This window comes from Pseudomonas sp. LBUM1678 (assembly GCF_059695575.1).
Genome location: NZ_CP166775.1, coordinates 1,890,656 through 2,121,341, shown reverse-complemented (window position 1 = coordinate 2,121,341; position 230,686 = coordinate 1,890,656). Strand labels below are relative to the sequence as shown.

At 59.6% G+C, this 230,686-nt stretch carries 194 protein-coding genes, 5 tRNA genes, 1 other RNA gene and 3 pseudogenes (2 of these 203 cut by a window edge); 104 read left to right on the top strand and 99 right to left on the bottom strand.

Going from position 1 to position 230,686, the window contains the following annotated elements:
• The 3 genes in view from mfd to ACA070_RS09570 are tightly spaced (at most 11 nt apart) and all read left to right on the top strand, a layout consistent with a single transcriptional unit that may run on beyond the window.
• On the top strand, window positions 1–3,019 hold the 3' portion of the coding sequence (mfd, locus tag ACA070_RS09580; protein ID WP_497450913.1) for a transcription-repair coupling factor. Its footprint begins 431 nt before the window's first position; only the last 3,019 of its 3,450 coding nucleotides appear in the window; its start codon lies beyond the left edge, outside the window; its stop codon occupies window positions 3,017–3,019.
• Window positions 3,020–3,029: 10 nt separating this feature from the next.
• A complete protein-coding gene (locus ACA070_RS09575; protein ID WP_497450912.1) occupies window positions 3,030–3,596 on the top strand; it encodes a CsiV family protein in 567 nt (188 codons plus the stop codon).
• Window positions 3,597–3,607: 11 nt separating this feature from the next.
• Window positions 3,608–6,301, top strand: coding sequence for an SNF2-related protein (locus ACA070_RS09570; protein WP_497450911.1), 2,694 nt, complete (start codon window positions 3,608–3,610; stop codon window positions 6,299–6,301).
• Window positions 6,302–6,432: 131 nt separating this feature from the next.
• On the opposite strand, the gene ACA070_RS09565 is transcribed toward ACA070_RS09570, so the two are convergent.
• The 4 genes from ACA070_RS09565 to ACA070_RS09550 form a co-directional block, all read right to left on the bottom strand.
• Window positions 6,433–9,729 carry a DEAD/DEAH box helicase gene (locus ACA070_RS09565; protein WP_497450910.1) on the bottom strand — a complete coding sequence of 1,099 codons (3,297 nt, stop codon included), beginning with the start codon at window positions 9,727–9,729 and terminating at the stop codon, window positions 6,433–6,435.
• 67 nt (window positions 9,730–9,796) lie between these two features.
• On the bottom strand, window positions 9,797–10,534 hold the full coding sequence (locus ACA070_RS09560; RefSeq protein WP_497450909.1) for an S-methyl-5'-thioinosine phosphorylase: 738 nt from the start codon (window positions 10,532–10,534) through the stop codon (window positions 9,797–9,799).
• Between the two features lie 12 nt (window positions 10,535–10,546).
• Entirely contained in the window at window positions 10,547–11,557 is a 1,011-nt protein-coding gene (gene nagZ / locus ACA070_RS09555; protein WP_462026409.1) for a beta-N-acetylhexosaminidase, read from the bottom strand.
• Window positions 11,558–11,715: 158 nt separating this feature from the next.
• Window positions 11,716–12,423 (bottom strand): TetR/AcrR family transcriptional regulator, encoded by a 708-nt coding sequence (locus ACA070_RS09550; RefSeq protein ID WP_131059947.1) that lies wholly within the window; start codon window positions 12,421–12,423, stop codon window positions 11,716–11,718.
• 229 nt (window positions 12,424–12,652) lie between these two features.
• Between ACA070_RS09550 and lexA the strand changes: the two genes are divergently transcribed.
• Complete coding sequence (gene lexA, locus ACA070_RS09545) at window positions 12,653–13,261, top strand: transcriptional repressor LexA (protein ID WP_438661918.1); 609 nt, start codon at window positions 12,653–12,655, stop codon at window positions 13,259–13,261.
• A 10-nt stretch (window positions 13,262–13,271) separates the two neighbouring features.
• Window positions 13,272–13,745 carry an SOS-induced cell division inhibitor SulA gene (gene sulA / locus ACA070_RS09540; RefSeq protein ID WP_497450908.1) on the top strand — a complete coding sequence of 158 codons (474 nt, stop codon included), beginning with the start codon at window positions 13,272–13,274 and terminating at the stop codon, window positions 13,743–13,745.
• A gap of 92 nt (window positions 13,746–13,837) precedes the next feature.
• On the opposite strand, the gene ACA070_RS09535 is transcribed toward sulA, so the two are convergent.
• The 7 genes from ACA070_RS09535 to ACA070_RS09505 form a co-directional block, all read right to left on the bottom strand.
• On the bottom strand, window positions 13,838–14,071 hold the full coding sequence (locus ACA070_RS09535) for a hypothetical protein (RefSeq protein WP_010456352.1): 234 nt from the start codon (window positions 14,069–14,071) through the stop codon (window positions 13,838–13,840).
• 106 nt (window positions 14,072–14,177) lie between these two features.
• Window positions 14,178–14,702 carry a DUF6586 family protein gene (locus ACA070_RS09530; RefSeq protein WP_497450907.1) on the bottom strand — a complete coding sequence of 175 codons (525 nt, stop codon included), beginning with the start codon at window positions 14,700–14,702 and terminating at the stop codon, window positions 14,178–14,180.
• Between the two features lie 142 nt (window positions 14,703–14,844).
• A complete protein-coding gene (topA, locus tag ACA070_RS09525; protein WP_497450906.1) occupies window positions 14,845–17,472 on the bottom strand; it encodes a type I DNA topoisomerase in 2,628 nt (875 codons plus the stop codon).
• A 114-nt stretch (window positions 17,473–17,586) separates the two neighbouring features.
• Window positions 17,587–17,823: a DUF1653 domain-containing protein gene (locus tag ACA070_RS09520; protein ID WP_046047845.1), complete on the bottom strand. Its 237-nt coding sequence runs from the start codon at window positions 17,821–17,823 to the stop codon at window positions 17,587–17,589.
• 100 nt (window positions 17,824–17,923) lie between these two features.
• Window positions 17,924–19,099, bottom strand: coding sequence for an acetyl-CoA C-acyltransferase FadA (gene fadA, locus ACA070_RS09515; RefSeq protein WP_008007076.1), 1,176 nt, complete (start codon window positions 19,097–19,099; stop codon window positions 17,924–17,926).
• 32 nt (window positions 19,100–19,131) lie between these two features.
• A complete protein-coding gene (gene fadB, locus ACA070_RS09510; protein ID WP_497450905.1) occupies window positions 19,132–21,279 on the bottom strand; it encodes a fatty acid oxidation complex subunit alpha FadB in 2,148 nt (715 codons plus the stop codon).
• Between the two features lie 540 nt (window positions 21,280–21,819).
• Window positions 21,820–22,257 (bottom strand): hypothetical protein, encoded by a 438-nt coding sequence (locus tag ACA070_RS09505; protein ID WP_109628973.1) that lies wholly within the window; start codon window positions 22,255–22,257, stop codon window positions 21,820–21,822.
• Window positions 22,258–22,361: 104 nt separating this feature from the next.
• Here ACA070_RS09505 and ACA070_RS09500 point away from each other — a divergent pair, with 104 nt between their 5' ends.
• Window positions 22,362–22,802 (top strand): universal stress protein, encoded by a 441-nt coding sequence (locus ACA070_RS09500; RefSeq protein WP_008028495.1) that lies wholly within the window; start codon window positions 22,362–22,364, stop codon window positions 22,800–22,802.
• Between the two features lie 190 nt (window positions 22,803–22,992).
• Here the strand turns inward: ACA070_RS09500 and ACA070_RS09495 are convergent, their stop codons facing one another.
• The gene (locus ACA070_RS09495; RefSeq protein ID WP_497450904.1) at window positions 22,993–24,912 is read right to left on the bottom strand and encodes an ATP-binding cassette domain-containing protein; all 1,920 of its coding nucleotides are present in this window, start codon (window positions 24,910–24,912) and stop codon (window positions 22,993–22,995) included.
• 213 nt (window positions 24,913–25,125) lie between these two features.
• Between ACA070_RS09495 and ACA070_RS09490 the strand changes: the two genes are divergently transcribed.
• On the top strand, window positions 25,126–27,054 hold the full coding sequence (locus ACA070_RS09490; RefSeq protein ID WP_497450903.1) for a transglycosylase SLT domain-containing protein: 1,929 nt from the start codon (window positions 25,126–25,128) through the stop codon (window positions 27,052–27,054).
• 72 nt (window positions 27,055–27,126) lie between these two features.
• Here the strand turns inward: ACA070_RS09490 and ACA070_RS09485 are convergent, their stop codons facing one another.
• Together ACA070_RS09485 and ACA070_RS09480 are read right to left on the bottom strand one after the other, a co-directional pair.
• Window positions 27,127–28,152 carry a Fic family protein gene (locus ACA070_RS09485; RefSeq protein ID WP_497451932.1) on the bottom strand — a complete coding sequence of 342 codons (1,026 nt, stop codon included), beginning with the start codon at window positions 28,150–28,152 and terminating at the stop codon, window positions 27,127–27,129.
• Between the two features lie 68 nt (window positions 28,153–28,220).
• Entirely contained in the window at window positions 28,221–29,987 is a 1,767-nt protein-coding gene (locus ACA070_RS09480) for an ABC transporter transmembrane domain-containing protein (RefSeq protein WP_497450902.1), read from the bottom strand.
• A gap of 257 nt (window positions 29,988–30,244) precedes the next feature.
• Between ACA070_RS09480 and ACA070_RS09475 the strand changes: the two genes are divergently transcribed.
• On the top strand, window positions 30,245–30,424 hold the full coding sequence (locus ACA070_RS09475; protein ID WP_497450901.1) for a PA1571 family protein: 180 nt from the start codon (window positions 30,245–30,247) through the stop codon (window positions 30,422–30,424).
• A 185-nt stretch (window positions 30,425–30,609) separates the two neighbouring features.
• Here ACA070_RS09475 and pdxB read toward each other — a convergent pair whose 3' ends face one another.
• Entirely contained in the window at window positions 30,610–31,752 is a 1,143-nt protein-coding gene (gene pdxB, locus ACA070_RS09470; protein WP_497450900.1) for a 4-phosphoerythronate dehydrogenase PdxB, read from the bottom strand.
• Window positions 31,753–32,092: 340 nt separating this feature from the next.
• Here pdxB and ACA070_RS09465 point away from each other — a divergent pair, with 340 nt between their 5' ends.
• A complete protein-coding gene (locus ACA070_RS09465) occupies window positions 32,093–33,496 on the top strand; it encodes an MATE family efflux transporter (protein WP_497450899.1) in 1,404 nt (467 codons plus the stop codon).
• Window positions 33,497–33,604: 108 nt separating this feature from the next.
• On the opposite strand, the gene tusA is transcribed toward ACA070_RS09465, so the two are convergent.
• Both tusA and rlmM read right to left on the bottom strand, forming a co-directional pair.
• Window positions 33,605–33,856, bottom strand: coding sequence for a sulfurtransferase TusA (tusA, locus tag ACA070_RS09460; protein WP_214381966.1), 252 nt, complete (start codon window positions 33,854–33,856; stop codon window positions 33,605–33,607).
• Window positions 33,857–34,028: 172 nt separating this feature from the next.
• Window positions 34,029–35,102: a 23S rRNA (cytidine(2498)-2'-O)-methyltransferase RlmM gene (gene rlmM, locus ACA070_RS09455; RefSeq protein ID WP_497450898.1), complete on the bottom strand. Its 1,074-nt coding sequence runs from the start codon at window positions 35,100–35,102 to the stop codon at window positions 34,029–34,031.
• Window positions 35,103–35,324: 222 nt separating this feature from the next.
• On the opposite strand from rlmM, the gene acnA reads away from it, so the two are divergent.
• The 3 genes from acnA (at window position 35,325) to ACA070_RS09440 (ending at window position 40,766) form a co-directional block, all read left to right on the top strand.
• Window positions 35,325–38,066, top strand: coding sequence for an aconitate hydratase AcnA (acnA, locus tag ACA070_RS09450; RefSeq protein WP_497450897.1), 2,742 nt, complete (start codon window positions 35,325–35,327; stop codon window positions 38,064–38,066).
• 239 nt (window positions 38,067–38,305) lie between these two features.
• Window positions 38,306–39,097, top strand: coding sequence for a CPBP family glutamic-type intramembrane protease (locus tag ACA070_RS09445; RefSeq protein WP_497450896.1), 792 nt, complete (start codon window positions 38,306–38,308; stop codon window positions 39,095–39,097).
• A gap of 103 nt (window positions 39,098–39,200) precedes the next feature.
• Window positions 39,201–40,766, top strand: a complete 1,566-nt coding sequence (locus ACA070_RS09440; RefSeq protein ID WP_497450895.1) for a methyl-accepting chemotaxis protein — start codon at window positions 39,201–39,203, stop codon at window positions 40,764–40,766.
• A gap of 130 nt (window positions 40,767–40,896) precedes the next feature.
• Here the strand turns inward: ACA070_RS09440 and ACA070_RS09435 are convergent, their stop codons facing one another.
• Entirely contained in the window at window positions 40,897–41,574 is a 678-nt protein-coding gene (locus ACA070_RS09435) for an alpha/beta family hydrolase (protein ID WP_497450894.1), read from the bottom strand.
• A 99-nt stretch (window positions 41,575–41,673) separates the two neighbouring features.
• On the opposite strand from ACA070_RS09435, the gene ccoN (ACA070_RS09430) reads away from it, so the two are divergent.
• From ccoN (ACA070_RS09430) to ACA070_RS09345, 18 genes are all read left to right on the top strand, one after another.
• Window positions 41,674–43,098, top strand: a complete 1,425-nt coding sequence (gene ccoN, locus ACA070_RS09430) for a cytochrome-c oxidase, cbb3-type subunit I (protein WP_497450893.1) — start codon at window positions 41,674–41,676, stop codon at window positions 43,096–43,098.
• A 10-nt stretch (window positions 43,099–43,108) separates the two neighbouring features.
• Window positions 43,109–43,717 (top strand): cytochrome-c oxidase, cbb3-type subunit II, encoded by a 609-nt coding sequence (ccoO, locus tag ACA070_RS09425; RefSeq protein ID WP_497450892.1) that lies wholly within the window; start codon window positions 43,109–43,111, stop codon window positions 43,715–43,717.
• Window positions 43,718–43,720: 3 nt separating this feature from the next.
• Window positions 43,721–43,921, top strand: coding sequence for a cbb3-type cytochrome oxidase subunit 3 (locus ACA070_RS09420; RefSeq protein ID WP_497450891.1), 201 nt, complete (start codon window positions 43,721–43,723; stop codon window positions 43,919–43,921).
• Window positions 43,918–44,871, top strand: coding sequence for a cytochrome-c oxidase, cbb3-type subunit III (ccoP, locus tag ACA070_RS09415; RefSeq protein WP_497450890.1), 954 nt, complete (start codon window positions 43,918–43,920; stop codon window positions 44,869–44,871). The genes ACA070_RS09420 and ccoP (ACA070_RS09415) overlap by 4 nt, the downstream gene beginning before the upstream one ends.
• 483 nt (window positions 44,872–45,354) lie before the next feature.
• Complete coding sequence (ccoN, locus tag ACA070_RS09410) at window positions 45,355–46,797, top strand: cytochrome-c oxidase, cbb3-type subunit I (protein WP_462026385.1); 1,443 nt, start codon at window positions 45,355–45,357, stop codon at window positions 46,795–46,797.
• Window positions 46,797–47,405: a cytochrome-c oxidase, cbb3-type subunit II gene (gene ccoO / locus ACA070_RS09405; RefSeq protein ID WP_131059970.1), complete on the top strand. Its 609-nt coding sequence runs from the start codon at window positions 46,797–46,799 to the stop codon at window positions 47,403–47,405. The genes ccoN (ACA070_RS09410) and ccoO (ACA070_RS09405) overlap by 1 nt, the downstream gene beginning before the upstream one ends.
• Window positions 47,406–47,410: 5 nt before the next feature.
• A complete protein-coding gene (locus tag ACA070_RS09400) occupies window positions 47,411–47,596 on the top strand; it encodes a CcoQ/FixQ family Cbb3-type cytochrome c oxidase assembly chaperone (RefSeq protein WP_003175465.1) in 186 nt (61 codons plus the stop codon).
• A complete protein-coding gene (gene ccoP / locus ACA070_RS09395; protein ID WP_497450889.1) occupies window positions 47,593–48,576 on the top strand; it encodes a cytochrome-c oxidase, cbb3-type subunit III in 984 nt (327 codons plus the stop codon). The genes ACA070_RS09400 and ccoP (ACA070_RS09395) overlap by 4 nt, the downstream gene beginning before the upstream one ends.
• Window positions 48,577–48,760: 184 nt before the next feature.
• The gene (locus tag ACA070_RS09390; RefSeq protein ID WP_497451931.1) at window positions 48,761–49,015 is read left to right on the top strand and encodes a type II toxin-antitoxin system Phd/YefM family antitoxin; all 255 of its coding nucleotides are present in this window, start codon (window positions 48,761–48,763) and stop codon (window positions 49,013–49,015) included.
• A complete protein-coding gene (locus tag ACA070_RS09385; protein ID WP_497450888.1) occupies window positions 49,015–49,425 on the top strand; it encodes a type II toxin-antitoxin system VapC family toxin in 411 nt (136 codons plus the stop codon). Before ACA070_RS09390 ends, ACA070_RS09385 begins: the two co-directional genes overlap by 1 nt.
• 206 nt (window positions 49,426–49,631) lie before the next feature.
• On the top strand, window positions 49,632–51,047 hold the full coding sequence (gene ccoG, locus ACA070_RS09380) for a cytochrome c oxidase accessory protein CcoG (protein WP_497450887.1): 1,416 nt from the start codon (window positions 49,632–49,634) through the stop codon (window positions 51,045–51,047).
• An 11-nt stretch (window positions 51,048–51,058) separates the two neighbouring features.
• On the top strand, window positions 51,059–51,598 hold the full coding sequence (locus ACA070_RS09375) for a FixH family protein (protein ID WP_497450886.1): 540 nt from the start codon (window positions 51,059–51,061) through the stop codon (window positions 51,596–51,598).
• Window positions 51,599–51,770: 172 nt separating this feature from the next.
• A complete protein-coding gene (locus ACA070_RS09370; RefSeq protein ID WP_497450885.1) occupies window positions 51,771–54,221 on the top strand; it encodes a heavy metal translocating P-type ATPase in 2,451 nt (816 codons plus the stop codon).
• 22 nt (window positions 54,222–54,243) lie between these two features.
• Entirely contained in the window at window positions 54,244–54,462 is a 219-nt protein-coding gene (gene ccoS, locus ACA070_RS09365; RefSeq protein ID WP_462026379.1) for a cbb3-type cytochrome oxidase assembly protein CcoS, read from the top strand.
• A complete protein-coding gene (locus ACA070_RS09360; protein ID WP_497450884.1) occupies window positions 54,455–55,138 on the top strand; it encodes a sulfite exporter TauE/SafE family protein in 684 nt (227 codons plus the stop codon). The genes ccoS and ACA070_RS09360 overlap by 8 nt, the downstream gene beginning before the upstream one ends.
• A gap of 192 nt (window positions 55,139–55,330) precedes the next feature.
• Window positions 55,331–56,713 (top strand): oxygen-independent coproporphyrinogen III oxidase, encoded by a 1,383-nt coding sequence (gene hemN, locus ACA070_RS09355; protein ID WP_497451930.1) that lies wholly within the window; start codon window positions 55,331–55,333, stop codon window positions 56,711–56,713.
• 162 nt (window positions 56,714–56,875) lie between these two features.
• The gene (fnr, locus tag ACA070_RS09350) at window positions 56,876–57,610 is read left to right on the top strand and encodes a fumarate/nitrate reduction transcriptional regulator Fnr (protein ID WP_206415754.1); all 735 of its coding nucleotides are present in this window, start codon (window positions 56,876–56,878) and stop codon (window positions 57,608–57,610) included.
• 79 nt (window positions 57,611–57,689) lie between these two features.
• Entirely contained in the window at window positions 57,690–58,238 is a 549-nt protein-coding gene (locus ACA070_RS09345; protein ID WP_497450883.1) for an adenine phosphoribosyltransferase, read from the top strand.
• Between the two features lie 148 nt (window positions 58,239–58,386).
• On the opposite strand, the gene ACA070_RS09340 is transcribed toward ACA070_RS09345, so the two are convergent.
• From ACA070_RS09340 to dnaX, 5 genes are all read right to left on the bottom strand, one after another.
• The gene (locus tag ACA070_RS09340) at window positions 58,387–59,535 is read right to left on the bottom strand and encodes an acyl-CoA dehydrogenase family protein (protein ID WP_497450882.1); all 1,149 of its coding nucleotides are present in this window, start codon (window positions 59,533–59,535) and stop codon (window positions 58,387–58,389) included.
• Between the two features lie 196 nt (window positions 59,536–59,731).
• Window positions 59,732–60,334 carry a recombination mediator RecR gene (gene recR, locus ACA070_RS09335; protein ID WP_403100645.1) on the bottom strand — a complete coding sequence of 201 codons (603 nt, stop codon included), beginning with the start codon at window positions 60,332–60,334 and terminating at the stop codon, window positions 59,732–59,734.
• A gap of 65 nt (window positions 60,335–60,399) precedes the next feature.
• Entirely contained in the window at window positions 60,400–61,434 is a 1,035-nt protein-coding gene (gene curA / locus ACA070_RS09330; RefSeq protein ID WP_497450881.1) for an NADPH-dependent curcumin/dihydrocurcumin reductase, read from the bottom strand.
• A gap of 277 nt (window positions 61,435–61,711) precedes the next feature.
• Window positions 61,712–62,050 (bottom strand): YbaB/EbfC family nucleoid-associated protein, encoded by a 339-nt coding sequence (locus ACA070_RS09325; protein WP_109628912.1) that lies wholly within the window; start codon window positions 62,048–62,050, stop codon window positions 61,712–61,714.
• 67 nt (window positions 62,051–62,117) lie between these two features.
• Window positions 62,118–64,205, bottom strand: a complete 2,088-nt coding sequence (dnaX, locus tag ACA070_RS09320; RefSeq protein ID WP_497450880.1) for a DNA polymerase III subunit gamma/tau — start codon at window positions 64,203–64,205, stop codon at window positions 62,118–62,120.
• Window positions 64,206–64,349: 144 nt separating this feature from the next.
• Between dnaX and ACA070_RS09315 the strand changes: the two are divergent.
• A pseudogene (locus ACA070_RS09315) lies at window positions 64,350–64,619 on the top strand (amino acid ABC transporter substrate-binding protein); the annotation flags it as partial.
• A 245-nt stretch (window positions 64,620–64,864) separates the two neighbouring features.
• Here the strand turns inward: ACA070_RS09315 and ACA070_RS09310 are convergent.
• Window positions 64,865–66,565, bottom strand: coding sequence for a putative bifunctional diguanylate cyclase/phosphodiesterase (locus tag ACA070_RS09310; RefSeq protein WP_497450879.1), 1,701 nt, complete (start codon window positions 66,563–66,565; stop codon window positions 64,865–64,867).
• A gap of 303 nt (window positions 66,566–66,868) precedes the next feature.
• Between ACA070_RS09310 and ACA070_RS09305 the strand changes: the two genes are divergently transcribed.
• Entirely contained in the window at window positions 66,869–67,183 is a 315-nt protein-coding gene (locus ACA070_RS09305; protein ID WP_497450878.1) for a helix-turn-helix domain-containing protein, read from the top strand.
• Window positions 67,184–67,384: 201 nt separating this feature from the next.
• Here the strand turns inward: ACA070_RS09305 and ffs are convergent.
• The 6 genes from ffs to ACA070_RS09275 all read right to left on the bottom strand — a co-directional run bounded on the left by ffs (window position 67,385) and on the right by ACA070_RS09275 (window position 77,020).
• An RNA gene (ffs, locus tag ACA070_RS09300) (signal recognition particle sRNA small type) lies at window positions 67,385–67,481 on the bottom strand.
• Window positions 67,482–67,778: 297 nt separating this feature from the next.
• A complete protein-coding gene (locus ACA070_RS09295) occupies window positions 67,779–68,945 on the bottom strand; it encodes a zinc-binding metallopeptidase family protein (protein ID WP_497450877.1) in 1,167 nt (388 codons plus the stop codon).
• Between the two features lie 226 nt (window positions 68,946–69,171).
• Complete coding sequence (ligA, locus tag ACA070_RS09290) at window positions 69,172–71,529, bottom strand: NAD-dependent DNA ligase LigA (RefSeq protein ID WP_497450876.1); 2,358 nt, start codon at window positions 71,527–71,529, stop codon at window positions 69,172–69,174.
• Between the two features lie 227 nt (window positions 71,530–71,756).
• Window positions 71,757–72,611, bottom strand: coding sequence for a cell division protein ZipA (zipA, locus tag ACA070_RS09285; protein WP_497450875.1), 855 nt, complete (start codon window positions 72,609–72,611; stop codon window positions 71,757–71,759).
• Window positions 72,612–72,869: 258 nt separating this feature from the next.
• Entirely contained in the window at window positions 72,870–76,358 is a 3,489-nt protein-coding gene (gene smc / locus ACA070_RS09280; RefSeq protein WP_497450874.1) for a chromosome segregation protein SMC, read from the bottom strand.
• Between the two features lie 2 nt (window positions 76,359–76,360).
• A complete protein-coding gene (locus tag ACA070_RS09275; RefSeq protein WP_497450873.1) occupies window positions 76,361–77,020 on the bottom strand; it encodes a GntR family transcriptional regulator in 660 nt (219 codons plus the stop codon).
• Between the two features lie 266 nt (window positions 77,021–77,286).
• On the opposite strand from ACA070_RS09275, the gene xdhA reads away from it, so the two are divergent.
• The 4 genes from xdhA to guaD all read left to right on the top strand — a co-directional run bounded on the left by xdhA (window position 77,287) and on the right by guaD (window position 83,434).
• Window positions 77,287–78,741 (top strand): xanthine dehydrogenase small subunit, encoded by a 1,455-nt coding sequence (gene xdhA / locus ACA070_RS09270; RefSeq protein ID WP_497450872.1) that lies wholly within the window; start codon window positions 77,287–77,289, stop codon window positions 78,739–78,741.
• Window positions 78,734–81,133, top strand: coding sequence for a xanthine dehydrogenase molybdopterin binding subunit (gene xdhB, locus ACA070_RS09265; RefSeq protein WP_497450871.1), 2,400 nt, complete (start codon window positions 78,734–78,736; stop codon window positions 81,131–81,133). Before xdhA ends, xdhB begins: the two co-directional genes overlap by 8 nt.
• Before the next feature lie 142 nt (window positions 81,134–81,275).
• Complete coding sequence (gene xdhC / locus ACA070_RS09260) at window positions 81,276–82,121, top strand: xanthine dehydrogenase accessory protein XdhC (protein ID WP_497450870.1); 846 nt, start codon at window positions 81,276–81,278, stop codon at window positions 82,119–82,121.
• An 8-nt stretch (window positions 82,122–82,129) separates the two neighbouring features.
• Window positions 82,130–83,434, top strand: coding sequence for a guanine deaminase (guaD, locus tag ACA070_RS09255; protein ID WP_461980514.1), 1,305 nt, complete (start codon window positions 82,130–82,132; stop codon window positions 83,432–83,434).
• Window positions 83,435–83,616: 182 nt separating this feature from the next.
• On the opposite strand, the gene ACA070_RS09250 is transcribed toward guaD, so the two are convergent.
• Window positions 83,617–84,381: a GntR family transcriptional regulator gene (locus tag ACA070_RS09250; protein ID WP_010456474.1), complete on the bottom strand. Its 765-nt coding sequence runs from the start codon at window positions 84,379–84,381 to the stop codon at window positions 83,617–83,619.
• A gap of 346 nt (window positions 84,382–84,727) precedes the next feature.
• On the opposite strand from ACA070_RS09250, the gene ACA070_RS09245 reads away from it, so the two are divergent.
• Window positions 84,728–85,918, top strand: coding sequence for a benzoate/H(+) symporter BenE family transporter (locus tag ACA070_RS09245; protein ID WP_497450869.1), 1,191 nt, complete (start codon window positions 84,728–84,730; stop codon window positions 85,916–85,918).
• A 148-nt stretch (window positions 85,919–86,066) separates the two neighbouring features.
• On the opposite strand, the gene ACA070_RS09240 is transcribed toward ACA070_RS09245, so the two are convergent.
• Window positions 86,067–86,411 (bottom strand): YggL family protein, encoded by a 345-nt coding sequence (locus ACA070_RS09240; RefSeq protein WP_007896965.1) that lies wholly within the window; start codon window positions 86,409–86,411, stop codon window positions 86,067–86,069.
• A 234-nt stretch (window positions 86,412–86,645) separates the two neighbouring features.
• Here ACA070_RS09240 and dacB point away from each other — a divergent pair, with 234 nt between their 5' ends.
• The gene (gene dacB, locus ACA070_RS09235; protein ID WP_497450868.1) at window positions 86,646–88,106 is read left to right on the top strand and encodes a D-alanyl-D-alanine carboxypeptidase/D-alanyl-D-alanine endopeptidase; all 1,461 of its coding nucleotides are present in this window, start codon (window positions 86,646–86,648) and stop codon (window positions 88,104–88,106) included.
• Between the two features lie 177 nt (window positions 88,107–88,283).
• Here dacB and ACA070_RS09230 read toward each other — a convergent pair whose 3' ends face one another.
• A complete protein-coding gene (locus ACA070_RS09230; RefSeq protein WP_497450867.1) occupies window positions 88,284–90,686 on the bottom strand; it encodes a sensor domain-containing diguanylate cyclase in 2,403 nt (800 codons plus the stop codon).
• 141 nt (window positions 90,687–90,827) lie between these two features.
• On the bottom strand, window positions 90,828–93,104 hold the full coding sequence (rlmKL, locus tag ACA070_RS09225; protein ID WP_497450866.1) for a bifunctional 23S rRNA (guanine(2069)-N(7))-methyltransferase RlmK/23S rRNA (guanine(2445)-N(2))-methyltransferase RlmL: 2,277 nt from the start codon (window positions 93,102–93,104) through the stop codon (window positions 90,828–90,830).
• A gap of 530 nt (window positions 93,105–93,634) precedes the next feature.
• Between rlmKL and rmf the strand changes: the two genes are divergently transcribed.
• On the top strand, window positions 93,635–93,850 hold the full coding sequence (gene rmf / locus ACA070_RS09220; protein ID WP_003223300.1) for a ribosome modulation factor: 216 nt from the start codon (window positions 93,635–93,637) through the stop codon (window positions 93,848–93,850).
• Between the two features lie 291 nt (window positions 93,851–94,141).
• Here rmf and ACA070_RS09215 read toward each other — a convergent pair whose 3' ends face one another.
• Window positions 94,142–95,161 carry a quinone-dependent dihydroorotate dehydrogenase gene (locus ACA070_RS09215; protein WP_131060000.1) on the bottom strand — a complete coding sequence of 340 codons (1,020 nt, stop codon included), beginning with the start codon at window positions 95,159–95,161 and terminating at the stop codon, window positions 94,142–94,144.
• 232 nt (window positions 95,162–95,393) lie between these two features.
• Here ACA070_RS09215 and ACA070_RS09210 point away from each other — a divergent pair, with 232 nt between their 5' ends.
• The 7 genes and pseudogenes from ACA070_RS09210 (at window position 95,394) to cobA (ending at window position 105,714) form a co-directional block, all read left to right on the top strand.
• The gene (locus tag ACA070_RS09210) at window positions 95,394–96,605 is read left to right on the top strand and encodes a CmpA/NrtA family ABC transporter substrate-binding protein (protein WP_497450865.1); all 1,212 of its coding nucleotides are present in this window, start codon (window positions 95,394–95,396) and stop codon (window positions 96,603–96,605) included.
• Between the two features lie 15 nt (window positions 96,606–96,620).
• On the top strand, window positions 96,621–97,196 hold the full coding sequence (locus ACA070_RS09205) for an ANTAR domain-containing response regulator (protein WP_008146285.1): 576 nt from the start codon (window positions 96,621–96,623) through the stop codon (window positions 97,194–97,196).
• Between the two features lie 390 nt (window positions 97,197–97,586).
• Complete coding sequence (locus ACA070_RS09200) at window positions 97,587–98,798, top strand: nitrate/nitrite transporter (protein ID WP_131060002.1); 1,212 nt, start codon at window positions 97,587–97,589, stop codon at window positions 98,796–98,798.
• Between the two features lie 7 nt (window positions 98,799–98,805).
• Window positions 98,806–100,476, top strand: a complete 1,671-nt coding sequence (locus ACA070_RS09195) for a bifunctional protein-serine/threonine kinase/phosphatase (RefSeq protein ID WP_497450864.1) — start codon at window positions 98,806–98,808, stop codon at window positions 100,474–100,476.
• A 468-nt stretch (window positions 100,477–100,944) separates the two neighbouring features.
• Window positions 100,945–102,201, top strand: a pseudogene (locus tag ACA070_RS09190) (NAD(P)/FAD-dependent oxidoreductase); the annotation flags it as partial.
• A gap of 2 nt (window positions 102,202–102,203) precedes the next feature.
• Entirely contained in the window at window positions 102,204–104,918 is a 2,715-nt protein-coding gene (locus ACA070_RS09185) for a nitrate reductase (RefSeq protein WP_497450863.1), read from the top strand.
• Between the two features lie 10 nt (window positions 104,919–104,928).
• The gene (gene cobA, locus ACA070_RS09180) at window positions 104,929–105,714 is read left to right on the top strand and encodes a uroporphyrinogen-III C-methyltransferase (protein WP_497450862.1); all 786 of its coding nucleotides are present in this window, start codon (window positions 104,929–104,931) and stop codon (window positions 105,712–105,714) included.
• Between the two features lie 72 nt (window positions 105,715–105,786).
• Here cobA and ACA070_RS09175 read toward each other — a convergent pair whose 3' ends face one another.
• The 8 genes from ACA070_RS09175 to ppsA form a co-directional block, all read right to left on the bottom strand.
• Complete coding sequence (locus tag ACA070_RS09175) at window positions 105,787–106,821, bottom strand: OmpA family protein (RefSeq protein ID WP_497450861.1); 1,035 nt, start codon at window positions 106,819–106,821, stop codon at window positions 105,787–105,789.
• A 107-nt stretch (window positions 106,822–106,928) separates the two neighbouring features.
• Complete coding sequence (gene sigX, locus ACA070_RS09170; protein ID WP_131062998.1) at window positions 106,929–107,519, bottom strand: RNA polymerase sigma factor SigX; 591 nt, start codon at window positions 107,517–107,519, stop codon at window positions 106,929–106,931.
• A gap of 87 nt (window positions 107,520–107,606) precedes the next feature.
• Window positions 107,607–108,431 carry a mechanosensitive ion channel family protein gene (locus ACA070_RS09165; protein WP_008027407.1) on the bottom strand — a complete coding sequence of 275 codons (825 nt, stop codon included), beginning with the start codon at window positions 108,429–108,431 and terminating at the stop codon, window positions 107,607–107,609.
• 2 nt (window positions 108,432–108,433) lie between these two features.
• Window positions 108,434–108,682, bottom strand: coding sequence for a hypothetical protein (locus ACA070_RS09160; RefSeq protein WP_007944521.1), 249 nt, complete (start codon window positions 108,680–108,682; stop codon window positions 108,434–108,436).
• 63 nt (window positions 108,683–108,745) lie between these two features.
• On the bottom strand, window positions 108,746–109,741 hold the full coding sequence (gene cmaX, locus ACA070_RS09155) for a divalent cation transporter CmaX (RefSeq protein ID WP_497450860.1): 996 nt from the start codon (window positions 109,739–109,741) through the stop codon (window positions 108,746–108,748).
• A 28-nt stretch (window positions 109,742–109,769) separates the two neighbouring features.
• Complete coding sequence (gene rraA / locus ACA070_RS09150) at window positions 109,770–110,261, bottom strand: ribonuclease E activity regulator RraA (RefSeq protein WP_497450859.1); 492 nt, start codon at window positions 110,259–110,261, stop codon at window positions 109,770–109,772.
• Between the two features lie 121 nt (window positions 110,262–110,382).
• Window positions 110,383–111,372, bottom strand: a complete 990-nt coding sequence (locus ACA070_RS09145) for an alpha/beta fold hydrolase (RefSeq protein ID WP_497450858.1) — start codon at window positions 111,370–111,372, stop codon at window positions 110,383–110,385.
• Window positions 111,373–111,569: 197 nt separating this feature from the next.
• Window positions 111,570–113,945 (bottom strand): phosphoenolpyruvate synthase, encoded by a 2,376-nt coding sequence (ppsA, locus tag ACA070_RS09140; protein ID WP_461957963.1) that lies wholly within the window; start codon window positions 113,943–113,945, stop codon window positions 111,570–111,572.
• Between the two features lie 174 nt (window positions 113,946–114,119).
• Between ppsA and ppsR the strand changes: the two genes are divergently transcribed.
• Window positions 114,120–114,938 carry a posphoenolpyruvate synthetase regulatory kinase/phosphorylase PpsR gene (ppsR, locus tag ACA070_RS09135; protein WP_438660850.1) on the top strand — a complete coding sequence of 273 codons (819 nt, stop codon included), beginning with the start codon at window positions 114,120–114,122 and terminating at the stop codon, window positions 114,936–114,938.
• Window positions 114,939–115,059: 121 nt separating this feature from the next.
• Here ppsR and ACA070_RS09130 read toward each other — a convergent pair whose 3' ends face one another.
• Entirely contained in the window at window positions 115,060–116,469 is a 1,410-nt protein-coding gene (locus tag ACA070_RS09130) for an aminotransferase-like domain-containing protein (RefSeq protein WP_497450857.1), read from the bottom strand.
• A gap of 135 nt (window positions 116,470–116,604) precedes the next feature.
• Between ACA070_RS09130 and ACA070_RS09125 the strand changes: the two genes are divergently transcribed.
• On the top strand, window positions 116,605–117,507 hold the full coding sequence (locus ACA070_RS09125; RefSeq protein WP_497451929.1) for a DMT family transporter: 903 nt from the start codon (window positions 116,605–116,607) through the stop codon (window positions 117,505–117,507).
• A gap of 135 nt (window positions 117,508–117,642) precedes the next feature.
• Here the strand turns inward: ACA070_RS09125 and prpD are convergent, their stop codons facing one another.
• The 6 genes from prpD to ACA070_RS09095 form a co-directional block, all read right to left on the bottom strand.
• Window positions 117,643–119,127, bottom strand: coding sequence for a 2-methylcitrate dehydratase (prpD, locus tag ACA070_RS09120; protein WP_497450856.1), 1,485 nt, complete (start codon window positions 119,125–119,127; stop codon window positions 117,643–117,645).
• Between the two features lie 203 nt (window positions 119,128–119,330).
• Entirely contained in the window at window positions 119,331–120,521 is a 1,191-nt protein-coding gene (gene prpF, locus ACA070_RS09115) for a 2-methylaconitate cis-trans isomerase PrpF (RefSeq protein WP_497450855.1), read from the bottom strand.
• A 56-nt stretch (window positions 120,522–120,577) separates the two neighbouring features.
• Window positions 120,578–123,172, bottom strand: coding sequence for a Fe/S-dependent 2-methylisocitrate dehydratase AcnD (gene acnD, locus ACA070_RS09110; protein ID WP_497450854.1), 2,595 nt, complete (start codon window positions 123,170–123,172; stop codon window positions 120,578–120,580).
• A 203-nt stretch (window positions 123,173–123,375) separates the two neighbouring features.
• Entirely contained in the window at window positions 123,376–124,503 is a 1,128-nt protein-coding gene (gene prpC / locus ACA070_RS09105) for a bifunctional 2-methylcitrate synthase/citrate synthase (protein WP_497450853.1), read from the bottom strand.
• A gap of 236 nt (window positions 124,504–124,739) precedes the next feature.
• The gene (gene prpB / locus ACA070_RS09100; RefSeq protein ID WP_403100757.1) at window positions 124,740–125,630 is read right to left on the bottom strand and encodes a methylisocitrate lyase; all 891 of its coding nucleotides are present in this window, start codon (window positions 125,628–125,630) and stop codon (window positions 124,740–124,742) included.
• The gene (locus ACA070_RS09095) at window positions 125,627–126,349 is read right to left on the bottom strand and encodes a GntR family transcriptional regulator (protein ID WP_461980472.1); all 723 of its coding nucleotides are present in this window, start codon (window positions 126,347–126,349) and stop codon (window positions 125,627–125,629) included. Before ACA070_RS09095 ends, prpB begins: the two co-directional genes overlap by 4 nt.
• A 299-nt stretch (window positions 126,350–126,648) precedes the next feature.
• Here ACA070_RS09095 and rloA point away from each other — a divergent pair, with 299 nt between their 5' ends.
• The 4 genes from rloA (at window position 126,649) to pabB (ending at window position 131,298) form a co-directional block, all read left to right on the top strand.
• Window positions 126,649–127,185, top strand: a complete 537-nt coding sequence (gene rloA / locus ACA070_RS09090) for a retropepsin-like aspartic peptidase RloA (RefSeq protein ID WP_131062986.1) — start codon at window positions 126,649–126,651, stop codon at window positions 127,183–127,185.
• Window positions 127,186–127,190: 5 nt separating this feature from the next.
• Window positions 127,191–128,726 (top strand): osmotic stress tolerance membrane protein RloB, encoded by a 1,536-nt coding sequence (gene rloB / locus ACA070_RS09085; RefSeq protein WP_497450852.1) that lies wholly within the window; start codon window positions 127,191–127,193, stop codon window positions 128,724–128,726.
• Entirely contained in the window at window positions 128,726–129,712 is a 987-nt protein-coding gene (locus tag ACA070_RS09080) for an alpha-L-glutamate ligase-like protein (protein ID WP_497450851.1), read from the top strand. Before rloB ends, ACA070_RS09080 begins: the two co-directional genes overlap by 1 nt.
• Before the next feature lie 248 nt (window positions 129,713–129,960).
• Window positions 129,961–131,298 carry an aminodeoxychorismate synthase component I gene (pabB, locus tag ACA070_RS09075; protein ID WP_497450850.1) on the top strand — a complete coding sequence of 446 codons (1,338 nt, stop codon included), beginning with the start codon at window positions 129,961–129,963 and terminating at the stop codon, window positions 131,296–131,298.
• Between the two features lie 87 nt (window positions 131,299–131,385).
• On the opposite strand, the gene thrH is transcribed toward pabB, so the two are convergent.
• Window positions 131,386–132,003, bottom strand: coding sequence for a bifunctional phosphoserine phosphatase/homoserine phosphotransferase ThrH (gene thrH / locus ACA070_RS09070; protein ID WP_497450849.1), 618 nt, complete (start codon window positions 132,001–132,003; stop codon window positions 131,386–131,388).
• 173 nt (window positions 132,004–132,176) lie between these two features.
• On the opposite strand from thrH, the gene ACA070_RS09065 reads away from it, so the two are divergent.
• The 3 genes from ACA070_RS09065 to ACA070_RS09055 all read left to right on the top strand — a co-directional run bounded on the left by ACA070_RS09065 (window position 132,177) and on the right by ACA070_RS09055 (window position 135,812).
• Window positions 132,177–132,917 carry a phosphoadenylyl-sulfate reductase gene (locus ACA070_RS09065; protein WP_497450848.1) on the top strand — a complete coding sequence of 247 codons (741 nt, stop codon included), beginning with the start codon at window positions 132,177–132,179 and terminating at the stop codon, window positions 132,915–132,917.
• A 573-nt stretch (window positions 132,918–133,490) separates the two neighbouring features.
• Window positions 133,491–135,026: an NCS1 family nucleobase:cation symporter-1 gene (locus ACA070_RS09060; protein WP_497450847.1), complete on the top strand. Its 1,536-nt coding sequence runs from the start codon at window positions 133,491–133,493 to the stop codon at window positions 135,024–135,026.
• Window positions 135,027–135,083: 57 nt separating this feature from the next.
• A complete protein-coding gene (locus tag ACA070_RS09055; protein ID WP_497450846.1) occupies window positions 135,084–135,812 on the top strand; it encodes an aspartate/glutamate racemase family protein in 729 nt (242 codons plus the stop codon).
• Between the two features lie 115 nt (window positions 135,813–135,927).
• Here the strand turns inward: ACA070_RS09055 and ACA070_RS09050 are convergent, their stop codons facing one another.
• Complete coding sequence (locus tag ACA070_RS09050) at window positions 135,928–136,851, bottom strand: LysR family transcriptional regulator (protein WP_497450845.1); 924 nt, start codon at window positions 136,849–136,851, stop codon at window positions 135,928–135,930.
• 124 nt (window positions 136,852–136,975) lie between these two features.
• Here ACA070_RS09050 and ACA070_RS09045 point away from each other — a divergent pair, with 124 nt between their 5' ends.
• Window positions 136,976–137,722, top strand: a complete 747-nt coding sequence (locus ACA070_RS09045; protein ID WP_497450844.1) for a 3-oxoacyl-ACP reductase family protein — start codon at window positions 136,976–136,978, stop codon at window positions 137,720–137,722.
• A 124-nt stretch (window positions 137,723–137,846) separates the two neighbouring features.
• Here ACA070_RS09045 and ACA070_RS09040 read toward each other — a convergent pair whose 3' ends face one another.
• Entirely contained in the window at window positions 137,847–138,542 is a 696-nt protein-coding gene (locus ACA070_RS09040) for an HAD-IA family hydrolase (protein ID WP_497450843.1), read from the bottom strand.
• Window positions 138,543–138,792: 250 nt separating this feature from the next.
• On the opposite strand from ACA070_RS09040, the gene ACA070_RS09035 reads away from it, so the two are divergent.
• Both ACA070_RS09035 and ACA070_RS09030 read left to right on the top strand, forming a co-directional pair.
• Window positions 138,793–143,679, top strand: coding sequence for an RHS repeat-associated core domain-containing protein (locus tag ACA070_RS09035; protein WP_497450842.1), 4,887 nt, complete (start codon window positions 138,793–138,795; stop codon window positions 143,677–143,679).
• On the top strand, window positions 143,676–144,107 hold the full coding sequence (locus ACA070_RS09030; RefSeq protein ID WP_497450841.1) for a HEAT repeat domain-containing protein: 432 nt from the start codon (window positions 143,676–143,678) through the stop codon (window positions 144,105–144,107). The genes ACA070_RS09035 and ACA070_RS09030 overlap by 4 nt, the downstream gene beginning before the upstream one ends.
• A gap of 545 nt (window positions 144,108–144,652) precedes the next feature.
• Here ACA070_RS09030 and ACA070_RS09025 read toward each other — a convergent pair.
• The 8 genes from ACA070_RS09025 to ACA070_RS08990 form a co-directional block, all read right to left on the bottom strand.
• Window positions 144,653–144,865: a hypothetical protein gene (locus ACA070_RS09025; protein ID WP_497450840.1), complete on the bottom strand. Its 213-nt coding sequence runs from the start codon at window positions 144,863–144,865 to the stop codon at window positions 144,653–144,655.
• 105 nt (window positions 144,866–144,970) lie between these two features.
• Complete coding sequence (locus tag ACA070_RS09020) at window positions 144,971–145,153, bottom strand: hypothetical protein (protein ID WP_438660683.1); 183 nt, start codon at window positions 145,151–145,153, stop codon at window positions 144,971–144,973.
• A gap of 125 nt (window positions 145,154–145,278) precedes the next feature.
• Window positions 145,279–145,707, bottom strand: coding sequence for a glycine zipper domain-containing protein (locus ACA070_RS09015; protein ID WP_497450839.1), 429 nt, complete (start codon window positions 145,705–145,707; stop codon window positions 145,279–145,281).
• Window positions 145,708–145,898: 191 nt separating this feature from the next.
• Window positions 145,899–146,270: a hypothetical protein gene (locus tag ACA070_RS09010; RefSeq protein ID WP_010456583.1), complete on the bottom strand. Its 372-nt coding sequence runs from the start codon at window positions 146,268–146,270 to the stop codon at window positions 145,899–145,901.
• A 335-nt stretch (window positions 146,271–146,605) separates the two neighbouring features.
• Window positions 146,606–146,791, bottom strand: a complete 186-nt coding sequence (locus tag ACA070_RS09005) for a hypothetical protein (RefSeq protein ID WP_497450838.1) — start codon at window positions 146,789–146,791, stop codon at window positions 146,606–146,608.
• Between the two features lie 186 nt (window positions 146,792–146,977).
• A complete protein-coding gene (locus ACA070_RS09000; RefSeq protein ID WP_497450837.1) occupies window positions 146,978–147,298 on the bottom strand; it encodes a YbjQ family protein in 321 nt (106 codons plus the stop codon).
• A 125-nt stretch (window positions 147,299–147,423) separates the two neighbouring features.
• On the bottom strand, window positions 147,424–147,606 hold the full coding sequence (locus ACA070_RS08995) for a hypothetical protein (protein WP_497450836.1): 183 nt from the start codon (window positions 147,604–147,606) through the stop codon (window positions 147,424–147,426).
• A 329-nt stretch (window positions 147,607–147,935) separates the two neighbouring features.
• A tRNA-Ser gene (locus ACA070_RS08990) sits at window positions 147,936–148,025 on the bottom strand.
• Window positions 148,026–148,333: 308 nt separating this feature from the next.
• Here ACA070_RS08990 and ACA070_RS08985 point away from each other — a divergent pair.
• The 3 genes from ACA070_RS08985 to ACA070_RS08975 all read left to right on the top strand — a co-directional run bounded on the left by ACA070_RS08985 (window position 148,334) and on the right by ACA070_RS08975 (window position 151,066).
• On the top strand, window positions 148,334–149,023 hold the full coding sequence (locus tag ACA070_RS08985; RefSeq protein WP_131062465.1) for a crotonase/enoyl-CoA hydratase family protein: 690 nt from the start codon (window positions 148,334–148,336) through the stop codon (window positions 149,021–149,023).
• A 214-nt stretch (window positions 149,024–149,237) separates the two neighbouring features.
• Window positions 149,238–149,960, top strand: coding sequence for a 1-acylglycerol-3-phosphate O-acyltransferase (locus ACA070_RS08980; protein WP_497450835.1), 723 nt, complete (start codon window positions 149,238–149,240; stop codon window positions 149,958–149,960).
• Between the two features lie 134 nt (window positions 149,961–150,094).
• On the top strand, window positions 150,095–151,066 hold the full coding sequence (locus ACA070_RS08975) for a magnesium and cobalt transport protein CorA (RefSeq protein ID WP_497450834.1): 972 nt from the start codon (window positions 150,095–150,097) through the stop codon (window positions 151,064–151,066).
• Between the two features lie 115 nt (window positions 151,067–151,181).
• Here the strand turns inward: ACA070_RS08975 and ACA070_RS08970 are convergent, their stop codons facing one another.
• The 3 genes from ACA070_RS08970 to ACA070_RS08960 form a co-directional block, all read right to left on the bottom strand.
• The gene (locus ACA070_RS08970; RefSeq protein WP_497450833.1) at window positions 151,182–151,910 is read right to left on the bottom strand and encodes an amidotransferase; all 729 of its coding nucleotides are present in this window, start codon (window positions 151,908–151,910) and stop codon (window positions 151,182–151,184) included.
• 95 nt (window positions 151,911–152,005) lie between these two features.
• Window positions 152,006–154,150 (bottom strand): 3-hydroxyacyl-CoA dehydrogenase NAD-binding domain-containing protein, encoded by a 2,145-nt coding sequence (locus tag ACA070_RS08965; RefSeq protein ID WP_497450832.1) that lies wholly within the window; start codon window positions 154,148–154,150, stop codon window positions 152,006–152,008.
• 25 nt (window positions 154,151–154,175) lie between these two features.
• Window positions 154,176–155,381: an acetyl-CoA C-acetyltransferase gene (locus ACA070_RS08960; protein WP_497450831.1), complete on the bottom strand. Its 1,206-nt coding sequence runs from the start codon at window positions 155,379–155,381 to the stop codon at window positions 154,176–154,178.
• A gap of 598 nt (window positions 155,382–155,979) precedes the next feature.
• On the opposite strand from ACA070_RS08960, the pseudogene ACA070_RS08955 reads away from it, so the two are divergent.
• Window positions 155,980–156,802 (top strand): annotated as a pseudogene (locus ACA070_RS08955) (c-type cytochrome).
• A gap of 120 nt (window positions 156,803–156,922) precedes the next feature.
• Here the strand turns inward: ACA070_RS08955 and ACA070_RS08950 are convergent.
• The 10 genes from ACA070_RS08950 to ACA070_RS08905 all read right to left on the bottom strand — a co-directional run bounded on the left by ACA070_RS08950 (window position 156,923) and on the right by ACA070_RS08905 (window position 166,125).
• The gene (locus ACA070_RS08950) at window positions 156,923–157,738 is read right to left on the bottom strand and encodes a transglutaminase family protein (RefSeq protein WP_438660694.1); all 816 of its coding nucleotides are present in this window, start codon (window positions 157,736–157,738) and stop codon (window positions 156,923–156,925) included.
• On the bottom strand, window positions 157,735–158,685 hold the full coding sequence (locus ACA070_RS08945) for an alpha-E domain-containing protein (RefSeq protein WP_131062458.1): 951 nt from the start codon (window positions 158,683–158,685) through the stop codon (window positions 157,735–157,737). Before ACA070_RS08945 ends, ACA070_RS08950 begins: the two co-directional genes overlap by 4 nt.
• Before the next feature lie 12 nt (window positions 158,686–158,697).
• Complete coding sequence (locus ACA070_RS08940) at window positions 158,698–160,107, bottom strand: circularly permuted type 2 ATP-grasp protein (RefSeq protein WP_017337349.1); 1,410 nt, start codon at window positions 160,105–160,107, stop codon at window positions 158,698–158,700.
• A gap of 399 nt (window positions 160,108–160,506) precedes the next feature.
• The gene (locus ACA070_RS08935; protein WP_131062456.1) at window positions 160,507–160,848 is read right to left on the bottom strand and encodes a ribonuclease E inhibitor RraB; all 342 of its coding nucleotides are present in this window, start codon (window positions 160,846–160,848) and stop codon (window positions 160,507–160,509) included.
• Window positions 160,849–161,061: 213 nt separating this feature from the next.
• A complete protein-coding gene (locus ACA070_RS08930) occupies window positions 161,062–161,295 on the bottom strand; it encodes a hypothetical protein (protein WP_497450830.1) in 234 nt (77 codons plus the stop codon).
• 216 nt (window positions 161,296–161,511) lie between these two features.
• Window positions 161,512–162,387 (bottom strand): polyamine aminopropyltransferase, encoded by an 876-nt coding sequence (gene speE, locus ACA070_RS08925; protein ID WP_461957931.1) that lies wholly within the window; start codon window positions 162,385–162,387, stop codon window positions 161,512–161,514.
• Between the two features lie 264 nt (window positions 162,388–162,651).
• On the bottom strand, window positions 162,652–162,843 hold the full coding sequence (locus ACA070_RS08920) for a PLDc N-terminal domain-containing protein (RefSeq protein WP_497450829.1): 192 nt from the start codon (window positions 162,841–162,843) through the stop codon (window positions 162,652–162,654).
• Window positions 162,844–162,907: 64 nt separating this feature from the next.
• Window positions 162,908–163,438: a hypothetical protein gene (locus tag ACA070_RS08915; RefSeq protein WP_497450828.1), complete on the bottom strand. Its 531-nt coding sequence runs from the start codon at window positions 163,436–163,438 to the stop codon at window positions 162,908–162,910.
• 229 nt (window positions 163,439–163,667) lie between these two features.
• Entirely contained in the window at window positions 163,668–164,186 is a 519-nt protein-coding gene (locus ACA070_RS08910; RefSeq protein ID WP_438660701.1) for an ankyrin repeat domain-containing protein, read from the bottom strand.
• Window positions 164,187–164,298: 112 nt separating this feature from the next.
• Window positions 164,299–166,125 (bottom strand): long-chain-acyl-CoA synthetase, encoded by a 1,827-nt coding sequence (locus tag ACA070_RS08905; protein ID WP_497450827.1) that lies wholly within the window; start codon window positions 166,123–166,125, stop codon window positions 164,299–164,301.
• A gap of 344 nt (window positions 166,126–166,469) precedes the next feature.
• Here ACA070_RS08905 and ACA070_RS08900 point away from each other — a divergent pair, with 344 nt between their 5' ends.
• Window positions 166,470–166,748 (top strand): DUF3509 domain-containing protein, encoded by a 279-nt coding sequence (locus ACA070_RS08900; RefSeq protein ID WP_131062449.1) that lies wholly within the window; start codon window positions 166,470–166,472, stop codon window positions 166,746–166,748.
• A gap of 238 nt (window positions 166,749–166,986) precedes the next feature.
• On the opposite strand, the gene mtnC is transcribed toward ACA070_RS08900, so the two are convergent.
• Genes mtnC through aroC form a run of 5 tightly spaced genes read right to left on the bottom strand, consistent with a single transcriptional unit; the run spans window position 166,987 to window position 171,135 of the window.
• Window positions 166,987–167,670, bottom strand: a complete 684-nt coding sequence (mtnC, locus tag ACA070_RS08895) for an acireductone synthase (RefSeq protein WP_497450826.1) — start codon at window positions 167,668–167,670, stop codon at window positions 166,987–166,989.
• Between the two features lie 4 nt (window positions 167,671–167,674).
• On the bottom strand, window positions 167,675–168,220 hold the full coding sequence (locus ACA070_RS08890; RefSeq protein ID WP_259150911.1) for a 1,2-dihydroxy-3-keto-5-methylthiopentene dioxygenase: 546 nt from the start codon (window positions 168,218–168,220) through the stop codon (window positions 167,675–167,677).
• Window positions 168,221–168,240: 20 nt separating this feature from the next.
• Complete coding sequence (locus tag ACA070_RS08885) at window positions 168,241–168,867, bottom strand: methylthioribulose 1-phosphate dehydratase (protein ID WP_497450825.1); 627 nt, start codon at window positions 168,865–168,867, stop codon at window positions 168,241–168,243.
• Window positions 168,864–170,009 carry an MFS transporter gene (locus tag ACA070_RS08880; RefSeq protein WP_497450824.1) on the bottom strand — a complete coding sequence of 382 codons (1,146 nt, stop codon included), beginning with the start codon at window positions 170,007–170,009 and terminating at the stop codon, window positions 168,864–168,866. Before ACA070_RS08880 ends, ACA070_RS08885 begins: the two co-directional genes overlap by 4 nt.
• A gap of 34 nt (window positions 170,010–170,043) precedes the next feature.
• The gene (gene aroC / locus ACA070_RS08875; RefSeq protein ID WP_131062445.1) at window positions 170,044–171,135 is read right to left on the bottom strand and encodes a chorismate synthase; all 1,092 of its coding nucleotides are present in this window, start codon (window positions 171,133–171,135) and stop codon (window positions 170,044–170,046) included.
• A 129-nt stretch (window positions 171,136–171,264) separates the two neighbouring features.
• Between aroC and ACA070_RS08870 the strand changes: the two genes are divergently transcribed.
• Entirely contained in the window at window positions 171,265–172,218 is a 954-nt protein-coding gene (locus ACA070_RS08870) for an alpha/beta hydrolase (RefSeq protein ID WP_497450823.1), read from the top strand.
• Window positions 172,219–172,317: 99 nt separating this feature from the next.
• Window positions 172,318–173,109 (top strand): hypothetical protein, encoded by a 792-nt coding sequence (locus ACA070_RS08865; RefSeq protein ID WP_497450822.1) that lies wholly within the window; start codon window positions 172,318–172,320, stop codon window positions 173,107–173,109.
• 161 nt (window positions 173,110–173,270) lie between these two features.
• Here the strand turns inward: ACA070_RS08865 and prmB are convergent, their stop codons facing one another.
• Complete coding sequence (gene prmB, locus ACA070_RS08860) at window positions 173,271–174,179, bottom strand: 50S ribosomal protein L3 N(5)-glutamine methyltransferase (RefSeq protein ID WP_497450821.1); 909 nt, start codon at window positions 174,177–174,179, stop codon at window positions 173,271–173,273.
• 238 nt (window positions 174,180–174,417) lie between these two features.
• On the opposite strand from prmB, the gene ACA070_RS08855 reads away from it, so the two are divergent.
• The 8 genes from ACA070_RS08855 (at window position 174,418) to ACA070_RS08820 (ending at window position 182,060) form a co-directional block, all read left to right on the top strand.
• The gene (locus tag ACA070_RS08855; RefSeq protein WP_497450820.1) at window positions 174,418–175,008 is read left to right on the top strand and encodes a cysteine hydrolase family protein; all 591 of its coding nucleotides are present in this window, start codon (window positions 174,418–174,420) and stop codon (window positions 175,006–175,008) included.
• 130 nt (window positions 175,009–175,138) lie between these two features.
• Entirely contained in the window at window positions 175,139–175,459 is a 321-nt protein-coding gene (locus tag ACA070_RS08850) for a hypothetical protein (RefSeq protein WP_010456650.1), read from the top strand.
• A gap of 87 nt (window positions 175,460–175,546) precedes the next feature.
• Window positions 175,547–176,104 carry a Smr/MutS family protein gene (locus ACA070_RS08845; protein WP_010456652.1) on the top strand — a complete coding sequence of 186 codons (558 nt, stop codon included), beginning with the start codon at window positions 175,547–175,549 and terminating at the stop codon, window positions 176,102–176,104.
• 77 nt (window positions 176,105–176,181) lie between these two features.
• Window positions 176,182–176,727 carry a GTP cyclohydrolase I FolE gene (gene folE / locus ACA070_RS08840; protein WP_003204506.1) on the top strand — a complete coding sequence of 182 codons (546 nt, stop codon included), beginning with the start codon at window positions 176,182–176,184 and terminating at the stop codon, window positions 176,725–176,727.
• 101 nt (window positions 176,728–176,828) lie between these two features.
• A complete protein-coding gene (locus ACA070_RS08835; protein WP_046047502.1) occupies window positions 176,829–177,200 on the top strand; it encodes a glutathione S-transferase N-terminal domain-containing protein in 372 nt (123 codons plus the stop codon).
• Between the two features lie 403 nt (window positions 177,201–177,603).
• Window positions 177,604–178,953: an NCS2 family permease gene (locus ACA070_RS08830; RefSeq protein WP_042932677.1), complete on the top strand. Its 1,350-nt coding sequence runs from the start codon at window positions 177,604–177,606 to the stop codon at window positions 178,951–178,953.
• A gap of 79 nt (window positions 178,954–179,032) precedes the next feature.
• Window positions 179,033–179,662 carry a LysE family translocator gene (locus ACA070_RS08825; RefSeq protein WP_497450819.1) on the top strand — a complete coding sequence of 210 codons (630 nt, stop codon included), beginning with the start codon at window positions 179,033–179,035 and terminating at the stop codon, window positions 179,660–179,662.
• A 646-nt stretch (window positions 179,663–180,308) separates the two neighbouring features.
• Complete coding sequence (locus ACA070_RS08820; RefSeq protein WP_497450818.1) at window positions 180,309–182,060, top strand: hypothetical protein; 1,752 nt, start codon at window positions 180,309–180,311, stop codon at window positions 182,058–182,060.
• A 155-nt stretch (window positions 182,061–182,215) separates the two neighbouring features.
• Here the strand turns inward: ACA070_RS08820 and uraH are convergent, their stop codons facing one another.
• Entirely contained in the window at window positions 182,216–182,569 is a 354-nt protein-coding gene (gene uraH, locus ACA070_RS08815; protein WP_123409019.1) for a hydroxyisourate hydrolase, read from the bottom strand.
• 420 nt (window positions 182,570–182,989) lie between these two features.
• Here uraH and puuE point away from each other — a divergent pair, with 420 nt between their 5' ends.
• From puuE to ACA070_RS08775, 8 genes are all read left to right on the top strand, one after another.
• The gene (gene puuE, locus ACA070_RS08810; protein WP_497450817.1) at window positions 182,990–183,916 is read left to right on the top strand and encodes an allantoinase PuuE; all 927 of its coding nucleotides are present in this window, start codon (window positions 182,990–182,992) and stop codon (window positions 183,914–183,916) included.
• Window positions 183,913–184,428, top strand: a complete 516-nt coding sequence (gene uraD / locus ACA070_RS08805; RefSeq protein WP_497450816.1) for a 2-oxo-4-hydroxy-4-carboxy-5-ureidoimidazoline decarboxylase — start codon at window positions 183,913–183,915, stop codon at window positions 184,426–184,428. The genes puuE and uraD overlap by 4 nt, the downstream gene beginning before the upstream one ends.
• A gap of 100 nt (window positions 184,429–184,528) precedes the next feature.
• Window positions 184,529–185,524, top strand: a complete 996-nt coding sequence (alc, locus tag ACA070_RS08800; protein ID WP_497450815.1) for an allantoicase — start codon at window positions 184,529–184,531, stop codon at window positions 185,522–185,524.
• A gap of 121 nt (window positions 185,525–185,645) precedes the next feature.
• Window positions 185,646–186,149: an ureidoglycolate lyase gene (locus ACA070_RS08795; RefSeq protein ID WP_109628737.1), complete on the top strand. Its 504-nt coding sequence runs from the start codon at window positions 185,646–185,648 to the stop codon at window positions 186,147–186,149.
• Between the two features lie 50 nt (window positions 186,150–186,199).
• Complete coding sequence (locus ACA070_RS08790; protein ID WP_497450814.1) at window positions 186,200–187,492, top strand: urate hydroxylase PuuD; 1,293 nt, start codon at window positions 186,200–186,202, stop codon at window positions 187,490–187,492.
• A 140-nt stretch (window positions 187,493–187,632) separates the two neighbouring features.
• Window positions 187,633–188,991 carry a nucleobase:cation symporter-2 family protein gene (locus ACA070_RS08785; RefSeq protein ID WP_497450813.1) on the top strand — a complete coding sequence of 453 codons (1,359 nt, stop codon included), beginning with the start codon at window positions 187,633–187,635 and terminating at the stop codon, window positions 188,989–188,991.
• A gap of 155 nt (window positions 188,992–189,146) precedes the next feature.
• Entirely contained in the window at window positions 189,147–189,932 is a 786-nt protein-coding gene (locus ACA070_RS08780) for an outer membrane protein OmpK (protein WP_497450812.1), read from the top strand.
• Between the two features lie 376 nt (window positions 189,933–190,308).
• The gene (locus tag ACA070_RS08775) at window positions 190,309–191,094 is read left to right on the top strand and encodes an outer membrane protein OmpK (RefSeq protein ID WP_497450811.1); all 786 of its coding nucleotides are present in this window, start codon (window positions 190,309–190,311) and stop codon (window positions 191,092–191,094) included.
• Window positions 191,095–191,210: 116 nt separating this feature from the next.
• Here ACA070_RS08775 and ACA070_RS08770 read toward each other — a convergent pair whose 3' ends face one another.
• Both ACA070_RS08770 and ACA070_RS08765 read right to left on the bottom strand, forming a co-directional pair.
• Window positions 191,211–192,383 carry a patatin-like phospholipase family protein gene (locus ACA070_RS08770; protein WP_497450810.1) on the bottom strand — a complete coding sequence of 391 codons (1,173 nt, stop codon included), beginning with the start codon at window positions 192,381–192,383 and terminating at the stop codon, window positions 191,211–191,213.
• A 35-nt stretch (window positions 192,384–192,418) separates the two neighbouring features.
• Window positions 192,419–193,351, bottom strand: a complete 933-nt coding sequence (locus ACA070_RS08765) for a lipid A biosynthesis lauroyl acyltransferase (protein ID WP_497450809.1) — start codon at window positions 193,349–193,351, stop codon at window positions 192,419–192,421.
• Between the two features lie 118 nt (window positions 193,352–193,469).
• Between ACA070_RS08765 and minC the strand changes: the two genes are divergently transcribed.
• The 8 genes from minC to ACA070_RS08725 all read left to right on the top strand — a co-directional run bounded on the left by minC (window position 193,470) and on the right by ACA070_RS08725 (window position 201,509).
• Window positions 193,470–194,207 carry a septum site-determining protein MinC gene (minC, locus tag ACA070_RS08760; RefSeq protein ID WP_461957906.1) on the top strand — a complete coding sequence of 246 codons (738 nt, stop codon included), beginning with the start codon at window positions 193,470–193,472 and terminating at the stop codon, window positions 194,205–194,207.
• Window positions 194,208–194,398: 191 nt separating this feature from the next.
• Window positions 194,399–195,211: a septum site-determining protein MinD gene (minD, locus tag ACA070_RS08755; protein WP_131062423.1), complete on the top strand. Its 813-nt coding sequence runs from the start codon at window positions 194,399–194,401 to the stop codon at window positions 195,209–195,211.
• Complete coding sequence (gene minE / locus ACA070_RS08750) at window positions 195,211–195,465, top strand: cell division topological specificity factor MinE (RefSeq protein WP_007898843.1); 255 nt, start codon at window positions 195,211–195,213, stop codon at window positions 195,463–195,465. The genes minD and minE overlap by 1 nt, the downstream gene beginning before the upstream one ends.
• 188 nt (window positions 195,466–195,653) lie before the next feature.
• A complete protein-coding gene (locus tag ACA070_RS08745) occupies window positions 195,654–196,289 on the top strand; it encodes an RluA family pseudouridine synthase (protein WP_030131660.1) in 636 nt (211 codons plus the stop codon).
• A 50-nt stretch (window positions 196,290–196,339) separates the two neighbouring features.
• Window positions 196,340–197,446, top strand: coding sequence for a hypothetical protein (locus ACA070_RS08740; protein WP_497450808.1), 1,107 nt, complete (start codon window positions 196,340–196,342; stop codon window positions 197,444–197,446).
• A 76-nt stretch (window positions 197,447–197,522) separates the two neighbouring features.
• Window positions 197,523–198,812 carry a M18 family aminopeptidase gene (locus tag ACA070_RS08735; RefSeq protein WP_497450807.1) on the top strand — a complete coding sequence of 430 codons (1,290 nt, stop codon included), beginning with the start codon at window positions 197,523–197,525 and terminating at the stop codon, window positions 198,810–198,812.
• A 276-nt stretch (window positions 198,813–199,088) separates the two neighbouring features.
• Window positions 199,089–199,265, top strand: coding sequence for a hypothetical protein (locus ACA070_RS08730; protein ID WP_497450806.1), 177 nt, complete (start codon window positions 199,089–199,091; stop codon window positions 199,263–199,265).
• Window positions 199,266–199,343: 78 nt separating this feature from the next.
• Complete coding sequence (locus ACA070_RS08725) at window positions 199,344–201,509, top strand: mechanosensitive ion channel family protein (RefSeq protein WP_497450805.1); 2,166 nt, start codon at window positions 199,344–199,346, stop codon at window positions 201,507–201,509.
• A gap of 112 nt (window positions 201,510–201,621) precedes the next feature.
• Here the strand turns inward: ACA070_RS08725 and ACA070_RS08720 are convergent, their stop codons facing one another.
• Window positions 201,622–202,335, bottom strand: coding sequence for a UTRA domain-containing protein (locus tag ACA070_RS08720; RefSeq protein WP_497450804.1), 714 nt, complete (start codon window positions 202,333–202,335; stop codon window positions 201,622–201,624).
• A 349-nt stretch (window positions 202,336–202,684) separates the two neighbouring features.
• Here ACA070_RS08720 and ACA070_RS08715 point away from each other — a divergent pair, with 349 nt between their 5' ends.
• From ACA070_RS08715 to ACA070_RS08690, 6 genes are all read left to right on the top strand, one after another.
• Entirely contained in the window at window positions 202,685–203,749 is a 1,065-nt protein-coding gene (locus tag ACA070_RS08715; RefSeq protein WP_497450803.1) for an ABC transporter substrate-binding protein, read from the top strand.
• A 180-nt stretch (window positions 203,750–203,929) separates the two neighbouring features.
• A complete protein-coding gene (locus ACA070_RS08710) occupies window positions 203,930–204,736 on the top strand; it encodes an alkaline phosphatase family protein (protein WP_497450802.1) in 807 nt (268 codons plus the stop codon).
• A gap of 5 nt (window positions 204,737–204,741) precedes the next feature.
• On the top strand, window positions 204,742–205,578 hold the full coding sequence (locus ACA070_RS08705; RefSeq protein ID WP_497451928.1) for an ABC transporter permease: 837 nt from the start codon (window positions 204,742–204,744) through the stop codon (window positions 205,576–205,578).
• Window positions 205,565–206,365 (top strand): ABC transporter permease, encoded by an 801-nt coding sequence (locus ACA070_RS08700; RefSeq protein WP_497450801.1) that lies wholly within the window; start codon window positions 205,565–205,567, stop codon window positions 206,363–206,365. Before ACA070_RS08705 ends, ACA070_RS08700 begins: the two co-directional genes overlap by 14 nt.
• A complete protein-coding gene (locus tag ACA070_RS08695; protein WP_497450800.1) occupies window positions 206,362–207,351 on the top strand; it encodes an ABC transporter ATP-binding protein in 990 nt (329 codons plus the stop codon). Before ACA070_RS08700 ends, ACA070_RS08695 begins: the two co-directional genes overlap by 4 nt.
• Before the next feature lie 34 nt (window positions 207,352–207,385).
• A complete protein-coding gene (locus ACA070_RS08690) occupies window positions 207,386–208,039 on the top strand; it encodes an HAD family hydrolase (RefSeq protein WP_497450799.1) in 654 nt (217 codons plus the stop codon).
• A gap of 111 nt (window positions 208,040–208,150) precedes the next feature.
• On the opposite strand, the gene ACA070_RS08685 is transcribed toward ACA070_RS08690, so the two are convergent.
• Window positions 208,151–209,113 (bottom strand): zinc-binding dehydrogenase, encoded by a 963-nt coding sequence (locus ACA070_RS08685; RefSeq protein ID WP_497450798.1) that lies wholly within the window; start codon window positions 209,111–209,113, stop codon window positions 208,151–208,153.
• Window positions 209,114–209,252: 139 nt separating this feature from the next.
• Between ACA070_RS08685 and ACA070_RS08680 the strand changes: the two genes are divergently transcribed.
• Entirely contained in the window at window positions 209,253–211,334 is a 2,082-nt protein-coding gene (locus ACA070_RS08680; RefSeq protein ID WP_497450797.1) for a carboxy terminal-processing peptidase, read from the top strand.
• 133 nt (window positions 211,335–211,467) lie between these two features.
• Window positions 211,468–213,258, top strand: a complete 1,791-nt coding sequence (locus ACA070_RS08675) for a bifunctional diguanylate cyclase/phosphodiesterase (protein WP_497450796.1) — start codon at window positions 211,468–211,470, stop codon at window positions 213,256–213,258.
• Window positions 213,259–213,398: 140 nt separating this feature from the next.
• Here ACA070_RS08675 and ACA070_RS08670 read toward each other — a convergent pair whose 3' ends face one another.
• The 6 genes from ACA070_RS08670 to bamJ form a co-directional block, all read right to left on the bottom strand.
• Window positions 213,399–213,725 carry a hypothetical protein gene (locus ACA070_RS08670; protein WP_497450795.1) on the bottom strand — a complete coding sequence of 109 codons (327 nt, stop codon included), beginning with the start codon at window positions 213,723–213,725 and terminating at the stop codon, window positions 213,399–213,401.
• A gap of 487 nt (window positions 213,726–214,212) precedes the next feature.
• Complete coding sequence (locus ACA070_RS08665; protein ID WP_497450794.1) at window positions 214,213–214,620, bottom strand: SEL1-like repeat protein; 408 nt, start codon at window positions 214,618–214,620, stop codon at window positions 214,213–214,215.
• On the bottom strand, window positions 214,621–214,992 hold the full coding sequence (locus ACA070_RS08660) for a hypothetical protein (RefSeq protein ID WP_003223109.1): 372 nt from the start codon (window positions 214,990–214,992) through the stop codon (window positions 214,621–214,623).
• Entirely contained in the window at window positions 214,989–215,330 is a 342-nt protein-coding gene (locus tag ACA070_RS08655) for a helix-turn-helix domain-containing protein (protein WP_497450793.1), read from the bottom strand. The genes ACA070_RS08660 and ACA070_RS08655 overlap by 4 nt, the downstream gene beginning before the upstream one ends.
• A gap of 114 nt (window positions 215,331–215,444) precedes the next feature.
• Window positions 215,445–215,900 carry a YkvA family protein gene (locus ACA070_RS08650; protein ID WP_497450792.1) on the bottom strand — a complete coding sequence of 152 codons (456 nt, stop codon included), beginning with the start codon at window positions 215,898–215,900 and terminating at the stop codon, window positions 215,445–215,447.
• Window positions 215,901–216,193: 293 nt separating this feature from the next.
• Window positions 216,194–216,907 (bottom strand): BamJ family beta-barrel-assembly machinery protein, encoded by a 714-nt coding sequence (gene bamJ, locus ACA070_RS08645; protein ID WP_461980347.1) that lies wholly within the window; start codon window positions 216,905–216,907, stop codon window positions 216,194–216,196.
• Window positions 216,908–217,176: 269 nt separating this feature from the next.
• Here bamJ and ACA070_RS08640 point away from each other — a divergent pair, with 269 nt between their 5' ends.
• Both ACA070_RS08640 and ACA070_RS08635 read left to right on the top strand, forming a co-directional pair.
• Window positions 217,177–218,985 (top strand): di-heme-cytochrome C peroxidase, encoded by a 1,809-nt coding sequence (locus ACA070_RS08640; RefSeq protein ID WP_497450791.1) that lies wholly within the window; start codon window positions 217,177–217,179, stop codon window positions 218,983–218,985.
• Complete coding sequence (locus ACA070_RS08635) at window positions 218,982–220,115, top strand: catalase family protein (RefSeq protein WP_497450790.1); 1,134 nt, start codon at window positions 218,982–218,984, stop codon at window positions 220,113–220,115. The genes ACA070_RS08640 and ACA070_RS08635 overlap by 4 nt, the downstream gene beginning before the upstream one ends.
• Window positions 220,116–220,438: 323 nt before the next feature.
• Here the strand turns inward: ACA070_RS08635 and ACA070_RS08630 are convergent.
• The 4 genes from ACA070_RS08630 to ACA070_RS08615 form a co-directional block, all read right to left on the bottom strand.
• A tRNA-Asp gene (locus tag ACA070_RS08630) sits at window positions 220,439–220,515 on the bottom strand.
• A 19-nt stretch (window positions 220,516–220,534) separates the two neighbouring features.
• Window positions 220,535–220,610 (bottom strand) — tRNA-Val (locus ACA070_RS08625).
• A gap of 199 nt (window positions 220,611–220,809) precedes the next feature.
• Window positions 220,810–220,886, bottom strand: a tRNA-Asp gene (locus ACA070_RS08620).
• An 18-nt stretch (window positions 220,887–220,904) separates the two neighbouring features.
• Window positions 220,905–220,980 (bottom strand) — tRNA-Val (locus ACA070_RS08615).
• 160 nt (window positions 220,981–221,140) lie between these two features.
• Between ACA070_RS08615 and rdgC the strand changes: the two genes are divergently transcribed.
• The 3 genes from rdgC to sugE all read left to right on the top strand — a co-directional run bounded on the left by rdgC (window position 221,141) and on the right by sugE (window position 223,608).
• Window positions 221,141–222,061: a recombination-associated protein RdgC gene (rdgC, locus tag ACA070_RS08610; protein ID WP_131062175.1), complete on the top strand. Its 921-nt coding sequence runs from the start codon at window positions 221,141–221,143 to the stop codon at window positions 222,059–222,061.
• Between the two features lie 147 nt (window positions 222,062–222,208).
• Entirely contained in the window at window positions 222,209–223,174 is a 966-nt protein-coding gene (locus ACA070_RS08605) for a bile acid:sodium symporter family protein (RefSeq protein ID WP_497450789.1), read from the top strand.
• A gap of 119 nt (window positions 223,175–223,293) precedes the next feature.
• Complete coding sequence (gene sugE / locus ACA070_RS08600) at window positions 223,294–223,608, top strand: quaternary ammonium compound efflux SMR transporter SugE (protein ID WP_027922462.1); 315 nt, start codon at window positions 223,294–223,296, stop codon at window positions 223,606–223,608.
• Window positions 223,609–223,706: 98 nt separating this feature from the next.
• Here sugE and ACA070_RS08595 read toward each other — a convergent pair whose 3' ends face one another.
• The 4 genes from ACA070_RS08595 to ACA070_RS08580 all read right to left on the bottom strand — a co-directional run bounded on the left by ACA070_RS08595 (window position 223,707) and on the right by ACA070_RS08580 (window position 228,482).
• Window positions 223,707–225,581, bottom strand: coding sequence for an MFS transporter (locus ACA070_RS08595; protein WP_497450788.1), 1,875 nt, complete (start codon window positions 225,579–225,581; stop codon window positions 223,707–223,709).
• A 98-nt stretch (window positions 225,582–225,679) separates the two neighbouring features.
• Window positions 225,680–226,828 (bottom strand): TDT family transporter, encoded by a 1,149-nt coding sequence (locus tag ACA070_RS08590; protein WP_497451927.1) that lies wholly within the window; start codon window positions 226,826–226,828, stop codon window positions 225,680–225,682.
• Between the two features lie 106 nt (window positions 226,829–226,934).
• Complete coding sequence (locus tag ACA070_RS08585; protein WP_461980341.1) at window positions 226,935–227,246, bottom strand: cupin domain-containing protein; 312 nt, start codon at window positions 227,244–227,246, stop codon at window positions 226,935–226,937.
• A 42-nt stretch (window positions 227,247–227,288) separates the two neighbouring features.
• Window positions 227,289–228,482, bottom strand: coding sequence for an MFS transporter (locus ACA070_RS08580; protein ID WP_497450787.1), 1,194 nt, complete (start codon window positions 228,480–228,482; stop codon window positions 227,289–227,291).
• A gap of 91 nt (window positions 228,483–228,573) precedes the next feature.
• Here ACA070_RS08580 and ACA070_RS08575 point away from each other — a divergent pair, with 91 nt between their 5' ends.
• Window positions 228,574–229,113, top strand: a complete 540-nt coding sequence (locus tag ACA070_RS08575) for a TetR/AcrR family transcriptional regulator (protein WP_497450786.1) — start codon at window positions 228,574–228,576, stop codon at window positions 229,111–229,113.
• Window positions 229,114–229,363: 250 nt separating this feature from the next.
• Window positions 229,364–230,686, top strand: partial view of a hybrid sensor histidine kinase/response regulator gene (locus tag ACA070_RS08570; protein ID WP_497450785.1) — the beginning only. It continues 2,148 nt past the right edge of the window; only the first 1,323 of its 3,471 coding nucleotides appear in the window; its start codon is at window positions 229,364–229,366; its stop codon lies off the right edge, out of view.

The following is a 230,686-nucleotide window of genomic DNA, read 5'->3' as shown; positions in this document are numbered from 1 at the left end:
ACTGGAAGCCAGCGGCTATCGCTACGTCGACACGGTGTACGAGCATGGCGAATTCACCGTCCGCGGCTCGTTGATCGATCTGTTCCCGATGGGCAGCAAACTGCCTTTCCGTATCGACTTGTTCGACGACGAAATCGAGACGCTGCGTACCTTCGATCCGGAAAACCAGCGCTCCATCGACAAGGTCGACACCGTTCGCCTGCTGCCCGCACGGGAATTCCCGTTGCAGAAAGACGCCGTCACCCGCTTCAAGGCACGCTTTCGTGAGCGGTTCGATGTCGACTTCCGTCGCTGCCCGATCTTCCAGGATTTGAGCAGCGGGATTACACCGGCCGGTATCGAGTACTACCTGCCGCTGTTCTTCGACGAAACCTCGACGCTGTTCGATTACCTGCCCCAGGACACTCAAGTGTTTTCCCTGCCGGGCATCGAGCAGGCCGCAGAGAACTTCTGGAACGATGTGCGCAATCGTTATGAAGAGCGCCGCGTCGATCCGTCCCGTCCTTTATTACCACCAGCTGAGTTGTTCCTGCCGGTGGAAGATTGCTTCGCACGCCTGAAGAACTGGCCGCGCGTAGTTGCCAGTCAACAGGACGTGGAAACCGGCGTCGGCCGCGAGCGCTTCCCGGCGCGAGAATTGCCGAACCTGGCCATCGAAGCCAAGGCCACTCAGCCGTTGGCGGCGCTGGCCGGTTTCCTCGACGAGTTCCCCGGGCGCGTGCTGTTTACCGCCGAGTCCGCGGGCCGTCGTGAAGTGCTGCTGGAATTGCTCGAACGCCTGAAGCTGCGACCGAAAACCGTCGACAGCTGGCCGGACTTTGTCGCGAGCAAGGAACGCCTGGCGATCACCATCGCCCCGCTCGACGAGGGTCTGGTGCTCGACAACCCTGCCCTGGCGCTGATTGCCGAAAGCCCGTTGTTCGGTCAGCGCGTGATGCAGCGTCGTCGCCGCGAAAAACGCGCCGACGCTAACAACGATGCGGTCATCAAAAACCTCACCGAGCTGCGCGAAGGTGCGCCGGTGGTGCATATCGATCACGGCGTCGGTCGCTACCTCGGGCTCGCAACCCTGGAAATCGACGATCAGGCCGCCGAGTTCCTGACGCTGCAATACGCCGAAGGCGCCAAGCTCTATGTGCCGGTGGCCAACCTGCACCTGATCGCGCGTTACACAGGCAGCGACGATGCGTTGGCCCCGCTGCACCGCCTCGGCTCCGAAACCTGGCAGAAAGCCAAACGCAAAGCCGCCGAACAGGTGCGCGACGTCGCCGCCGAATTGCTCGACATCTATTCCCGTCGCGCCGCTCGTGAAGGTTATGCCTTCGAAGACCCGAAAGCCGATTACGCGACGTTCAGCGCCGGTTTCCCGTTCGAAGAAACCCCGGACCAGCAGACCACCATCGATGCCGTGCGCGCCGACATGCTCGCGCCAAAACCGATGGACCGCCTGGTCTGCGGCGATGTGGGTTTCGGCAAGACCGAAGTGGCGATGCGCGCGGCGTTCATTGCGGTGCACGGCGGTCGTCAGGTGGCGATTCTGGTGCCGACCACACTCCTTGCCCAGCAGCATTACAACAGCTTCCGCGACCGCTTCGCCGACTGGCCGGTGAGCGTGGAAGTGATGAGCCGTTTCAAGTCGACCAAGGAAGTGAACGCCGCAGTCGCCGATCTCGCCGAAGGCAAGATCGACATCGTCATCGGTACGCACAAGCTGCTGCAAGACGACGTGAAGATCAAAAACCTCGGGCTGGTGATCATCGACGAAGAACACCGTTTTGGTGTCCGCCAGAAGGAACAGCTCAAGGCCCTGCGCAGTGAAGTCGACATTCTCACGCTCACCGCCACGCCGATTCCGCGCACGCTGAACATGGCAGTGTCGGGCATGCGCGACCTGTCGATCATCGCCACGCCGCCGGCCCGTCGCCTGTCGGTGCGCACCTTCGTCATGGAGCAGAACAAGAGCACGGTCAAAGAGGCCCTGCTGCGTGAGTTGCTGCGTGGCGGCCAGGTCTACTACCTGCACAACGACGTGAAGACCATTGAGAAATGCGCCGCCGACCTCGCCGAACTGGTGCCGGAAGCGCGGATCGGTATCGGCCACGGGCAGATGCGTGAACGCGATCTCGAACAGGTGATGAGCGACTTCTACCACAAGCGCTTCAACGTGCTGATCGCCTCGACCATTATCGAGACCGGCATCGACGTGCCGAGCGCCAACACCATCATCATCGAGCGTGCCGACAAATTTGGCCTGGCGCAGTTGCACCAGTTGCGCGGCCGGGTCGGTCGCAGTCACCACCAGGCTTATGCGTACCTGCTGACCCCGCCACGCCAGCAAATCACCCCGGACGCGGAAAAGCGCCTGGAAGCGATCGCCAACACCCAGGACCTCGGCGCGGGCTTCGTGCTCGCGACCAACGACCTGGAAATCCGTGGCGCCGGTGAATTGCTGGGCGACGGTCAAAGCGGTCAGATCCAGGCCGTCGGCTTCACCCTGTACATGGAGATGCTCGAGCGCGCGGTGAAGTCGATCCGCAAGGGCGAACAACCGAACCTTGATCAGCCGTTGGGCGGTGGCCCGGAAGTCAATCTGCGTGTCCCGGCGTTGATTCCCGAAGCCTACTTGCCGGACGTGCATGCCCGACTGATTCTCTACAAACGCATTGCCTCGGCCACCGATGAGGAAGGCCTCAAGGACCTGCAAGTGGAGATGATCGACCGTTTCGGCCTTCTGCCGGAGCCGACCAAGAACCTGATGCGCATCACGGCGTTGAAGCTGCAAGCCGAACTGCTGGGCATCAAGAAAGTCGACGGCGGCCCGCAAGGCGGCCGGATCGAGTTCGCGGCACAAACGCCAGTCGATCCGCTGACCCTGATCAAACTGATTCAGGGCCAGCCCAAACGCTACAAATTCGAAGGTGCCACGATGTTTAAATTCATGGTCCCGATGGAGCGCCCGGAAGAGCGCTTTAATACTGTAGAGGCGCTGCTTGAGTGCCTCATTCCAAAAACTGCTTGAAGGACGCCGCATGCGCCTGTTTCGTTTACTGACTTTGCTGACCACCCTGGTCGTCCCAACGGCGTTTGCCGATGACCTGTATCAGATTGAAATGATTCTGGTCCGCCAGAACGCTGTGCCTGCCATTGTCAGCAAAGCCGCACCCGAAGACTGGGCTGCCGGCGCCCAGCGCATTAACCCCGACAGCCTGCGCACGCCGAGCCTGAATGGCGAAGTGGAAAAACTGACCGCCAGCAACGAATACACCGTGTTGCTGCACAAGGCCTGGCAGCAGAACCTCGGTGAGGAAGCCAGCAAAATCGCAATCAGCGACGGCACGGAGCAGTTTGGCCAGTTCCCGATCGAGGGCACACTGAGCCTGAAACTGGGGCGCTTCACGGATGTGGATGCGGACTTTTGGGTCAACCAGATCGACGCCAATGGCATGGTCACCGCCAGCGAACGCATGAAGCAGGAAAGCCACACCAAGAACGGCCAGTTGAACTTCCTCGACAACGGCCATTTGGGGATGCTGATCAAGATCACTTCGTTGACCGCTCCGGCACCTCGGCCAGTCCCCGATGAAATTCCGGACTGATTGAAGTCCTTATGCCTCCGACCCTGAGCAAACCCCTGGCACCTTCCTGGGTCAGCCGATTCAAGGAGCAGAGCCTGGAGCGTGGCCGTCGCTACGCACTGGAGAACCGCGTCAGGATCGTCGAGGCCGGCGACGCTACGATCGTCGCCGCCTGCGAAGGCTCTGGCGGTAACGTTTACCGTCAGACCATTCACCTTCGCGAGTCAGCCAAAGCGACCTTGCTGATGGTCGATGCCACGTGCACCTGCCCGGTTCACGCCAACTGCAAACATTGCGCGGCGGTGCTGCTCAAGGTGCAGGAAACCCTCGCCTATCCCGCCGCCGCACAAGACGCCGAACTGCTGGAAAAACTTCAGGCTGTGCTGGAAAACCGCAGCCCGAAGGCCCCGCCCCAAGTCCTTGTGGATAACGTGCAACCGGTGCCGCGCCTGTGGCTCGCAAGTATCGAGTTCAGCGCCTTCGAACCACGCAACGGCAAGATGCAGCGCTACATCCAGCATCGTGCGGCGCTGTCTTTCAGCTACCTGGATGAATACGTCTGCGGACAGAAAAACGCCGACGTCCTGATTCGGCAGGAAACCCAGACACTGCGGATAAAACGCCACCCGGAAGTCGAACAGGCCTACAGGGAGCAGTTGCGAATCCTCGGCTTTAAAATCGCCACCCGCCAGAGCAAAGCTTTACCGGAAAGTGCCGGCGATCTGTATGAGATGGTCAACGACAGCGCCTGGCTGACCTTCACCCTCAATGAGCTGCCGAAGTTGCGCACCCAGGGCTGGGAGTTGCAGATCGATGAGGAATTCGGTTTCGACCTGACCGCCGTGGATGACTGGTACGCCACTGTCGAGCAGGCGCCGGAACGCGACTGGTTTGATCTGGAACTGGGGATCATCGTCAACGGCGAGCGCCTGAGCTTGCTACCGATCCTGTTGAACCTGATGCGCTCCCACACCGAAATCCTCAATCCGGAACGCCTCGCCCGACGTCGCGACGATGAACTGATTCTGGTGAACATTCCCAACCGCCCGAATTCCGAATACGGCCCCTTGCAGGTTGCCCTGCCCTTCGGCCGGTTGAAACCGGTATTGGCAACCCTCGGCGAGTTCTACCTGCAAGAGCCTGGCGAAACTACCCTGCGCCTAAGCAAGGCCGACGCCACGCGCCTGAATCCACTGGAAGGCATGCCACTGCTTTGGGAAGGTGGCGAGCAGATCCGCACGTTTGCCCAGCGCCTGCGGGACATCAAGGACTACACCGCGACGGCCCCCGAAGGCTTGAACGCAACTTTGCGCCCGTATCAGCTGGAAGGCTTGAGCTGGATGCAGTCGTTGCGGCAACTGGAAGTCGGCGGAATTCTCGCGGATGACATGGGGCTGGGTAAAACCCTACAGACACTGGCGCATATTCTCAGTGAGAAGATCGCCGGACGCCTCGATCGGCCGTGCATGGTGGTGATGCCCACCAGCCTGATCCCGAACTGGCTCGATGAAGCCGCGCACTTCACGCCGCAACTCAAAGTGCTGGCGCTGTACGGCGCCAGTCGCAAAAAGCACTTTGATCACCTGGCCGATTACGACCTGATCCTCACCACCTATGCGCTGCTGCCCAAGGACGTCGAACGTCTGGCGTTGCAGCCTCTGCATGTGCTGGTGCTGGATGAAGCGCAGTACATCAAGAACCCCAACAGCAAGGCCGCTCAGGCGGCCCGTGAGTTGAATGCGCGTCAGCGTCTGTGCCTGAGTGGCACGCCGCTGGAAAACCACTTGGGTGAACTGTGGTCGCTGTTTCACTTCCTGTTGCCCGGCTGGCTGGGTGACGTAAAAAGCTTCAACCGCGATTACCGCGTGCCGATCGAAAAGCGCGCCAGCGAAGTCAGGCTTCAGCACCTCAATGGCCGGATCAAACCGTTCCTGCTGCGCCGGACCAAGGAGCAGGTGGCGACAGAGTTGCCGCCGAAGACCGAAATCATCCATTGGGTCGAGCTCAACGAAGCCCAACGCGACGTGTATGAAACCATGCGCCTGGCGATGGACAAGAAGGTCCGCGATGAGATCACTCGCAAAGGTGTGGCACGCAGCCAGATCATCATTCTTGAAGCGCTGCTGAAGCTGCGCCAGGTGTGCTGCGATTTACGCCTGGTCAACGATGCCGTGCTGCCGACTCGCGGCAGCACCTCGGGCAAGCTCGACAGCTTGATGGAAATGCTCGATGAGTTGTTTGAGGAAGGTCGGCGGATTTTGCTGTTTTCGCAGTTCACGTCGATGTTGGCGCTGATCGAGGTCGAACTGAAGAAGCGCGGCGTTGAATATGCGTTGCTGACGGGACAGACCCGTGACCGGCGGGCCCCGGTGAAAGACTTCCAGAGCGGCAAGCGTCAGATCTTTCTGATCAGCTTGAAGGCCGGCGGTGTCGGCTTGAACCTGACGGAAGCGGATACGGTGATCCACTACGATCCGTGGTGGAACCCGGCGACGGAAAACCAGGCGACTGACCGGGCGTATCGCATCGGCCAGGAGAAGCCGGTGTTCGTCTACAAGATGATTGCCCGTGGCACGGTGGAGGAGAAGATTCAGCACCTGCAAAAGGAAAAATCCGACCTGGCGGCGGGCGTGCTGGATGGGCGCAAGACTGGCGACTGGAAGTTGCAGAGCGATGATATTGAAGCGTTGTTTGCGCCGTTGCCGGATAAGCTGGAGAAGCGCTGAATCTGCGGCGCATGTTAGATCGCCTTCGTCGGAACGCCGCCCGGAGCAAGCCACGCTCCCACAGAGTTCACACCAATCCTGTGGGAGCGTGGCTTGCCCGCGAAGGGCTCACCTCGATCTCACTGAAGGCATCAGGACTTGAGATTTGGCAAGGGCGCAAACAGCGCCTCAATATCACTCTGCTCAAGCTTCCAGCCGCCAGTCGTTCCACCTTCAAGCACCGCCCCGGCCAGCGCAGCCTTCTCCAGCTGCAGCGCCTGTATTTTTTCTTCCACCGTGCCACGGGCTATCAACTTGTAGACGAACACGGGTTTGTTTTGCCCGATCCTGTAGGCCCGGTCAGTCGCCTGGTTTTCGACCGCCGGGTTCCACCAGGGATCGAAATGGATGACCGTATCCGCAGCCGTCAGGTTCAGACCTGTGCCGCCAGCCTTCAAACTGATCAGAAACAGCGGCACTTTACCGCTCTGAAAATCCTTGACCGGTGCGCGCCGATCCGTCGTCTCACCCGTCAACAACGAGTAACCCAAACCACGTTGCTGCAACTCTTCCTCAATCAATGCGAGCATCGAAGTGAACTGTGAAAACAACAAAACCTTTCGGCCTTCGCTGAGCAGCTCTTCCAGCATCTCCATCAAGCTGACCAGTTTCCCGCTACCAGAACGAAGGGCCTTGGCGGTGAGCGGTGTTTTGATCAGCCGCAGATCGCAGCACACCTGACGCAACTTGAGCAGTGCGTCGAGGATGATGATTTGACTGCGCCCGACACCACTGCGGGCAATTTCGTCACGCACCTTCTTGTCCATCGCCACGCGCACGGTTTCATACACATCCCGTTGTCCATCGCTGAGATCAACCCAATGCACAATCTCGGTTTTCGGCGGTAACTCGGTCGCCACCTGATCTTTCTTGCGTCGTAGCAGGAAGGGCTTGATCCGGGCCGTCAGGTGTTGCATCCGCTCGGTGTTACCGTGCTTTTCGATCGGTGTGCGGTAGTCGCGGTTGAAGGTTTTGCTGTCGCCAAGCCAGCCGGGCAGCAAAAAGTGAAATTGCGACCACAACTCGCCGAGGTGGTTTTCCAGCGGGGTGCCGGACAGGCACAATCGCTGGCGCGCCTGCAGGTCGCGGGCGGCTTGAGCAGCTTTGCTGACCGGGTTCTTGATGTTCTGCGCCTCATCGAGAATCAGCACACTCCATACCTGGGGCTGCAATACCGCCAGGTCCCGAGGCAGCAATGCGTAGGTGGTCAATACCAAGTCGTATTCGGCAAGGCTGGCAAAGTCTTTTTGCCGTGTGGCGCCATGCAGCGCCAGTACCTTGAGCTGCGGAGCAAAGCGCAGCGATTCGTCGAGCCAGTTGGGGATCAGGCTGGTGGGCATCACCGCAAGTGCCGGACGATCAAGCCGCCCGGCCTGCTTTTCCGTTAGCAGATGAGCCAGGGTTTGCAGGGTTTTCCCCAAGCCCATGTCGTCGCCGAGGATGCCGCCGACCTCCAGTTCGCGAAGGGTTTGCATCCAGTTCAGCCCTTCAAGCTGATACGGCCGCAGTGTTGCATTCAAACCCTCGGGCGCCGATACAAGAGTATGGTTCGACTCACGCAGACGCTTTGCAAAACTGCGCAGTCGTTCACCGCCCTGCCAAATGAGCGGGACGCCTTCCAGCGCACTGAGGCGCGCGGCATCCGGCAAATTCAAACGCAATGAATCACCTTGATGCGTCCCCAGGTACAACTCGCCCAGGGTGATCATCAGCGGTTTGATCCGACCATAGGGCAACGCGACTTTGCCATGGGGTTTGGCACCGAAACGCCCATCACCCAGTCCAATCAGCAACAGTTCATCATCGTTGCGCTGGGCCAGGCTTGCGGGTTCCATCAACTGTGGCTGGCTACGCAGCAAATGCAGCAATATCGGCAGCAGGCTGTGACGTTCGCCGTTGACGACGATACCCAGCTGCAGATCGAACCACTGGTGCCCCGATTCTTCCTCGACTTGCGCATACCACTCTTCGACAGGCTGCAAGTTGAAGTGAAAGTTATCGCTGATATCGATCAGCCAGTTTTTCTCCCTCAGCGCCGGTACTCCGCCCTGCGCAAAGGCAAGCCAGGCTGCGTCATCCGCCAGGGTGAACATTTCGCCGGGACGGTCCAGGCTGCTTTTGCGCGTGGCCTTTTTAAAACCGTGTTTTTGCAGGGCCTGACGCAGGGCTTTCTCCGCGGAGGGATTGCGCTGTATACGCTGGGTTTCAGTCCCGGAAAGGATTAACACTTCCGGGTTTCTGTCCGACGTCGGATGGCCGTTGTAGGTGAACGCCAATGCGGCGCGATGCTCTGGCTCATGCTGCCAGCGGACGTAACGCTTGCCGCTGGCGAGTGTCAGGTGAGCCTGAGGGAAAACGCCGTCAATAACCCGCTCCGTCAGTGTGTGAGGCGGCGGTGCAACTTGAGTCGCCGCCCTCATCCGATGACTGAACTGCATTGCCTGACGCGCCGGAATATCCGGGACCAACGACAGGTGACACGCCAGTTTTTCATCCATCGCGCTGAACAGTGGCCCTACTTTCAGCCGCTCGCGATCCAGATAGTACAAGGGCTCCAGGGCCAGAATCGTTTCCACTGGGGCTGCGTCACTGCCCCATTGCGGGCGAAAACTGCCATTGGCTTGTTCGGCCCATGCAAATTGACCCGTTCTTCTCATTCCCGGCGTCAAGGGTTGTGGCTGTTCGAGATCGAGGAAAAGGCGCGAGGTTCGCAACAGCATTTCGATGAGTTCGGCGCCACTGCTGCCTTCCAGGGGGTAGCCGGAGTAAAAGGCGTGGTGGGAGTGAACGGCGACTAACAGCCTGGCGATTCGAAGGTCGAGCTCGGTCAGGTAACCGGGTTGGCGTATCAGCGTGTCCGACAGCGAGTACATCGACTTGATGTCTTGCAAACGGCCGTCCTTGAGCTGACGCGCCTTGAAAATCTCTAGCGTCCATTTCCCGGCGGTGGGCGTGGCCCTGAGTTTGTAAAACAGGCGCGTACTCGTCACCTGCGACGGTTCATCGGGGGGATTGCTTGCGGATGGAATACCGGCGAGCCAGCGCTCCAGCTCACGACTCAAGTGAACCTGGACGGCACTTTCAGGCGCTTTAACAGAATGATCCTGCAGGTGATAGATGACCGCAGCACAGTGCTTGCAGTTGAACATGACAGGACAGGAGCAAATGCATTGCAGCCGCTCTTGCCCACGCAGATCCTCAGTCAGCTCAATGACTTGCTCGTACGCCTGCATCTCGGAGCCGACGCACGTTGCGATAATCATCACGTCATCGATTTGCCGGATGTTTATCCGATCCTCATCCGCATATCTGCGAGCCTTTTCCAGAGCGCGATGACTGAACACCTCTGCCCAAGGTAGCGCATGAAGTTGCTCAATTATTGTGGTCATGAAATCAACGCCGCTTAAAACCCAGTGAATCGTGAAGCAGCCAGGTACTTCATCCGACCGCAGAAACTCAACCCGCCAACACCCGCGCCAACGTCGACTTGACCTTCCCCATCCCGTCATGCAACGCCTGCTCGATCTCGGCCATGGTGATCACCGCGGTGGATTTGCCTGCTGCCGGGTTCACCACCAGCGCCAGACACGCATACTCCAGCTCCAGCTCACGGGCCAATGCCGCTTCCGGCATCCCGGTCATGCCAACGATGTCGCAGCCATCACGTTCCAGCTTCGCGATTTCTGCGACGGTTTCCAGACGTGGACCCTGAGTGCAGGCGTAAACGCCCTGACTGCTGTAATCGACGCCTTCAGCCGCCAGCGCGGCGATCAATTGCTGACGTAACGTCTCGCTGTAGGGAAAGCTGAAGTCGATGTGGGTCACGTATTCCAGGTCATCGGCGAAATAGGTGTGTTCGCGACCGCTGGTGTAGTCGATCAGTTGATGCGGCACGCAGAAGTGTCCAGTGCCCATCGCGGCATGGATTCCGCCCACGGCGTTGACAGCGAGGATCGCTTCGGCGCCGGCCTGCTTCAGCGCCCAGAGGTTGGCGCGGTAGTTCACCTGATGCGGCGGAAAACGGTGCGGGTGACCGTGACGGGCGAGGAACAGCACTTCCTTGCCGGCGTATTCACCGATCTGCACGTCGGCCGAAGGCGGGCCATAGGGCGTATCCACCGCCAGTGACTGACGAATGCTCAGACCTTCGAGTTGAGTCAGGCCGGTGCCACCGATAATCGCGTAAACCGTCATAACGAAAAGTCCTTATTCAATCAGTTGAGCTTCTTTAAGCGCGCCTACAGCTGCAAGCCAGCGAGGGTCTTGGCGATATTCGATGTTGGCGTACGACTGGCCGCGCATCCGCGCGATGCGCTCGGATGGTTTGACCTTCAGACGTTGGGCGGCGCTCAGGGCCAGTTCCGCAGCAGCACGGTCGTTGCACACCAGGCCCATGTCGCAACCAGCGGTCAGTGCAGCTTCGATACGGCTGGCCGCATCGCCCACCACGTGGGCGCCGGCCATGGACAGGTCGTCGCTGAAGATCACGCCATCGAATTGCAGCTCGCCGCGCAGGATGTCCTGCAACCAGCGGCGGGAAAAGCCGGCGGGCTGGGAATCGACTTGCGGGTAGATAACGTGGGCCGGCATGACGGCGGCCAGCTGCTTGCTCAATTTGGCGAACGGCACCAGGTCGTTGGCGCGGATTTCGTCGAGGCTGCGCTCATCGTTCGGGATCGCGACGTGGGAATCCGCCTCGGCCCAACCGTGACCGGGGAAATGCTTGCCGGTGGCGGCCATGCCGGCGCTGTTCATGCCGCGTATGAATGCACCGGCGAGCAGCGCTGCGCGCTCTGGGTCACCTTCAAACGAACGGGTACCGACGACGGCGCTGCGCTGGTAATCCAGGTCCAGCACCGGGGCGAAGCTCAGATCGAGGCCGACGGCCAGCACTTCGGTGGCCATGATCCAGCCGCATTGCTCGGCCAGGTACTCGGCGTTCGGGTTGTCAGCGATGGCGCGCATGGCCGGCAATCGCACGAAGCCTTGGCGCAGACGCTGAACGCGACCGCCCTCCTGGTCCACCGCCAGCAGCAGATCGGGACGAATGGCGCGGATCGCGGCGCTCAGCTCGCGCACCTGGCGCGGGTTTTCGATGTTACGGGCGAAAATGATCAGGCCGCCCACTTCGGGCTGACGCAACAATTGGCGATCTTCGGCCGTCAGCCAGGTACCGGCGACGTCCACCATCAACGAGCCTTGCAGGCCAGCAGTCATAGAGATTCCTTGATAACGAAAAAACCGGCTCGCGTGAATGCGCCGCCTTGGGCGATGCCCGGCAGGTCGGCGATATCAATGGGGAGCGGGTTCAGAACGAGAGTCGGCATGGGCGGCTAGCTTAGCGGATGTCAGCCGCCGCGCCCACCCGTGCGGTGTTAAACCTTGGCGGCAGCCGGGGCCGACTTGCTGCGCGGACGCAGCTGCGCGGTAGCCATGGCCGCGTCGGTGACGCCGGTTTCGGCCCGCATGCCCGCGGCCAGGAACGGCACCATCAGGCGCATCACTTGTTCAATGGACGTGTTGACGCCGAAATCGGTCTCGGCAATGGCCCGCAACGCCTTGATCCCCGACATGCTGAACGCTGCGGCACCGAGCATGAAGTGCACGCGCCAGAACAACTCGATCGGCGGAATGCGCGGCGCGGCTTCGTTGACGAGCATCATGTAGCGACGGAACACTTTGCCGTACATGTCTTCCAGATAACGACGCAGGTGGCCCTGACTCTGACTGAACGCCAGCCCCAGCAACCGCATGAAGATAGATAGATCGTTGCCGCTGCGAGGCTGCACGACGAGAGCCTGCTCAACAAGAATTTCGAGCAACTCTTCAAGGGTCGGCTTGTTTTCAGGCTTGGACTGACGCCGCTCCAGCTCTTTATCAAGGCTCAGGCAAAACGGCCCGAGAAAGCGCGAGAAGACAGCCTGGATCAGCGCCTTCTTCGAACCGAAGTGATAATTGACCGCCGCCAGATTGACCCCAGCCTTGCTGGTGATCAGACGCAACGAGGTTTCAGCGAAACCTTTTTCCGCGAACAACTGCTCGGCAGCATCAAGAATGCGTTCAACGGTTTCCGACTGGGCCATGGCTACTCCGCCTGACAAACACTTGTTTGAAACATACGTTTCAGCCTGTGCATTGTCAAGCTTGCCGGTTCGTTTTGGGAATGGTCGGTCAGCTATTTAACCATACAACGGCGAGGCTTTAATCAGCAGGCTGATTGACCGTCCAGCGGCGGGCGAAAAAAGGGGCATTGCCAAGACCGTTTCACTGTATATAATCCCAGTCACTGTATAAAAAGACAGAGCGATCAATATGCTAAAGCTGACGCCACGCCAAGCAGAGATTCTGGCCTTCATCAAACGCTGCCTCGAAGACAACGGCTACCCGCCGACCCGTGCGGAAATCGCTCAGGAACTGGGTTTCAAGTCGCCCAACGCGGCGGAAGAACACCTCAAGGCGCTGGCCCGCAAAGGTGCGATCGAGATGACCCCGGGCGCTTCCCGCGGCATTCGCATCCCGGGCTTCGAAGCCAAGGCCGACGATTCCACCTTGCCGATCATTGGCCGAGTGGCTGCCGGAGCGCCGATTCTGGCTCAGCAGCACATCGAGGAGTCCTGCAACATCAACCCTGCCTTCTTCCATCCGCGCGCTGACTATCTGCTGCGCGTTCATGGCATGAGCATGAAGGACGTCGGCATTTTCGACGGAGACCTGCTGGCCGTCCACACCACCCGGGAAGCCCGCAACGGCCAGATCGTCGTGGCGCGGATCGGTGACGAAGTGACCGTCAAGCGCTTCAAGCGCGATGGCAGCAAGGTTTGGTTGCTTGCCGAAAACCCTGAATTCGCCCCTATCGAAGTAAACCTGAAAGATCAGGAACTGGTGATCGAAGGCTTGAGTGTTGGCGTCATTCGCCGCTAAAGGAGGCTTTATGCAGTTCCCACACACATCACAGCAAGCCCAACTGCCGTTGTTCGAGGCATTCATGGTGCAACCGATGGCGCCGATCCTGAAAGACGTGGTCGAGTCGCCCTGGAGCGCCGAACCCGAAGTCTTCAGCGAGCTTTCACTGCGTGGTGCGGCCGGGAACTGCCTGAACCTATTGGCGCCGATTCTCCGGGAACTGAGTCAGGATCAGGACGCGCGGTGGCTGACACTGATCGCCCCGCCCGCCAGCCTGACTCAGGCGTGGTTGCGAGACGCTGGCCTTAACCGCGAACGCATCCTGCTGCTGCAACCTCGTGGAACCCAGAGCGCTCAGCAGCTGACCTGCGAAGCCTTGCGCCTGGGCCGTAGCCACACGGTTGTCAGTTGGCTCAATCCCTTGAACACAAATTCGCGGCAGCAGTTGATCAGCGCAGCCCGTACCGGGGATGCGCAGAGCCTGAATATTCGCTTGGGTTGAGGTGTAAACAATGCGCGCATGAATAGCGCGGGGCTTCTCAAAGGATAGAGAAGCCGGTTCGTAGCCGGATCAGCAGAAAGCGACGAAGGGGATCAGTGGAGGACCCGCGAACTCTCATCGGTATTGAATTCGCCTTCAACCAGGCGCCCTGCCATCTGAACACCGACGCTCAACATCGCCTTGGCGACTTCCACGTGCTGGCCCTGCAGGAAAGCCTTGGCATCCTCGGAGAAATCCAAAGTAACCAGAGAACCCTCGTCCTCGGCCCTGCGCAGCTCGATTCGGCCGTCTGGTAACTCGACAATTTCTAGAAAGGACGTTGGCATAAAGGTCTGTTCTCCACGAAAGGCGGGGATTATATAGGCATCGGCCAGGCTTCGCTCGGTAACTTGACCAGCAGCGCTTTTAATCGCACCGCCGGGTCTCAGTCGATCAGCACTCGTTCAAGCCTTCGCGAAACCTGATTGCGAGCGCTTTCAAATTCTGACGCCAGCTCTCCAGCTCTTCGCGACTCAATTCCTCAGGCACCTCTTCTTCATCCAGGTTAACCGCCAGGATGAGCGGCTGAGTCACGTCACCCTTGGGCTTGTGCGGAGCGCGAGGCGGTTGAAACATCGCCGCGTGAGCAGCCAGCAGCTTGGCGAGCCAGGTTTCCCGATTCTGAGCCAACTCGACCAACTCAGCCATCTCTGGAATGGCGATGGCTTCCAGCACTTCGCGAGTCAGCAGCATCTCAGCCCGAGGTGCATTGGCCTGAGGCAAACGGTAGAAGCCGGCAATTTCATGGCACAGCCCCAGCAACGCACCGTACAGGTGGAATAACGCCGACTCGCGCCCTGCCTGAATCAGCGCCAGGGAATTCATCGCCCGCCCCTCTTCGGCTCTGGCGAGCGCTTCAAGCGACAGGCCGGCGAAATAAATCTTCTGATTGGTACGGGTATAGAGTTCGTGGGCCATGACGGCAGCCTCCACAACGAAATAATTGCTTAACGCAGGTCAGACAGTGTCGTGGATCAGCCGATCTGACCGCAAGCACAAAACAAAAAGGCCGCATGAAAACCCGAGGGTTGTCATGCGGCCTTTTGTGTACAGCCTTTTTTTACGCTTTGGCTGCCGGACGCTTGTCTTCAACCGTCCATTTGCCGCCGTCGTAGTACGCTTTCCAGCCAGTCGGCTTACCGTCGACTTCAGTTTGCACGTACTGCTCTTTGGTCTTGCGGCTGTAACGGATGACAGCAGGCAGGCCGTCCGGATCTTTCTTCGGTGCTTCACAGAGGAAGTGGTACTTCGGATCGATCTCATCCTTGTGCGGCACAATTTCGATGACCAGCGGAGCACGCGTCTCGCGGTTTTTCGGGAATTGGCTGGCCGCCAGGAACAGGCCGGAAGCGCCGTCACGCAGAATGTAGGTGTCGTTGACCTTTTCGCATTTCAGCTCAGGCATCTTCACCGGGTCCATCTTCGGCGGTGCCGCATCACCGCTTTTCAGCAACTTGCGGGTGTTCTTGCACGTTGCGTTGGTGCAACCGAAGAACTTGCCGAAACGGCCGGTCTTGAGCTGCATCTCGCTGCCACACTTGTCGCATTCCAGGCTTGGACCTTCGTAGCCCTTGATGCGATAGGTGCCCTCTTCGATTTCATAACCAGCGCAATCCGGGTTGTTACCGCAGATGTGCAGCTTGCGTTTCTCATCGAGCAGGTAAGCGTCCATCGCCGTGCTGCAGATCGGGCAGCGGTGCTTGCCGCGCAGCACCAGGGATTCCGACTCACCCTCGTCGTCCGCCGCGATTTCGTCGCCCGGCACCAGGTTGACAGTGGCCTTGCAGCGTTCTTTCGGCGGCAGGCTGTAACCCGAGCAACCCAGGAACACGCCGGTCGATGCGGTACGAATCTGCATCGGACGACCGCACAACACGCACGGAATGTCAGTCATCACCGGCTGGTTGGCGCGCATGCCGCCTTCGGCGCTTTCGGCTACTTCGAGCTTCTTCTTGAAGTCGCCGTAGAACTCGTCGAGCACGTTTTTCCAGTCGCGTTCGCCCTGGGCCACGTCATCGAGGTTCTCTTCCATGCCGGCGGTGAAGCCGTAGTCCATGAGATTGGAGAAGCTCTCGGCCAGACGCTCTGTAACGATGTCGCCCATCTTTTCCGAATAGAAACGACGGTTGTGCAGCGCAACGTAGCCACGGTCCTGGATAGTCGAAATGATCGCCGCGTAGGTCGAAGGACGACCGATACCGCGTTTTTCCATTTCTTTAACCAGGCTCGCTTCCGAGTAACGCGCAGGTGGCTTGGTGAAGTGCTGGGTCGGATCAAGCTTGATCAGCTTCATCGCGTCGCCCTGGGCCATGTCCGGCAGCACGTCGTCATCGCCTGGCTTGGCGATTTGCGGCATGACGCGGGTGTAACCGTCGAACTTCAGGATGCGGCCCTTGGCGCGCAGCTCGAAATCGCGGGCACCGACGGTGACCGTGGTCGACAGGTATTGGGCCGGCAGCATCTGGCAAGCGAGGAACTGGCGCCAGATCAGCTCGTAGAGCCGCTCTGCATCACGCTCCATGCCCGACAGCTTGCTTGGCTCGGTGTTGGCGTCAGACGGACGAATCGCTTCGTGAGCCTCTTGTGCGCCTTCCTTGCTGCTGTAGACATTCGGGTTTTCCGGCAGGTACTTCTTGCCGAATTCGCCTTCAATATAAGTGCGCGCCATCGTCACGGCATCAGCCGACAGGTTGGTGGAGTCGGTACGCATATATGTGATGTAGCCGGCTTCGTACAAACGCTGGGCCATCATCATGGTTTTCTTCACGCCGAAGCCCAGGCGGTTACTGGCAGCCTGTTGCAGGGTGGAGGTGATGAACGGTGCCGATGGCTTGCTGCTGGTCGGTTTGTCTTCGCGCTTGACGATGCTGTAGCTGGAAGCCTTGAGCTTCTCCAGCGCGGCCATGGCCTGGGCTTCGTTGAGCGGCTTGAAGGCCTCGCCTTTCTCGCGAGCCACGTCGAAGCGCACGGTCGCGCCCTTGGCGGTGCCGAGGTCAGCGTGGACTTCCCAGTATTCTTCCGGGTTGAAGGCGCGGATTTCACGTTCACGCTCGACCACCAGCTTCACGGCAACCGATTGCACGCGACCGGCGGACAGGCCACGGGCAACTTTGGCCCACAGCAGTGGCGAAACCATGTAACCCACGACGCGGTCGAGGAAACGACGCGCCTGCTGTGCGTTTACACGATCGATGTCCAGCTCGCCCGGCTTGGAAAAGGCTTCCTGAATCGCCTTCTTGGTGATTTCGTTGAACACCACGCGCTTGTAGCGGCTGTCGTCACCACCAATGGCTTCGCGCAGGTGCCAGGCAATGGCTTCCCCCTCGCGATCCAAGTCGGTTGCGAGATAGATGGTGTCAGCATCTTTGGCGAGCCGGCGCAGCTCTTCGATGACCTTTTCTTTGCCCGGGAGGATCTCGTACTTGGCTTTCCAGCCATGATCGGGATCGACACCCATGCGCGAGACCAGCTGCTTGCGCGCCTTCTCTTTCGGCGTGAGCACCGGACCTTCACCCGCGGCGGCCTTGCCGCGCTTGGCGGCTGGCTCTTTGCTGGCGCTAGCCGAACCGCTGGTGGGCAGGTCTCGGATATGGCCGATACTCGACTTCACCACGTATTGGTTACCCAGATACTTGTTGATGGTCTTGGCCTTAGCCGGGGATTCCACAATGACCAGCGATTTGCCCATGGATCAGAAAATTCCTGAATTCTAGAAGTGAAAGGCGGTTGGCGCCTGACGCGGCACCGCTATATATAGTGGCTACAAGGTGAGGTCAAGCGCAGGGTCTTGCGCGCACTCAGCTTATGGCTTGGAAAAAAGGCTCGGTTCGGCTTGCACCAAAGCAAAGCGCGGCACCTGTTCGCCGTCAACCTCGACCGACTCCAGGAACATGCTCAAGGGACGTACCCAAAAGCCGTAATCGCCATACAGGGCTTGGTAGAAGACCACTTCTTCTTCGGTTTCCGAATGCCGCGCGATGCTGAATACGCGGTACTGCGGACCTTTGTAATGCTGGTAGAGCCCAGGTTGTATCGGCATGGTTTGGCCCTCACTCAAATCTTTTAAAAATAAAAACAAAAAATAAATTCAGAAAAACAAAAACCGGGGCACTTGGCCCCGGCTTCCATCAGCGAAACGCTTAAACGCGTTCGAAGACGGTGGAGATGCCTTGGCCGAGACCAATGCACATGGTGGCTACCCCGAAGGTGCCGCCATTCTGCTTCATCACGTTCAGCAAAGTGCCGGAGATACGGGCACCGGAGCAACCGAACGGGTGACCCAGGGCGATCGCGCCGCCGTGCAGGTTAACCTTCTCGTTCATCTTGTCGAGCACTTTCAGATCTTTCAGCACTGGCAGGGCCTGTGCGGCGAAAGCTTCGTTGAGCTCGAAGAAGTCGATATCGTTAATGCCAAGGCCCGCACGCTTCAGTGCTTTCTGAGTGGCCGGTACTGGACCATAGCCCATGATTGCCGGGTCCACACCTGCCACTGCCATCGAGCGGATAACCGCCATCGGCTGGATGCCCAGGTCCTGTGCACGTTGCGCCGACATCACGATCATGCACGAAGCACCGTCAGTGATCTGCGACGAAGTACCGGCCGTTACGGTGCCGCCCTTCGGGTTAAACGCTGGCTTCAGTGCTGCCAGGCTTTCCAGGGTGGTTTCCGGACGAATGGTTTCGTCGTAGTCGAACAGTTTCAGGAAACCGTTCTCGTCGTAGCCCTGCATCGGGATGATTTCGTCTTTGAACTTGCCTTCCAGGGTCGCCTTGTGAGCGAGCTGGTGGGAGCGCACGCCGAAAGCGTCCTGTTGTTCGCGAGTGATGCCGTGCATTTTGCCCAGCATTTCAGCGGTCAGGCCCATCATGCCCGAGGCTTTCGCCGCATACAGCGACATGTGCGGGTTCGGATCGACACCGTGCATCATGCTCACGTGGCCCATGTGCTCGACGCCGCCGACGACGAACACGTCACCGTTGCCGGTCATGATCGCCTGTGCGGCAGTGTGCAGCGCGCTCATCGACGAACCGCACAGACGGCTGACGGTCTGGCCGGCGGCAGTGTGCGGGATCTGCGTCATCAAGGAAGCCATGCGGGCGATGTTCCAGCCCTGCTCCAGGGTCTGGTTTACACAGCCCCAGATCACGTCTTCGACTTCGCTCGGGTCAACCTTGACGTTGCGCTCCAGCAATTTGCTGATCAGGTGCGCCGACATGTCTTCGGCGCGGGTGTTGCGGTGCATGCCGCCCTTGGAGCGGCCCATCGGAGTACGACCGAAGTCGACAATCACGACGTCTCTTGGATTCAAGCTCATAAAATTTCACTCTCGCTCAAAAGTTGGGACGCTTAACCGAAGAACCGTTGGCCGGTTTTGGCCATTTCACGCAGTTTTGCGGTCGGGTGGTACAGCGCGCCCAAATCAGCGTATTGGTCAGCCAGGGCAACGAACTCGGCAACACCGATCGAATCGATGTAGCGCAGCGCACCGCCACGGAATGGAGGGAAACCAATACCGTAGACCAGACCCATGTCGGCTTCGGCGGCGGTTTCGACAATGCCGTCTTCCAGGCAACGCACGGTTTCCAGGCACAGCGGGATCATCATCCAGTTGATGATGTCTTCGTCAGTGACTTCGCGCTGCTCGTAAACGATCGGCTTGAGCACTTCCAGCACCGACGGATCGGCCACTTTCTTCTGCTTGCCGCGCTTGTCGGTCTCGTAAGCGTAGAAACCCTTGCCGTTTTTCTGGCCCAGGCGCTTGGCTTCGTAGAGTACGTCGATAGCCGAACGGCGATCGTCTTTCATGCGGTCCGGGAAACCTTCAGCCATTACGTCACGACCGTGGTGGCCGGTGTCGATGCCGACCACGTCCATCAGGTATGCCGGGCCCATTGGCCAGCCGAATTTTTCCATGATCTTGTCGATACGGACGAAGTCCACACCGGCGCTGACCAGCCTGGCGAAACCGCCGAAGTACGGGAACAGGACGCGGTTGACCAGGAAGCCCGGGCAGTCGTTGACGACGATCGGGTTCTTGCCCATTTTCTTGGCGTAGGCAACGGTGGTGGCAACGGCCAGCTCGCTGGACTTCTCGCCACGAATCACTTCAACCAAAGGCATCATGTGCACCGGGTTGAAGAAGTGCATGCCGACGAAGTTTTCCGGACGCTTGAGGGCTTTGGCCAGCAAGGTGATGGAAATGGTCGAGGTGTTGGACGCGAGGATGGTGTCCTCTTTGACCTTGTCTTCGACTTCGGCCAGAACGGCTTGCTTGACCTTCGGGTTCTCGACAACAGCTTCAACGACCAGGTCAACGTGACCGAAATCACCGTAGGACAGGGTCGGACGAATGCCGTTAAGCACTTCAGCCATTTTCGCCGGGGTCATGCGGCCTTTATCAACGCGGCCGACCAGCAGCTTGGCGGCTTCAGCCAGACCCTGCTCGATACCGTGCTCGTTGATGTCCTTCATCAGGATCGGCGTGCCTTTGGAAGCCGACTGATAAGCGATACCGCCACCCATGATGCCGGCGCCCAATACAGCAGCCTGCTTCACGTCTTTGGCGATTTCGTCGTAGGCCTTGGCCTTTTTCTTCAGCTCCTGATCGTTCAGGAACAGACCGATCAAGCTCTGCGCGGCAGAGGTCTTGGCCAGTTTGACGAAACCGGCGGCTTCGACTTCCAGCGCCTTGTCACGACCGAAGTTCGCGGCTTTCTGGATGGTCTTGATCGCTTCAACCGGTGCCGGGTAGTTCGGACCCGCTTGACCTGCCACGAAACCTTTGGCGGTTTCGAAAGCCATCATTTGTTCGATCGCGTTCAGTTTCAGCTTTTCCAGCTTCGGCTGACGCTTGGCCTTGTAGTCAAACTCGCCGGAAATGGCGCGCTTGATCAGCTCCAGGGCCGCTTCCTGCAATTTCTCAGGAGCAACCACGGCATCGACGGCGCCGACTTTCAGCGCGTCTTCAGGACGGTTTTCCTTGCCGGCGGCAATCCACTCGATGGCGTTGTCGGCACCGATCAGGCGCGGCAGACGCACGGTACCGCCGAAACCTGGGTAGATGCCCAGTTTGACTTCCGGCAGACCGATCTTGGCCTTGGTGGACATGACGCGGTAGTCCGCCGCCAGGCACATTTCCAGACCGCCACCCAGAGCGATGCCGTTGATCGCGGCGACAGTCGGGACGTTGAGGTCTTCGAAATCGCTGAAAATCTTGTTGGCTTCCAGGTTGCCAGCAACAAGCTCTGCATCCGGCAGCTTGAAGTTCTCGACAAATTCGGTGATGTCGGCGCCGACGATGAAGACGTCCTTGCCACTGCTGACGATCACACCCTTGATCGAAGCATCTGCCTTGATGGTGTCTACGGCCTGACGCAGTTCGTTCAGGGTTAGACGGTTGAACTTGTTAACGGACTCACCCTTGAGGTCGAATTTCAGTTCGACGATGCCACTTTCAAGAGCCTTAACCGTGATGGCTTTACCTTCGTAAATCATCAACTGATCTCCACGATATGGAAGCTGAACAGTACACGTCGGACGCAGGCGAATGGCTTGGCAGGACGCTTATCGTCGATGCTAACGCCAATCCACCCGGCACACCCGCCAACGCGATAGTCGGGATTCTGTAGGAGCGGTCTGAAATACAAACGCTCAATTCATACGCCCGTTTGATTTGGGTACGCCACCTTCACGGAATTTCCGACAATTGTCAATCGCCCAAAATACGGGTGGAAACGCGACTTTGCGGTCACTTCCGTACTGCGAAGATCTTCAACACGCATCTGCATGTGAGTCCATTCATAGGATCAATAGTTAGAAAAGTCGCCCTAATTCGCTGCAGCCTTTGTTTAACAGGCTACGCTGGCGGGAACTTGAGAAAAAAATATGAACACTTTTGGCGAACGCCCGGCGTAAGATCTGCGGCACAAAGAATTACCGGCCTGCCTGGCCAACCCCAGCCCGATGATGATGTCGGGCTTTTTATTGCCTGTCTGTCGGAGGTTTCGCGCCATTGCAGCGCGAAATGTCCGTGAATCATGCCAGCGCTTTCAGCACCGCATCGATGTCCTGCAAAACCGTCGCCTCGCCCTTCTCGCCCCAATACAGGGTGATCATCTGCTTGTCCGCCTCAACCTTGTAGACGTTGGCCGGCAATTTTTCGAAATGATTGAGCAGCACTCGATCTTCGCAAACTTCCTGCCACTGGTTCACCCAAACACCCGGCGACTTTTGCCAGTAACTCCAGCACGCGGGCTGATTGCCACGGCGCGGCCGATGGTACTGGGCGCAAGGGCTCGGCGGCTCCTGACTCAGCCAGTGCGGCCACTCCTGGGGCGCAAGCTGCATGGCCAGCCCGATACGGCGCGCCTCCATGCGCAAGGCCATGCGCCCGCTCTGTCCACGGGACGGCCGCAACCACGCCAGCGGACTCAGTACCACCAGCAAGATTGACACCACTATCCAGACCGTCATATCTGTACTCCCGATTCTTGATGAGCGCTTTGAGTCACTTTGGAACCAATGCGCTTGAAACCAGCCATACTTACCAATATTGCAATCCTCAGGAGGAGCACCTCATGCCCTACAACCACATTCTGGTCGCTGTAGATCTAACCGAAGAGTGCGACCCTGTAATCCACCGCGCTCGCGAGCTGTCGGTGAGCAACGGAGCGAAATTATCCCTGGTCCACATCGTCGAGCCGATGGCCATGGCCTTTGGCGGCGACGTCCCCATGGACCTGTCACAACTGCAACAGCAGCAGTTCGATCAGGCCAAGGAACGCCTGGACCGACTGATCGTGAAGTATCCGGAGCTCTCCAAAGAATACAGTCACCTGACCTACGGCCAGCCACGCCAGGAGATCCACCACCTGGCCAAGGAACAGACCTGCGACCTGATCGTGGTAGGCAGCCATGGCCGCCACGGCCTGGCACTGCTGCTGGGCTCGACGGCCAATGACGTGCTGCACGGTGCGCCGTGTGATGTGCTGGCGGTGCGCCTGCAAAACAAGAGCTGACAACACTTTTCCAATGTGGGAGTGAGCCTGCTCGCGATTACGATGTAACAGTCGACAATTTGTTGAATGTTCAACCGCAATCGCGAGCAGGCTCGCTCCCACAGGGGCTTTGCGACAACTCCGGATTGCATTCCATACGAAAAGCCCGGCGCTCATCACTGAACGCCGGGCTTTTTTATTGCAGGATCAATCAGGCATCCAGCTCGGCCCAACGCTCGACCATCACGTCGTGCTCAGCCTGCAACTGCTCAAGCTGAGCGATCACGGCAGCGGTCTCGGCCGCAGGACGCTGATAGAAACCGGCATCGGCCATTTGGGCCTCAACGGCAGCGATCTGCTGCTCCATGGCTTCGATCTGAGCCGGCAACATCTCCAGCTCACGCTGCAACTTGTAGCTGAGCTTCTTCTTCGCCACTGGTGCTTCGACCGCCACAGCAACCGGCGCCGCTTCGGCCGTCACAACTGCCGAAGTCAGGTCGGCTTTGCCGGACTTGCTCTCGGTCACGCCCAGCAGGCGCGGCGAGCCGCCCTGACGCAGCCAGTCCTGGTAACCACCAACGTACTCACGAACCTTGCCTTCACCTTCGAAGACCAGGGTGCTGGTGACCACGTTGTCGAGGAATGCCCGGTCGTGACTGACCATCAGCACGGTGCCGTTGAAGGTCAGCAAGACCTCTTCCAACAGCTCGAGGGTTTCCACGTCGAGGTCGTTGGTCGGTTCGTCGAGGACCAGCAGGTTCGCCGGTTTGCTGAACAGTTTGGCCAGCAGCAGACGCGCACGCTCACCACCCGACAGCGCCTTCACTGGCGTGCGGGCACGCTGCGGGCTGAACAGGAAGTCGCCGAGGTAGCTCAACACGTGACGGCTCTGACCATCGATATCGATGAAGTCGCGACCTTCGGCCACGTTGTCGATCACCGTCTTTTCCAGGTCCAGTTGATGGCGCAACTGGTCGAAGTAAGCCACGTCGATGCGCGTCCCCTCTTCCACTGTGCCGCTGGTTGGTTGCAAACCGCTGAGCATCAGCTTGAGCAGTGTGGTTTTACCGGTACCGTTGGCGCCAAGCAGACCGATACGGTCGCCGCGCGTCAGGACCATCGAGAAATCCTTGATCAGGAACGGGCCACCCGGATGCGCGAAACTCACGTTCTCGAGGACCATCACCTGCTTGCCGGATTTGTCAGCGGTATCCAGCTGAATGTTGGCCTTGCCGGTGCGCTCGCGACGTTCGCTGCGCTCGACGCGCAGGGCTTTCAATGCACGTACGCGGCCTTCATTACGGGTGCGACGGGCCTTGATGCCCTGGCGGATCCAGACTTCTTCCTGGGCCAGCTTTTTGTCGAACAGCGCGTTGGCCGTTTCTTCAGCGGCCAGGGAGGCTTCCTTGTGCACGAGGAAACTGGCGTAGTCGCCGTTCCAGTCGATCAGGCCGCCGCGATCCAGTTCCAGAATGCGGGTCGCGAGGTTCTGCAGGAATGAACGGTCGTGCGTGATGAACAGTACGGCGCCCTGGAAATCCTTCAGCGCTTCTTCGAGCCAGGCAATTGCACCGATGTCCAGGTGGTTGGTCGGCTCGTCGAGCAGCAGCAGGTCCGGTTCGGAAACCAGGGCCTGGGCCAACAGGACGCGTCGACGCCAGCCGCCGGACAATTCGGCGAGGGTCTTGTCGGCCGGCAACTGCAAACGGCTCAAGGTGCTGTCGACCAGTTGCTGCAAACGCCAGCCATCGCGGGCTTCGAGGTCGTGCTGGACGTGCATCAGTTTGTCCAGGTCGGCGTCGGTGACGATGTTCTGGCTCAGGTGGTGATACTGCGCGAGCAGCTCGCCGACACCGTCCAGGCCTTCGGCCACTACGTCGAACACGGTCCGCTCGTCGGCTACCGGCAATTCTTGCGGCAATTCGCCAATCTTGAGGCCGGGTGCGCGCCAAACGGAGCCTTCGTCGGGCTTCTGGTCGCCCTTGACGAGCTTCATCATGCTGGACTTGCCAGTGCCATTGCGGCCGATGATGCACACCCGCTCACCACGGGCGATCTGCCAGGACACCTTGTCCAACAACGGCATAGCGCCGAAAGCAAGGGACACATCGCTGAATTTGAGCAGGGTCATGAGCTTCTCCAAAAACCGGGCGCGCATTCTACCTGACTTGAGGCTTCAGAAGGCCGGCAATTTCAATGTCGAAGCACTCTGCATGACAATTGTTGCGAACTTGTGCAGAGAGGCCGGCAAAGCTTTCGCCCGTTGCTGGCAAAAGGCTAAGCTACAGACAATTCAGTGCAGGTTAAGCCTGCACTTGTCGTGATTTCTCTGCCCGGACGTCTCATGCGCAGTCGCCTTTTCAGTCTTTTGTCTTGCTTGCTTCTTTCTGCCACTGCCGTTCAAACCGCCCAGGCGGTGGACCTGTCCACCCAGCGTCAATATTACGATGAAGCCAAGCGTGCCTTGGCCAAGGGCGATACCGGCCCGTACTTTCGTTATAGCCAGGCCCTCAGCGATTATCCGCTGGAGCCGTATCTGGCCTATGACGAACTGACCGCGCGCCTGAAAACCGCCAGCAATGCCGAGATCGAAAAATTCCTCGCCGAACACGGTGACCTGCCCCAGGCCAACTGGATGAAATTGCGCTGGTTGCGCTGGCTGGCGGATCGCGGCGACTGGGCGACCTTCGTCAAGTACTACGACCCCAAGCTCAATTTCACTGAACTGGACTGCCTGAACGCGCAGTACCAGATCGGCCATAACCAGAAAACCGAAGGCTACGCCAACGCCAACAAACTCTGGCTGACCGGCAAATCCCAACCCGCCGCCTGCGACGCGCTGTTCGGGCAATGGGCCGCCGAAGGTCAACTGACCGAACAAAAACGCTGGGAGCGCACCAAGCTCGCCGCCCAGGCGCGTAACTATCCGCTGGCCAACAGCCTGGTCAACGGCCTGACCACCCTCGCCCCTCGCGGTCGTTTGCTGGTGGACGTGGCGCAGAAACCCGAACTGCTGAATCAGCCATCGCGCTTCACCCCGGCCGACGAACCGATGTCCGACGTGGTCAGCCTCGGCCTGCGCCGCTTGGCCCGCCAGGACCCTGACAAGGCCATGAATCTGCTCGACGGCTATGCCAGCAGCATGCATTTCTCCCGAGACGAAAAAGTGGCGATCGCCCGTGAAATCGGGTTGACCCTCGCCAAGCGCTTCGATCCGCGCGCGTTGGACATGATGACCAGGTACGATCCGGAGCTGCGTGACAACACCGTGTCCGAATGGCGCATGCGCCTGCTGTTGCGTCTGGCCCGCTGGGACGATGCCTATCAGTTGACTCGCCGCTTGCCGCAGGATCTGGCGACCACCAACCGCTGGCGCTACTGGCAGGCCCGCAGCCTGGAACTGGCGCAACCACAGAACCCGGAAGCGCAAACGCTCTACAAGAACCTCGCTCGCGAGCGCGATTTCTACGGTTTCCTCGCTGCCGATCGTTCGCAATCACCTTACTCGCTGAACAACAAACCCCTGGTCCTGAGCCAGGCGCTGATCAACAAGGTGCGCAATACGCCAGGCGTTCGTCGCGCCCTGGAATTCCACGCCCGCGGGCAGATCGTCGACGGTCGTCGCGAGTGGTACCACGTCAGCCGTCACTTCAGCCGTGACGAAATGGTCGCCCAGGCGAAACTGGCCTACGACCTGAAATGGTATTTCCCGGCGATCCGCACCATCAGCCAGGCGCAATACTGGGACGATCTGGACATCCGCTTCCCGATGGCCCACCGCGAGACCCTGGTGCGTGAAGCCAAGGTCCGAGGCCTGCACTCGAGCTGGGTGTTCGCCATTACCCGCCAGGAAAGCGCCTTCATGGCCGACGCCCGTTCCGGCGTCGGCGCCAGCGGCCTGATGCAGCTGATGCCCGGCACCGCCAAGGAAACCGCGCGCAAATTCAGCATCCCGCTGGCCTCGCCGCAGCAAGTGCTCGACCCGGACAAGAACATCCAGCTCGGCGCCGCTTACCTGAGCCAGGTTCACAGCCAGTTCAACGGCAACCGCGTCCTCGCCTCCGCTGCCTACAACGCCGGCCCCGGCCGTGTGCGCCAGTGGCTGCGCGGCGCTGACCATCTGAGCTTCGACGTGTGGGTGGAAAGCATCCCGTTCGACGAAACCCGCCAGTACGTGCAGAACGTGCTGTCGTACTCGGTGATCTACGGCCAGAAGCTCAACTCCCCGCAGCCGCTCGTGGATTGGCATGAGCGGTACTTCGACGATCAGTGATCCGGTTTGACGCGCTAAAAAAATGCCCGCATTGAAAAATGCGGGCATTTTTTATGAATGTTCAAACGTTGATCACTGGCGCGCTGCCGTTCGCTCGCCAAGCTCGGTCAGTCGATACTTTTGAACTGGACTGCGGGGGGAGTCGGGGTCAGTCATTTCAATCAATCCGAGAGCTAATGCAGGCGTGAGATAGTTAGCCCGAAAGGTCGCCTTGTGGGCTAGACCAACCTCTGCCATCAGATCGTTAACCTTGAGTGGAACGTTTCCACGCAGAGCAATCAGCAGTTTCGCTACTTGGTCGGTTACTTGGTCGGTTACTTGGTCGGTCGTAGGTTCACTTCGGGCGGCCTCGTTAAGACCAACGCTCAACGCTTGCAGCATGAACTCGACAAAAGGCGTTGATTCAGCCAGTTGATCCGCTGCCGACAACGCAGCGTAATAGGCGTCCTGCTGCTCTCGAATCACCGCTTCGACTGGCAGATAAGCCAACACCGGCCGCCACTGACTGAGTATCAAGGTTTGCCAGAGTCGCCCCATACGCCCATTTCCGTCGGCGAAGGGATGAATAAACTCGAACTCGTAGTGAAACACGCAGCTGACGATCAATGGGTGCCAATCTGAATCGCTGAGCCACGCCAGCAAATCGTCCATCAAGTGCGCAACGCGACTCGGCGGCGGCGCCATGTGGACTAATTTTTCGCCACGGTAAATACCCACGCCGGCTCGGCGAAACTGCCCACAGTCGTCAATCAATCCGCCCATCAGCAACTCATGCGCCCTTAGCAGGTCAGAGCGACTGCTCGGCCCCCACTCGGGCATGGCTTCATAAGCCGCAAACGCGTTACGCACTTCCTGGATTTCTCGCGGCAGCCCAAGAACCCGTCGCCCCGCCAGAACTGCAGTCACCTGCTCAACGCTGAGGGTGTTGTTCTCGATCGCCAAAGAAGCCTGAATCGTACGAATTCGATTACTGCGCCGTAGTTGAGGCGTCTGCAGGCGTTCGTCCACAGCCGTCAACTGACCGATTTGCTCGCTGATCTCGGCGATCAACGCCAGCATTCTGGTGGTCAGGGTCAACGGTGGTTGATAACGGCTCATATCCTCATCCAGGCTCGCAACAGAGGTCGACATAATGCCCGAACCTTGCAGCATTCAGCAGCTCTCATTCATGCCGCTTCGTGCCCATCACTAAACTGCAACGCCGCCAACCGCGCATACAGCGCATTACCCGCGATCAACTCCTGATGCGTCCCTACCGCCACCAGTTTTCCTTGATCCATCACCGCGATCCGGTCGGCATTTTTCACCGTGGCCAAACGGTGGGCGATGACCAGGGTGGTACGGTTTTTCATCAGGCTTGGCAGGGCTTGCTGGATCAGGTGTTCGCTCTGCGCATCGAGGGCGCTGGTGGCTTCGTCGAGCAACAGGATGGGCGCGTCCACCAGCAGCGCCCGTGCGATGGCCAGGCGTTGGCGCTGGCCGCCGGACAACCCGAGGCCGCCGTCGCCCAGGTGGGTCTGGTAGCCGTTGGGCATTTGCTCGATGAAGTCATGTGCGTAGGCAATTTTTGCCGCTTCCTGGACTTGGGCCAGGGTTGCTGTCGGGTTGCCGTAGCGGATGTTCTCTTCGATGCTGCCGAAGAACAGCGCCGGGTTTTGCGAGACCAACGCGAAGCAGCGACGCAGGTCGAGGGGATCGAGTTGGGTCAGCGGCACGCCATCGAGCAGGATCTGTCCCGAGGCGGGATCGTAAAAACGCAGCAGCAGGTCATACACGGTGGATTTCCCGGCACCGGACGGACCGACCAGAGCGAGGGTTTCGCCCGCATTGATGGTCAGACTCAAGCCATCCACGGCATAGCTTTCCGGACGCGACGGGTAGGAAAAGCGCACATCTTGCAGCGCCAGATCGCCCTTCACCCGATCTGGCAAGATGACCAAACCCGAGGTTGGCGGCTGGATGATGTTTTCCGAACGTAGCAGTTCGGCAATCCGCTCGGCCGAGCCCGCCGCTCTCTGCAACTCGCCGATCACTTCGCTCAACGTGCCGAAGGCGCTGCCGACAATCAGGCTGTAGAAGACGAACGCCGCCAGTTCACCTGCCGAGATTCGTCCGGCGATCACGTCCATGCCGCCGACCCACAACATCACGCCAACCGCGCCAAGCACCAGCACGATCACCAGCGTAATCAGCCAGGCCCGTTGAAAAATGCGTTTGCGCGCCGTGTTGAATGCCTCCTCCACCGTCACGGCAAAGCGCTGCTCATCCTGCACCTGATGGTTGTAGGCCTGCACGGTTTTTATCTGGCCGAGGGTTTCGGAGACGTAGCTGCCAATGTCGGCAATGCGGTCCTGACTCAGGCGCGACAGGCTGCGTACCCGGCGGCCGAAAATCAAGATCGGTGCGATCACCAGCGGCAACGCCACGACCACGATGCTGGTGAGTTTGGGATTGGTGATAAACAGCAAGATGATTCCGCCGATCACCATCAGCAAATTGCGCAAGAACAGCGACAACGAAGAGCCGATCACCGATTGCAGCAACGTGGTGTCGGCGGTCAGCCGTGACTGAATCTCGGAGCTGCGATTGTCTTCATAGAATCCCGGATGCAGATAAACCAGGTGGTTGAACACTTGCTTGCGGATGTCCGCGACCACACGCTCGCCGATCCACGACACCAGATAGAAGCGCGCAAAGGTGCCAATCGCCAGCCCGATCACCAGCACCATGAACAGACCGATGGTCTGGTTGAGCAAATGCGCCGATTGGGTCATGAAACCCTGATCCACCAGCAAGCGAATGCCCTGCCCCATCGACAAGGTGATGCCGGCGGTGACGATCAAGGCGAGCAAGGCACCGAAGGCCGGCCAGCGATAAGGTGCAAGAAAACGACTGGTCAGGCGAATCGCGCGGCGGTGACGGGCAGAGAGCATCGGGTTATCCAGAACGCAATTGATGGGACCAGCCTATACCGCTTAAGTGGGGTGGAACTCTGTGAATCACAATGAGTCAGGTTAATTATGACCACAACGACTAGCACCTAGACGCTATTGGTCTAAAGTCCGGGTGGCAACACCGCAGTATTTCTGGTGGACTGATATTGCCGCCCAGGAGAGATCGCAGGGAGTTGTCACAGCCCGGTCACCTGGCGGTTTTAAAGTAGGTACACAACCTGATGAGGAGACAGGCCATGTCCTTGCAAAACAGCAGCGATGACAAAATTGAAGTGATCCGCACACAGCCAGACCAGTCTCTGGGTTGCTCGATTATCGATAAGGATGGGCACGAAGTACCGATCACTGAAGGCATGATCCAGGACGCGTGCCGCGAACTGGAAAAGCGATTGGTCAAGCCTGCCGAACAAAAGTGATATAGCCACCGTCTTCTTGACCCGGCCCTGATGGCCGGGTTTTTTGTGGGTGCTTGTCTGAGAACTGCGGCGCGGCCATCGCGAGCAGGCTCGCTCCCACAGGAGATCTCCAGTGGATGCAGATGTTATGTACTAAAAAAATCAAATGTGGGAGCGAGCCTGCTCGCGATAGTGCCAACTCGGTCTCAGACAGCCGTTGCGCCCAGCGCCGCCACAATCTTCTGCAACTCAGCCGACTCCCCCTCAATCCGCACCGTCAACCCATCAATCTCCCGCCGCTGCGGGTAATGTTTGCGTAACGCATCAAACGCCGCACGCTGCTCGCTCACATTGCCTACAAGGCTGCGACGGAAATCCGCATCGTCCCGGCGCGGGTCGTACACACCGCGGCACAGCATTGCCAGTGCCCAGGCCGGATCGCTTTCAGCGTTCAGAGTCACTTGCGACACCCACGGCGCCGGCAGCAAATCGCTCAAGCTGACCTGGGCCGGCTGCCCGATAAATTCGCAATACGCCTGATAGATCTGCGCCGTCCCTCGCTGCTTGCCATCGAGGCTGTAGCCGGCAATGTGCGGCGTTGCCAGCACGCAGAGTTCGGCCAGCGCCACATCGACTTCAGGCTCGCCTTCCCAAACGTCGAGCACCGCTTGCAGGTCTTCGCGTTGCAACAACACCTGGCGCAGGGCGGCGTTGTCCACCACCGGTCCACGACTGGCGTTGATCAGCCAGGTGCCAGACTTGAGTTGGTTCAGTCGAGTTTTATCGAACAGATGCCAGGTCGACTGCGAGCCGTGTTTCTTCAAAGGGGTGTGCAGACTGATGACGTCGCACTGCTCGATGATCTGTTCGAGGCTGACGTAATCGCCACCTTCAGCGGCTTGCCTTGGCGGATCACAGACCAGCACATTCCAGCCCAGACCTTTCAAGACGTTGACCAGTCGACCGCCGACTTCACCGGCACCGACCACGCCGTAAGTGCGCCGAGTCAGGTCAGCACCTTCGATTTCGGCCAGGGTCAGCAGGCTGCCGAGCACGTAGTCGACCACGCCCCGCGCATTGCAACCGGGCGCACTGGACCAGGTAATGCCGAGCTGTTGAAAGTAATCCAGGTCCAGGTGATCCGTGCCGATGGTGCAGGTGCCGACAAAGCGCACCTTGCTGCCTTCGAGCAGCGCGCGATTGACGTTGGTCACCGAACGCACCAGCAGCACATCGGCCTGCTCGACGGTGGCGCGGTCGATGGAACGTCCCGGCACCCGGCGGATTTCGCCGAACCCTTCGAAGAAGGCATCGAGCAGCGGGATATTTTCGTCGGCAACAATCAGCATGGCAGGCTCCTTTGGCGGATCGGCAGTGTAGGCGGAGATGACCATTGTGGGCCAGTAAGCATTGCACGCCCTCTGTAGCAGCTGGCGAAGCCTGCGTTCGGCTGCGTAGCAGTCGTGAAATCAGACGCTGCGGTGATTCAGGAAAACCGCATGCTCAGGTCTCGCGACTGCTGCGCAGCCGAACGCAGGCTTCGCCAGCTGCTACAAGGTTGAGTCACCACAGGAATGTCGATACGTTCGAAAACTGATTACAAATAGGTAACACAGGACTTTTCCTGACCACTGCGTCAAGGCGTAGAATGCGCCGCCTCGTGCATCAAAATCTTTGGACGTTTCGCCCTTGAATTCCGTAACTGACCGCCCCGCCGCTACTTCCCTCTCCCGCCCGGCCCGGGTTCGCCAGGAGCTGAAAAACCTGCTCGGCCTGGCGTTGCCGATCATGATCGCGCAACTGGCGACCACCGCCATGGGCTTCGTCGATGCGGTGATGGCGGGCCGGGTCGGCCCGCGTGATCTGGCGGCTGTGGCGCTCGGCAACTCGATCTGGGTTCCGGTGTTTCTGTTGATGACCGGCACCTTGCTGGCCACCACCCCGAAAGTCGCCCAGCGCTTCGGTGCCGGCACCCACAGCGAGATCGGCCCGATCGTACGTCAGGCGTTATGGCTGGCCTTGGTGGTGGGTTTGATGGCGACCGGTATGCTGCTCAGTGCCGAACCGATCCTGCACATGATGAAGGTCGACCCCGAACTGATTGGCCCGTGCATGCAGTACCTGCACGGCATCGCCAGCGGCCTGCCCGCCGTCGCCTTCTACCATGTGTTGCGTTGTTTCAGTGACGGACTGGGGCGTACGCGTCCGGCGATGGTCCTCGGCCTGTGCGGGTTGGCGCTGAATATTCCGCTGAATTACATCTTCATCTATGGCCACTTCGGTGTGCCGGCCATGGGCGGTGTCGGTTGCGGCTGGGCCACGGCCATTGTGATGTGGGTGATGGCGCTGGGCATGGCCGGCTGGGAACGCTGGGCTCCGGCCTATCAGTCGAGTCAGTTGTTCAGCCGTTTCGACTGGCCGCAATGGTCGGTGATCAAACGCCTGCTGGGCATCGGCCTGCCCATCGGCATCGCGGTGTTCGCCGAGTCGAGCATCTTCGCCGTGATCGCCCTGCTGATCGGCAGCCTCGGCGCCACCGTGGTGGCAGGACACCAGATCGCCCTGAACTTCAGCTCGCTGGTGTTCATGATCCCCTACTCCCTCGGCATGGCCGTGACCGTGCGGGTCGGCCAGGCGCTCGGTCGCCAGGAGCCGCGAGAAGCGCGCTTCGCCGCCGGTGTCGGCATGGGCACGGCGTTGGCGTACGCGTGTATTTCGGCGAGCATGATGCTGTTATTGCGCGAACACATCGCAACGATCTACACCGCCGACCCGACGGTGATTCGAGTGGCGGCGATGCTGATTGTGTATTCGGCGCTGTTCCAGTTTTCCGATGCGATCCAGGTCACGGCGGCCGGCGCACTGCGCGGTTATCAGGACACTCGGGTGACGATGATCCTGACGCTGTTCGCTTACTGGGGGATCGGATTGCCGGTGGGCTACGCCTTGGGGCTGACCGACTGGTTCGGCACGCCGAGCGGCCCGAGCGGGCTGTGGCAGGGTTTGATCGTGGGCTTGAGTTGCGCGGCGCTGATGCTGTCGATCCGCCTGACGCGCAGTGCACGCAAGCGGATCCGCAACGGGCTGAGTTGACCCTGTGGGAGCCAGCCTGCTGGCGATTGCGGTGATTCAGTTAACAATGATGTTGAGTTTGAATCAGCCATCGCCAGCAGGCTGGCTCCCACAATAGTTTTTTGTGGGTCAATCGGACTTCTTGCGGATCCAGTAGAGGTAGGTGCCTGCCTCTTCGTGCTGCGCGACCAGTTCGTGGTCGAGAAACACGCAGAACTTGGGAATGTCGCGACGGGTCGACGGGTCGGTCGCGATCACCTTGAGCAGGCCGCCGGGCGCGAGGTCGCGGATGTGCTGGTGCAGCATCATCACCGGTTCCGGGCAGTTGAGGCCGGTGGCGTCGAGGGTGCCGTCTACCGGCGTATCAAGCATTTCACTCATGATTCACTCCTGAAACTGGCCGGCATTGTCGCGCATTGCCGGGTGTTCGGTCATCTGTTGCAAATACCCAACCTGTAGGAGCCGGCTTGCTGGCGAAACAGGCGCCGCGGTGATTCGCTGCACCGCGTAACGGCCATCGCCAGCAAGCCGGCTCCTACAGGGCCCGTGTGTATCAACGGGACTTGGGTTTCTTCACATCAATCCGGCGCAAGTGGCAGGTCACTTCTTCACGGTCGTGATACAGCTGTTTGCAGCCGATTTCGACCCGAATCCCGCGTTCCTTGAACCCGTCGGCAATGCGCTCAAGCAAGCGTTTCACTTCGGCGTAACGCTGTTTCATCGGCAACTTCAGGTTGACCACCGCTTCGCGGCAATGCCCCTCACCAATCCATTCTTCCAGCATCGCGGCGTTGCGCGCCGGTTTCTCGACGATGTCGCAGACCATCCAGTCCACCGGCTGCCGGGGTTTGAAGGTGAAACCGTCGGCCATCAAGTGTTGCACCAGACCGGTGTCCATCAGGCTTTCGGCCATCGGACCGTTGTCGATCGCGGTCACCAGCATGCCGCGGTTGACCAGTTGCCAGGTCCAGCCGCCGGGGGCGGCACCGAGGTCGACGCCGGTCATGTCGCTGTGCAAGCGCTCATCCCACTGATCGCGGGGGATGAAGTGGTGCCACGCCTCTTCCAGCTTCAGCGTCGAACGGCTTGGCGCTTCACGGGGAAACTTCAGACGCGGGATGCCCATCGGCCACATCGCCGAGTTGTTGGACTCGGCCAGCCCCATGAACACTTCGCGGCCACTTTTGAAGGTCAGCAGCAGGCGCGGTTTGTGGGCATCTTCAACCAGTTTGCCAGCGGCCATCAGCGCCTTGCGCAGGTGGCCTTCGAATTTCTTGCAGAAGTTCGACAGCTCCTTGCCATCGTTGGTGTCGACCATTTCCAGCCACAGGCTGCCGCACAGCGGGAAGTCTGCCATGTGGGCGAGGATCACGCTGATGCGGTCGGTTTCCGGCAGGTCGATGAAAATTCCGCGAGCCCACTGGCGCGGGAAGATCAGCTCGGCGAAACGCTGGCCGCGCATCAGGCGCTCGGCGCCGTCTTCTTCGGTGCAGATGAATTCGGCGCAGGCGCTGGCGGTCTTGGCCTTGGCATAACCGGCCACGTTCAGCCGTGCGGCGTGTTCGGAAATCTCGGAGCAGACTTCGCCTTCGAAGCCCGGCCGGCAGTGCATAAAGAGGGTGTTCATTCTTACTCCTGGGCAGTTGGCGAAGAATTCAGCCACTGCGCGATGCCCAGACTTGCGTTGAAGCAAAGCCTGTCACGAAAACCGGCGCATGATAGCCGAGTTCCGAACCTTGGACTTGGCCATAGAGTCCAGTAATTAGCCTTAAGCATCAAACAGGACTAGGTTTAAGCCTCTGTTCGTTCCCTCAGTCCGTAGCCGTGCGGACCCAAAGGAGTCATTTCAATGCCGTCCCTCGATAGCCTGAAAACCCTTAAGACCTTACAAATCGACGACAAGACCTATCACTATTTCAGCTTGCCGGATGCCGCCAAAAGCCTCGGCGATCTGGACAAGCTGCCGATGTCGTTGAAAGTGCTGCTGGAAAACCTGCTGCGCTGGGAAGACGAAAAAACCGTCACCTGCGCCGACCTTCGGGCAATTGCCGCCTGGCTCAAGGAGCGTCGCTCCGACCGTGAAATCCAATACCGTCCCGCGCGGGTATTAATGCAGGACTTTACCGGCGTTCCCGCCGTGGTCGACCTGGCCGCCATGCGCGCAGCGATGGCCAAGGCCGGCGGCGACCCGCAGCGTATCAATCCGCTGTCGCCGGTGGACCTGGTGATCGACCACTCGGTGATGGTCGACAAATTCGGCAGTTCCAGTGCCTTCGAACAGAACGTCGACATCGAAATGCAGCGCAACGGCGAGCGTTACGCGTTCCTGCGCTGGGGCCAGAGCGCCTTCGACAACTTCAGCGTGGTGCCGCCGGGCACGGGCATTTGCCACCAGGTCAATCTGGAATACCTGGGCCGCACGGTCTGGACCAAGGACGAGGACGGCCGCACCTACGCCTTCCCGGACACCCTGGTCGGCACCGACTCCCACACCACCATGATCAACGGCCTCGGCGTACTTGGCTGGGGCGTCGGCGGGATTGAAGCGGAAGCGGCGATGCTCGGCCAACCGGTGTCGATGCTGATCCCGGAAGTGATCGGCTTCAAACTCACCGGCAAGCTCAAGGAGGGAATCACCGCCACCGACCTGGTGCTGACCGTCACCCAGATGCTGCGCAAGAAAGGCGTGGTCGGCAAATTCGTCGAGTTCTACGGTGACGGCCTTGCCGATCTGCCGCTGGCCGACCGCGCGACCATCGCCAACATGGCCCCTGAATACGGCGCCACCTGCGGCTTTTTCCCGGTGGACGACATCACGCTGGAGTATCTGCGCCTGTCCGGTCGCCCACTTGAAACCGTGAAACTGGTCGAGGCCTACAGCAAAGCCCAGGGCCTGTGGCGTCTGCCGGGCCAGGAACCGGTGTTCACCGACACCCTGGCGCTGGACATGGGCAGCGTCGAAGCCAGCCTGGCAGGGCCAAAACGCCCACAGGACCGGGTCTCGCTGCCGAATGTCGCGCAAGCGTTCAGTGACTTCATCGACCTGCAATTCAAACCCAACAGCAAGGACGTCGGTCGCCTCGAAAGCGAAGGCGGCGGTGGCGTCGCAGTGGGCAATGCCGATCTGGTGGGTGAAGCTGATTATGAATACGACGGCCAGGTCTATCGTTTGAAAAACGGCGCGGTGGTGATCGCCGCGATCACCTCCTGCACCAACACCTCCAACCCGAGCGTGATGATGGCCGCCGGGCTGGTGGCAAAAAAAGCGGTGGAGAAAGGCCTCAAGCGCAAACCATGGGTCAAGAGTTCGCTGGCCCCCGGCTCAAAAGTGGTCACCGACTACTACAAGGCCGCCGGGCTGACCCAATACCTCGATGAACTGGGTTTTGCCTTGGTCGGCTACGGCTGCACCACCTGCATCGGCAACTCCGGGCCCTTGCCGGAGCCGATCGAAAAAGCCATTCAGGCTGCCGACCTGACCGTCGCCTCGGTACTGTCGGGCAATCGTAACTTCGAAGGTCGGGTGCATCCGCTGGTGAAAACCAACTGGCTGGCGTCCCCGCCGCTGGTCGTGGCCTATGCGCTGGCGGGTACGGTGCGGACTGATATCAGCAGCGAGCCATTGGGCAACGACAAGGACGGCAATCCGGTTTACCTGCGGGACATTTGGCCGAGCACCCAAGAGATTGCTGACGCCGTGAATCAGGTCAACACCGCCATGTTCCACAAGGAATACGCCGAAGTGTTTGCCGGCGACGAGCAATGGCAAGCGATTGAAGTGCCGCAAGCGGCGACGTATGTCTGGCAGGACGATTCGACTTACATCCAGCATCCACCGTTCTTCGATGACATCGGCGGCCCGCCGCCCGTGGTCAAGGACGTCGCCGGTGCCAGGGTCCTCGCGCTGCTCGGCGACTCGGTGACCACCGACCACATCTCCCCCGCAGGCAACATCAAGGCTGACAGTCCGGCCGGTCATTACCTGCGCGAGAAAGGCGTGGAACCGCGGGACTTCAACTCCTACGGTTCGCGTCGCGGCAACCACGAAGTGATGATGCGCGGCACCTTTGCCAATATCCGCATCCGCAACGAGATGCTCAGCGGCGAAGAAGGCGGCAACACGATCTACATTCCGACCGGGGAGCGGATGCCGATCTACGACGCGGCCATGCGTTATCAAGCGTCGGGCACACCGCTGGTGGTGATCGCCGGGCAAGAATACGGCACCGGCTCGAGCCGCGACTGGGCGGCCAAGGGCACCAACCTGCTGGGTGTGAAAGCGGTGATCGCTGAAAGCTTCGAGCGGATTCATCGTTCCAACCTGGTGGGCATGGGCGTGTTGCCGTTGCAGTTCAAGCTGGATCAGAACCGCAAAAGCCTGAACCTGACCGGCAAGGAGACGCTGGACATCCTTGGTTTGACCGGCGTGGAGTTGACACCGCGAATGAACCTGCCGCTCATCATCACCCGCGAGGATGGCAGCCGCGAGAAAGTCGAGGTGTTGTGCCGGATCGATACGCTCAATGAAGTCGAGTACTTCAAATCAGGGGGGATTCTGCATTACGTGCTACGGCAATTGATTGCGTCGTAACCGCCTGCTGATACAGACACCGCCTTCGGGCGGTGTTTTTGTTTGTGAGGTGCATCTCTATAATGGCCCGCCACTTCCACAGGTGTTGTGTACAACAAATGCCCCCTGTGGGAGCGAGCCTGCTCGCGATAGCAGTGTGTCATGCACCGATGATGTCGACTGACACTCCGTCATCGCTAGCAGGCTAGCTCCCACAGAGATTGCGGCGCCCTGCACCTTTCCGTACACAAGGATTTTCAATGATTGCCCTGCCATGGACTTACCTGGCCCTTCTCTCCCTCGGTTACGCCCTCGCTCTGACTTACGGCCAACTCGGCTGGCTGGCCGGCATCTCTGTTGCGTTGCTGCTGGTCGCCGGTTTTACAGTCCGCCAACAGAAGCTGCCCATCGCTCGCTACCTCGGCCACGGCGTGTTCATCATCCTCGCCCTGGCGCTGGCGATGCACTGGCTGCCAGGTTTCTACAACGGTCGCGGCATCGATCCGCAACGCTTCACCGACGATGCCGTGCCGTTTTCCATGTACCTGAATCAGGACAAACCCCTGATCGGCTTCTGGCTGTTACTGGTTTGCCCGTGGATTGTCGGACGGAGCTCCCTTCGCCTTTCGGCTTATGCCACAGCCCTCGCACTGACTCTGAGCGCCGTCTTGGCCTTGGGCGGCGCACTGGCGCTGGGTGTGATCAGTTGGGCACCGAAGTGGCCGGATCAAGCCGGGTTGTGGGTGCTGAACAATCTGTTGCTGGTGACGCTGGTGGAAGAAGCGCTGTTTCGCGGTTACATCCAGGGCGGTCTGAGCCGGTGTTTCAAAAACCTGCCCTACGGTGCAAACCTGGCGTTGCTGCTTGCCTCGCTGTTGTTCGGCCTGGTGCATGTGGGGGCGGGTTGGCACTGGGTGCTGCTGGCGGGCCTGGCAGGTGTCGGCTATGGTCTGGCCTACCGTTTTGGCGGTTTGGGGGCGGCCATCGCCACCCATTTCGGCTTGAACCTGCTGCATTTCGCCCTGTTCACCTACCCGATGCTCGCCGGCTGAGGCAATGGCCGTTTTGCGACGCGCTGCTGATTATTGAAAAATAATTTCAATAAAATCCTGACGCCGCCGACAACCTCTCAAAGCCTTGCGGATTGAAAAAGCCATGCGTAACAACCAGCCCACCACACAACGCGAACGGACCTTCCCGGCTCAGCAACGGTTGATTTCCACCACCGATGCCAAAGGCGTGATCACCTACTGCAACGACGCCTTCGTCGAAATCAGCGGGTTTTCTCGTGAGGAGCTGATCCGTGCGCCGCATAACCTGGTCCGTCACCCCGACGTCCCGGCCGCGGTGTTCGCGCACATGTGGGGCACACTGAAACAAGGCTTGCCATGGATGGGCATTGTCAAGAATCGCTGCAAGACCGGTGACCACTACTGGGTTAACGCCTATGTCACACCGGTTTTCGAAGGCAATCAGGTGGTCGGCTACGAATCGGTGCGGGTCAAACCCACCGCCGAGCAGATCCGCCGTGCCGAAGCGCTCTATCAACGCATCAACCTGGGCAAGTCAGCCATTCCTTCGACAGACAAATGGTTGCCGGTGCTTCAGGACTGGCTGCCGTTCATTCTGGTCAGCCAGCTGAGCTTCATGATCGGTGCATCCCTCAACTCTCAGTGGGGCTTCGCCCTCGCCGCCGGTCTCTCGGTGCCGCTGGGCCTGTTGGGCTTGAGCTGGCAACAGCGTGGCCTCAAGCGCTTGCTGCGCCTGGCCGGGCAGACCACCTCCGACCCGCTGATCGCGCAGATGTACACCGACAGTCGCGGCGCCCAGGCACGTCTGGAGATGTCGATTCTCAGCCAGGAAGCACGCCTGAAAACTTGCTTGACCCGCCTGCAGGACACCGCCGAGCACCTGACCGAGCAAGCCAAACAGTCCGACGCCCTGGCCCACAACAGCTCCACGGGTCTTGAACGTCAACGCGTCGAAACCGAGCAAGTGGCCACCGCCGTCAATCAGATGGCCGCCACCACGCAGGAAGTCGCCAGCCACGTTCAGCGGACCGCCGACGCCACTCAGGAAGCCAATCGCCTGACCGGTCGCGGTCGCGACATTGCCGGGGAAACCCGCGAAGCCATCCAGCGCTTGTCGGTGGTGGTCGGTGAAACCGGTCTGACCGTGACCCAACTGGCCAAGGACAGCGACGAAATCGGCGGCGTGGTCGATGTGATCAAAGGCATCGCCGACCAGACCAACCTGCTGGCCCTGAACGCCGCAATCGAAGCCGCGCGTGCCGGCGAGATGGGCCGTGGTTTTGCGGTGGTGGCTGACGAAGTGCGCCAATTGGCACAACGCACCAGCGAATCCACCGGGCAGATTCACGCGCTGATCGCCAAGCTCCAACAAACCGCCAGCACCGCAGTGCAAACCATGGAAGCCGGGCATCGTCAGGCCGAAGAAGGCGTGGCACGGGTACTCGAAGCGGATCAGGCGCTGGTGGGGATCAGCGAAGCGGTGGCCAACATCACCGACATGACCACCCAGATCGCTGCCGCGACCGAAGAGCAAAGTGCGGTGGCCGAGGAAATCAGCCGCAACATCAGCAACATCTCGCAACTGGCTGACCAGACTTCGGAACAGGCACAGCACTCGGCGTTGTTAAGTGAAGAGCTGACCAAAACCGCAAATACCCAGTATTCGTTGGTGGAGCGGTTTAACCGCTGATCTTCGTTGTCAGGGAGTGATGATCGTTCCCACGCTCTGCGTGGGAATGCCTCAATGGACGCTCTGCGTCCGCTGTTGGGACGCGGAGCGTCCCGGGCTGCATTCCCACGCGGAGCGTGGGAACGATCACTTAGCGAAGGAAATCAGCAACCTTCCCCGCCGTAGCCGCCAAATGCTGCTCATGGGTAAACCCCGAAGCCTTCAACGGCTTCAAATCATGATCCCCCGCCACCAACCAAAACACTTCGATGCTCGGCGCTAATGTGTAAGCCTCAACCGCCTCACGATTGCCCAGCGCATCCCGCTCGCCCTGAACAATCAACGTCCGGGTCTTGAGGCCGGCCAAATGCTCGACCCGAGGTTTCTGCGGTTTACCGACCGCATAAAACGGATACCCCAGACACACCAGCGCGTCCGCTTGCAGCTCATCCGCCAAGAGACTGGCCATCCGCCCGCCCATTGACTTGCCGCCAATGGCCAGACGCCCAGTGACACGGCGTCGCACCTCGGCGTACACCTCACGCCAGCATTCCAGCAGTTTCGGCGCCGGGTTCGGTGGACGCTTACCCCCGTCAACACGCCTCTGCGCCATGTACGGAAACTCGAAGCGCAGCACGTTGACACCTTGACCGGCGAGGCGTGCAGCCATGTCGTTCATCCAGCCGCTGTCCATTGGCGCCCCGGCACCGTGGGCGAGGATCAGCGTTGCCGATGCAGGTCCAGAGGCGGCATTCCACAACCATCCATGATCCTGCACACACTGCGCCCATTGATCCCCGTCAATACTGGCCTTGTGCTCTTTGTCCATGCTTGCCTCGCTTTTAGTCTGCCTATAACTCCAGGCGAAGGGCGCGCTGCCTTTTTGTTGCAAGCGTGCTCACTTCGGCTGAACCGTGGATGGGGAACCATGAACACTTCTATCAGTACCGCCTACAACTACAAGGTGGTCCGCCAATTCGCCATTATGACGGTGGTGTGGGGCATCGTCGGCATGGGGCTCGGGGTTTTTCTCGCGGCCCAATTGGTCTGGCCGGAACTCAACTTCGATTTGCCGTGGACCAGTTTCGGCCGGTTGCGCCCGCTGCACACCAACGCCGTGATTTTCGCTTTCGGCGGTTGCGCCCTGTTCGCCAGTTCGTTCTATTCGGTGCAGCGTACCTGCCAGACCCCGTTGTTTGCGCCGAAAATCGCTGCGTTCTGCTTCTGGGGCTGGCAAGTGGTGATCCTGCTGGCGGCGATCAGCCTGCCGCTGGGTTACACCAGCTCCAAGGAATACGCCGAGCTCGAATGGCCGATCGACATCCTGATCACCATCGTCTGGGTCGCCTACGCCATCGTGTTCTTCGGCACATTGGCCAAGCGCAAGACCAAACACATCTACGTCGGCAACTGGTTCTTCGGTGCGTTCATCATCACCGTGGCGATTCTGCACATCGTCAACAACCTTGAATTGCCGGTGAGTTTCACCAAGTCCTACTCGGTGTACGCCGGTGCGACCGATGCCATGGTCCAGTGGTGGTACGGCCATAACGCCGTAGGCTTTTTCCTTACCGCCGGTTTCCTCGGGATGATGTATTACTTCGTGCCGAAACAGGCCGAGCGTCCGGTGTATTCCTATCGCTTGTCGATCGTGCACTTCTGGGCGCTGATCACTCTGTACATCTGGGCCGGTCCGCACCATTTGCACTACACCGCGCTGCCGGACTGGGCGCAGTCGCTGGGCATGGTGATGTCGCTGATCCTGCTGGCGCCAAGCTGGGGCGGGATGATCAACGGGATGATGACGCTCTCGGGCGCCTGGCATAAGTTGCGCAGCGACCCGATCCTGCGCTTCCTCGTGGTGTCCCTGGCGTTCTACGGCATGTCGACCTTCGAAGGGCCGATGATGGCGATCAAAACCGTTAACGCCCTCTCCCACTACACCGACTGGACCATCGGCCACGTTCACGCCGGGGCACTCGGCTGGGTGGCGATGATTTCCATCGGCGCGCTGTACCACATGATCCCGAAAATCTTCGGTCGCCCGCAGATGCACAGCATCGGCCTGATCAACGCGCACTTCTGGCTCGCGACCATCGGCACCGTGCTGTACATCGCCTCGATGTGGGTCAACGGCATCGCCCAGGGCCTCATGTGGCGCGCAGTCAACGAAGACGGCACGCTGACCTACTCCTTCGTCGAAACCCTGGTGGCCAGCCACCCAGGCTTCGTCGTGCGACTGGTGGGCGGTGCGATCTTCCTCAGCGGCATGTTCCTGATGGCTTACAACACCTGGCGCACCGTGCGGGCCTCGCAGCCTGCCGAAGTCGCCGCTGCCGCGCAGATGGCCTGAGGAGTCCGCCATGAAACACGAAACAATCGAGAAAAACGTCGGCCTGCTGTTGCTGCTGATGGTCCTGGCCGTGAGCATCGGCGGTCTGACCCAGATCGTCCCGCTGTTCTTCCAGGACGTGACCAATAAACCGGTGGAAGGCATGAAGCCCTACACCGCACTGCAACTGGAAGGTCGCGACATTTACATCCGCGAAGGCTGCGTCGGTTGCCACTCGCAGATGATCCGGCCGTTTCGCGCCGAGACCGAACGCTACGGGCACTACTCGGTGGCCGGTGAAAGCGTCTGGGATCACCCGTTCCTCTGGGGTTCCAAGCGCACCGGGCCGGACCTGGCCCGGGTTGGCGCTCGCTACTCGGATGACTGGCACCGCGCGCACTTGTACAACCCGCGCAACGTCGTGCCCGAATCGAAGATGCCTGCCTACCCATGGCTGGTCACGCAGGCGGTCGACAGCAGCCACACCGAAACCAAGGTCCGCGCCATGCGCACCCTCGGCGTGCCGTACACCGACGACGATATCGCCGGCAGCGTGGCCTCGCTCAAGGGCAAGACGGAAATGGACGCGTTGGTCGCCTACCTGCAAGTGCTCGGCACTGCGATCAAGAGCAAGAGGTGAGCCATGGTCTTTGAGATGAGCAGTGGAATGATCCGCGGCCTCGGCACGGTCGTGGTGTTCGTGGCCTTCGTCGGCCTGACGCTGTGGGTGTTCAACAGCAAGCGCAATCCGGAATTCGCCGAAGCGCGTTTGCTGCCGTTCGCCGACGAACCACAACCCGACAGCACCCAAGAACCTGCAACAACAAGGAGTACCCGGCCATGACCACCTTCTGGAGTACGTGGATCTGCGTACTGACCATCGGCAGCCTGATCGGCCTGACCTGGCTACTGATCGGCACCCGCAAGGGCGAAACCAAGGGCAGCGTCGACCAGACCATGGGCCATAGCTTCGACGGCATCGAGGAGTACGACAATCCGCTGCCGCAGTGGTGGTTCATGCTGTTCGCCGGCACGCTGGTGTTTGCCGTGGGTTACCTGATTCTTTATCCGGGCCTGGGCAACTGGAAAGGCGTCCTGCCGGGTTACGAGGACGGTTGGACCGGCGTCCACGAATGGGAAAAGGAGATGAACAAGGCCGACGCCAGGTTCGGGCCGATCTTCGCCAAATTCGCCGCCATGCCTGTTGAAGAAGTGGCCAATGACCCGCAAGCGCTGAAAATGGGTGGTCGTCTGTTCGCGTCCAACTGCTCGGTGTGCCACGGCTCGGATGCCAAGGGCGCCTTCGGCTTCCCGAACCTGGCCGACAGCACCTGGCGCTGGGGCGGCGATACCGAGATGATCAAGACCACGATCATGGGCGGTCGCATGGCGGCCATGCCGGCCTGGGGTGAAATCCTCGGTGATGCCGGCGTCAAGAACGTTGCCGCGTATGTGCGTCATGAACTGGCCGGCCTGCCATTGCCGACTGACGACACCGCCGATCTGCACGCCGGACAGCAAGCGTTCAGCACCACCTGCGTAGCCTGTCATGGTGCAAACGGCCAGGGCACTGAAGCCATGGGCGCGCCGAATTTGACGCAACCGGCCGGATTTATCTACGGTACAAGCCTGGCGCAGCTGCAACAGACCATTCGCCATGGCCGCCAGGGCCATATGCCCGCGCAGAACGAATTGCTCGGCAATGACAAGGTGCAATTGCTCGCCGCTTACGTCTACAGCTTGTCTCACGGTCTGAGTACCGAGCGCTTGCAAGCTGAAGGCAAACGCGAATAAATCTCGACCGTTCTACTGCCGCATTCTCCCGGATGCGGCAGTTCCCTGCCTCTTTGCGACCAAGTGTCGCACCCCTCTGTTGGTCCTCCTTTCGATTCCCCGGATTCGGGTCTAAGCTTGTTCCGATGCGAACTGGCATGAGCCGGTTCCAGGTCGACTCAACCCGATGTGTTCGACGAATCTGCTCGATGAAAGGCCGCAAAGGCTGGTAGATACCGGCTGTCGTGCCAATTGCCATCGGTCACCCGATCGTTGTGTTTGAACACACCCCGTAACAACTGACCTGACCCCCTCACCCTTTTCGTTCGCTGCGACATTTTGTCCGAGGCCGATTTTGTCCTTACGCCGCGCATGGAAAGGCCGCAGAATCAGCTTTTGAAAGCATTGACCCAGGTCATGGCGCGTTGCAATGACCCCCCGCTTTCTACATACTTGCGGCCGATTTTTACTCCTAATAAAACACCCAAACCGTGGAACCTTAGAATGAGCACAGCAATCAGTCCGACTGCTTATAACTATAAGGTAGTCCGCCAGTTCGCCATCATGACGGTGGTCTGGGGGATCCTTGGCATGGGGCTTGGTGTCTTCATCGCCTCGCAACTGGTCTGGCCGGAGTTGAACTTCGGTCTGGAATGGACGAGCTTTGGACGCCTGCGCCCGCTGCACACCAACCTGGTGATTTTCGCCTTCGGTGGTTGTGCACTGTTTGCCACTTCTTATTACGTCGTGCAGCGAACCTGCCAAACGCGACTGATTTCCGACAGTCTCGCCGCCTTCCACTTCTGGGGATGGCAAGCGGTGATCATCGGCGCGATCGTTACCTTGCCGCTGGGTTACACCACCACCAAGGAATACGCGGAACTGGAATGGCCCCTGGCTATTCTGCTGGCCATTGTCTGGGTCACCTACGGTCTGGTGTTCTTCGGCACCATCGTCAAGCGCAAGACCAAGCACATCTATGTGGGTAACTGGTTCTACGGTGCCTTCATCGTCGTGACGGCGATGCTGCACATCGTCAACCACATGTCCCTGCCGGTCAGCCTGTTCAAGTCCTACTCTGCCTACTCGGGTGCGACTGACGCGATGATCCAGTGGTGGTACGGCCACAACGCGGTCGGTTTCTTCCTGACCACGGGCTTCCTGGGGATGATGTACTACTTCGTTCCAAAGCAGGCCGAGCGTCCGATCTACTCCTATCGCCTGTCGATCGTGCACTTCTGGGCGCTGATCACCCTGTACATCTGGGCCGGTCCGCACCACCTGCACTACACCGCACTGCCGGACTGGGCTCAGTCCCTGGGCATGGCGATGTCGATCATCCTGCTGGCTCCGAGCTGGGGCGGCATGATCAACGGCATGATGACCCTGTCGGGCGCCTGGCATAAGCTGCGCACCGACCCGATCCTGCGCTTCCTCGTGGTATCGCTGGCCTTCTACGGCATGTCGACCTTTGAAGGCCCGATGATGGCCATCAAGACCGTGAACTCGCTGTCGCACTACACCGACTGGACCATCGGCCACGTACACGCCGGTGCTTTGGGCTGGGTTGCGATGATCTCGATCGGCGCGATCTACCACATGATCCCGAAACTGTTCGGTCGCGCGCAGATGCACAGCATCGGCTTGATCAACGCGCACTTCTGGCTCGCGACCATCGGTACCGTTCTGTACATCGCTTCGATGTGGGTCAACGGCATCACCCAGGGTCTGATGTGGCGTGCAATCAACGACGACGGCACCCTCACCTACTCGTTCGTCGAAGCCCTGCAAGCCAGCCACCCTGGTTTCATCGTTCGCGCCCTGGGCGGTGCGTTCTTTGCCAGCGGCATGCTGTTCATGGCCTACAACGTATGGCGGACCGTACGTGCCTCGAACCCGGCTGAAGCTGAAGCCGCCGCTCAGATTGCTGTAGTTGGAGCTCACTGATGAAGCATGAAGCAGTCGAGAAGAACATTGGCCTGCTGGCCTTCTTCATGGTTATCGCCGTCAGCATCGGCGGCCTGACCCAGATCGTTCCGCTGTTTTTCCAGGACGTCACCAACAAGCCGGTCGAAGGCATGAAGCCTCGTACCGCCCTTGAAGTCGAAGGACGTGACGTCTATATCGCCAACGGTTGCGTCGGCTGCCACTCGCAGATGATCCGCCCGTTCCGCGCTGAAACCGAACGTTACGGCCACTACTCGGTTGCCGGTGAAAGCGTCTGGGACCACCCGTTCCTGTGGGGTTCCAAGCGCACCGGTCCGGACCTGGCCCGTGTCGGCGGTCGTTACTCCGATGACTGGCAGCGCGCGCACTTGTACAACCCGCGCAACGTGGTGCCTGAGTCGAAAATGCCGGCCTACCCGTTCCTCGTGGAAAACAAGCTCGACGGCAAAGACACCGCCAAGAAACTGGAAGTCTTGCGCACGCTCGGCGTCCCTTACACCGACGAAGACATCGCCGGTGCCAAGGATGCGGTGAAGGGCAAAACCGAAATGGACGCGCTGGTGGCCTATCTGCAAGGCCTGGGCACCATCATCAAAAGCAAACGGTGATTTAGATGGATATCGGGATGATTCGTGGCCTGGGCACCGTTGTTGTGATGGTGGCCTTCATCGGACTGGCGCTATGGGTGTTCAGCCCCAAGCGCAAGTCGGAGTTTGAAGACGCGACCTTGCTGCCTTTCGCGGATGATCCCGAAGCCATCAAGCACGTCGAGCAAGCTTCTAGGAGTAACAAAGAATGACTACGTTCTGGAGTCTGTACGTCACAGTCCTCAGTCTCGGCACCATCTTCGCCCTGACCTGGCTGCTGCTGTCTACCCGCAAGGGCCAGCGCGCCGAGCAGACAGAGGAAACGGTTGGCCACTCCTTCGACGGGATCGAGGAGTACGACAACCCACTGCCGAAATGGTGGTTCATGCTGTTCGTGGGCACCATCATCTTCGCCCTGGGCTACCTGGTGTTGTACCCGGGCCTGGGTAACTGGAAAGGCCTGTTGCCGGGTTACAACTACCTGGATAACGAGAAGCAGACTGCGTTCGCCAACGGCCAGACTGGCTGGACCGGCGTTCACGAGTGGGAAAAGGAAATGGCCAAGTCGGACGCCAAGTTCGGTCCGATCTTCGCCAAGTTCGCTTCCATGCCGATTGAAGAAGTCGCCAAGGACCCGCAAGCCCTGAAGATGGGTGGCCGCCTGTTCGCCTCCAACTGCTCGGTCTGCCACGGCTCCGACGCCAAAGGCGCTTATGGCTTCCCGAACCTGACCGACGCCGACTGGCGCTGGGGCGGCGAGGCAGAAACCATCAAGACCACCATCATGGGTGGCCGTCACGCGGTCATGCCGGCGTGGGCTGACGTGATCGGCGAGCAAGGCGTTGCGGACGTTGCTTCGTTCGTACTGACCAACCTCGACGGCCGCAAAATGCCGGAAGGCACCAAAGCCGACCCGGTTGCCGGCCAGAAGCTGTTCGCCGCCAACTGCGCGGTGTGCCACGGTCCGGAAGGCAAAGGTACGCCAGCGATGGGCGCACCTGACCTGACCCACCCGGCAGCGTTCATCTACGGTTCGAGCTTCGCTCAACTGCAGCAGACCATCCGTTACGGCCGTCAGGGCCAGATGCCTGCGCAAGAACAGCTGCAAGGCAACGACAAGGTTCACCTGCTGGCTGCTTACGTCTACAGCCTCTCTCACGGTGAGAAAGCGCCGGCGGAAGACGCTCAGTAAGGCAAACGCTTGATGCAACAAAAACGGCCCCGTCAATGTGAATTGGCGGGGCCGTTTTGTTTACAGCTGTTCATCAGAGACCCTGTCACGACCGATGGTAGCCCCCTGTTTGCGTTCCGTAGTTGCGGGACACCCAACAGAGTAGTAACGTTTCTACAAAGCAAATTCAGGAGGGTCAACCATGATGGCCATCACCACCATATCCAGCCGGGAATTCAACCAGGACACAAGTAGTGCCAAAAAAGCCACGCGTCATGGACCGGTTATCATCACCGACCGTGGCAAGCCTGCTCACGTACTGCTAAGCATTGAGGAGTACCAGAACCTGACGGGCATGAACGCCAACATCGTCGATCTGTTGGTGATGCCGGAAGCTGCCGACATCGAGTTCGAAACCGAGCGTGCCGTCATCACTCATCGACCCGTGGATTTGTCCTGATGTATCTACTCGACACCAATGTAATTTCTGAGCTGCGCAAACCCCAGGCTGACTTGAACGTTGTCGCCTGGGCGAAAAGTGTCATCGCTCCACGTATGTTCATTTCGGCGATTACTTTGAAGGAGCTTGAGACAGGAGTTCTGCGAATGGAACGTCGCGATCCCGCTCAGGGGAAGGTATTGCGCAGTTGGCTGAAGCGCCACGTAATACCGGCATTCGATGCCAGAATCTTGCCGGTCGATGCCGCCGTGGCACTACGCTGTGCCAGTTTGCATGTTCCGGATCGTGCCAACGAAAGCGATGCCCTGATCGCAGCGACTGCATTGGTTCATGGCCTTACGGTGGTCACCCGCAATGTCAGTGATTTCCAATCCAGCGGTGTTGCACTGATCAATCCCTGGGACGAGTGAGTTCGCCGCCCCTACAAAACCGTCCATAATTCACAAGTCAATTGATTCAAGTCATTACACCGTCAGTTGATTTCAACCAACGTGACCAAAGGTCGCACCCTTGAGCTAGAGCGACAGGCGTATCATTGCGCCACTGCAACACCTATTTTTGACCGCGGTCGGCATGTACTGATCGGGGCATTTTTCCACTGCCGTGGGATGCAATGATGAGCAATCAGATTCCGGTACACGACGTCACACCGCCTGCCAAGGACGCGAACAACAGCGTCGACCTCTACGCCTCTCGAGAAAAGATTTACACCCGTGCCTTCACAGGCTTGTTCCGTAACCTGCGGATGATGGGCGGTGCCGGGTTGTTTCTGCTGTATTTCGGTACGGTCTGGCTGAACTGGGGTGGTCATCAGGCCGTCTGGTGGAACCTGCCGGAGCGCAAATTCTTTATCTTTGGTGCGACCTTCTGGCCTCAGGATTTCATCCTGCTCTCCGGGATCTTGATCGTCAGCGCCTTCGGCCTGTTCTTCATTACCGTGTACGCCGGTCGTGTGTGGTGCGGTTACACCTGCCCGCAGAGCGTCTGGACGTGGATTTACATGTGGTGCGAAAAGGTCACCGAAGGCGACCGCAACCAGCGCATCAAGCTCGACAAGGCGCCGATGAGCGCCAACAAATTCCTGCGCAAATTCAGCAAACACTCGATGTGGCTGTTGATCGGCTTCGTTACCGGCATGACCTTCGTCGGTTACTTCTCGCCCATTCGCGAACTGACGATCGATTTTTTCACCGGCGAGGCGGATGGCTGGTCGTACTTCTGGGTCGGTTTCTTCACCCTCGCCACCTACGGCAACGCCGGCTGGTTGCGCGAGCAAGTGTGCATTTACATGTGCCCGTATGCGCGGTTCCAAAGCGTGATGTTCGACAAAGACACACTGATCGTTTCCTACGATCCGCGCCGCGGGGAAAGCCGTGGCCCGCGCAAGAAAGGCATCGACTACAAGGCCCAGGGCCTGGGTGACTGCATTGATTGCACCATGTGCGTCCAGGTCTGCCCGACCGGTATCGACATTCGCGACGGTCTGCAGATCGAATGCATCGGCTGCGCGGCGTGTATCGATGCCTGCGACACCATCATGGACAAAATGGACTACCCCCGCGGGTTGATCAGCTACACCACCGAGCACAACCTGTCCGGGCAAAAAACCCATAAACTGCGCCCGCGCCTGATCGGCTATGCGGTGGTGCTGCTGGCCATGATGGGCTTGCTGGCGGGTGCTTTCTTCATGCGGTCGCTGGTCGGTTTCGACGTCAGCAAGGATCGCGTGCTGTACCGCGAGAACGCCGAAGGCCGGATCGAGAACGTCTACAGCCTGAAGATCATGAACAAGGACCAGCGCGACCATACCTACGTGCTGGAAGCCTCCGGTTTGCCGGACCTGAAACTGCAAGGCAAGCGCGAAATCAAAGTCGCCGCCGGGGAGATTTTCAGTCAGCCGGTCGAACTGTCGATCGCACCGGAAAAACTGCCGTCGAGCACCAACGAGGTGAAATTCATCCTCAAGGATGCCGACGACGACAGCGTCCACGTTGAAGCCAAGAGCCGATTCATCGGCCCACAAATTCGTTGAGAGAAGTGATCATGCCCGCAGCAAACGCCGCAAGCCCTTGGTACAAGCATCTTTGGCCGTGGATCATCATCGCCATCCTGGCCTGTTCCGTGACCCTGACCTTGTCCATGGTGACGATCGCGGTGAACAACCCGGATAACCTGGTCAACGACAACTACTACGAGGCCGGCAAAGGCATCAACCGCTCCCTCGACCGTGAACTGCTGGCCCAGACCCTGCTGCTGCGCGCCAGCGTTCACCTGGATGACGTGACCGGCGAAGTCGACTTGCGCCTGAGCGGCAACAGCCAACCGAAAACCCTTGAGCTGAACCTGATTTCGCCGACCCAGCCGGAGAAGGATCGCAAGATCACCCTCGCCCGCAGCGAAACCGAACAGGGCCGCTACATCGGTCAGTTGAGTGACAAGATTGAAGGCCGGCGTTTTGTCGAATTGCTGGGCACTCACGACGACCACATCTGGCGCATGTTCGAAGAAGAGCTGGTCAGCCATGACAAGGATCTGCTGCTGGGTGACGAGCCGTTGCAAGGCGCGGAAGACCTGAAGAAGTAATTTCCAGTGAATACGGTCAACTGTGGCGAGGGAGCTTGCTCCCGCTGGGGTGCGAAGCGCCCCTGAAACCAGCAAACCTATTCTTTCAGGCATAGCGAGTTCGCAATAGCGACTGCTTCGCAGCCGAGCGGGAGCAAGCTCCCTCGCCACAATGATTCTCATGGCAACAGAAATGACCACGCCAACCCCCTGCTACCACTGCGCCCTGCCCGTCCCGGCCGGCAGCCGCTTCACCGCCGCTGTCCTCGGTGAAACCCGCGAGTTCTGCTGCCCGGGTTGCCAGGCTGTGGCTGAAGCGATCGTGGCCGGTGGGCTGGAAAGCTATTACCAGCATCGCAGCGAGTCATCGGCCAACCCCGAAGCGTTGCCGGTGCAGTTGGTGGATGAGTTGGCGCTCTACGACCGCGCCGACGTGCAAAAGCCCTTCGTGCGCCACGACGGCGAACTCGCCGAAACCACCCTGTTGATGGAAGGCATCAGCTGCGCCGCCTGCGGCTGGCTGATCGAGAAACACCTGCGCGCTTTGCCGGCGGTGGCCGAGGCGCGACTGAACCTGTCCAACCATCGCCTTCACGTGCGTTGGGCCGACGCACAATTGCCGTTGAGCCAGGTGCTCAGCGAATTGCGCCACATCGGTTACGCCGCGCACCCCTATCAAGCCGACCGCGCCAGTGAACAACTGGCCAGCGAAAACCGCCTGGCCTTGCGCCAACTCGGTGTCGCCGGGCTGCTGTGGTTCCAGGCGATGATGGCGACCATGGCCACCTGGCCAGAATTCAACATCGACTTGAGCCCGGAGCTGCACACCATCCTGCGCTGGGTCGCGTTGTTCCTCACCACGCCGATCGTGTTCTACAGTTGCGCGCCGTTCTTCAAAGGGGCGATGCGCGATTTGCGCACCCGTCACCTGACCATGGACGTGTCAGTGTCCCTGGCAATCGGCAGTGCCTACATCGCCGGGATCTGGACCTCGATCACCGGCGTCGGCGAGTTGTATTTCGATGCCGTGGGAATGTTTGCGTTGTTCCTGTTGGCAGGGCGTTACCTGGAACGCCGCGCCCGCGAGCGCACCGCCGCCGCTACCGCACAGCTTGTAAACCTGTTGCCTGCTTCGTGCCTGCGCTTGAGTACTGACGGGCAGAGTGAGCGGATCCTGCTCAGCGAACTGCGTGTCGGCGATCAAGTGCTGGTGCATCCGGGCGCAATCCTGCCGGCCGACGGCAAAATCCTCGATGGCCAGTCGAGCATCGACGAATCGCTGCTGACCGGCGAGTACCTGCCGCAGCCGCGCACGCAGGGCGATGCGGTCACCGCCGGCACCCTGAACGTCGAAGGCGCGTTGACCGTGGAAGTGCTGGCACTGGGTCAGGACACGCGACTGTCAGCCATCGTCCGCCTGCTGGATCGCGCCCAGGCCGAGAAGCCGCGACTGGCGGAAATCGCCGACCGCGCCGCGCAATGGTTCCTGTTGCTAACGCTGATCGCATCCGCCTGCATCGGCCTGTTGTGGTGGGAACTGGATTCGTCGCGAGCCTTCTGGATTGTCTTGGCGATGCTGGTTGCGACGTGCCCGTGCGCCTTGTCGCTGGCCACGCCGACCGCGCTCACCGCCGCCACCGGCACCCTGCACAAACTCGGCTTGCTGCTGACGCGCGGTCATGTGCTGGAAGGCCTGAACCAGATTGACACGGTAATTTTCGACAAGACCGGTACATTGACCGAAGGTCGCCTGGCCTTGCGTTCGATCCGCCCTCTCGGCGCGCTCGATAGCGATCAATGCCTGAGCCTCGCCGCAGCCCTGGAAAACCGTTCCGAGCACCCGATCGCCCGGGCATTTGGCCGGGCGCCGCTGGCGGCCGAAGAAGTCCTCAGCACGCCGGGGCTGGGTCTCGAAGGCTTGGTCGGCACGCAGCGCTTGCGTATCGGCCAGCCGGGTTTTGTCTGCGAGCTCAGTGGCGCGGCTGTACCGGTGATGCCCGACGAAGCGGGCCAATGGCTGCTGCTCGGCGACAGCCAAGGGCCACTGGCGTGGTTTGTCCTCGATGACCGATTGCGCGCCGATGCTCCGGCGCTATTGGAGGCCTGCAGGGCCCGCGGTTGGCGCACGTTGCTGCTGTCGGGCGATACCTCGCCGATGGTCGCCAGCGTAGCCGCCGAACTGGGCATCGACGAAGCCCGGGGCGGTTTGCGTCCGGACGATAAATTGCAGGTCCTGCAACAGCTGCACAAGGAAGGCCGCAAGGTGTTGATGCTCGGTGACGGGGTCAACGATGTGCCGGTGCTGGCCGCGGCCGACATCAGCGTGGCGATGGGTTCGGCCACCGATCTGGCGAAAACCAGTGCCGATGCGGTGTTGCTGTCGAACCGTCTCGATGCGCTGGTGCAAGCCTTCAGCCTGGCGCGACGCACCCGTCGGGTAATCATCGAGAACCTGCTGTGGGCCGGGCTGTACAATGGCCTCATGTTGCCGTTCGCCGCCCTCGGCTGGATCACGCCGGTATGGGCTGCGGTCGGCATGTCCATCAGTTCGTTGACCGTGGTGTTGAACGCCCTGCGCCTGACTCGCCTGCCGAGCATGCCTGCCGCCCGCACCACGCCAGAAACCCGTCCGCTGCCGGCCTGAGCCGCGCGGGCATGGAGTCCAGATGCCAGCTCTCTACGTGATGATCCCGGCCGCGCTGCTGATCGTGGCCATCGCTGTCTATATCTTCTTCTGGGCGGTCGACAGCGGTCAGTACGACGACCTCGACGGCCCGGCCCACAGCATTCTGTTCGACGACCAGGACCCGAACCACAAGGCTGCGGTCGACGAAGCCAGCGGCCATCCGGCCAAACCGGACGACAAGGCACCGCCTCATGCTTGAGTTGGCGCCACTGCTGGTGTCTGCGGTGATTCTCGGCCTGCTCGGCGGCGGGCATTGCCTGGGCATGTGCGGCGGCTTGATGGGCGCGCTGACCCTGGCGATTCCCAAGGAACAACGCAGCCGCCGCTTCCGCCTGCTGCTGGCCTACAACCTGGGGCGAATTCTCAGCTATGCGACGGCCGGACTTCTGATCGGCCTGGCGGGTTGGGCAGTGGCCAACAGCCCGGCGGCGATGTTCATGCGGGTGATCGCCGGACTGTTACTGATCGCCATGGGCCTGTACCTCGCCGGTTGGTGGAGCGGCCTGACCCGTATCGAAAGCCTGGGGCGCGGTCTGTGGCGGCATATCCAGCCGGTTGCCAACAAACTGCTGCCGGTGTCGAGCCTGCCCCGCGCGCTGCTGCTGGGTGCGCTGTGGGGATGGTTGCCGTGCGGGTTGGTTTACAGCACGTTGCTGTGGGCGGCGAGCCAGGGCAATGCGCTGGACAGTGCGTTGCTGATGCTCGCGTTCGGACTCGGCACCTGGCCGGTGCTGCTGGCCACCGGGCTGGCGGCAGAGCGGGTCACGGCGTTGTTGCGCAAGCGTAGCGTGCGCATGGCCGGTGGTTTTTTGGTGATGCTGTTCGGCATCTGGACGTTGCCGGGGCCGCATCAGCATTGGCTCATGGGGCATTAGATCGGCGGTGCGCCCATCGCGAGCAGGCTCGCTCCCACATTCAAATGCATTCCCCTGTGGGAGCGAGCCTGCTCGCGATGAGGCCCTCGCCAACAACACAAATCCTGACCGTTGATGCAAATCAAGATGCCCCAGCGCCGCACCCCATAGACTTGCTGACACTGCCAGCCTATCCGGGGGAATGCCCGCATGATGCTCGACGCCATTCGTTGGGACACCGATCTGATCCGCCGTTACGACCTGGCGGGGCCGCGTTACACCTCTTACCCGACCGCGGTGCAATTCGACGGACAGGTCGGCACGTTCGACCTGTTTCACGCCCTGCGCGACAGCCGCAAGGCCCTGCGCCCACTGTCGTTGTATGTGCATGTGCCGTTCTGCGCGAACATTTGCTACTACTGCGCCTGCAACAAAGTCATCACCAAGGACCGAGGCCGCGCGCTGCCCTACTTGCAGCGCCTTGATCAGGAAATCCATCTGATCGCCTGCCACCTCGACCCGGCGCAAAAGGTCGAACAACTGCACTTCGGCGGTGGCACCCCGACCTTTCTCAGTCACGACGAACTGCGCCAGTTGATGGCTCAGTTACGCAAACACTTCAACCTGCTGGACGATGATTCCGGCGACTACGGCATCGAGATCGACCCGCGCGAGGCCGACTGGTCGACCATGGGCTTGCTCCGTGAGCTGGGCTTCAATCGCGTCAGCATTGGCCTGCAAGACCTCGACCCGGCGGTGCAACGGGCGGTCAATCGCCTGCAAAGCCTGGAAGAAACCCGCGCCGTGATCGACGCCGCCCGGACCCTGCAATTTCGCTCGATCAACATCGACCTGATCTACGGCTTGCCAAAGCAGACACCGGAAAACTTCGCCCGCACGGTCGACGAAGTCATTGCGCTGCAACCGGACCGGCTCTCGGTGTTCAACTACGCGCACCTGCCGGAACGCTTCATGCCGCAACGGCGAATCAACGGCAACGACCTGCCGACGCCGGCGCAGAAGCTGGAAATGCTCCAGCGCACCATCGAACAGCTGACCGCTGCCGGCTACCGCTACATCGGCATGGACCACTTCGCCCTGCCCGACGACGAGCTGGCGATTGCCCAGGAAGAATCGACCCTGCAGCGTAACTTTCAGGGCTACACCACTCACGGTCATTGCGATTTGATCGGCTTGGGGGTGTCGGCCATCAGTCAGATCGGCGACCTCTACTGCCAGAACAACAGCGACCTGAACCAGTACCAGAACGCCCTCGCCGTCGCGCAGTTAGCGACCAGTCGTGGCCTGATATGCAACGCCGACGACCGTGTGCGGCGGGCGGTGATCCAGCAGCTGATCTGTACGTTCACCCTGGAGTTCGCGGACATCGAACAGGCCTTCAACATCGATTTTCGCGGTTACTTCGGTGAACTGTGGCCTCAGCTACTGACCATGGCCGATGACGGTTTGATCAGCCTCGACAACGAGCGGATCAACGTACTGCCCGCCGGTCGCTTGCTGGTGCGCTCGGTGTGCATGGTGTTCGATGCCTATTTGCAACAGCACAATCACCAGCGGTTTTCCCGGGTGATCTGATGGCCGCGAAACAGGTTCCTTGCACGAGTTCGAATGCAAGGTTACTGGCCGCCGACCGCGGGCCTTTATCACCATGCGACAAAAACGGCACAAACTGGCCTGAATGTCCTCCCGTGGGTTACCCTTACGTCTTATGTGTGTTTTCCCACAAGGATTGAAGAAATGTCCGAGCCAGTAAAACTGCGCGCTCACAGCCAGGCCCATTGCAAGGATTGCAGCCTGGCCCCCCTCTGCTTGCCACTTTCTCTGAATCTGGAAGACATGGATGCGCTGGACGAAATCGTCAAACGTGGCCGCCCGCTGAAAAAAGGCGAGTTCCTGTTCCGCCAGGGTGACACTTTCGATTCCGTTTATGCAGTACGCTCCGGCGCCCTCAAGACCTTCAGCCTGAGCGATGGCGGTGAAGAACAGCTCACCGGTTTCCACTTGCCGAGCGAACTGGTCGGCCTGTCGGGCATGGACACCGAAAAGCACCCGGTTTCGGCACAAGCCCTGGAAACCACGTCGGTGTGCGAAATCCCCTTCGAACGCCTCGACGAACTGGCCCTGCAACTGCCGCAGCTGCGCCGTCAGCTGATGCGTGTCATGAGCCGCGAAATTCGCGACGATCAGCAAATGATGTTGCTGCTGTCGAAGAAAACCGCCGACGAGCGCATTGCCACGTTTCTGGTCAACCTCTCGGCACGTTTCCGCGCCCGGGGTTTCTCGGCCAACCAGTTCCGCCTGAGCATGTCGCGCAACGAAATCGGCAATTACCTGGGCTTGGCGGTGGAAACCGTGTCCCGGGTGTTCACGCGCTTCCAGCAAAACGAGCTGATCGCGGCCGAGGGCAAGGAAATCCACATCCTCGACCCGATCCAGCTCTGCGCCCTGGCCGGTGGCTCGATAGAAGGCTGACGGCAACAATTGCGGCTGAGCGAAACGGTTCAGCCGCCGTTATACTGCGACGTTTGCAGCCTGCCAGGATTCTTCGACCATGGCCTTCGACGCCTTTGACATCAAATCCCTGATCCGCCCCGTGATCGACTTCCCCAAGCCCGGCGTGATCTTTCGCGACATCACACCGTTGTTCCAGTCGCCTACGGCCCTGCGCCTGGTGATGGACAGCTTCGCTCATCGTTATGTCGAGGCGGATTTCACGCATATCGGCGCGATGGATGCCCGTGGCTTCCTGATCGGCTCGGTGCTGGCCTATCAACTGAACAAGCCGTTGGTGCTGTTTCGCAAACAAGGGAAACTGCCGGCCGATGTGTTGGCCGAGGGTTATGCGACCGAGTACGGCGAAGCCTTTCTCGAAGTGCACGCCGATAGCCTGTGCGAAGGCGATTCAGTGGTGATGTTTGATGATTTGATCGCCACCGGCGGTACGCTGATTGCGGCGGCGAACCTGATTCGGCGCATGGGCGCGCGGGTTCATGAAGCGGCGGCGATTATTGATCTGCCGGAGCTGGGTGGGTCGCAACGGCTGAACGATATGGGGATTCCTACGTTTTGCCTGACGCAGTTTGCGTTGAGCGAAAAGTAAGCGGCGCCTTCAAAGGCCTCTTCGCGAGCAAGCCCGCTCCCACATTAGATATCTGCCGGACACGAAATTTGTGTACACCGGAGATTCAATGTGGGAGCGGGCTTGCTCGCGAAGAGGCCGGTGGCAACACCACAGATCTCAATACCCGCTAAAGCCCCATCTGCTTACTGATAATCTCGTTCATCACTTCCCGCGTCCCGCCACCGATCGACAGAATCCGGTTATCCCGATACAACCGCTCCACCAGGCTTTCACGCATGTAGCCGAGGCCACCGAGAATCTGCACCGCATCCGTCGTAATCCGGTCAGCCGTGTCCGTCGCAAAATTCTTCGCCATGGAAATTTCCTTGATCACGCTCTGCCCCGCCGCCATTTTCGCCGCCTGACGGTAAGTGAACTCCCGTGACACCTCCAATGCCGTGGCCATTTCCGCGAGGCGATGTTTAAGCACCTGGAACTTGCCGATGGGTTTGCCAAAGGCTTCGCGCTGACGCGCCCATTTCAGGCTTTCCTCCAGCGCCAGCTGGGCCGTCATGTTGGCCATCAGCGCCAACGCCAGGCGTTCGCTCTGGAAGTTGCCCATAATGCAGGCGAACCCCATGTTCTCGGCGCCGATCAGATTTCCCACAGACACCCGGCAATCATCGAAGAATAGTTCGGCCGTGTCCGACGCCCACCAGCCCATTTTCTTCAACTGACGACCGACGGTGAAACCGGGCGTGCCCTTTTCGATCAGCAGCAGACTGATGCCACCGAAACCCGGTTCGCCGGTGCGCACCGCAACGGTGTAGAAGTCTGCGCGGATGCCACTGGTGATAAAGGTTTTACTGCCGCTGACCCGGTAAAAATCGCCGTCACGCACGGCGCGGGTTTGCAGATTGGCCACATCGGAGCCGCCGCTGGGTTCGGTGACGGCCAGCGCGCTGATCTTCTCGCCGGCCAGCACTTGCGGAACGACACGATCACGGACTTCAGGTCTGGCCCATTTGAGAATCGGCGGCAGTCCGATGTCCAGTGAACCAAGGCCCGCCACCAAACCGCCGGAGCCACAGCGCATCAGCTCTTCGCTGGCAGCGACCTTGGCGAACACATCACCTTCGTGGCTGCCGCCCAGGGATTCGGGATAGCCGATCCCAAGGATTCCCGCCGCTCCGGCCTTGAGGTAGAGCTCGCGGGGAAAGCATTCAGCTTCTTCCCACTGATCAATGTCCGGAAGAATCTCACGCTCGACGAAACGTCTGACGCTGTCGCGGACCAATTGGTGGCTGGGATCGAAGTATTCCTGAAAGGCAGGCATCGGCGAACTCCACTGAAGGTTCAGCGAAGTTAACCGAGCGCTTGCTTGGTTTTCAATAGAATTGTGTGAATCAGATGGACCGAGGCGCACCCTTCGCGGGCAAGTCGGATCGCCGCACCGCTCGCTCCTACAGGGTCACCGGTCCTTCTGTAGGAGCGAGGCTTGCCCGCGAAGGCGTCAGTGCAGACACCACAAATTACAAAGCGATCGGCTTACGCCCCGCAAACGAATGCGCCAACGTCCCGCCATCCACCAGTTCCAGCTCACCCCCCAACGGCACACCGTGGGCGATACGCGAAGCAACCAGGCCTTTATTGCTCAGCAACTGCGCGATGTAGTGCGCCGTCGCCTCACCTTCCACGGTCGGGTTGGTGGCCAGAATCACTTCAGTAAACGTGCCCGCCTCTTCAATCCGCGCCAACAGCTGCGGAATACCGATGGCTTCCGGCCCGAGCCCGTCGAGCGGCGAGAGATGGCCCTTGAGCACAAAGTAGCGACCACGAAAACCGGTCTGCTCCACGGCGTAGACGTCCATCGGACCTTCCACCACGCAGAGCAGGGTGTCGTCACGGCGGGTATCGGCACATTGCGGGCAAAGGTCGTCTTCGGTCAGCGTGCGGCACAACCGGCAATGGCCCACCCCTTCCATGGCCTGGCTCAGTGCCGACGCCAGTCGTGAACCACCGCTGCGATCACGCTCAAGCAGTTGCAGTGCCATGCGCTGGGCAGTTTTCTGACCGACACCCGGCAAAATTCGCAGGGCATCGATGAGTTGGCGAATCAAAGGGCTGAAGCTCATGGGGAAAAGTCCGACAAAACAACGAGACGCGGTTTATACCCGCGCCTCTGTTTAGCGTCAATTATTCAGTCCTGAGCGACCCGAACCACCAGTTTGCCAAAGTTGCGCCCTTCCAGCAGACCGATGAAGGCCTCGGGTGCATTCTCAAGGCCATCAACCACGTCTTCGCGGAACTTGACCTTGCCGTCTCGCACCCACGGCGCCATGGCGCTGACGAACTCCGGCTGACGATCGCCGTAGTCATCGAACACGATAAAGCCCTGGACTCGTACGCGTTTGGTCAGCAACGTACGCTGCAATTGCGGCAAGCGATCCGGGCCGGTCGGTGCTTCGTGGGCGTTATAGGAAGCGATGAGGCCGCACAGTGGAATTCGCGCCTTGGCATTGAGCAGGGGCACCACCGCGTCGAATACCTTGCCGCCGACGTTCTCGTAATAGATATCGATACCCTCGGCGCACGCCTGAGCCAGTTCCTCGGCAAAGTTCGGGCTCTTGTGATCGACGCAGGCATCGAATCCCAATTCCTCCACCACGTAGCCGCATTTTTCCGCGCCGCCCGCCACGCCAACCACGCGCAGGCCTTTGATCTTCGCCACCTGGCCGACCACCGAGCCCACCGCGCCCGAAGCGGCCGCGACCACCAGGGTTTCGCCGGCATTGGGCTGGCCGATGTCCATCAGGCCCATGTACGCGGTCATGCCCGGCATGCCCAGCACACCCAGGGCCATCGACGGGGTCGGCAAACCGCTCGGCACCGGAATGATGTTGCGGCCATCGCTGATGCTGTGGCTTTGCCAACCAGTGGCGCCCACCACCAGGTCACCTTCGTGGAACTTCGGATTCAGCGAGCGCTCGACGCGGCTGACAGCGCCACCGGTCATCACCTCGCCGATTTCTACCGGCGCGGCGTAGGACGGCGCGTCACTCATGCGACCGCGCATGTAGGGGTCCAGCGACAGGTATTGAGTCTTGAGCAGGATCTCACCGTCAGCCAGGTCCGGCAGTGCTTCCCGCTCCAGGCGAAAATTCTCCGGCGTCGGCGCGCCTGTTGGGCGGGACGCCAGGACGATACGTTGGTTGAGGGTCAATGCGTCTGGCATGTGAGCGTCTCCTTTGATCGATGAATTCGGCGGTATAGGGGAGCAGACCTTTGTGGTGGTGTGGCGTTCGATGTTTCTGCCTTTCATTGTGGCGAGGGAGCTTGCTCCCGCTGGGTCGCGAAGCGGCCCCACTCTTCACCTGAAAAGTAGGGGACCGCTGCGCGGTCCAGCGGGAGCAAGCTCCCTCGCCACAGGGATTTACAAAACCAGCAGAAACAAAAATGCCAGGCGCGATGCCTGGCATTTTTTTGTAGCTCATCCGATGCGCTTTGGCGAATCAGAAGGGCAGTTTCATACCCGGCGGCAGTTGCATGCCAGCGGTCATGTTGCCCATCTTGTCCTGGCTATTGGCTTCGATCTTGCGCACGGCGTCGTTGACGGCGGCGGCGAACACCGCTTCCAGCATCTCTTTGTCGTCTTCGCTCAGGCCTTCAACCAGGCTTGGGTCGATGGTCACGCGCTTGACGTCGTGACGACCGGTCATCACCACGGTGACCATATCGCCGCCGGCTTTACCGGTGACTTCGGCGTTGGCCAGTTCTTCCTGCATCTTGGCCATTTTTTCCTGCATCTGCTGCGCCTGCTTCATCAGGCCGGCCATGCCACCTTTCATCATGGGAATCACCTCAAAAGTACTTGGATTTAAACAGCGCCCGGCCCTTGGGGCCGAACGCCTTCAGTTATTAGCCCTGACTGACCAGAGCTTCGACAGGTTCAATAGTATCGTTACGGACCACCGCACCGAACTGCTGCATCATTTGCTGGATGAACGGATCACCGTGGATCGATTCCTCGGCCTCGCGCTGACGGTTGACGCGGCGCCGGGACGCAGCCTGGGCCGGGGTTTCCTGCTCGGGCTTGATCAGCTCCATGGTCAGGGTCAACGTCCGGCCGTGAAACTGGTTCAACGCATCGTTGAGACGACGTTGCTGGGTCGCGTTGAACAAGGCGCTATGGGCCGGGTCCAGGTGCAACAGCCAGTTGTCGCCATCGACAGCGATCAGGGTGCAGTTGGCGGCGATGCTGCCGGTCATGCCCGAGATCGGCAATTTCGGGAACAACTCCAGCCATTGCAGGGCCAGACCGGTGGCGGGCATGGCGGCCGGCTCAGGCTCGGGTTCCGGCGCGGGTTCGGCGGCGTGTTCGCTGGCCAGTTCATCGAGGTAGCTGTAGGCCGAATCCATGTCCGGCTCGATGTAATCTTCGTCCAGCGGCGGCTCGTCATCCAGGTCCACGCCCGGCGTGGCGGCGTCGACGTCGGCCACCGACGGCTCCGGGATCGGCGCCGCGGCCCACTCCGGCGCGTCCGGCACCACGCTGTCAGGCGTCGGCAACGGCATGGGCGGCAGATCGGGTTGTTCGCCGGCGGTTTCCAGAACCGGCTCGACGGCGGGTTGCTGGACGGGCTCCGGCTCGACCGGGTCATTCCATGGCAGGTCGACCACTGCTTCGATTGCGACAGGCTCAACCACAGGCTCGGCCACGACAACGGGCACAACCGGTTCAGGCTCTGGAGCAGAAACCGCCACAGCGACGGGTTCAGGCACAGGCGCAGGGGCAACGGGGGCAACTGCCGCAGCGACTACCGGCGCCACAACCGGCGCGGCAGCCACTGAATTTGCGGAATCAACTGTGGCCTGGCTGATCCCCACTGGCTTTAGCGGTTGCCTCGGGGCGTCCGCGGTGTCTGCCGGTCGGAATGCGAGCATTCGCAGCAGGACCATTTCGAATCCGCCACGCGGGTCCGGCGCCAGCGGCAAGTCGCGGCGGCCGATCAGGCCCATCTGGTAATAGAACTGCACGTCTTCGGCGGGTAAGGCCTGGGCCAGTGCCAGCACCCGATCGCGGTCGCCGTGACCGTTGTCGACGCCTTCAGGCAAGGCCTGGGCGATGGCGACACGGTGCAGCACGTTGAGAATTTCCGAGAGCACGCCGTTCCAGTCCGGGCCTTGCTCAGCCAAATGACGGACGGCTTCGAGCAAGGCCTTGGCGTCGCCTTCGATCAGCGAATGCAGAACGTCGTAGACCTGACCATGGTCGAGCGTGCCGAGCATTGCCCGCACGTCGGCGGCCATGACCTTGCCTTCACCGAAAGCAATGGCCTGGTCGGTCAGGCTCATGGCGTCACGCATCGAGCCGTCGGCGGCGCGGCCCAGCAGCCACAGTGCGTCGTCTTCAAACGGCACGTTCTCGACGCCCAGCACATGGGTCAAATGCTCGACCACGCGCTCCGGGGTCATGTTCTTGAGGGAGAACTGCAGGCACCGCGACAGAATGGTTGCAGGAAGTTTCTGCGGGTCGGTCGTCGCCAGGATGAACTTGACGTAGGGCGGCGGCTCTTCAAGCGTTTTCAACAGCGCATTGAAGGAATGGCTGGAGAGCATGTGCACTTCGTCGATCAGGTAGACCTTGAAGCGGCCGCGGCTCGGCGCGTATTGCACGTTATCGAGCAGCTCGCGGGTGTCCTCGACCTTGGTCCGGCTCGCGGCGTCGATCTCGATCAGGTCGACAAAGCGGCCCTCATCGATTTCGCGGCACACCGAACACTCGCCGCAGGGCGTCGAAGTGATACCTGTTTCACAGTTCAGGCATTTGGCGATGATGCGCGCGATGGTGGTCTTGCCGACCCCGCGCGTCCCGGTGAACAGGTACGCGTGGTGCAGCCGCTGGCTGTCCAAGGCATTGATCAGAGCCTTGAGCACATGGGTCTGGCCGACCATTTCGCGGAACGAGCGCGGACGCCATTTACGTGCAAGAACCTGATAACTCATCGAAAACCGTCGCAACGAAGGAACAGAAGCGGCTAATGCTAGCGGAGCAAGGCCAAAATTGCATCCGGTGCGCTCGTCTAATCTGGCTAAGATGCACTTTGGGGGGCTTTTATCGGCTCAGGTTTGCGATGTACCGGAGCGTTTATGCGTTTTGCCTTGGGGGCACTGCTGTGGATAAGTCTGAGCGTCACCGCCGCCGAAGCGCCGCTGCGTTTCGCGGTGCCCGACAGTTGGGCGATGCCGATGGTGCAGCTGGAGCGCGGGCAAGTGACCCAGGGCATTCTGTTCGACGTGATGCTCAGCCTCGCGACCCAGGTCGGCGTGCCGGCTGAATTCCATGTACTGCCGCGGGCCCGGGTGCAAAACGCCATGGAACATGGCGAGGTCGACGTGCGCTGCTATGCCGCGCAGTCGCCGGTGCAACGCATACTGCGCACGTTGCTGCGGATGAAAATGTCGGGGGAGATAGATGACATTATCCGGCTCTATATTGGTTCCCAGCCAGGTACACCTTAAGCAAATCTTCTAATCGACACCGGGCCCTTGTGGGAGTGAGCCTGCTCGCGAAAGCGGTCTGACATTCAACATTGATGGTGACTGACATACCGCTATCGCGAGCAGGCTCACTCCCACAAGTGTCCGGTGGTGATCTCAAGACTTCAGCCAACCTGCTTCAACGTCTGCCATTGCGCTGGCACGACAAACCCCGCGACCCAACCCGGCACTTCGGCGGGAGGCATCGGCCGGGCGATGAAATAGCCTTGGGCAACTTCACACCCCAATCGCAACAGCAGCTCCCCGTGCTCGATACTTTGCAGCCCTTCGGCAATTACCTGCCGGCCAAACGCCCGGGCCAGTCCTATCACCGCCGTGGTCAGCGCCAGGTCATCGCGATCATCCAGAATGTCGCGTACAAACGATTTATCGATCTTGATGGTTTGGGTGCGCAAGCGTTTGAGGTAGCTCAGCGATGAATAGCCGGTGCCGAAGTCGCCCAGTGAAAACTGCACCCCGAGTTCCTGACAGGCCTGCAAACAGGCACTGACGTGCTGGATATTCTCGATCGCCACCGACTCGACGATTTCCAGGTCGAGCATCTGTGGGGCAACGTCGGCATGCCGGGCGAGGACGTGCCTGAGGCGGTCGACGAAATCCGCGCGCTGAAAATGCCGTGCCGCGATATTAATGCTGATCGGCCAGCCCTGCCCCGCCTGCTGCCATTGGCGCAACTGCGTCAGCACCTGATCCATCACCCATTCGCCGATGTCGACGATGAGGTCCGTCTCTTCCACCAGCGGCAAAAACTCCCGTGCCGGCACCAGGCCATTTTGCGGATGCTCCCAGCGCAACAGCGCCTCGAAGCCGACCACCACGCCAAGGCGCATGTTGACCTTGGGCTGGAAATGCAGACGCAACTCATCGGCGGCCAGTGCCTGGCGCACTCGCTCGACCGTCTGGTGAGTGGCCTTGACCTCTAGATCTCTGGACACATCGAACAGATGGAATCGGTTGCGACCGCGCTGCTTGGCCACGTACATGGCCTGATCGGCGTGACGCAGCAGGGTTTCGGCATCTTCATTATCGAGGGGAAACAGCGTGACGCCGATGCTGGCGAACACATTGATGTCCTTGCCATGCAAGGTGTACGACGCCGAGATCGCCCCCAGCACCCGGTTCAGCGCCGCGCGCAATTCCGGCAGGTCTCGCACGTAACGCAGCACCAGCACGAATTCGTCGCCAGCCAACCGCGCCACCACATCTTCGCCCCGCACGATGTGGCGCAAACGCTTGGCCACTTCCACCAGCAATTGATCGCCACTGGCGTGACCGTAGCCATCGTTGACCGCTTTGAACCCGTCGAGGTCGAGCATGCAGACGGCGAGCGGAATGTTTTCCTGCCGGGAGAACTCCAGCGCCTGGTCCAGCAGATCCGAGAGGAACGCGCGATTGGGCAGCCCGGTCAGCACGTCATGCCCGACCCGCCATTGCAGGGAATGTAATAACTGGCGTTTTTCGCTGATATCAAAACGAATCGACAGGTATCGATCAACCCGTCCTGTGGCGTCATTGAGCACCGGCACCATAGTGCTTTCGACCCAGTACAGGCTGCCGTCCTTGGCACGATTACAAATATCGCCCTTCCAGACATTGCCCAGCGCGATGGTGCGCCACATGCCGGCGAAGAAATCAGCGGTGTGCACGCCGGAATTGAGAAGACGATGGTTTTGCCCGAGCAACTCATCGCGGCTATAGCCGGACACAGCGCAGAACTGATCGTTGACGTGGGTGATCCGGCCGCTCAGGTCAGTTTCGGAAAAAATGGCGGCGGCATCCACGGCCCTGCGGTATTTCTCATCCATGAATCAGGCTCGCTGTCGCTAGCGGTGGGACTGCGCAAACACGTTTTCACTCCATGACCAGCATTTGCTGACTTCGCAGAACCGAAGATCGGCCAGTCTCAAAAACCTCGTGCAAGGCTGACAAGGGAGCGCAATGCTGGCGGTTTCGCATCGCCCATTTTCTCGAAACAGGTCACTAAACACCCCTTATTGGCGGCGATTCTACGAAACGCATCACATTTTGCAAAGCAAGGTGATGGATCATGCAGTTGTCTAATGCAAAAATCTATCGTTAAGTTCTTGATTCTAAATGGGAATTGAGCGATGCAAATTTCAAGTTTGGGTCCAGCCATCCGACGCTACCGCAAGGTCGCGGGGCTTACTCAGGCTGAACTCGGCGAAAAAACCGGTTTTGACCCCAAAACCATCAGCCGCTTTGAAACCGGAACCTATACCCCCAGCGTTGAAGCCTTGTTCCTGCTTGCCAAGGTGCTGGACGTAAAGCTGAAAGCCTTTTTCGCGGACTTAAGCGATGAAGATGAACAGCGGGCGTATCTGTTCGGCGTCATTCACAAAGCCACCCCGAAGGATCTGGGAAAGCTGATTGCAGCGGTTGACCAGGCCTTGTCCAAGCCTTAGTGCCATAAATAAAGAACAATGCCGGAAATGAAAAAGGAGGCCGACGTGTCTGACACGACACATCGGCCTCCTTTTTTATGTTCGTTCTAAAAATCGGAAACGACAAAACACCGCCTGGAACAAGCTCCATGGCCGCACAATGAAATAAGTATTTTTAAACAGAAAACGCGAGAGAGGACTCGCGGTGCGTTATGGAGGCAACCCCACCAGCCACACCCCGGCACACAATGTTCCCGCTGTGGCTGCTTCCTTCCGGATCTGACCAGGTTCACGGGTAATCGTTGCGGGGGGACCGATGGGGTCACCATAACGACGCTCACCAGACGGCGAGCCGCGCCATTGTACCTATCTGAGACGAAGTTACAACCGTTCGATCCAGATTAAAAATATGAATCAGGTCAAGGACATGCACAGGACGCGAAACACCACCGTCCGTAGCAGCTGTCGAGCTTGCGAGGCTGCGTCCGGCTGCGCAGCAGTCGTAAATCCAGTGCTCGCGGTTTTCCTGCAAAATCGCGCCGCCTGATTTTACGACTGCTGCGCAGCCGGACGCAGCCTCGCAGGCTCGACAGCTGCTACAAATGGATGCGGGCGGCTACAGGTCTTGAAGCACTTCATCCGCCCTGCCGCCCTCTTGCTGGATCACCAGGTGAATGAAGTGCAGTTTGGCAATCACCGCTGGCGGCAGGACGAACGGGTAGAAATCCGGCTGGCCCATGCTCCGTGATAATTCATTGAGCATGCCGGCCAGTTCGATCCATGCGTTGACGAATGACAGGAACGCCGCGCCGCCGGGATGCTGTGGATCGTAGAGCGTCTCGGACGGAAACGGCTGGTAGTCGAAATCCATCTCCCGCGCGCTCATGCCAAACCCCAGCGCCGTGTCCACCGCATCCATCATGTGCAGGTAATGCGCCCAGGTTTCCGCCCAGTCTTCCCACGGATGCATGGTGGCGTAGGCGCTGACGCACTGTTGCTGCCAGTCGAGCGGCGCACCTTGCTGGTAATGCCGCTCCAGCGCGTCGGCGTAGCTGACACGCTCATCGCCGAACAGGCTGCGGAACGACTCCAGCCAAGGGCTATTGGCGATCAAGCGATCCCAGTAATAGTGCCCGACCTCATGCCGAAAATGCCCGAGCAGCGTGCGATAAGGCTCGTGCATTTGCACCCGGACCTTTTCGCGGTGGGCGTCGTCGGCTTCCTTGATATCGAGGGTGATCAGACCGTTGGCGTGCCCCGTGGTCGGCGGCTTGCCTTCAAGGTCGACACCGATGAAGTCGAAGGCCAGGCCGGTCTGTTCGTCGACAGTTTTGGGAATCACCTGCAAACCCAGGCTGATCAACTGTGCGACCAGCCGACGCTTGGCGGTTTCGACATTGCGCCAGCGGTCGTGGTTTTCGGCAATCGACAGATCCGGGATGGTGCGATTCAGGCTACAGGCGATGCACAACGCATCGTGGTCATTGGCCGGCAGCAGCCAATTGCACGCAGCGGGAGAATCGAGGTTGGCGCAGCGACGGAACAGACCGGCTTCAGGATCGGCGTCGAGCCGCCAGGTGTCCGCCTGCAAGCCCGGCTGCAGCGAGGACAGGCGACTCTGCTCCGGCTGATAACCCAGCGCTGCCGAACAGGCGAGGCACTGGCTGTTGCGAAAGAACAGCGACTGCCCGCAACGGCAATGCCAGATCTTGCTGTTGCGCGAACTTTCGCCCACGAAGGGCGCGGCGATGCGTGAGCTGAGCTGTTCGAAAAAGCGGTACATGGCGATCTCTCCCTGGGGCTTGCCAAGACTAGATCATTGCCGCGCGAAGATCGTTCCCACGAGAACACCTGTGTGAATTGCTTTTGTGGCGAGGGGGCTTGCCCCCGTTGGGGCGCGCAGCGGCCCCAGATCCGGCGACCGCATTATCACAGACAGATTGCGTGCGCAGGTTTTGCGACGACTGCGTCGCCGAACGGGGATAAATCCCCTCGCCACAGGGTTAGTGTCAGATGGGGATGTCGTGTTTTTTCAGGAAATCGACAAAAGCCTCTTCATCGAGAACCTTCAACCCCAGCTCATTAGCCTTGGCCAACTTCGAACCCGCACCCGGCCCGGCCACTACGCAATGGGTCTTGGCCGACACCGAACCCGCCACCTTGGCGCCGAGGCTTTCGAGTTTGTCCTTGGCGATATCGCGGCTCATCAATTCCAGCGAACCGGTCAGCACCCAGGTCTGGCCAGCCAGCGGCAGGCCTTCGACGACCTTCTTCTCGCTCTGCCAATGCATGCCGAAATCGCGCAGCTGCTTTTCGGCGGCCTCAGCTATCTGGCGATTTTCTGCCACTGCAAAAAACTCGCGAACCGAATTGGCCTGCTTCTCCGGCAAGGCTTGACGCATGTCCAGCCAATCAGCGCCGAACACGCCTTCCAGCGAACCGAACTTGTCCGCCAGCTTCTGCGCCCCGCCCGGCCCGACTGAAGGAATGTGCAGCTTGTCGAGAAAACCGCCCAGCGTGGTGCTGGCGGCGAACTCGGCCCCCAGCTCCCCCTGATCCTGAATCTGCATACCGTGCTTGAGCAGATCCGCAATCACCTGTTGGTTATGCGCATCTTCGAAGAAGCTGTGAATCTCGTGAGCCACTTCCAGGCCGACATCCGGCAAGTACGTCAGCACTTGCGGCAACGCCTGCTGAACCCGCTCCAGCGAACCGAGAGAACGCGCCAGCACCTTGGCCGTCTCTTCGCCGACATCCGGAATCCCGAGGGCGTAGATGAACCGTGCAAGGCTCGGCTGCTTGCTGTCTTCAATGGCGCCAAGCAGGTTCTTGCTCGACAACTCGGCAAAGCCTTCCAGATCGACTATTTGCTCGAACGTCAGGGCGTACAGATCGGCCGGCGAATTCACCAGCCCTTCGTCCACCAATTGCTCGACGCTCTTCTCGCCAAGGCCTTCAATGTCCATTGCGCGGCGGGAGACAAAGTGGATGATCGCCTGCTTGAGTTGCGCACCGCAGGCCAGTCGACCGACGCAGCGATACACCGCGCCTTCGCTGACGGTCTCGCGACCCTTGCTGCGCTTGACCAATTGCGTGCGCTCGACATGCGAGCCGCAGACCGGGCACTTCTCGGGAATCTGCACTGGACGCGCGTCATCCGGACGGCGCTCCATGACCACCTGCACCACTTGCGGAATCACGTCACCCGCGCGGCGGATGATCACGGTGTCGCCGATCATCAGGCCCAGCCGCGCCACTTCGTCCATGTTGTGCAAGGTCGCATTGGCCACGGTGACACCGGCGACCTTGACCGGTTTCAAGCGCGCCACAGGCGTCACGGCGCCGGTGCGGCCGACCTGGAATTCCACATCGAGCAGTTCGGTGAGTTCTTCCATGGCCGGGAATTTGTGGGCAATCGCCCAGCGCGGCTCGCGAGCACGGAACCCCAATTCACGCTGGGAAGCGATGCTGTTGACCTTGAACACCACGCCATCGATTTCATAGGCCAACCCATTGCGGCGCTCACCGATGTCGCGGTAATAATCCAGGCATTCGTCAATGCCGTGCGCCAGTTTCAACTCGCGACTGATCGGCATGCCCCACGCCTGGAGCTGCTTGAGATTACCGATGTGTGTGTCGGCAATGTCAGCCGAAATCTGGCCAATGCCGTAGCAGCAGAATTCGAGCGGACGGTTGGCGGTGATCTTCGAATCGAGCTGGCGCAAGCTACCGGCGGCCGCGTTACGCGGGTTGGCGAAGGTCTTGCCGCCGACCTCCAGTTGCGTGGCGTTCAGACGCTCGAAACCAGCCTTGGACATGAACACTTCGCCGCGCACTTCCAGGGTCGCCGGCCAGCCGCTGCCTTGCAGCTTCAGCGGGATATTGCGTACGGTGCGCACGTTGACGCTGATGTCTTCGCCGGTGGTGCCGTCGCCGCGCGTTGCGCCGCGTACCAATACGCCGTCCTGATAAAGCAGGCTGACCGCCAGACCATCAAGCTTCGGTTCGCAGCTGTATTCCACCGCCGCGCCGCCGCCAAACAAATCGCCGGCCGGCAGGTCGAGGCCTTCAGTCACCCGCCGATCGAACTCGCGCATGTCGGTTTCTTCGAAGGCGTTGCCGAGGCTGAGCATCGGCACTTCATGGCGTACCTGAGTGAACGCCGACAGCGCCGCGCTGCCGACACGCTGGGTCGGCGAGTCGCTGGTGATCAGGTCCGGATTGGCCGCTTCCAGAGCCTTGAGCTCGTGGAACAAGCGGTCGTATTCGACGTCCGGGATGCTCGGCTCGTCCAGCACGTGATAACGGTAGTTGTGCTGATCCAGCTCAGCGCGCAGCTCTAGAATGCGGGTTTTGGCGGCGGTCATGGGTGTTCTCTCATAAAGCAAAAGAGCAGCCGAGGCTGCTCAATCTTTTAAACAATAGCGTAACGACGCGTGTTCTGTGGCGAGGGAGCTTGCTCCCGCTCGGCGGCGAAGCCGTCGTATAACCCGTGATTGCGGTGTGTCTGAATGAAGGGGCTGCTTCGCAGCCCGGCGGGAGCAAGCTCCCTCGCCACAAAAAGCTCTCCTGACATAGAGAGCTCTGGCTCGATTCAGCGCTTCTGGGTCAGGGCGCGACGCTCGAATTCAACGATACGCTGACGGTAGTGCTCGATCGTCTGGGCAGTCAGCACGCTGCGCTGGTCGTCTTTCAGTTCGCCGTTCAGCTCCTGGGACAGTTTGCGCGCTGCGGCCACCATCACGTCGAACGCTTGCTTCGGATGACGCGGGCCTGGCAGACCGAGGAAGAAACTCACCGCTGGCGTGCTGAAGTGGTCGATGTCGTCCAGATCGAAGATGCCCGGCTTGACCGCATTGGCCATGGAGAACAGGACTTCACCGTTGCCGGCCATGCTTTCGTGGCGGTGAAAAATATCCATCTCACCGAAACGCAGACCGCTTTCCAGAATGTTCTGCAACAACGCCGGGCCTTTGAAGCCGGCCGCGTCACGGCAGATCACGCTGATCACCAGCACTTCTTCGGCTTGCGGTTGTTCCTTGTCGCTGACAGAAGGTGAGGCCTTGGTGTCATCCGGGAAATCGTCGTCACGGCTGCTGAAGCTCGGGCCGCCGTCCAGATCCAGACTGAGGTTCATGTCGCCCTGGGAAGGTTCGCCATGGCCACGCTTGCCGCGCTTGGAACCCGATTCACGCGGTTCACGGGCAGGCATGCTCACCGACGGCAGATCGTGCTCGTCCAGTTGCGGTTCTTTATGATTATCCAGCACGCGGGGCGGGCCCAACAGCTCGGCGCTGGTGTCCTCGTCCGGCAGGTTGGACAAACTTCGGTCAAGACGGAATTTCAGTTTTCCCTTGCCGCCGCGCATGCGACGCCAGCCATCGAAAAGAATACCGGCAATGACAATAATGCCGATGACGATCAGCCACTCGCGCAGACCGATTTCCATGTAATCCCGTGCCTCTATAAAAAATGCTGAAAAATAAGGGGTTTACAACTCGCAAACCGCTTTAAAACGTGGCGCCAACTCTATGTTCTGACAGGCGTTTTGCCCACGTATACGAAAAATTGACATTAAACTAGCACGACCAAAGGCAACTTTACACCGTCTGTCACAATGGCTTGCGCGAATATGTCGATTGGCCAGCAAGTCGAGACAGGTAAAAAAGTCCTACAGACTAAAAATACTTGCCCTACAAGCGCCGACTCAGGCCTCCACCATCGCCATCGCCTCTTCGACATCCACTGCCACCAAACGCGAGCAACCCGGTTCGTGCATCGTCACACCCATCAGTTGATCGGCCATTTCCATGGCGATCTTGTTGTGAGTGATATAGATGAACTGCACCGTCTGCGACATCTCTTTGACCAGCCGTGCGTAGCGTCCAACGTTAGCGTCATCCAAGGGCGCATCAACTTCATCAAGCATGCAGAACGGCGCCGGATTCAACTTGAAGATGGCAAACACCAGGGCCAATGCGGTCAGGGCTTTTTCGCCACCGGAGAGCAAATGGATGGTGCTGTTCTTCTTTCCTGGCGGCTGCGCCATGATCGTTACCCCTGTATCGAGTAGATCTTCGCCCGTCAGTTCCAAATAGGCGCGTCCTCCACCGAAAACTTTTGGGAAAAGCGCCTGTAAACCGCCATTGATCTGATCAAAGGTATCCTTGAAGCGGTTTCGGGTTTCCTTGTCGATTTTGCGAATCACGTTCTCAAGCGTGTCCAGTGCTTCCACCAGATCATCGTTCTGCGCATCCAGATAACGTTTACGCTCGGATTGTTGCGTGTATTCGTCGATGGCCGCCAGGTTGATCGCACCGAGGCGCTGAATACGCGCGGCAATGCGTTCGAGTTCTTCTTCGGCGTCCTTCTCGCTGGCCTCGGCAGTCAGCGTGGCGAGCACGCCGTGCAGGTCGTAGCCGTCTTCCAGCAACTGATCTTCAAGGGTCTTGCGGCGCACGGTCAGGGCTTGCCATTCCATGCGCTGGGTTTCCATCTGCCCGCGAATCAACTGCGATTGCTGCTCGGCCTGATTGCGACGTTTTTCCGCATCCCGCAATTCACGGTCAGAGTCTTCCAGGGCGATCTGCGCAGTCTTGAGTTCTTCGTCGACGGTCATGCGCTTGTCGAGCAACTCTTCGAGTTTCAGGCGCAATTCTTCCAGCGGCGCTTCGCCCTCCTCCAGATTGAGGCTCAGCTGTTCGCGTTTTTCAGTCAGGCGCTCGGACTGCATTTCCAGTCGTTCCAGCGCCTGACGCGTGGAGTCGTGTTGCGCCTTGAGCGAGCCGAGACGCACCGCCAATTGATGCGCGTGATCCTTATGTTGCCGGGCCTCCTGACGCACCCGATCAAGTCGCTCGCGCAGGCTGTCGCGCTGGGCCAGCAGCAACTCACGCTGCTCGGTGTCCAGCGCCATGGCATCAAGAGCTTCCTGCAATTGCAGGCGCGCTTCGCCGATGTTTTCGTGCTCCAGCGCGCGCTGTTCGGCCAGCTCGGTGAGCTCTTCATCGAGCCGTGTCCGGCGCAACGTCAGTTGTTCAACCTTGGCTTTGCCGGCAGACAACTGGGCTTTCAATTCGCCTTGCTGACGCGCTTCGTCTTGCAGCAAACGACGCAAATGTTCGCGACCGTTTTCCTGCTGACGCTGCTGCGCCCGGAGATTCTGAAGTTGGGTTTCCAGGGTTTCGACCGTGGCTTCGCGCTCTTCGCGCTCGATGCTCAGACGCTGGATTTCCTGACCACGAGCGAGCACGCCGCTCTCCGCCTCGCTGGCCCGGCGCACACGTAAAAAGTGTCGACCGACCCAGTAGCCGTCGCGACTGATCAAGCTCTGGCCGGCGGTCAGCTGGCTGCGCAGGGCCAAGGCCTGTTCGAGGTTCTCAACTGGTTTGACCTGCCCCAACCAGGGCGACAGATCGATCTGCGCTTCCACTTTATCGAGCAGGCTGCCGGGCACGCGCACACCATCGCTCGCAGGGCTGAGCAAACGCAAATCGCCCTGGGCAAAACCGGCCAGGTCGAAATCGCCGAAGTCATCCACCAGCACCGCTTGCAGGTCGGCGCCGAGCACGGTTTCCACCGCCAGTTCCCAACCCGCTTCAACCTTCAGGCCTTCGGCCAGACGCGGGCGATCCGCCAGATGTTGTTCGCGCAGCCATTCAGCGGTGCCGGTGCCTGGATCGAGCGCGGCTTGCTGCAAAGCTTCAAGGGAGGCGAGGCGACCATTGAGACGCTGCAAATCGCCTTGGGCCTGTTGCTGGTTTTGCAGGGCCAACTGCAATTCCTGACGCAGTTGCTCAAGGCGTTCGACCTGGGCTTCTTCGCTGGCCTGCAAATCTTCGAGGGTCGCTTCGCTCGCGGCCAGTTGCTCGCTGAGCTCCATGATCGCCGCGTCTTCCGGGTCCGCCGAGAGCAACGCGCGCTCTTCGCCAAGGCGCTTCTGGCGATCGGCCAAACGCTCCATGCTGGTTTCGAGTTGCTGAATGCGTGACTGCTGAACTTCGGACTGGCGACGCGGCTCGGCGGCCGTGAGATTGAACGTGTCCCACTGCTCCTGCCAGGCATGCATAGTGGTTTCCGATTCTTCCAGCGCGGCAGCGGCTTCTTCGGCGGCGGCGCTGGTGACTTCCTGCTCCGGCGTGAGCATGTCCAACTCTTCGCCGAGGGTCAGCAGCAACGTGCGGTCGTGACCCAGGTGCGATTCGGTTTCCAGACGCGCGCGCTCGGCTTCTTTCAGATCATCCTGCAACTGGCGCAATCGCTGCTGACCGTGCTGGATACTCTGCTCGACCCGGGCGATGTCGCCGCCAACCGAATAGAAGCGTCCCTGCACCAGATTGAAGCGCTCTGACAGGTCATGGTGCCCGTCACGGAAGCGTTCGATGCTCGCGTCGGCGTTACGTTGCTCGGCGACCAAGGCTTCGAAGGTGACTTCCTGATTGCCGATGACCGCTTCGCGCTGCCCGACCTGTTCGTTCAACGCCTGCCAGCGCAGGGCCGACAGCTGGGCCTTGAGCTGACGCTCTTCGCCTTTGTATTCCTGATACTTCTTGGCGGCTTCGGCCTGGCGGTGCAAACGCTCCAGCTGACGCTCGAGCTCATCGCGCAGGTCGGTCAGGCGGGCCAGGTTTTCGTGGGTGCGGCGAATGCGGTTTTCGGTCTCGCGCCGACGCTCCTTGTACTTGGAGATGCCGGCGGCTTCTTCAATGAAGTTACGCAGGTCTTCGGGCTTGGACTCGATCAGCTTGGAGATCATCCCCTGCTCGATGATCGAATAGCTGCGCGGGCCCAGGCCTGTTCCCAGAAAGATGTCGGTGATATCGCGACGGCGGCATTTGGTGCCGTTGAGGTAGTAGGTGGTCTGGCTGTCGCGGGTCACTTTGCGGCGAATGGAAATTTCCGCATAGGCGGCGTATTCGCCGAGCAGGGTGCCGTCAGAGTTATCGAACACCAGCTCGATACTGGCCTGGCTCACTGGTTTACGGCTGGTGGAGCCGTTGAAGATGACGTCGGTCATCGACTCGCCGCGCAGGTTCTTCGCCGAACTTTCGCCCATCACCCAGCGAACGGCGTCGATGATGTTCGACTTGCCGCAGCCATTGGGCCCGACCACCGCCGCCATGTTGCTGGGGAAGTTCACCGTGGTCGGGTCGACGAAGGATTTGAACCCTGCCAGTTTTATGCACTTGAGCCGCACGCTTAAGCGTCCGTCAGGGCAGAAACCACCAGATCGCAGCTGCGCTGGGCATAGGCCGTCAGCACTTCGCGGATCTGCGGAAAGTCACGGGCCAGTACGGCGGCGAGCAAACGTTCGAATAATTCGAGGAACTCGCTCATCGACGCCTTGCGCTGCTCCAGTGCGAGGAAATACGCACGGCTCATGGCCGGCTGCAGGTTCTCGACGGTTTCCTGCAAGTACGGGTTGTTGGCAAACGGGTACGCGGCGCGCATCACGTTGAAGCTGTCGTCGACGAAGGTGCGGATGTCCTGACGCTCGTAGCTGGCGGCCAGGCGTTGCTGGATCTGCACGAACGGCGCCATGTCGGCCTGGACCTGCCAGCCTTTGGCCACGGCATTGCCAAGCAGGATGTACAGCTCGCTCATCAGCGTGCACAGGCTCTGCACCTTGTGGGCGGTGAGCTCGGTAACGTGGGCACCGCGTCGCGGCAGGATCGCGATCAGGTGGCGGCGCTCGAGGATCAGCAAGGCCTCACGGACCGAACCGCGGCTGACATTGAGGGCCAGCGTGACCTTCTGTTCCTGGATGCGCTCCCCGGGCTTCATTTCGCCACGAATGATGCGTTCGGCGAGGTGGTGAGCGATTTGCTCGGCGAGGCTGTCCGGCGCCTTGAACGTCATGGTTGTCCTTCAAACTCTTCGATCTGCACAAGCGGCGCAGTGTAGCGCACATGAAGGGTCATGGCGGAGTGCCCACTCAGCGGTTTTTGGCACGAATCAAGCAAAAAGCAGGCTAACCCGCGAGGGTCAATAATGAAGGAACGAGTCGTTGATCGACAAAACGGGTTTTCCTGACCTTTAAGTCAGAAAATCATTGACCGCAAAGTCAGACCTGATAAATTCGGTTCAAGTCGGTTAACAACAATAATGAGTCTGCGAGGCCTTCCGTGATCCAGTTTTTACTAAACCAGGAACTCCGTAGCGAGCACGCCCTGGACCCAAACCTGACCGTGCTCAATTATCTGCGCGACCATGTGGGCAAACCCGGCACCAAAGAAGGCTGCGCCAGCGGTGACTGTGGCGCGTGCACCGTGGTGGTCGGCGAGCTGCAAACGGACGACGATGGCCGCGAACACATTCGCTATCGCAGCCTCAACTCGTGCCTGACGTTCGTTTCGTCATTGCACGGCAAACAATTGATCAGCGTCGAAGACCTCAAGCACCAGGGCGAACTGCACAGCGTGCAGAAAGCCATGGTCGAGTGCCACGGCTCGCAATGCGGCTTCTGCACCCCGGGCTTTGTGATGTCGCTGTTCGCATTGCAAAAAAACAGCGATGAGCCCGATTCTCACAAGACTCACGAAGCGCTGGCCGGCAATCTCTGTCGCTGCACCGGCTATCGGCCGATTCTGGCCGCTGCCGAACAATCCTGCTGCGGCAAGCAAACGGATCAGTTCGATGCTCGCGAAGCCGACACCATCGCCCGCCTGAAAGCCATCGCCCCTACCGACATCGGCGAACTCAACAGTGGCGACAAGCGCTGCCTGGTGCCGCTGACCGTGGCCGATCTGGCCGACCTCTACGACGCTTACCCACAGGCCCGGCTACTGGCCGGCGGGACGGATCTGGCGCTGGAAGTCACCCAATTCCACCGCACCCTGCCAGTGATGATCTACGTCGGCAACGTCACCGAGATGAAGCGCATCGAACGCTTCGACGACCGCCTGGAAATCGGCGCGGCGACCGCCCTCTCCGATTGCTACGAAGCCTTGAAAGCCGAATACCCGGACTTCGGCGAATTGCTGCAACGCTTCGCGTCCTTGCAGATCCGCAACCAGGGCACCCTCGGCGGCAACATCGGCAACGCTTCGCCAATCGGTGACTCGCCACCGCTGCTGATCGCGTTGGGCGCGCAGATCGTTTTGTGCAAAGGCGAAACTCGCCGCACGATGGCCCTGGAAGATTACTTCATCGATTACCGGGTCACCGCGCGGCAGGAAAGCGAGTTCATCGAGAAGATCATCGTGCCCCGTGCCAGCGCCGAACAACTGTTCCGCGCCTACAAGGTTTCCAAGCGCCTGGACGATGATATTTCCGCCGTGTGCGCGGCGTTCAACCTGCGCATTGAAAACGGTGTCATCGCGGACGCTCGCGTGGCATTCGGCGGCATGGCCGCGATTCCGAAACGCGCCAATAACTGCGAAACCGTGTTGCTCGGCGCGCCGTTCAACCACGCCACCGTCGAACGTGCGTGTGCCGCACTGGCCGAAGATTTCACGCCGCTCTCGGACTTCCGCGCCAGCAAGGAATATCGCCTGCTCAGCGCGCAGAATCTGCTGCGCAAATACTTCATCGAACTGCAAACGCCGCACATCGAGACTCGGGTGACCGCTTATGTCTAACCATCACGCCGTAGAGAAGACCCAGGCCGAACTGGCTGAACTGTTCGCCAAGGACCTGACCACCGGTGTCGGCCGCAGCGTCAAGCACGACAGCGCCGCCAAGCATGTGTCCGGCGAAGCGCAGTACATCGACGACCGGCTGGAATTCCCCAATCAGCTGCACGTATACGCCCGGCTCTCGGACCGTGCCCACGCGAAAATCATCAGCATCGACACCAAGCCGTGCTACGCCTTTGAAGGCGTGCGCATCGCCATCACCCACGAAGACGTGCCGGGCCTGAAAGACATCGGTCCGTTGCTGCCGGGCGATCCATTGCTGGCCATCGACGATGTGCAGTTCGTCGGTCAACCAGTGCTGGCCGTTGCCGCAAAAGATCTGGAAACCGCACGCAAAGCCGCCATGGCCGCGATCATCGAATATGAAGATCTGGAACCTGTGCTGGACGTGGTTGAAGCGTTGCGCAAACGCCATTTCGTGCTCGACAGCCACACCCATCAGCGCGGCGATTCGGCCGGCGCATTGGCGACTGCCGAACATCGCATTCAAGGCACGCTGCACATCGGTGGCCAGGAACATTTCTACCTCGAAACCCAGATCTCTTCGGTGATGCCGACCGAAGACGGCGGCATGATTGTCTACTGCTCGACCCAGAACCCGACCGAAGTGCAGAAACTGGTGGCCGAGGTTCTGGACGTGTCGATGAACAAAATCGTCGTCGACATGCGCCGCATGGGCGGTGGTTTCGGTGGCAAGGAAACCCAGGCCGCAAGCCCCGCGTGCCTGTGCGCAGTCATCGCCCACCTCACCGGCCAGCCGACCAAGATGCGCCTGCCCCGCGTCGAAGACATGCTGATGACCGGCAAGCGTCACCCGTTCTACGTCGAGTATGACGTCGGCTTCGACAGCACCGGCCGCCTGCACGGCATCGCCCTGGAACTGGCCGGCAACTGCGGTTGCTCGCCGGACTTGTCGGCATCGATTGTCGACCGTGCGATGTTCCACGCCGACAACTCGTACTACCTGGGCGATGCGACCATCAACGGTCATCGCTGCAAGACCAACACCGCGTCGAACACTGCGTACCGGGGTTTCGGCGGCCCGCAAGGCATGGTCGCCATCGAAGAAGTGATGGACGCGATCGCCCGTCATCTGGCCCTCGACCCGCTGGCCGTGCGCAAGGCCAACTACTACGGCAAGACCGAGCGCAACGTCACCCATTACTACCAGACCGTCGAGCACAACATGCTCGAGGAGATGACCGCCGAACTGGAAGAAAGCAGCCAGTACGCCGAGCGCCGCGAAGCGATCCGTCGCTACAACGCCAACAGCCCGATCCTGAAAAAAGGCCTGGCGCTGACCCCGGTGAAATTCGGTATTTCCTTCACCGCCAGCTTCCTCAATCAGGCCGGTGCGCTGATCCACATCTACACCGACGGCAGCATCCACCTGAACCATGGCGGCACCGAAATGGGCCAGGGTTTGAACACCAAGGTTGCCCAGGTTGTAGCCGAAGTGTTCCAGGTGGAAATGGACCGCGTGCAGATCACCGCCACCAACACCGACAAGGTCCCGAACACCTCGCCGACCGCCGCTTCCAGCGGTGCTGACCTCAACGGTAAAGCCGCACAGAACGCCGCTGAAATCATCAAGAAGCGACTGGTTGAATTTGCCGCGCGGCAGTACAAGGTCAGCGAAGAAGACGTGGAGTTCCACAACGGCCACGTGCGGGTTCGCGATCACATCCTGACCTTCGAAGCGCTGATCCAGCAGGCGTATTTCGCCCAGGTGTCGCTGTCGAGCACCGGCTTCTACAAGACCCCGAAAATCTTCTACGACCGAAGCCAGGCCCGTGGTCGGCCGTTCTACTACTACGCCTTCGGTGCAGCCTGTTGCGAGGTGATCATCGACACCCTGACCGGCGAGTACAAGATGCTGCGTACCGACATCCTCCACGACGTCGGCGATTCGCTGAACCCGGCCATCGACATCGGCCAGGTCGAGGGCGGTTTCATCCAGGGCATGGGCTGGCTGACCATGGAAGAACTGGTGTGGAACAACAAAGGCAAACTGATGACCAATGGCCCGGCCAGCTACAAGATCCCGGCCGTGGCGGACATGCCGCTGGACCTGCGGGTGAAGCTGGTGGAAAACCGCAAGAATCCGGAAGACACGGTGTTCCATTCCAAGGCTGTGGGTGAACCGCCGTTCATGCTGGGCATCGCGTCGTGGTGTGCGATCAAGGACGCCGTGGCCAGTCTGGGCGACTACAAGCATCAGCCGAACATCGATGCGCCGGCGACGCCTGAGCGGGTGTTGTGGGGGTGTGAGCAGATGCGGCAGTTGAAGGCGGCGAAGGTTGCCGAGACCGAAGTTGAGTTGGCTTCGCTCTGATACCGAGGCGCGGCCAATCGCTAGCAGGCTAGCTCCCACAGGATTCGTAGGAATCCAAAATGTGTGGACACCACAAAACAATGTGGGAGCTAGCCTGCTAGCGATGAGGCCCGAACAGACAACAGAGATGTCGAGGTGAAACATGTACAACTGGATCGACGCCCTCGCCGACCTGCAATCCCAGGGTGAACCCTGCGTGTTGGTGACCATCATCGGAGAGCTCGGCTCGACGCCGCGCAATGCCGGTTCGAAAATGGTCATCAGCGCTACCCAGACCTTCGACACCATCGGTGGCGGGCACCTGGAATACAAAGCCATGCAGATCGGCCGCGAGATGCTGGCCAGCGGCAAGCAGGACACCCACCTGGAGCGCTTCAGCCTCGGCGCCAGCCTCGGCCAGTGCTGCGGCGGCGTAACCGTGTTGCTGTTCGAACCGATGGGCCAGGTCCAGGCGCAAATCGCCGTGTTCGGTGCCGGCCATGTCGGTCGCGCATTGGTGCCGCTACTCGCCAGCCTGCCCTGCCGGGTGCGCTGGATCGACTCGCGGGAAGCGGAGTTCCCTGAACAGATCCCCCACGGCGTGCGCAAAATCGTCGCTGAAGAACCGGTGGATGAAATCGACAACCTACCTGCCGGCAGCTACTGCATCGTCATGACCCACAACCACCAGCTCGACCTCGAACTCACCGCCGCGATCCTCAAGCGCAACGACTTCGCCTACTTCGGCCTGATCGGTTCGAAGACCAAACGGGTGAAGTTCGAACACCGCTTGCGTGACCGTGGTTTCGACAGCGCCGTGCTGCAACGCATGCGCTGCCCGATGGGCATCGGCGAAGTCAAAGGCAAGTTGCCTGTGGAAATCGCCATCTCCATCGCTGGCGAAATCATCGCCACCTATAACGCGAATTTCGGCCAGCACACCGCCAGCGCCGGATCATCGATTGCCAAACTGCTGCCTGCTTCACGCCGCAGCCAAGCCTCAAACTGAGAACTCCCATGCCTTTGACTCGCAAAGCCTACCGCGCCGCCATTCTGCACAGCATCGCCGATCCTGCTGAGGTAGGCATCGAAGCCTCGTATGAGTATTTCGAAGACGGGCTGCTGGTGGTCGATAACGGCCAGATCAGCGCCCTCGGCCACGCCAGCGAATTGCTGCCCACCCTGCCGGCCGACATCGAGATCACTCATTATCAGGACGCGCTGATCACTCCTGGCTTCATCGACACCCACATTCACCTGCCGCAAACCGGCATGGTCGGTGCCTATGGTGAGCAACTGCTGGACTGGCTCAACACCTACACTTTCCCGTGTGAAAGCCAGTTCGCCGACAAGGCTCATGCCGATGAAGTCGCGGACATTTTCATCAAGGAATTGCTGCGTAACGGCACCACCACGGCACTGGTTTTCGGCAGCGTGCACCCGCAATCGGTGAACTCGTTCTTCGAAGCCGCCGAACAGCTGGACCTGCGGATGATTGCCGGCAAGGTGATGATGGACCGCAACGCGCCGGACTACCTGACCGACACCGCCGAATCGAGCTACGTGGAAAGCAAGGCGCTGATCGAGCGCTGGCACGGCAAGGGTCGCCTGCATTACGCGGTCACCCCGCGCTTCGCCCCGACCAGCACCCCGGAACAACTGACCCTCGCCGGCCAGTTGCTCAGTGAATATCCAGACCTGTACATGCAGACTCACATCAGTGAAAACCTGAAGGAAGTCGAGTGGGTCAAGGAACTGTTCCCGGAGCGCAAGGGCTACCTCGACGTTTACGATCACTACCAATTGCTGGGCGAACGCTCGGTGTTCGCCCACGGCGTGCACCTGTGCGACGACGAATGCGCGCGGCTGGCGGAAACCGGCTCTGCGATTGCGTTCTGCCCGACCTCGAACTTCTTCCTCGGCAGCGGCCTGTTTAACCTGCCGATGGCCGAGAAGCACAAACTCAATGTCGGCCTGGGCACAGACGTGGGCGGCGGCACCAGTTTCTCGCTGCTGCAAACCTTGAACGAAGCCTACAAGGTCATGCAGATGCAAGGTGCGCGACTGAGCCCGTTCAAATCGCTGTACCTGGCGACCCTCGGCGGTGCACGTGCACTACGTCTGGAAGACAAGATCGGCACCCTGAAGCCGGGCACCGACGCGGACTTCCTGGTGCTCGATTACAACGCCACGCCGCTGCTGAGCTATCGCTTGAAGCAGGCCAATAACATTGCCGAGACGTTGTTTGTGCTGATGACGCTGGGGGATGACCGGACTGTTCTGCAGACGTATGCGGCGGGGAATCAGGTGCATCAGCGCTAATTCTTTCAGGCATAAAAAAATCCCCCGGTGGTGTTCAGCCCCGGGGGATTTTTGTTGCCGGTCAGATCGCTATCGCTGGCAGGCCAGCTCCCACAGTGATTTATGGCGTTCACACGATTTTGTGTTCCACCTCAAACCCTGTGGGAGCGAGCCTGCTCGCGATGGGCGCGACTCGGTTTACCTTAGAGTTTGACCGCTGGCCGCCCCGGCTTCTTGGTCTGCAACAAATGCGAAAACACCGCATGCAAATCATCCGACGCACTTTCTTCGTCGAGGTTGAGTTTGCTGTCGATGTGATCCATGTGGTGCATCATCAGGTTCACCGCCAACTCACCGTTACGCGCTTCGATGGCGTCGATCAGTTGAGTGTGTTCGTCGTAGGAACAGTGGGAACGGTTGCCGCTTTCGTACTGAGCAATGATCAACGAAGTCTGGGACACCAGGCTGCGCTGGAAGCTGATCAGCGGTGCATTCTTCGCCGCTTCGGCCAGTTTCAGGTGGAATTCGCCCGACAGACGGATACCGGCACCGCGATCGCCTCGGGAGAAGCTGTCGCGTTCGTCGTTGACCATTTGCCGCAACTCGGCAATTTGCTCGGCAGTGGCGTGCTGAACCGCCAGTTCAGTGATCGCCCGCTCTACCAGACGCCGCGCCAGGAACACCTGACGGGCCTCTTCGACACTCGGGCTGGCAACGACGGCGCCGCGATTCGGACGCAGCAGCACGACGCCTTCATGGGCCAGGCGCGACAGCGCGCGGCGAATGATGGTGCGACTGACCCCGAAAATTTCCCCCAGCGCTTCTTCGCTCAACTTGGTGCCGGGCGCCAGACGCTGTTCGAGGATGGCCTCGAAGATATGCGCGTAGACAATATCGTCCTGGGTACCGCTGCGGCCGGCTTTGCCTGCTCGCGGTTGTTTCTTTAGGGGCTGCAACTGTTCGTTCATGGGCACTCGAGTCGGGAGAACTGCGGCGAATTGACCGTGACTGTAATACGGCACAGTGGGTCGCTGGCAAGTATCGCGTAAAAAACACCGCGATTGTACACAATGGATGGTGGCAACACGACTGTACGGCTGTTTGTCGCTTCTGCTGTATCGCAACGGTTGGTTACTTTTGAGTTTAGGCTTTAACCCAGAATACGCAGCGCGATCTCCTGTAGGAGCCGGCTTGCTGGCGATGGTGTATCAGTTGACATAGATGTAGCTGACCCACCATCGCCAGCAAGCCGGCTCCTACAAGGGTTTTGCGTTGCTGTGGATATTTTCGTACGCATTAAGGAACACCGCTGTCATGAACGACGCCACGCACCCGCAGCTCCGCCCGTTGGCCGATACGTCACCGGCGGCGATCGTCGCCGGCTTCATCGCGATGATGACCGGCTACACCAGTTCCCTGGTCCTGATGTTTCAGGCCGGACAAGCGGCGGGCCTGACCAGCGGGCAGATTTCATCGTGGATCTGGGCGATCTCGATTGGCATGGCGGTGTGCTCGATCGGCCTGTCCCTGCGTTATCGCACGCCCATCACCATCGCCTGGTCGACCCCCGGCGCGGCGCTGTTGATCACAAGCCTCGGCGGCGTGACTTACGGCGAGGCCATCGGCGCCTACATTACCTGCGCAGTGCTGGTGACGATTTGCGGCCTGACCGGTAGCTTCGAACGCCTGGTGAAAAAGATCCCGGCGTCATTGGCCGCAGCGTTGCTGGCGGGGATTCTGTTCAAGATCGGCAGCGAAATCTTCGTCGCCGCTCAGCATCGCACCGCGCTGGTACTGGCGATGTTCTTCACTTATCTGCTGGTCAAGCGCCTGTCGCCGCGTTATGCGGTGCTTGCGGCGTTGCTGATCGGCACGGCGCTGTCGGGGTTCATGGGGTTGCTGGACTTCAGCGGTTTCCATCTGGAAGTGGCAACGCCGGTCTGGACCACGCCGCACTTCTCCCTGGCCGCGACCATCAGCATTGGCATTCCGCTGTTTGTGGTGGCGATGACTTCGCAAAACATGCCCGGCATCGCCGTATTGCGCGCCGACGGCTACACCGTGCCGGCCTCGCCGCTGATCACCACCACCGGCATCGCCTCGCTGCTGCTGGCGCCGTTCGGTTCCCACGGGATCAACCTGGCGGCCATCAGCGCGGCGATCTGCACCGGGCCGCATGCCCATGAAGATCGCAACAAGCGTTACACGGCGGCGGTCTGGTGCGGGATTTTCTACGGGATTGCCGGGGTGTTCGGCGCGACACTGGCGGCGTTATTTGCGGCGCTGCCTAAAGAGTTGGTGCTGTCGATTGCGGCGCTGGCGTTGTTCGGCTCGATCATCAATGGCCTGAGCATTGCCATGACCGAAGTGAAGGAACGTGAGGCGGCGTTGATTACCTTTATGGTCACGGCGTCGGGGCTGACACTGTTTTCCATTGGTTCGGCGTTTTGGGGAATTGTCGCGGGGGTGTTGACGCTGGTGATTCTGAATTGGCGTAAAACGTAAAAACGCAGCCTCGTTTCACTCGACAGCTGCTACAGGAAACTCATTCCAACGTAGCAGCTGTCGAGTGAAACGAGGCTGCGAGCTCTTGATCTTGATCTTGCGGACATAAAAAAACGGCGACCCTTGGGTCGCCGTTTTTTTTACAACATCAAGCTACCGGATTGATCGGCTTTTCCGGGTACCAGACGTCGATCAGCGGGCTGACGGTTGCTTCGGTCAGTTCGCTGCGGCCTTTGAGCCAGGCTTCAACAGCAGCGCGCTGCTCTTCGGACACCGAGCCACGCTTCTGCAGGCAAACCAGACCGAAGTCGTCGCCGCCAACATAGCCCAGACCGTTGGCTTCCATGGCTTCTTTCAGGAACGCGTCGAGGAAAGCATCAATGGCTTCATCAGCCAAATCTTCTTTGAAATCCAGGTTCAGCTCGAAACCCAGCTCTTGAAATTCATCGACGCACAGTTTTTTGCGCAGACGCTGGGAACGGTTAGTCGCCATTGGAACAATCCTCATAAGTAATAACGGGCGGCACTTTAGCAGTTTAAGGCGCTGATTGCCCGTCTCTCGGCAGCTCTACAGTTACCGCCGGTAAAAAAATTGCGGATTAGAGGGCCACGGCAAGGCACAAGCCGTTACACCTTGGGGCATAATGCCGACACTTTCATGACCACTGAGGGAATTTATTTTCATGCCCTCGTCTTTTTTCCCCTCGAATGTAGGGTTTTATTTCACATGATCAAATCTTTGCGTCCATTGCTGCTGGCCGGTTTCCTTCTCCCTCTGGCCTTCTCCGTTTCCGCCGCCTCCATCAATACCGGCCTGTCCCCCAACGTCGAAAAAGCCCTCAAGGCCAGCAAACTTCCGGACAACGCCCTGTCGCTGGTGATGATCCCGCTGAACGGCCCGGGCACCCCGACCATTTACAACGCTGACGTGTCGGTCAACCCGGCCTCGACCATGAAGCTGGTGACCACCTATGCCGCGCTGGAAATGCTCGGCCCGAACCATCAGTGGAAAACCGAGTTCTACACCGACGGCACCCTGAGCGGTGGCATCCTCAACGGCAACCTCTACCTCAAGGGTGGCGGTGATCCGAAACTGAACATGGAAAAACTTTGGCTGCTGATGCGTGACCTGCGCGCCAACGGTGTGACGCAAATCACTGGTGACCTGGTGCTGGACCGCGGCTTCTTCGTGCAACCGCAACTGCCCGAGTTCAACGACGACGGCAATGACGACAACAAGCCGTTCCTGGTCAAGCCCGACTCGTTGATGGTCAACCTCAAGGCCTTGCGCTTCGTGGCGCGCAACGACAACGGCCGGGTCCTGGTGTCGGTGGAACCGCCGATTGCCAGCATCACTATTGAAAACCAGGTGAAAGCGGTCAATTCCAAGCAATGCACCGGTGGCGTGCGTTACAACCCGGTGACCCAGCCCGATGGCAGCGTAACCGTGACGGTCGGCGGCCAGTTGGGCGATGGCTGCAGTTCGCAGACGTATCTGTCGCTGCTCGACCACGCGACCTACACCGCCGGCGCCGTACGCGCGATCTGGAAGGAACTGGGCGGCAGCATCCAGGGCAGGGATCGTTTGGCGCCGACGCCGAGCAACGCCAAGGTGTTGGCCCGGGCTTACTCGCCGGATCTTGCAGAAATCATTCGCGACATCAACAAGTACAGCAACAACACCATGGCTCAGCAGCTGTTCCTGAGCCTGGGCCAGAAATTCCGCACCGATGCCGACGGTGACGACGCCAGGGCTGCCCAGCGTGTAGTGCGTCAATGGCTGGCGAAGAAAGGCATCACCGCGCCGCACCTGGTGATGGAGAACGGCTCCGGCCTGTCCCGTGCAGAACGTGTGAGTGCCCGTGAAATGGCGGCGATGCTACAAGCCGCATGGCGCAGCCCGTATTCCGCCGAGTTCATCAGTTCGATGCCGATTGCCGGCACCGACGGCACCATGCGCAAACGCCTGAAGACCACCGCGATGCGCGGCGAAGCCCACGTCAAGACCGGCACCCTGAACACCGTACGCGCGATCTCCGGCTTCAGCCGTGACGTCAATGGCAACACTTGGGCGGTGGTGGCCATCCTCAACGACAAGGCGCCGTTTGGCGCGTCGTCGGTGCTGGATCAGGTGCTGCTGGATCTGTATCGCCAGCCGAAAGTGCCGGAAACGGCTTCGGTGCTCTAACCCAAATCCATAGAACCCCATAGATTCAAATGTGGGAGCGAGCCCGCTCGCGATAGCGGTATGACAGTCAACATCAACGTTGAATGTCAGACCCTCATCGCGAGCAGGCTCGCTCCCACAGGGTTTTGCATGCGACTTTAAAAAACACCCGCTCTCACAAAGGTTTTGCATGGGGTCTTAGCTGGTTTGCGGCTCGACCCGGTCCCGTCCCGCCTGCTTCGCCGCGTACACCCCCGAATCCGCGCGCAGCAACAGCGCGTCCGCGCCTTCTCCGACTCGCCAACTGGCAATCCCGAAACTTGCGGTCACGGTCCCCACGCCTTCGATCGGTGAACTGCGCAATCCTTGCCACAGCTGCAAGGCCAGCACGTGAGCCTGTTCGCCGTCGATGTCCGGACACAACACCATGAATTCCTCGCCCCCCAGCCGACAGAACACGTCGGTACGGCGCAGGCGAAGACTGATGCGCTCGCACACGGCCTGCAACACCCGATCGCCCACGGCGTGGCCATGCAGGTCGTTGATGCGTTTGAAGTGGTCAATGTCGAGCATGATCACCGACAACTCGCCACCACCGCGCTCGACCCGGGCCATTTCAGTGGTCAGGCGCTCTTGAAAGTAGCGGCGGTTGTGGATCCCGGTCAGAGAATCGGTGATCGACAGCGCCCGCAGCTCTTCTTCCACCCGCTTCAGGTCGGAAATATCCGAAATGTAGCCATGCCAGAGCACACCGCCGCCAGGCAGTTCCTCCGGGGTCGCCTCGCCGCGAACCCAGCGCAGGCCACGCAGAGGCAGTATCACCCGGTATTCCTCGCGCCACGGGCTGAGCGTATCCGCCGACGCGCGGATCGAGGCGCGCACGCGAGTCGTGTCTTGCGGATGAATCCGCGTGAAGATCGCTTCCGCGTTGAGCAACAGTACATCCGGTTCGAGTTCGTAGATCTCGCGAATCCCGTCGCTGGCGTAGATCACGCTGAAGCGACCGTCGAATTCCATCTTGAATTGATAAATGCCGCCGGGCACATGGGCGCTGAGCTTTTTCAGCAACAGGTCGCGCGCAGCCAAAGCCTCGTGAACGCGCTTGCGTTCGGTGATGTCGATGCAGACTGCCAGATGCCCGATCCACAGACCTTGCTCGTCGAGTACCGGGGTCGCGAGCATGTTCACCGTCAGATGGCTGCCATCCTGACGAACCAGCGTCCATTCCCGCGCTTCGTGACCGCCCTCTTCTCCCCCTTCGACCAACATCGCCTGACAGGTCGGGATCGGCTTGCCATAGCGCGCACTCAACTCCGCCGAGCGAGCCACCAGCTCTCGGGGAAAGTGCAGGTTTTCCAGGGTCATGCGCCCGACCACTTCCGCGCTGGAGTAACCCAGCATCTGCTCGGCCCCGGCGTTGAAGGTGCTAATGACGCCACGCAGGTCGGTGGCGATGATCGCCACTTGCGTCGCGGCATCCAGCACGCCGCGCAACTGGCCGTGAGTGCCGCGCAACTCCTGCTCGCGGTCGTGCAACTCCTGGGTGCGCTGCTCGACCATTTTCAACGCACGCTGGCGCTGGCTGACCAGCACGTAGAGCAACGCACTGAGCAGCACACTGAGCAAACCACCAAGCACCACCAGGCTGGTCACCGAGGAATGGTTGGCTTTCAGAAAGGCTTCGCTGGGTAATATGTCGACTTGATAGTCGTGGTCGGCCATACGCAACAGGCGTGTCGCGGACAATTCACTGGGCGCTGGCGCGTTATAGGACTCGTAAAGCACTTCGTGCTGATCGTCGGTGGACAGGTCGAGGATGCGCACCGAGAGATAGTCATGACTGGCGTCCGGCAACCCGTCCGCCAGCAGCTGGCGCATGCTGATCACCGCCATGACATAAGCGTAGGGTTTGGCGGTCGCCGTCGCGGCATCACCCTCACGCTTCACCGGCGCCACCAGCAGCACACCCCGCGCATAGGCCGGCTCGATGCCGACCAGATGCAACGGTTGCGAGACGGCCATGCCGCCCGACTTGTCTGCCCGATCAAGGGTGGCGCGGCGCAACGGTTGGGCGAACAAATCGTAGCCGAGCGGCGAGCCGAGTCGGCTTCGGGTCTGGTTGTAAAGCACCGCCACGTATTCATCCCGTTCGGCAGCCAATTGCAATTGGCCCTCGGCATTGAGCTCACGCAGGGTGAAGTCGCTCAAACCTTCTTCTTCACGCACCTTGCGCTCGAACGCCGCCCGCTCATCACGGGTCACCCGCGCAGCGAATGAATACGCCTGGGTGCGGTGCAGCAACGGTTGGGTATAGCCGTCGAACTCCTCGCGGGAGACCGACTGGGAATTGGCGAAGAACCGGCGCAGGCCGTCGAGACGCTGCTCCTGATCTTCGAAACGTTCTTCGATACGGCTGTAACGTTCACTGGCGAGCAGCTGGAAACGTTGCCGTAATTGATGGTGAAACAGGTTCAGTGTCGACCAGGCCAGCAACCCGGTCAGAATCCCGCCGACGAGCAATACCAGCAGCGCGATCAGCCAGGCCGAGACATCTTCACTGATAAAACCCAGGATCTTGGGGCGCACGGCGTGCAACGACATAAACGCAACTCAAAACGCCAGGTGCGGGAAAGCCCATTGGCCCTGAGTTGAGTTATAGCTATTAGCCACTAATTTGACCAGCACAGAAAGAAGCCAAGAGCCTTTAAAAATCAAGGCTCTGTGGATCCAATCATTTATCTGTCAACGGGCGGTGATTTTCCAGGCGCGGTGGATCTTGCCATTACGGGCGAAATCCGGATCGATGGTCTGTGCGGTGATTTCTTCAACGGCATAACGCGCGGTGAGGTTCTCCTCGAGCGTGAACTTGCGGAAGTTGTTGGAGAAGTACAATACGCCGCCCGGCGCCAGACGCGCCATGGCCAGGTCGATCAACTGCACCTGATCGCGCTGCACGTCGAAGATCCCTTCCATGCGCTTGGAGTTGGAGAACGTCGGCGGATCGATGAAGATCAGGTCGTACTCGTCACGGCAGGCATCGAGCCACGCCATCACGTCACCCTGCTCCAGACGGTTCTTGTCGGAGAAACCGTTCAGCGACAAGTTGCGACGCGCCCAGTCCAGGTAGGTTTTCGACAAGTCGACGCTGGTGGTGCTGCGTGCGCCGCCCTTGGCCGCGTGAACGCTGGCCGTCGCGGTGTAGGAATACAGGTTGAGGAAGCGTTTGCCGGCCGCCTCTTTCTGGATGCGCATGCGCATTGGACGGTGGTCGAGGAACAGACCGGTGTCGAGGTAGTCGGTGAGATTGACCAGCAGCTTGACGCCACCTTCGTTGACCTCGACGAACTTGCCCTGCGCCGCTTGGCGTTCGTATTGCTTGGTGCCGCTCTGACGCTCGCGGCGCTTGACCACCACGCGGCTCTTGTCGATGTTCAAGGCTTGGGGAATGGCCGCCAAGGCGTCAAACATGCGCGCCGAGGCTTTTTCCGGGTCGATGGATTTCGGCGCGGCGTATTCCTGGACGTGGACCCAATCCTGATACAGGTCGATGGCCATGGAATATTCCGGCATGTCAGCATCGTAGACGCGGTAGCAGTCGATGCCTTCACGCTTGACCCACTTGCCCAGAGCCTTGAGATTCTTTTGCAGGCGGTTGGCAAACATCTGCCCGCCTTCGCTCAAGCGCGGTTGCTCGATCACCACCGGGGCCGGTTTGATCGGGTTGCCATTCTTGTTGTACTTCTCGTACTTGCCCGGCGCGACATCGTTGTCGGCGACTTCGACTTCAGCTTGAACTTGTTCACGCTCGATCTGACGCTGTTCCGGGGTGCGGCGCTCGCCGGTGACGAACTGGTCCGGCGTGACTTTGATCAACAGCAATTTGCACGGCAAGGCGCCGTTCCAGAACGAATACTGTTTGTGGCTGCGGATGCCCATGCGCTTGCCCAGGTCCGGCGCGCCGGTGAACACCGCCGCTTCCCAGTTCAGGCACGCCTGACGCAGACGCTCGCCAAGGTTCTGGTAGAGGTAGAGCAAACTCGCCTCGTCGCCCAGACGCTCGCCGTACGGCGGGTTGCAGATCACCAGGCCTTTCTGGTTCTGGTCCGGACGCGGCTCGAAGGTGCCGACTTCGCCTTGGTAGATTTTGATCCACTCGCTCAGGCCGGCGCGTTCAACGTTGTTGCGGCCCGGTTGAATCAGGCGCGGGTCAGCTTCGTAACCACGAATCCACAGCGGTGGCTTGGCCAGACCGGCAGCGGCCCGTTCGGTGGCTTCTTCGTGGAGCTTTTTCCACAGCGCCGGGACGTGACCGAGCCAGGCGGTGAAGCCCCACTGCTCGCGACGCAGGTTCGGCGCCATATCGGCGGCGATCATCGCCGCTTCGACGAGGAACGTACCAACACCGCACATCGGGTCAGCCAGTGCGCCGCCATCGGCCGCGATACGTGGCCAGCCGGAACGGATCAGGATGGCGGCCGCGAGGTTTTCCTTCAGCGGCGCCGCGCCCTGCTGCAAGCGATAACCGCGCTGGTGCAGGCTGTGGCCGGAGAGGTCGAGCGAGAGGATCGCTTCACCACGGTCCAGGCGCAGGTGAATGCGCAGGTCCGGGTTGAGCTTGTCGATGGACGGACGGTCGCCTTGAGGGGTGCGCAGTTTGTCGACAATGGCGTCTTTGACTTTCAGGGCGCCGAAGTGAGTGTTGTCGATGCCCGAGCCGTGGCCGCTGAACTCGACGGCCAGGGTGCCGTCGTTGAGCATGTGGTCTTGCCACTCGATATCGAGCACACCGTGGTACAGGTCTTCGGCGTCCTTCATCGGGAACCGCTTGAGCACCAGCAGCACCCGGTTCGCCAGACGCGACCACAGGCACAGGCGATAAGCGGTTTCCATGGTGGCCATGCCGCGCACGGCAGAGGTGTGCTCACGCGCTTCTTCAAGGCCAAGCCCGACGGCTTCCTCGATGAGCAGGCCTTCAAGGCCTTTTGGGCAAGTGAGGAAGATTTCGAATTGATCGGACATTGGAATTTCAAAGCCTTTAGCTAAGTGAACCGGCAACGCATTGCCGGCCCGGTTTTCAATCAGGCGCTTTTCTAAAAGAGCGCCCGCGTGGCACGAAGGTGTGCCGTCCCACCCGTGCTGCTCAGGTTAGAAGAGCTTAGATGCACAGGCAGATAAAAAAGTTGATGCAACAAAATGTCATAAGTCGACCCTTCGTCGAATAGTCCTCCTGCTCAACAGGAGCCATTCTCACTAAAGGATTAACCCCATCATCCTGCGGGGGGCCGATCATACAGGGCTTTGGCCAATAAACATGGGACAAACATCGCGTTACTTATGGCCTTAGCATCTTTCTGGTTACGTTCTTATGACAAAACGATCATTCCCTCGATGTGACGCATTGGTTAGAACTCAACACAGGTTGACGTCGCAACGGCGTCAACACCTTGGCTCGCGACGCCGGCAGCGAGCCCCAACGGCAGGATTTCTTCTGCCAGACCTCAGTTGAGGTCAACGCGATAAATACAGTCAACAAGTGAGGGCAACACCCTATGAGAAGACTTAAGCGTGATCCGTTGGAAAGAGCATTTTTGCGCGGATATCAATATGGCGTTGGTGGCAAATCCCGTGAGCTTTGCCCATTTACTCTACCGTCGGTACGTCAAGCCTGGATTAACGGCTGGCGAGAAGGACGCGGCGACAATTGGGACGGTATGACCGGCACTGCGGGAATCCATAGACTCAACGAACTTCACGCCGTCGGCTAAACACAGGGCACAACACTCCGACACGACAATCTGATTACGTAACGACTTACCACGCACGCCCCATCCGGGCGGCGGGCTCCGGCCCAGGGGCTCCTTCGAGGAGCCCTTTTTTATGCCTGCTTTTGGCCTACACAATTCCCCTGTAGCAGCTGCCGAGCACCGCGAGGCTGCGTTCGGCTGCGCAGCAGTCGTAAAATCAGGCACCGCGATCTTGCTGATACACCATGCATCAGGTTTTACGACTGCTGCGCAGCCGAACGCAGCCTCGCGGTGCTCGGCAGCTGCTACAACTCAGCGCAGGGCGGCGATGGCGTCGACGGACTCGCGAATCAACGCCGGGCCTTTGTAGATGAAGCCGGAATAGAGCTGCACCAGGCTCGCACCCGCGGCGATTTTCTCGGCCGCGTGTTTGCCTTCGGTGATGCCGCCCACGGCGATGATCGGCAAGCGACCAGCCAATTCCGCCGCCAGTACCTTAACGGTGTGAGTGCTCTTGTCGCGAACCGGTGCGCCGGACAGACCGCCCGCCTCGTCACCGTGCTCCATGCCTTCAACGCCCACGCGGCTCAGGGTGGTGTTGGTGGCAATCACCGCATCCATCCCGGTTTCGATCAACGCCTGCGCGACCTGCGCGGTTTCTTCGTCGGTCATGTCCGGCGCGATCTTGATCGCCAGCGGGACATGTTTGCCATGGCGCAACGCCAGTTCTGCGCGACGGGTCGCCAGATCGGCCAGCAATTGCTTGAGCGAATCGCCGAATTGCAGGCTGCGCAGGCCCGGGGTGTTCGGCGAGCTGACGTTGACCGTCACGTAGCTGGCGTGGGCGTAGACCTTGTCCAGGCAGATCAGGTAATCGTCGACCGCGCGTTCAACCGGTGTATCGAAGTTCTTGCCGATGTTGATGCCCAGCACGCCCTTGTACTTGGCCGCCGCCACGCGGGCCAGCAGGTGATCGACGCCGAGATTGTTGAAACCCATGCGGTTGATGATCGCCTCGGCATCCGGCAGACGGAAAATCCGTGGTTTCGGGTTGCCCGGCTGCGGACGCGGGGTGATGGTGCCGATTTCGACAAAGCCGAAACCCAGTTGGGCGAAACCGTCGATGGCCGCGCCGTTCTTGTCCAGACCGGCCGCCAAACCTACCGGGTTCGGAAACTCCAGCCCCATGACGTTCACCGGCATTTTCGCCGGCGCCTTGCACAGCAAGCCGTTGAGGCCCAAACGCCCGCCCGCGCCGATCAGGTCCAGGGACAGATCGTGGGAGGTTTCCGGGGAAAGTTTGAACAACAGCTGACGGGCCAGGGTGTACATGGGCGGTGTTGACTCGAATGGCGGCGAAATGAGGCGGCGATTATAGCCGGGCATCGCGGTCGCAAGCGAGGCGCGCAACAAAATCAGCGGGCGATGGCATATGCCTTGCACCATCACTGGCATCAGCACTCATGCCAACGACGGGATGAGTCGAAAGACAAAGGCGTCGTCACTTGGCCTTGCCCTGGCAAGCAGCCCGGTACGGCGCTTATTTTTGGAAGGTGTTTTAGCCATGAATGAAACCACAGCGGGCCCGTTGGCCTGGGTCAATGGCAGCGATGCCCCGGAAAAGACCGAAATAAATCTTGGCTTCATGGCCCTGAGTGACTGCGCCTCGGTGGTGGTCGCGGCCACGCAGGGTTTTGCACAGCCTTATGGCCTGACCCTGAACCTCAAGCGCCAGTCGTCCTGGGCCAACCTGCGAGACAAACTGGTCAGCGGCGAACTCGACGCCGCCCACAGCTTGTACGGTCTGATTTACGCCGTGCACCTGGGCATCGGTGGCGTGGCGTCGACCGACATGGCAGTGCTCATGGGCCTGAACCAGAACGGCCAGAGCATCAATCTTTCTCACGGCTTGCAAGCGCTGGGGGTGACCAGTCCTGAAGCACTGGACCTGCACGTGCACCAAAGTCGCCCAAAACTGACCTTCGCCCAGACATTTCCCACCGGCACCCACGCCATGTGGCTGTATTACTGGCTGGCAAGCCAAGGCATTCATCCGTTGCAGGACGTCGACAGCGTGGTGGTGCCGCCGCCGCAGATGGTCGCGCACCTGCAAGCCGGGCGCATCGATGGTTTCTGCGTCGGCGAGCCGTGGTCCGCCAGCGCGGTGAAGCAGGATCTGGGTTTCACGATGGCGACGAGCCAGACCATCTGGCCCGATCACCCGGAAAAAGTCCTCGGCTGCACCCGCGCCTTTGTCGAGCAATACCCCAACACCGCCCGGGCGCTGGTGATGGCGATCCTCGAAGCCAGTCGCTTCATCGAGGACAGCAGCGAAAACCGCCGTAGCACTGCGAAGCTCCTGAGTGCGCCCGAATACCTCGATGCGCCGCTCGATTGCATCGAACCGCGCTTGCTCGGCGACTACGCCGATGGCCTGGGTAATCGTTGGCAGGACCCGCACGCGCTGCGTTTCCATGCGGACGGCGAGGTCAATGTGCCGTACTTGTCCGACGGCATGTGGTTCATGACCCAGTTCCGCCGCTGGGGCTTGTTGCGCGACGACCCGGACTACCTCGGCGTGGCCCGTCAGGTCCAACAACTAGACTTGTACCGTGAGGCCGCCAGCGCCGTCGGCGTTGTCGCCCCGGGCCAGGACATGCGCAGTAGCCAATTGATCGACGGCAAAATCTGGGATGGCTCCGACCCGACCGGCTATGCCCGCAGTTTCAAGCTGCACGCCATGAGCGAAAGCTCGCACCGAATCGCCAGCCGCTGACAGGAGACTGCGAATATGTTGCGTATCCTGCTGATCAACGACACTGCGAAGAAAGTCGGTCGCCTGAAAGCGGCCCTGACCGAGGCCGGGTTCGAGGTCATCGACGAATCCGGCCTGACCATCGACCTGCCCGCGCGCGTCGAAACGGTGCGTCCGGACGTGATCCTGATCGATACCGAGTCACCGAGCCGCGATGTGATGGAGCAAGTGGTGCTCGTGAGCCGCGACCAGCCACGGCCGATTGTGATGTTTACCGATGAACACGACCCTGATGTGATGCGCCAGGCGATCAAGTCCGGGGTCAGTGCCTATATCGTCGAAGGCATTCATGCACAACGCTTGCAGCCGATTCTCGACGTGGCCATGGCCCGCTTTGAAAGCGACCAGGCCCTGCGCGCCCAACTTAACGCCCGCGACCAGCAACTGGCCGAGCGCAAGCGCATCGAGCTGGCCAAGGGACTGCTGATGAAAATGAAGGACTGCAATGAAGAAGAGGCCTACACCCTGATGCGCCGACAGGCCATGAGCCGGCAGCAGAAGCTGATTCAGGTGGCGGAGCAGATTATTGCCATGAGTGAGTTGCTTGGCTGACTCCATCCCCCCGTGGCGAGGGAGCTTGCTCCCGCTGGGCTGCGAAGCGGACCCAAAACCAGCCATCTCGGTGAATCAGACACTATACGGTTGCAGGGTTTGCGACTGCTTCGCAGCCGAGCGGGAGCAAGCTCCCTCGCCACAGCAATCTCCTTTGCCCCCCACTCCCAGGTGTTGGCACAGATCTGGCTATGTAATCCACACAGGTAACCAACGGCGGTTGCCCCACCTACGACAAAGACGTCGCTCACCTCATTTGCCCAAGGCGAATCGGGTGGCGGCGTTTTTTCGTTTTGGCCCCGGCGATCGGGGCCGGTGGTGCGGCCGAGGCGGCGCCCCACCTGCAAGCTCCTGACTCCTTCTCGAGACTCCCTACAGCTGAGGTGCGCGATGAATTCAAGCTTCTGGAAATCCGGTCACAAGCCGACGTTGTTCGCAGCGTTCCTCTATTTCGACCTGAGTTTCATGGTCTGGTACCTGCTCGGCCCCCTGGCGGTGCAGATCGCCGCCGACCTGCACCTGACCACCCAACAGCGCGGGCTGGTGGTGGCCACGCCGATTCTGGCCGGTGCCGTGCTGCGCTTCGTCATGGGCTTACTGGCTGATCGCCTGTCGCCGAAAACCGCCGGGCTGATCGGCCAGGTGATCGTGATCTGTGCGCTGTTCGGTGCCTGGAAACTCGGCATCCACAGCTACGAGCAAGCGCTGGTGCTGGGCCTGTTCCTCGGCATGGCCGGTGCGTCGTTCGCCGTCGCGCTGCCGCTGGCCTCGCAGTGGTATCCGCCACAGCATCAAGGCAAAGCCCTGGGCATCGCCGGTGCCGGCAACTCGGGCACCGTGCTCGCCGCATTGATCGCCCCGGTGCTGGCGGCCGCAGTTGGCTGGAGCAACGTGTTCGGTTTCGCCCTGATCCCGCTGATCCTGACCATTATCGTGTTCGCCTGGCTGGCCAAAAACGCCCCTGAGCGGCCGAAAGCCAAGTCCATGTCCGACTACTTGAAGGCATTGGGCGACCGCGACAGTTGGTGGTTCATGTTTTTCTACAGCGTGACCTTCGGCGGCTTCATCGGCCTGGCCAGCGCCCTGCCCGGCTACTTCAACGACCAATACGGCCTGAGCCCAGTGACCGCCGGCTACTACACCGCGGCCTGCGTGTTCGGCGGCAGCCTGATGCGTCCATTGGGCGGCGCGCTGGCCGACCGTTTCGGCGGGATTCGCACGTTGCTGGGGATGTACACGGTCGCAGCGGTCTGCATTGCGGCAGTGGGTTTCAACCTGCCGAGTTCCTACGCGGCACTGGCGCTTTTCGTCTGCACCATGCTCGGTTTGGGTGCGGGTAACGGCGCAGTTTTCCAACTGGTCCCGCAACGTTTTCGTCGGGAGATCGGCGTGATGACCGGTTTGATCGGCATGGCCGGCGGCATCGGTGGTTTCGCCCTGGCGGCAGGCATGGGTGCAATCAAACAAAGCACCGGCAGCTATCAACTGGCCTTGTGGTTGTTCGCCAGCCTCGGCGTACTCGCCTGGTTCGGTCTGCACGGGGTGAAACGTCGCTGGAGAACCACCTGGGGTTCGGCCGCTGTGACCGCTGCTCGGGTCTGAGGCCTTAATGAGCCTGCAACTGAGCTTTGCCGAAGCGAGCGCCATCGGCCCTCGCGAGGAAAATCAGGACGCCCTGCGCCTGGTCACTCCGGCCCCGGCGCTGGCGGCGAGCAAGGGTTACCTGTTCGCCATCGCCGACGGGGTCAGCCAGTGCGCCGACGGCGGGCTCGCCGCCCGTTCGACCTTGCAGGCCCTGGCGCTGGACTATTACGCCACCCCGGAAACCTGGGGTGTCGCGCAGGCGCTGGATCGCCTGCTATTGGCGCAGAATCGCTGGCTGCAGGCCAATGGCGGTGGGCAACCGCTGCTCACAACGGTCAGTGCCTTGGTCATGCGCGGTAGGCGCTTTACCTTGGCCCATGTCGGAGATTGCCGGGTGTATCGCTGGCACGCCGACACCTTGCAACGGGTCAGCGAGGATCACGTCTGGGACCAGCCGGGCATGCAACATGTACTCAAACGGGCGCTGGGGCTCGATCAGCATTTGGTCCTGGATTTTCTCGATGGCGAGTTGCGGTTAAACGAAAGTTTCGTGCTGCTCAGCGACGGTATCTGGGCTGTGTTGGGCGACACGGCCATTGCGGCGATTCTGCGCGATCAACCGGACCTGCACAGCGCTGCGCAAACCCTGGTCAGCGCAGCGCATCTGGCCGGCAGCCAGGACAATGCCAGCGCCCTGCTGGTGCGGGTCGATGCCCTCGGTGAAACGAACATCGGCGATGCGCTGATTCATCTGCAGCAATGGCCGCTGCCGCCCGCACTGAAACCGGGTCAGGTGTTCGAGGGTTGGCAGGTCGAAGGGATTCTTGGCCAGAGCCAGCAGTCGCTGCTCTATCGGGTTCGCGACAGCCAACAACAACCCTGGCTGCTGAAAACCTTGCCCGCTGCGCTGCGCGACGATCACCTTGCCGGGCAGGCATTGCTGTCGGAGGAATGGTTTCTCAAGCGCGTGGCCGGCCGGCATTTTCCTGAAGTCCATGCCGCCAGTCAGCGTCAGCATTTGTACTACGTGATGCGCGAATATTCCGGTTCTACTCTGGCGGAGTTGCACGAACAGGTCGCAGCGCTGCCGCTGGCGCAATGGCAGGATTTGGCCGAGCGCCTGCTGAAGGCGGTCGGCATGCTGCATCGCCGGCAGATTCTTCATCGCGATATCAAACCGGAAAACCTGTTGCTGTGCGACGACGGCGAATTGCGCCTGCTGGATTTCGGCCTCGCCTACTGCCCCGGTCTGTCCGAAGATCAGCCCACGGCCCTGCCCGGAACACCGAGCTATATCGCACCGGAAGCCTTTCGCGGTGACGCACCGACGCCGCAGCAGGACTTGTATGCCGTCGGCGTGACCCTTTATTTCCTGCTGACCGGGCATTATCCCTACGGCGAAATCGAAGCCTTCCAGCGTCCACGGTTTGGTGTGCCCGTCAGTGCCAGCCGCTACCGCCCCGACCTGCCGGACTGGATCGCCCAAAGCCTGGAGCGCGCGGTGGCAGCGGATCCGGGTCAGCGCTTTGAAACGGCGGAAGAATGGTTGCTGCTGTTGGAACAGGGTGAGCGGCGCAGTTTGAGTGTGCGGCCCAGACCGTTGCTGGAGCGCGAGCCGTTGAAGGTATGGCGGACGTTGGCACTGGTTTCGTTGGTGGTGAATCTGGTGCTATTGGTCTTGGTATTTCATGGCTGACCTTGAACCCCTGTAGCAGCTGCCGAGTTGCGCGAGGCTGCGTTCGGCGACGCAGTCGTCGTAAACCCTGCGAATGCGGCTTTCCTGACGCACCGCAGGGGCTGATTTCACGACGACTGCGTCGCCGAACGCAGCCTCGCGCAACTCGGCAGCTGCTACAGAAACCGCGCCAATTGCGGGCAACGTGCATTTAAACGGTGCAAATGCGTTCCCACTAAATGCCGAGACCGCGACAAAACCCTACAAATCCGGGAACCTGAAGCACTTGGCACAACCACTGCATTACCTCTCCCAACAGACATAAAGCCCAGCCTTCAACGACGAAGGATGCGCTTCCCGAGAGAACGGGACCAGGACAAAGGCGTCCTCGCTAGGCAACTAGCGGGACGCCTTTTTTTGTTTGCGCAAATATGTCGAGCAAGACCTGAAAGCCCTGATGAGGCGGGTCCGAGCTCCCCGGAGAACCTGATGAAAAAACTAAAACTGGTGATGATCGGCAACGGCATGGCCGGGGTCCGTACCCTGGAAGAACTGCTCAAACTGAGCAATGAGCTGTACGACATCACCGTCTTCGGCGCCGAACCCCATACCAACTACAACCGCATCCTGCTGTCGCCGGTCCTGGCCGGTGAGCACACTTTTGAAGAGATCGTGCTCAACGATCTCGACTGGTACCTGGACAATCACATCAAGTTACTGCTCAACCGCAAAGTGGTGGAGATAGACCGGGTCAAACGCCGCGTCATCGCCGAAGACGGTACCGAGGCCGAATACGATCGCCTGCTGATCGCCACCGGCTCGACGCCGTTCATCCTGCCGATTCCCGGCAACACCTTGCAGGGCGTGATCGGCTATCGCGACATCGCCGACACCCAGGTCATGATCAACACCGCGAAAACCCACAAGCACGCCGTGGTGATCGGTGGCGGCCTGCTCGGCCTCGAAGCCGCGAACGGCCTGATGCTGCGCGGCATGCACGTCACCGTGGTGCACATCGGCGAATGGTTACTGGAACGGCAACTGGATAAAACCAGTGGTCAGCTCCTGCAAACCGCCTTGGAAGCCCGCGGCCTGCATTTTCGTCTGAGTGAACAGACTCAGGCCCTGCACGACGCCGGCAACGGCCGGGTCGGTACGGTTGAATTCAAGAACGGCGACATCATCCCCGCCGACCTGGTGGTGATGGCCGCCGGTATTCGCCCAAGCACCGAACTGGCAGAAAAATCCGGCATCCCCTGCAATCGCGGGATTCTGGTCAATGACACGATGCAAACCTACGACCCTCGGGTCTATGCCATCGGCGAATGCGCCAGCCACCGTGGCACCGCCTACGGTCTGGTCGCGCCGCTGTTCGAGCAAGCCAAGGTCTGCGCCAACCACCTCGCGCAACTGGGCTTTGCCACCTACAAGGGTTCGGTGACGTCGACCAAACTGAAAGTCACCGGCATCGACCTGTTTTCCGCCGGAGACTTCATGGGCGGCGAAGGCACCGAGACCATCACCCTCTCCGACCCGATCGGCGGGATCTACAAAAAACTGGTGATCAAAGATGACGTGCTGGTCGGCGCCTGTCTGTATGGCGATACGGAAGATGGCGGTTGGTATTTCCGGCAGATCCGTGAGAATCACGCCATCGGCGAGATCCGTGATCACCTCATGTTTGGCAGCTCTTCGTTTATGGAGCAGGCCCTCGGAGACGCAGGACACTCAGGTCGGGAAGCAAGCTGATGAACCAGATCACCGCTTCCACCTGCTGCTACTGCGGGGTCGGCTGCGGCGTGCTGATCGAGCATGACGGCGAGCGCATCCTCGGCGTCAGCGGCGACCCGAGCCACCCGGCCAACTTCGGCAAGTTGTGCAGCAAAGGCTCTACCCTGCACCTGACGGGCGACTTGACCGCGCGAGCGATGTACCCCGAATTGCGCCTTGGCAAAGGTCTGGCTCGCAGCCGCACCGACTGGGACACCGCCCTCGATCACGCGACCCATGTCTTCGCCCAAACCATCGCCGAACACGGCCCGGACAGCGTGGCGTTCTATATTTCCGGGCAGTTGCTGACCGAGGACTATTACGCCTTCAACAAACTGGCGCGGGCGTTGGTGGGCACCAACAACATCGACAGCAATTCGCGGCTGTGCATGTCGTCAGCGGTGGTCGGCTACAAACGCAGCCTGGGGGCCGATGCACCACCGTGCAGCTACGAAGACCTGGAGTTGAGCGACTGCGTGATGATCGTCGGCAGTAACATGGCCTACGCCCATCCGGTACTGTTTCGTCGCCTGGAAGAAGCCAGATCCCGCCGCCCACAGATGAAAGTCATCGTCGTTGACCCACGTCGTACAGACACCTGCGATTTGGCTGACCTGCACCTGGCGATTCTTCCCGGGACCGATGTCGCCTTGTTCCATGGGATTCTGCACCTGCTGCTGTGGGAAGACTGGATCGACCGCGACTTCATCCAGGCTCACACCGAAGGCCTGGCCGAGCTGAAGAACCTGGTGCGTGATTACACGCCGCAAATGGTGTCGCAGCTGTGCGGGATCAGCGTCGAGCAATTGCAGGAGTGCGCTGAATGGGTCGGCACCTCCAAGAGTTTTCTGTCGCTGTGGTGCATGGGGTTGAACCAGTCCACTGCCGGCAGCGCGAAAAACAGTGCGCTGATCAATCTGCACTTGGCCACCGGGCAAATCGGCCGTCCCGGTGCAGGACCTTTCTCCCTGACCGGCCAGCCAAATGCCATGGGCGGACGGGAAACCGGCAGTCTGTCGAACCTGCTGCCGGGCCATCGCGAAGCGGCCAATGCCGAGCATCGCGCGGAAGTGGCGGCCTATTGGGGCGTTGATCAACTGCCCGAACACACCGGGCTCACCGCGATCGAGCTGTTTGAGCAGGTTCGTAGCGGAAAAATCAAAGCCCTGTGGATCGCCTGCACCAACCCTGCCCAATCGCTGCCGGACCAGACCGCCGTGCGCGCCGCACTGGAAGCCTGCCCGTTCGTGGTGTTGCAGGAAGCCTTTCGCACCACCGAAACCGCCGCGTTCGCCGACCTGCTGTTGCCCGCCGCCAGTTGGGGCGAAAAGGACGGCACGGTGACCAACTCCGAACGGCGCATTTCCCACGTCCGCCGAGCCATCGTCGCACCCGGTGAAGCACGCGCCGACTGGGCGATCACGGTTGATTTCGCACAACGCCTGGAAAAACATCTGCGCCCCGGGCAAAACAGCCTGTTTGCCTTTGAAACGCCTGCGCAGGTTTTCGACGAATACAAACACCTGACCCGAGGGCGTGATCTGGACCTTTCCGGCATCAGCCACGAGCTGATCGACCACCTTGGTCCTCAGCAATGGCCCTTCCCCATTGGCGCCAGCAAAGGCACAGCCCGCCTGTATCTGGACGGTATTTTCCCGACCTCCAGCGGACGCGCTCAGTTTGTGGCTGATCCGTATCGCGCGGCCAAAGAACAACGCGACGCACGCTTTCCTCTGACCTTGATCACCGGGCGTCTGCGCGATCAATGGCACGGCATGAGCCGCACCGGTACCGCCGCGCAGCTGTTCGGTCACGTCAGCGAAGCCGTGTTGAGCCTGCACCCGGATGAACTGCGTCGGCATCGTTTGCAACCCGGCGACTTGATCAGCCTGAAAAGTCGTCGCGGCGCGGTGATCGTGCCGGTCGCCAGCGACGACAGCGTACGGCCCGGCCAGGCCTTTCTGCCGATGCATTTTGGTGACCGCTTTCTCAAGGGCGGCGTGAATACCCTCACCCTGCCCGCCTTCGATCCACTGTCGAAACAACCGGAACTCAAACACAGCGGCGTGCGACTCGAGCCTGTGCAACTGCCGTGGCAGCTATTTGTTTTGATAGAGGGCAATGTTCAACAACATTTCGAGACGCTACGACCGCTCTGTGAGGCGTTTTCCTACGCCAGCCTCAGCCTGATCGGCCGCGAGCGCCCTGCGCTGCTGATACGCGCTGCCAGCGCCGTCGCGCCTGACGCGCAACTGCTGCGTGACATCGATCAATGCCTGGGGCTCAGCGACGGCCCGGTACTGGCCTACGACGACCCACGGCGCTCCATCGGCAAACGCGTGCGGATCGAGAACGGCCGGATCACCGCGATTCGCCTGGCCGGCGAAACCCTCGCACAGCACTGGCTGCAAAACCTTTGGCTTGAAGGGCGTGCCGATGAACAACTGCGACGCTGGCTGCTGGCACCGCTGAGCGCGCCACCGGGCAATGCTGCAACAGCGGAAACGGGCACGAAAACCCTGTGCAACTGCAAAAACGTCAGCCAAAGCGCGGTCTGCGCCGGCATTGGCCGTGGCCTGGACTTGCAGGGCCTGAAACAGGAATTGGGCTGCGGCACGCAATGCGGTTCCTGCGTGCCGGAAATCAAGCGTCTGCTGGCTGCCACTGCGCAGCCGATCGCCGTCATCTCGTGAGGAAAACACTATGAGCGCAAAAGTCTGGCTGGTGGGTGCGGGCCCCGGCGACCCCGAATTACTGACCCTCAAGGCGGTTCGGGCGTTGAGAGAAGCGGATGTGGTGTTGATCGACGATCTGGTTAATGACGCGGTGCTGGAGCATTGCCCGGGCGCGCGGATTATTCCCGTAGGCAAGCGCGGCGGCTGTCGCTCTACGCCTCAAGCCTTCATTCATCGCCTGATGCTGCGTTATGCCCGCCACGGCAAATGCGTGGTGCGGCTCAAGGGCGGCGATCCGTGCATCTTCGGCCGCGGTGGTGAAGAAGCGCAGTGGCTGCGCGAGCGCGGTGTTGACGTTGAGCTGGTCAACGGCATCACGGCCGGGCTGGCGGGTGCGACCCAATGCGATATTCCGTTGACCCTCAGGGGCGTTGCCCGCGGCGTGACGCTGGTCACCGCCCATACTCAGGATGGCAGCAGCCTGAACTGGCAGGCCCTGGCCCAGGGTGGCACGACGCTGGTGGTTTACATGGGCGTGGCGAAGCTAAGCGAGATACGCGAGCAACTGCTGGCTGGGGGGATGGCGGCGGATACGCCGGTGGCCATGATTGAAAACGCTTCCTTGCCACACCAACGGGAATGTCGGAGCGATCTGACGGCAATGGAAGAAGATGCTCACAGCTTTGCACTTAAAAGCCCGGCGATCCTGGTGATTGGCGCAGTTGCAGCTCGCTCTGCGATTTACTGTGGGAGCGAGCCTGCTCGCGAAGTGGACTTGTCCGTCGACATCAATGTTGGATGCCAACGCGCCTGACTGTTAGCCCCTCACCAAATCGCAGACAAAGAAAAGCCCGGCCTAAGCCGGGCTTTTCAGAGCTGCTGCTAATTACTTAGCGTTAGCTTCAACCTGCGCTTCTACGCGACGGTTTACAGCGCGACCAGCTTCAGTTTTGTTGTCAGCAACTGGGCGGGATTCGCCGTAGCCAACAGACTGAACGCGGGACGATTCAACACCGTACTGGTTGGTCAGAACTTGCTTAACGGCGTTTGCACGACGCTCGGACAGTTTCTGGTTGTAAGCGTCAGGACCGACGGAGTCAGTGTGACCTTCAACAGTAGTGCTGGTGGATGGGTACTGTTTCATGAAATCAGCGAGGTTTTTGATGTCGCCGTAGCTGTTAGGCTTGACTACCGACTTGTCGAAGTCGAATTTCACGTCCAGCTCAACACGAACAACTTCAGCAACTGCTGGGCAGCCATCAGCGTCAACAGTTACGTTGGCTGGGGTGTCCGGGCACTTGTCAACGTTGTCGCACACGCCATCGTTGTCGCTGTCGGAGCAGACTTCAGCTGGTGCTGGAACTGGAGCAGCAGCAGGCTTGGAGCCGCCACCGAAGTTCACACCGATACCGACGCTTGGAGCCCACTCGGTGTCGCCCTGGTCGATGTTGTATTGAGCTTCAACGCCAGCACGAGCGTAGAAGTTCTCGGTGAAGTACAGCTTGGCACCGCCGCCAACGTTGGCGAAGGTGGAACGGTTACGACCGTTGCTGCCATTCTGGTCGATGCTCTGGTCCGAGAAACCGGCAGAGACGTAAGGACGCAGCATGTCACCTGGGTTGTTGAAGTGGTACAGAGCGTCCAGAGCGGTGTTAGCGCCTTTAACGTTCTTGCCATCATCGGCACGTACGTTGTGCACTTCGTCGTAAGCCAGACGCAGTTCAACGTCGTCGGTCAGGAAGTAACCAACGGAACCGCCGAACAGGTTGCCGTTATTCTTGAAGTTACGAGCGCTGTCGAATTGTTCTTTCTTAGCGAAGCCTTCGATTTCAACTGCGCCTTGGCCTTGTGCCAGAGCGCCGAACGAAGTGGCAGCAATAAGAGAACCAATGGCCAAGCCCAAGGTGTTTTTCAGTTTCATCCGTTAAATCCCCATCTGGTGATTGTGAAGCAGTCCCGCAAACCGGGGGACAACTCGGCGGCAAGTCTATCAGAACTTGCCTACACGTAAGAGATATTTGCGCCGAACTAAGTTTCAGCAATGCCTGCAAATTTCTCACGCAATTTATCTAGAGCACGTTTGTACCGCATTTTTGTCGCACTCAAACCCATGTGCATGATGTCTGCGATCTCCTGAAATTCCAGCTCTGCGACAAATCGTAGCACCAGAATTTCACGGTCAATCGGGTTCACATACACCAGCCAGCGATCGAGTCCACCCTTGTCCTCGGGTTTCGGCATCTTTTCTTCAGACGCTTCCTCAAGGGGGTCCAGACTCAAAGCATCCATCAAGCGACGCTTTCGCCGTTCTTTCCGATACTGCGTGATGCATTCGTTGTACGTGATGCTGTAGAGCCACGTCTTGAACTTCGATTTCCCCTCGAAGTTCTTCAGGCCATACAGCACCTTCAACATCACTTCCTGACAGACATCGTCTGCGTCGCGATCGTTCCCCAGATATCGTGCACAGACGTTAAATAATGTTCGTTGGTAACGCCGCATCAGTTCTTCATAGGCGCGTGTTACGTGAAACAGCTCGGTATGCGAGCGCGCGACCAACTCCTCATCAGAGAGCTCGCGGGGGTCGTAGCGCGTGGAGAGCGATTGAGCTTTATTCAAAACAAGTCGGGCCGACAGTCAGGTCAATGTCCGCCGCCACCCTTACAGGGCACTTTGCGGCGGCATACATTAGCAGGGTTTGCCGGGTTAGCGGCTACTCACATGCTGCTCCAGGAGGATCCGATTGGAGAGAGAGACTAGCTCACCCTCATCGGTCAGCAATGTGGTTTTAACCGTGCCGATCTCTTCGATCTGACCTTCGACCTCGCCAACACGCACTTGTTGCCCAACCTGATACAACTCACGCACATAGATTCCCGCAAGAATCTGACCAGCAATTTCCCGGCTTCCCAATCCCATTGCCAGCGCAACCGCCAGACCAACGGTAATCAATACGATCACAATCACGTGGTTGAGCAGGTCAGTCTTGACCTCCAACTGGCTGATTGCGACCGAAATACTGATGATAATCACCAGGCCCTGGGCAATTCGCCCCAGGCCCGCAGCATAATCCAGCCCTACACCCTCTGCGGCACCACGCACCAGCCCATTGGCCAGTTGCGCCAGCAACACACCCACCAGCAGCACCAGCGCAGCGCCAAAAACTTTTGGCAGATACAGCGCAAGCATGTCCAGCGTAGCCGAAACTCGCTCAAGCCCAAGGGATTCTGCGGCAGAAACCAGAAAAATCAGCAGAACGAACCAATAGACAATCTTGCCGATCAGTGTCGAGATCGGCACCTGCAGGCCAGCCCGGGACAGCAATTTAGTCAGACCGGTGCCACCCATCAGGCGATCAAGGCCCAGCTTGGCGAGCAACTTGGACAGCAAAGTATCCAAAAGTTTCGCAACGACGAAACCCAACAGCAACACGACCAGTGCGCCGAACAGGTTCGGAATGAAATTTGCCACCTTTGTCCATAACGCAGTCATTGCAGTGACGAGGCTCTGAGTCCAGAGATCAAGTTCCATATTCAATCAGCCTTATCAGCGGTGCGAACGGTAGGTTTACGGTGGCGGGATACCGGCGAGACGTGGGCCGAGCCGTTATTGAGGGCAATCATCAGCGCGGGCAACCAGCGGCCCAGCAGGCTGAACAGATCGCCGGCGCCGACCTGACGGTTGGCGGTTTTCAGGACACGCCCAAGGCACGCATCGTCGTCACGGGTGGACGGCGAAGCGTTCAGCATGTCGCGCAAAGACTGTTCAAACGGATCGTGCATACGCACCTCTCGTGATGTCTGTGAAAGACGCGGTCAAATTTGCCCGGGTCACATGAGTCATCGTCACACCCAGCGCAAACGTCTAAATAACCACCATTGCCCGAGCGCCACCGAGACCATCATCAGGCAGGCGATCAGGAAGCCATAAGGGCTTGCCGAGAACGGAATGCCGCCGACATTGATGCCCAAAAGCCCAGCCAGAAAACTCATCGGCAAAAAGATCCCGGTGATGATCCCGAAGCGGTACATCGTGCGGTTCATGCGCACGCTCAAACGTCTGTCTTCCGCCTCAAGGACCAGCCCCACCCGCTCCCGGGTCAATTCCAGCTCCTCGAGATAACGGGTCAGGCTGTTGTTCAATTCGTTCCAGTAATCGCCGTCGTCTTCGACGAACCAAGGCAGTTTTATCCGCGTGAGCTGTCCGAAAATATCCCGCTGCGGAGCGAGGAAACGTTTCAGCGCAGCAGCCCTTCGACGGATCTGCAAAATGGCGCCGTGCTCGGGTGTATACCGTTCGTCGGCATCCAGCTTTTCTTCTTCCTCATCGACCACTTCCGAGAGGCAACTCACCAGATCCTGCACCTTGTTGGTGAGGTACTGAGCCATATAAAGGATGAGCTCGGAGGCGGTTTTCGGCCCTTTGCCATCGGCCAGCTGCACCAGCAACTCATCAGTGGCGCGCAATGGACGCAGACGCAGGGAAATGACGCGCTGAGCAGAGGCGAAGATCCGCACCGAGACCATGTCTTCCGGCTCTGCGCCCGGGTTCAGGTTGACCCCTCGCAGAAACAGCAGCAATTCGGAGTCCGGCAGCGGCAGAAGGCGCGGTCGGGTATTCTCTTCGAGCAGCAGGTCACAGCTGAACTCACTCAAACCGCTGGATGTGCGCAGCCAGGTGCGGGTCTGCGGGTGACTGCGATCCCAGTGCAGCCACAGGCTTTCATGGGCCTGCAACTGCAAGTCATCGAGTTCAGTCCGGGCTATCGAACGCGCGCCGCCTTTACCATCCAGCACCAGGGCATGCACCAGCCCCCACTGCGCGTTTTCTTCCTCGAACATCCTCACCCCTTGGTTTTAATACGGCGCTTTATTCAGGCATCTTCAGCGGGCTTGGCGAGATGATCACGCCGTTGTTATCCGCATAAATGTAGTGGCCTGGATGGAAGGTCACGCCGGCAAAGGTCACAGGGACGTTGAGATCGCCGATACCGCGCTTGTCGGTTTTCATCGGGTGGCTGGCCAGGGCCTGAACGCCCAGGTCAGTTTGTGCAATGACGTCGACGTCGCGGATGCACCCGTAGATCAACAGCCCTTCCCAACCGTTTTTCGCGGCTTTCTCGGCGATCATGTCGCCCAGCAGCGCACGACGCAGGGAACCGCCACCGTCGACCACCAACACCTTGCCATTACCCTCGAGCTCGGCTTGTTCCTTGACCAGCGAGTTGTCTTCGAAGCACTTGATGGTCACGATTTCGCCGCCGAACGAGTCACGGCCACCGAAATTATTGAACATCGGTTCCAGCACTTGCACCAGCTCCGGATAGGCGTCGCACAGGTCAGGCGTGAGGTAATGGTTCATCGAGAAACTCCTGTAAAGAGGAAGACAATCGAGGATGTCGCAAAGTGACCGGAACAGCTCAATGCGTCATAGCTTAGCCGCAAGCCGATCAGAGCGAAATGCCCTTGTTAGAGCATCAGGCTCAGACTGTCGCAGCCAAATCCGGCTTTTCTCCCAGCAAAGGCGTTTGCTGATCGGCCAGCCAGCGCGCCACCAACGGCCATACTTCGGCTTGAGCCGCTTTGCTGACGAGCATTTCCACGTGACCGAAATTATCGCCAAAGCCCTGCTCGCGGCCAAGGTTGATAAATTGCTTGTGCTCGGAACCCACTTGATCGAACAGCTTGCGGCACGCCCACGCCGGATCCTGATGATCGCCGGCGGCGCTCACGGTCAGCACTGGCAATTGAACCTCGGCCAATCCCGCCCACCAGTCCTTTTCCGCATCGCCGAAGCGCCCGAACAGGCCATACCAGCGCATGCTTTCCAGGGCCAGGCCAATCGGCTCGTCCTCCGGGCCGCGCTTGAGCCGTGAACCGGACAACTGGGCGAAACGCTTGAGAATGAAGCGCCCGCTCCACTCCACCGGTGGAATCTTCAACGGCCAGTAGGTGCGGCTGACCTGCGTACCGAAAAACGCCGCAGACGCGACGACAGGCTCGCCGATGTATTCGCCACCCAGCGCCGCCGCCAGCGTGATGCCGCCCAGCGAGTGACCGATCCAGTGCGGGACCTGGCCGCTCTGCTCGCGCACAAAGGCGCCAATGGCCGGCAGATCGTAACGGGCGTAGTCGGCAACGCGGTTCTTGCGATAGTTCTGATTGCGCTGGGACAGGCCGTGCCCGCGCATTTCGGGAATCCATACATCGAAGCCCAGACGCGTCAGGTAGGCGCCCAGCCCAAGGCCTTTCGGCGAGAACCAGAACCGGCGATTGGAAAAGCTGCCGTGCAACAGAATCACCGGTACGCCACCGTGCGCGGGCTTGTCCGCCATGCCCAAACGGGTCACAGCCAACTCCACAGTGCCATCAGGACTGTTGCCGGGTTTCAAACGATAGACATCTTCGCTCAGATCGCCGCGCCGCTCGGCGCTGATCAGGGCGACAGGAAATAGGTTGCTGCTGCTTTGCATAATGCTCTTGCACAAAAAAGGGCGGCATCCAGAGGAGCCCGCCCTACTTGAATCTCTAAAAGGGCCGGCCCGTGTGGGAGCGAGCCTGCTCGCGATGGAATCAAGAACAACGCGTTTATCCAGTAAACACGCTTTATCGTTCACGACCATCGCGAGCAGGCTCGCTCCCACAGGAAGCGGCCCTTTCACTCACACCATCAAGCCGGAGCTTGACCTTCAGCCAGGAAGAACCAGGTTTCCAGTACGGAATCGGGGTTCAGCGAAACGCTTTCGATGCCCTGCTCCATCAGCCATTTGGCCAGATCAGGGTGGTCCGAAGGGCCCTGACCGCAAATGCCGATGTACTTGCCAGCCTTGTTGCACGCGGCAATGGCGTTGGCCAGCAGCTTCTTGACCGCCGGATTACGCTCGTCGAACAGGTGAGCGATGATCCCGGAGTCACGGTCCAGGCCCAGCGTCAGCTGAGTCAGGTCGTTGGAGCCGATGGAGAAACCGTCGAAGAACTCAAGGAATTCTTCAGCCAGGATCGCGTTGGAAGGCAGTTCGCACATCATGATGATACGCAGACCGTTCTCGCCACGGGCCAAGCCATTTTCGGCCAACAGATCGATCACCTGGCTCGCTTCGCCCAGGGTACGGACGAACGGCACCATGATTTCGACGTTGGTCAGGCCCATCTCGTTGCGCACGCGCTTGATGGCACGGCACTCCAGCTCGAAGCAGTCACGGAACGCTTCGCTGATGTAACGCGAGGCGCCACGGAAGCCCAGCATCGGGTTCTCTTCTTCCGGCTCGTAGAGTTTGCCGCCGATCAGGTTCGCGTATTCGTTGGACTTGAAGTCCGACAGACGCACGATGACCTTTTTCGGGGTGAACGCAGCGGCCAGGGTGCTGATGCCTTCAACCAGCTTCTCGACGTAGAAACCGACCGGATCGTCGTAACCGGCAATGCGCTTGTCGACGCTGTCCTTGATTTCCTGCGGCAGACCGTCGTAGTTCAACAGCGCTTTGGGGTGAACACCGATCATGCGGTTGATGATGAATTCCAGACGGGCCAGGCCCACACCGGCGTTCGGCAGTTGCGCGAAGTCGAATGCACGATCCGGGTTGCCGACGTTCATCATGATCTTGAACGGCAGATCAGGCATGGCGTCCACGGAGTTTTTCTTGATGTCGAAGCCCAGTTCGCCTTCGAAGATGTAACCGGTGTCGCCTTCAGCGCAGGACACAGTCACGCCCTGGCCGTCTTTCAACAGCTGGGTGGCGTTGCCGCAACCGACCACGGCCGGGATGCCCAGTTCGCGAGCGATGATCGCCGCGTGGCAGGTACGACCGCCACGGTTGGTGACGATGGCGCTGGCGCGCTTCATGACCGGCTCCCAGTCCGGGTCGGTCATGTCGGAGACCAGAACGTCGCCTGGCTGGACCTTGTCCATCTCGGACACGTCCTTGATGATGCGGACCTTGCCGGCGCCGATGCGCTGGCCGATGGCGCGACCTTCAACCAGCACGGTGCCGGTTTCTTTCAACAGGTAGCGTTCCATGACGTTGGCCGAGGTACGGCTCTTCACGGTTTCAGGGCGGGCCTGAACGATGTAGAGCTTGCCGTCGTCGCCGTCTTTGGCCCATTCGATGTCCATCGGGCACTTGTAGTGCTTCTCGATGATCATCGCTTGCTTGGCCAGTTCGCTGACTTCGGCGTCGCTCAGGCAGAACCGTGCGCGATCAGCCTTGTCCACGTCGATGGTCTTGACCGATTTACCGGCCGTGGCGACTTCGCCGTAGATCATCTTGATGGCCTTGCTGCCCAGGTTGCGACGCAGGATGGCCGGACGACCGGCTGCCAGCGTGCCTTTGTGGACGTAGAACTCATCCGGGTTCACCGCGCCTTGTACGACGGTTTCACCCAGGCCGTAGGCGCCGGTGATGAACACCACGTCACGGAAGCCCGATTCGGTATCGAGGGTGAACATCACGCCGGCGGTGCCGGTTTCGGAGCGGACCATGCGCTGCACGCCAGCCGACAGGGCCACCAGCTTGTGGTCGAAGCCTTGGTGGACGCGGTAGGAAATCGCGCGGTCGTTGAACAGGGAGGCGAACACCTCTTTGGCGGCGCGAATGACGTTTTCGACACCACGGATGTTCAGGAAAGTTTCCTGCTGACCGGCGAAGGAAGCGTCCGGCAGGTCTTCGGCGGTAGCGGAAGAGCGCACGGCCACGGCCATGTCAGGGTTGCCGGCCGACAGCGTGGCGAACGCAGTGCGGATCTCGGCGTTGAGCTTCTCGGGGAATTCGGCTTCCATGATCCATTGACGGATCTGGGCGCCGGTCTTGGCCAGGGCGTTGACATCGTCGACGTCCAGGGCGTCGAGGGCCGCATGGATCTGATCGTTCAGGCCGCTCAGTTCCAGAAAATCACGATAAGCCTGAGCTGTCGTGGCGAAGCCACCGGGCACCGATACACCGGCACCTGCAAGGTTACTGATCATCTCGCCCAGGGATGCGTTCTTGCCCCCTACGTGCTCTACATCATGGACGCCGAGCTTATCGAGGGAAACTACGTACTCTACCAAGGTGATCTCTCCACTAACTGTGTTGGAAAAGCTCAGAAGCCGGCGGCTCGGGGGAGCGTTTGCCAGCTGTATGGCCTGGACCTGGAAAATAAGTGAGAATGCGGGCCACTGGCGGCCGGCAAATCGCGCCTATCATATCCAAGAATGATCATTAGCTTAAGGCCCAAGGTGCAAATGAAACGATCTGCTTTCTTTATTTCCGACGGCACCGGCATCACAGCCGAAACCCTCGGCCAAAGCCTCCTGGCGCAGTTCGAAAACATTACCTTCAGCAAATTCACGCGTCCGTACATCGACAACGTGGATAAAGCGCGGGCCATGGTACAACAAATCAACAAAGCCGCCGAAACCGACGGCTTCCGGCCGATCATCTTTGACACCATCGTCAATCAGGACATCCGTGAGATCCTCGCAACGTCCAATGGTTTCATGATCGACATTTTCTCGACCTTCCTGGCGCCGCTTGAACAGGAACTGACCGAGCATTCGTCCTACACCGTCGGCAAGTCCCATTCCATTGGCGGCAATTCCAACTACATGGAACGCATCGAGGCGGTGAACTTCGCCCTCGACAACGATGATGGTGCGCGCACGCATTATTACGACAAGGCCGACCTGATCCTGGTGGGCGTGTCGCGTTGTGGCAAGACGCCGACGTGCCTGTACATGGCCATGCAATTCGGCATCCGCGCGGCCAACTACCCGCTGACCGAAGACGACATGGAACGCCTGCAACTGCCAAACGCCCTGCGCGCCCACCAGCACAAGCTTTTCGGCCTGACCATCGACCCGGACCGCCTCACCGCCATCCGCAACGAACGCAAGCCCAATAGCCGCTACTCGAGCTACGCCCAGTGCGAGTTCGAAGTGCGCGAAGTGGAGAACCTGTTCCGTCGGGAGAACATCCCGAACATCAATTCCACGCATTTTTCCGTGGAAGAGATTTCGGCGAAGATTCTGGTGGAAAAAGGGGTTGAGCGGCGGTTCAAGTAGATTTTTAGCGACCGCGAAGACGCCTTCGCGGGCGAGCCTCGCTCCTACAGGTTTTGTGTCGATCCCGCATGCCGTGAACGACTCGAAACCCGTAGGAGCGAGGCTTGCCCGCGAAGAACGATTACGCGGTCTCGGCCAGTGCCCCCGCCAATGCTTCAAACCCTTGCAGCAACAACCGATCATCCCCCGCCGAATTACACACACTCGCCCGAATAAACTGCGGCACCGCTGCATGCCCGACCGCAAACGCCTCAGCGGTCGCCACCAGATAATTGTTTTCCTTGAGCTCCGCCGCAATCTGCGACGCCCGCCACGGCTCGGGCACTTCGATCCAGAAGTGTGGGCTATGGGGATGAGTCTTGTATCCGACCTCTTCTAACACTGCGCTGACCAAACGCTTGCGGCGGCTGATTTCGGCAATCTGCTGCCCCAGCAACTGTTCGGCGATACCGCTTTCGATCCATGCAGTCGCCACCTCCAGCGACAGCGGACTGGCCATCCAGCATGTCCCGCGCAGCGCCGCACTCAGTCGCCCGATCAACGGCAGTGGTGCGTGCAGGTATCCGACTCGCAAACCGGCCGATACCGCCTTGCTCAAACTGCCGATCAACACCGAGCGCTCCGGGGCAAAGTGACTCAAGGGCAATGGACGCTGCTGCGCCAGTACGGCGTGGGCTTCGTCCTCGATGATCAGCAGGTTGTGCTGGCGACAGACTTCGACAATCGCCTCGCGCCGTGGGACCGACATCACCGCCGCCGTAGGATTCTGAATGGTCGGCGTGCAGTACACCGCTGATACCCGATGATGCTGGCAAACGTCCGACAGCGCATCGGGCAACAATCCTTCGTCATCCATCCCGACACCGATCAACTTTATGCCAAGCATGCGGGCGACGCTGATCAGCCCTGGGTAGGTCAAATGCTCAGTCACCAGGCTATCGCCGGGCTTGAGCAGCGCCATCAATACGCACAACAAACCGTGCTGGCCGCCGTTGACGCAAATGACCTGCTCGGCGCTCGGCATGAATGCCTGGTGCCGCAGCCAATCGGCGCCTGCAGCTCGGTGTCGGGGTAGCCCGCCATCGGCGGTATAACCGCTGATCATCTGCAAGGTGCGCGGGTCGCTGGCCAAGGTCTGCAGACTCTGACTCAGAAAGACGGCTTCGTGCCCCGGAATCGGCTGATTCCGACTCATATCGAAGTAAGGCTGTGTTTCGTGGCTGACATTGCGAAAGCCGGAATCCCGCGGCCGTTCCATCCCGCGCTGACGCACATAAGTGCCATCTCCTACACGGGCCACGACCAACCCTACTCGCTCCAGCTCGCCATACGCCCGGCTGATGGTGCCGATGGTCACGCCCAGGCTGTCCGCCAACAAACGATGGGGCGGCAGTTTGCTGCCGGGCTCGATCAAGCCTTCGCCGATGCTTTTTTCGAGGGCCTCGGCCAAGCGCTTGTACTTCACGCCGCGCCCCTGAGCCAAGCCCTCGCGCAGGATTGACACCGTGGCAATACTTACTTTGACAGTCATTTCCATCCCGAATAGCGTGCTGAAAACAGGTTCAATCAGGGATAGACCTATTTGGTAACCGGGTCAATCCGACGACGTAGGAGCACGATCATGTCCATGGCCCTCAGCGCCTCTTCAAGTATTCGGAAACCGTGGATTACCGGGCTGGTCACCAGCGTGTTGTTCCTGATCGTTTGCCTGAGTTGGGGCACCACCTGGCTGGGCATCAAGATTGCCGTCGAAAGCGTGCCGCCGCTGACCGCCGCCGGCCTGCGTTTTCTGATCGCCTTTCCGCTGTTTTTGAGCTTCGCCCTGCTGCGTCGCGAGCCGCTGCTGTTTCCACGGCAAAGTCGCTGGTTTTTCGTGTTCGTCACGCTGTCGTATTTCAGCCTGCCGTATTACTTGCTCAACTACGGCGAGATCCACGTTTCCTCCGGCCTGACCGCGCTACTGTTCAGCTGCATGCCGGTGTTCATCCTGATCTTTTCGGCGGTATTGCTACGGGAGAAAATCTATCCCTCACAAGTGATCGGCATCGCCATCGGGTTCGGCAGTCTGTTCATGATTATCCGCAGCCAAGGCCTGCACCTGGATCACGCCGAGTTCTTCGGGGTGCTGGCGATTCTGGTGGCAGCGGTGATGCATGCGCTGTGTTACGTGGTCACCAAGAAACAAGGCAGTGCGATCAGCGTGATCACCTACAACACACTGCCCATCGGCCTGGCCGGACTGATGCTGTTTGTGGCGGGGTTGCGCTTTGAGGCCCCGGTGTTCGATGACATTACCGCGCGCTCGTGGGGGGCCCTGCTTTATCTGGGGCTGGTGGCGTCGGTGGGCGGGTTTATCGTTTACTTTTTGCTGCTCAAACGACTGAGCCCGATCATTCTGTCGTTCGTTTTTATTATTTTTCCGGTGTTTGCGGTGGTTATTGGGGCTTGGTATGAGGGGCAGAGTGTTTCGCCGGAGCTGATGATGTACTCGACGGTGTTGCTAACAGGGTTTGCCATCACCAAATTACCCATCGAAAAAATGGCTCTACGACTAAAAACAGACCTGTAGGAGCTGTCGAGTGAAACGAGGCTGCGATCTTTTGATGTTGCTTTTAAAAGCGAAGGTCAAAAGATCGCAGCCTCGTTTCACTCGACAGCTGCTACAGGGTTTTGCATCGTTCAATCAGATCGGAGTGCATACCCGTTAGATAACGAACAGGTCCACGAAGCGATTCACCGGAGTGGCTTCAAGCTTCGCCTGGTCCTTGCACAACGCAAAAATCTCGGCGCTGCGCTGCGCAGTAAAGCGCGTCGCCAGGTTCGCCTTGAACTTATCCTCCAGCAACGGAATCCCGGCGGCACGGCGTCGACGATGGCCGATCGGATACTCCACCAGCACATTCTCGGTGCTTGAACCGTCCTTGAAGAACACCTGCACCGCGTTGGCAATCGAGCGTTTGTCGGGCTCCAGGTATTCGCGGGTATAACGCGGGTCTTCAACGATGACCATTTTCTCGCGCAGCACGTCGATGATCGGATGCGCGGCATGGAAGTCATCTTCGTATTGCTCGGCCACCAGATTGCCAAACGCCAACGGCACGGCGGTCATGTATTGAATGCAATGGTCACGGTCGGCAGCATTGGCCAACGGGCCGACCTTGGAGATGATCCGGATCGCCGATTCGTGGGTGGTGATGACGATTCTGTCGATCTCATGCAGACGATTTCTCACCTGTGGTTGCAGGGTCACTGCCGCTTCGCAGGCGGTTTGCGCGTGGAACTCGGCGGGAAAACTGATCTTGAACAACACGTTTTCCATCACGTAGCTGCCGTAGGTGCGGGAGAAGCTGAACGCGCGTCTGTCTTCGGGCTTGAGCGCCAGATCGTTGTTGGTGTGGCTGAACAACACGTCGTAAAAGCCCCACTGCTTGGCGGTCAACACTCCCGGAATGCCCATCTCGCCGCGCATCGCAATGTCTGCCAGGCGCACGCCCCGGCTGGACGCATCGCCCGCCGCCCAGGATTTGCGCGACCCGGCATTCGGCGCATGTCGATACGTACGCAGCGCCTGTCCGTCGGCAAAGGCGTGGGATAACGCCGACAACAACTGCTCGCGATTGGCGCCCATGAGTTTGGCGGTCACGGCGGTCGAGGCGACTTTCACCAGGATGACGTGATCAAGCCCTACACGATTGAAGGAGTTTTCCAGTGCGATCACGCCTTGAATCTCGTGGGCCATGATCATGGCTTCGAGCACTGCACGAATGGTCAGCGGCGCATCGCCATTGGCCAGGCGCTTCTGCGAGAGGTGGTCGGCCACCGCGAGAATGCCGCCGAGGTTATCGGACGGATGACCCCATTCGGCGGCGAGCCAGGTGTCGTTGTAATCGAGCCAACGCACGATGCAGCCGATGTCCCACGCAGCTTTGACGGGATCGAGCCGAAAACGGGTGCCGGGAACCCGGGCGCCGAACGGGACGACGGTGCCTTCGACGATCGGGCCGAGGTGTTTGGTGCATTCGGGAAAGCGCAGGGCCAGCAGACCGCAGCCGAGGGTGTCGATCAGGCAGTTGCGGGCAGTGTCCAGCGCTTCTTTGGATTCGATTTTGAAGTTGAGGACGTAATCGGCAATGTCTTGCAGGACGGTGTCGTAGTCGGGGCGGTTGTTCTGGTCGACGTTGGTGCTCATGTTCGATTCACTCTTGAAGTGGTTCGTTGATGGGACCTCGGTTCAGGGGGCAATCTCAGTCGTTTTCAAGATTCTTATTGTTGAAATGCAATTAACTGTGGGAGCGAGCCTGCTCGCGATGAGGTCGGCACATCCAGCATTGATGTCGCCTGACACAACGCTATCGCGAGCAGGCTCGCTCCCACATTGGTTCGGTGTTGGGATCAGAAAGAATCACCCGGCACGCGCACGAACCCTTCCATCAACACCCGCGCACTGCGGCTCATGATGGCTTTGTTTACGGTCCATTCGCCGTTCACCTGACTGGCCTCGGCCCCCACACGCAAGGTGCCGGACGGATGCCCGAAGCGCACCGCGTTACGTTCAATGCCGCCCGCCGCGAGGTTGACCAAGGTGCCGGAAATCGCTGCAGCCGTACCAATGGCAACCGCCGCCGTGCCCATCATCGCGTGGTGCAATTTACCCATCGATAACGCACGCACCAGCAGGTCGACATCACCCGCCGCAATCGCCTTGCCGCTGGACGCCACGTAGTCCGCAGGCTTGGCCACAAAAGCAACCTTGGGCGTGTGCTGACGCTTGGTCGCTTCGTCCAGGTCCTTGATCAAACCCATGCGCAACGCGCCATACGCACGGATGGTCTCAAACATCAGCAAGGCTTTCGGATCGCCATTGATCGCGCCCTGCAACTCGGTGCCGGTGTAACCGATGTCTTCAGCGTTGACGAAAATCGTCGGGATGCCGGCGTTGATCATGGTCGCCTTGAAGGTGCCGACGCCGGGCACTTCCAAGTCATCCACCAGATTGCCGGTGGGGAACATCGAACCGCCGCCGCCCTCTTCTTCCGCTGCCGGATCCATGAATTCGACCTGCACTTCAGCGGCGGGAAAGGTCACGCCATCGAGTTCGAAATCACCGGTTTCCTGCACTTCACCGTTGGTGATCGGCACGTGGGCGATGATGGTCTTGCCGATGTTGGCCTGCCACACACGCACCACGGCCACGCCGTTATGCGGAATGCGGCTGGGGTCCACCAGACCGTTGCTGATGGCGAACGAACCGACGGCGGCCGACAGGTTGCCGCAGTTGCCGCTCCAGTCGACGAAAGGCTTGTCGATCGAGACCTGACCGAACAGGTAATCGACGTCGTGATCCGCCTTGATGCTTTTCGACAGAATCACGGTTTTGCTGGTGCTGGACGTCGCGCCGCCCATGCCGTCGATTTGCTTGTCGTACGGGTCGGGGCTGCCGATCACGCGCAGCAGTAATGCATCGCGACCCGGACCTGGAATCTGTGCCGCTTCGGGCAGGTCTTTCAGGCTGAAGAACACGCCTTTGCTGGTGCCGCCGCGCATGTAGGTGGCGGGGATTTTGATTTGAGGTACGTGAGCCATTGGTGCTCCTTCATAGCGGGCAAGGGACATGGAATCCCCTGCCCGCACATCGTGTTTTAGACAGCGACTGCCGATTCTTCGAGGAAGTCCTGAGCGAAGCGCTGCAATACGCCACCGGCCTCGTAGATCGACACTTCTTCGGCGGTGTCGAGGCGGCACGTCACCGGCACTTCGACGCGTTCGCCGTTCTTGCGGTTGATCACCAGCGTCAGTTCGGCGCGCGGTGTGCGCTCACCGATCACGTCGTAGGTTTCGCTGCCGTCGATGGCCAGGGTGTGACGGTCGGTGCCCGGTTTGAACTCCAGCGGCAACACGCCCATGCCCACCAGGTTGGTGCGGTGAATGCGTTCGAAACCTTCGGCCGCAATCGCTTCCACACCCGCCAGACGTACGCCTTTGGCCGCCCAGTCGCGGGACGAACCCTGACCGTAATCGGCACCGGCGATGATGATCAGCGGCTGCTTGCGTTCCATGTAGGTTTCGATGGCTTCCCACATGCGCATGACCTGGCCTTCCGGCTCGACACGAGCCAGCGAGCCCTGCTTGACCTTGCCGTTTTCCTGAACCATTTCGTTGAACAGTTTCGGGTTGGCGAAGGTCGCGCGTTGCGCGGTCAGGTGGTCACCGCGGTGCGTGGCGTAAGAGTTGAAGTCCTCTTCCGGCAGGCCCATTTTCGCCAGGTATTCGCCGGCGGCGCTGTCCAGCATGATCGCGTTCGACGGCGACAGGTGATCGGTGGTGATGTTGTCCGGCAGCACTGCCAATGGGCGCATGCCTTTCAGCGGACGGGCGCCAGCCAGCGCGCCTTCCCAGTACGGCGGACGGCGGATGTAGGTACTCATCTCGCGCCAGTCGTACAACGGCGTGACTTTCGGGCCGGTGTCTTCGTGGATGGCGAACATCGGAATGTAGACCTGACGGAACTGCTCAGGTTTGACCGAAGCCTTGACCACTGCGTCGATTTCTTCGTCGCTTGGCCAGATGTCTTTCAGGCGGATTTCCTTGCCATCAACCACGCCCAGCACATCTTTTTCGATGTCGAAACGGATGGTCCCGGCGATGGCGTAAGCCACGACCAACGGCGGCGAAGCCAGGAACGCGTTCTTGGCGTACGGGTGAATCCGGCCGTCGAAGTTACGGTTACCAGAGAGCACGGCGGTGGCGTACAGATCGCGGTCGATGATCTCTTGCTGAATCACAGGGTCCAGCGCGCCGGACATGCCGTTGCACGTGGTGCAGGCGAAAGCGACGATGCCGAAGCCGAGTTGCTCCAGTTCGCTGGTCAGGCCGGCCTCGTCGAGGTACAGCGCGACGGTTTTCGAACCCGGCGCCAGGGAAGATTTCACCCACGGCTTGCGAGTCAGCCCGAGCTTGTTGGCATTGCGCGCCAGCAGGCCGGCGGCGATGACGTTGCGCGGGTTACTGGTGTTGGTGCAGCTGGTGATGGCGGCAATGATCACCGCGCCGTCCGGCATCTGGCCGGGCACTTCGGTCCACTGGCCGGAGATGCCTTGGGCGGCGAGATCCGAGGTCGCAACGCGAGCATGCGGGTTGCTCGGGCCGGCCATGTTGCGCACCACCGACGACAGGTTGAAGGTCAACCCACGCTCGTATTGCGCATTCTTCAAACTGTCAGCCCACAGACCGGTGGTCTTGGCGTAGTTCTCGACCAACTGCACCTGCTCGTCTTCACGGCCAGTGAGTTTCAGGTAGTCGATGGTTTGCTGATCGATGTAGAACATCGCCGCGGTGGCGCCGTATTCCGGGGCCATGTTGGAGATGGTTGCGCGGTCGCCGAGGGTCAGCGCGGCGGCGCCTTCACCGAAGAATTCCAGCCATGCGCCGACGACTTTTTGCTTGCGCAGGAACTCGGTCAGCGCCAGCACCATGTCGGTGGCGGTGATGCCCGGTTGCAGCTTGCCGGTCAATTCAACGCCGACGCTTTCCGGCAGGCGCATCCACGACGCGCGGCCGAGCATCACGCTTTCAGCTTCCAGACCACCAACACCGATGGCAATTACGCCCAGCGCATCGACGTGCGGGGTGTGGCTGTCGGTGCCGACGCAGGTGTCGGGGAACGCAACGCCGTCGCGTACCTGGATCACTGGGGACATTTTCTCCAGGTTGATCTGGTGCATGATCCCGTTGCCCGGTGGAATCACGTCAACGTTTTTGAAGGCCTTTTTGGTCCAGTTGATGAAGTGGAAACGGTCTTCGTTGCGACGGTCTTCGATGGCGCGGTTCTTCTCGAACGCCTCCGGATCGAAACCACCGCGCTCGACGGCCAGGGAGTGGTCGACGATCAATTGCGTCGGCACCACCGGGTTCACTTGCGCCGGGTCGCCACCTTGCAGGGCGATGGCGTCACGCAGTCCGGCGAGGTCGACCAGAGCGGTCTGGCCAAGGATGTCGTGGCACACCACGCGGGCCGGAAACCACGGGAAATCGAGGTCGCGCTTGCGCTCGATGAATTGCTTCAGGGATTCGGTGAGCGTGGCCGGGTCGCAGCGACGCACCAGGTTTTCCGCCAGCACGCGGGAGGTGTACGGCAGAGTGTCGTAGGCGCCGGGCTGGATGGCTTCGACAGCCGCGCGGACGTCGAAGTAATCCAGATGGCTGCCGGGCAGCGGTTTGCGGAATTCAGTGTTCATCGTCAGGACTCGGTCACGGTAATAACAAAAGGTGGGGCCTTGCGCAGGTCTTGAATTCAACACAATCCACTGTGGGAGCGAGCCTGCTCGCGATGACTGAGTCATATCCGACATTGATGTCGATTGACCCACCGCTATCGCGAGCAGGCTCGCTCCCACAGGGATCTGCATTGAATTCAGATCCCGGGGCAAGCCCTCACCATTCAGCGTTGTTCGATTGGCACGAACTTGCGCTGTTCGACGCCGACGTACTCGGCGCTCGGGCGGATGATGCGGTTGTTGGCACGTTGTTCGAACACGTGCGCCGCCCAGCCGGTCAGGCGCGAGCAGACGAAGATCGGTGTGAACAACTTGGTCGGAATGCCCATGAAGTGGTACGTCGACGCATGGTAGAAGTCGGCGTTCGGGAACAGTTTTTTCTGTTCCCACATGGTCTTGTCGATGGCTTCGGAAACCGGGAACAGCACGGTGTCGCCCACTTCGTCAGCGAGTTTTTTCGACCAGCCCTTGATCACTTCATTACGCGGATCGTTGTCCTTATAGATCGCGTGGCCGAAGCCCATGATCTTGTCCTTGCGCTCGAGCATGCCGAGGGTGCCTTTGATCGCCTCTTCCGGCGAGCTGAAGCGCTCGATCATTTCCATCGCCGCTTCGTTGGCGCCGCCGTGCAGCGGACCACGCAGCGAACCGATGGCCGCGGTTACGCAGGAATACATGTCCGACAGGGTCGAGGCGCATACCCGTGCGGTGAAGGTCGAGGCGTTGAACTCGTGTTCCGCGTAGAGGATCAGCGAAACGTTCATCACTTTGACGTGCAACTCGCTCGGCTTCTTGTCGTGCAGCAGGTGCAGGAAGTGGCCGCCGATGGATTGCTCGTCGCTCACGCAGCTGATGCGTTTGCCGTCGTGGCTGAAGCGATACCAGTAGCACATGATCGCCGGGAACGCGGCCAGCAGGCGGTCGGTCACGTCGTGTTGTTCGGAGAAGTCTTTCTCCGGTTCGATGTTGCCCAGGAACGAGCAACCGGTGCGCATCACGTCCATCGGGTGGGCGTCGGCGGGGATGCGTTCCAGCACTTCCTTGAGCGCTTGCGGCAAGTCGCGCAGCTTGCTCAATTTGCTCACGTAAGCGGCGAGTTGTGCCTTGGTTGGCAATTCGCCGTAAAGCAGCAAGTAAGCCACTTCTTCGAATTGCGCGTCAGCCGCCAGTTCGCGAACGTCGTAGCCGCGATAGGTCAGGCCTGCGCCCGACTGGCCCACGGTGGACAGAGCGGTTTGCCCGGCAACCTGGCCACGGAGCCCGGCGCCACTGAGTACTTTTGCTTCGGCCATTGCTGTCTCCAATCTTGAATTTGTTAGGGAATCTGCAATTTCTACACGGTTATCTTCTTTTCGTAGCAGCTGTCGAGCCTGCGAGGCTGCGTTCGGCTGCGCAGCAGTCGTAAAACCTGCCTACGCGGTGTGAAACACCGAACCGCTTGGTTTTGCGAGTCCTGCGGCCTCGAACGCAGCCTCGCAGGCTCGGCAGCTGCTACATCAATGCATCCATCTACAAAGGTTCGTCGTCGTTACTTCTTGGACGCGAACAACGCATCGAGCTTCTGCTCGAAGGTGTGGTAGTCGATGCGGTCGTAGAGCTCCATGCGGGTTTGCATGGTATCGATGACGTTCTGCTGGGTGCCGTCGCGGCGGATCGCGGTGTAGACGTTTTCCGCCGCCTTGTTCATCGCGCGGAACGCGGACAATGGGTATAGGACCAGCGACACGTCGGCAGCGGCAAGTTGCTCGGTGGTGTACAGCGGGGTCGCGCCGAATTCGGTGATGTTGGCCAGGATCGGCGCTTTCACGCGGTTGGCGAACAGCTTGTACATGTCCAGTTCGGTGATGGCTTCCGGGAAGATCATGTCGGCGCCGGCCTCGATGCACGCCGCGGCGCGATCCAGGGCAGATTCCAGACCTTCCACCGCCAGCGCATCGGTGCGGGCCATGATCACGAAGCTGTCATCGGTGCGCGCATCGACTGCAGCCTTGATGCGGTCGACCATTTCCTGCAGCGACACGATTTCTTTATTAGGGCGGTGACCGCAGCGTTTGGCGCCGACCTGGTCTTCGATGTGAATCGCCGCCGCGCCGAACTTGATCATCGACTTGACGGTGCGCGCGACGTTGAACGCCGAGGAACCGAAACCGGTGTCCACGTCCACCAGCAGCGGCAGGTCGCACACGTCGGTAATGCGACGAACGTCGGTCAACACGTCATCCAGGCCGGTGATGCCCAGGTCCGGCACGCCGAGGGAGCCGGCAGCCACCCCGCCACCCGACAGGTAAATAGCCTTGAAACCGGCGCGCTTGGCCAGCAGCGCGTGGTTGGCGTTGATCGCGCCGACCACTTGCAGCGGATGTTCGCTGGCGACCGCATCGCGGAAACGCTGGCCTGGAGTGCTCTTGTTGGAACTCATGACTCACCTCGTTCAGTGGCTGTCTGGTTAGCGCCGTCCTGGTAATGACGGGCGATATTGCGTTTGGAGGCGCCGATGTGGCGGCGCATCAACAACTCGGCTAGCTCACCGTCACGGTCGGCGATGGCGTCGAGAATTCGGTGGTGCTCGGCAAAGGCCTGGTGCGGACGATTGGGCGTGGTGGAAAACTGGATGCGGTACATGCGCACCAGCTGATACAGCTCGCCGCAAAGCATTTGCGTCAGGGTGCGGTTGCCGCTGCCCTGGATGATCCGGTAGTGGAAATCGAAATCGCCTTCCTGCTGGTAATAGCCTCTGCCGGCCTGAAACGCCTCGTCGCGCTCGTGGGTTTCGAGGACCCGGCGCAGTTCATCGATTTCTTCGAGGGTCATGCGCTCGGCCGCCAGGCGGCAAGCCATGCCTTCGAGGGATTCGCGAATCTCGTAGAGCTCCAGCAGCTCGGCGTGGCTCAGCGAAACCACCCGCGCTCCGACGTGCGGCACACGAACCAGCAGGCGCTGGCCTTCCAGACGATGGATCGCCTCGCGCAGCGGTCCGCGGCTGATGCCATACGTGCGGGCCAGTTCCGGCTCGGAGATCTTGCTGCCCGGGGCGATCTCGCCTTTGACGATGGCCGCCTGAATACGGCGGAAGACGTTTTCGGACAGCGTCTCCGAATCGTCTTGCGTAACCACCGGGGGATCGAGTTGATCCAGCATATTGTCGACACCTTGAAAGCCAATGCCGCAAAAACTAGCGAAAACAGGCGCAACAGTCAAAGAATAAATAGAGAGTGTCGACAATCGTCTAATAACCGACTGCACTACAACAAAGCGGCCCCACTGTTTATAGCCCCCCGTCACCGCTGGCGCCATAAACCCACCGTGCTAGAATGCCGCCCGCATTTGTTTGTGACATCTGCATGGCTTGTCATAAATAGTTGATAGGCATACGAGGGAGCTTGCGCAGCGATGCCAGGGCCTTGAATCGACGTACGGACCGCTGCGCACCAGGATTTATGAGACTCAAGCCCTTCCCCACCTTCCTTTATCTTCTTTGCCTGCCCGGTTTCGCCGCGGCGGGTGAAAAGACCGTGTATGGCCTCAACGAATACGCCTCCCTGGACGGCATCGACCTGGAAGTCGCCGCAAAACTCGACACCGGGGCGAAAACAGCGTCCTTGAGTGCCCGCGATATCAAACGTTTCAAACGCAATGGCGAGTCCTGGGTGCGCTTCTATCTGGCCATCGACACCGCGCATTCGCATCCCATCGAGCGACCACTGGCCCGCGTCAGCAAGATCAAGCGTCGGGCCGGCGACTACGACCCGGATGAAGGCAAGAAGTACACCGCCCGTCCGGTGATCGAGCTGGATATCTGCATGGGTTCGGCTTTACGCAGCATCGAAGTGAACTTGACTGACCGAAGTGCCTTCCAATATCCGCTCTTGATCGGCTCCGAAGCGTTGAAACGCTTCGACGCGCTGGTCGACCCCAGTCTTAAATACGCTGCTGGCAAACCCGCCTGCGCCACCGACGCACATACCGCAGAGTAATTCCAATGCGCGCTCTTACCCTCCATCTGAAAATGCTGATCGCCATCCTGGTGGTCCTGGGCATTTCAGTTACGGCCTATCAGATTTTCGTGCTCGGCATTCCCGTGACCGAGGACGCCACCGACGACTTGTGGAACATCGACGCCAAGGTCGAGTTCGTCACCAGTGCCAAAGACCCGGTCAAGATCCAGATGTTCGTGCCGCCGCTGAGCCGCGATTACGTCAGCCTCAACGAGAGCTTCATTTCCAATAACTACGGCGTGGCCGTGAACCGCGTCGACGGCAACCGCAAGGTGACCTGGTCGGCACGCCGGGCCAAGGGCAATCAAACCCTTTATTACCGTCTGGTGCTGACCAAGCGCTACACCGGCGAAAAATCCAAGGTCAAAGGCCCGACCTTCCGCGACAGCATCGCCGTCGAAGGCGCAGAAAAAGTCGCCGCCGAAGCCCTGCTCGCGCCAATCCGCCAACACTCGGCCGACGTCGAAACCTTCATCGGCGAAGCCATCAAGCGTGTCAACAATCTCAACGACGACAACGTGAAGCTGTTGCTGGGCGGCGATCCGTCCCCCGGACACAAAGCGAAAATCGTCGAGCTGGTGCTGTCCATCGCCCACGTACCGGTGGAAAAGGTCCACACCATTCGTCTGGTGGCCGACCAGCCGCAAACACCGGAACTCTGGCTGCGCAGCTTCAATGGCGCTGACTGGCTGTACTTCAACCCGGAAACCGGTGAGCAAGGCCTGCCGACCGACCGCCTGCTGTGGTGGACCGGTGACGAAAACCTGATCACCGTCGATGGCGGCAAGAAAGCCAACGTGACGTTCAGCCTGAACAACAGCGAAATGAACGCCATTCGCCTGGCCAAGCTGACCGACGAAAACACCGACGCCAACTTCCTCGAATACTCGCTGTACGGTTTGCCGCTGCAAACCCAGCAGACCTTCATGATTATGGTGATGATCCCGATCGGCGTGCTGGTGATCCTGATCCTGCGCAACCTGATCGGCTTGCAGACCCTCGGCACCTTTACCCCGGTGCTGATCGCCCTCGCCTTCCGCGAAACCCAGCTCGGCTTCGGGATCGTGCTGTTTACGGTCATCACGGCGCTGGGGCTTTCGCTGCGCTCCTACCTTGAACACTTGAAGTTGCAAATGCTGCCGAGGCTGTCAGTGGTGCTGACCTTTGTGGTGGTGCTGATCGCGGCGATCAGCCTGTTCAGCCATAAACTCGGGCTGGAACGCGGGTTGTCGGTGGCGCTGTTCCCGATGGTGATTCTGACCATGACAATCGAACGCCTGTCGATTACCTGGGAAGAACGCGGTTCCGGGCATGCCATGAAAGTGGCGATCGGTACGCTGTTCGCCGCCTCCCTGGCGCACCTGATCATGAGCGTTCCGGAGCTGGTGTACTTCGTGTTCACCTTCCCGGCAATCCTGCTGATCCTGGTGGGCTTCATGCTGGCGATGGGTCGTTATCGCGGTTACCGCCTGACCGAACTGGTGCGTTTCAAGGCTTTCCTGAAGAAGGCTGACGCCTGATGTTCGGCTTCTGGAAGACCTGGAAGGCCCTGGAAGCCCGGGGCATCATGGGGATCAATCGGCGTAACGCGGACTACGTGCTCAAGTACAACAAGCGCAGCCTGTACCCGATTGTCGATGACAAGATCATCACCAAGGAGCGTGCGATCAAGGCCGGCATTCACGTGCCGGAGCTGTACGGCGTGATCTCCACCGAGAAGGAAATCGATAACCTCGACAAGATCATCGGTGGGCGCAACGACTTCGTGATCAAACCGGCCCAGGGCGCGGGCGGCGACGGCATCATTGTGGTTGCCGACCGTTTCGAGGGCCGCTATCGCACGGTGTCCGGCAAGATCATCGGCCATGAGGAACTCGAGCACCATATCTCGAGCATCCTCACCGGCCTGTACTCTCTGGGCGGTCACCGCGACCGCGCCCTGATCGAATACCGGGTGATCCCGGACCAGATCTTCAAAAGCATCAGCTACGAAGGCGTGCCGGACATCCGCATCATCGTGCTGATGGGCTACCCGGTGATGGCCATGCTGCGCTTGCCGACGCGCCAGTCCGGCGGCAAGGCCAACCTGCACCAAGGCGCCATCGGCGTCGGCGTCGACCTCGCAACCGGTCAGACCCTGCGCGGCACCTGGCTGAACAACATCATCACCAAACACCCCGACACCACCAACGCGGTGGACGGCGTGCAACTGCCCTACTGGGACGGCTTCATGAAACTCGCTGCCGGCTGCTACGAGCTGTGCGGGCTGGGTTACATCGGTGTCGACATGGTGCTCGACCAGGAAAAGGGCCCGCTGATTCTTGAGCTCAACGCCCGGCCCGGGTTGAATATCCAAATTGCCAATGATTGCGGCCTGACGCTGCGCACCCATGCGGTTGAAGCGCGGCTGGAAGAGTTGAAAGCGCGCGGGATTGTTGAAACGGTTCAGGAGCGAGTGGAGTTTGTTCAGGAGATGTTTGGGCATATTCCTGCGGTTGAGGGTTGATCTTTTGTGGCGAGGGAGCTTGCTCCCGCTCGGCTGCGAAGCAGTCGTAAAACCATGGCACTCGGCACACCTGATACACCGCAGTTGCTGGTTTTGGGGCTGCTTCGCAACCCAACGGGAGCAAGCTCCCTCGCCACAGGTTTCGTATTGCCGCTGCTAATCGGTCAGTTCCCGACATCCCCTCTAGGAGCAAATCCTGCAGAGGACTACAATCGCCCCCCCGCCTCGATGGCTGATCTGCCCCGCCCATGTTGACCTGTTCCGTACACCCGCTGCCCTATCGCGCCAACCCCGACGAGTACTTCGCGGCGATTCGTCATGCCCCCGGCGCCGTGCTGCTCGACAGTGGCCGGCCAACCGCTGATCGCGGGCGTTATGACCTGCTCAGCGCCTGGCCGCTGGAGCAGTTGGCGGTGTTGCCGGACGAGAGCGGCCTGCATTTCCTGCAACGCCTTCGCGACAACCTGACGCGACTCGGCGAAGCGGCCGTTCCCTATGAATTGCCCTTCGCCGGAGGCCTGATCGGTTACCTGAGTTATGACTTCGGCCGGCATCTGGAACAGCTGCCGAGCCAGGCGCAGGACGACCTGCAACTGCCCGACGCGCGTTTCGGGTTGTACGACTGGGCATTGATCAGCGATCACTACTTGGCAACCAGTCAACTGGTGTTCCACCCGACGCTGATCGACAGCGAGCGCCAACGGCTGATCACCTTGTTCAGTCAGGCTGCGGCTGCACCGATCGAGCCGTTCAAACTGAAAGCGCCGATGAAAGCCGACCTGAGCACCGATGAATATCGCCATGCCCTGGAACGCATTCAGCAATACATCCAGGCTGGCGATTGCTATCAGGTCAACTTCGCCCAACGCTTCCGGGCTGAGTGCCAAGGTGATCCGTGGGCTGCGTATGTCGCGCTGCGGGCCGCGTGTCCGACACCGTTTTCCGGCTTTCAGAGCCTGCCCGGCGGCGGCGCTGTGTTGAGCCTGTCGCCTGAGCGCTTCGTCAAAGTCAGCGAACGTCACGTGGAAACCCGCCCGATCAAAGGCACCCGCCCGCGCGGCCTGACCGCAACCGAAGACGCCGCGAACGCCGCCGAACTGCTGGCCAGCCCCAAGGATCGCGCGGAAAACTTGATGATCGTCGACCTGCTGCGCAACGACCTCGGCCGCACCTGCCGCATCGGCTCGGTGCGGGTGCCGGAGTTGTTCAGTCTGGAAAGCTATCCGAACGTGCATCACCTGGTGAGCAGCGTGACCGGCGAACTGGCGGATGACCGGGACGCCCTGGACCTGATCGCCGGCAGTTTTCCGGGAGGATCGATTACCGGTGCACCGAAGATTCGTGCCATGCAGATTATTGATGAGCTGGAGCCGACCCGGCGTGGGTTGTACTGCGGTTCGTTGCTGTACCTGGACGTGCGCGGCGAGATGGACAGCTCCATCGCGATCCGCAGTTTGCTGGTCAAGGATGGGCAGGTGTGCTGCTGGGGCGGTGGCGGGATTGTCGCGGACTCGGAATGGCAGGCGGAGTATCAGGAATCGATCACCAAGGTGAAGGTTTTGCTCGATACCCTGCAAAACCTTTAAAAGCTTCGCGGGCAAGCCTCGCTCCTACAGGACCGCGTAAGCCCTTGTAGGAGCGAGGCTTGCCCGCGAAGGCGTCCTTGAAATCGACTACAAACTCAACGCCCGATTCGAAGCCTTGATGAACTCCTGCTTCAAATCCTCAAAGCTGTGCACCGCCGGAAATTGCGGAAACTCGCGAATCACGTTATCCGGCGCATGAAACAGAATCCCTGCATCCGCCTCACCCAGCATCGTGGTGTCGTTGTAGGAATCCCCCGCCGCAATCACCCGGTAGTAAAGGCTCTTGAACGCCAGAACCGACTGACGTTTCGGATCTTTCTGACGCAGTTGATAGCTCGTCACCCGTCCCGAATCGTCGGTAATCAGGCGATGGCACAGCAACGTCGGGAACCCCAGTTGACGCATCAGCGGCTGGGAAAACTCGTAGAACGTGTCCGACAGAATCACCACCTGAAAGCGCTCACGCAGCCAGTCGACGAACTCGATGGCGCCGTCCAGCGGCTTCAGGGTGGCGATCACTTCCTGAATGTCGGTGAGTTTCAGGCCGTGTTCGTCGAGAATCCGCAGGCGCTGTTTCATCAGCACGTCGTAGTCGGGAATGTCCCGGGTGGTCGCCCTCAGGGATTCAATACCGGTTTTTTCAGCGAACGCGATCCAGATTTCCGGGACCAGTACACCTTCGAGATCCAGACAGGCAATTTCCACAAGACACTCCCATTTGTATTGATTATTGAGTCGAGCGAGTAAAAGGACTGCCGAACTCTAGCGACTCAGGCTGCCCCGCGCAACGCAGAGGGCGCGCCAGTCGCTGCAGGATTTTGTTACCATCAGCCCTATATAGAGCGCCCAGCGCCACCGACCTGTAGGAAGCCGCCCTGATGAGCCCATCGTTCGATGTCGTGGAACTCGCCACGACCTATGCCAACAAATCCGCCCAGGACATCCTGAAACTCGCGTTTGCCGAGTTTGGCGATGACCTGTGGATATCTTTCAGCGGCGCCGAAGACGTGGTGCTGGTGGACATGGCCTGGAAGCTGAACAAGAACATCAAAGTGTTCAGCCTCGACACCGGCCGATTGCATCCGGAGACCTACCGCTTCATCGATCAGGTGCGCGAGCACTACAAGATCGACATCGAACTGGTGTCGCCGGACTACACGAAACTTGAACCGTTCGTGAAGGAAAAAGGCCTGTTCAGTTTCTACAAGGACGGCCACGGCGAGTGCTGCGGCATTCGCAAGATCGAACCGCTGCGCCGTAAGCTGTCGGGCGTGACCGCCTGGGCCACCGGCCAGCGTCGGGACCAAAGCCCGGGCACCCGCAGCGCCGTCGCAGTGATGGAAATCGACACCGCGTTCTCCACCCCGGAACGCACCCTGTACAAGTTCAACCCGCTGGCGCAGATGACCAGCGAAGAAATCTGGGGTTACATCCGCATGCTCGAGCTGCCGTACAACAGCCTGCATGAACGCGGCTTCATCAGCATTGGTTGCGAACCGTGCACCCGCCCGGTGCTGCCGAACCAGCATGAACGTGAAGGCCGCTGGTGGTGGGAAGAGGCGACGCAGAAAGAATGCGGGTTGCATGCGGGGAATATCATCAGCAAGTCCAAGGCGTAATCCCCCAGCCTTGTGAAATCTCCCTGTAGGAGCGAGCCTGCTCGCGATGACGGACTGACATTCAACATTGATGTCGACTGCTACACCGCTATCGCGAGCAGGCTCACTCCCACAGGTTCTGTGACGTACTTTTAAAATGTGTACACACGAATGTCACCATAGGTGCCATTTATGTGTTCACTTTTATTTTCTGCGCCCCAAAAAGTTACATCCTCCTTTCCTGACTTCTTCAGTCGCGCTTTCTCACAACCTCGGCCGAAAAATAAATACCTGTTCAATCGGTCAATTTATATCGCCGTTTATTCAAACACTTATCTTGCCACGATAACAAACCGAAATTAGCCCTGACTTTCATAGGCCCGGAACTGGCATGGATCTGGCTTAAGTGCATACATGTTTTGTATACAATCAACTCAAAACATACACACACTTTAGATCCGCAAGCCTGAAGCGCCCTATCCCGTACAGGCTGCAGATGCCCCGTAACCAATGATGCTTATTGCCCGCGACGAAGATTTGTCGAGCCCACGCTCATGCACAGTCATCGCGACGCCAAGCTCGGAGCCTGCCGGAATGCGTACTAGCCTCTCCAATAACAACATCGCGCTGGATCTGCCCTCCTTATCACCCACAGCTCACGGTCAAACCTTTCAAGAACCCGTGGTGCTCAGCCCTCGCCTGCACAACAAGGACCTGGCGCCGACCAAAGCCGAAGGTCGACGCTGGGGCCGCTACAGCATTTTCGCCCTGTGGACCAATGACGTTCACAACATCGCCAACTACTCCTTCGCCATCGGGCTGTATGCACTGGGCCTGGGCGGCTGGCAGATTCTGTTATCCCTGGGGATCGGCGCGGCGCTGGTGTATTGCTTCATGAACCTCTCCGGCTACATGGGGCAAAAGACCGGCGTGCCGTTTCCTGTCATCAGCCGGATCAGTTTCGGCATCCACGGGGCGCAGATTCCTGCATTGATCCGCGCCGTTATCGCCATCGCCTGGTTTGGCATTCAGACGTACCTGGCCTCCGTGGTGTTTCGCGTGTTGCTGACGGCGGTGCACCCCGGATTCGCCGACTACGACCACAACTCGATTCTTGGCCTGTCGAGCCTCGGCTGGGTGTGTTTCGTGGCGATCTGGCTGGTGCAACTGGGCATCCTCGCCTACGGCATGGAAATGGTGCGGCGCTATGAGGCCTTCGCCGGCCCCGTGATTCTGCTGACCGTCGCCGCCCTCGCCGGATGGATGTACACCCAGGCCAACGCGACCATCGCCTGGTCGATTCGCGAACCGCTGACGGGGGGTGATATGTGGCGCAACATCTTTGCCGGCGGTGCGTTGTGGCTGGCGATCTACGGCACGCTGATCCTCAACTTCTGCGACTTCGCCCGCTCCTCGCCGTGCCGCAAAACCATCAAGGTCGGAAACTTCTGGGGCCTGCCGGTGAATATTCTGGTGTTCGCGGCCATCACGGTCCTGCTCTGCGGTGCGCAGTTCCAGATCAATGGCCGGATCATCGAAAGCCCGACTGAAATCATCGCGTCGATCCCCAACACCTTCTTCCTGGTGCTTGGCTGCCTGGCCTTTCTGATCGTTACCGTGGCGGTGAACATCATGGCCAACTTCGTCGCCCCGGCCTTCGTGCTCAGCAACCTGGCGCCCAAGTACCTGACCTTCCGCCGCGCCGGGCTGATCAGCGCGACCATTGCGGTGCTGATCCTGCCGTGGAACCTCTACAACAGCCCGCTGGTGATCGTGTATTTCCTGTCCGGCCTCGGCGCCCTGCTCGGGCCGTTGTACGGCGTGATCATGGTCGACTACTGGCTTGTACGAAAAGGCCAGGTCAACGTGCCGCAGTTGTACAGCGAAGACCCCAACGGCGCTTATTACTACAGCCACGGCGTCAATTTACGCGCCGTAGCGGCGTTCATTCCTGCAGCGTTGATCGCCATCGTCCTGGCGCTGGTCCCGGGTTTCGACAGCGTGTCGCCCTTCTCCTGGCTGATTGGTGCCGGGATTGCCGGGATGCTCTATCTGATCATCGCCAAGCGGCAGCCCTATTACGCCGACGTCAGCGGTGAAGCGATCGCGGTCGACAACGTCAGCCACTAACCCACTGGCGGCCCGGCAGCGTCGGGCCGCAGAACCACCCTGCATTAAGGACTTCTCATGCGAATTCTCGTGGTCAACGTCAACACCACCGAATCCATCACCCAGGCCATCGCCCGTTCCGCACAGGCAGTGGCCGCTCCGGGTACGGAAATCATCGGCCTGACGCCACACTTCGGCGCCGACTCCATCGAAGGCAATTTCGAAAGCTACCTGGCCGCCATCGCGGTGATGGACCGGGTGATGGCTTACGACCAACCCTTCGATGCCGTTATCCAGGCCGGTTATGGCGAGCACGGCCGCGAAGGTTTGCAGGAATTGCTCAACGTACCGGTGGTGGACATCACCGATGCGGCGGCCAGTACGGCGATGTTCCTTGGCCATGCCTACTCGGTGGTCACCACGCTGGATCGCACCGTGCCGCTGATCGAGGATCGGCTGAAACTGTCCGGATTGTGGGACCGCTGCGCGTCGGTGCGGGCCAGCGGCCTGGCGGTGCTGGAGCTGGAATCCGATCCGCAACGGGCGCTGGAAGCAATTGTTCGTCAGGCGGAACTGGCAGTGCGGGAGGACAAGGCTGAAGTGATTTGCCTGGGCTGCGGCGGGATGGCCGGGCTGGATGAACAGATTCGCCAGCGCACTGGCGTGCCAGTGGTGGATGGCGTGACGGCGGCGGTGACCATTGCCGAGTCGCTGGTGCGGTTGGGGTTGTCGACTTCCAAGGTGCGGACTTATGCGACGCCGCGGCCGAAGCAGATTATCGGTTGGCCGGGGCGGTTTGGGCGGTAGACCGAGGTGCTGCCATCGCTAGCAGGCTAGCTCCCACAGGGAGTTTGTGTGAGATACAGATCCAGTGTGGGAGCTAGCCTGCTAGCGATGGCAGCACCTCGGTCCCAAGCCAGGCTCAAACCGCACTAAACCGCGCCCCCAACCCCCGCTCCGCAAACTGTTCAATAATGAAATCCACAAACGCCCGGGTCTTGCCCGGCAGCAGTTTGTGTTCCGCGTAATAGATAGAAATATTGCCGTCATCGACATACCAGTCCGGCAACACCCGTTGCAACGTCCCGGCCTCCAGATACCCCGCAGCAAACGGCATGCTCACCAATGCAATGCCCAACCCCTGGGCCGCCGTCGCGCACGCCGCCTCCGAGTCGCTCATGGTCATTCGCGCCTTGAGCGTCAGCGGGTTGTGTTGCTGAGTGCGACTGGTCAATTGCCAGGAACGCACGCGGCCGGTTTGTGGGGAGCGGATCAGGATGCCATCGTGGTCCTTGAGTTGATCGGGCTCGACGATCACAGGCCGCGCAGCCAGATACTTGGCTGACGCCACCAACACCCGATGCGCCGGAGTCAGCTTGCGCGCCACCACGCCTTGCGGCAGTTCGAATCCCCCTCCAATCGCCGCATCAAAGCCCTGAGCAATCAGATCGACCTGACGGTTATCGAAATGCCAGTCCGGGTTGATCGCCGGAAAACGCCGCAGAAACTCGCCAAGCAACGGCACGACATACAAACGCCCGAACACCGTGCCCATGCTGACCTTCAATGTTCCCGCCGGCCGGCCTTCGGCGCTGGCAAGGTTGGCCACCGCATTTTGAATCGTGTGCAGGCTGGAACTGACTTCGCCGAGAAACAGATGACCGGCCTCAGTCAGCGTCAGGCTGCGCGTGCTGCGCTGGAACAACCGCACACCGAGCCGGGCCTCAAGCTTTGCAACACTTTTGCCCACCGCCGCCGGGGTCAGACTCAAGCGTCGCGCAGCTTCGGCAAAGCTGCCAACCTCGGCGCTGCGCACGAAGCATTCGATACTGCTGAAGGTTTCCATAGGCGCCACTATAAACTTCTGGTTTACACAGACTATCGCAATTACCGTCTACACAGCGTGCAATCCTGAATCGATACTAGGCTCCATCAACCGAGACATTCGCCTCGGGACTTCGGAGATCGATATGACTACTCAGAACCTCAGCGGTAAAGTGGCTTTGATTCAAGGCGGGTCCCGCGGCATCGGCGCCGCCATTGTCAAACGCCTGGCCGCTGAAGGCGCGACCGTTGCCTTCACCTACGTCAACTCCACGGCCAAAGCCGAAGAATTGCAAAACAGCATCACCGGCAACGGCGGCAAAGCCCTCGCCATCAAGGCTGACAGCGCCGACGCCGAGGCCATTCGCAGCGCTGTGAGCGCCACCGTAAAAGCCTTTGGTCGCCTGGACATCCTGGTCAACAACGCTGGCGTGCTGGCCGTTGCACCGCTGGAGGATTTCAAGCTCGAAGACTTCGACCAAACATTGGCCATCAACGTGCGCAGCGTGTTCATCGCCACCCAGGCCGCCGCCAAGCACATGACTGAAGGCGGTCGCATCATCAACATCGGCAGCACCAACGCCGACCGCATGCCCTTCGCCGGTGGCGGCCCGTACGCCATGAGCAAATCGGCGCTGGTCGGCCTGACCAAAGGCCTGGCCCGCGACCTCGGTCCACGTGGCATCACCATCAACAACGTGCAACCCGGCCCGGTCGACACCGACATGAACCCGGCCAGTGGTGACTTCGCCGAAAGCCTGATCCCGCTGATGGCGGTGGGCCGTTACGGCAAAGCCGAAGAAATCGCCAGCTTCGTTGCGTACCTGGTAGGGCCGGAGGCGGGCTACATCACCGGTGCTAGTCTGACCATCGACGGTGGTTTTGGCGCCTGACGCGGTCAGTCAACGCAAAATAAAATGTGGGAGCGAGCCTGCTCGCGAAGGCGGTGTGTCAGGCAACATTGATGTTGTCTGACCTATCGCTTTCGCGAGCAGGCTCGCTCCCACACTTTTTGTATCAAGCCCATTCGAGGGCTGGCGAACCACAAGCACTTGGCTTAAACGCCTTCAACGTACGAAGAATCCCATCGGCGTGTGCGTACTTTTCGTCAGCCATCGCCGCGTCGGGAATCGCAATCGCCGTCATCCCCGCCGCTTTCGCCGCGGTCACACCGAACGGCGAGTCTTCAAACACCAGGCAATCTTCAGGCGCAACGCCCAGGCGCCGCGCCGCCGTAAGGAAGATGTCCGGTGCCGGTTTCGCCGCGCCCACTTCAGGGTCATCGGCCGTCACGATGAAATCGAACAGCGCGAACCAGTCGCGGTGCAAGGTGGTTTTCTGGCCGAACGACTGACGCGAAGAACTGGTGCCGACCGCGATCGGGATGTTGTTGGCTTTCAAGTGCCGAACCAGTTCCTCGGCGCCGGGCATCGCCAACGCTTGCGGAAAACGCTCGCGCATCAGCGGTTCGCGAATCACCAGAAACTCTTCGGCGGTGATGGGCAACTCCAGCGCCTCGACCACATAGCGCGCCAGATCACCCGCGCCACGGCCGATGATGTTCTGTTTGATGCTCCAGTCGAAGACTCGACCATAGCGCGCAGCAATCATGGACGTGACCTCGGTATAAATGCCCTCGGTGTCCAGCAGCAAGCCGTCCATATCGAAAATCACGGCCTTGATCGGGCCGAACTCATTCAGCGGTGCATTCATCGCATCTGATCCGTTTTCTAATGACATCCCAAAGGCGGCTCAGGTGCGGCCGGGTCCGTGATCGATTAAAGGATTCAGCAGCATAGCGAGCGCGGCTGCCATCGAGCAACGGGCAATCCCTCATAGATACAAAAGTGCTCGCTGTCATTTAGCGATTTTCCCTACATAAAACGCCTCTTTTCCCGACTTCTTTACCCGTTGATCCCAAGCAAAGTCTCGCGCTCAACTTGATCTGCGCGAGGGACTGCGAATGTTCGTACCTGACAAGGTACTGGCCTTGAATAACGTCATCGGCCTGCTGGTAGTCGCCGCAATGGACCCCGAGCAGCCGGACGTCGAAGCGCTGCTCAGTGACTTTCGGCTTTGCCTCAATGACTACGACACCTGGGCTGAAAGTTTCTGGACCGGCAAGGCGCTGGATATCGAGCAGGTGTTCAAGGTTGGTCACGACGTTCGCCTGGTCGCGCCGAAAAACTCCACCACGTCCGTCAGTTCGACTGTCGCCGCGTGCCCGGCAGCGGGTCCCCTGACGCTGGTGCACATGTTCGATGCAGCGCGGTTCGTGCCGATCGGCAACACGCCGGTGATGCTTGAGCCCTTGAACGCTGACGGTACGTTCGGCGAGCCGGTTTATGACGAGATCGGCCCCAGCGGCATCCTCGAAATACGCGAGTGCGAGCGCAGCCTGCGTTATCGCATCACCTTCTTTCCTGATGTTTCCGCTGAGCATGTCAAAGCGCTCTACGCCTCCTATCAAGGCGTCATCAGCGATCTGGAAGGCTGGCTGCGTAATGAGTGGAGCACCGAATTCGCACCCTTGTGGGCCGAGTTCGCCGAGGCCGGTTTCATCAAGCGCTACGGCCTGCTGCAACAGGCCGACTGGCGCGGTTTCGAGAACTCGCTGAACGGGCTGTGGGATGACGTGAAGCAGATCTACGAGCTGATCACGGACCTGCAAGCCAACAGTGAAAAGCTTCTTGAATACCTGACCGAAACTGAACTTGAAACGCTGCTGAAGGCTTCGGCGGGATCCATCGCCAATCTGTTGCTGGTGTTGAGTGATGAGCCGTTGATGTTCATTCATCTGGCGGCGATCACCAGTTGGCTGCGAATGTTGCCACCGCAGTTCATCGCCGAAGTCGTGGCAGAGATTCGTACTGGAATATTGATCGGTTTCTTGCTGGCGCGCTTCACAGGTCCTTCAGGACTGACGCTCGGTATCAGCGCCAAGGTGCTGGACAAGGTCAAATCCGACCGCGCACGCAAGTGGCTGGCCGCCGCGAGCCTGAGGCTGGCCGGGCTTGGCGCCAAGTCCGACCTGACGACCCACGCGGGCGTACTTAAACCCCTCGCGGTCAATGCCCGAAATGCTCCGCTCAACCCCGCACCCGCGGTGCCGTTGCAGATCACCGCGGGCACTGGGCCGGTGTTGCTGGTGCAGAATCCGGTCGCCATTTCTCGCGACAAATCCGCGGCCATGACCCGATTGGGCCGGCAGGAACACCGTGACGACGCTCCCGACCAAGCGAAAAACCCCAACGGCGACAGCGCCGATTGCGCGCCACTGACCTGCACCAACGGTTGCCCGGTGTCGATGGTCACCGGCGAAGAATTGCTGACACTCGACGATGGGTCGTTGAACGGTTTGCTACCGTTTGCGTTTACCCGTTTGTACCGAACCAGCTCCGTGGAAATGGATTGCGGGCTGGGCCGGGGCTGGAGTCATTCGCTGGCGCATCGGCTCGAACTGGACGCAGAGCACGTCGTCTGGACCGACCATGAAAACCGCCGGACGACGTTTCCGCTGCCCGGTCTTTCGCGTCCGGCGATTCATAACAGCCTGTCACGGGCCGCGATTTACCTGGGAAACAAGCCCGAAGAATTGGTGCTCGCGCTGGCCGGTGCAGAGTCGCGGTTTTATCACTTTTTGAATGGTCGGCTGACGACCATCAGTGATGCCTACGACAACCGGCTGCACATCACCCGCGACCGTCAGGATCGCATTCAACGCATCGACAACGGCGCAGGCCGTTCACTGCTATTGCGTTACGAGCGCAGGCACATCGTGACGGTCGAGCATCAGTCGTTTCATCCCGCAGAGGGATTGGTGGACGCCTGGCGTACAGAGCAAACGCTGATTGCCTATCGCTACGACGCCCGCCACCGGCTGATCGAAGCGACCAATGCTGCCGGCGAAAGCGAGCGGTACGACTACGACGATCAACACGTGATTCTCCAGCGGCAACTGGCCGGTGGGGCCAGTTTCTTTTGGGAGTGGGAAAGGTCCGGCAAAGCCGCCAGATGCGTCAGGCACTGGGCGACTTTTTCGCAGATGAACACGCGCTATGTCTGGGATGACGACGGCGGCGTGTTGGTCAAGAACGTTGATGGCAGCGAAGAAGTTTATGTCCATGACGATAAGGCGCGATTGGTGCGTCGGGTTGGGCCGGAGGGCGGCGAGCATCTCAAGGCGTACGACCAAAAAGGTCAGTTAATTGCCGAGCAAGGGCCGCTGGGGGCGATTACCCAATACCGCTACGACGAGATGGGTCGGCTGATTGCGCTGATTCCTCCTGAAGAAGAGCCAACGTCCTACGAATACCGCAACGGTTTCTTGCATGCGCGGTATCACGGCAAAGCAGTGTGGAAGTATCAACGTAACGCGCAGGGCGATGTCACCGAGGCCATCGATCCAGACGGCCACATCACTCATTACCACTACGATGCTCAAGGACGGCTGCTGTCTATCCGTTACCCGGACACCAGCCGTCATGTGTTCGAGTGGGATGCAATCGGGCAACTGATTGAAGAGAGATTGCCGGACGGCAGTCAGCGGCGTTTTTCCTACGATGTATTGGGCCGGCAGATTAGCCGTCAGGACGAACATGGCGCCGTCACTCACTACCAATGGGACACCGTTGGCCGACTGAATCAAACGATTCTTCCCACAGGCGCCACCCGCGCGTTCAGCTACAACGCCTACGGCAAGATCACCGCCGAACGCGATGAACTGGGGCGCGTCACCCGTTTTGAATACGACAATGACCTGCACCTGGTCAGCCGCCGGATCAATCCCGACGGCACGCAGCTGCGTTATCGCTACGACAACGCACGGCTGCTACTGACGGAAATCGAAAACGAATCAGGCGAACACTATCGGCTGGACTACACGCCCGGCGGATTGATCCGACAGGAAATCGGCTTCGATGGCCGGCGCACGGCGTATGCCTACGACCTCAACGGCCATCTACTGGAAAAAACCGAATTCGGCGATGACGGCTCGCAGCTGTTCACCAGTTACCAACGGGATACGGCCGGACGACTGCTGGTCAAAAACCTGCCCGACGGCGTCAACGTCGAGTATCGCTATGACAGTCTTGGCCGATTGGCCAGCGTCGATGACGGCCATGACCATCCGTTGGAGTTCGAGTACGACCAGCAGAATCGCCTGATCACCGAGCATCAGGGTTGGGGCACATTGCGCTATGCCTACGACGCCTGCGGCAAGCTCAACCATCTGCGTCTGCCGGACAACAGCAAACTCGACTATCACCACGCCAAGGGCGGTGCGCTGACAGCCATCGACCTCAACGGCACACGCCTTACAAACCACACGTACAAGTCCGGCCGAGAGTTTCAACGTCAGCAAGGCATGTTGCTCAACCAATATGACTACGACGAACAAGGCCGACTGAAAGCCCACGCCATCAGCCAGCACCATCAGCCACTGTATCGCCGCGACTATGCCTACAGCGCCAACGGCAATCTCGAACACATCGCCGACACCCGTCATGGCCAACGCAGCTATCAATACGATCCGCTCGACCGACTGATCCGCGTCCGCCACTCCCGCGACCAGCAGCCCGAAAGTTTTGCCCATGACCCCGCCGGCAACCTGTTGATGCAGGACCGACCCGGCCCGACCACCGTCAAAGGCAATCGACTGCTGATGCAAGGCGATCGCCACTTCGACTACGACGCCTTCGGCAACCTCATCCGCGAGCGCCGCGGCACCGCACAAAAACTCGTCACCGAATACCGCTACGACTGCCAGCACCGTTTAGTCGGCGTCACGCTCCCGAACGGCAACACTGCCAGCTACCGCTACGACGCCTTCGGCCGCCGCATCAGCAAAACCGTTGACGGCAAAACCACCGAATTCTTCTGGCAAGGCGACCACCTCGTCGCCGAACACAGCCAGGATCACCACCGCAGCTACCTCTACGAACCCGGCACCTTCCGCCCCCTCGCCATGCTCGACGGCAAAGGCCCGCGCCAGGCGTGCCCGTTCTACTACCAACTCGACCACCTCGGGACACCACAAGAACTCACCGACTACAGCGGCGATATTATTTGGGCCGCCCAGTACACGGCGTATGGGCGCCTGACCCGACTAAACCGCGACACGCATCAGGTTCTGGATCAGCCGTTGAGGTTTCAGGGGCAGTATTACGATGCGGAAACGGGGCTGCATTACAACCGGCATCGGTATTACAACCCGGATGTGGGGCGGTATCTGACGCCGGATCCGAGTAAGTTGGCGGGTGGGTTAAACGGGTATCAGTACACGCGGAATCCGACGGGGTGGGTTGATCCGTTGGGGTTGAGTGGTAATTGTCCACAGGCAGGAACAGGAAGTTGCTTACCTCCGGATGAGGCTAGCAATACTAAGGTAAATGAGGGAGAGCCAAACCTTCCATATACAGGAACCATTCCGGCCGTAATGCAGAACAAAATTCTGTACGGGGCTCGAAGCCCTAGGCATAACAGCCCAATTGGCGGGCACTCCGCAAAAGTTCTCAGTTCCCCGGAATATCAAGTGGACATTCTTCAGACGAATCGAGATGGCACCATCAGCGCTAAAAACTTCAAGATGATTCTTGAGCGTAAAGATGGAACAGTAGGTTGGTCGGCGGCTAAATCACCGAATCGACATACGTTTGCGCCTGCGCACTGGAGTGACGAAAAAATCCTAAGAGCTACGGATGAGGTAGCACGCACACCAGGTGCAATCATTCGCGATGAGGCGGGTACGAAAATCACCCAACACACAAAAGTCATTGACGGCGTTGAATGGCAAGTGATCAAAGAAAACAACAAGATCACCTCATCCTATCCAACGGGAGGTAAGCCGTGAGTCCGGAAGAAAAGAACGACATATTCCAGAAGCTTGAGACCTGGATTGGTGATTCAGAAAACTCCAATTGGACTGCCTATTCCAGCGAGCTTGTGGCCAAAGTGGTGTTGTGTGATTTTGCAGCTGAAGATTGGGTGAAGCTTGCATCAACAGTGTTAAGCAAAGCTGAATACTGGCAACAACGTTGCATCGTTTCGTTAGGAGAAGACCGTTCACCTGAAGCAATTGAAATAATGAAGCTTGTCCTCATGAGCTCTCCATACATTGATGCCCGTACAATCGCAATTTACGAATTAGATTGGGCCGAGGTCGCCATAGAAAGTAAATTTGCGCCAGCCATACTTGAGGTCATAATTTCAACACCACACGACGAGGTTGAGCCTGAGCTAAAATCGCTATTAGCGAAGTCTCAAGCTTCAACGAATTAACGTGAGACAAAAATGCCCAGCAAGTCGCTGGGCATTCAATTACAAAATTTGAGCTGTTTATCCACCCGAACCACCAGTCCCCCCACCAGCACCACCCGTCCCTCCTCCCGCACTCCCCGAACTCCCACCGCTCCCACCACCACTCATTCCAGATCCACTAGAACTACCGGATCCTCCAGACCCACTCCCAGAACCACTCCCCGTCGAACTTCCACCACTCATCGACCCGCTTCCCGCCCCCGGGCTGGTGCTACTCCCTTTTGCATCGCCGGCATTTCCACTACCAATGGAGCCCGGCGGCAACGCCTTCCCATCTCCAGAACCCGCATTCATTTCACTGGATGGCGGCATTCCGCCCTTATCGACCGGTGCATCATTGCCGGAAGATTGAGCAAGCGCCGCCATTGAACTGATCGACAACACGCCGCTCACCGTCAGCGCCATCAATTTTGACCTGATCATGGTGCATCTCCTTTAAAAAGGTGCGTACCTGATTTTGGGCGGCGTTCGCTTTTTAAAGGTGCCGCTCAATCGACGAATGGTTCTCAGCTCGGCTCACCGGACGCATCGTCACCGGCAATGTCCGGATCTTCGGGGGTAGCTTCGACATCGCCACGCTTCACATCATCAGTCGGCAGTTGCTCAACCGCAGTGTCGTCGTCAGGCGGACGTTGATCGCGACTCAAGGAATCGGTGGGCGAAGGCAGCGGGTATTCAGGGGTGTCGTCGACATCGTCGACTTTCGGATCAGCGTTCATAAGCACCTCTCGAAGGGCCTGAAATTCAGGCCCTGAAATTTCGAGGGCTGGGCAATCCTTGCGTTCGATCAGAGAGACGATCGGTCGATTGCGTCGCAAAGACGCTCAATCTTCGTCCTCTTCCTCTTCTTCATACTCGAGGTTTCCCACATCGCCGGCGTCATCGGAATCGTTGAGTGGCACCGTTGCATCATCCATCAAGGAGCCCGGATCTTCGTTGCCAGGGTCATTGATGAACGGAAGCCCACTCGGGCCTTTTTCTTCTTTGCCTTCGGTTTCAGGAGTCATGGCAGATCTCACGATGTTTGGGGTGTATGACGTTCGAGGCGGCCGCTGACCAAACGTTCCGGAGTCCTGCAGGCAGATACGAAAAACCCGGCCTGGGCCGGGTTCTTGATGTCACTGATGTGGAATTAGTGATGTTTATTCTTGTGCTTGTTTTTGTGCTTATGCTTGTGACCGCCACCGGAATGAGAATTGCCGCTGTCGGTGCCCAGGTTGTTGCCTATCGCACCACCGGCTGCGCCGCCCAGGCCTGCGCCAATGGTCGAGCCGGTAGAACCGCCGAGGCTGTTGCCGATCACCGAGCCGCCCGCCGAGCCTAATCCACCGCCGATGGCCGCTTCTGTCCGGCTGCCCTTGGGAGCGCCAACTGCGCTACCTGCGGCACCGCCAACACCCGCGCCAATCGCTGCGCCTGTGCTGCCGCCCATTTGCTGACCCACTACGTTACCGAGTGCACCGCCAATACCACCGCCAACTGCCGCAGTGCCGTCACCGGCAGCCATTGCACCTTGAGCGACCAAAAGTCCCAGAAACAACGTGGACAATGTCAAACGCATGATATGAACCTCAAATTCCGCATCGGGGGTGAAAGTACGCCTTGCGGATGGCGTGAGTCTAGCACCTGCACTCACTGAATCCGGCCAGCGATGAAGGTTGGACAGCTGTAAATTCGAAGTAGGTGAAAAAGAAACATCCAGATACGAAAAGCCCGGCATTTAGCCGGGCTTTTCGATCCGATCGATCAGGATCAGTGACGCTTGTGACCTTTGGCCAGATTGCTGCCCACGCCGCCGCCCAATGCGCCGCCCAGGCCTGCGCCGATGGTCGAACCTGTCTTGCCGCCCAAGCTGTTGCCGATCACCGAACCACCGGCCGCGCCGACACCGCCACCAATGGCGGCTTTGGTACGGCTGCCTTTACGTGCTGCCACCGCACTGCCGGCTGCGCCCGCAACACCAGCGCCGATTGCCGCGCCGGTGCTGCCGCCCATGCTCTGACCGACCACGTTACCCAACGCGCCACCCAGACCACCACCGATCGCAGCAGTGCCATCACCCGCAGCCATTGCACCTTGAGTCACCAGAAGTCCCAGAACCAGAGCAGGCAGTGTTAAACGCATGACGAAAAACCTCAAAAATAGGGGAAACCGAAAGGTCGGGGATTGAATGCTTTCGAGGAGGAAACGTCCACACAAAAACCGCCTCAACCTCGCAATTGGCGACGGTTGGACAGCTTTTATGGAAAAGGTTTTATGACAGGCAAAAAAAAGCCCGCTGGGGAACGGGCCAGGTACTGCTTTCTAACGGATGAGCTGAGACTACGTAGGCAGGTGTGAAAAGTTTGTGAAAAAACAATCAACATAAAAAATGTCGTGAATCAGTAGTCCATTTCTGACGACGTCGAGACGCAAAAATAAAAAACCCCACTCATTGGCGGGGTTCGTCCGGTTGATCATTACTTCGTGGGCGGCCCTACTTTGGGCCTGAATTTCGACTTGAACACTTTGGTCGCTGCGGATTTCACTTTGCTGGTCTCGACCTGATCCTCACCAAAGCCCGCCACATACTCCGTCTGGCCGCACTGCACGCAATTGTTGATTGGAAATTCTGCCCCGTCGTCTTCGATATACGGATCAGCCATAGCCCTTCCCCTCTCAAAGCGGGATCGATACCGGCAAGCCCTATGCCTGAAAAATATCGACCACCAAGGCTTTTGAGACTAGCCGGTCATTACCGGACTTGTAATTCAGATTTCCGCATGCCCGACGAATGGACCACGCAACCTCCTACAAAACCAGCTGGAGATTAAACAGGGTAATGCCCTCACTCACCTTAGGTTGACCGCCGTCCCGGTCACAAACACTACCACCATCCCGCCCTTGCCCGCCGGCATGCTGATCTCAAAATCGAGCCCGACCACCGCGTCAGCCTGAAGCGCCCGCGCCCGCTCCTTGATCTCGTCGGTCGCCTGAATCCGCGCCTCCTTCAACGCCCGCTCCAACGTCTGAGAACGTCCACCAAAAACGTCCCGCATACCGGCGAACAGGTCGCGGATAACATTGACACCCTGCACCGACTCGGCGCTGACGATGTCCAGGTAGGCGGTGATTTGGCGGCCTTCGATGGCGTGGGTTGTGGTGGTAATCATGGGGATTCCTTCTTCATTCAGGCACGCATTATTTTTCGGCGGCCAATCGTTGAAAACAAAAAGCCCAGCAACGGCGCTGGGCTTCGAAACTCATGTATCGCTGATCTACACACGTATTGGCAAAGTCAAAGAAGCTTGATCAACACCGTCGTAACAGTTGCCACCGTGCCGATCAGTCCAGTCGCAACAGCCACCGGATACCAAAAAGTCTCACGGGTCATCTTGCCGGCCTCGGCGTTCAGCTTGCGCTGCTCAGCCATCAGCTTGACGATTTCCACATGAACCTTTTCCAGCTCTGCCTGCTTCATGGTCATTTCCTGCATAACGTACGTATGTCCATTCCGAATAGTGGGGGGCGCCATACGCGCTGCCCTTTGATTCATTTTGTACCTTGGAGGCACAAAACGAATACCCCTCCCCGAGATGGTTCATGTGAGGTGCTTGAACCTATGGAAGCACCTGAACGCCTAGCGTTCCCGCATGACTTCCCTCACGCCTCTCACTATTCCTACATCATTTTCAGAAGCTGCTTCGCTAATTCCTGAGCCAACAACGGTGCCATGCCTGAAATCCTAACCCCGGAAACCACAAAACCCCTGATTTCTCTCGAAATCAGGGGTTCTGGTTACATCGAATTTGGCGGTGAAGGAGAGATTCGAACTCTCGATACAATTTCTTGTATACACACTTTCCAGGCGTGCTCCTTAAGCCACTCGGACACTTCACCGTATCTCGTCAAACATGTTCTGTCTGTCGAGGCGCGCTAATGTAGTCGAAAGCTTTTCTTATGGCAAATTTTTTTTGCAGAATTTTCATGTGCTTAGCGTTTTAGTCGTTCCGGTCAGATCCGAGGCATGGCAAACCTGCCAATCTCCGGCTTCGCGCCCTCTTCTATAGAGAGGGGAATGCGCGGCGGGTGTGGCGGGCTACGCTTGCCCGGCGGGGAAAGGGTGACTGGCGGGTCAGTCACGGCGCTTTACCTGGCCTGCGGCGGTGGGTAACGTCTGCCCCAACTTTCATACAAGGAATAGCGTCATGAGTGAGTTGATTTCCTACCATCTCGAAGACGGTATCGCGACCCTGACCTTGAGCAATGGCAAGGTCAATGCCATCTCTCCGGACGTGATTGCGGCGTTTAATGCTGCGCTGGATCAGGCGGTGACTGATCGTGCGGTGGTGATCATTACCGGTACGCCGGGGATTCTGTCCGGCGGGTATGACTTGAAGGTCATGACGTCCGGCCCTAAAGAAGCGGTCGCGCTGGTGACTGCCGGCTCGACGCTGGCCCGTCGTCTGTTGTCGCATCCGTTCCCGGTGATTGTGGCGTGCCCTGGGCATGCGGTGGCCAAGGGTGCCTTCCTGTTGTTGTCGGCGGATTACCGCATTGGTGTCGACGGCCCGTTCAGCATTGGTCTGAACGAAGTGCAGATCGGCATGACCATGCACCACGCCGGTATCGAGATTGCGCGTGATCGTCTGCGCAAGTCGGCCTTCCACCGCTCCGTCATCAATGGTGAGATGTTTAATCCACAGAGCGCCGTGGATGCCGGTTTCCTCGACGTGGTGGTGTCGGCCGAGGAGCTGCAAGGTGCAGCCCTGGCGGCGGCCCGTCAGCTGAAGAAGATCAACATGACCGCGCACAAAAACACCAAGCTGAAAGTGCGCAAGGCGCTGCTCGATACGCTCGACAACGCGATCATCCTGGATCAGGAACACATGGGTTAAGCCCAGCCAAGCTGCACAGAAATGCCCGACCGTCGTGTCGGGCTTTTTCATACGCACCTTGTTGAAAATCCCACAACTGCTCTAGAACGCGTCTGACCCACAAGTCGGAAACATGCGCACAAACATCGCCTATCTCCTACCTCTATAGCGGCAATTGCCGAAAACAGTGCACATCCGTACACTGCGCCACCTTTTGTCCCGGTGGGGCCTGTAAATGCTGTTTGTGTTTCGTATGTTATTGATGGGCCTGCACTTTATTCTGGCCGGTGTGCTCGGGGTGATTCTGGGCCTGTGCCGTCCGTTCAACCCGGACAACAGCCGTTTGTGCGCGCGCCTGTATGCGTGGCCGGCGATGTGTATTTTGCGTTTACGGGTGAAGGCCGAGGTCGGGCCGTTGATGGATAAACCCGACAGCTGCGTGATCATCGCCAACCACCAGTCCAACTACGATCTGTTTGTGTTCGGCAACGTGGTGCCCCGCCGCACCGTGTGCATCGGCAAGAAGAGCCTGAAGTGGGTGCCGCTGTTCGGGCAGTTGTTCTGGCTGGCCGGCAATGTGTTGATTGATCGCGGCAATGCGCACAAGGCGCGCCAGTCGATGCTGACCACCACGCACACCTTGCAGCATGAAGACACCTCGATCTGGGTCTTCCCCGAAGGCACGCGCAACCTCGGTGAAGAGTTGCTGCCGTTCAAGAAAGGCGCGTTCCAGATGGCGATCGCCGCGGGCGTGCCGATCGTGCCAGTGTGTGTCAGCAGTTACGTTAAACACATGCGATTGAACCGCTGGCGCAGTGGGAAAATTCTGATCCGCTCGCTGCCGGCGATTCCTACGGCGGGATTGAGCCTGGACGACATGCCCCTCCTGATCGCCCAGTGCCGCGAGCAGATGCGCGAGTGCATTGAGTCAATGGACCGGCAACTGCAAGCCGCGTAAAAAAGAAACCCGCCTTGTGCGGGTTTTATTTTGCCCGCGAACTCTACAGATTTCACTGACTCTCAAGCAGCAGACAAGGCTAAGCTGAACGCTGCCTGCCACTGCCACCTGCAAATAAGAAGTGAACCTGAATCATGGGTAGAGTTGTCGCTGCTGCGGTTTATAGCGCCGGTAAAAAAGTTTCCAATATTACCCTCGACGAAGGCGCTGCCTGGGCTGCAAAGCCTGGCCACTTTGTCTGGATCGGCCTTGAAGAGCCGAACGCCCTGGAGCTGAGCAACCTGCAACGCCAGTTCAACCTGCACGAACTGGCCATTGAAGACGCCCTGGAAAAACACAGCCGACCGAAGCTCGAAACCTTCGGCGACGCCTTGTTTATCGTCACGTATTCGCCGATCCGGCACGAAGGCAAACTGGAGTTCATCGAAACTCATATCTTTGCCGGCAACGGTTACATCATTACCGCGCGCAATGGTCACTCGGCGTCCTACGCCCTGGTCCGACAGCGCTGTGAGGCGCGTCCGATCCTGCTGGAGCACGGGGAAGATTTCGTACTCTATGCCCTCCTCGATTTTGTGATTGAAAACTACCAGCCGGTGGGCGAAGCGATCCATGCCGAGATCGATGAACTGGAGCGCAACGTGCTGTGCAGCGCGCTGAATGAACACGACATCCAGAAGCTACATGGCCTGCGCCGGGACGTATTACGCCTGCGCCGTTATGCGGCGCCGATGGTGGAGATCGGTGAGGAGCTGCAGAAGCTGAACTTTCCGTTTATCGACAAGAACATGCGCCCATATTTCCGCGATGTGCAGATACACGTCACACGGCAGATGGAGGACCTGACGACCCTGGCAGATATTGCCAGCCAGACCATTGAGGTCGGGGTGTTGCTGGAGGCGTCGCGGCAGAGCGTGGTGCAGCGCAAGTTTGCGGCGTGGGCGGCGATCCTGGCGTTCCCGACGGCGGTGGCGGGGATTTACGGGATGAACTTCCAGAACATGCCGGAGTTAACGTGGCATTACGGGTATTTCGCGGTGTTGGGGTTTATTGCGGTGGGATGTGTGGGTTTGTGGGCGAGTTTCAAGAAGTCGGGGTGGCTTTAACACGCTTTTGTGGCGAGGGAGCTTGCTCCCGCTGGGCAACGAAGTGGCCCCAAAATGGGCCTGCTACGCAGTCCAGCGGGAGCAAGCTCCCTCGCCACACATTCACTGCAAGGTTTTAAACCGCTTTAGCTTCTGGCTTGTGCGCCACAAACCGCATCATCCACTCCGCAACCGTCGCACCGTGGTGCTCTTGCTCAAGGCTCGCCACGCCTTTCGTATAAACCTGCTCGCCCAGCGCTTGCTGACGAATCTCAAGCAGCGCGCGGGAATAATCGTGAATGAATTCCGGGTGCCCCTGGAAGCACAGCACCTGATCGTTGATGTGGTACGCGGCGAACGGACAGAAATCGCTCGAGGCGATGACCGTGGCGTTTTCCGGTAGCGACGTGACCTGGTCCTGGTGGCTGATCAACAACGTCAGCTCTTCACGCACCGGACTCATCCAGGGCGCTTTCGCCGCCAGTTTGTAGCTGTGGGTGCCGACGCCCCAACCTTGGGTCGCACGCTCACTCTTGCCGCCCAACAACAGCGCCAGCAACTGGTGGCCGAAGCACACGCCCAGCAATTTGTCGCCGCGCTCGTAGCGTGTCAGCAAGTAAGCCCGGAGGGTTTCAATCCATGGGTCGGTGCCGAAGGAATCGGCCTTGCTGCCAGTGACGAGGTAAGCATCGAACGTCAAATCATCACTCGGGTACTCGCCCTGCATCACGTTGTACACGGTGAACTCGGCAGCGATGGGTTGCTGCGAAAACAGATGCTGGAACATCTGCCCGTAACCCTGATATTGATCGACCAGTTCCGGACGCAGGATGTCGGTTTCCAGAATGCAGATGCGTAACGACATAAAAAATACCTGACACGTGATGGGAATAATGCACACCCCAGAGCCTGCCTCGAAACACGGTGACAAGGCAAGCCCCGGAAGGCGTCATACGTCCCTTAGAAGGCCTCCCCTTTGGCGGCTTTCTCCAGCAGCAACGCCGGCGGCGCAAACCGCTCGCCATACTGCTGGGCCAGGTACTGGGCGCGGGCGACGAAGTCTTTCACGCCGTACTGGTTGATGAACTGCAGCGCACCGCCGGTCCAGGCCGCGAAGCCGATGCCGAAGATCGAGCCGACGTTGGCGTCCGCCGTCGAGGTCAGCACGCCCTCCTCCACGCAACGTACGGTTTCGATGGCTTGCACGAACAGCAGGCGATCGCGCACATCCTTCGGCGAAATCTGCCCGTCGGCTTTCTCGAAACGGCTTTTGAGCTCCGGCCACAAATGTTTCTGGCCACCGACCGGATATTCGTAGAAACCGCCTCCAGCGGCTTTGCCGGGCCGCTTGTATTCGTTAAGCAGCAAGTCAATCACGGCGAACGCCGGGTGCTCAATCAGCGGTTTCCCTTCTGCTTGCAGGTCTTTGGCGGTTTGCTGGCGGATATGGCTCATCAGGCTGAGGGAAACTTCGTCGGAGATCGCCAGAGGCCCGATCGGCATGCCGGCCTTGCGCGCCTCAGTCTCGATCATCGGCGCGCTCACGCCTTCGCCGAGCATGGCGATGCCTTCGTTGGTGAAGGTGCCGAATACTCGCGAGGTGAAGAAGCCGCGACTGTCGTTGACCACAATCGGGGTTTTCTTGATTTGCAGGACGAAATCGAACCCGCGCGCCAGGGTTTCATCGCTGGTGTTGGCGCCTTTGATGATTTCCACCAGCGGCATTTTCTCCACCGGGCTGAAGAAATGCAGGCCGATGAACTTGGTTTGATCCGGCACGGCAGTGGCCAGGCCGCTGATCGGCAAGGTCGAGGTGTTGGAGGCGATCACGGCGGTCGGGCCGACGACTTTCTGCGCCGCCGAGGAGACTTTGGCTTTCAGCTCTCGATCTTCGAATACCGCTTCAATGATCAGATCGCAGCCGGCCAGGTCCGCATCGCTTTCGGTGGTGTGGATCCGCGCCAGAATCGCCTCTCGCTGTTCCGGGAGCATCTGGCCGCGAGCGACTTTTTTGTCTATCAGTGCTGCTGAGTGGGCCTTGCCCTTCTCCGCTGCCGCGAGGCTGATGTCTTTGAGCACCACGTCAATGCCGGCCGAGGCGCTGACAAACGCGATGCAGGCACCCATCATCCCGGCGCCGAGCACGCCGACTTTCTGCGTGACGTAAGGCGCAACACCCTGGGGCCGCGAGCCACCAGCGTTGATCTCGTTAAGCTGGAACCAGAAGGTGCCGATCAGGTTTTTCGATATCTGGCCGGTGGTCAGTTCCGTGAAGTAGCGGGTTTCGATCAGGTGCGCGGTGTCGAAATCCACCTGGGCCCCTTCAACCGCCGCGCACAGAATCTTCTCCGGCGCAGGCATGCAGCCCTGGGTTTTGCTGCGCAGGATCGACGGTGCGATGGCGAGCATTTGCGCAACTTTCGGGTTCGACGGCGTGCCGCCGGGGATCTGATAACCCTTCACATCCCAGCGCTGTACGGCCGTCGGATTGGCAATAATCCATGCCCGCGCCTTGCTCAGCAGTTCCTCGCGATCCGCTGCCAGTTCATCGATCAAACCCGCTTGCAGCGCCTGCTGCGGCCGGACTTTTTTGCCTTCGAGCAGGTACGGCAAGGCTTTTTCAATGCCCAGCATCCGCACCATGCGCACCACCCCGCCGCCGCCCGGTAGCAAGCCAAGGGTGACTTCCGGCAGGCCGAGTTGCACGGATGGGTTGTCCAGCGCGACGCGGTGATGGCAGGCGAGGCAGATTTCCCAACCGCCGCCCAGCGCCGCGCCATTGATCGCGGCCACCACCGGTTTGCCGAGGGTTTCCAGGATGCGCAGCTGGCCTTTGAGCGTCAGGACCATGTCGTAAAAGGCCTTGGCTTCGGGTTTGCCGACCTTGATCAGTTCATTGAGGTCGCCGCCGGCAAAGAAGGTTTTCTTGGCCGAGGTGATGATGACACCGGCAATGCTGTCCTTTTCGGCCACCAGTCGGGCGATGCAGTTGGCCATCGCCTCGCGATAGACCGCGTTCATGGTGTTGGCGCTCTGGCCCGGCATGTCGATGGTCAGGACGACGATCTGGTCCTGACCTTTTTCGTAACGAATGGCTTCGGTCATGTCACTTGTTCCTTAAGGTCGGGGCTCAGAGGCGTTCGATGATGGTGGCAATGCCCATGCCGCCGCCGACACACAGGGTCGCGAGGCCGTAGCGCAGGCGTCGGGTTTCCAGTTCATCGAGCAGCGTGCCGAGAATCGCGCAGCCGGTGGCGCCCAGCGGGTGGCCCATGGCGATGGAGCCGCCGTTGACGTTGACCTTGTCCGGGTCGATGGCCATGTCCTTGATGAATTTCAGCACCACCGAAGCGAAGGCTTCGTTGACCTCAAACAGGTCGATGTCTTCGACCCGCAGCCCGGCCTTGGCCAGTGCTTTGCGGGTGGCCGGCGCCGGGCCGGTGAGCATGATGGTCGGATCGGTGCTGGTGACGGCGGTGGCGACAATCCGCGCCCGTGGCTGCAAACCCAGCGCCCGGCCTTTGGCCTCGGAGCCGATCAGCATCAGGGCGGCGCCATCAACAATGCCGGAGCTGTTGCCCGGGGTGTGGACGTGATTGATCCGTTCCACGTGGCTGTAAATCCGCAATGCGGTGGCGTCGAAGCCCATTTGCCCCATCATTTCGAAGCTCGGCTTGAGCTTACCCAGGCCTTCCAGGGTGGATTCGGCGCGGATGAACTCATCGTGATCGAGCAGAATGATGCCGTTCTGATCCTGCACCGGCACCAGCGATTTGTTGAACGAACCGTTGGCCCGCGCCCGCGCTGCCTTTTGCTGGGAGTGCAATGCGTAGGCATCGACGTCCTGGCGGCTGAAGCCTTCGATCGTAGCGATCAGGTCGGCACCGACGCCTTGCGGGGTGAAATGACTGTGCAGATTGGTTTCCGGGTCCAGCGCCCAAGCGCCGCCATCGCTGCCCATGGGCACGCGGGACATCGACTCGACGCCGCCGACCACCACCAGGTCTTCGAAGCCGGAACGGACCTTCATCGCGCCGAGGTTCACGGCTTCAAGCCCCGAAGCGCAGAAGCGGTTGATCTGCACGCCAGACACGCTGACGTCCCAATCGGCGACCTGTGCAGCGGTCTTGGCGATATCCGAGCCTTGATCGCCGATCGGCGTGACGCAGCCGAGCACCACGTCATCGACCTGACTGGTGTCCAGCGACGTGCGCTGCTGCAACGCCGTAAGCAGCCCGGCCACCAGATTCACCGGTTTGACGCTGTGCAGGGCGCCATCGGCCTTGCCTTTGCCACGGGGCGTGCGTAACGCGTCGAAAATCAAAGCTTGGGTCATGACGTCCTCGAACCTGGGCGGTGAGTAAATACTGAGCTTCCACATTAGGCCGAGCCGCCATGGATTCAATGACCGCAGTGCTCACTGACGTTGACGGACACGCTCAGACGGACGGTCGCCCGCGCCCGGATTAACCGTTTCACGTCACCAAGCTGTCTAGCCAACGGGCGCCCAAGAAGCTGGCAATAGGCCTCATACCTTTTTAAAAGCTTTCAGCAAGCGAACCATACGAAATGGATCTAAACCAAGCGTGACGCGGGCTCTAAGGTGAACATGTACGAAGTTGTCGTCGGGTTTTGCCGAGGCACTCGTCTTACAGGAAGTTCATCGCTCTGCCGTCATGGAGATATGCAGGCAGGCATCAGGAAATAACAAAAAAGGCGGTCAAGCCATGTTCAAGCATTCGAAAGTACGTCAAGCCGGGCTCATTCTTTTCGCCACTACGCTGTTGTTGATTTTGCCGAACCTGACCAAGGTAATCGGCTAGTCGGTATTCAAATAATACGGCGTCAGGTTTTTACATCGCCCTCTTAAAAATGTGACTGGCTCGCTACCCGGGCCAGCGTGGGTGTGCCAACCTTTGCGGCACTTCCACGACATGGACGGCGATCATTTTGAAAACGCTCATTCTGTTTGGGGCCTTGTTGCTCAGCACGCCCCTGTATGCCGCACAGCTGAACCTCGAGCTGGGCGCGAGCAGTCGCATCTGGCAGACAGAGGAGCTGCTCAAGCACCCTCAAGTCCAGACCATCACCATCAACGACGACGTTTCCTACAAGCGGGAGATGCGTTATCGCGCGGTTCCATTGGCGGCGTTGTTGACCGGCATCAAGCCTGAAGATCATCTGCAAGCCGTGGCACTGGACGGGTTTGCCGCTGAACTGTCGGCGGCGCCGTTGCTGAACGCCAAGGGCGCGCGCGCGTGGCTGGCGATTGAAGACCCGGCCAAGCCGTGGCCTGCGCTATCGGAAGGCAAACCGGGTGCCGGGCCGTTTTATCTGGTGTGGGTCGATCCGCAAGCCGGCAACATCAGCCCTGAGCAATGGCCCTTCCAAGTGGCGAGTATCAAGCGCATGGCGCCCGTCGCCGAGCGCTTCCCTGCGCTGCTGCCTGATCCTGCCCTGAAGGCGGATGACCCGGTGAATAAAGGCTTTGCGCTGTTTCAGAAGAATTGCCTGGCCTGTCATCGGCTCAATGGAGCCGGGGATGCGCAGTTCGGGCCGGATTTGAATATTCCGTTTAACCCGACCGAGTACTTTGGGGCGGATTTCCTAAAGCGCTACATTCGGGATCCGCAGAGTTTGCGGCAATGGCCTCAGGCGAAGATGCCGGGGTTTGCGGCGACGGTGTTGCCGGATGGGGATCTGGAAATGCTGGTGGGGTATTTGAAGCATATGGCTGGGCGCAAAGTTAAACCCTGACCCCATTCCACTGTGGGAGCGAGCCTGCTCGCGATAGCGGTGCGTCAGTCAGTACAGTTGTGACTGACAGTTCGCTATCGCTAGCAGGCTAGCTCCCACAGGGGTTATGTGGTGTTGCGGTTATTGCTGCTGGACTGAGATAACTGGCGCGGGCATCGGCGTTGGCGACACAAACACCTTCGCATGCATCTGCTCGCACCCACCGCCCCGGCGCATGCCTCGCACCGGGCAGGCATCCAGGTAATCCAGGCCCACCGCCAGTTTCAAATGCCGCTCCGGCCGGGCCAGTTCATTGGTCACATCGAAGCTGTACCACGCGTCATCGAGCCAGGCTTCGGCCCAGGCGTGACTGGCCAGGTGTTCGCTGTTCTCGCTGTACAAATACCCCGACACATAGCGCGACGGAATGCCCAGGCTGCGGGCGCAGGCCAGAAACGCATGGGCGTGGTCCTGACAGACGCCGGAACGCCCGGCAAAAGCCTGAGCGGCGCTGGTGTCGACTTCGGTGGAACCCGGCGTGTAAGTCATGTGCGAATTCAGGCCATGCATCAAGTCGATCAGCGCCGTACGATCCCGGCGTTTTTTGCATTCCTTCTCGGCGAACGCACGCAAAGCCTCGTCGGCTTCGGTCAGGCGCGTAAAGCGCAGGAACGGCAGCGCCGACTGGCTCTCATGCTCGGCTTCACGCAGTTCGTCGATGTCCACCTGGCCCCGGGCGCCGATGATGATCGCCTCATGCGGCTCATCCATGGTCAGCACGTGCAGGATGTTGCCGAACGGATCGAGTTGCGCGCGCACCGGGCGCGGCAGGTCGAGTTGCCAGCTGAGCACGTGCTGACGCTCGCTGTCGTGGGGTGTCAGTCGCAAGTACTGGATGCTCGCCCGCACCTGATCTTCGTAGTGATAGGTGGTTTCGTGGCTAATGGAAAGTCTCATGCAGCCTCCAGGTAGGAACTGTGTATGGCGTTACCCAACTGGCGCACCAGCGGGATGAATTCGGTCAGCCAGGCGTGCAGGCCTTCGTCGAGAATTTCGTTGATGCCGGTGTAGCGCAGACGCGCGTCCATCTCCGCCGCCAGACGTTGCGCAGGACGGCCATTGGCCCCCGGCAGTTGAGCGAGAATCTGGTCGATTTCTTCGGTGCAGGCCCTTAACGAACGGGGAACGTCAGCGCGTAGTAACAACAATTCGGCCACGTGCCGGGCGCCGGGTGCGTCGCGATAGATCTCGGTGTACGCCTCGAAAGAGGACAACGCCCGAAGCAGAGCGCTCCACTGGTAATACGCGTGAGCCGTGCCATCGCTGACCGCTTCGGCCTGATCGCCGGCCATTTCGTAGCGGGCGTCGAGCAGGCGCAACGTGTTGTCGGCCCGTTCGATAAACGTCCCCAGGCGAATGAAGCGGAACGCATCGTTACGCATGATCGTGCCGTAGGACGCGCCACGGAACAGATGGGAACGCTCCTTGATCCACTCGCAAAAACGACTCATGCCGTAGCGACTCAAGCCCTGTTCGGCGATCCCGCGAATTTCCAGCCACGTGGCGTTGATGTTCTCCCACATGTCGGCGGTGATTCGCCCTCGCACCGCATGCGCACTGGCCCGCGCCGAGCCGAGGCAGCTGTAGATGCTCGCCGGGTTGGCCGCATCCAGGGCAAAGAAATGCAGCAGCCGTTCGGCGTGCAAATCACCGTGGCGCTCCAGGTAATCGTCCAGGGTGCCGGTGATCAGCAGCGGCATGGCCAGTTCGTGCAGGCCATCACCGCGACCATCCTGTGGCATCAGCGACAGCGAATAACTGATGTCGAGCATCCGTGCGAGGTTTTCCGCCCGCTCCAGGTAACGCGACATCCAATACAAATCCGAGGCAGTTCTACTTAACATGGCAAGCTTCCTTCAATCCTCGACCACCCAGGTGTCCTTGGTTCCGCCGCCCTGTGAGGAATTCACCACCAGGGAGCCTTCACGCAGGGCGACACGGGTCAAACCGCCGGGCACAACCCGGGTTTCGCGGCCAGACAATACAAACGGACGCAGGTCGATGTGGCGCGGCGCGATGCCGTTTTCGACAAAGGTCGGACAGGTCGACAGGGACAACGTCGGTTGCGCGATATAGGCGTGAGGCTTGGCTTTGATCCGCGCGCGGAACGACTCGATTTCCGCCGCCGTCGCCGCCGGCCCCACCAGCATTCCGTAACCGCCGGAGCCCTGGGTTTCCTTGACCACCAGGTCTGGAAGATTGGCCAGTACGTGGGACAGTTCAGAAGGATTGCGACACTGGAACGTCGGCACGTTCTTCAGGATCGGCTCTTCATCCAGGTAGAAACGGATCATGTCCGTGACAAACGGATACACCGACTTGTCGTCTGCGACCCCGGTGCCGATGGCATTGGCCAGCACCACATTGCCGGAGCGATAAGACGACAGCAGCCCTGGAACGCCGAGCATCGAGTCCGGGTTGAACGCCAGCGGATCGAGGAACGCATCGTCGAGGCGACGGTAGATCACGTCGACGGCTTTCGGCCCGTCCGTGGTGCGCATGAACACCTTGTCGTCACGCACGAACAGGTCCGCGCCCTCCACCAGCTCGACGCCCATTTCACGCGCCAGGAAGGCATGCTCGAAAAAGGCGCTGTTGAAGCGACCCGGCGTCAGCACCACCACGCTCGGGTTATCGATCGGGCTGGAGCTTTTCAGGGTGTCGAGCAGCAGGTTCGGATAATGGTCGATCGGTGCGATGCGCTGTGCCGAGAACAACTCGGGAAACAGCCGCATCATCATCTTGCGGTCTTCGAGCATGTAGCTCACGCCGCTGGGTGTACGAAGGTTGTCTTCGAGCACGTAGTACGTGCCGTCGCCATCGCGCACCAGATCGACGCCGGAGATGTGCGAATAGATATCGCGGTGCAGATCGAGCCCTTGCATCGCCAGCTGGTATTGCTCGTTGGCCAGCACTTGCTCGGCCGGGATGATGCCGGCCTTGATGATGCGCTGCTCGTGGTAGAGGTCGGCGAGGAACATGTTCAACGCCTTGACCCGCTGAATACAGCCGCGCTCGACGATCCGCCATTCACTGGCGGGGATGCTGCGCGGGATGGTATCGAAAGGGATCAGGCGCTCTGTGCCCTGCTCATCACCGTAGAGCGTGAAGGTAATCCCGGCGCGATGAAATAACAGATCGGCCTCACGTCGCCGTTGTGCCAAGAGCTCGTCAGGCGTCTCGGCCAGCCAACGGGCAAACTCCCGATAATGCGGGCGGACCTGGCCGCCGGCATCGTACATCTCATCAAAATAGGTGCGGATCATGCCGTACTCCTTGTCACCCGGACATCTAGGCTTCGCAAGGCCCGTGCCATCGGCAGAAACGCTTTGTTATCAATCAGTTGGATAATGACGCCGTTTGAACCGCACCAATCCTGTGCAGCAAACGCCCCAAGCTGATCGCCCCCGCTTCATTGCAAGGCGACGTTGTCGCCTATCACCAGCATAGTCAGAGTTGATTTCACTGCCCCGTCAGCCGTGCGGATAATCCGCGCATCCGCTGCAAAACCTGAACGAACTTCCCTTTAGCCGCCTGCTCAGGCGGTTTTTTTTGCGCCGGATTCTTGTTTCAGGGTTTTGCCGAGGGGGCTTTTCTGAGCGCCACAAACGAAAACGGCCAACCCTAAGGCCAGCCGTTGCTGAGCGTTGTCACTGTTCATAAGGTTATGCGAGTAGCCCTCGTACCTCCTGCTTGACGCCCCATCCTTCGATGATGCCGCCCAGAGGCTCGACCACCGCCTCGAAATCCTGCTCGAAATCGCCGATATCATCGTAGGTGGCGTACATGACTTTGCTCAGTTCCAGTGCCCATGCGCCGTCATCGCGCACACTGATCTGTGCGTTCAAGGATTCACCCTTGTATTGCCCTGCCGCCCTGCGTGCCCGCTCCTCGTCCGGGAAAATGGCGTAGAACTCGATGGGATGGAATCGTGAAAAGTCGAAACCGCCTTCTTTCATGCGGCGCAGTACGCTGCTGCTGATGTCCTCTTGATAGGCTGTGCTCATGAAACGTCCCCCTCATATTGATGGATAGACTTTCCGTATTCCCGGCGCTCGCAACCGATTGGTGCGAGCGATGCGGCAACAACATTGCCGGTGGGAAGCAAGCATGTAGCTGACAAGACCAGACCTTAGCGATCCGTTCGCTGATCTCGATTGCAGAGTAGCCCCAAGACAGAGGCGCTGCCAAGGCCTGGATAGGATTGAGACAGGAGATATTCAGATTGGCGTGATGCCGAGGATTTGTATGCTGTTCTGGGTCTTGAGACTTTTGACGCTCGCATCAGCGGTACGCCCTTCCAGATCATTCAGATCCAGTTTGGCGGCGACAGGAAGGAGCCGGTCCTTGATGAGTTTGGCGGCTTGCTCGTTGTCCGGGCATTCCTCGCACTCGAAGACTTCATCGACTGTTTCACCGTGATCATCCACGAAAGTGATTTTCCACTTTTGCATCAGTGCCTCCTCGAACAAACCCGCAAATGGGCTTACAACCATCTGGACTTTTGGCCTGACTGATCGTTCCCACGGATTACCGCCCGCAGCATGAAAAACACGGTCCCTGTAGGAGCTGGCTTGCTAGCGATGCAGACGCTGCGGCTTGTCTGACACACCGCGTCGATCCAATCGCTAGCAAGCCAGCTCCTACAGGGGGGTGCATACAACTTGAGTTTAGTCGTTGCTTGGCTTGTTCACCGCTTGCAGCACGTATTGCGGCAAGGCGAAGGCGCCGATGTGGATTTCCGGGTTGTAGTAGCGGGTGATGATGCCGCTGCCGGCGAAGCGCTGTTGCAAGGTTTCACGGGACAACTTGCGATAGGCGGTGTTGGTCGCGCCCCAGGCAAAAGTCATCGAGCCACCGATGTAGGTGGGTACGGCGGCCTGATAGAAGTGCCAGTCCGGGAACAGGCTGCGCAGGCGACCTGCAGTGGTTTTGACTTCTTCGATCTGCATGAACGGGGTGCCGTTCTGGGTCACGAGGATGCCGCCTTCGTTCAGGCAGCGACGGCAGGCCTGGTAGAAGTTTTCCGAGAACAGCACTTCACCCGGACCGATCGGGTCGGTGGAGTCGGAAATGATCACGTCGAATTTTTCAGTGGTGGTGGCGACGAAACGCATGCCGTCGTCGATCACCAGGTTCAGGCGTGGATCATCGAACGCACCCTTGGAGTGGTTCGGCAGGAATTCCTTGCACATCTCGACCACGGTGCCGTCGATCTCGACCATGGTGATGTGCTCGACGCTGCGGTGCTTGGCCACTTCACGCAACATGCCGCCGTCGCCGCCACCGATGATCAGCACGCGCTTGGCGGTGCCGTGCGCCAGGATCGGCACGTGGGTGAGCATCTCGTGGTAGATGAATTCGTCGGCTTCGGTGGTCTGGATCACGCCGTCCAGCGCCATGACCCGGCCCATGCGCGGGTTTTCGAAAATCACCAGGTGCTGGTGTTCGGTGCGCACTTCGTGCAGCAGTTTTTCCATGCGAAAACGCTGGCCGTAGCCTTCGTAGAGGGTTTCCAGGTAGTCGCTGGTGGTGATGTTGCTCATGGGAAGTGCTCCGATGAATGCGGTGGCAACGGACGGTTACCCGCCCATGATGGCCAATCGAGCGGCTCGATTGACCGGGAAAGGCGCGCATTCTACGTTGCGGAAGATGACAGGTCGAACGTCACTTGATGAGTCGACACAATCCTTGTGGGAGCTAGCCTGCTAGCGATAGCGGAGTGTCAGTCAGTAAAGTTGTGGCTGACACTCCGCTATCGCTAACAGGCTAGCTCCCACAGGGGAAAAGTGATGGCTTTGGGTGCGTGTTCAGACCCGGACGTTGCCCCGTGGCCCGGCGATGGCCCAGATGATCAGGCCCAGGACCGGCAGCAGCAGGATCAGCAGCACCCAGACGATTTTCATCCCTGTGTCGGCGCCACTTTTGAGCACGTTGATGATTGCCCAGATATCCAGGGCAAGAATGATCAGGCCAATCAGACCGTTGAACGTGGAACCCATGATGTCGCTCCCTAAGAGTGGTATGCACTCTTAGGATAGCCGGGCCTTGCGAGGGTTCCGCTTTTTAAACGTGGACCGCAATTTTCAGGGCTTCGAGCGATGGCGCGGCGGTGATACCCACCTTGGCGCACAACTCGAGCACGCGCGGCAGGTCGTTGCCGTAGACCAGCACCACTTGCAGTTCGTCGTCGAGCAGCTGGCTGAAGTTCATCAGCGTGTAACCGCCGTTTTCCTTGCTCATGCTGCCCATCTGCACCTGAATCCGATTGAGCGCGGTCAGGGCTTCGGTCTTGGCCAGTTGCTTGGGTTTGATGTTGAAATCAACGCCCGGGCCGAACGAGGCGACGATCTGGGCGAACAGGTCTACGTAAGTGTCGGCCTGGAACAGCACGGTTTCCGGCAGGCTGCCGACAACGACCCACTCGCCCAGTGGAATCGGGAAGGAGTCGTCGTAGTTGATATCCGGATTGGCCGTCAGAAATGCCTCGGGGTCGGCGTAGGCCTGAGCCGCTTCATCAGCGACTTTCAGGATTTCGTCATCGCTCATGCACCCGGAGCTGATTTTAGTGATGAGTTCGACGAGTGCGGCTTTCATGGGGCGGATCCTGTAGCGAGTGAATTTTAAGGGCGCGAAGGATAGCGCATCCAGCGTGAAATGCGGACCTGTGGCGAGCGCTTCCTGTGGCGAGGGAGCTTGCTCCCGCTGGGGCGCGAAGCGGCCCTCTATATCAGGCGATACGATCTTTCAGGAAGACCGCACTCGCTGGTTTGGGGCTGCTTCGCAGCCCAGCGGGAGCAAGCTCCCTCGCCACAAATGCGCGTTCTCAGCCGAGCAGTTTTTGCAGTTGCGCAGTGGTGTCTACGGCACCGAGGGTTTTCGCAGCATCCAGCGCAGTAACGCCATTGGCATCCTTGGCTTTCGGATCGGCACCTTTGCTGATCAGGTAATCGACAATTTCGACGCGGTTGAACATCGCCGCCATCATCAGCGCCGTACGACCATCGAAAGACGAGCCTTCCACTTGCGCCCCCCCTTCAACCAACGCCTTGACCACCGCCAGGTCGCCCTTGAACGCGGCGCCGGCAATCGGGCTCTGGCCGTTGTCGTTGCGGATTTCCGGGTCGGCCTTGTGTTCCAGCAGCACTTTTACCGTCTCCACATGACCGTGGTAGGCGGCGAGCATCAGCAAAGTGTCGCCCTTGTGGTTACGCAGGTTCGGCGGCAGGCCTTTGGTCAGCAACGCAGCCATCATGGCCGCATCGCCCTCGCGCGCTTTGTTGAATACCTGTTCGGCAAATTCAGCGGCTTCTTCGGGGGTCATCTGGCGGCTTTGGTCTGACATCGGGAACTCCACTTTCTGTCATTCGGGAAAGCCGACAGTTTCCCGAGCAGCCCCGAGGCTGTCACTTCTTTTTTCTCAAGAGTCGCCATAGCGACATTCAATAGCGCGGCTTTCAATAACGAAAAGCGCCGCCGTGAATATCCGCCAGCAACTGCGGAGTGACTTGCACGTAAGTCTGGGTGCCGGGCAGCCAGGCGTAGATCGGATCATCGCCGGTTTTGCCGGGGTCGAAGGCTTCGTCCTTGAGCCGGGTCTTCTGATATTTGAAGGTCCCGGTGGTTTCCATTTTCACTTTCACCCGCAGGAAAAGCGGCACCGCGTACGCCGGCATTTGCTGGCGGGCAAAGTCCAGCAGTTCGCTGAAGTCCAGCGTCGCCAGGGATTCCGCCGGTGTGATCGCGGCCATGCCGGCGCGCCCGTTGGTGTTCTGGATTTCGACGCCGTACGCCACGGCTTCAGAAATATTCGGGTGTTGCAGCAGAATGTTCTCGACCTCGGTGGTCGAGACGTTTTCACCCTTCCAGCGGTAAGTGTCACCCAACCGATCAACAAACTGGGCATGGCCGAAACCAATATTGCGCAGCAGATCGCCCGTGTTGAAGTAACGGTCGCCCTTGGTGAACACGTCGTGGAGCACGACTTTTTCGGTCTTCTGCGGATCGGTGTAACCGTCCAGTGGCGCCTTGTCGTCGATTCTCGCCAGCAACAGACCCTGCTCGCCTTTGGCGACTTTGCGCATGAAACCTTTGGCATTACGCATCGGCAAGCCGCTGTCATGGTCGTAGGCCACCAGCTCCCAGGCCATCAGGGAAAAACCAATGGTGTTGTCGAAGTTGAGGATGTTAGTGAAGCCGATGTTGCCGTCGCTGGCGGCGTACAGCTCGCAAATGTGATCAACCGCAAAGCGCGTCTTGAACTCGCGCCATGCGCCGGGACGCAGGCCATTGCCGATCATCTTGGTCACGCGGTGTTTGCTATCGTCGGCAGTGGGCGGCTGATCCACCAGGTAGCGGCATAACTCACCGACGTAGCCGAGGGTGGTCGCCTGGTATTTGCGCACGTCATTCCAGAACTGGCTGGCGCTGAACTTGCGGCGGATGGCAAATCCTGCGGCGCCGCTGATCGCCGAGCCCCAACAGACGCAGAGCCCGGTGGCATGGTAGAGCGGCAAGGTGCAATAGACGACGTCCTGCGGCTGCATGTTCAGGGCGATCTGGCCGAAACTCGCCGAGCTGCGCATCCAGCGACCGTGTTTGAAAACACCCGCCTTGGGCAATCCGGTGGTGCCTGAGGTGTAGATATAGAAACAAGGATCGTCGAAAAAAACCTGCTGGCTGCTGGCCGGATTCTCACTGGACGCTTGGGCGCTGGCGCTCATCAGGTTGATGAAACCGTCGGGCGCATTGCCGGGACGACGGTAGGTGTCTTGATCGGCGACGAACCAGGTGCGTTTCGGCTCGATCGATACCCGCTCGCGGACTCCGTTGAAGGCCGGGGCTAATTCTTCGCCAACAATGATCGCCGCAGGTGCCACAAGATTCAGGCTGTGGGCCAGGGTGTCGCGGGTTTGCGAGGTATTGAGCAAGGCGCTGATCGCGCCGACCTTGGCCACTGCCAATATCGTCACCAGCAATTCCGGACGGTTCTCAAGAAACACCGCCACCACATCACCCTTGCGGATGCCTTCGGCGATCAGGTGATGAGCGATGCGATTGGCCCACTGGTTGACCTGTGAATAACTCAGCACGACGTCACCCTGCAGCAACGCGGGGCCATCGGGATTGCGCAAGGTCGCTTGTTCGAAGGTCCAGCCGAGGCCACACGCTTGGGTCGGGTCCTTGACGTTGGCGACTTTCATGCCCTTCACCACGCGAGGAATGGCTTTGGCAATGGAAGGCAGTTTGCGGAGCATCATGCCCCAGGTGATCGTGTCGCTCATGCTTGCTCCCGTTCGATCTTTTTATTGTCGGGCGGCGGTCTATGAGTCCGAAAATACGTCAGCGGTTCTTGAGCTGTACACGCGGTTTTTGAAATGATTTGTATCCGCGCCCCGAGCATTCGAGATCGCGATCCTCAGCGGGTGTGGTTGGTTCCATCGAATATTGTCCGATCTCGCAAAATGCAGGATGCACGATGGCCATTCATGCAGATTGCACGAAAGCAAAAAAACACTGCAAATATAACTTATTGATTTATAACGACTTTAAAAATATCAGGTGCTGGCACAATCACTGCAACTACCTCTCCATGCTTGCCAATCAAGTGCAAACGGAGCTGATAGACATGAGCCTGATCCAAGAAAAATTTACCTCCCTGTTCTCCAACTTCGAAGTGAACACCCAGTCACGTCCTGACGGTGGCATTCTGCTGACCCTGCGCAGCACCGAAGGCAAAGTGTTCAAGCGTTCGATTTCGTACCAGCAATTGCATGCCGGCGATCAGCTGTCGTGGGTGATCAGCGCGATTCGCCGTGACCTGGCCGAACAGGCCAGCGAACTGCCGCAGATCTCCATGCTGCAAAGCCAGCAACGGTTTGCCCTGCCGACTTATCATTCGGCGTGAACCTTGCGGTTGTGTAAATAAATACGCTGCAAACAAACAGGCCGTGAGAGCTTTCGCTCCACGGCCTGTTTAGTTTCTGAACCTACACCGATCCCGCCCTTGTAGGAGCGAAGCTTGCTCCGGGCGGCGTTCCGACGAAGGCGGCGTGTCAATCAGCATTAATATCGTCTGACACAACGCCTTCGTCGGAACGCCGCCCGGAGCAAGCTTCGCTCCTACAGGTTATGGGCGTCGTGGCTTAGAAAGTGGAAGGATCAATCCGCGCAAAACTGTCGACAGTCACATGCCCCGCCAACTGCCCGCCCTCTCGGGCCAGCCCGCACGTTGCCATGCCGGCCGCGCGCGCCGCGTCCAGTTCTTCGACGATGTCGGACAGGAACACAATTTGCGCAGCTTCCACCCCAATGGCCTGAGTGATGCGCTCATAAGACTGCGCTTCACGCTTGGGCCCCGACGTGGTGTCGAAGTAGCCGCTGAACAGCGGCGACAAATCCCCCGCCTCCGAGCAGCCGAAGATCAGCTTTTGCGCCTGGATCGAGCCCGAGGAATAAACAAACAGTTTGAAACCGTCCTGATGCCAGCGCTTGAGCGCTTCAACGGCGTCCGGGTAAACGTGGCCTTTCAACTGCCCGGCCTGATAGCCCTGTTCCCAGACCATGCCTTGCAACGCTTTCAACGGCGTGGCCTTACGGTCTTCGGCGATCCAGCCCAGCAGGATCTCGATCACCCGCTCAACGTCGGCGTCCGGCTCGTTGCTGTCCCGGCGCACGGCGGCCAGTTGCTCGGCCACATCCACGCGCTCGGCGTGCTGGCGAACGAAGTCCGGCAGGTGTTTGGCGGCGTACGGAAACAGCACGTCGAACACAAAACTCACCGCGCTGGTGGTGCCTTCGATGTCGGTGAGAATCACTTTGATCGGCATCGGCTCAATCCTCAAGACGCGGGAAGCGGCTGGCGATGTCTTCGCCGGTGAAGTTGGCCACCCAGCCTTCAGGGTTGTTGAACAGACGGATCGCGACGAAATGCGGATGCTCGCCCATGTCAAACCAGTGCGGCGTGCCGGCCGGCACCGAGATCAGGTCGTTCTTCTCGCACAGCACGGCGTAGACGTAATCGTCGATGTGCAGGGTGAACAGCCCACGGCCCGCGACGAAAAATCGTACTTCGTCTTCGCCATGCCGGTGTTCATCGAGGAATTTGGCGCGCAGTTCGGCTTTTTGCGGGTGGTCGCTGTTGAGGCTGATCACGTCGACGGTGACGTAACCGCGTTCGGTCATCAGCTTGTCGATCTGCTCCTGGTAAGCGGCGATCACTTCTTCCTGACTGGCGCCGGGCTGGATTTTCGCCGTGGCTTGCCAGCGGTCGAAACGCACACCCTGCTCGGCCAGGGTCGAGGCGATGTCTTCGAAATGGGTCAGCACCTTGTTCGGGATGTCAGGGCTTGAGACGTGGTAAACGGACAGGCTGCTCATCAGGGCAACTCCTTAACGGTTCAGCTTCTATGGTTCAAGAGTAAGCGCATCTTCAACTCGCACTCGAACAAAAATTCAAACGCCTCAATCTGCCGCAGTGCGTCGCTCATGCGCGCGCCCCAGGTGTAGAGGCCGTGGCCGCGAATCAGGTAGCCGACGCAATCGGGGTGGGCTTCAAGCCAAGGCTGCACCTTGGCGGCGAGACGCGCAATGTCCTGATCGTTGTCGAAAATCGGCACGCGCACCCGGGACTCGTGGGTCGAGACGCCACTGAAGGCTTTTTGCAGTTCGTAGTCTTCGAACTCGATGAACGCTTCGGGCGCCAGGCGCGACAGCACCGTGGCATTCACCGAATGAGTGTGCAGCACCGCGCCGATCTCCGGGCGCCAGCTGTAGAGCTGGGTGTGCAGCAGGGTTTCGGCGGACGGTTTTTTGCCCGGCTCCAGGCTGTTGCCCGACAAGTCGGTGGCCAGCACATCATCGAGACCCAACTGGCCTTTGTGCTTGCCGGACACGGTCAGCAGCGCTTCGGTCGGCGACAGGCGTGTCGAGTAGTTGCTGCTGGTGGCCGGCGACCAGCCACGGCCATACAAAAAACGCCCGGCGTCGATGATTTCCTGGGCGAGGTGTTCACGGGTGAGGCTCATGGCCTGTCCTCTTGCATACGTGTGGCAATGATAACGGCAGCCCCCAGGGCTGCGAGGCTTGCAATACTAAAGGTGAACGTGGCGCCGAGCGCGTTCCAGCTATAGCCGGAATACAAAGCGCCCAATGCGCCGCCGGTGCCGGCCAGCGCGGCATAAAGCGCCTGGCCCTGCCCTTGCTGACGTGCACCGAAGCTACGTTGCACGAATTGGATGGCAGCGGCGTGAAAGCTGCCGAACGTTGCGGCGTGCAGCACTTGGGCAAACAGCAGCACCCAAAGGAATTCGGCCAACGAACCCAGCAGCAACCAGCGCACGGCCGCCAGCAGGAAACTCGCCAGCAGCACCCGACGCACCGAGAAGCGTGCGAGGATTTTGCTCATGGCCAGGAACATCAGGACTTCGGCGACTACGCCGACCGCCCAGAGCATTCCGATCACGCCTCGACTGTAACCGAGCCGCTCAAGGTGCAGCGTCAAGAAGGTGTAATAAGGCCCGTGGCTCACTTGCATCAGCGCCACGCAGCCGTAAAACGCCAGCACACCGGGATTGCGCAATTGCCTGAGAAATCCGTCTCCGGCAATTCGCTCGCCCTGAACCGGTTGAGCGTTGGGCACCCACAGGCTACTGACGACAATGCCGGCCATGATCAGCACCAGCGCCACCGGATAAATGTCGAGGCTCAGCCATTCGAACATCCGGCCGAGCGCGACCACGGTGATGATGAAACCGATGGAACCCCAGAGGCGGATCTGACTGTAGCGCGACGTCTGCCCTTTCAAGTGCGCCAGGGTGATGACTTCGAACTGCGGCAACACCGCGTGCCAGAAGAACGCATGCAGGGCCATGACCATCGCCAGCCAGGCGTAGGTCTTGCTGACGAAGATCAGCGAAAACGTCAGCAGCGTGCAGACCGCGCCGAAGCGCACGATGGCCAGGCGTCGGCCGGTGTAGTCACCGAGCCAGCCCCAGATATTTGGTGCGACGCAGCGCATCAGCATCGGGATCGCCACCAGTTCGCCGATGCGCGCGCTGGAAAAGCCCAGGTGATCGAAGTACAGCGCCAGAAACGGCGCGGTCGAACCGAGCAAGGCGAAATAGAACAGATAGAAACTGGAAAGCCGCCAGTACGGGAGCGCCGCCACGGCCGTCAGGCCGCTGCGGCGTAAAGGTCAGCCATTAAAGCTGACCCAGCACCGGCGTGCTCACGCGCACGTCGGCATTTTGCCCGCGATGACGCAACAGGTGATCCATCAGCACGATGGCCATCATCGCTTCGGCGATCGGCGTGGCGCGGATGCCGACACACGGGTCGTGACGGCCCTTGGTGACGACCTCCACCGGGTTGCCATGAATGTCGATGGAACGGCCCGGCGTGGTAATGCTCGATGTTGGCTTGAGGGCCAGGTGCGCAACGATCGGCTGACCGGACGAGATGCCGCCCAAGATTCCGCCGGCGTTGTTGCTGAGGAAGCCTTCCGGGGTCATTTCGTCACGGTGTTCGGTGCCGCGCTGGGCGACGCTGGCGAAACCGGCGCCGATTTCCACGCCTTTGACCGCGTTGATGCTCATTAGCGCATGGGCCAGTTCGGCGTCGAGACGGTCGAAGATCGGCTCACCGAGGCCTGGCATCACGCCTTCGGCGACGACGGTGATCTTCGCGCCGACCGAATCCTGATCACGGCGCAGCTGGTCCATATAGGCTTCCAGCTCCGGCACCTTGTCCGGGTCAGGGCTGAAAAACGCATTCTCTTCCACCGAATCCCAGGTCTTGAACGGGATTTCGATCGGGCCGAGCTGGCTCATGTAGCCGCGAATGACGATGCCTTGGGTGGCCAGGTATTTCTTGGCAATCGCGCCGGCGGCCACACGCATGGCGGTTTCACGGGCGGAGCTGCGTCCGCCGCCGCGGTAATCGCGCTCGCCGTATTTGTGGTGATAGGTGTAGTCGGCGTGGGCCGGGCGGAACAGATCCTTGATCGCCGAGTAGTCCTTGGACTTCTGGTCGGTATTGCGGATCAGCAAGCCGATGGAGCAACCGGTGGTGCGCCCTTCGAACACACCGGAGAGGATTTCGACTTCGTCGGCTTCCTGGCGTTGCGTGGTGTGGCGGCTGGTGCCGGGTTTGCGGCGGTCCAGATCGCGCTGCAGATCCTCCAGGGAAATCTCCAGCCCCGGCGGGCAGCCGTCGACAATGGCGACCAACGCCGGACCATGGCTTTCGCCCGCGGTGGTGACAGTGAACAGCTTGCCGTAGGTATTGCCGGACATGCAGGACGCTCCGTGAAATGAACCTGAATACGTAATGCGCGCCAGTATACGCAGGCTACCCAAGTAGTTCATCCTCGAACCTTATGGGTGCCTGCGAGTCCAACCGGCATCTTTGTGAATGATGGCGTGATGATGCTGCGAGTTCTAGTCTTGAGCCTTACTCTGTTTACCGGCTTTGCCCAGGCCACCGTCCTGCAACGCCCGATCACGTTGGATACCGGCACCGGGGAGCTTTTCGGTTCTTTACTGCTGCCGAAATCCGACAATCCCGTGCCGGTTGTCCTGATCATTTCCGGCTCCGGTCCTACGGATCGTGACGGAAACAACCCCGACGGCGGACGCAACGACAGCCTCAAGCGGCTGGCCTGGGTGCTGGCCAAACACAACATCGCCAGCGTGCGTTATGACAAGCGCGGCGTGGCGGCGAGCCTCGCGGCAACGCCGGACGAGCGCAATCTGTCGGTAGAAGCCTATGTGTCCGACGCTGAGGCCTGGGGCCGCAAGCTGAAAAGCGATCCGCGTTTTGGACAGCTGATCCTCTTGGGCCACAGCGAAGGCGCCTTGATCGCCAGCCTCGCGGCGCCCAGCGTCGATGCCGCTGCAGTTATCTCCATGTCCGGCAGCGCCCGGCCGATCGATGAGGTGTTGCGTCAACAATTGAGCAATCGTCTGCCACCGCCACTGATGCTGCGCAGCAATGAACTGCTCGACAGCCTCAAGGCCGGCCACACCGACGACAACGTGCCGCCGCAGTTGCAGGTGATCTTCCGCCCGAGCGTGCAGCCGTATCTGATTTCGCTGTTCCGCCAGGACCCGGCAGCGGCGTTCGCCAAATTGAAGATGCCGGCGCTGATCATCCAGGGCAGCAACGACATCCAGGTCGGCGTCGGTGACGCCAGGATGCTCAAGGCGGCCAAACCGGACGCCGAACTGGCGCTGATCGAAGGCATGAACCACGTCATGCGCATCGTGCCCAACGACGTCAAACGGCAAATGGCCTCTTACAAGGATCCGCAATTGCCGCTGGCCGCCGAACTTGGCGCGCGAATCCTCGGGTTTATTGACGGACTTCGCGCCAGTTAAGAGGGTTTTACCCTCCAGTCCTGAAAAAAACGGCCGATAAGCCTTTGTCGCCAGCGCTATGACTGGCGACAAGCAGAGCTTGGACAGGATCTCGCCGTTATGACTGATACCCAGACTTCACCCGACACGACTGCTGAAAAAGACGCACCGCCAGCGGTCGAGCTGCCGTGGGCGGATGTCCACGTCGAGCACCACAAGATGCTCCGTCTGGCGCCGCTGCAAACCGACCGCAATACCGGTGGACGGCCATTGCGCTTTGTCGAATTCGGTTACGCCGATCGCAACAGCAAGGAACACAGCCTGATGCGCATGAGCATCAAGTTGCCGGGCCAGCGCGTGCGCAAAGAGCAGAATCATCTGGACGTGTGGGTCAATCACACCACCAAACGTGTGCATTTCGAGCCCGAAAGCGGCTTGCAGATTGAACCGATGAACCGTGGCATCGGCCGGTTCATGGCCGCTCAAGGGATCACCTGGGCGAAAAAGCGCTGGCCCGGCTACACCGTCGACGGCACGGATCTGAACAATAAAGATGCGTTGAACGAAGACACGCGCCTGCGTCGCGATCACTTTCTGAAGGTGCATGGTTTTGAGGTGGTCTACGCCGACGCCCAGCATTTGAAAGGCAGCGTCAAAGAAGTAAAGGTCGAAGACCTGGTGGGTGACTGGAACACCGAAAAGCTGCAACTGGTGGAAATCCTTGAAGCCGCGCAGATGCTTCAGCAGGCCGAGCAGAATCTGGCCGAGCAGGAAGTGAAGCTGAAGAAACACGAAGAGAAGGTCAGCAAGTACAAGCGTGAAGACGCCGGGCTGCGTTTTGCCATTACGTGTCTGGTGGCGTTTGCGGTGTTCCAGGCGGGGCTGTTGATCTGGATTGCTACGCACCGGTAAAGCGTGGGTAACAACTTACTGTGGCGAGGGAGCTTGCTCCCGTTGGGCTGCGAAGCAGCCCTCAAATCAGACACCACGATCTTCCAGTTAACCCGCGTCGCCTGTTTTGCGACCGCTTCGCGCTCGAACGGGAGCAAGCTCCCTCGCCACAATGATCGGGGTTAAACGCGGGAAGCGAACAGTGCCTGATGATCGCGGCACTGCTCCGCGCTCAGCATGAACACACCATGCCCGCCGCGCTCGAAATCGAGCCAGGCGAAGTCGACTTCCGGGTACAGCGACTCGACGTGAACCTGGCTGTTGCCCACTTCAACTATCAGCAAGCCCTTCTCGGTCAAATGATCCGCCGCTTCGGCGAGCATCCGTCGCACCAGGTTCAAACCATCATCACCGCAGGCCAGGCCCAGTTCAGGTTCGTGCTGATATTCGTCCGGCATGTCGGCGAAATCTTCCGCATCGACGTAAGGCGGGTTCGACACGATCAGGTCGAAACGCTGACCCGGCAGACCACCAAACCCATCACCCTGAACGGTGTAGACCCGCTCATCGACGCCATGGCGCTCGATGTTCTGGTTGGCCACTTCCAGCGCTTCGAACGACAGATCCGCCAGTACCACTTCGGCGTTCTGGAACTCGTAGGCACAGGCGATACCGATGCAACCGGAACCGGTGCACAGGTCGAGAATCCGCGCAGGTTCGGCGCCCAACCACGGCTCAAAACGTTTTTCGATCAGCTCGCCAATCGGTGAACGCGGGATCAGCACGCGCTCGTCGACGATGAACGACATGCCGCAAAACCACGCTTCGCCCAGCAGGTAAGCGGTGGGAATGCGTTCTTCGATGCGACGCTTGAGCATGCGCTGCAGGTTGACCAACTCGTCGTCTTCAAGATTGCAGTCGAGGTAGCTGTCGGCGATTTCCCACGGCAAGTGCAAGGCACCCAGCACCAGTTGACGGGCTTCGTCCCAGGCGTTGTCGGTCCCATGGCCGAAAAACAGATCCTCCCCATGGAAGCGGCTGACGGCCCAACGGATATGGTCACGCAGGGTACGAAGGCGGGAAGTGATCACGGGGGTAGACTCCAGAAAAAACGACTGGCGATTCTAACAGCCAAAACGCGCCACGACGACGCAGGAAAACAGCGGATCAGATGTAGGACATATCCATTTTTGCTGTTGGCTATTGAACAAAACCTGCATCTTGACAAGGCTGCACGCCAACAACGACGGCGCCTACGATAGTAGCGATTCACAGAACCGCTCAGCCAGAGGACAATGTCGCAAAAGCCCCACTCCAAGGAGCCCCAGAATGTCCGTTCCAAAAACGATGTTTCAACTCAGCGGCCGCGGTTACGCAGCAGCCAATCTGGGTCATGCGACCCTTGTCATCATCGATGCCCAGAAAGAATACCTCAGCGGCCCGCTGGCCCTGAGCGGCATGGATGCTGCCATCGCGAACATCAAGCAACTGGTGGCCGCTGCCCGTGCAGCCGGTCGTCCGATCGTGCATGTGCGTCATCTCGGCACTGTCGGCGGGCTGTTCGATCCACAGGGTGAACGCGGTGAGTTTATCCCGGGACTGGAGCCACAAACGGACGAAACCATCATCGGCAAACTGCTGCCGAGCGCGTTTCACGGCACCCAATTGTACGATCGGCTGCAAGAACTCGGCTCCCTGGACCTGATCGTGTGCGGTTTCATGAGCCACTCCAGCGTCAGCACTACCGTGCGTGCAGCGAAGAACCTGGGCTTTCGCTGCACCCTGGTCGAAGACGCCTGCGCGACTCGCGATTTGCCCTATAAGGGTGGCGTACTGACTGCCGAGCACGTTCAACAGACAGAAATGGCGATCATGGCGGACAACTTCGCCACCCTCGCGCTCACTCACGAACTGATCTGATTGGCCTCGAAGAGCGGTCAATACCGCCGCTCATCCGCAAAAGCCTCTCATATGCTGCAATTGACTTAGCCTCAGGAACAACCCGGACAACTCCCGGTCGAAGGGCCGATACCCATTGAGGAAGGTCGGAATGAAGTTATCCGATGGTTTTGATGCACGCCGCTTGCGGCCCAAGGGCCAACGCAATTGGCGTTTTCGATTCGGCGCAGCCTTTGCTGCCTTGCTGGCGACGTGCGGTGTGTTGCTGGCAATGGCCGGCGCCGCCAGTCTGCTCGGCCGTCCCCCGGCGCTGGGCGAGTTGAATGCCAGCCCGCTGGGCTCGGCGATCATTCTGGCGGTTGGCCTGTTCGTGCTTTATATCGGTGTGTGGTTGTGGCGTCGCTGCCGTCGCCGTTCGCGCCAGTCGCGAGAGCTGAACATGTCCCCGCACCTGATGAAAAAACACGATTGAATTAAAGGCCCGGCATTTTGGCGGGCCTCAATTGTTATGGATAGCGCCTCGACTTGGGTAAACTGGCCGCCCTTCGCGGAGGCTGACATGCAAGACGACGATTTTTCCCTGTTCAAAAGTGCGATCCAAGGCGTCAAGCCGATCAAGCACGATCGCGCCGAAACCGGTAAACCCAAGGCCGACCGCGCGCAAATCGCCAAGCTGCGCCAAGCCGCGACCGTTCGCACCGATGCCACTACCGTTGATGGTCTGTCCGATCAGTTCGTCATCGACGTCGGTCCGGAAGACGAGTTGATGTGGGCCCGTGACGGTGTTCAGGAAAGCCAGATACGCAAGCTCAAGATCGGACAGATTCCGTTCGAAGGCAGCCTCGACCTGCATGGTATGACCGTGGAAAAAGCCCGGGAAACACTTTGGGCGTTTCTGGCCGAAGCGACCAAATTCGAAATCCGCTGCGTGCGCGTCACTCACGGCAAAGCCGTGCGTCTGGACGGCAAGCGGCCGATGATCAAAAGCCACGTCAACACGTGGTTGCGTCAACACTCACAGGTACTCGGCTTTACTTCGTGCCAACCGAAACACGGCGGTGCCGGCGCGGTTTATGTGATGCTCAAACGAACCATGATGGAAGGTCGCGACGAGTAAAGCTGTCGCTTCACGCTTGCAGCGCCGTGTTTGCCACCGTACCCTTGCCCTTTGCGAAAATCCCCACAGGTAGTTTCATGTCCCTGGAACAGAATTACACCGCGATTCTCGGCCAATTGGGCGAGGACGTCTCCCGCGAGGGCCTGCTCGACACGCCAAAGCGTGCCGCCAAAGCCATGCAGTACCTCTGCCGCGGCTATGAACAGACACTGGAAGAAGTCACCAACGGTGCCTTGTTCAGCTCCGACAACAGCGAAATGGTGCTGGTCAAGGACATCGAGCTCTACTCGTTGTGCGAACACCACCTGCTGCCGTTTATCGGCAAGGCGCACGTCGCGTACATCCCGAGCGGCAAAGTGTTGGGCCTGTCGAAAGTCGCGCGGATCGTCGATATGTACGCTCGCCGCCTGCAGATCCAGGAAAACCTCAGCCGCCAGATCGCCGATGCGGTCCAGCAAGTCACCGGCGCCCTGGGCGTTGCGGTGGTGATCGAGGCCAAGCACATGTGCATGATGATGCGCGGTGTGGAGAAACAGAATTCGTCGATGATCACGTCGGTGATGCTGGGTGAGTTTCGCGAAAACGCGGCAACTCGCAGCGAGTTTCTCAGCCTGATCAAGTAATTTGTTACACGAAGAAAACCGGCATTCATCGCCGGTTTTTTTTCGCCTGTGAAAAATCAGGTAAGCTGCGCGCCTTCCGTTCGCCCTGTGAGGCTTATTCCGTGTTCGTAAAAGCGCTTCGTGTCGGCCTTGGCCAACTGATCATCTTCATCGACTTCATCACCCGCCCTGGCAAGAAGCAGCGCCCTGCTGCCGCCCAGGCTCAGGTTGAAACGGCCGCCAAGGACCTGACGCTGTATCAGTTCCACGCCTGCCCGTTCTGCGTGAAAACCCGCCGCACCCTGCGTCGCCTGAATGTGCCGGTGGCGTTGCGCGATGCGAAGAACAACGAACAGGATCGCCAGACCCTGCTGGAGCAAGGCGGCAAGATCAAGGTGCCGTGCCTGCGCATTGAAGAGAATGGGCAGACCACCTGGATGTATGAGTCCAAGGTGATTATTGATTATCTGGATAAGCGGTTCGCTGCGGCCTGATTCATTTGGGTTGTTTGATCTGCCGCCATCGCGAGCAGGCTCGCTCCCACAGGTTTTGTAAACACCTCAACCCCTGTGGGAGCGAGCCTGCTCGCGATGAGGCCAATACCAACACCGCAAATCTCGAACAAAAAACCGGCCGATCGCCGGTTTTTTTTTCGCCCGCACACCGGCGATAGCGCCCTCGCGAAAGCATCTCTCTCGGCGATATATCCCTATTGCCAAACTTTTCGTCTACAAAATCAAAAACATTATTTGCTTTATTTGTATACAAAAGCATAATCCACTTCGTGCGAGTTCCTGACCAACCGGTCAACAAATTCGCAAGTGCCTCAAAGGGCCGCTGCCACCCTCATGGGTCCGGCCCTGGAAATAACAATAAAACTCTTGAGGAGTATTCGCTGTGGAAAGCCGCAAATCCGAAGCCCCGACGCTGGAACTCTCGCCGCCGTTACGCAATGGCCTGCTTGAGCGCATCTTCAAACTCAGCTTGCATGGCACCACGGTGAAGACCGAGCTGATTGCCGGTCTGACAACCTTCATCACCATGGCCTACATCATCTTCGTCAACCCCAACATCATGGCCGACGCCGGGATCGATCACGGTGCCGCGTTCGTCGCGACCTGCATCGCTGCGGCCCTGGGTTGCCTGTTGATGGGCCTTTACGCGAACTGGCCGGTCGGCCTGGCGCCGGGGATGGGCTTGAACGCGTTCTTCACCTACACCGTGGTCGGCACCATGGGCTACAACTGGGAAACCGCCCTTGGCGCGGTGTTTGTTTCCGGTGTGTTGTTTATGTTCCTGACCTTTTCGCGGATTCGCGAATGGCTGCTCAACAGCATTCCTGTGAGTTTGCGTTATGCCATGGGCGCTGGCGTGGGTCTGTTTCTAGGGTTGATAGGCCTCAAAACCGCGGGCATCGTCGTCGATAGCCCGGCCACCCTGATCAAGCTCGGCTCCCTGCGCGAGCCCGGTCCGCTGCTGGCCGCCATCTGCTTTTTGATGATCGCCGTGCTCAGTTACCACAAAGTGTTTGGTGCGATTCTCATCAGCATCATCACCGTGACCCTCGCGGGCTGGGGCCTGGGCCTTGTCCACTACGAAGGCATCATGTCAGCCCCGCCTAGTCTGGCGCCCACCTGGATGGCCATGAACGTCGCCGGCGTGTTCAACGTCAGCATGATCAGCGTGGTACTGGCCTTCCTCTTTGTGCACATGTTCGACACCGCCGGCACCCTGATGGGCGTCGCCCAGCGCGCCAACCTGGTGAACGCTGACGGCCGGATCGAAAACCTCTCCCGCGCCATGAAAGCCGACAGTGCTTCCAGCGTGTTTGGTGCGGTGGTCGGCGTTCCTCCAGTAACGAGTTACGTGGAAAGTGCCGCTGGCGTAGCGGCGGGTGGTCGGACTGGTCTTACCGCCGTGACCGTAGGTGTGCTATTTATTGCCGCCATGTTCTTCGCCCCGCTGGCCGGCATGATTCCCGCTTACGCCACCGCCGGTGCACTGATTTATGTGGCAATGCTGATGATGGGTGGCATGGCGCACATCGAGTGGGACGAAGCGACCGACAGCATTCCGGCAATCGTTACCGCGATCATGATGCCGCTGACCTTCTCGGTCGCCGATGGCATCGCGCTGGGCTTTATCACTTACGTGGTGCTGAAGGCCTTCACCGGTAAGCACAAGGAAATTTCCGTCAGTCTGTGGGTGCTGTGCGCGATCTTCATCGCCAAGTTTATTTTCTTGTAAGCCGTCTACGTTTCAAAAACAGTGTTTCAAAACAGCCTCACCCCGCCGGGTGGGGCTTTTGCACAAATGGAGGAAAGTGATGAGTCTAGAAACCTGGCTGCTGTTCAGCGGCGCTGCGCTGGTGGTGATCCTGATCCCGGGGCCCCTGTCTTTGCTGATGATCAGCAACAGCCTGAATTACGGTTTACGCCGTTCTTACCCGGCGTTCCTGGGTGGCGTGATTGCCTCGATCTGCTTGCTCAGTGCCTCGGCGCTGGGTCTGGGCGCGCTGCTGCTGGCGTCGGAACAGCTATTCAGCGCACTGAAAATCGTCGGCGCTCTGTATCTGTTCTACCTCGCCTGGCAGAGCTGGCAGCAATCGCGTCAGCCATCGGTGGGTGCAGAAGTGCCCCAGGCGGCGCCGGTGCCGCGCTTTCGTGCACTGTTCGGGCGTGCGTTCGCCCTGGGCGCAAGCAACCCGAAGGACATTCTCTTCTTCGCTGCTTTCCTGCCGCAGTTTCTGAATGCCGAGCAACCGTTCCTGACGCAGTTGCTGGTCATGATTGCGACCTGGACCGTGCTGGATCTGCTGTGCAAGTTGGCTTATGGGCTGGGTGCTCATGGCGCGGCGCGGTATCTGCGCAGTGGCAAGGGGCAAAGTTGGTTTAACCGGGTAAGCGCAGGACTCTTCAGCGGGGCCGGCGCAGCCTCTTTATTAAGCAATCACTAATAGTGACCTTGTTAACTGCCTAAGCTTGATTTCAATAAGACTTTATTTAAATCACTGCACTAAGAGTTGTTGCCAAGGAAGGCCACAATTCAACCCCGCCCCGCAACAACCCGCAACAACACAAAACACGCGATATAAATATATATATTTGTCTTTCCAGAACTCCCCCTAACATGGCGCTGCGACTACGCACACAACGCCTGGACAAGGAAGTTTTAATGGCAATCGTATTCCAATCGGAATTGCCGAGAGAAACGAGATCAGAACAAAGCCATCGCCTGCACCGGAACTTGCCGACGCCTCATTAGTTGCACAGGTGGGCAATAACGCACTGCAAACACTCGCGACCACCAACCAGCAAAACATGTTGAGTCGCTGTTAGACGGGGTTCAAACAGCCCCGTCAGGATGGCAATCCATTTTTATTAACAGAGAACGTCGATACCGGTCATTTCCATCTACCGGCATCGCCTTGACGTTACAAATAAATAAAACTATTCAGGGACATAACTCATGGCAGACCGCCAAAAAGAAATTCAACCTCCAATGCACCTGACACTTCGGCGACGCTGCCAAGGTCTTCATCAGGAGATAACCGGGTACTGGGTGACCATGCAATCACAGTCGGCAGACCTCTGAGGGACGCAGTGCCTGTTTCCGACTCGCATATATCAAGTACTTCACCCGATATCGTTTCTCGTCAGCCTATCGTTGTCACCGACATGCCCGTTAGCACAAGAAGTGCCGAGCTCGCTGCCAATATGATTTCCTGGCCTCGGAACAAGGTCGATCAACTGTTCAAGATCGACGAAACCGGGCTTTTCATGAGTAACCGGCAAGAGCTCTACGCTGATATTGGAGCGCAAGGCATTTTTCAGATCAAAGCAAATGCGAAGGGGGATTACCAGGTTCCCTTCCCTTTCGCGCCAGGGCAAGCAGGGCCAATCCTCCGGAAAATTCCTGGTCAGCCTCAGTGGAGAATAGTCCGGGAGGGTTTGGCACCGGCGGCAATTGCACCGATGAGGAGGCCGGAGACGCTGGAGATCATTCCCCGACATTTAGCCGACAAGCTGTCAACTCCAAACGCAGACGGGATCCGTTACGACAAGCTGAAGAGAACCTATGTCGATCTTGCGGACGGAGGCACTGTCATGGCCCGCAAAAATGCAGACGGGGATTATCAGGCGACCTCGGCAACCGAATTGATCCCTTCGGGCCCGGTACTCGAAAACATTGAAGGGATGACGCTTTGGCAAACAAAAGCTCCCATCAATGTAGCCTCAGGTGATACCCCCCAAATGGCCAGCCATCAGCCGTTACCCGACGCTGAAGAGGCCGGTGACGGCCCGAGCAAGCGCCCTCGTCGGGATGAAAATGTCGATGCGTCCGATGCAGTGCCCCACCCTGATGCTGCCACCTTGAATAGAAACCCTTATTTGTGGGCATCCTGGGGGAAAACAACCAAACCTGACTCGGTGGAATCCGTACAGATTGGTCAGCTCCATTACCACATCGTGCCAAAGGGGCCGCTGGCCGACGGGATACCCATCGTTTTCCTTCAACACCCGGAATTTGCGCCCTCTCGCTTCGATGTATTTGAACGCATGTTGCACGTAGCACCTTCGTTGCAGCCAGTAGCCACTAGCCACCTCGCCAGCACAAACACCCGGAAAATTGACGGAGCTGTTCGTCTCTTTGATAAAACGCTCACGCGCTATGTCGCGGATGCATTCACGGGGTTCACTGAGCCCACATCGCGCGCCGTTGCCAAACGTTTATTTGAGCTTTCCAGTGGATCGGAGGAAATCAACGGCGGCGGATTGGCCACAATGGTGCAGACATTCCGATACTGGGAGGGCAAAGCGACCAGCGGCTTCAAAGGACTCGGCGATCCATTGGATATATTGCCTGTCGCATCCAGCGGTGAAGGCCCGCGAAGGATAGTCCCTTTGCACGCTCCCGATTCCGTGGTGCCCTTGCAGCAGTTGAACTTCAAACCCGAGAGTGCTCCTGCCTGGCAGTTTTATACGGAGGGGCCGAATGAACCGGGCCGCCTGCCGTTGTTGCTCGCTTCGATACTGGGCCACAGCAACTACAAGGTCTACCTTCCTGCAAACGTTGACAACGTCAAGCTCCCCCCGCCAACGCTGGTCTTCAACAGACCCAACCACAACAAGGTTTATTTTCTGAAACTGGGGCGTGTGGAGACTGACGCAATAGAAATCAAGCCACCCCGCGTCCCGGAACTCGCAGATCCTTCGCTGAGAGCGCGAATTGGCGCCGAAGCCCACCAGTTACTGCTTGCCGCTGACGCGCGGGGCGATGTGGTATGGCTGATCGGAGGCGTCCAACACCTGCCCGGTGGAACGCCTTCCGTTTTCATCATCAAGGAACGCTGACAGAGGAACGTGTGCACCTCGCCGTCCGCTCGCGAGGTGCAACCCAACGCACTGGCTCAAACTCGAAGCAAAAAAAAGCCCGCAGTGTGAGCGGGCGAAAGACCAAAGAAGCTATATGCGCAGTCGCTTCCAGGTTGAGGCAGCTGCTTGGGGGATCAGCTGCCGCGGTACGTGGAATAGCTGTACGGCGAAATCAGCAACGGCACATGGTAGTGATCCTGTTCCGCAGAGATGCCGAACCGCAGCACCACCACATCCAGGAACGCAGGTGTAGGCAGCTGAACGCCACGGGCGCGGTAGTAATCGCCCGCATGAAACTGAACCTGATAGACCCCGGAACGGTAGTCATCGCCTTGCAGCAGCGGTGCATCGACACGGCCGTCGCTGTTGGTGATCGCGCTGGCGACCAATTCCAGCTGCGAGCCTTCAACGCGGTACAACTCGACCTTGATCGAGCTGCCCGGGCAACCGTGTGCAGCGTCCAAAACGTGTGTAGTCAAACGTCCCATTGATTCTGCGCGTCTGCCTGCACGGAGCAGTCAGACCTCGCGCCTCCCGAAGTCAGTTGAAAAGGAGACCGCACCGATTCGGAGCACGAAACGCTGCGGCGAGCGATTGATTAAGACACTTTTCAAAAAAATTGTACACAATAAAAACGACATTTTTCCAGCAGGAACCGCCATTCAAGGATTCCCGGCGAATCTGACGCAAAACCACACTACCAGCGGACCTTCCATCTATTAGCTGACCAATTGGGCAGGTTTCTTGCAATAACATGTGAAGATGACAGTTCATCAAAAATGCAAAAATTCAGGCTTACAAAGTGGATATAAAGTTGTATACAATCAGCCCATCGCTGTGACGCCAGCCTGTCTTCCCACTTCCAGGCACGCCACACAATCTGTCAACGAATAAGAAGGAAGACTGCAGTGAGCGCTGACTACCCACGCGACCTGATCGGTTACGGCAGTAACCCTCCTCACCCACACTGGCCGGGCAATGCCCGCATCGCCCTGTCGTTCGTACTCAATTACGAAGAAGGCGGCGAGCGCAACATCCTGCACGGCGATAAAGAATCTGAAGCCTTCCTTTCGGAGATGGTCTCGGCGCAGCCGCTGCAGGGCGAGCGCAACATGAGCATGGAATCCCTTTACGAGTATGGCAGCCGTGCCGGCGTCTGGCGGATTCTGAAGCTGTTCAAGGAATTCGATATTCCACTGACCATCTTCGCCGTCGCCATGGCCGCCCAGCGCCACCCGGACGTGATCCGCGCGATGGTCGATGCCGGCCACGAAATCTGCAGCCACGGCTACCGCTGGATCGACTACCAGTACATGGATGAAGCGCAGGAACGCGAGCACATGCTCGAAGCCATCCGCGTCCTCACCGAAATCACCGGTGAACGCCCGTTGGGCTGGTACACCGGCCGCACTGGCCCGAACACCCGTCGACTGGTGATGGAAGAAGGCGGTTTCCTTTACGACTGCGACACCTACGACGATGACCTGCCCTACTGGGAACCGAACAACCCGACCGGCAAGCCGCACCTGGTGATCCCGTACACGCTGGACACCAACGACATGCGCTTCACCCAGGTCCAGGGTTTCAACAAGGGCGACGACTTCTTCGAATACCTGAAAGATGCGTTCGACGTGCTGTATGCCGAAGGCGCCGAAGCACCGAAAATGCTGTCGATCGGCCTGCACTGCCGTCTGATCGGCCGTCCGGCGCGTCTGGCCTCACTCAAGCGCTTTATCGAATACGCTAAAAGTCATGAACAGGTGTGGTTCAGCCGTCGCGTCGACATCGCTCGCCACTGGCACGAAACCCACCCGTACCAAGGGGCTGCCAAATGAGCACCTTTCAAACCGTTAAACCATCGACCCTGAGCCGCGACGCGTTTGTCGCGGCCTTCGCCGACATCTACGAACATTCGCCATGGGTGGCCGAGAAGGCCTTCGACCTGGGCCAGGACGCCTCGATCGACGAGATCGAAACCCTGCACCAGCGCATGAGCGACATCCTGTTGAGCGCCGATCATGAAAGCCAACTGGCCCTGATCAACGCTCACCCGGACCTGGCCGGCAAAGCCGCCGTCCAGGGTCAACTGACCGAAGCCAGCACCCATGAACAGGCTGGCGCCGGTATTCACCAATGCACGGCCGAAGAGTTTTCTCGCTTCACCGAGCTGAACGACGCCTACAAAGCCAAGTTCAAGTTTCCCTTCATCATGGCGGTAAAAGGCAGCAACCGGCATCAGATCCTCGCGGCGTTCGAAACGCGCATTCACAATTCGGCGGATACCGAATTCAAATGCGCGCTGGCGGAGATCAACAAGATCGCCCTGTTCCGATTACTGACCCTATAGCGAGCTGCCCTTGTGAAAAGCCCCGAGTGTCATTAAAACGCGGAGAGTGCACAGGGCCAGCAAGCATCCCAAGCCAACTAATTAAAGGCAGACAAGAAGAATGAAAGCTTACGCCGTACCTTTCGAGAAGTTCGTCAACCTGGCCGACGCCCGCCTGGGCACCAAAATCATCTCGGTCACCGATGACTGGTTCGCTGATGCCAACCGCCTGTTCCAGCCAACCCCGGCTGTGTGGAAAGAGGGCGTGTTCGATGACAACGGCAAGTGGATGGACGGCTGGGAGTCGCGCCGCAAGCGCTTCGAAGGCTACGACAGCGCCGTGATCCGCCTGGGTGTACCGGGTTCGATCAAAGGCGTGGACATCGACACTTCATTCTTCACCGGCAACTTCCCGCCGTCGGCCTCTCTGGAAGCGTGCTTCCTGGCCTCAGGCGAGCCGGACGAAAATACCCAGTGGACTGAAGTGCTGTCGGCCGTCGAGCTGCAAGGCAACAGCCACCACTACCACGAAATCAACAACGACCAGTCGTTCAGCCACTTGCGCTTCAACATCTATCCGGATGGTGGCGTGGCCCGTCTGCGTGTTTACGGTATTCCGTTCCGCGACTGGTCCGCTGTCGGCGACAACGAGCAAGTTGACCTGGCCGCAGCCCTCAACGGTGGCCGCGCCCTCGCCTGCTCCGACGAACACTTCGGTCGCATGAGCAACATCCTCAACCCAGGCCGTGGCATCAACATGGGCGACGGCTGGGAAACCGCACGTCGTCGCACGCCGGGCAATGACTGGGTGATCGTCGCGCTGGGTCACGCTGGCGAGATCGAAAAAGTCATCGTCGACACCCTGCACTTCAAGGGTAACTACCCGGACACCTGCTCGATTCAGGGCGCGTTCGTGAAGGGCGGCACCGACAGCCAGATCGAAACCCAATCGCTGTTCTGGCGTGAATTGCTGCCGGCGCAGAAACTGGAAATGCACGCCGAACACACCTTCGCCGAGCAGATCAAGGCTCTGGGCCCGATCACCCACATCCGCCTGAACGTGTTCCCGGATGGTGGTGTGAGCCGCCTGCGCGTATTGGGCAAGGTCGCTAAATAAGCGCCGAACCCAATCGCCAGCAGGCTGGCTCCCACAGGGGAACGCATTCCAAAGGTGGGAGCTAGCCTGCTAGCGATAGCAATAGAACAAACAACACAGAACTCAAGGTAAGAAGACCAGCATGCGCACATTGACGATTGAACCGCTGACCAAAGAAGCCTTCGCCCCTTTCGGTGACGTGATCGAAACCGACGGCAGCGATCACTTCATGATCAACAACGGTTCGACCATGCGCTTTCACAAACTGGCGACGGTGCAAACCGCCACGCCAGAGGACAATGCGATCATCAGCATTTTCCGCGCCGACGCGCAGGACATGCCGCTGACCGTCTGCATGCTGGAGCGTCACCCGCTGGGCAGCCAGGCTTTCATTCCGCTGCTCGGCAACCCCTTTCTGATCGTGGTCGCGCCACTTGGCGATGAACCTGTATCAGGCTTGGTCCGCGCCTTCGTCACCAACGGCAGGCAGGGCATTAATTACCATCGCGGCGTTTGGCACCATCCGGTGCTGACGATCGAAAAGCGGGATGACTTCCTGGTGGTTGATCGCAGTGGCACAGGCAATAACTGCGATGAGCATTTTTTCAAAGAGGATGAGCGTTTGATCCTTGCCCCCCACCAATAAGAGAAGGTCTGATCACTCGACAACAGAGTGACAGGCGAGAGGTAAAGACTGTGGAAGCACATCTGTTGGAATGGCTGAACCTGAGCGTGCGCTGGGTTCACATGATTACTGGCGTGGCCTGGATCGGTGCGTCGTTCTATTTCGTCTGGCTGGAAAACAACCTCAATCGGGTCAACCCGAAAAGTGGTCTGGCGGGCGATCTGTGGGCGATCCACGGCGGCGGTATCTACCACCTGGAAAAATACAAACTGGCTCCACCGACCATGCCGGACAACCTGCACTGGTTCAAATGGGAAGCCTACTTCACCTGGCTGTCGGGGATCGCGCTGCTGTGCGTGGTGTTCTACTCCAACCCGACGCTGTACCTGCTGGCACCCGGCAGCAGCCTGACCGGCCCTGAAGGGGTCGCACTGGGCATTGCCTCGTTGTTCGTCGGCTGGTTCGTCTACTCCTTCCTCTGCGACTCGGCCCTGGGCAAACGCCCTGCCCTGCTCGGTTTTATCCTGTTCGTGCTGATCATTGGCGCCGCCTACGGCTTCAGCAAGGTGTTCAGCGGTCGTGGTGCGTACCTGCACGTCGGCGCGATCATCGGCACCATCATGGTCGGCAACGTGTTCCGCATCATCATGCCGGCACAGCGTGCACTGGTGGCGGCGATTGCCGAGAACCGCACGCCGGATCCGGCGCTGCCGGCCAAAGGCCTGCTGCGTTCGCGTCACAACAACTACTTCACCTTGCCGGTGCTGTTCATCATGATCAGCAACCACTTCCCGAGCACCTACGGCAGCCAATACAACTGGCTGATCCTGGCCGGGATCGCGGTGCTGGCGGTGTTGGTGCGTCACTACTTCAACACCCGTCATGAGAGCCACAAATTCGCCTGGACCCTGCCCGCCGCCGCCGTTGGCATGATCTGCCTGGCTTACGTGACTGGCCCGGCGCAAATGCGAAGTGCACCTGAAGTCGCCAAGGCCCCTGGCACCATCGAGTACCAGCCGTTGCCGGAAACCGCCGTCGGTGGCGGTGCCAAACCTGCCGCTGCGAAACCTGCTGAAGCACCGGTTCAGGCGTCGAACGCCGGTCCGAGTTTCGACAAGGTGCACAGCGTGATCCAGGAACGCTGCTCGGTCTGCCATTCGGCCAAACCGACCAGCCCGCTGTTCAGCGCCGCACCGGGCGGTGTGATGTTCGACACCCCCGAGCAGATCCGCCAGAACGCGGCGCGCATCCAGGCGCAAGCCGTCACCAGCCAGATCATGCCACTGGGCAACATCACCCAGATGACCCAGCAGGAACGTGACCTGATCGGTGCGTGGATTGTTCAGGGAGCTCCCACCAATTAACCGTTGAAAAGCTTCGCGGGCAAGCCTCGCTCCTACAAGATCAACATAAATCCTGTAGGAGCGAGGCTTGCCCGCGAACGGCCGCGCCGCGGTCAACCCTGATGCAAAAATCACAAGAATAAAAAGATCCGAGGTGTTGCATGTCCGAGCTATCCGAAGCGCGCATCCCCGACGCACCCGCTATTCAGCGTTTGCCCCTTTTGCAACTGATCCTGGTGGGTCTGCAACACGTTCTGCTGATGTACGGCGGAGCCATCGCGGTGCCGCTGATCATCGGACAGGCCGCGGGCCTGAGTCGTGAAGAAATCGCCTTCCTGATCAACGCCGACCTGCTGGTGGCCGGGATCGCCACCATCGTGCAATCGCTCGGCATCGGCCCGATGGGCATCCGTATGCCGGTGATGATGGGCGCCAGTTTCGCTGCGGTCGGCAGCATGGTCGCCATGGCCGGCATGCCGGGCATCGGCCTGCAAGGGATCTTCGGTGCAACCATCGCTGCCGGTTTCTTCGGCATGATCATCGCCCCGTTCATGTCCAAAGTCGTACGCTTCTTCCCGCCACTGGTGACCGGCACGGTCATCACCTCGATCGGTTTGTCGCTGTTCCCCGTGGCCGTCAATTGGGCAGGCGGTGGTGCTGGCGCCACTCAGTTCGGTTCGCCGATTTACCTGGCCATCGCCGCGCTGGTGCTGGCCACCATTCTGCTGGTCCACCGCTTCATGCGCGGGTTCTGGGTCAATATTTCAGTGCTGATCGGCATGTGCCTCGGCTACATGATCTGCGGGCTGATCGGCATGGTCGACCTCAGCGGCATGGCTCAGGCACCCTGGGTGCAGATCGTCACCCCGCTGCATTTCGGCATGCCCAAATTTGAACTCGCACCGATCCTTTCTATGTGCCTGGTGGTGGTGATTATCTTCGTCGAGTCCACCGGGATGTTCCTCGCGCTGGGCAAAATCACCGGGCAGGAAGTCTGCCCACGGATGCTGCGTCGCGGCTTGCTCTGTGATGCCGGCGCCTCGTTCTTCGCCGGTTTCTTCAACACCTTCACCCACTCTTCGTTCGCGCAGAACATCGGCCTGGTGCAGATGACTGGCGTGCGTTGCCGCTCGGTGACCATCGTCGCGGGTGGTTTGCTGGTGGTGCTGAGCCTGCTGCCGAAAGCGGCGTTCCTGGTGGCGTCGATTCCGCCAGCGGTATTGGGCGGCGCGGCCATTGCGATGTTCGGCATGGTCGCCGCGACCGGGATCAAGATTCTCCAGGAAGCCGACATCGGTGACCGTCGCAACCAGTTGCTGGTGGCGGTGAGCATCGGCATGGGCCTGATACCGGTGGTGCGTCCGGAGTTCTTCGCGCACTTGCCATTGTGGATGAGTCCGATCACCCACAGCGGCATTGCGATGGCGACGTTGAGTGCGCTGTCGCTGAACTTGCTGTTCAACATTCTTGGCGGCCGCGAACGCGCGGCGGTCAACGACTGCCACGCTCACCCGCACTAAGACAGAACGCAAACCCTGTAGGAGCCGGCTTGCTGGCGAAGCGGTGGGTCAGACGACATCAATGTTGGATGTACTGACCTCATCGCCAGCAAGCCGGCTCCTACAGGGTAGGGATACCTGCGCCTTGAAAAAATAAAAACAAGAGGGAGCAACAGATGATTCGGACACAGAAAAACATGCTGTTGGGCGGTGGCCTGCTGGCTGCGAGCCAAGCCATGGCCGGCGATTTATTGCTGTGGCAGACCAACAGCCTGAGCTATCTGTATGGCAAGGACTTCGCGGTCAACCCGTCGATCCAGCAGACGATAACCTTTGAGCACGCCGACCGCTGGAAGTACGGCGACAACTTCCTGTTCGTCGACAGCACTTACTACAACGGCGAAAAAGACCGGAACAAAGGCGTTCACGCCTATTACGGCGAGTTCAGCCCGCGCCTCTCCTTCGGCAAAATCCTCGACCGCCGTTTCGAATTCGGTCCGATCAAGGACGTGTTGCTGGCCATGACCTACGAGAATGGCGAAGACGACACCGAGGCCTATCTGATCGGCCCCGGTTTCGATCTCAAAGTTCCGGGCTTCAACTTCTTCACCTTGAACTTCTATTATCGCCAGACCGAAGGTTCGCGGCCCGGCGATGATGTCTGGCAGATCACGCCGGCCTGGTCCTACACCCTGCCATTGGGCAACTCGAGCCTGTTGATTGACGGCTATATCGACTGGGTCGTGGATAACGACCAGAACTCACAGGGCACCTACCACGCCAATCTGCACTTCAACCCGCAGATAAAGTACGACCTGGGCAAGGCGCTGGGCTGGCGGGAGAAACAGGTGTACGTCGGCGTCGAGTACAGCTACTGGAAAGACAAGTACGGCATTGAAAACAACGGCAACTTCGACACCAATGAAAACACCACCAGCCTGCTGGTGAAGGTGCACTTTTAAGATGGCCCGCAACCGTGCTCCACACCTGTCGTCGGTGCGCTGTTGCGGGGCACTTGAGACCTGGCCAAGGAGTCAGTATTCTCCGCGGCCGCCTGAATCCGCTTTAAAAAAAAGCCCGGATTTAATTCCTGACCAGAAAGCCAACTTATCCCGGCTCTGCACGGTACCAAGGCACTCCAAACCCCCTCTCAATCGACTGTTCTTGAGCAGCCGAGCGGGAGTTTTTTGGCTTTTCGAAAGCCTTGGCTCAGCTCTTGCTAACAGCACTAAAGCTGACCGGATGGATGATTTTTTACAGCTACAGAAAAAGGCGCCACACCAGAGCGTCGACCTTAGAAAAATAACGTGGAACCACCTACTTTTTGGGAGCAACCGAATGAAACGTACGTGCACCAGCCTGATGCTCGCAGGATCGTTACTGGCCGGGGGCCAGGCCATGGCCGGCGACTTGCTGCAATGGCAGAACAACAGCCTGACTTACTTGTATGGCAAGGACTTCCAGGTCAACCCGCGCATTCAGCAGACGGTGACCTTCGAACACGCCGATGGCTGGAAATACGGCGACAACTTCTTCTTCATCGACAAGATCTTCTATAACGGCAAGGAAGACGCCTTCGCCGGTGAGAACACCTACTACGGCGAATTCAGCCCGCGCCTGTCGTTCGGCAAGATCTTCGACCAGAAACTCGAATTCGGCCCGATCAAAGACGTGCTGCTGGCCATGACTTATGAGTTCGGTGAAGACGATACCGAGTCCTACCTGATCGGTCCTGGTTTCGACCTGGCAATTCCAGGTTTCGACTACTTCCAGCTGAACTTCTACAACCGTCACACCGAAGGCGACCGTCCGGGTGATGATATCTGGCAGATCACACCGGCATGGTCCTACACCATTCCCGTTGGCGATTCGAACATCCTGATCGACGGTTTCATGGACTGGGTGGTCGACAACGACGTCAACAAAAAGGGCGAATATCACGCCAACCTGCACTTCAATCCGCAGGTCAAATACGACCTGGGCAAGGCACTGAACCTGGGCGAAAAGCAGTTGTACGTCGGCGTCGAGTATGACTACTGGAAAAACAAGTACGGCATCGAAGACAGCCAGGGTTTCAAGACTGATCAGAGCGTGACCAGCTTCCTGGTCAAGGTTCACTTCTGATTCGGCGGCGTCTGTAAGGACGCCATCGCTAGCAGGCTAGCTCCCACAGTTGATCTGAGTGACACTGAAGATCCACTGTGGGAGCTAGCCTGCCAGCGATAGCAACACCGCCGATCTCAAGCGGAAACCACAGGCTCCTCCAACCCAAGAAACCGGCACAACTCCCCACGCTTGGCCAACGCATCCCGCCGCCCCAGATCAATCAACTCGCTGCAATACCCCGCCTCGAACAGCAGATAACTCAACACCCCCGCCCCACTCGTCTTGGTCGCCCCCGGCCCACGCAGAAACAGGCGCAACGCCGCCGGCAATTCCTGCCGATGCCGCGCTGCAATCTCATCGATCGGCTGACTCGGCGAAATCACCAACACCTCCACCGGTGCCACACCCAACGCGCGCGCCGGCGTGCCATCGGGCAGCAAGTGACTGAACTGATTCAGACGCTGCAACAACTCGATGTCACTTTCCAGGCTGTCAATGAACGTACTGTTGAGCATGTGCCCGCCGATCTGCGCAAGGGTCGGCTGCTGACCGGTGTAGGCGCGTTGCAGCGGCTGCTCCGGGTCAACCCCGCGCGGATTGCCGCTGACGCCCACCACCAGCACTCGGCTGGCGCCCAGGTGCAGGGCCGGGCTGATCGGTGCTGATTGGCGCACCGCACCATCGCCGAAATACTCTTCGCCGATTTTCACCGGCGCGAACAACAGCGGAATCGCTGAACTGGCCAGCAAATGATCGACGGTCAATTGCGTCGGCACGCCGATTCGCCGATGACGCAACCATGCATCGATGGTGCCGCCACCCTGGTAGAACGTGACGGCCTGCCCGGACTCGTAACCGAACGCCGTGACCGCCACCGCCTGCAACTGTTTCTGGGCGATGGCCTCGGCGATGCCGTTCATGTGCAGCTTGTCGTTGAGCAAGCCGCGAAGGGGCGAACTGTTGAGCAAGGCCACCGGAACCTGCGCCCCGATGCCCAGCAAACTGTGGCTGACAAACCGGCTGGCCTGGCTGATCACGCCGGGCCAGTCACTGCGCAACACCAGATGACTGCGAAAGCCCTGCCAGAACGCAGTAAGGCGCTCGATCGCGCCACGAAAGTCCATCGCCCCGCTGGCGAGGCTGACCGCATTGATCGCCCCGGCCGAGGTGCCGACAATCACCGGAAACGGGTTCGCCGCGCCCAGCGGCAGCAACTCGGCAATCGCCGCCAGCACGCCCACCTGATACGCCGCCCGAGCCCCGCCGCCGGAAAGAATCAACCCTGTTACCGGTTCAGCAGGACTCATCGCAACACTCCATGGTGCTTATCGGGATCGGTGGCTCAAGCGCGTTTTTTGTACAACTTCGGCTCGCCCGGTGGCCGGCTCTTGAAGCGTCGATGGGCCCAGAGGTATTGCTCCGGACACTCGCGCAGGGCGCCTTCGACCCACTGATTGATCCGCAGGCAATCGGCCTCTTCGGTCTCGCCGGGGAAACCTTCGAGCGGCGGGTGGATCGTCAACCGATAACCGCTGCCATCCGCCAGGCGTTCCTGGGTGAACGGCACTACCAGCGCCTTGCCCAGCCGCGCAAACTTGCTGGTGGCGGTGACGGTGGCGGCCTGAATCCCGAACAGCGGCACAAAAATACTTTGCTTGGCGCCGTAGTCCTGATCCGGTGCGTACCAGATCGCCCGACCGGCCCGCAGCAGTTTGAGCATGCCGCGCACGTCGTCGCGCTCCACGGCCAGCGAATCGAGGTTGTGCCGCTCGCGGCCCCGGCGCTGGATGTAATCAAACAGCGGGTTCTTGTGTTCGCGGTACATGCCGTCGATGGTGTGCTGCTGCCCCAACAGCGCCGCGCCAATTTCCAGCGTGGTGAAATGCACCGCCATCAGGATCACGCCCTTGCCTTCGCGCTGGGCTTTTTTCAGATGTTCCAGGCCTTCGACATGGGCCAGCTTCGCCAGACGCTGACGCGACCACCACCAGCTCATGGCCATTTCAAAGAAAGCGATGCCGGTGGAGGCAAAGTTTTCCTTGAGCAGGCGCTTGCGCTCGGCAGCGGTTTTTTCAGGGAAACACAGCTCAAGATTGCGCTTGGCAATGCGCCGTCGGTCGCCGGCCAGCCGATACATCAGTGAACCGAGCAGGCGGCCGATGAACAGCAACGCCGGATACGGCAACTGAACAATCAGCCACAACAGCCCCAAGCCACACCACAACGGCCAGAAACGCGGCATAAGAAATGTTTTTCGAAAACGCGGGCGGTCCATTAAAGGTTCCGGAAAGACAATGGCCGCGCATTCTACATCGTTCGACCCGGCTTGCGGCTTGCGGGCGTTCTCGTTATAAGTCTCGGCACTTTTAGTGACAAGCCGTTGTATGCCGACCATGAGCCAAACCGAACCGCAAGACCAGGATCCCGTGTTCCAGTTGAAGGGCAGCATGCTCGCCATTACGGTGCTGGAGCTGGCCCGCAACGACCTCGAGAGCCTTGATCGGCAACTGGCCGCCAAGGTCGCCCAGGCGCCTAATTTTTTCAGCAACGCGCCGCTGGTGCTGGCCCTGGACAAACTCCCGGCCAGCGAAGGCGCCGTCGATCTGCCGGGCCTGATGCGCGTGTGCCGCCAACATGGCCTGCGCACCCTGGCGATCCGGGCCAGCCGCATTGAAGACATCGCCGCCGCCATCGCGGTCGATTTGCCGGTGCTGCCGCCGTCCGGCGCGCGGGAGCGTCCTCTGGACCCGCTCGAAGGCGTCGTCAAGAAAAAGCCGGAAAAACCGCCCGAACCGACCATCAAACCGACGAAAATCATCACGTCGCCAGTACGGGGCGGCCAGCAGATTTATGCCCAGGGCTGCGATTTGGTGGTGATCTCGTCGGTCAGCCCGGGTGCGGAACTTCTCGCCGATGGGAACATCCATGTATACGGCCCGATGCGCGGTCGCGTGTTGGCCGGGGTCAAAGGCGACACGAAAGCCAGGATTTTTTGTCAGCAGATGAGCGCTGAACTGGTCTCCATCGCCGGTCACTACAAGGTTTCCGAGGATTTGCGTCGCGACCCTTTGTGGGGTGCAGGCGTGCAAGTCAGCCTGTCAGGCGACGTGTTGAACATCATTCGGCTTTAACGGATACTGCCGCATTTTCCAAGCATCTCTAAAACGTAGCGAAAACGGCTCAAACGAAGTAGGAAAAAGGCCAAACGCAGTGTTTATCGCTGTTCTGGACCGGATTCCAGCCAAGGCTGTCCGACTGCAGTAGTTTTACAAGAGATGTTTTTCAGGGGCTAAAAGTCCTTTTTCCTTAGGGGTGAAACACCTTGGCCAAGATTCTAGTGGTTACATCCGGCAAGGGTGGTGTGGGTAAGACCACCACCAGCGCCGCTATCGGTACCGGCCTCGCACTGCGTGGTCACAAAACAGTTATCGTCGACTTCGACGTCGGTTTGCGTAATCTCGACCTGATCATGGGTTGCGAGCGCCGCGTGGTGTATGACTTCGTCAACGTGGTCAACGGCGAAGCCAACCTGCAACAAGCCCTGATCAAAGACAAACGCCTGGAAAACCTCTACGTACTGGCCGCCAGTCAGACCCGCGACAAAGACGCGCTGACCGTGGAAGGCGTGGAAAAAGTGCTGATGGCGTTGAAAGAAGACTTCGAATACGTGGTCTGCGACTCCCCTGCCGGCATCGAGAAAGGCGCCCACCTGGCCATGTACTTCGCTGATGAAGCGATTATCGTGACCAACCCGGAAGTGTCCTCGGTACGTGACTCGGACCGCATGCTGGGCCTGCTGGCCAGCAAATCGCGCCGCGCTGAAAAAGGCGAGGAAGCGATCAAGGAACACTTGCTGCTGACCCGCTACAACCCGCAACGTGTCAGTGATGGCGAGATGCTGGGCGTCGAAGACGTCAAGGAAATCCTGGCGGTCGCCCTGTTGGGTGTCATTCCGGAATCCCAAGCGGTACTCAAGGCTTCCAACTCGGGCGTGCCCGTGATTCTCGACGACCAGAGCGACGCCGGTCAGGCGTACAGCGATGCGGTCGATCGTCTGCTGGGCAAAACCGTGGAACATCGTTTTCTCGATGTGACGAAGAAGGGCTTCTTCGAGCGCCTGTTTGGAGGTAGATAATGAATCTTTTCGACTTCTTTCGTGCCAGCAAAAAGGTCAGCACCGCGTCGGTAGCGAAAGAGCGTCTACAGATCATCGTGGCGCATGAACGCGGCCAGCGCAGTACGCCGGACTACCTGCCAGCCTTGCAGAAGGAACTGGTGGAAGTGATCCGCAAGTACGTCAATATCGGGTCCGACGACGTGCACGTCGCGCTGGAAAACCAGGGCAGCTGCTCGATTCTGGAACTCAATATCACCCTGCCGGATCGCTAGTCGATCCAGCGGGAGCCACGGCGGCTCGCTCACTCGGTCTCCTTGTGTAGGAGCCGGCTTGCTGGCGATAGCATCAACGCGGTGTATCAGTTACACCGCGCTGCCTGCATCGCCAGCAAGCCGGCTCCTACAAAAAGGGGTGTCCAGGTGACCGAGCCGCCGTTGGCGTTTGTTACGAGGCTGTTTTAATGCCGTTGTCCAACATCCGTATCATCCATCAGGACGCCGCCGTACTGGTGGTGGATAAACCGACCCTGCTGCTCTCTGTCCCTGGCCGGGCCGATGACAACAAGGACTGCCTGATCACCCGCCTGCAAGAAAACGGCTACCCGGAAGCGCGAATCGTCCATCGCCTGGATTGGGAAACGTCCGGCATCATCCTGTTGGCCCGTGACCCGGACACTCATCGCGAGCTGTCTCGGCAATTTCACGACCGCGAAACCGAAAAAGCCTACACCGCCCTGTGCTGGGGACAACCGGAACTGGACAGCGGCAGCATCGACCTGCCCTTGCGCTACGATCCGCCGACCAAACCACGCCATGTGGTGGACCACGAGTTCGGCAAACATGCCCTGACCTTCTGGCGAGTGCTTGAACGTTGTGGCGATTGGTGCCGCGTCGAACTGACGCCGATCACCGGCCGCTCCCACCAGTTGCGCGTGCACATGCTTTCCATCGGCCACCCGCTGTTGGGTGACGGGCTCTACGCCCATGAGCAAGCCCTGGCCGCCTGGCCAAGACTGTGCCTGCACGCCAGCATGCTCAGCTTCACCCACCCGCAAACCGGTGAACGCTTGCGCTTCGAATGCCCGGCACCGTTTTAAGCACTGCCCGACACGCAGTCGCCTGCTTTAGCAAAAGGATACCCATCCCGATGAGTAGTACCGAATTCCTGGCAACACCCGTCAAAAAAACCCGACACCAATTGCTGTACCTGATCTATGGCAACCAGGACGTTTACCGGCGCGAAGCCAAATTCAGTATTTTGACCGCGCTGTCCCATGCGAAGAATGGCAAGCTCCCGAGCATCAGAATCCTCACGGATCGTCCTCAGGACTACGCCGGCTGGCCGGTCGAGACGGTCACCCTGACCCAGGAAACCCTGACCCTGTGGCAGGGCGAAAACGGCTATCACCATCGCCGCAAGGCCTGCGCGATTGCTGCCGGTCTCACGCTCGCTGAAAAAACTCTGTTCGTCGATACCGACACGCTGTTCACCAGCGACCCGAATCTGATCTTCAAACAAATCCAGCCGCAGCACTACTTGATGGATCGCTTCGAGTACGACTGGCAGGACGTGTGTGAGCGTCCCGATTATCTGAAGCTCGGCGGGTGCCTGCGTGCTCACGGCATCACGGCGGACAACGGTTTCAAGCTGTACAACAGCGGCTTGTGTGGCGTGACTGACCGCGACACCGCTCTGTTTGAAGAGTCGATCAAACTCATCGACGAATGGACCCGGGACGGCTTCGATATTCACACCATCGAGCAGATCGCCCTGTCGTTCGCGATGCGTGACAAACCGGTTTATGAAACGAAAAAATACATCTATCACTACTTCGCGGAAAAACGCTTTTTCCATGCGATGCAGGCGTATTTCTTCTCTCAGCATGGCGAGCAGTTCAGCCAAGAGCTAGTCGAACTGTGCCGGGACGTGCCGCGGGTCAAACCCTTCCCTTCGGCCTGGCAGCGGCTGAAAATCAAATGGAAGCTGCGCAACCAGAGTGGCGCCCTGCGAAAGGTCGGCCGCGATCTGCTTTACGGCAGCGCGGCGCCCGATCACCCGTACTACACGGCATGCCGACACGAATGGTGGGAATGTGCCTCGCGGGAGATTCTTCGTTGGGACCAGTCGCGTCAGAAACAGCTGCTGGAGACTCATCAGAACGCCTGGCCCCGGCAACTGCCCAAGCCCGAAAAGCCTGAAGATGAGCGGATCATCATGAAGTACCTGAAGAAGCGGGTAGAGGCTGCCAGCTGACGTGACCTGTTCACGTCATGCCCAAAGGCCCCAGCCAATACGTTAAACTCCCGCCCACTGCTGTCTGGAGCTTCTTATGCGCGAAGAGTTGAACCAAGGCCTGATCGACTTCCTCAAGGCCTCCCCTACCCCGTTCCATGCCACTGCCAGCCTTGTTCAGCGTCTGGAAGCGGCGGGTTTTGTGCGCCTTGACGAGCGCGAGCCCTGGACCACCGAAGCCAACGGTCGTTACTACGTCACCCGTAACGACTCCTCCATCGTCGCGATCAAGATGGGGCGTCATTCGCCGCTGCATGGCGGTATTCGCCTGGTCGGCGCCCATACCGACAGCCCGTGCCTGCGGGTCAAACCCCAGCCAGAACTGCAGCGCCAGGGCTTCTGGCAACTGGGCGTCGAAGTCTACGGCGGTGCGCTGCTGGCGCCGTGGTTTGACCGCGACTTGTCCCTGGCCGGCCGCGTGACGTTCCGCCGCGACGGCAAGGTCGAGAGCCAACTGATCGACTTCAAGGCACCGATCGCCACCATCCCGAACCTGGCGATCCACCTCAATCGTGAAGCCAACATGGGCTGGGCCATCAACGCGCAGACCGAACTGCCACCGATCCTCGCGCAGTTTGCCGGCGACGAGCGCGTGGACTTCCGCGCCGTGCTCACCAATCAGCTTGCGCTCGAGCATGGCCTGAATGCCGACGTGGTGCTCGACTATGAGCTGAGCTTCTACGACACCCAAAGCGCTGCCGTTATCGGCCTGCATGGCGACTTCATCGCCGGTGCGCGCCTGGACAACTTGCTGTCGTGCTATGCCGGCCTGCAAGCTTTGCTGACCGCTGAAACCGACGAAACCTGCGTGCTGGTGTGCAACGACCACGAAGAAGTCGGTTCCTGCTCGGCTTGCGGGGCCGATGGCCCGATGCTTGAGCAAACCCTGCGTCGTCTGCTGCCTGAAGGTGACGAGTTCGTGCGCACCATTCAAAAGTCCTTGCTGGTCTCCGCCGACAACGCCCACGGCGTGCACCCCAACTATGCGGAAAAGCACGACGCCAACCACGGCCCGAAACTCAACGCCGGCCCGGTGATCAAGGTCAACAGCAACCAGCGCTACGCCACCAACAGCGAAACCGCCGGGTTCTTCCGCCATCTGTGCATGGCCGAAGAAGTACCGGTGCAAAGCTTCGTGGTGCGCAGCGACATGGGCTGCGGCTCGACCATCGGCCCGATCACCGCCAGCCACCTGGGCGTGCGCACCGTGGACATCGGCCTGCCGACGTTCGCGATGCATTCGATCCGCGAACTGTGCGGCAGCCATGACCTGGCCCACCTGGTCAAAGTGCTGAGCGCGTTCTATGCCTGCCAGGAATTGCCGTAATTTCGCGCAAATGAATGACTGGAATGCTCCTGTGGCGAGGGAGCTTGCTCCCGCCGACCGGTCCGCGCTCGGGCGCAGCAGTCGCAAACCCGGTGAATGCGGTCTGTCTGAAGGATCGCGATTGCTGGTTTTGGGGCTGCTTCGCAGCCCAGCGGGAGCAAGCTCCCTCGCCACAATGTTTGCGCTGCATTCATGATTTATCTCTGACACACATCACCACCGATCACCCAAAAGCCGCCTAGACTTAATCTATCCCCTTCGACAAGGCAGTCGCCCATGATCTCGATGTCCTCGTTCCACGCCATGCTGATCCCCATTCTTGCCGGGATGATCCTGCTGGCCGTCGGCTTCAATTTTCGCGACAAAAATGCCGGCGTATTTGCCATGTGGATCGGCATGCTGACAATCCTCGCCACCGTGGTGTTCAAGATCCTCGCCAAACTCAACGAATAAATCCTCCCCCTTGGCTCGCATTGATTTAGACGGGCTCGTACACTCGGTCGATCTGTTCATCCCAAGGTTGACCGCCTAGTGTTCGCTCGTCTTTTCGCCCTGCCGTGTTTCTTCCTTGTCTGCCTGATGACGCTGTTGCCGATGGCGCCTGCCCAGGCAATCGGTCTGCCGGGATTGCTCAACAGCCCGGCAAAAACCCAGCCCGAGGCGCAAGAACCGCTGGGGCAGTCGCTGGACGAAGTCATCAAGTCGCTGGAGAACGATCAGCAGCGCAGCAAACTGCTGGCGGATCTGAAGAAGCTGCGCGACGTCACCAAAAAGGCTCAGCCCACCGCTGAACAAGGCGTTCTCGGCCTGATCGGCGGCACGCTGGCCAACTTCGAAAAACAGTTCTCCGGAGCCGGTAGTCCGCTCACACGCTGGTCGGAGGAGTTTGAACTGGCCCAGGACGAACTCGTGGCACTGATGCTGCCAGCCAACGAGTGGCTGCCGATCATCTTTGCCTTCGCCATGATTCTGATGGTCTGGAGCCTGTTGGCCGCTGCGTTGATCTGGGTCGGTCACCGGGTGCGCATGCGTTTCGGCCTGACCGAAGAACTGCCGCAACACCCCAAGGCCCTCGACATGTTGCGCTTCGCCCTGCGCAAACTCGGGCCGTGGCTGATTGCCTTGGTCATCACGGTCTACATGAGCTACGCCCTGCCTTCGTCACTGGGTAAAAGCCTGGCCATGGTGCTGGCCTATGCGCTGGTGGTCGGCACCTGTTTCTCGGCGATCTGCGTGATCGCGTTTTCCCTGCTCGACGGCCCGCATCGTCACCGCGCCTTGTACATCCTGCGGCATCAAGCCTTTCGGCCGCTGTGGCTGATTGGCAGTTTCGCCGCGTTCGGTGAAGCGCTGAGCGATCCGCGCCTGGTCGACAGCCTCGGAAATCACCTGGCTCACACCGCTGCGACCATCGCCAACGTGCTGGCTGCGCTGTCCACCGGGTTGTTCATCCTGCGCTTCCGTCGGCCGATCGCTCACCTGATCCGCAACCAGCCGTTGTCCCGACGCCTGACGCGCCGCGCGCTCAGCGACACCCTCTCGATTCTCGGCACCTTCTGGTACGTGCCAGCCCTGGTGTTGGTGGCCATCTCGCTGTTCGCCACGTTTGTCTCGGCCGGCGACACCAGCACCGCACTTCGCCAGGCGCTGATCTGCACTGTGTTGCTGGTGTTGTGCATGGTCATCAATGGCCTGGTTCACCGTCACTCGCTGAAACCGCAACGCGGTGTGAAGCGTCATGCGCTGTATTCGGAGCGCCTGAAAAGCTTCTTCTACACCCTCGCCCATCTTGTGGTGTGGCTGGTCTTTATCGAACTGGGCCTGCGTGTCTGGGGTATGTCGCTGATCGCGTTCACCGAAGGCGAAGGCCACGAAGTCAGCGTCAAACTGTTCAGCCTCGCCGGCACGCTGATTTTTGCCTGGCTGGTCTGGATCCTCAGCGACACCGCGGTGCACCACGCCCTCACCCGTTCGCGCAAAGGCCTGGCCAACGCCCGTGCGCAGACCATGATGCCGCTGATCCGCAACGTGCTGTTCGTGGCGATTTTCATCATTGCGCTTATCGTCGCGCTGGCGAACATGGGCATGAACGTCACGCCACTGCTGGCCGGTGCCGGTGTGATCGGCCTGGCCATCGGTTTCGGTGCGCAGTCGCTGGTCGCGGACTTGATCACCGGCCTGTTCATCATCATCGAAGACTCCCTGGCCATCGACGACTACGTGGACGTCGGCGGCCACCTCGGCACGGTTGAAGGCCTGACCATCCGCACCGTTCGCCTGCGCGACATCGATGGCATCGTGCATACCATTCCGTTCAGCGAAATCAAAAGCATCAAAAACTACTCCCGGGAATTCGGCTACGCGATCTTCCGGGTGGCGGTGCCCGCGAGCATGGACATCGACGAAGCGATCAAACTGATGCGCGAAGTCGGTCAGAAGATGCGTACCGACCCACTGCAACGGCGCAATATCTGGTCGCCGTTGGAGATCCAGGGTGTCGAGAGCTTCGAGTCGGGCAATGCGATTCTTCGGGCTCGGTTCAAGACTGCGCCGATCAAGCAGTGGGAAGTTTCACGAGCGTTCAACCTGTCGCTGAAGCGGCATCTGGATGAGGCAGGGATGGATCTGGCGACACCGCGCATGAGTGTGCAGGTGATTACTGCGGGTGGTGGGCCTCAGAAGGATGTACCTGCTTGACGCATGGGATGGCTGTCCAGGCCCTATCGCGAGCAGGCTCACTCCCACATTTGAAATGCATTCCAATGTGGGAGTGAGCCTGCTCGCGATGGCGGCGACGCGGTCTCCCTGGCTAAACCACATCCACCCCGACATGAATCGCATCATGCCGCCAAAACTCCAGGTCACAATCGATCAGCCGCTCATGCTGGTCGTAATTGACCCGGGCAATCCGCAACCCCGGGCTCCCCACCGACACCCGTAACGCCGCCGCCGCGTCCACCGACAAGGCCGTCGGCACGATCTCGAAACGCACGCGGCCGTAGTGCAAGTCGTAATGCCGGGCGTATAGCTCGGTGATCGACTGATTCAGATCGAAATCGAGAATCCCCGGGAAATACTGCGGATTCAGGTAGTGCTCCACGTACAACACCAGCCGCTCATCAATGCGCCGCGCCCGGCAAATCTGGATCACGCTGGACAGCGCCGGCAACTGCAACCACGCACACACCGCAGCCGACGCCGGTTGCAACCGCGCCGAGATCACCTCGGTCGACGGCGCCCGCCCCTGAGCGCTGACCATCGCGTGAAAGTGACTGCGCTGCATCAGGTTGTAAGCCAGGCGCGGTGGTGAGACGAACCAGCCACGGCGCTCCTCCCGATAAATCTGCCCTTGGGCTTCCAGTTGCAACAATGCTTCACGCACGGTAATGCGCGTGGTACCGAACAACTCACTGAGCTTGCGCTCGGCCGGCAGTTTGCTCCCGGGCGCCAACAGGCCATGGTCGAGCTGTTCTTGCAGAACCTGCCCGATGGCTGTCACCGCTTTGGTGGTCTCGATGCGCATCAACGTTACCTATCTGGACTAGACCAGCACTGTTTCGGGGCAGAACCGTGATTCAAACCGGCTCCATCAACTCCCTGCAAGCCTAGGCACTGCTTATGACTGGCAGATGACAAAGTTGCCGAACGGTTGCGCCAGACGCCTGCAAAATCACGGCCAATTCCTTTCGTATCAGCCCTTTAGCCATGGTCTACGCTTATCCGCAAGCCTGAGCATTACTGTGTAAGAAATGTAGGCCGACCGATCGTCGACATCAAAATGTCATCAGCGGCGCCTAAATTGGCTCAGGTATTGCTGACCTAGACCAACACAACCGCAATCGCAGCGTTGAAAACGCCCAAAGGAGCTTCGGATGAAAAAGCTTTTCCTGGCATCACTGTTAGGCTCGACCATTGCCATGTGCACCGCCGCCATGGCCGCTGATGATTTGAAAACCCTGGAAGCCGCTGCGAAAGCGGAAGGCGCGGTCAATAGCGTCGGCATGCCCGATGACTGGGCCAACTGGAAAGGCACCTGGGCAGACCTGGCCACTAAATACGGCTTGAAACACATCGACACCGACATGAGCTCGGCGCAGGAAATAGCCAAGTTCGCCGCCGAGAAAGACAACGCCAGTGCCGACATCGGCGACGTCGGCGCGGCCTTCGGTCCGATCGCGGTCAAGCAAGGCGTGGTGCAACCCTACAAGCCAAGCACCTGGGACCAGATCCCGGACTGGGCCAAGGACAAGGACGGCAACTGGGCACTGGCGTATACCGGCACCATCGCGTTCATCGTCAACAAAAAGCTGCTGCACGGCTCCGAAGCCCCGACCAAGTGGGCTGATCTGAAAACCGGTAAATACAAGGTCTCCATCGGTGACGTGAGCACCGCCGCCCAGGCCGCCAACGGTGTACTGGCCGCGGCACTGGCCAACGGTGGCGACGAGAAGAACCTGCAGCCAGCGCTGTTGCTGTTCGCAGATATCGCCAAGCAGGGCCGCCTGTCCATGGCCAACCCGACCATCGCCACGATGGAAAAGGGTGAAATCGAAGTCGGTGTGGTCTGGGACTTCAACGGTCTGAGCTACAAAGCCAAGATGGCCAACCCGGATGACTACGTGGTGCTGATCCCGTCCGACGGCTCGGTGATTTCCGGCTACACCACCATCATCAACAAATACGCGAAGAACCCGAACGCCGCCAAGCTGACCCGGGAATACATCTTCAGCGATGCCGGCCAGATCAACCTGGCGAAAGGCAACGCCCGTCCGATCCGCGCCGAGCACATCAAGCTGCCGGCAGACGTGCAGGCCAAGTTGCTGCCTAACGAGCAGTACAAAAAGGTCACGCCGATCAAAGACGCGGATGCGTGGGAAAAGACTTCCAAGGCCTTGCCGCAGAAGTGGAACGAAGAAGTCCTCGTCGAAATGAAATAACCCTGCAAATCCCCACATTGGAGATCCACTGGAGATCCAATGTGGGAGCGAGCCTGCTCGCGATAGCGGACTTACATTCAGCACATATGTTGACTGACACGCCGCCATCGCGAGCTGGCTCGCTCCCACAGGGGGATTGGTTGCGTACCTGAATCATCTGTTTCGCGGAGTTCTGCCCCTATGAAGCACAACGTCATCCTTGTCGTGCTCGACGGCCTCAATTACGAGGTCGCGCGCCACGCCATGGGGCACCTGCAGGCTTACGTTGGCGCAGGACGCGCGGCGCTCTACAGACTGGAGTGCGAACTGCCGGCCTTGTCCCGACCGCTTTACGAATGCATCCTCACCGGCGTCCCGCCAATCGAGAGCGGCATCGTCCACAACAACGTTTCGCGCCTGTCCAACCAGCGCAGCATTTATCACTACGCCACGGATGCCGGCCTGACCACCGCCGCCGCGGCCTATCACTGGGTCAGCGAGCTGTATAACCGCTCGCCGTTCGTGGCCGCCCGGGATCGTCACACCGACGACCCCAACCTGCCGATCCAGCACGGTCACTTCTACTGGAACGATCACTACCCGGATTCGCACCTGTTCGCCGACGCCGAAAACCTGCGCCTGCGCCACGCGCCAAACTTCTTGTTGATCCACCCCATGAACATCGACGACGCCGGGCACAAGCACGGCCTCGACACCCCGCAATACCGCAACAGCGCCCGCTCGGCGGACATTATTCTGGCCGACTACCTGCACACCTGGCTCGATGCCGGCTATCAGGTGCTGGTGACCGCCGACCACGGCATGAACAACGACCGCTCCCACAACGGCCTGCTGCCGGAAGAACGCGAAGTGCCGCTGTTTGTCCTCGGTGATGCTTTCAGCCTCAACCCCGGCGCGGCGCCAAAACAGACGGAAATCTGCGGCACTGTCTGCGAACTGCTGGGCGTGGCCCACGACAAACCTGTCTGCCGGGAGCTGCTTAAGTGAATTCCATGACCCGTGGCAAGTGGCTGGCAGCGTTGTGCCTGGTGCCTTTCGCAATGTTCTTTATCGTGTTCGAGATCGCCCCGCTGGTATGGGTGATGATCAACAGCCTGCAATCGGAAGAGTTTGGCTGGGGCGTGGCCAACTTCACCAAGATCTTCAATTCGAAGTTCTATTTGCAGGCGATCCAGTACAGCCTTGAGATCAGTTTCTGGTCCAGCGTGTTCGGGATCATCATCGCGGTGCTCGGCGCCTATTCCCTGCGCCGGGTCGACTCGAAACTGCGCAACTTCGTCAACGCCTTCGCCAACATGACCAGCAACTTCGCCGGTGTACCCCTGGCCTTCGCGTTCATCATTCTGCTGGGCTTCAACGGCAGTTTCACCATCATGCTCAAACAGGCCGGGATCATTCAGGACTTCAACCTGTACTCGAAAACCGGGCTGATCATTCTCTACACCTACTTCCAGATTCCATTGGGCGTGCTGCTGCTCTACCCGGCCTTCGATGCCTTGCGCGAAGACTGGCGTGAGTCCGCCCAATTGCTCGGCGCCAATGGCTGGCAGTTCTGGCGCCACATCGGTTTGCCGGTGCTGACGCCTGCACTGCTCGGCACCTTCGTGATCTTGCTGGCCAACGCCCTAGGCGCCTACGCCACGGTGTACGCGTTGACCACCGGCAACTTCAACGTGCTGCCGATCCGCATCGCGGCGATGGTCTCCGGCGACATTTCCCTTGATCCGAACCTGGCCAGCGCCCTGGCCGTGGTGCTCGTGGCGTTGATGACCCTGGTGACCATCGTGCATCAGCTGCTGTTGAAGAGGAGCTACCATGTCTCGCGCTGAACTGGGCCCCGTCGGTGTCTATCACCGGGTGGTGGTGTACCTGCTGTTTGCCATTCTGTTGCTGCCGCTGGCCGGGACATTGATCTACTCGATCGCCAGCAGTTGGTCGGCAACCATTCTGCCCAGCGGCTTTACCTTCAAGTGGTACATCCAGCTGTGGAGCGATCCGCGCTTTCTGCATGCCTTCGGGCAGTCGTTGCTGGTGTGCGTCGGCGCGCTGATTCTGTCGGTGGTGCTGATTCTGCCGCTGCTGTTCGTGGTGCATTACCACTTCCCCAAACTCGATGCGCTGATGAACATCCTGATCCTGCTGCCCTTCGCGGTGCCGCCGGTGGTGTCCTCGGTGGGGCTGTTGCAGCTCTATGGTTCCGGGCCGTTTGCGATGGTCGGGACGCCGTGGATTCTGATCGGCTGCTACTTCACCATCGCGCTGCCGTTCATGTACCGGGCGATCACCAACAACCTGCAAGCGATCAACCTGCGCGACCTGATGGATGCCGCGCAATTGCTCGGCGCCAGCACCTGGCAAGCCGCGTTCCTGGTGGTGCTGCCGAACCTGCGCAAGGGTTTGATGGTGGCGTTGCTGCTGTCGTTCTCGTTCCTGTTCGGTGAATTCGTGTTCGCCAACATCCTGGTCGGGACCCGCTACGAAACCCTGCAGGTCTACCTCAACAACATGCGTAACAGCAGCGGCCACTTCACCAGTGCGCTGGTGATCTCCTACTTCTTCTTCGTGCTGGTTCTGACCTGGGCGGCCAATATCTTGAACAAGGACAAAAGCGAATGAGCTATGTCAGCGTCCAACACCTGCAAAAAAGCTATGCCGGCACCACGGTATTCAGCGACATCGACTGCGAAATCCAGAAAGGTGAGTTCGTCACCCTCCTCGGCCCGTCCGGTTGCGGCAAATCCACGCTGCTGCGTTGCATCGCCGGCCTGACCTCGGTGGATGGCGGCAAGATTCTGCTCGATGGTGTCGACATCGTGCCGTTGAGCCCGCAGAAACGCGGGATCGGCATGGTTTTCCAGAGCTACGCGCTGTTCCCGAACATGACCGTGGAACAGAACATCGCCTTCGGTTTGCGCATGCAGAAGGTCAACGCCGACGACAGCCATAAGCGTGTCGCCGAAGTGCTGAAACTGGTGGAGCTGAACGACTTCGCCGCGCGTTATCCGCATCAACTGTCGGGTGGCCAGTGCCAGCGCGTGGCCCTAGCCCGCTCATTGGTCACGCGGCCACGGCTGTTGTTGCTGGACGAACCGCTTTCGGCCCTCGATGCGCGGATTCGCAAGCACTTGCGCGAACAGATCCGTCAGATCCAGCGCGAACTCGGCCTGACCACGATCTTCGTCACACACGACCAGGAAGAAGCGCTGACCATGTCTGACCGGATTTTCCTGATGAATCAGGGAAAGATCGTACAGAGCGGCGACGCCGAAACCCTTTACACCGCGCCCGTGGATGTTTTTGCCGCCGGCTTCATCGGCAACTACAACCTGCTGGACGCCGACAGCGCCTCGAAACTGCTGCAGCGGCCGATCAACCACCGCATCGCGATTCGCCCGGAAGCCATCGAACTGAGCCTTAATGGCGAGCTTGACGCGCAAATCCGCAGCCACAGCCTGCTGGGCAACGTCATTCGTTATCGGGTCGAAGCCCGGGGCGTGGAATTGGTGGTGGATGTGCTGAACCGCTCGGCGGCCGATCTGCACCCCGATGGTCAGCGCCTGGCACTTTCCATCGATCCGACGGCCCTGTGTGAGGTAGCCTGATGCCTTTGTTGATGTCGAAGAGAGAACTGCACTGATGGCCCTGGCAATTTTTGATCTGGACGAAACCCTGATCCACGGCGACTGCGCCACCCTCTGGAGCGAGCAAATGGGCCGCCTGGGCTGGGTCGATCCCGAGTCGTTCATGCGCAAGAACAATGAGCTAATGGACGCTTACAGTCATGGCAAGTTACGGATGGAAGAGTACATGGAGTTCAGCCTGGAGCCGATGATCGGGCGCACACCGCAAGAGGTCGACCATTTGGTCGGGCCTTGGGTAGAAGACTTCATTGAGCCGATCATTTTCAGTGACGCCACCAAAGCCATTGCAGCCCATCGCAAGGCTGGTGACCGGATTCTGGTGATCTCGGCGTCGGGCACGCACCTGGTGAAGCCGATTGCCGACCGTTTGGGCATCGACGAGATACTCGGCATCGAACTGGAAGTGGCGCACGGGGTTTATAGTGGCCACACCGTTGGAACGCTGACATACCGCGAAGGCAAAATCACCCGGTTGCTGGAGTGGCTGGATGCGGAAGAGGAAAACCTGGAAGGGGCGAGTTTCTATTCCGACTCACGCAACGATTTGCCGCTGCTGTTGAAGGTGGACTTCCCACACGTGGTGAACCCGGATCCGGTGCTGCTTGAGCATGCCGAAAAGGCCGGCTGGCCAATCCACCTCTGGAAATAACGCAAATCCCATGTGGGAGCGAGCCTGCTCGCGATGAACGATAACGCGGTTTACCTGACACACCGCGTCGCCTGAATCGCGAGCAGGCTCGCTCCCACAGGTTCGGTGTTGTCAGGTCAGGCTGGCGTCGATTATCAGCACCAACTTCCCCGCCACCTTGTTACTCGCCAATTCAGCAAACGCCGCTTCGGCGTCCTTGATCGCAAAGGTCTTCGCCAACTGCGGACTCAACCGTCCTTCAGCAAACAACGGCCACACATGCTGGCTCAAATCACTGAACAAATCCGCCTTGAACTGCTCATCGCGACTGCGCAAGGTCGAACCCAGCAGCTGCACGCGCTTGGCCAGGACTTGCGCCAGATCCAGCTTCGCTTCACGACCGCCCATCAAACCAATCAGCACCCACCGACCATCCTGAGCCAGCATCTTCAGGTTCAGCGCAGCATAGTTGCCACCGACCGGATCGAGAATCACGTCAAACGGCCCCAGATCACGCAGGCTGTCCAGGTCGCCCGTGCGCACAACACCACCCTGCGCACCCAACGTTTCGCAATAAGCCAGACGCTCGGCGGAACCGACGCTGACCCAGCACGGGTTGCCAAAGGCCTTGCACAGCTGAATGGCAGCTGAACCGATTCCACTTGCTCCGGCGTGCAGAAGAACTTTCTCACCCGGTTTGAGCGCGGCCAGTTGAAACAAATTCAGCCAAACGGTTGCATACACTTCCGGCAACGCGGCCGCCTCGGCCAGGGACAAACCTTCGGGGACCGGCAGCACGTGCCGTCCGTCGACAACTACCTCCTCGGCCATCCCGCCCCCGGCCAGCAAGGCGCAAACCCGATCGCCGACCTGCCAGGACGAGCCCGGGCCGACCTCGCTGATCACCCCCGAACACTCAAGACCCAGTACCTGACTGGCTCCCGGCGGTGGCGGATAAAGCCCTGCTTTCTGTAACAAATCGGCGCGATTGAGGCCCGCTGCCGCCACTCGAATACGAACTTGTCCTACATCGCATGTAGGACTGGGCTCTTCAACCCACGCCACTTGACCTTCCACGCCTTGCAATGCCTTCACAGTGCCTCCATAGTGAGTCTGGACTGAGCCCGTAGCTGTAGCGCCGGGCTTTCTTGCATTATGCGACCGGCCCCTGTGGAACCGGCGACTTCAAAGACGGCCTAATATGCGTGATCAATTGTCCCCGCGTCGAATCAGCATGAAGCATTTTTTCCCCAGCACCGCCCTAGCCCTATTCATTGGTATCGGCCTGTTGCCGATGTCGAGCAATACTTTCGCAGCCAATAGCTGGGACAAGCTTCAGCCTGATCGTGACGAAGTGATCGCCAGCCTGAACGTCGTCGAACTGCTCAAGCGCCATCACTACAGCAAGCCGCCGCTCGATGACGCGCGCTCCGTGATCATTTATGACAGCTACCTCAAGCTGCTGGATCCGTCGCGCAGCTACTTCATGGCCAGCGACATTGCCGAGTTCGACAAGTGGAAAACCCAGTTCGATGACTTCCTCAAAAGCGGCGACCTGAACGCCGGGTTCACCATCTACAAGCGCTACCTGGACCGCGTCAAAGCGCGTCTGGACTTTGCCCTTGCCGAGCTGAACAAGGGCGTCGACAAAATCGACTTCAACGCCAAGGAAACCTTGCTGATCGATCGCAAGGACGCCCCGTGGCTCAAGTCCACCGCCGAACTCGACGACCTGTGGCGCAAACGCGTCAAGGACGAAGTCTTGCGGCAGAAGATTGCGGGCAAGGATTCCAAGCAGATTCAGGAAACCCTGACCAAGCGCTACAAAAACCAGTTGGCGCGCCTGGACCAGACCCGTGCGGAAGATATCTTCCAGGCGTACATCAACACCTTCGCCATGTCCTACGACCCGCACACCAACTATCTGTCGCCGGATAACGCGGAGAACTTCGACATCAACATGAGCCTGTCCCTCGAGGGCATCGGCGCCGTGTTGCAGAGCGATAACGATCAGGTAAAAGTCGTGCGCCTGGTGCCTGCCGGCCCGGCCGACAAGACCAAACTGGTTGCACCGGCCGACAAGATCATCGGCGTTGCCCAAGGCAACAAAGAGATGGTCGACGTGGTCGGCTGGCGTCTGGACGAAGTGGTCAAGCTGATCCGTGGTCCGAAAGGCACCGTGGTGCGCCTGGAAGTGATTCCGGCCAGCAATGCGCCGAACGACCAGACCTCCAAGATCGTGCCGATCACCCGCGAAGCAGTGAAGCTCGAAGACCAGGCCGTGAAGAAGTCGATCCTGAGCCTGAAACAGGATGGCAAGGACTACAAACTGGGCGTCATCGAGATCCCGGCCTTCTACCTCGACTTCAAGGCTTTCCGTGCCGGCGATCCGGACTACAAAAGCACCACTCGCGACGTCAAGAAACTGCTGACCGAGTTGCAGAAAGAGAAAGTCGACGGCGTGGTCATCGACTTGCGCAACAACGGCGGCGGTTCGTTGCAGGAAGCCACCGAGCTGACCAGCCTGTTCATCGACAAAGGTCCGACCGTGCTGGTGCGTAACGCCGATGGCCGGGTCGATGTGCTGGAAGATGAAAACCCGGGCGCGTTCTACAAAGGCCCGATGGCGTTGCTGGTCAACCGCTTGTCTGCCTCGGCTTCGGAGATTTTTGCCGGCGCCATGCAGGACTACCATCGCGCGCTGATCATCGGCGGCCAGACCTTCGGTAAAGGCACCGTGCAGACCATTCAGCCGCTGAACCATGGCGAACTGAAGCTGACCCTGGCCAAGTTCTACCGGGTTTCCGGCCAGAGCACCCAGCATCAGGGCGTACTGCCGGATATCGACTACCCGTCGATCATTGACACCAAGGAAATCGGCGAAAGCGCCCTGCCGGAAGCCATGCCGTGGGACACCATCCGTGCAGCCATCAAGCCGGCGGTCGACCCGTTCAAACCGTACATCGCGCAGCTCAAGTCCGAGCATGATTTGCGCTCGACCAAAGACGCAGAGTTCGTGTTCATCCGCGACAAGCTGGCCCTGGCCCAGAAGCTGATGGCGGAAAAAACCGTCAGCCTCAATGAAGCTGATCGTCGTGCGCAACACGCCGATATCGAAGCCAAGCAACTGGTCATGGAAAACATCCGTCGCAAGGCCAAGGGTGAAGAGCCGCTCAAAGAGCTGAAGAAAGAAGACGAAGACGCGATCGCGGCCGAGCCGGACAAAACCAAGCCAGAAGACGATGCCTACTTGAGCGAGACCGGGCGGATTCTGCTGGACTACTTGAAACTCAACACCGCGGTAGCCAAGCATTAAGATGATGGCAATTTAATGCTGACGCTCTCCGGAGCGTCATCATACAGTCATCATTCTGTCGTGAAATACAGGACTGGGAGCCCTCTTGAGCAAGAGTGTGCTCCCAGTCCTTTTTTTATCGCCAGAGATTGCCATGACCACGACAGAACAGCTGAGTGCCTTGAGTTCCATACTGGCTCAAAGCGGCTTGCACAGCCTGTTCCAGCCGATCATCTCCCTCTCCGAGCGACGCATTGTCGGCTACGAAGCCCTCACCCGCGGCCCCTCGAACAGTCCGCTGCACTCCCCCATCGCATTGTTTGCGGTCGCCCGCCAGGCCGGTCGCTTGAGCGAGCTGGAAATCGCCTGCCGTGAAAGTGCTTGTCGACGTTTCAATGAACAGCAACTGCCGGGCAAGCTGTTTCTTAACGTCTCTCCGGAATCCCTGCTGGAAGCCGCTCATCAACCGGGGCGAACCCTGCAATTGCTGCAGGACTTCGGTATACCGCCGAGCCAGGTGGTGATCGAACTCACCGAACAGACCCCGACCGACGATTTCCAGTTACTGCAAAACGCCCTGCATCACTACCGGGCAATGGGATTTTCCATCGCGCTGGATGATCTGGGCGCGGGTTACTCGAGTTTGCGGTTGTGGTCCGAGCTGCGTCCGGACTACGTGAAGATCGACCGGCATTTCATCGACGGCATTCATCAGGACGCACTCAAGCGTGAGTTCGTCGGCTCCATCCTGCAAATCGCCAAGGCGTCGCGGGCGCAGGTGATCGCCGAAGGCATCGAACTGCCGGAAGAGCTCGCGGTGTTGACCGAGATGGGCGTCGATCTGGTGCAAGGCTATTTGCTGTGCCGGCCTCAAGAGCATCCACCTCGCGAGGCACGATCCTTGATGCCCAAACACGACAGCACCGCGGTGGCGTTAAATGACGAAGGCAGCGACCTCAGCGCCTTGCTCAACGACCAACCGGCCGTACACCGGGATACACCGACAGCCACGGTGCTGGAAGCCTTCCGCCGCCAGGCCAACCTGAACTCACTGGCGGTGCTCGACGAGCATGGCCACCCTTGCGGCATCGTTCATCGGCATTCGCTCTCGGACGCACTGCTCAAGCCCTTCGCGACTGATCTTTTTGCCCGCAAGCCCATCAGCCGCCTGATGAACGACGACTTCCTCGCCGTGGAAATGAGCCAGTCGCTGCAACAGGTCAGTCGCTTGATCACCAGTCGCGCGAGGCAGCGCATTGAAGAAGATTTCATCATCACCCTCAACGGCGGCTACCTGGGGTTGGGCCGAGTGATCGATGTGCTCAAGCTGATTACCGAACTGAAAATCCAGCAGGCCCGCTACGCCAATCCGCTGACCCTGTTGCCGGGCAACGTGCCCATCCAGCAATGCCTGACGCGGCTGCTGCAACAGCAGCGGGAATCGGTGATCTGCTATGTCGACATCGACAGCTTCAAACCCTTCAATGACATCTACGGCTACGGCCGTGGGGATGAAGTGCTGCTGTGCCTGGCGCAATGCCTGATCGATCGCGTCGACCCGTCCCGCGACTTTGTCGGCCATATCGGCGGTGATGACTTCCTGCTGGTGCTCGGCCCGGAAGACTGGCACAAACGTTTGAACCAGCTGCTGGACGACTTCCAGAGCCAGTGCCGACGCTTCTACCGCAGCGAACACCTGGAAGCCGGCTGCTTTATCGCGCCGAATCGCCAGGGTGTGCGCCAGGAGTTCCCGTTGCTGTCACTGTCGATCGGCGTGGTGCATTTGCATCCACAGGCCTGTGGACAACTCGATGCGAGCCAGTTGGCGGAGATGGCATCGCAGGCCAAACATCACGCGAAGAATGTGCCGGGGTATAGCGTGCATGTGATTGATAGTTTGGTGGTGCCGGTGCGAGAGGATGAGTTGCTGTCAGGGCATCGTTGATTGAACGGACGCCTTCGCGGGCAAGCCTCGCTCCTACAGGGGTGTTGTGCCGTTCGCAATTATTGTGAACAACACAGACCCCGTGTAGGAGCGAGGCTTGCCCGCGAAGAGGCCAGCCCAGACAACCAAAATCTCTGGATTCAATCCGCTTCTGACTGTGCCGCTAATCGCCGCCCAACCACATCCAGCACATCACACCCATCACGCAACGGAATTGCACAGAGCAACGCGAAGTCGCTGAGAATCATGGAATCGCACTCAATCGAACCGCGCATGGACAGGTTCTCCAGCACTTGGGTAACGGCTCGGATTCGGTAGCGGGCGGCGTCGGTCAAAATATCGAGCGGCGCGTGGGTGTCGACGAACAAGGTGGGCATGTCGCTGCAGTTGCTGGTCAGCGCCATAAAGCGGTTGTCGGGATGAGGCGTTAGAGGGGTGTAAGGCGGATCTGGCGTAAGTGTTTTCATTGTTTTACTTCCTAACGTATGGATTGAAGCCGCCAGTAATCACTTCCACGCGATAGGTGGCGGCTGTACGCGGGTGTGGAAGACCGAGACGTTAGGCACTCGGCGCACTCGAAAGCGCCCCGCGCACAGCCACCATAAAACACAGACGAAAAAACGCCGAATGGGTGGCGCTTGACGCGCCTAACGATAGAAGGGCTTCCACGCCCTGTCACTGAATTTGCAGTGACAGCCAAAAGACTATCGATGAGACACGTCGCGCACCAGTTCATGAAAGCCGCCACAACTCGAAGGAAATCTCCGATGAATCTGCCCGGCTTTAAACGCGCAGCACTGTGCGGGTGATCATCCAGGAAAGAAGCCAGCAAAGGACGATGTTGGCGTAGGGCAATTCTCTAATGCGCCGCCACTGAATAAACGAAACGCCAGAAACGCAAACGTGGCGGAAGGTTTCCCTCACGCCACGTTCATTTGTCGAACAGCAATGTATCTATTTCGCTGAATCGCGAGACGCCAGCTCTTTCAGCTTCATCTCGGCCAACGGATGCCCCGCCTGCGCCGCCAACCCCCAAAACCGCGCCGCTTCAGCCGGATCCGGCGCCTTGCTCGGCGTCCCCGCCAAACTGATCACGCCCACCTGATACGCCGCTTTGCCATCCCCCGCCAACGCCGCCAGGCGCAGCAATCGCACGCCTTCCTCACGAGCCCCAAGGCCAACGCCGCGAAAGGTCAGGATGTGGCCATAGAAGCTTTGCGCGCCGACGTCACCCAGGTTGGCCATGCGCGCGAACTGGCCTTCGAGCCAGCTCCAGCCGCGGGGCTGTCGCACGAACCACGACCAGTGAAACAACCGGCGGGCCAGCCAGTAACCGGCCCGTGCCTTGAGCTTTAAAAACACTCAGGCCTCCGCCGATTCCGGGTACTCGTATTCGAACACGCGCACCACTTCCGAGGCGTGCCACGAGGCGGCAGCAACACCGTCGGACGGCCCGGAAAAACGCCCTAGACGTTCGACGCATTCGAAGAAGCCGGTGCGTGGCAGGCGACTGGCGCCCTGGCTGATCACCAGCGAGCTGCGCAGCGGCTGCTCGGCCTTGGCGTCCAGCGCGGCCAGATGCTCCAGCGCAGCGGTGAGGGTTTGCATGGCCGGCGTGGGCAACTGCAAACGTTCCAGCAAGGCTCGATAGGTCAGCAGATGGCGCTGGCGGCGGGCCTGATCCAGCTCACCCAGCAACCCGTCCCAATGTTGACGACTGATGCGTACGCTCACGATTCATCCCTCCACCCTGGCACCGTCAGTTCCCAGGCCAGGCTGCGGCGAATCGCAGCGTCGGGTAGACGCTCGCCACTTTCGATCAAGGCCAGATAAGACGGGCTGATGCCTACCGTGCGGGCGAGCGCCTCAATGGCGATGCCCTTCCCTTCGCGCAAACTGCGTAGTTGATCCAGCCCCGGAAGAATCTGGTCTGGCGATGCTGCGTGACGCACCGGCGTGTCGGGTGCCGGTTGTTCGTTGATGCCTGCTGCTTTCAGTAGAGCCTGATACTGAGCCCATGGCAAAACCGCATATTCGGGCTCGCCTTCGCGTGTGATTATCTGAATATCCATGACTTCCCCGTAGGACAACGACACTTAGCGAGTCGGCACTTTTCCCTAGAAGTGTAATCCTAACAGCGGCCACGGTCGCGGGGGGTATGAATATAAGGACGATCCTCAATCAAATCAGGTTTTTTTCGGGCCCTGAAGCTGAAGTTGCTCTGGGGTATCGGGGAGGCGCTCGGCCACCGCAAGCTTCTCCGGCAACTGGCGATTGCGCCAGGCACGGAAGGCATTGAGTTCGTCGTCGAGGACTTTCATCAGCCAGGCAAGCACGGCGATGTCATCGAGCATGCCGAACATCGGGATGAAGTCCGGAATCGCATCCACCGGGCTGAGGAAGTACATCAGGCCGGCAACCACCGAGATCAGCGCCTTCGGACTGATAGCCCGGTACTCGCCGCGCCAGTAGGCCAGGCACAGTGCCTGCAACAGGCGCAAATCGTCCTTGATCTTACCCAGCCGGTTGCCCTGGCTGGCACCTTTGCTGGCGACGGCGAACAACAGGGTCGGCAAACGTCCACGGGCAAGCAGGCGTCCGGCGAGTGGCAGGAAACGAGCGAAATTCCAGGGTGCTTTCATCATTCCTCCCGCTGAAATGTTATCCACACAAATTGTGGATAACCTTGTGAACAGAGCTATTTTTCACGGCTGAAAGCCCCGTTTCATAAGGGCTCAACTCAGATCGGGCGTTTTTTACTCACATAAAAAAACCCAAGATTTCATTGACTTGGCGCGCCGGCGCGGATAGCACGGCGTCCTCAATGGCTATGACTGCAACGTACAGCATCCGTTCGCTTTGTTTACCCTCGCTGAACGCCAGATGCAACAACGCCCCGCATAAAGCGAGGCGTTGTTTTTAAAGCAGACGCTGATTACTTGGCGGCGTCTTCTTTTGCTGGATCCTTGATCGCCAGCAGTTCCAGGTCGAATACCAGAACCGAGTTGGCTGGAATCGCCGGGCTTGGGCTTTGGGCGCCGTAGGCCAGTTCGCTAGGGATGTACAGTTTGTACTTCTCGCCAACGTGCATCAGTTGCAGGCCTTCGACCCAACCCGGAATCACGCCGCTAACCGGCAGATCGATCGGGCTGCCACGTTCGACGGAGCTGTCAAACGTAGTGCCGTTGGTCAGCTTGCCCGTGTAGTGAACAGTCACTACGTCGGTCGGCTTAGGCTGTGCGCCATCGGCTTTCTTGACCACTTCGTATTGCAGGCCCGAAGCAGTGGTGGTGACACCGGCTTTCTTGGCGTTGTCTTCGAGGAATTTCTTGCCGGCGGATGCCGACTCTTCGCTCATTTTGGCCATACGCTCTTCAGCACGCTTCTGCAGTGCTGCGAAGGCTTCGACCAGTTCGTCATCCTTCAGCTTCTGTTCTTTCTTGCCGACGGCATCTTCGATGCCTTGGGCTACGGCTTTGGAGTCCAGGTCATCCATGCCTTCCTGAGCCAGGCTTTTGCCCATGTTCAGGCCAATCCCGTAGGAAGCTTTTTGCGCCGGGGTTTTCAGCTCTACGCTGGTCTGCGAATCACAACCCGCAAGTACCAGGCTAACCAGGGCCACCGCCGCCGCCAACCGATGCTGTTTCATGCTATTTCCTTGTTCATGCGCCTAAAGGGCAATCGAGTAAAGCCGCGAGCTTATCAGGCGGCCACGACCAATGGCTACCGGCATGAGAGCAGGAAACTTCTGATAAGTTCAGGTGTTTTAACGCATTTCGGGATTGGAATGATGAAGCTTCTGTCATCTTGGGCTCACAGAGACGGGTGCCGGATCCCACAGCATCTGGCGTAATGGCCACTTGCCGCACCCCGAAGGCTGAGGCATAAGAGAGCTACAAATCGACAAGGACGTTTATCTTGCGCCTCTTATTCCGCCTGCTGGTGCTGTTCGCTGTGCTGCTGGGGCTGGGCCTGGCCGTGGTTCTGTATTACGTCGCCAACCCGAAACTGCCGACCTGGGCTCCCGCACAAAAGGTGCGTTATCTGGATCAGTGGAGCGCCGCCGACCGCCAGACTTACTACTTCACCCCCCAGGGCACTCAAGTCAAAGGCTTGCGCTATGACTGGTTCAAGGAACTCGAACTGCCCTTCTCGGAACAACGATTCGCTGCCCCCGACTACCTCGCGCGCTTTGGTTTTCTGATCGATCCCGGGCAGAAAGCCACGCAGAACAACCCTGGCAACCTGCCCGTGGGGTTTGCTCGCCATCAAAACCCTGGCAGCCAAGACGAATACCTCGACATCACCTGTGCCGCCTGCCACACCGGTGAATTACGTTTCAACGGCCAGGCCGTGCGTATCGACGGCGGCTCGGCGCAGCATGTCCTGCCTTCCAGTGTTCCTACGCTGCGCGGCGGCAGTTTCGGACAGGCGCTGGTAGCCAGTCTGATCTCGACTTACTACAACCCTTGGAAATTCGAACGCTTCGCCCGCAACGTGCTTGGCGAGAATTACGACGCCCGGCGCCAACAACTGCGCAAAGACTTCAAAACCTCACTTGATACCTTCGTAAAAGTGGCCTGGAACGATACCCATCGCGGGCTCTACCCGACCGAGGAAGGCCCCGGCCGTACCGACGCCTTCGGGCGCATCGCCAATGCCAGCTTCGGCGACGCGATTTCAGCCGATAACTACCGCGTGGCGAATGCACCGGTGGATTACCCGCAATTGTGGGACATGTGGACCTTTGACTGGGTGCAATGGAACGGTTCGGCCCAGCAACCAATGGCCCGCAACATCGGCGAGGCGCTTGGTGTCGGTGCAACCCTGAGCTTCTTCGACGCCAACGGCCAACCGCTTAAAGGTGACGAGCGCTACCCGTCGAGTGTCCGCTTGCGCGACCTGCACCAGATCGAACAAACCCTGCAACGGCTCAAACCACCGGCCTGGCCGGAAGATGTGCTGGGCACTGTCGACCAGCCCCTGGCCGTCAAAGGTCGCGAATTGTTCAGCGAAAACTGCGCCGGTTGCCACGTACCCCGATCGGTTCAAACCAACGGGCGCTGGGTGCAACACCTGAAAATGCTGCCAGTGGAGTACATCGGCACAGACCCGGGCGCGACCAATAACATCGCTGACCATCGCTTCGACCTCAGTGCCTTGCAATGGGACCCGGCTGAACTGGCGAAACTGGATGTGCAGTTGCAGCCGCCGCCCGCCGAACCACTGGACATGAGCAAACTCTCGTCAGCCAAAGGCCTGGCCTATGTCACCGCGTTCGTAGGAAATAGGGCCTACCGCGAGGCGAAAATCCCCGAGGCCGAGCGCCCGGACATGGATGGCTTCGGGCTGCCGATTGGTGTGCGCGAACTGCGTGCCTACAAGGCCCGTCCATTGGCCGGCGTCTGGGCGACGGCGCCGTTTCTGCACAACGGTTCGGTACCGAGCATTTATCAACTGCTCTCGCCCCAGGATGAACGCGCAACGAACTTTTACAAAGGCACGTTCGAGTACGACCCCAGGCACCTGGGTTATCGCACCGACGCCTTCCCCAACGGCTTCAAGTTCGACACGCGCATTACCGGCAATCACAACAGCGGCCACGAATTCCGGGCTGGCAAGCGTGGCAACGGCGTCATCGGTCGCTTGCTGCAACCGGAGGAGCGCTGGGCGCTGCTGGAGTACCTGAAAGTATTGGGCGGCCCGTTGGAGGCACAATTACCATGAGCAGACTATGGATGTGGTTAGGCGCCCTCCTCGGCAAAACCCTGTTGTGGTTGCTGGGCTTGGGATTACTGGTTTGGGCACTGGCCACGGCGTGGTTTGCCTGGCAGCACCGGGGGCCGGTCTCGGCCGAAGAACTGATCCCGGACGGCGAAGCGGCGATGACTCAGAACATCATTCAGACGGCCGTGCGCATCGTCGATCAGCACCGCGAAAGCACCCGCTACCTGCGCGATGCGCATGCCAAGGCGCACGGCTGTGTGAAGGCCGAAGTCCAGGTGCTGCCGGATCTGGCGGATGAGCTGCGTCAAGGTGTGTTCAGCGAACCCGGCAAAACCTGGCAATCGACGATGCGACTGTCCAACGGCAATGCCTATCCGCAGTTCGACAGTATTCGCGATGCCCGGGGCATGGCGATCAAGCTGCTCGATGTGCCCGGCAAACAACTACTCGCCGATCAACAAAGCCGTGGCGAACAGGACTTCGTGATGTTCAGCCACCCGAATTTCTTCGTCAGCGATGTCGCCGAATACCGTCAGAATGTGGCCGCCCAGGCCGATGGCAAGAAGCTGACGGCGTTTTTCCCCGGCTGGGATCCGCGCACGTGGCAGGTTCGTCATCTGTTTATCGCCTTGGCGACCCTCTCCCCGGCCCCGGAAAGTCCGACGCAGACGACGTACTTTTCGGTTTCGCCCTATAAATTTGGTGAAGCCAATGCGAAGTTTCGGGTGGCGCCGGATCCCGACAGCTGCCCGGCCTACACCTTGCCGACGCAGAACCAGAAGCTGCCGAATTTCTTGCGCAACGCGCTGAACCAGCAATTGTCGACGGATCGGGTGCCCGCGTGCTTCATGTTGCAGATCCAGCGGCAGGATCCGGGCAAGTACATGCCTATCGAGGACACGAGTATTGAATGGAAGGAAAAGGATGCACCGTTCGAAACCGTGGCGCGGATCAAACTGCCCGCCCAGGACTTCGATACGCCGGCGCTGAATCTGCAATGCGACAACCAGTCGTTCAATCCGTGGTTCGGGCTTGAGGCCCATCGACCGATTGGTGGCATCAACCGCCTGCGCAAAGCGGTGTATGAAGCCGTGAGCGACTACCGCCACAGCCGCAACGCAGAACAATGAGAAGCAGGTAGGAATAAAACGACTCTATGATCGACGCAAACCAACGCGCTACCGCATACGTGTAGCAGCTGGCGAAGCCTGCGTTCGGCTGCGCAGCAGTCGCAAGGCCACACAGCGCGGCGCATCAGATCCGTCCGGGACTCAGGGTTTACGACTGCTGCGCAGCCGAACGCAGGCTTCGCCAGCTGCTACAGATCGCGTGATGGCGGAATTCGCTTTTCATGGATTGTCGGCAAAAAGCCAAATCCCGGACAGCAAAAAGCCCGCATTAAGCGGGCTTTTTCCGTGGTGACCTGGCGTTCAGCGTTCCAGGTTACCGAATATGGCGCAGCGGACGGGACTCGAACCCGCGACCCCCGGCGTGACAGGCCGGTATTCTAACCGACTGAACTACCGCTGCGCGTAGCGTTGAAAGTAAGTGGTGGGTGATGACGGGATCGAACCGCCGACATTCTGCTTGTAAGGCAGACGCTCTCCCAGCTGAGCTAATCACCCTTTACCTTCGTTGCGGGGCGCATTGTGCCACAGATTTTCATAACGTGTTGATTTAATTGAATAATTTTTCAAATAAATCTGAAAACCGGTAAAACGACACGACCTGCAGGAACAACGTACAAACTTTGGGCAGAAAAAAACCCGCGTTAGCGGGCTTTTCCGTGGTGACCTGGCGTTCAGCGTTCCAGGTTACCGAATATGGCGCAGCGGACGGGACTCGAACCCGCGACCCCCGGCGTGACAGGCCGGTATTCTAACCGACTGAACTACCGCTGCGCGTAACACTAAAGCGAATGGTGGGTGATGACGGGATCGAACCGCCGACATTCTGCTTGTAAGGCAGACGCTCTCCCAGCTGAGCTAATCACCCTTCACTTTCGGTGTGGCGCGCATTCTACGGAGCGACCCCACCTCTGGCAAGCACTTTTTTAAATAATTTTTGCAGGCCTTCCAAAGGCTTAGAGAAGGGTTGGCCTATGGCTTCGCTAAGAGAATAATGCCCCCCTTTGTATAAAGGAGAGACTCGCCCCATGTGGTTCAAAAACCTGCTTATCTATCGCCTGACCCAAGATCTGCCTTTTGATGCCGAGGCGTTGGAAACTGCACTGGCCACCAAACTGGCGCGTCCATGTGCAAGCCAGGAGTTGACCACCTACGGTTTCGTCGCGCCCTTCGGCAAAGGCGAAGATGCACCCCTGGTGCACGTCAGCGGCGACTTCCTGCTGATCTCCGCGCGCAAGGAAGAGCGCATCTTGCCGGGCAGCGTCGTGCGTGACGCCGTGAAGGAAAAGGTCGAAGAGATCGAAGCCGAACAAATGCGCAAGGTCTACAAAAAGGAACGCGACCAGATCAAGGATGAAATCATCCAGGCGTTCCTGCCGCGTGCCTTTATCCGTCGTTCGTCGACCTTCGCCGCTATTGCGCCGAAACAGGGCCTGATCCTGGTCAACTCGGCCAGCCCGAAACGTGCCGAAGACCTGCTGTCCACCTTGCGTGAAGTGATCGGCACCCTGCCGGTACGTCCACTGACCGTTAAAATGTCGCCGACAGCGACCATGACTGAATGGGTCACCACCCAGAAAGCCGCGGACGACTTCTTTGTGCTGGACGAGTGCGAACTGCGCGACACCCACGAAGACGGCGGCATCGTGCGTTGCAAGCGCCAGGACCTGACCAGCGAAGAGATTCAGCTGCACTTGAGTACCGGCAAAGTGGTGACTCAGCTGTCGCTGGCCTGGCAAGACAAGCTGTCTTTCGTCCTCGACGACAAGATGGTGGTCAAGCGCCTGAAGTTCGAAGACCTGCTGCAAGACCAGGCAGAACAGGACGGTGGCGAAGAAGCCCTCGGCCAGCTGGACGCCAGCTTCACCCTGATGATGCTGACCTTCGGCGATTTCCTGCCGGGGCTGGTTGAAGCGCTGGGCGGTGAAGAGCTTCCGCAAGGGATCTAAAAGGCTGTTGATTACTACTGTGGGAGCGAGCCTGCTCGCGATGGCGGAGTGTCAGTCAACATCAATGTTGAATGTCAGTCCCTCATCGCGAGCAGGCTCACTCCCACATTTGTTTTGTGGTGCTTACTGAATAATAAGGATCAGGCCATGCGCGCCCTCGCTGCATTGAGTCGTTTTGTCGGCAACACCTTCGCTTACTGGGTACTGATCTTCGCGGTCGTGGCGTTCCTGCAGCCGACGTGGTTCATCGGCCTGAAAGGCGCGATCGTGCCGCTGCTGGGCCTGGTGATGTTCGGCATGGGCCTGACCCTCAAACTCGAAGACTTCGCCGAAGTCGCTCGCCATCCGTGGCGCGTGGCGCTGGGCGTGGTTGCACATTTCGTGATCATGCCCGGCGTGGCGTGGTTGCTCTGCCAGGCGTTTCACCTGCCACCGGAAATCGCCGTCGGCGTGATTCTGGTCGGTTGCTGCCCAAGCGGCACCTCGTCGAACGTGATGACCTGGCTGGCACGCGGCGACCTGGCGCTGTCAGTGGCCATCGCCGCTGTCACTACCCTCCTCGCTCCGCTGCTGACACCGGCGCTGATCTGGCTGCTGGCTTCGGCGTGGCTGCCGGTGTCCTTCATGGAGCTGTTCTGGTCGATCCTGCAAGTGGTGCTGTTGCCGATCGTGTTGGGTGTGGTTGCCCAGCGCTTGCTCGGCAGCCGAGTGCGTCATGCGGTGGAGGTGCTGCCGCTGATTTCCGTGGTGAGCATCGTGATCATCGTCACCGCCGTGGTGGCCGCCAGCCAGGCGAAGATCGCCGAGTCCGGCCTGCTGATCATGGCCGTGGTGATGCTGCACAACAGCTTCGGTTATCTGCTGGGTTACTTCACCGGGCGCCTGTTCAAGTTGCCACTGGCCCAGCGCAAATCCCTTGCACTGGAAGTCGGCATGCAGAACTCGGGGTTGGGTGCCGCGCTGGCCAGTGCGCACTTCTCGCCATTGGCGGCGGTGCCTAGCGCGCTGTTCAGCGTCTGGCACAACATTTCGGGGGCGTTGCTCTCGACGTATTTCCGTCGCATGAGCGAGAAACAAGACAGGGAAATCGCGGCCCAGCAAGCGGCCGAGTAATCCGAAAACTTGATCCTTGGGTTAATGATGGGCACTCTATTGCGCAACGCGAGGACGACCTCGCGGCTCGATCGAGTCATTAATCTGGGGACGACCCCGTCAATCGATGGAGGTCTCTCATGTCCTGGATCATTCTGTTTTTCGCCGGCCTGTTCGAAGTCGGCTGGGCCGTCGGCCTGAAATACACCGACGGGTTCAGCCGCCCTCTCCCGACCGCATTGACCGTTGCCGCCATGGCGATCAGCCTTGGCTTGCTGGGCCTTGCCATGAAGGAATTGCCGCTGGGCACGGCCTATGCGATCTGGACGGGCGTGGGTGCCGTGGGCACGGTGATCGCCGGGATCATTCTGTTTGGCGAGTCCATGGCGCTGTTCAGGCTGGCCAGTGTGGCGCTGATTATTGCCGGGCTGGTTGGGCTCAAGGTTAGCGCCTGACCTTTAGATCGCCTTCGCGGGCAAGCCTCGCTCCTACAGGGAACTGTTAACCCTGTAGGAGCGAGGCTTGCCCGCGAAGAGGCCCTTACAGTCACCGACTACCTGACGGCCCCGCGCAAATCTCCTACCAATTGCTGCAACTTCAGGGGCTCCGCCACCTCAACCGCCACCGCCGGCCCCGCCACCAACGTCACCCGCGACCACAACCGACGAAACAAACCCTTGCCCGGATCGCGGCTGAAGAAACTCCCCCACAACCCTTGCAACGCCAGCGGAATCACCGGCACCGGTGTCTCTTCGAGAATCCGCACCAGCCCGCCCTTGAACTCGCTCATCTCCCCGTCAGCAGTCAACTTGCCTTCGGGGAAGATGCACACCAGCTCACCGTCCTTCAGGTATTGAGCAATCCGCGTGAAAGCCTTTTCGTAGATTTGAATGTCTTCCTGGCGCCCTGCAATCGGAATCGTCCCCGCCGTGCGGAAGATAAAGTTCAGCACGGGCAGGTTGTAGATCTTGTAGTACATGACAAAGCGAATCGGCCGACGCACTGCACCGCCAATCAGCAACGCGTCGACAAACGACACGTGATTGCAGACCAGCAATGCCGCGCCTTCATCCGGGATCAAATCGAGGTTGCGATGCTCCACGCGGTACATGGAATGGCTGAGCAGCCAGATCATGAAGCGCATGGTGAACTCGGGGACGATGCTGAAGATGTAGGCGTTGACGCCGATGTTCAGCAGCGACACCACCAGAAACAGCTGCGGGATCGACAGCTTGACCATGCTCAGCAGAACGATCGAGACAATCGCTGACACCACCATAAACAGCGCATTGAGAATGTTGTTGGCGGCAATCACCCGCGCCCGCTCGTTCTCCGGGGTGCGCGACTGAATCAACGCGTACAGCGGCACAATGTAGAAACCACCGAAAATCCCCAGGCCGAGAATATCTATCAGCACCAGCCAGGTGTGGCCAAACCCAAGGAATTCGATCCAGCCATGACCGTCAACGCTGTCTGGAATACCGCCGGAATGCCACCACAGCAGCAAGCCAAACACCGTCAATCCGAACGAACCGAACGGCACCAGGCCGATCTCGACTTTGCGTCCGGAGAGTTTCTCGCAGAGCATCGAGCCCAGCGCGATACCCACCGAGAACACCGTCAGAATCAGCGTCACCACGGTCTCGTCACCGTGCATCCATTCCTTGGCATAGGCCGGGATCTGCGTCAGATAAATCGCCCCGACAAACCAGAACCACGAGTTGCCGACGATGGAACGCGACACCGCAGGCGTTTGCCCCAGGCCCAGTTTCAAGGTGGCCCAGGATTGGCTGAAGATGTTCCAGTTCAGGCGCATGTTCGGCGATGAGGCCGCCGCCCGGGGAATGCTGCGGCTGGCCAGGTAGCCGAGCACGGCGATACCGATGATCGCAGTGGAAACGATGGGCGCGTAATGACTGGACGACATCATGATCCCGGCGCCGATGGTCCCCGCGAGGATCGCCAGAAACGTGCCCATTTCCACCAGCCCGTTGCCGCCCACCAGCTCTTCTTCACGCAGGGCCTGGGGCAGGATCGAGTATTTCACCGGCCCGAACAGCGCCGAGTGGGTGCCCATGGTGAACAGCGCCACGAGCATCAGTGACAGGTGATCGAACAGGAAACCGACCGCGCCGACCGCCATGATGGCGATTTCCCCGAGCTTGATCAGCCGAATCAGCGCGTCCTTGGCGAACTTTTCCCCGAACTGGCCGGCCAGTGCCGAGAACAGAAAGAACGGCAGGATAAACAGCAGCGCACACAGGTTGACCCAGATCGAACGGTCACCCTCGATGGTCAGCTTGTACAGAATGGCGAGGATCAACGACTGCTTGAAGATGTTGTCGTTGAACGCCCCGAGGGATTGCGTGACGAAGAACGGCAGGAAGCGCCGGGTGCGAAGCAAGGTGAACTGTGAGGGGTGGCTCATCTTCCATGTGTCCCTGATGTTGGGTAAAGAGTGGCTTGGCGATTTTTATTGGAATGTCTAACGTCGATCCAGGCCACACATTACCTAAACTTTGCAGGTTATTTGTTTAATCCTGCAATGCACGGCGAGACAAACAACTCGCCCCGCCACGCGCCCTGCACCGTACGTATGGAGACGATCAGCCACATCACCGCTAGCATCGCCACCAGCACGCAGCCAAAGACACTGAAAAACGCCAGGTTCAAGGTGCTGCCCAGTTTCAACGTCGTCAGAGAATAGACGCCCAGCGGGAAGGTGAAACCCCACCAGCCCAGGTTGAATGGGATACCGTCGCGCAGGTAACGCACGGTGATCAGCACCGCCATCAGCATCCACCAGAAGCCGAAGCCCCACAGCGTGATCCCTGCCACCAGTCCCAGCCCTTCAGCAATTTCACCGATACCCGGCAGACCGTTGGCCGCGAAGATGGCCGGTGCGTCGGCGCCCAGCAGCAACATGCCCAAGGCCCCGGTGCCGATCGGCCCCAGCGCCAGCCAGCTGGAGGCGGCCATGTTTTCGTGAGGCAGTTTATGCAGCGCCATGCGCAACAACAGAATCGTCAGAATGCTGAACGCCACCGGCAGGGAAAAGGCCCAAAGCACGTAGCTGGTCGTCAGCACCACCAGTTGCGAATGGGCATCGGCCAGGTGCGGCGCCAGCAAACCACCGCTGGCGGCGGCCACTTCCGCTGCGACCACAGGCAGCAGCCACACCGCTGTCATCTGGTCGATGCTGTGTTCCTGACGGGTGAACATCATGTAGGGAATCAGCACGCCGCAGGCCACAGACATGGCCACATCGAGCCACCACAGCACTTCGGCGACATGAATCACGCTGTCGCCCCAACGCGGCAAGCCGAACACCAGGAAGCCGTTGATGATGGTCACCAACCCCATGGGGATGGTGCCGAAAAACATCGAGACCGTGGAGTGGCCGAAAATCCGTCGTGCCTCATCAAAGAACAGCACCCAGCGTGCCGCGTACGCTGCGGTAAACAATGCAAACAGGCAGATATTGAGCAGCCAGAGCCCTTCGGCAACCGCATGCAGACCGGGTATGGCAACGGGCAATTGCGCCAGCGCCAAGGCCAGCACGCCAGTCCCCATGGTCGCGGCGAACCAGTTGGGCGTGAATTGGCGAATGGCCTCAAGCGGGTGCTGCAAATGGCTGAGCGGTTTGAAACCGGGGGTGGTGTTGGGGCATGGCATGGTGAATTCCTCTTCCTCTTGTGAGGTGGAATTCATGGTAGATCCGAATCGAATATCTATATAACGGGTAATATCTCTAACTGTTATCTGTTTTGCAGATATAGCGTCAGACGCTGCCTTCTGTCTCAATCACCAGGATCCTCGCCGCCCCTAGCGGATGGGCGACGTGCTCGGTGCCGACAGACGCATAAAAAATATCGCCGACGTCCAGCAGCGCTTCCTTCTCGACGCCCTCTTCGCGGTAGCGCATCTGCACCTGGCCATCGAGCACGACGAACACTTCCTGCCCATCGTTGACGTGCCATTTATACGGCTGGTCGGTCCAGTGCAAACGGGTGGTGATACCGTTCATATTGGCGATATCCAGGGCGCCCCAGGCACGGTCAGCGGTGAAGGATTTGCTGCGGATAATCTTCATGGGGCGGTCCGTCGAAAGGAGTGGCGGTGCCAAGGCTAGCGGTCATCGAACATCGACGCCAGAGACTTTGACAGGGTGCTGACGCATCAGCGCGAGCAGAGCGCCGACCGACAGGACAATCAGCACCGTGCCATACCCATCGGTCGTGGCCACCAGGCCAAAGGCTCGCGTCAGGTTCCCTGCCAGCAACGACGGCAGGCAGAACGCCAGATAACTGAGCACATAAAACGCCGACATCAACCCGGCCCGTTCGTGAGGCAGAGCCATCGGCACCACACTGCGCAACGAACCGAGGAAACTGGCGCCGAAACCGCATCCGGCGACCAGCGTGCCGATGAAGAACAGCGGCAGGCTGGCGCTGTGGACCGCCAGTAAAATCAGCGCCACACCCACGGGCAGAATGCTCGCGCCGACCAGCAAGACTTTGTCGGCTGGGCGACTGCGCAAGGTGTAGATCATCAACGCGCCGGTGACAGTCAGTACCGCCACCGTCGCACCGCCAATCAGATTCGACGTTGATCCGGTGGCCGTACGCACAAGGGACGGAGCGAGTGAAGCGTAGAAACCGCCGAGCGCCCACGCGGCGGTGTTGATCGGCAGCACCAGCCACATCGCACGCCGCGCCTGGATGGGCACATGCAGGGTCGGACGCAGCGAAGCCAACGCGCCACGTTGGGGACTGACGCTTTCCGGCAGACGCCAGATGTACAGCGCCTGCCACCCGAACAGCGCGAGCAGCACCCAAAAGGTCAATTGCAGCGGCAGCGGCGCGAACTCGGCCAACAAGCCGCACCCCATGGCGCCAACCGCCATGCCGAGCAGCGGCGCAACGCTATTGACCAGCGGCCCTTGCTGGCGATCAGTGTCCAGCAGCGCGGCACCCAACGCCGCCGTGGCCATCCCGGTAGCAAAGCCCTGAAGCACCCGGGCGCTGATCAACCACGCGACACTGTCGGCATTGATAAACAGCAGCATGGCCAGCATGTTGAGCATCACAGCGGTGAAGATCACCGGTTTGCGTCCCAGGTAATCCGAGAGTGAACCGACCGTGAGCAGCGCCGCGAGCAGGCTGATGGCGTACACGCCGAAAATCAGGGTCAGGGTCGCTGCCGAGAATTGCAGGTGTTCCTGATACAAGTGGTACAGAGGCGTCGGCGCGGTGGAAGCAGCGAGAAAACTCAGTAAAGTGATCGCCAGAAACCACAGGCTGGAACGGTTTGATATTGAGCTGGACATGCACACACTCCGCAAAAGCTAATTTATTGCTTTTGCGGAGTGTGCTACTGGCCAGCGCTTAAAGCAAATTCTTTGTGTTAAGGTCCGCCGTATGGCTATTAAAGAAGGTTTACGCCCCGGCGGTCGAAGCGCCCGGGTGCAAGAGTCGATTCATTCGGCTGTCCGCGATCTGCTCGAAGAGCAGGACCGCTCGACCGTGACCGTGCCGCAAATCGCTGCGCGCGCGGGGGTGACGCCGTCGACCATCTATCGGCGCTGGGGTGATTTGTCGACGCTGCTGGCCGACGTCGCCCTCGCCCGCCTGCGCCCGGAAAGCGAACCGGCCAACACCGGTAGCTTGGGCGGTGATGTGCGGGCGTGGGCGGAGCAGTATCTGGACGAGATGAGTTCCGAGCCCGGCCGGAACATGCTGCGCGACGTGCAATGCAGCGCCACACCGGTTTATTGCGCGACGATCATTGGCGGGCAATTGCAGGCGATTCTGGATCGGTACCCGGATCAGCCGAAACCGAGCGTCGATCGATTGATCAATCTGGTGGCGGCACCGACGGTGTTTCGTATCCTGTTTTCGGCGGCGCCGTTGGAGGTTGAGGAGTTGCATCGGCTGATTGAAATTGCGTTGAGTCAGTAAGGCTGCCATCGCGAGCAGGCTCGCTCCCACAGTTGATCTTCAGTGGACACATAATTTGTGACCAACATAGATCCTTTGTGGGAGTGAGCCTGCTCGCGATGAGGCCCGCAATGACAACCCGGATCTGACTGATTAGCACCCTGCGACACCCCACCACGCCACGACCTTGGTCGACACTGACTAACCCCTGCCATCGTGCGAGACTGTCTGACCGGGCGGGAGTCCCGGGTGTCTTTTGTCGGGAGTTCCCATGTCGCTGTCCAGCGGGCTGATCGCCGCCGTCGCCCTGGCCTATATGGCCATCATGTTCGCCATCGCCTTTTACGGCGACCGGCGCAGCACGCCGTTGCCGCCGCGAGTGCGCGCGTGGGTGTACAGTCTGTCGCTGGCGGTCTACTGCACCAGCTGGACCTTTTTTGGCGCCGTGGGCCAGGCCGCCGAGCAACTCTGGTCTTTCCTGCCGATCTACCTCGGGCCGATCCTGCTGCTGGTCTGCGCGCCGTGGGTCCTGCAAAAAATGGTGATGATTAGCAAGCAGGAGAACATCACCTCCATCGCCGACTTCATCGCCGCCCGCTACGGCAAATCCCAGTCGCTGGCAGTGGTGGTGGCGCTGATCTGCCTGGTGGGCGTGTTGCCCTACATCGCGCTGCAACTCAAGGGCATCGTCCTCGGGGTAAACCTGCTGATCGGCGCCGGTGCCGACGCCATGGGCACCCGTGCCCAGGACACGGCGCTGATCGTGTCGCTGGTGTTGGCGCTGTTCACCATTGTCTTCGGTACCCGCAACCTCGACGCCACGGAGCACCACCGCGGCATGGTGCTGGCGATTGCCTTCGAATCGCTGGTCAAGCTGTTCGCATTTCTCGCGGTCGGCGCGTTCGTGACCTACGGCCTCTACGACGGATTTGAAGACCTGTTCGACCAGGCCAAGCTCGCCCCGCGCCTGGAGGAGTACTGGAAGGAAACCATCAACTGGCCGTCGATGGTGGTGCAGACCGGCGTGGCGATGATGGCAATCATCTGCCTGCCCCGGCAGTTCCATGTGACGGTGGTGGAAAACATTGATCCGCAGGATTTGCGCCTGGCGAAATGGGTGTTCCCTGCTTACCTGGCGCTGGCGGCATTGTTTGTCGTACCGATCGCCCTCGCCGGCCAGATGCTGCTGCCCAGCTCTGTACTGCCGGACTCTTTCGTCATCAGCCTGCCCCTGGCCCAAGCCCACCCGGCCCTGGCGATGCTGGCGTTTATCGGTGGCGCCTCGGCGGCGACCGGCATGGTGATCGTCGCCAGCGTGGCACTGTCGACCATGGTCTCCAACGATATGTTGCTGCCGTGGTTGCTGCGCCGAAACAACGCTGAGCGGCCGTTCGAAGTGTTCCGCCAGTGGATGCTGTCGGTGCGCCGGGTCAGCATCGTGGTGATTTTGTTGCTGGCTTACGTCAGTTATCGCTTGCTCGGCTCCACCGCGAGCCTGGCGACCATCGGCCAGATCGCCTTCGCCGCCGTGACCCAACTGGCCCCGGCCATGCTCGGCGCGCTGTACTGGAAGCAGGCCAACCGCCGGGGTGTT

What these genes read in the sequence shown, in the direction of transcription:
- ACA070_RS08980 (WP_497450835.1), top strand. Translation starts at nt 149,238, where the DNA reads ATGCTGTTTGTGTTTCGTATGTTATTGATGGGCCTGCACTTTATTCTG.
- ACA070_RS09505 (WP_109628973.1), bottom strand. Translation starts at nt 22,257, where the DNA reads ATGACGGTCTGGATAGTGGTGTCAATCTTGCTGGTGGTACTGAGTCCG.
- ccoP (WP_497450890.1), top strand. Translation starts at nt 43,918, where the DNA reads ATGACCACCTTCTGGAGTACGTGGATCTGCGTACTGACCATCGGCAGC.
- ACA070_RS08890 (WP_259150911.1), bottom strand. Translation starts at nt 168,220, where the DNA reads ATGAGCAGCCTGTCCGTTTACCACGTCTCAAGCCCTGACATCCCGAAC.
- ACA070_RS08785 (WP_497450813.1), top strand. Translation starts at nt 187,633, where the DNA reads ATGTCCGAGCTATCCGAAGCGCGCATCCCCGACGCACCCGCTATTCAG.
- ACA070_RS09025 (WP_497450840.1), bottom strand. Translation starts at nt 144,865, where the DNA reads ATGAACGCTGATCCGAAAGTCGACGATGTCGACGACACCCCTGAATAC.
- ACA070_RS09185 (WP_497450863.1), top strand. Translation starts at nt 102,204, where the DNA reads ATGAACCAGATCACCGCTTCCACCTGCTGCTACTGCGGGGTCGGCTGC.
- ACA070_RS09575 (WP_497450912.1), top strand. Translation starts at nt 3,030, where the DNA reads ATGCGCCTGTTTCGTTTACTGACTTTGCTGACCACCCTGGTCGTCCCA.
- fnr (WP_206415754.1), top strand. Translation starts at nt 56,876, where the DNA reads ATGTCCGAGCCAGTAAAACTGCGCGCTCACAGCCAGGCCCATTGCAAG.
- ACA070_RS08885 (WP_497450825.1), bottom strand. Translation starts at nt 168,867, where the DNA reads ATGAGCCTCACCCGTGAACACCTCGCCCAGGAAATCATCGACGCCGGG.
- ccoN (WP_462026385.1), top strand. Translation starts at nt 45,355, where the DNA reads ATGAGCACAGCAATCAGTCCGACTGCTTATAACTATAAGGTAGTCCGC.
- ACA070_RS08585 (WP_461980341.1), bottom strand. Translation starts at nt 227,246, where the DNA reads ATGAAGATTATCCGCAGCAAATCCTTCACCGCTGACCGTGCCTGGGGC.
- acnD (WP_497450854.1), bottom strand. Translation starts at nt 123,172, where the DNA reads ATGAACACTGAATTCCGCAAACCGCTGCCCGGCAGCCATCTGGATTAC.
- ACA070_RS09570 (WP_497450911.1), top strand. Translation starts at nt 3,608, where the DNA reads ATGCCTCCGACCCTGAGCAAACCCCTGGCACCTTCCTGGGTCAGCCGA.
- ACA070_RS09535 (WP_010456352.1), bottom strand. Translation starts at nt 14,071, where the DNA reads ATGCCAACGTCCTTTCTAGAAATTGTCGAGTTACCAGACGGCCGAATC.
- ACA070_RS08975 (WP_497450834.1), top strand. Translation starts at nt 150,095, where the DNA reads ATGGGTAGAGTTGTCGCTGCTGCGGTTTATAGCGCCGGTAAAAAAGTT.
- minE (WP_007898843.1), top strand. Translation starts at nt 195,211, where the DNA reads ATGAATCTTTTCGACTTCTTTCGTGCCAGCAAAAAGGTCAGCACCGCG.
- ccoP (WP_497450889.1), top strand. Translation starts at nt 47,593, where the DNA reads ATGACTACGTTCTGGAGTCTGTACGTCACAGTCCTCAGTCTCGGCACC.
- rlmKL (WP_497450866.1), bottom strand. Translation starts at nt 93,104, where the DNA reads ATGTCCGATCAATTCGAAATCTTCCTCACTTGCCCAAAAGGCCTTGAA.
- ACA070_RS08735 (WP_497450807.1), top strand. Translation starts at nt 197,523, where the DNA reads ATGCGCGAAGAGTTGAACCAAGGCCTGATCGACTTCCTCAAGGCCTCC.
- ACA070_RS09400 (WP_003175465.1), top strand. Translation starts at nt 47,411, where the DNA reads ATGGATATCGGGATGATTCGTGGCCTGGGCACCGTTGTTGTGATGGTG.
- aroC (WP_131062445.1), bottom strand. Translation starts at nt 171,135, where the DNA reads ATGTCCGGCAATACCTACGGCAAGCTGTTCACTGTCACCACCGCGGGC.
- ACA070_RS09175 (WP_497450861.1), bottom strand. Translation starts at nt 106,821, where the DNA reads ATGAAACTGAAAAACACCTTGGGCTTGGCCATTGGTTCTCTTATTGCT.
- xdhC (WP_497450870.1), top strand. Translation starts at nt 81,276, where the DNA reads ATGTACAACTGGATCGACGCCCTCGCCGACCTGCAATCCCAGGGTGAA.
- cobA (WP_497450862.1), top strand. Translation starts at nt 104,929, where the DNA reads ATGAGCGCAAAAGTCTGGCTGGTGGGTGCGGGCCCCGGCGACCCCGAA.
- ACA070_RS08910 (WP_438660701.1), bottom strand. Translation starts at nt 164,186, where the DNA reads ATGTCAGACCAAAGCCGCCAGATGACCCCCGAAGAAGCCGCTGAATTT.
- ACA070_RS09340 (WP_497450882.1), bottom strand. Translation starts at nt 59,535, where the DNA reads ATGCCTGCCTTTCAGGAATACTTCGATCCCAGCCACCAATTGGTCCGC.
- ACA070_RS08930 (WP_497450830.1), bottom strand. Translation starts at nt 161,295, where the DNA reads ATGCAAAAGTGGAAAATCACTTTCGTGGATGATCACGGTGAAACAGTC.
- ACA070_RS08915 (WP_497450828.1), bottom strand. Translation starts at nt 163,438, where the DNA reads ATGAAAGCCGCACTCGTCGAACTCATCACTAAAATCAGCTCCGGGTGC.
- ACA070_RS09245 (WP_497450869.1), top strand. Translation starts at nt 84,728, where the DNA reads ATGAACGACGCCACGCACCCGCAGCTCCGCCCGTTGGCCGATACGTCA.
- nagZ (WP_462026409.1), bottom strand. Translation starts at nt 11,557, where the DNA reads ATGACTGCTGGCCTGCAAGGCTCGTTGATGGTGGACGTCGCCGGTACC.
- ACA070_RS08795 (WP_109628737.1), top strand. Translation starts at nt 185,646, where the DNA reads ATGCGCACATTGACGATTGAACCGCTGACCAAAGAAGCCTTCGCCCCT.
- ACA070_RS08920 (WP_497450829.1), bottom strand. Translation starts at nt 162,843, where the DNA reads ATGGGTTCCACGTTCAACGGTCTGATTGGCCTGATCATTCTTGCCCTG.
- minC (WP_461957906.1), top strand. Translation starts at nt 193,470, where the DNA reads ATGAGCCAAACCGAACCGCAAGACCAGGATCCCGTGTTCCAGTTGAAG.
- ACA070_RS08605 (WP_497450789.1), top strand. Translation starts at nt 222,209, where the DNA reads ATGCGCGCCCTCGCTGCATTGAGTCGTTTTGTCGGCAACACCTTCGCT.
- ACA070_RS08690 (WP_497450799.1), top strand. Translation starts at nt 207,386, where the DNA reads ATGGCCCTGGCAATTTTTGATCTGGACGAAACCCTGATCCACGGCGAC.
- ACA070_RS09495 (WP_497450904.1), bottom strand. Translation starts at nt 24,912, where the DNA reads ATGACCCTGCTCAAATTCAGCGATGTGTCCCTTGCTTTCGGCGCTATG.
- ACA070_RS09230 (WP_497450867.1), bottom strand. Translation starts at nt 90,686, where the DNA reads ATGTCGTTGCACGCCGTGCGCCCCAAGATCCTGGGTTTTATCAGTGAA.
- alc (WP_497450815.1), top strand. Translation starts at nt 184,529, where the DNA reads ATGAAAGCTTACGCCGTACCTTTCGAGAAGTTCGTCAACCTGGCCGAC.
- ccoS (WP_462026379.1), top strand. Translation starts at nt 54,244, where the DNA reads ATGCCAGCTCTCTACGTGATGATCCCGGCCGCGCTGCTGATCGTGGCC.
- tusA (WP_214381966.1), bottom strand. Translation starts at nt 33,856, where the DNA reads ATGAGTGAAATGCTTGATACGCCGGTAGACGGCACCCTCGACGCCACC.
- ACA070_RS09035 (WP_497450842.1), top strand. Translation starts at nt 138,793, where the DNA reads ATGTTCGTACCTGACAAGGTACTGGCCTTGAATAACGTCATCGGCCTG.
- ACA070_RS09305 (WP_497450878.1), top strand. Translation starts at nt 66,869, where the DNA reads ATGCAAATTTCAAGTTTGGGTCCAGCCATCCGACGCTACCGCAAGGTC.
- ACA070_RS09560 (WP_497450909.1), bottom strand. Translation starts at nt 10,534, where the DNA reads ATGACGGTTTACGCGATTATCGGTGGCACCGGCCTGACTCAACTCGAA.
- sugE (WP_027922462.1), top strand. Translation starts at nt 223,294, where the DNA reads ATGTCCTGGATCATTCTGTTTTTCGCCGGCCTGTTCGAAGTCGGCTGG.
- ACA070_RS09325 (WP_109628912.1), bottom strand. Translation starts at nt 62,050, where the DNA reads ATGATGAAAGGTGGCATGGCCGGCCTGATGAAGCAGGCGCAGCAGATG.
- ACA070_RS09565 (WP_497450910.1), bottom strand. Translation starts at nt 9,729, where the DNA reads ATGACCACAATAATTGAGCAACTTCATGCGCTACCTTGGGCAGAGGTG.
- cmaX (WP_497450860.1), bottom strand. Translation starts at nt 109,741, where the DNA reads ATGTTCGAGGAAGAAAACGCGCAGTGGGGGCTGGTGCATGCCCTGGTG.
- ACA070_RS09015 (WP_497450839.1), bottom strand. Translation starts at nt 145,707, where the DNA reads ATGCGTTTGACATTGTCCACGTTGTTTCTGGGACTTTTGGTCGCTCAA.
- ACA070_RS09310 (WP_497450879.1), bottom strand. Translation starts at nt 66,565, where the DNA reads ATGGATGAGAAATACCGCAGGGCCGTGGATGCCGCCGCCATTTTTTCC.
- ACA070_RS08670 (WP_497450795.1), bottom strand. Translation starts at nt 213,725, where the DNA reads ATGAAAACACTTACGCCAGATCCGCCTTACACCCCTCTAACGCCTCAT.
- ACA070_RS08825 (WP_497450819.1), top strand. Translation starts at nt 179,033, where the DNA reads ATGAGTCTAGAAACCTGGCTGCTGTTCAGCGGCGCTGCGCTGGTGGTG.
- ACA070_RS08715 (WP_497450803.1), top strand. Translation starts at nt 202,685, where the DNA reads ATGAAAAAGCTTTTCCTGGCATCACTGTTAGGCTCGACCATTGCCATG.
- ACA070_RS09500 (WP_008028495.1), top strand. Translation starts at nt 22,362, where the DNA reads ATGCCCTACAACCACATTCTGGTCGCTGTAGATCTAACCGAAGAGTGC.
- ACA070_RS08940 (WP_017337349.1), bottom strand. Translation starts at nt 160,107, where the DNA reads ATGATCCGCACCTATTTTGATGAGATGTACGATGCCGGCGGCCAGGTC.
- dacB (WP_497450868.1), top strand. Translation starts at nt 86,646, where the DNA reads ATGATCAAATCTTTGCGTCCATTGCTGCTGGCCGGTTTCCTTCTCCCT.
- ACA070_RS09060 (WP_497450847.1), top strand. Translation starts at nt 133,491, where the DNA reads ATGCGTACTAGCCTCTCCAATAACAACATCGCGCTGGATCTGCCCTCC.
- ACA070_RS08705 (WP_497451928.1), top strand. Translation starts at nt 204,742, where the DNA reads ATGACCCGTGGCAAGTGGCTGGCAGCGTTGTGCCTGGTGCCTTTCGCA.
- rmf (WP_003223300.1), top strand. Translation starts at nt 93,635, where the DNA reads ATGAGAAGACTTAAGCGTGATCCGTTGGAAAGAGCATTTTTGCGCGGA.
- ACA070_RS09445 (WP_497450896.1), top strand. Translation starts at nt 38,306, where the DNA reads ATGATTGCCCTGCCATGGACTTACCTGGCCCTTCTCTCCCTCGGTTAC.
- ACA070_RS09005 (WP_497450838.1), bottom strand. Translation starts at nt 146,791, where the DNA reads ATGGCTGATCCGTATATCGAAGACGACGGGGCAGAATTTCCAATCAAC.
- ACA070_RS09250 (WP_010456474.1), bottom strand. Translation starts at nt 84,381, where the DNA reads ATGAACGAACAGTTGCAGCCCCTAAAGAAACAACCGCGAGCAGGCAAA.
- ACA070_RS09080 (WP_497450851.1), top strand. Translation starts at nt 128,726, where the DNA reads ATGTTCGGCTTCTGGAAGACCTGGAAGGCCCTGGAAGCCCGGGGCATC.
- ACA070_RS08970 (WP_497450833.1), bottom strand. Translation starts at nt 151,910, where the DNA reads ATGTCGTTACGCATCTGCATTCTGGAAACCGACATCCTGCGTCCGGAA.
- ACA070_RS08580 (WP_497450787.1), bottom strand. Translation starts at nt 228,482, where the DNA reads ATGTCCAGCTCAATATCAAACCGTTCCAGCCTGTGGTTTCTGGCGATC.
- fadA (WP_008007076.1), bottom strand. Translation starts at nt 19,099, where the DNA reads ATGAGCTTGAATCCAAGAGACGTCGTGATTGTCGACTTCGGTCGTACT.
- ACA070_RS09520 (WP_046047845.1), bottom strand. Translation starts at nt 17,823, where the DNA reads ATGCCGATACAACCTGGGCTCTACCAGCATTACAAAGGTCCGCAGTAC.
- ACA070_RS09165 (WP_008027407.1), bottom strand. Translation starts at nt 108,431, where the DNA reads ATGGAACTTGATCTCTGGACTCAGAGCCTCGTCACTGCAATGACTGCG.
- dnaX (WP_497450880.1), bottom strand. Translation starts at nt 64,205, where the DNA reads ATGAGTTATCAGGTTCTTGCACGTAAATGGCGTCCGCGCTCGTTCCGC.
- ACA070_RS08595 (WP_497450788.1), bottom strand. Translation starts at nt 225,581, where the DNA reads ATGAGCCACCCCTCACAGTTCACCTTGCTTCGCACCCGGCGCTTCCTG.
- ACA070_RS09275 (WP_497450873.1), bottom strand. Translation starts at nt 77,020, where the DNA reads ATGACGTTCAAGGCGCCGGACAGCCTCGCCGAGCAAATCGCTCACCAC.
- ACA070_RS08770 (WP_497450810.1), bottom strand. Translation starts at nt 192,383, where the DNA reads ATGAGTCCTGCTGAACCGGTAACAGGGTTGATTCTTTCCGGCGGCGGG.
- ACA070_RS08935 (WP_131062456.1), bottom strand. Translation starts at nt 160,848, where the DNA reads ATGAGCACAGCCTATCAAGAGGACATCAGCAGCAGCGTACTGCGCCGC.
- ACA070_RS09010 (WP_010456583.1), bottom strand. Translation starts at nt 146,270, where the DNA reads ATGCGTTTAACACTGCCTGCTCTGGTTCTGGGACTTCTGGTGACTCAA.
- ACA070_RS09295 (WP_497450877.1), bottom strand. Translation starts at nt 68,945, where the DNA reads ATGTACCGCTTTTTCGAACAGCTCAGCTCACGCATCGCCGCGCCCTTC.
- ligA (WP_497450876.1), bottom strand. Translation starts at nt 71,529, where the DNA reads ATGACCGCCGCCAAAACCCGCATTCTAGAGCTGCGCGCTGAGCTGGAT.
- ACA070_RS08730 (WP_497450806.1), top strand. Translation starts at nt 199,089, where the DNA reads ATGATCTCGATGTCCTCGTTCCACGCCATGCTGATCCCCATTCTTGCC.
- ACA070_RS08855 (WP_497450820.1), top strand. Translation starts at nt 174,418, where the DNA reads ATGTCCGTTCCAAAAACGATGTTTCAACTCAGCGGCCGCGGTTACGCA.
- ACA070_RS09215 (WP_131060000.1), bottom strand. Translation starts at nt 95,161, where the DNA reads ATGTACACCCTGGCCCGTCAGCTGTTGTTCAAACTTTCCCCGGAAACC.
- sulA (WP_497450908.1), top strand. Translation starts at nt 13,272, where the DNA reads ATGCAGTTCCCACACACATCACAGCAAGCCCAACTGCCGTTGTTCGAG.
- ACA070_RS08985 (WP_131062465.1), top strand. Translation starts at nt 148,334, where the DNA reads ATGAGTGAGTTGATTTCCTACCATCTCGAAGACGGTATCGCGACCCTG.
- ACA070_RS08870 (WP_497450823.1), top strand. Translation starts at nt 171,265, where the DNA reads ATGATGCTGCGAGTTCTAGTCTTGAGCCTTACTCTGTTTACCGGCTTT.
- ccoN (WP_497450893.1), top strand. Translation starts at nt 41,674, where the DNA reads ATGAACACTTCTATCAGTACCGCCTACAACTACAAGGTGGTCCGCCAA.
- acnA (WP_497450897.1), top strand. Translation starts at nt 35,325, where the DNA reads ATGCCGTCCCTCGATAGCCTGAAAACCCTTAAGACCTTACAAATCGAC.
- ACA070_RS09040 (WP_497450843.1), bottom strand. Translation starts at nt 138,542, where the DNA reads ATGAATGCACCGCTGAATGAGTTCGGCCCGATCAAGGCCGTGATTTTC.
- ACA070_RS08900 (WP_131062449.1), top strand. Translation starts at nt 166,470, where the DNA reads ATGAGCCTGATCCAAGAAAAATTTACCTCCCTGTTCTCCAACTTCGAA.
- folE (WP_003204506.1), top strand. Translation starts at nt 176,182, where the DNA reads ATGTCCCTGGAACAGAATTACACCGCGATTCTCGGCCAATTGGGCGAG.
- ACA070_RS08950 (WP_438660694.1), bottom strand. Translation starts at nt 157,738, where the DNA reads ATGAGACTTTCCATTAGCCACGAAACCACCTATCACTACGAAGATCAG.
- ACA070_RS09200 (WP_131060002.1), top strand. Translation starts at nt 97,587, where the DNA reads ATGAATTCAAGCTTCTGGAAATCCGGTCACAAGCCGACGTTGTTCGCA.
- ACA070_RS09050 (WP_497450845.1), bottom strand. Translation starts at nt 136,851, where the DNA reads ATGGAAACCTTCAGCAGTATCGAATGCTTCGTGCGCAGCGCCGAGGTT.
- ACA070_RS09065 (WP_497450848.1), top strand. Translation starts at nt 132,177, where the DNA reads ATGAGCCCATCGTTCGATGTCGTGGAACTCGCCACGACCTATGCCAAC.
- ACA070_RS09390 (WP_497451931.1), top strand. Translation starts at nt 48,761, where the DNA reads ATGGCCATCACCACCATATCCAGCCGGGAATTCAACCAGGACACAAGT.
- ACA070_RS09530 (WP_497450907.1), bottom strand. Translation starts at nt 14,702, where the DNA reads ATGGCCCACGAACTCTATACCCGTACCAATCAGAAGATTTATTTCGCC.
- rloB (WP_497450852.1), top strand. Translation starts at nt 127,191, where the DNA reads ATGCGCGCTCTTACCCTCCATCTGAAAATGCTGATCGCCATCCTGGTG.
- ACA070_RS08720 (WP_497450804.1), bottom strand. Translation starts at nt 202,335, where the DNA reads ATGCGCATCGAGACCACCAAAGCGGTGACAGCCATCGGGCAGGTTCTG.
- prpF (WP_497450855.1), bottom strand. Translation starts at nt 120,521, where the DNA reads ATGGCTCACGTACCTCAAATCAAAATCCCCGCCACCTACATGCGCGGC.
- ACA070_RS09205 (WP_008146285.1), top strand. Translation starts at nt 96,621, where the DNA reads ATGTTGCGTATCCTGCTGATCAACGACACTGCGAAGAAAGTCGGTCGC.
- ACA070_RS08675 (WP_497450796.1), top strand. Translation starts at nt 211,468, where the DNA reads ATGACCACGACAGAACAGCTGAGTGCCTTGAGTTCCATACTGGCTCAA.
- ACA070_RS08865 (WP_497450822.1), top strand. Translation starts at nt 172,318, where the DNA reads ATGACTGATACCCAGACTTCACCCGACACGACTGCTGAAAAAGACGCA.
- ACA070_RS09440 (WP_497450895.1), top strand. Translation starts at nt 39,201, where the DNA reads ATGCGTAACAACCAGCCCACCACACAACGCGAACGGACCTTCCCGGCT.
- ACA070_RS09095 (WP_461980472.1), bottom strand. Translation starts at nt 126,349, where the DNA reads ATGCTGGATCAACTCGATCCCCCGGTGGTTACGCAAGACGATTCGGAG.
- mtnC (WP_497450826.1), bottom strand. Translation starts at nt 167,670, where the DNA reads ATGCCGATCAAAGTGATTCTCACCGACATCGAAGGCACCACCAGCGCG.
- ACA070_RS09435 (WP_497450894.1), bottom strand. Translation starts at nt 41,574, where the DNA reads ATGGACAAAGAGCACAAGGCCAGTATTGACGGGGATCAATGGGCGCAG.
- ACA070_RS09055 (WP_497450846.1), top strand. Translation starts at nt 135,084, where the DNA reads ATGCGAATTCTCGTGGTCAACGTCAACACCACCGAATCCATCACCCAG.
- ACA070_RS09345 (WP_497450883.1), top strand. Translation starts at nt 57,690, where the DNA reads ATGGCCTTCGACGCCTTTGACATCAAATCCCTGATCCGCCCCGTGATC.
- ACA070_RS08905 (WP_497450827.1), bottom strand. Translation starts at nt 166,125, where the DNA reads ATGAGCGACACGATCACCTGGGGCATGATGCTCCGCAAACTGCCTTCC.
- rloA (WP_131062986.1), top strand. Translation starts at nt 126,649, where the DNA reads ATGAGACTCAAGCCCTTCCCCACCTTCCTTTATCTTCTTTGCCTGCCC.
- topA (WP_497450906.1), bottom strand. Translation starts at nt 17,472, where the DNA reads ATGGGCAAATCGCTGGTCATTGTGGAATCCCCGGCTAAGGCCAAGACC.
- ACA070_RS09210 (WP_497450865.1), top strand. Translation starts at nt 95,394, where the DNA reads ATGAATGAAACCACAGCGGGCCCGTTGGCCTGGGTCAATGGCAGCGAT.
- ACA070_RS08845 (WP_010456652.1), top strand. Translation starts at nt 175,547, where the DNA reads ATGCAAGACGACGATTTTTCCCTGTTCAAAAGTGCGATCCAAGGCGTC.
- ACA070_RS09240 (WP_007896965.1), bottom strand. Translation starts at nt 86,411, where the DNA reads ATGGCGACTAACCGTTCCCAGCGTCTGCGCAAAAAACTGTGCGTCGAT.
- recR (WP_403100645.1), bottom strand. Translation starts at nt 60,334, where the DNA reads ATGAGCTTCAGCCCTTTGATTCGCCAACTCATCGATGCCCTGCGAATT.
- rraA (WP_497450859.1), bottom strand. Translation starts at nt 110,261, where the DNA reads ATGAACCATTACCTCACGCCTGACCTGTGCGACGCCTATCCGGAGCTG.
- ppsR (WP_438660850.1), top strand. Translation starts at nt 114,120, where the DNA reads ATGAAACGATCTGCTTTCTTTATTTCCGACGGCACCGGCATCACAGCC.
- ACA070_RS09360 (WP_497450884.1), top strand. Translation starts at nt 54,455, where the DNA reads ATGCTTGAGTTGGCGCCACTGCTGGTGTCTGCGGTGATTCTCGGCCTG.
- ACA070_RS08960 (WP_497450831.1), bottom strand. Translation starts at nt 155,381, where the DNA reads ATGACCCAAGCTTTGATTTTCGACGCGTTACGCACGCCCCGTGGCAAA.
- rdgC (WP_131062175.1), top strand. Translation starts at nt 221,141, where the DNA reads ATGTGGTTCAAAAACCTGCTTATCTATCGCCTGACCCAAGATCTGCCT.
- ACA070_RS09020 (WP_438660683.1), bottom strand. Translation starts at nt 145,153, where the DNA reads ATGACTCCTGAAACCGAAGGCAAAGAAGAAAAAGGCCCGAGTGGGCTT.
- ACA070_RS09475 (WP_497450901.1), top strand. Translation starts at nt 30,245, where the DNA reads ATGTCCTTGCAAAACAGCAGCGATGACAAAATTGAAGTGATCCGCACA.
- ACA070_RS08780 (WP_497450812.1), top strand. Translation starts at nt 189,147, where the DNA reads ATGATTCGGACACAGAAAAACATGCTGTTGGGCGGTGGCCTGCTGGCT.
- ACA070_RS08945 (WP_131062458.1), bottom strand. Translation starts at nt 158,685, where the DNA reads ATGTTAAGTAGAACTGCCTCGGATTTGTATTGGATGTCGCGTTACCTG.
- ACA070_RS09045 (WP_497450844.1), top strand. Translation starts at nt 136,976, where the DNA reads ATGACTACTCAGAACCTCAGCGGTAAAGTGGCTTTGATTCAAGGCGGG.
- ccoO (WP_131059970.1), top strand. Translation starts at nt 46,797, where the DNA reads ATGAAGCATGAAGCAGTCGAGAAGAACATTGGCCTGCTGGCCTTCTTC.
- curA (WP_497450881.1), bottom strand. Translation starts at nt 61,434, where the DNA reads ATGCCAGACGCATTGACCCTCAACCAACGTATCGTCCTGGCGTCCCGC.
- ccoG (WP_497450887.1), top strand. Translation starts at nt 49,632, where the DNA reads ATGAGCAATCAGATTCCGGTACACGACGTCACACCGCCTGCCAAGGAC.
- ACA070_RS09195 (WP_497450864.1), top strand. Translation starts at nt 98,806, where the DNA reads ATGAGCCTGCAACTGAGCTTTGCCGAAGCGAGCGCCATCGGCCCTCGC.
- ACA070_RS08655 (WP_497450793.1), bottom strand. Translation starts at nt 215,330, where the DNA reads ATGGATATTCAGATAATCACACGCGAAGGCGAGCCCGAATATGCGGTT.
- ccoO (WP_497450892.1), top strand. Translation starts at nt 43,109, where the DNA reads ATGAAACACGAAACAATCGAGAAAAACGTCGGCCTGCTGTTGCTGCTG.
- ACA070_RS09160 (WP_007944521.1), bottom strand. Translation starts at nt 108,682, where the DNA reads ATGCACGATCCGTTTGAACAGTCTTTGCGCGACATGCTGAACGCTTCG.
- ACA070_RS09375 (WP_497450886.1), top strand. Translation starts at nt 51,059, where the DNA reads ATGCCCGCAGCAAACGCCGCAAGCCCTTGGTACAAGCATCTTTGGCCG.
- lexA (WP_438661918.1), top strand. Translation starts at nt 12,653, where the DNA reads ATGCTAAAGCTGACGCCACGCCAAGCAGAGATTCTGGCCTTCATCAAA.
- uraD (WP_497450816.1), top strand. Translation starts at nt 183,913, where the DNA reads ATGAGCACCTTTCAAACCGTTAAACCATCGACCCTGAGCCGCGACGCG.
- ACA070_RS08635 (WP_497450790.1), top strand. Translation starts at nt 218,982, where the DNA reads ATGAGCAGACTATGGATGTGGTTAGGCGCCCTCCTCGGCAAAACCCTG.
- fadB (WP_497450905.1), bottom strand. Translation starts at nt 21,279, where the DNA reads ATGATTTACGAAGGTAAAGCCATCACGGTTAAGGCTCTTGAAAGTGGC.
- prpB (WP_403100757.1), bottom strand. Translation starts at nt 125,630, where the DNA reads ATGAGTTCCAACAAGAGCACTCCAGGCCAGCGTTTCCGCGATGCGGTC.
- ACA070_RS09385 (WP_497450888.1), top strand. Translation starts at nt 49,015, where the DNA reads ATGTATCTACTCGACACCAATGTAATTTCTGAGCTGCGCAAACCCCAG.
- ACA070_RS08680 (WP_497450797.1), top strand. Translation starts at nt 209,253, where the DNA reads ATGAAGCATTTTTTCCCCAGCACCGCCCTAGCCCTATTCATTGGTATC.
- ACA070_RS09420 (WP_497450891.1), top strand. Translation starts at nt 43,721, where the DNA reads ATGGTCTTTGAGATGAGCAGTGGAATGATCCGCGGCCTCGGCACGGTC.
- bamJ (WP_461980347.1), bottom strand. Translation starts at nt 216,907, where the DNA reads ATGAAACAGCATCGGTTGGCGGCGGCGGTGGCCCTGGTTAGCCTGGTA.
- ACA070_RS08850 (WP_010456650.1), top strand. Translation starts at nt 175,139, where the DNA reads ATGAAGTTATCCGATGGTTTTGATGCACGCCGCTTGCGGCCCAAGGGC.
- xdhB (WP_497450871.1), top strand. Translation starts at nt 78,734, where the DNA reads ATGTCTAACCATCACGCCGTAGAGAAGACCCAGGCCGAACTGGCTGAA.
- ACA070_RS08765 (WP_497450809.1), bottom strand. Translation starts at nt 193,351, where the DNA reads ATGGACCGCCCGCGTTTTCGAAAAACATTTCTTATGCCGCGTTTCTGG.
- hemN (WP_497451930.1), top strand. Translation starts at nt 55,331, where the DNA reads ATGCTCGACGCCATTCGTTGGGACACCGATCTGATCCGCCGTTACGAC.
- ACA070_RS08775 (WP_497450811.1), top strand. Translation starts at nt 190,309, where the DNA reads ATGAAACGTACGTGCACCAGCCTGATGCTCGCAGGATCGTTACTGGCC.
- zipA (WP_497450875.1), bottom strand. Translation starts at nt 72,611, where the DNA reads ATGGAAATCGGTCTGCGCGAGTGGCTGATCGTCATCGGCATTATTGTC.
- ACA070_RS08590 (WP_497451927.1), bottom strand. Translation starts at nt 226,828, where the DNA reads ATGCCATGCCCCAACACCACCCCCGGTTTCAAACCGCTCAGCCATTTG.
- ACA070_RS08700 (WP_497450801.1), top strand. Translation starts at nt 205,565, where the DNA reads ATGTCTCGCGCTGAACTGGGCCCCGTCGGTGTCTATCACCGGGTGGTG.
- ACA070_RS08965 (WP_497450832.1), bottom strand. Translation starts at nt 154,150, where the DNA reads ATGACCGAAGCCATTCGTTACGAAAAAGGTCAGGACCAGATCGTCGTC.
- pdxB (WP_497450900.1), bottom strand. Translation starts at nt 31,752, where the DNA reads ATGCTGATTGTTGCCGACGAAAATATCCCGCTGCTCGATGCCTTCTTC.
- prpC (WP_497450853.1), bottom strand. Translation starts at nt 124,503, where the DNA reads ATGGCCGAAGCAAAAGTACTCAGTGGCGCCGGGCTCCGTGGCCAGGTT.
- ACA070_RS09145 (WP_497450858.1), bottom strand. Translation starts at nt 111,372, where the DNA reads ATGCAAAGCAGCAGCAACCTATTTCCTGTCGCCCTGATCAGCGCCGAG.
- ACA070_RS08650 (WP_497450792.1), bottom strand. Translation starts at nt 215,900, where the DNA reads ATGAAAGCACCCTGGAATTTCGCTCGTTTCCTGCCACTCGCCGGACGC.
- ACA070_RS08695 (WP_497450800.1), top strand. Translation starts at nt 206,362, where the DNA reads ATGAGCTATGTCAGCGTCCAACACCTGCAAAAAAGCTATGCCGGCACC.
- ACA070_RS08740 (WP_497450808.1), top strand. Translation starts at nt 196,340, where the DNA reads ATGAGTAGTACCGAATTCCTGGCAACACCCGTCAAAAAAACCCGACAC.
- speE (WP_461957931.1), bottom strand. Translation starts at nt 162,387, where the DNA reads ATGAGCAACATCACCACCAGCGACTACCTGGAAACCCTCTACGAAGGC.
- ACA070_RS09000 (WP_497450837.1), bottom strand. Translation starts at nt 147,298, where the DNA reads ATGATTACCACCACAACCCACGCCATCGAAGGCCGCCAAATCACCGCC.
- uraH (WP_123409019.1), bottom strand. Translation starts at nt 182,569, where the DNA reads ATGGGACGTTTGACTACACACGTTTTGGACGCTGCACACGGTTGCCCG.
- prpD (WP_497450856.1), bottom strand. Translation starts at nt 119,127, where the DNA reads ATGAGCACCAACGTCGACCAGAACAACCGCCCCGACTACGACACCGTC.
- ACA070_RS08995 (WP_497450836.1), bottom strand. Translation starts at nt 147,606, where the DNA reads ATGAAGCAGGCAGAGCTGGAAAAGGTTCATGTGGAAATCGTCAAGCTG.
- ACA070_RS09550 (WP_131059947.1), bottom strand. Translation starts at nt 12,423, where the DNA reads ATGGCCCAGTCGGAAACCGTTGAACGCATTCTTGATGCTGCCGAGCAG.
- ACA070_RS09130 (WP_497450857.1), bottom strand. Translation starts at nt 116,469, where the DNA reads ATGACTGTCAAAGTAAGTATTGCCACGGTGTCAATCCTGCGCGAGGGC.
- rlmM (WP_497450898.1), bottom strand. Translation starts at nt 35,102, where the DNA reads ATGAACACCCTCTTTATGCACTGCCGGCCGGGCTTCGAAGGCGAAGTC.
- ACA070_RS08710 (WP_497450802.1), top strand. Translation starts at nt 203,930, where the DNA reads ATGAAGCACAACGTCATCCTTGTCGTGCTCGACGGCCTCAATTACGAG.
- ACA070_RS08745 (WP_030131660.1), top strand. Translation starts at nt 195,654, where the DNA reads ATGCCGTTGTCCAACATCCGTATCATCCATCAGGACGCCGCCGTACTG.
- ACA070_RS09370 (WP_497450885.1), top strand. Translation starts at nt 51,771, where the DNA reads ATGACCACGCCAACCCCCTGCTACCACTGCGCCCTGCCCGTCCCGGCC.
- guaD (WP_461980514.1), top strand. Translation starts at nt 82,130, where the DNA reads ATGCCTTTGACTCGCAAAGCCTACCGCGCCGCCATTCTGCACAGCATC.
- ACA070_RS09480 (WP_497450902.1), bottom strand. Translation starts at nt 29,987, where the DNA reads ATGCTCTCTGCCCGTCACCGCCGCGCGATTCGCCTGACCAGTCGTTTT.
- ACA070_RS09490 (WP_497450903.1), top strand. Translation starts at nt 25,126, where the DNA reads ATGCGCAGTCGCCTTTTCAGTCTTTTGTCTTGCTTGCTTCTTTCTGCC.
- ACA070_RS09485 (WP_497451932.1), bottom strand. Translation starts at nt 28,152, where the DNA reads ATGAGCCGTTATCAACCACCGTTGACCCTGACCACCAGAATGCTGGCG.
- pabB (WP_497450850.1), top strand. Translation starts at nt 129,961, where the DNA reads ATGTTGACCTGTTCCGTACACCCGCTGCCCTATCGCGCCAACCCCGAC.
- ACA070_RS08575 (WP_497450786.1), top strand. Translation starts at nt 228,574, where the DNA reads ATGGCTATTAAAGAAGGTTTACGCCCCGGCGGTCGAAGCGCCCGGGTG.